General features: G+C 52.6%; 203 protein-coding genes, 8 tRNA genes and 4 pseudogenes (2 of these 215 running past the window's edge). 148 read left to right on the top strand and 67 right to left on the bottom strand.

The features are described from left to right. Positions 1-201, top strand: the final stretch of a protein-coding gene (map, locus tag HMPREF1292_RS07065) for a type I methionyl aminopeptidase (RefSeq protein ID WP_021352672.1). 666 nt of this gene lie to the left of the window's left edge; only the last 201 of its 867 coding nucleotides appear in the window; the start codon falls outside the window, past its left edge; the stop codon is at positions 199-201. 98 nt (positions 202-299) lie between these two features. On the opposite strand, the gene mtr is transcribed toward map, so the two are convergent. Together mtr and HMPREF1292_RS07075 are read right to left on the bottom strand one after the other, a co-directional pair. After that, a complete protein-coding gene (mtr, locus tag HMPREF1292_RS07070; protein WP_034646012.1) occupies positions 300-1,727 on the bottom strand; it encodes a mycothione reductase in 1,428 nt (475 codons plus the stop codon). 17 nt (positions 1,728-1,744) lie between these two features. Continuing rightward, positions 1,745-2,809: an alpha/beta hydrolase gene (locus HMPREF1292_RS07075; protein WP_023019322.1), complete on the bottom strand. Its 1,065-nt coding sequence runs from the start codon at positions 2,807-2,809 to the stop codon at positions 1,745-1,747. A 266-nt stretch (positions 2,810-3,075) separates the two neighbouring features. On the opposite strand from HMPREF1292_RS07075, the gene mqo reads away from it, so the two are divergent. After that, on the top strand, positions 3,076-4,572 hold the full coding sequence (mqo, locus tag HMPREF1292_RS07080) for a malate dehydrogenase (quinone) (RefSeq protein WP_034645198.1): 1,497 nt from the start codon (positions 3,076-3,078) through the stop codon (positions 4,570-4,572). Positions 4,573-4,704: 132 nt separating this feature from the next. On the opposite strand, the gene HMPREF1292_RS07085 is transcribed toward mqo, so the two are convergent. From HMPREF1292_RS07085 to yaaA, 3 genes are all read right to left on the bottom strand, one after another. After that, positions 4,705-6,171, bottom strand: a complete 1,467-nt coding sequence (locus HMPREF1292_RS07085; RefSeq protein ID WP_023019324.1) for a YdiU family protein — start codon at positions 6,169-6,171, stop codon at positions 4,705-4,707. Between the two features lie 3 nt (positions 6,172-6,174). After that, a complete protein-coding gene (locus HMPREF1292_RS07090) occupies positions 6,175-7,107 on the bottom strand; it encodes a hypothetical protein (RefSeq protein WP_023019325.1) in 933 nt (310 codons plus the stop codon). A 195-nt stretch (positions 7,108-7,302) separates the two neighbouring features. After that, the gene (gene yaaA / locus HMPREF1292_RS07095) at positions 7,303-8,076 is read right to left on the bottom strand and encodes a peroxide stress protein YaaA (protein ID WP_023019326.1); all 774 of its coding nucleotides are present in this window, start codon (positions 8,074-8,076) and stop codon (positions 7,303-7,305) included. Positions 8,077-8,119: 43 nt separating this feature from the next. Here yaaA and HMPREF1292_RS07100 point away from each other — a divergent pair, with 43 nt between their 5' ends. Continuing rightward, the gene (locus HMPREF1292_RS07100; protein WP_034645200.1) at positions 8,120-9,949 is read left to right on the top strand and encodes a proline--tRNA ligase; all 1,830 of its coding nucleotides are present in this window, start codon (positions 8,120-8,122) and stop codon (positions 9,947-9,949) included. A gap of 70 nt (positions 9,950-10,019) precedes the next feature. Here HMPREF1292_RS07100 and HMPREF1292_RS07105 read toward each other — a convergent pair whose 3' ends face one another. Together HMPREF1292_RS07105 and HMPREF1292_RS07110 are read right to left on the bottom strand one after the other, a co-directional pair. Further along, positions 10,020-10,910 carry a PhzF family phenazine biosynthesis protein gene (locus HMPREF1292_RS07105; RefSeq protein WP_023019328.1) on the bottom strand — a complete coding sequence of 297 codons (891 nt, stop codon included), beginning with the start codon at positions 10,908-10,910 and terminating at the stop codon, positions 10,020-10,022. A gap of 9 nt (positions 10,911-10,919) precedes the next feature. Continuing rightward, positions 10,920-11,789, bottom strand: a complete 870-nt coding sequence (locus tag HMPREF1292_RS07110; RefSeq protein WP_023019329.1) for a hypothetical protein — start codon at positions 11,787-11,789, stop codon at positions 10,920-10,922. Positions 11,790-11,826: 37 nt separating this feature from the next. Between HMPREF1292_RS07110 and rimP the strand changes: the two are divergent. The 9 genes and pseudogenes from rimP to HMPREF1292_RS07155 all read left to right on the top strand — a co-directional run. Next, positions 11,827-12,411, top strand: a pseudogene (rimP, locus tag HMPREF1292_RS07115) (ribosome maturation factor RimP); the annotation flags it as partial. A gap of 116 nt (positions 12,412-12,527) precedes the next feature. Continuing rightward, positions 12,528-13,775 (top strand): transcription termination factor NusA, encoded by a 1,248-nt coding sequence (gene nusA, locus HMPREF1292_RS07120; protein ID WP_023019331.1) that lies wholly within the window; start codon positions 12,528-12,530, stop codon positions 13,773-13,775. A 103-nt stretch (positions 13,776-13,878) separates the two neighbouring features. After that, the gene (locus HMPREF1292_RS07125) at positions 13,879-14,187 is read left to right on the top strand and encodes a YlxR family protein (protein WP_021352659.1); all 309 of its coding nucleotides are present in this window, start codon (positions 13,879-13,881) and stop codon (positions 14,185-14,187) included. A gap of 101 nt (positions 14,188-14,288) precedes the next feature. After that, positions 14,289-17,183 carry a translation initiation factor IF-2 gene (gene infB, locus HMPREF1292_RS07130; protein ID WP_023019332.1) on the top strand — a complete coding sequence of 965 codons (2,895 nt, stop codon included), beginning with the start codon at positions 14,289-14,291 and terminating at the stop codon, positions 17,181-17,183. Positions 17,184-17,354: 171 nt separating this feature from the next. Beyond that, the gene (gene rbfA / locus HMPREF1292_RS07135) at positions 17,355-17,786 is read left to right on the top strand and encodes a 30S ribosome-binding factor RbfA (protein ID WP_021352657.1); all 432 of its coding nucleotides are present in this window, start codon (positions 17,355-17,357) and stop codon (positions 17,784-17,786) included. A 25-nt stretch (positions 17,787-17,811) separates the two neighbouring features. Next, positions 17,812-18,777 (top strand): bifunctional oligoribonuclease/PAP phosphatase NrnA, encoded by a 966-nt coding sequence (locus HMPREF1292_RS07140; protein ID WP_023019333.1) that lies wholly within the window; start codon positions 17,812-17,814, stop codon positions 18,775-18,777. Beyond that, complete coding sequence (locus tag HMPREF1292_RS07145; protein WP_023019334.1) at positions 18,774-20,126, top strand: MATE family efflux transporter; 1,353 nt, start codon at positions 18,774-18,776, stop codon at positions 20,124-20,126. The genes HMPREF1292_RS07140 and HMPREF1292_RS07145 overlap by 4 nt, the downstream gene beginning before the upstream one ends. Next, complete coding sequence (locus tag HMPREF1292_RS07150; RefSeq protein ID WP_231892322.1) at positions 20,108-21,040, top strand: metallophosphoesterase; 933 nt, start codon at positions 20,108-20,110, stop codon at positions 21,038-21,040. Before HMPREF1292_RS07145 ends, HMPREF1292_RS07150 begins: the two co-directional genes overlap by 19 nt. Then, on the top strand, positions 21,037-21,714 hold the full coding sequence (locus HMPREF1292_RS07155; RefSeq protein ID WP_023019335.1) for a 4'-phosphopantetheinyl transferase: 678 nt from the start codon (positions 21,037-21,039) through the stop codon (positions 21,712-21,714). The genes HMPREF1292_RS07150 and HMPREF1292_RS07155 overlap by 4 nt, the downstream gene beginning before the upstream one ends. Before the next feature lie 42 nt (positions 21,715-21,756). Here the strand turns inward: HMPREF1292_RS07155 and truB are convergent, their stop codons facing one another. Then, complete coding sequence (gene truB, locus HMPREF1292_RS07160) at positions 21,757-22,740, bottom strand: tRNA pseudouridine(55) synthase TruB (RefSeq protein ID WP_023019336.1); 984 nt, start codon at positions 22,738-22,740, stop codon at positions 21,757-21,759. Between the two features lie 30 nt (positions 22,741-22,770). Between truB and HMPREF1292_RS07165 the strand changes: the two genes are divergently transcribed. The 3 genes from HMPREF1292_RS07165 (at position 22,771) to HMPREF1292_RS07175 (ending at position 26,805) form a co-directional block, all read left to right on the top strand. Next, a complete protein-coding gene (locus tag HMPREF1292_RS07165) occupies positions 22,771-23,844 on the top strand; it encodes a bifunctional riboflavin kinase/FAD synthetase (RefSeq protein WP_024272723.1) in 1,074 nt (357 codons plus the stop codon). 155 nt (positions 23,845-23,999) lie between these two features. Beyond that, positions 24,000-24,269 carry a 30S ribosomal protein S15 gene (gene rpsO, locus HMPREF1292_RS07170; protein ID WP_021352650.1) on the top strand — a complete coding sequence of 90 codons (270 nt, stop codon included), beginning with the start codon at positions 24,000-24,002 and terminating at the stop codon, positions 24,267-24,269. Between the two features lie 229 nt (positions 24,270-24,498). Beyond that, complete coding sequence (locus tag HMPREF1292_RS07175) at positions 24,499-26,805, top strand: polyribonucleotide nucleotidyltransferase (protein ID WP_023019337.1); 2,307 nt, start codon at positions 24,499-24,501, stop codon at positions 26,803-26,805. Between the two features lie 141 nt (positions 26,806-26,946). On the opposite strand, the gene HMPREF1292_RS07180 is transcribed toward HMPREF1292_RS07175, so the two are convergent. Continuing rightward, positions 26,947-27,642, bottom strand: a complete 696-nt coding sequence (locus HMPREF1292_RS07180) for a hypothetical protein (RefSeq protein WP_023019338.1) — start codon at positions 27,640-27,642, stop codon at positions 26,947-26,949. 145 nt (positions 27,643-27,787) lie between these two features. Here HMPREF1292_RS07180 and dapB point away from each other — a divergent pair, with 145 nt between their 5' ends. The 18 genes from dapB to HMPREF1292_RS07270 all read left to right on the top strand — a co-directional run bounded on the left by dapB (position 27,788) and on the right by HMPREF1292_RS07270 (position 47,774). Then, on the top strand, positions 27,788-28,537 hold the full coding sequence (gene dapB, locus HMPREF1292_RS07185) for a 4-hydroxy-tetrahydrodipicolinate reductase (RefSeq protein WP_021352647.1): 750 nt from the start codon (positions 27,788-27,790) through the stop codon (positions 28,535-28,537). A 3-nt stretch (positions 28,538-28,540) separates the two neighbouring features. Further along, a complete protein-coding gene (gene thyX / locus HMPREF1292_RS07190; RefSeq protein ID WP_023019339.1) occupies positions 28,541-29,296 on the top strand; it encodes an FAD-dependent thymidylate synthase in 756 nt (251 codons plus the stop codon). Between the two features lie 117 nt (positions 29,297-29,413). Continuing rightward, the gene (gene dapA / locus HMPREF1292_RS07195) at positions 29,414-30,322 is read left to right on the top strand and encodes a 4-hydroxy-tetrahydrodipicolinate synthase (protein ID WP_023019340.1); all 909 of its coding nucleotides are present in this window, start codon (positions 29,414-29,416) and stop codon (positions 30,320-30,322) included. After that, positions 30,323-32,587: a ribonuclease J gene (locus tag HMPREF1292_RS07200; RefSeq protein ID WP_023019341.1), complete on the top strand. Its 2,265-nt coding sequence runs from the start codon at positions 30,323-30,325 to the stop codon at positions 32,585-32,587. It begins immediately after the preceding gene. 47 nt (positions 32,588-32,634) lie between these two features. After that, entirely contained in the window at positions 32,635-33,261 is a 627-nt protein-coding gene (locus tag HMPREF1292_RS07205) for a TIGR03085 family metal-binding protein (RefSeq protein WP_023019342.1), read from the top strand. Between the two features lie 640 nt (positions 33,262-33,901). Then, the gene (locus tag HMPREF1292_RS07210; protein ID WP_369707195.1) at positions 33,902-36,874 is read left to right on the top strand and encodes a DNA translocase FtsK 4TM domain-containing protein; all 2,973 of its coding nucleotides are present in this window, start codon (positions 33,902-33,904) and stop codon (positions 36,872-36,874) included. A gap of 221 nt (positions 36,875-37,095) precedes the next feature. Continuing rightward, positions 37,096-38,112, top strand: coding sequence for a TerC family protein (locus HMPREF1292_RS07215; RefSeq protein ID WP_027017882.1), 1,017 nt, complete (start codon positions 37,096-37,098; stop codon positions 38,110-38,112). A 36-nt stretch (positions 38,113-38,148) separates the two neighbouring features. Continuing rightward, positions 38,149-38,709 carry a CDP-diacylglycerol--glycerol-3-phosphate 3-phosphatidyltransferase gene (gene pgsA, locus HMPREF1292_RS07220; RefSeq protein WP_023019345.1) on the top strand — a complete coding sequence of 187 codons (561 nt, stop codon included), beginning with the start codon at positions 38,149-38,151 and terminating at the stop codon, positions 38,707-38,709. Position 38,710: 1 nt separating this feature from the next. Continuing rightward, the gene (locus HMPREF1292_RS07225; protein WP_023019346.1) at positions 38,711-39,211 is read left to right on the top strand and encodes a CinA family protein; all 501 of its coding nucleotides are present in this window, start codon (positions 38,711-38,713) and stop codon (positions 39,209-39,211) included. A 172-nt stretch (positions 39,212-39,383) separates the two neighbouring features. Continuing rightward, complete coding sequence (locus HMPREF1292_RS07230; protein WP_027017884.1) at positions 39,384-39,758, top strand: helix-turn-helix domain-containing protein; 375 nt, start codon at positions 39,384-39,386, stop codon at positions 39,756-39,758. A 109-nt stretch (positions 39,759-39,867) separates the two neighbouring features. Further along, on the top strand, positions 39,868-40,743 hold the full coding sequence (locus HMPREF1292_RS07235; protein WP_027017885.1) for a PspA/IM30 family protein: 876 nt from the start codon (positions 39,868-39,870) through the stop codon (positions 40,741-40,743). A gap of 45 nt (positions 40,744-40,788) precedes the next feature. After that, complete coding sequence (locus HMPREF1292_RS07240; protein ID WP_021352635.1) at positions 40,789-41,004, top strand: DUF3046 domain-containing protein; 216 nt, start codon at positions 40,789-40,791, stop codon at positions 41,002-41,004. Positions 41,005-41,212: 208 nt separating this feature from the next. Continuing rightward, entirely contained in the window at positions 41,213-42,364 is a 1,152-nt protein-coding gene (gene recA / locus HMPREF1292_RS07245) for a recombinase RecA (protein WP_023019349.1), read from the top strand. Then, positions 42,348-42,995, top strand: coding sequence for a regulatory protein RecX (locus HMPREF1292_RS07250; RefSeq protein WP_051137463.1), 648 nt, complete (start codon positions 42,348-42,350; stop codon positions 42,993-42,995). The genes recA and HMPREF1292_RS07250 overlap by 17 nt, the downstream gene beginning before the upstream one ends. A gap of 271 nt (positions 42,996-43,266) precedes the next feature. Beyond that, complete coding sequence (locus HMPREF1292_RS07255; protein WP_021352632.1) at positions 43,267-44,322, top strand: glycine betaine/L-proline ABC transporter ATP-binding protein; 1,056 nt, start codon at positions 43,267-43,269, stop codon at positions 44,320-44,322. Then, positions 44,322-45,260, top strand: coding sequence for a proline/glycine betaine ABC transporter permease (locus HMPREF1292_RS07260; RefSeq protein WP_023019351.1), 939 nt, complete (start codon positions 44,322-44,324; stop codon positions 45,258-45,260). The genes HMPREF1292_RS07255 and HMPREF1292_RS07260 overlap by 1 nt, the downstream gene beginning before the upstream one ends. A gap of 289 nt (positions 45,261-45,549) precedes the next feature. Continuing rightward, positions 45,550-47,088: a tRNA (N6-isopentenyl adenosine(37)-C2)-methylthiotransferase MiaB gene (gene miaB / locus HMPREF1292_RS07265; protein ID WP_034646032.1), complete on the top strand. Its 1,539-nt coding sequence runs from the start codon at positions 45,550-45,552 to the stop codon at positions 47,086-47,088. 23 nt (positions 47,089-47,111) lie between these two features. Then, positions 47,112-47,774 (top strand): hypothetical protein, encoded by a 663-nt coding sequence (locus HMPREF1292_RS07270; protein WP_034645202.1) that lies wholly within the window; start codon positions 47,112-47,114, stop codon positions 47,772-47,774. Here the strand turns inward: HMPREF1292_RS07270 and HMPREF1292_RS07275 are convergent. After that, a complete protein-coding gene (locus HMPREF1292_RS07275) occupies positions 47,771-49,018 on the bottom strand; it encodes a hypothetical protein (protein WP_021352627.1) in 1,248 nt (415 codons plus the stop codon). The genes HMPREF1292_RS07270 and HMPREF1292_RS07275 overlap by 4 nt on opposite strands. Positions 49,019-49,036: 18 nt before the next feature. Beyond that, a complete protein-coding gene (locus tag HMPREF1292_RS07280) occupies positions 49,037-50,401 on the bottom strand; it encodes a DUF349 domain-containing protein (protein ID WP_023019354.1) in 1,365 nt (454 codons plus the stop codon). Positions 50,402-50,594: 193 nt separating this feature from the next. On the opposite strand from HMPREF1292_RS07280, the gene HMPREF1292_RS07285 reads away from it, so the two are divergent. The 3 genes from HMPREF1292_RS07285 to dapF are packed head-to-tail and all read left to right on the top strand — an operon-like array spanning position 50,595 to position 53,295. Next, positions 50,595-51,392 (top strand): hypothetical protein, encoded by a 798-nt coding sequence (locus HMPREF1292_RS07285; protein ID WP_126849809.1) that lies wholly within the window; start codon positions 50,595-50,597, stop codon positions 51,390-51,392. 29 nt (positions 51,393-51,421) lie between these two features. Beyond that, positions 51,422-52,402: a tRNA (adenosine(37)-N6)-dimethylallyltransferase MiaA gene (miaA, locus tag HMPREF1292_RS07290; RefSeq protein WP_023019356.1), complete on the top strand. Its 981-nt coding sequence runs from the start codon at positions 51,422-51,424 to the stop codon at positions 52,400-52,402. Positions 52,403-52,413: 11 nt separating this feature from the next. Beyond that, positions 52,414-53,295 carry a diaminopimelate epimerase gene (gene dapF, locus HMPREF1292_RS07295; protein ID WP_021352622.1) on the top strand — a complete coding sequence of 294 codons (882 nt, stop codon included), beginning with the start codon at positions 52,414-52,416 and terminating at the stop codon, positions 53,293-53,295. 48 nt (positions 53,296-53,343) lie between these two features. On the opposite strand, the gene HMPREF1292_RS07300 is transcribed toward dapF, so the two are convergent. Together HMPREF1292_RS07300 and HMPREF1292_RS07305 are read right to left on the bottom strand one after the other, a co-directional pair. Then, a complete protein-coding gene (locus HMPREF1292_RS07300; protein WP_023019357.1) occupies positions 53,344-53,883 on the bottom strand; it encodes a hypothetical protein in 540 nt (179 codons plus the stop codon). 121 nt (positions 53,884-54,004) lie between these two features. Beyond that, positions 54,005-54,781, bottom strand: coding sequence for a hypothetical protein (locus tag HMPREF1292_RS07305; protein WP_023019358.1), 777 nt, complete (start codon positions 54,779-54,781; stop codon positions 54,005-54,007). Between the two features lie 79 nt (positions 54,782-54,860). Here HMPREF1292_RS07305 and hflX point away from each other — a divergent pair, with 79 nt between their 5' ends. Further along, positions 54,861-56,513 (top strand): GTPase HflX, encoded by a 1,653-nt coding sequence (gene hflX, locus HMPREF1292_RS07310; RefSeq protein WP_023019359.1) that lies wholly within the window; start codon positions 54,861-54,863, stop codon positions 56,511-56,513. A gap of 35 nt (positions 56,514-56,548) precedes the next feature. After that, on the top strand, positions 56,549-57,820 hold the full coding sequence (locus tag HMPREF1292_RS07315; RefSeq protein WP_023019360.1) for a uracil-xanthine permease family protein: 1,272 nt from the start codon (positions 56,549-56,551) through the stop codon (positions 57,818-57,820). Between the two features lie 22 nt (positions 57,821-57,842). On the opposite strand, the gene HMPREF1292_RS07320 is transcribed toward HMPREF1292_RS07315, so the two are convergent. Next, the gene (locus HMPREF1292_RS07320) at positions 57,843-58,622 is read right to left on the bottom strand and encodes a DeoR/GlpR family DNA-binding transcription regulator (protein WP_021352616.1); all 780 of its coding nucleotides are present in this window, start codon (positions 58,620-58,622) and stop codon (positions 57,843-57,845) included. Between the two features lie 47 nt (positions 58,623-58,669). Continuing rightward, positions 58,670-59,383 (bottom strand): transcriptional repressor LexA, encoded by a 714-nt coding sequence (lexA, locus tag HMPREF1292_RS07325; protein ID WP_023019361.1) that lies wholly within the window; start codon positions 59,381-59,383, stop codon positions 58,670-58,672. A 279-nt stretch (positions 59,384-59,662) separates the two neighbouring features. Between lexA and HMPREF1292_RS11130 the strand changes: the two genes are divergently transcribed. Beyond that, positions 59,663-59,989: a hypothetical protein gene (locus HMPREF1292_RS11130; protein WP_126849813.1), complete on the top strand. Its 327-nt coding sequence runs from the start codon at positions 59,663-59,665 to the stop codon at positions 59,987-59,989. Between the two features lie 90 nt (positions 59,990-60,079). Further along, positions 60,080-60,535: a transcriptional regulator NrdR gene (gene nrdR / locus HMPREF1292_RS07330; RefSeq protein WP_023019363.1), complete on the top strand. Its 456-nt coding sequence runs from the start codon at positions 60,080-60,082 to the stop codon at positions 60,533-60,535. 35 nt (positions 60,536-60,570) lie between these two features. Here nrdR and hrpA read toward each other — a convergent pair whose 3' ends face one another. Continuing rightward, the gene (gene hrpA / locus HMPREF1292_RS07335; protein ID WP_034645203.1) at positions 60,571-64,632 is read right to left on the bottom strand and encodes an ATP-dependent RNA helicase HrpA; all 4,062 of its coding nucleotides are present in this window, start codon (positions 64,630-64,632) and stop codon (positions 60,571-60,573) included. A gap of 196 nt (positions 64,633-64,828) precedes the next feature. Between hrpA and HMPREF1292_RS07340 the strand changes: the two genes are divergently transcribed. After that, positions 64,829-65,803 carry a DUF4013 domain-containing protein gene (locus HMPREF1292_RS07340; protein ID WP_023019365.1) on the top strand — a complete coding sequence of 325 codons (975 nt, stop codon included), beginning with the start codon at positions 64,829-64,831 and terminating at the stop codon, positions 65,801-65,803. 12 nt (positions 65,804-65,815) lie between these two features. Here the strand turns inward: HMPREF1292_RS07340 and HMPREF1292_RS07345 are convergent, their stop codons facing one another. The 3 genes from HMPREF1292_RS07345 to HMPREF1292_RS07355 form a co-directional block, all read right to left on the bottom strand. Then, a complete protein-coding gene (locus HMPREF1292_RS07345; RefSeq protein ID WP_023019366.1) occupies positions 65,816-66,778 on the bottom strand; it encodes a hydrogen peroxide-inducible genes activator in 963 nt (320 codons plus the stop codon). 180 nt (positions 66,779-66,958) lie between these two features. Further along, complete coding sequence (locus HMPREF1292_RS07350; RefSeq protein ID WP_023019367.1) at positions 66,959-69,508, bottom strand: RNA helicase; 2,550 nt, start codon at positions 69,506-69,508, stop codon at positions 66,959-66,961. Positions 69,509-69,536: 28 nt separating this feature from the next. Next, positions 69,537-70,490, bottom strand: a complete 954-nt coding sequence (locus tag HMPREF1292_RS07355; protein WP_021352606.1) for a PAC2 family protein — start codon at positions 70,488-70,490, stop codon at positions 69,537-69,539. Between the two features lie 301 nt (positions 70,491-70,791). On the opposite strand from HMPREF1292_RS07355, the gene HMPREF1292_RS07360 reads away from it, so the two are divergent. Further along, positions 70,792-71,868: a DUF4192 domain-containing protein gene (locus tag HMPREF1292_RS07360; protein ID WP_023019368.1), complete on the top strand. Its 1,077-nt coding sequence runs from the start codon at positions 70,792-70,794 to the stop codon at positions 71,866-71,868. Here the strand turns inward: HMPREF1292_RS07360 and galE are convergent. The 6 genes from galE to HMPREF1292_RS07390 form a co-directional block, all read right to left on the bottom strand. After that, complete coding sequence (gene galE, locus HMPREF1292_RS07365; RefSeq protein ID WP_023019369.1) at positions 71,834-72,826, bottom strand: UDP-glucose 4-epimerase GalE; 993 nt, start codon at positions 72,824-72,826, stop codon at positions 71,834-71,836. The two genes, HMPREF1292_RS07360 and galE, sit on opposite strands and share 35 nt — an antisense overlap. A 48-nt stretch (positions 72,827-72,874) precedes the next feature. Further along, the gene (locus HMPREF1292_RS07370; protein ID WP_021352603.1) at positions 72,875-73,555 is read right to left on the bottom strand and encodes a metal-dependent transcriptional regulator; all 681 of its coding nucleotides are present in this window, start codon (positions 73,553-73,555) and stop codon (positions 72,875-72,877) included. A 118-nt stretch (positions 73,556-73,673) separates the two neighbouring features. Continuing rightward, positions 73,674-74,663: a sigma-70 family RNA polymerase sigma factor gene (locus HMPREF1292_RS07375; protein WP_018119693.1), complete on the bottom strand. Its 990-nt coding sequence runs from the start codon at positions 74,661-74,663 to the stop codon at positions 73,674-73,676. Between the two features lie 125 nt (positions 74,664-74,788). Beyond that, entirely contained in the window at positions 74,789-75,229 is a 441-nt protein-coding gene (gene dtd / locus HMPREF1292_RS07380; RefSeq protein WP_023019370.1) for a D-aminoacyl-tRNA deacylase, read from the bottom strand. Between the two features lie 106 nt (positions 75,230-75,335). Beyond that, positions 75,336-76,886 carry a methyltransferase gene (locus HMPREF1292_RS07385; RefSeq protein WP_023019371.1) on the bottom strand — a complete coding sequence of 517 codons (1,551 nt, stop codon included), beginning with the start codon at positions 76,884-76,886 and terminating at the stop codon, positions 75,336-75,338. A 43-nt stretch (positions 76,887-76,929) separates the two neighbouring features. After that, on the bottom strand, positions 76,930-77,400 hold the full coding sequence (locus HMPREF1292_RS07390; RefSeq protein ID WP_023019372.1) for a DUF3099 domain-containing protein: 471 nt from the start codon (positions 77,398-77,400) through the stop codon (positions 76,930-76,932). Between the two features lie 59 nt (positions 77,401-77,459). Between HMPREF1292_RS07390 and HMPREF1292_RS10870 the strand changes: the two genes are divergently transcribed. The 3 genes from HMPREF1292_RS10870 to HMPREF1292_RS07400 all read left to right on the top strand — a co-directional run bounded on the left by HMPREF1292_RS10870 (position 77,460) and on the right by HMPREF1292_RS07400 (position 80,260). Then, complete coding sequence (locus HMPREF1292_RS10870) at positions 77,460-77,702, top strand: DUF3039 domain-containing protein (RefSeq protein ID WP_023019373.1); 243 nt, start codon at positions 77,460-77,462, stop codon at positions 77,700-77,702. Positions 77,703-77,761: 59 nt separating this feature from the next. After that, positions 77,762-79,555, top strand: coding sequence for a DEAD/DEAH box helicase (locus HMPREF1292_RS07395; protein WP_051137385.1), 1,794 nt, complete (start codon positions 77,762-77,764; stop codon positions 79,553-79,555). Positions 79,556-79,696: 141 nt separating this feature from the next. Continuing rightward, entirely contained in the window at positions 79,697-80,260 is a 564-nt protein-coding gene (locus tag HMPREF1292_RS07400; RefSeq protein WP_023019375.1) for a tripartite tricarboxylate transporter TctB family protein, read from the top strand. A gap of 126 nt (positions 80,261-80,386) precedes the next feature. Here the strand turns inward: HMPREF1292_RS07400 and HMPREF1292_RS07405 are convergent, their stop codons facing one another. Both HMPREF1292_RS07405 and ppgK read right to left on the bottom strand, forming a co-directional pair. Further along, a complete protein-coding gene (locus tag HMPREF1292_RS07405; protein ID WP_023019376.1) occupies positions 80,387-81,769 on the bottom strand; it encodes an RNA polymerase sigma factor in 1,383 nt (460 codons plus the stop codon). 179 nt (positions 81,770-81,948) lie between these two features. After that, the gene (gene ppgK / locus HMPREF1292_RS07410) at positions 81,949-82,713 is read right to left on the bottom strand and encodes a polyphosphate--glucose phosphotransferase (RefSeq protein WP_021352594.1); all 765 of its coding nucleotides are present in this window, start codon (positions 82,711-82,713) and stop codon (positions 81,949-81,951) included. A 78-nt stretch (positions 82,714-82,791) separates the two neighbouring features. On the opposite strand from ppgK, the gene HMPREF1292_RS07415 reads away from it, so the two are divergent. Next, positions 82,792-83,733, top strand: coding sequence for an inositol monophosphatase family protein (locus HMPREF1292_RS07415; protein ID WP_232218018.1), 942 nt, complete (start codon positions 82,792-82,794; stop codon positions 83,731-83,733). 120 nt (positions 83,734-83,853) lie between these two features. Further along, entirely contained in the window at positions 83,854-84,144 is a 291-nt protein-coding gene (locus tag HMPREF1292_RS07420) for a DUF4193 domain-containing protein (protein ID WP_023019378.1), read from the top strand. Between the two features lie 91 nt (positions 84,145-84,235). On the opposite strand, the gene HMPREF1292_RS07425 is transcribed toward HMPREF1292_RS07420, so the two are convergent. Then, complete coding sequence (locus HMPREF1292_RS07425; protein ID WP_023019379.1) at positions 84,236-84,748, bottom strand: DUF3093 domain-containing protein; 513 nt, start codon at positions 84,746-84,748, stop codon at positions 84,236-84,238. A 134-nt stretch (positions 84,749-84,882) separates the two neighbouring features. On the opposite strand from HMPREF1292_RS07425, the gene dut reads away from it, so the two are divergent. The 4 genes from dut to dxs all read left to right on the top strand — a co-directional run bounded on the left by dut (position 84,883) and on the right by dxs (position 89,657). Further along, complete coding sequence (gene dut / locus HMPREF1292_RS07430) at positions 84,883-85,335, top strand: dUTP diphosphatase (protein WP_023019380.1); 453 nt, start codon at positions 84,883-84,885, stop codon at positions 85,333-85,335. Between the two features lie 105 nt (positions 85,336-85,440). Then, positions 85,441-86,400 (top strand): DUF3710 domain-containing protein, encoded by a 960-nt coding sequence (locus HMPREF1292_RS07435; RefSeq protein ID WP_023019381.1) that lies wholly within the window; start codon positions 85,441-85,443, stop codon positions 86,398-86,400. A 2-nt stretch (positions 86,401-86,402) separates the two neighbouring features. Then, a complete protein-coding gene (locus HMPREF1292_RS07440; RefSeq protein ID WP_023019382.1) occupies positions 86,403-87,629 on the top strand; it encodes a class I SAM-dependent RNA methyltransferase in 1,227 nt (408 codons plus the stop codon). Between the two features lie 126 nt (positions 87,630-87,755). Continuing rightward, positions 87,756-89,657: a 1-deoxy-D-xylulose-5-phosphate synthase gene (gene dxs, locus HMPREF1292_RS07445; protein ID WP_023019383.1), complete on the top strand. Its 1,902-nt coding sequence runs from the start codon at positions 87,756-87,758 to the stop codon at positions 89,655-89,657. Here dxs and HMPREF1292_RS07450 read toward each other — a convergent pair. Together HMPREF1292_RS07450 and HMPREF1292_RS07455 are read right to left on the bottom strand one after the other, a co-directional pair. Next, complete coding sequence (locus tag HMPREF1292_RS07450) at positions 89,629-90,852, bottom strand: HRDC domain-containing protein (RefSeq protein ID WP_023019384.1); 1,224 nt, start codon at positions 90,850-90,852, stop codon at positions 89,629-89,631. The genes dxs and HMPREF1292_RS07450 overlap by 29 nt on opposite strands. Positions 90,853-90,928: 76 nt before the next feature. After that, complete coding sequence (locus HMPREF1292_RS07455; RefSeq protein WP_051137467.1) at positions 90,929-91,531, bottom strand: DUF3000 domain-containing protein; 603 nt, start codon at positions 91,529-91,531, stop codon at positions 90,929-90,931. Between the two features lie 225 nt (positions 91,532-91,756). On the opposite strand from HMPREF1292_RS07455, the gene hemQ reads away from it, so the two are divergent. Next, a complete protein-coding gene (gene hemQ, locus HMPREF1292_RS07460; protein WP_023019386.1) occupies positions 91,757-92,491 on the top strand; it encodes a hydrogen peroxide-dependent heme synthase in 735 nt (244 codons plus the stop codon). An 87-nt stretch (positions 92,492-92,578) separates the two neighbouring features. Here the strand turns inward: hemQ and msrB are convergent, their stop codons facing one another. The 3 genes from msrB to HMPREF1292_RS07475 form a co-directional block, all read right to left on the bottom strand. Beyond that, on the bottom strand, positions 92,579-92,980 hold the full coding sequence (gene msrB, locus HMPREF1292_RS07465; RefSeq protein WP_021352582.1) for a peptide-methionine (R)-S-oxide reductase MsrB: 402 nt from the start codon (positions 92,978-92,980) through the stop codon (positions 92,579-92,581). 95 nt (positions 92,981-93,075) lie between these two features. Next, positions 93,076-94,281, bottom strand: coding sequence for a glycosyltransferase family 87 protein (locus tag HMPREF1292_RS07470; RefSeq protein ID WP_023019387.1), 1,206 nt, complete (start codon positions 94,279-94,281; stop codon positions 93,076-93,078). After that, complete coding sequence (locus HMPREF1292_RS07475; RefSeq protein WP_161970021.1) at positions 94,281-95,036, bottom strand: dihydrofolate reductase family protein; 756 nt, start codon at positions 95,034-95,036, stop codon at positions 94,281-94,283. Before HMPREF1292_RS07475 ends, HMPREF1292_RS07470 begins: the two co-directional genes overlap by 1 nt. A 135-nt stretch (positions 95,037-95,171) precedes the next feature. Here HMPREF1292_RS07475 and HMPREF1292_RS07480 point away from each other — a divergent pair. The 15 genes from HMPREF1292_RS07480 to HMPREF1292_RS07550 all read left to right on the top strand — a co-directional run bounded on the left by HMPREF1292_RS07480 (position 95,172) and on the right by HMPREF1292_RS07550 (position 104,790). After that, positions 95,172-95,244, top strand: a tRNA-Gly gene (locus tag HMPREF1292_RS07480). Between the two features lie 80 nt (positions 95,245-95,324). Continuing rightward, positions 95,325-95,397: transfer RNA gene (locus tag HMPREF1292_RS07485), tRNA-Val, on the top strand. A 30-nt stretch (positions 95,398-95,427) separates the two neighbouring features. After that, a tRNA-Gly gene (locus tag HMPREF1292_RS07490) sits at positions 95,428-95,500 on the top strand. Between the two features lie 45 nt (positions 95,501-95,545). Further along, a tRNA-Cys gene (locus HMPREF1292_RS07495) sits at positions 95,546-95,616 on the top strand. A 33-nt stretch (positions 95,617-95,649) separates the two neighbouring features. Next, positions 95,650-95,722, top strand: a tRNA-Val gene (locus HMPREF1292_RS07500). Positions 95,723-95,782: 60 nt separating this feature from the next. Next, positions 95,783-95,855: transfer RNA gene (locus tag HMPREF1292_RS07505), tRNA-Gly, on the top strand. A 211-nt stretch (positions 95,856-96,066) separates the two neighbouring features. Further along, positions 96,067-96,666 carry a copper resistance protein CopC gene (locus HMPREF1292_RS07510; protein WP_023019389.1) on the top strand — a complete coding sequence of 200 codons (600 nt, stop codon included), beginning with the start codon at positions 96,067-96,069 and terminating at the stop codon, positions 96,664-96,666. A gap of 121 nt (positions 96,667-96,787) precedes the next feature. Further along, positions 96,788-97,414: a copper chaperone PCu(A)C gene (locus HMPREF1292_RS07515; protein WP_023019390.1), complete on the top strand. Its 627-nt coding sequence runs from the start codon at positions 96,788-96,790 to the stop codon at positions 97,412-97,414. 157 nt (positions 97,415-97,571) lie between these two features. After that, a complete protein-coding gene (locus HMPREF1292_RS07520; protein ID WP_081703772.1) occupies positions 97,572-98,792 on the top strand; it encodes a Dyp-type peroxidase in 1,221 nt (406 codons plus the stop codon). A 149-nt stretch (positions 98,793-98,941) separates the two neighbouring features. Then, entirely contained in the window at positions 98,942-101,005 is a 2,064-nt protein-coding gene (gene thrS, locus HMPREF1292_RS07525; protein ID WP_023019391.1) for a threonine--tRNA ligase, read from the top strand. After that, on the top strand, positions 100,968-101,570 hold the full coding sequence (locus HMPREF1292_RS07530) for an HIT domain-containing protein (protein WP_024272711.1): 603 nt from the start codon (positions 100,968-100,970) through the stop codon (positions 101,568-101,570). Before thrS ends, HMPREF1292_RS07530 begins: the two co-directional genes overlap by 38 nt. Then, on the top strand, positions 101,563-102,186 hold the full coding sequence (gene pgsA / locus HMPREF1292_RS07535) for a phosphatidylinositol phosphate synthase (protein ID WP_021352572.1): 624 nt from the start codon (positions 101,563-101,565) through the stop codon (positions 102,184-102,186). Before HMPREF1292_RS07530 ends, pgsA (HMPREF1292_RS07535) begins: the two co-directional genes overlap by 8 nt. Beyond that, entirely contained in the window at positions 102,183-103,160 is a 978-nt protein-coding gene (locus tag HMPREF1292_RS07540) for a phosphatidylinositol mannoside acyltransferase (RefSeq protein ID WP_023019392.1), read from the top strand. The genes pgsA (HMPREF1292_RS07535) and HMPREF1292_RS07540 overlap by 4 nt, the downstream gene beginning before the upstream one ends. Before the next feature lie 11 nt (positions 103,161-103,171). Then, positions 103,172-104,269 (top strand): glycosyltransferase family 4 protein, encoded by a 1,098-nt coding sequence (locus HMPREF1292_RS07545; protein ID WP_021352570.1) that lies wholly within the window; start codon positions 103,172-103,174, stop codon positions 104,267-104,269. After that, positions 104,266-104,790: a hypothetical protein gene (locus HMPREF1292_RS07550; protein WP_023019393.1), complete on the top strand. Its 525-nt coding sequence runs from the start codon at positions 104,266-104,268 to the stop codon at positions 104,788-104,790. The genes HMPREF1292_RS07545 and HMPREF1292_RS07550 overlap by 4 nt, the downstream gene beginning before the upstream one ends. Positions 104,791-104,845: 55 nt before the next feature. On the opposite strand, the gene HMPREF1292_RS07555 is transcribed toward HMPREF1292_RS07550, so the two are convergent. Further along, positions 104,846-105,322 (bottom strand): DUF3817 domain-containing protein, encoded by a 477-nt coding sequence (locus HMPREF1292_RS07555; protein ID WP_023019394.1) that lies wholly within the window; start codon positions 105,320-105,322, stop codon positions 104,846-104,848. A gap of 465 nt (positions 105,323-105,787) precedes the next feature. On the opposite strand from HMPREF1292_RS07555, the gene HMPREF1292_RS07560 reads away from it, so the two are divergent. From HMPREF1292_RS07560 to HMPREF1292_RS07605, 10 genes are all read left to right on the top strand, one after another. Next, entirely contained in the window at positions 105,788-106,543 is a 756-nt protein-coding gene (locus HMPREF1292_RS07560) for a YebC/PmpR family DNA-binding transcriptional regulator (RefSeq protein ID WP_021352567.1), read from the top strand. 5 nt (positions 106,544-106,548) lie between these two features. After that, positions 106,549-107,088 carry a crossover junction endodeoxyribonuclease RuvC gene (gene ruvC / locus HMPREF1292_RS07565; RefSeq protein ID WP_021352566.1) on the top strand — a complete coding sequence of 180 codons (540 nt, stop codon included), beginning with the start codon at positions 106,549-106,551 and terminating at the stop codon, positions 107,086-107,088. Positions 107,089-107,095: 7 nt separating this feature from the next. Then, positions 107,096-107,728 carry a Holliday junction branch migration protein RuvA gene (ruvA, locus tag HMPREF1292_RS07570; protein WP_023019396.1) on the top strand — a complete coding sequence of 211 codons (633 nt, stop codon included), beginning with the start codon at positions 107,096-107,098 and terminating at the stop codon, positions 107,726-107,728. 22 nt (positions 107,729-107,750) lie between these two features. Continuing rightward, entirely contained in the window at positions 107,751-108,872 is a 1,122-nt protein-coding gene (gene ruvB / locus HMPREF1292_RS07575; RefSeq protein ID WP_023019397.1) for a Holliday junction branch migration DNA helicase RuvB, read from the top strand. Positions 108,873-109,010: 138 nt separating this feature from the next. Next, positions 109,011-109,337, top strand: a complete 327-nt coding sequence (yajC, locus tag HMPREF1292_RS07580) for a preprotein translocase subunit YajC (protein WP_021352563.1) — start codon at positions 109,011-109,013, stop codon at positions 109,335-109,337. Between the two features lie 78 nt (positions 109,338-109,415). Beyond that, the gene (gene secD, locus HMPREF1292_RS07585; RefSeq protein WP_306461563.1) at positions 109,416-111,203 is read left to right on the top strand and encodes a protein translocase subunit SecD; all 1,788 of its coding nucleotides are present in this window, start codon (positions 109,416-109,418) and stop codon (positions 111,201-111,203) included. Beyond that, positions 111,196-112,347 (top strand): protein translocase subunit SecF, encoded by a 1,152-nt coding sequence (gene secF / locus HMPREF1292_RS07590; RefSeq protein ID WP_023019399.1) that lies wholly within the window; start codon positions 111,196-111,198, stop codon positions 112,345-112,347. The genes secD and secF overlap by 8 nt, the downstream gene beginning before the upstream one ends. A gap of 49 nt (positions 112,348-112,396) precedes the next feature. Further along, positions 112,397-114,169 (top strand): ABC transporter substrate-binding protein, encoded by a 1,773-nt coding sequence (locus tag HMPREF1292_RS07595; protein ID WP_023019400.1) that lies wholly within the window; start codon positions 112,397-112,399, stop codon positions 114,167-114,169. 142 nt (positions 114,170-114,311) lie between these two features. Next, positions 114,312-114,878 carry an adenine phosphoribosyltransferase gene (locus tag HMPREF1292_RS07600; RefSeq protein ID WP_021352558.1) on the top strand — a complete coding sequence of 189 codons (567 nt, stop codon included), beginning with the start codon at positions 114,312-114,314 and terminating at the stop codon, positions 114,876-114,878. Between the two features lie 18 nt (positions 114,879-114,896). Further along, positions 114,897-117,188: a bifunctional (p)ppGpp synthetase/guanosine-3',5'-bis(diphosphate) 3'-pyrophosphohydrolase gene (locus HMPREF1292_RS07605; RefSeq protein WP_021352557.1), complete on the top strand. Its 2,292-nt coding sequence runs from the start codon at positions 114,897-114,899 to the stop codon at positions 117,186-117,188. A 203-nt stretch (positions 117,189-117,391) separates the two neighbouring features. Here HMPREF1292_RS07605 and HMPREF1292_RS07610 read toward each other — a convergent pair whose 3' ends face one another. Continuing rightward, positions 117,392-117,733 (bottom strand): hypothetical protein, encoded by a 342-nt coding sequence (locus HMPREF1292_RS07610; RefSeq protein WP_021352556.1) that lies wholly within the window; start codon positions 117,731-117,733, stop codon positions 117,392-117,394. A gap of 101 nt (positions 117,734-117,834) precedes the next feature. Continuing rightward, positions 117,835-118,707 carry a peptidylprolyl isomerase gene (locus tag HMPREF1292_RS07615; protein WP_023019402.1) on the bottom strand — a complete coding sequence of 291 codons (873 nt, stop codon included), beginning with the start codon at positions 118,705-118,707 and terminating at the stop codon, positions 117,835-117,837. Between the two features lie 222 nt (positions 118,708-118,929). Here HMPREF1292_RS07615 and tpx point away from each other — a divergent pair, with 222 nt between their 5' ends. From tpx to hisS, 3 genes are read left to right on the top strand one after another with little or no spacing between them, the layout of a single operon-like run. Then, the gene (gene tpx / locus HMPREF1292_RS07620) at positions 118,930-119,430 is read left to right on the top strand and encodes a thiol peroxidase (protein WP_024272709.1); all 501 of its coding nucleotides are present in this window, start codon (positions 118,930-118,932) and stop codon (positions 119,428-119,430) included. A gap of 51 nt (positions 119,431-119,481) precedes the next feature. After that, positions 119,482-120,135, top strand: coding sequence for an MBL fold metallo-hydrolase (locus HMPREF1292_RS07625; protein WP_023019404.1), 654 nt, complete (start codon positions 119,482-119,484; stop codon positions 120,133-120,135). An 11-nt stretch (positions 120,136-120,146) separates the two neighbouring features. Beyond that, entirely contained in the window at positions 120,147-121,421 is a 1,275-nt protein-coding gene (gene hisS / locus HMPREF1292_RS07630) for a histidine--tRNA ligase (protein ID WP_023019830.1), read from the top strand. Here the strand turns inward: hisS and HMPREF1292_RS07635 are convergent. Beyond that, positions 121,418-122,827 carry an L-serine ammonia-lyase gene (locus tag HMPREF1292_RS07635; RefSeq protein WP_023019406.1) on the bottom strand — a complete coding sequence of 470 codons (1,410 nt, stop codon included), beginning with the start codon at positions 122,825-122,827 and terminating at the stop codon, positions 121,418-121,420. The genes hisS and HMPREF1292_RS07635 overlap by 4 nt on opposite strands. Before the next feature lie 391 nt (positions 122,828-123,218). On the opposite strand from HMPREF1292_RS07635, the gene aspS reads away from it, so the two are divergent. The 16 genes from aspS to HMPREF1292_RS07715 all read left to right on the top strand — a co-directional run bounded on the left by aspS (position 123,219) and on the right by HMPREF1292_RS07715 (position 140,536). After that, the gene (gene aspS, locus HMPREF1292_RS07640) at positions 123,219-125,024 is read left to right on the top strand and encodes an aspartate--tRNA ligase (RefSeq protein ID WP_023019407.1); all 1,806 of its coding nucleotides are present in this window, start codon (positions 123,219-123,221) and stop codon (positions 125,022-125,024) included. Positions 125,025-125,111: 87 nt separating this feature from the next. Next, positions 125,112-126,362, top strand: a complete 1,251-nt coding sequence (locus HMPREF1292_RS07645; protein WP_023019408.1) for a phosphotransferase — start codon at positions 125,112-125,114, stop codon at positions 126,360-126,362. Then, a complete protein-coding gene (locus tag HMPREF1292_RS07650; protein WP_023019409.1) occupies positions 126,362-127,804 on the top strand; it encodes a replication-associated recombination protein A in 1,443 nt (480 codons plus the stop codon). Before HMPREF1292_RS07645 ends, HMPREF1292_RS07650 begins: the two co-directional genes overlap by 1 nt. Positions 127,805-127,870: 66 nt before the next feature. Beyond that, on the top strand, positions 127,871-130,543 hold the full coding sequence (alaS, locus tag HMPREF1292_RS07655) for an alanine--tRNA ligase (protein ID WP_023019410.1): 2,673 nt from the start codon (positions 127,871-127,873) through the stop codon (positions 130,541-130,543). Between the two features lie 134 nt (positions 130,544-130,677). Next, a complete protein-coding gene (gene ruvX, locus HMPREF1292_RS07660; RefSeq protein ID WP_021352544.1) occupies positions 130,678-131,208 on the top strand; it encodes a Holliday junction resolvase RuvX in 531 nt (176 codons plus the stop codon). 15 nt (positions 131,209-131,223) lie between these two features. Further along, a complete protein-coding gene (gene mltG / locus HMPREF1292_RS07665; protein ID WP_023019411.1) occupies positions 131,224-132,420 on the top strand; it encodes an endolytic transglycosylase MltG in 1,197 nt (398 codons plus the stop codon). Beyond that, positions 132,413-133,258 (top strand): shikimate dehydrogenase, encoded by an 846-nt coding sequence (locus HMPREF1292_RS07670; protein ID WP_023019412.1) that lies wholly within the window; start codon positions 132,413-132,415, stop codon positions 133,256-133,258. The genes mltG and HMPREF1292_RS07670 overlap by 8 nt, the downstream gene beginning before the upstream one ends. A 50-nt stretch (positions 133,259-133,308) precedes the next feature. Then, positions 133,309-133,767 (top strand): A24 family peptidase, encoded by a 459-nt coding sequence (locus tag HMPREF1292_RS07675; protein WP_023019413.1) that lies wholly within the window; start codon positions 133,309-133,311, stop codon positions 133,765-133,767. Positions 133,768-133,775: 8 nt separating this feature from the next. Continuing rightward, positions 133,776-135,035 carry a chorismate synthase gene (gene aroC / locus HMPREF1292_RS07680; protein ID WP_051137469.1) on the top strand — a complete coding sequence of 420 codons (1,260 nt, stop codon included), beginning with the start codon at positions 133,776-133,778 and terminating at the stop codon, positions 135,033-135,035. After that, positions 135,032-135,565 (top strand): shikimate kinase, encoded by a 534-nt coding sequence (locus tag HMPREF1292_RS07685; protein ID WP_021352539.1) that lies wholly within the window; start codon positions 135,032-135,034, stop codon positions 135,563-135,565. Before aroC ends, HMPREF1292_RS07685 begins: the two co-directional genes overlap by 4 nt. A 35-nt stretch (positions 135,566-135,600) precedes the next feature. Continuing rightward, positions 135,601-136,716, top strand: a complete 1,116-nt coding sequence (aroB, locus tag HMPREF1292_RS07690) for a 3-dehydroquinate synthase (RefSeq protein ID WP_051137470.1) — start codon at positions 135,601-135,603, stop codon at positions 136,714-136,716. Between the two features lie 32 nt (positions 136,717-136,748). Then, positions 136,749-137,204: a type II 3-dehydroquinate dehydratase gene (aroQ, locus tag HMPREF1292_RS07695; protein WP_023019416.1), complete on the top strand. Its 456-nt coding sequence runs from the start codon at positions 136,749-136,751 to the stop codon at positions 137,202-137,204. A 109-nt stretch (positions 137,205-137,313) separates the two neighbouring features. Continuing rightward, entirely contained in the window at positions 137,314-138,405 is a 1,092-nt protein-coding gene (locus HMPREF1292_RS07700; RefSeq protein ID WP_021352536.1) for an aminopeptidase P family protein, read from the top strand. Positions 138,406-138,519: 114 nt separating this feature from the next. Next, the gene (efp, locus tag HMPREF1292_RS07705) at positions 138,520-139,083 is read left to right on the top strand and encodes an elongation factor P (RefSeq protein ID WP_021352535.1); all 564 of its coding nucleotides are present in this window, start codon (positions 138,520-138,522) and stop codon (positions 139,081-139,083) included. A 10-nt stretch (positions 139,084-139,093) separates the two neighbouring features. Beyond that, positions 139,094-139,642, top strand: coding sequence for a transcription antitermination factor NusB (gene nusB / locus HMPREF1292_RS07710; protein WP_023019417.1), 549 nt, complete (start codon positions 139,094-139,096; stop codon positions 139,640-139,642). 6 nt (positions 139,643-139,648) lie between these two features. Next, positions 139,649-140,536, top strand: coding sequence for a PPK2 family polyphosphate--nucleotide phosphotransferase (locus HMPREF1292_RS07715; protein WP_023019418.1), 888 nt, complete (start codon positions 139,649-139,651; stop codon positions 140,534-140,536). A 2-nt stretch (positions 140,537-140,538) separates the two neighbouring features. On the opposite strand, the gene HMPREF1292_RS07720 is transcribed toward HMPREF1292_RS07715, so the two are convergent. The 3 genes and pseudogenes from HMPREF1292_RS07720 to HMPREF1292_RS11600 all read right to left on the bottom strand — a co-directional run. Beyond that, on the bottom strand, positions 140,539-140,991 hold the full coding sequence (locus tag HMPREF1292_RS07720) for a YbjN domain-containing protein (protein ID WP_021352532.1): 453 nt from the start codon (positions 140,989-140,991) through the stop codon (positions 140,539-140,541). Positions 140,992-141,007: 16 nt separating this feature from the next. Continuing rightward, complete coding sequence (locus HMPREF1292_RS07725; RefSeq protein ID WP_023019419.1) at positions 141,008-141,526, bottom strand: YbjN domain-containing protein; 519 nt, start codon at positions 141,524-141,526, stop codon at positions 141,008-141,010. Between the two features lie 172 nt (positions 141,527-141,698). Further along, positions 141,699-142,550, bottom strand: a pseudogene (locus tag HMPREF1292_RS11600) (TIGR01777 family oxidoreductase); the annotation flags it as partial. 641 nt (positions 142,551-143,191) lie between these two features. Between HMPREF1292_RS11600 and pyrR the strand changes: the two are divergent. The 30 genes from pyrR (at position 143,192) to secG (ending at position 176,496) form a co-directional block, all read left to right on the top strand. Continuing rightward, positions 143,192-143,827: a bifunctional pyr operon transcriptional regulator/uracil phosphoribosyltransferase PyrR gene (pyrR, locus tag HMPREF1292_RS07735; RefSeq protein WP_023019421.1), complete on the top strand. Its 636-nt coding sequence runs from the start codon at positions 143,192-143,194 to the stop codon at positions 143,825-143,827. Beyond that, positions 143,827-144,762 carry an aspartate carbamoyltransferase catalytic subunit gene (locus tag HMPREF1292_RS07740; protein ID WP_021352527.1) on the top strand — a complete coding sequence of 312 codons (936 nt, stop codon included), beginning with the start codon at positions 143,827-143,829 and terminating at the stop codon, positions 144,760-144,762. Before pyrR ends, HMPREF1292_RS07740 begins: the two co-directional genes overlap by 1 nt. Positions 144,763-144,842: 80 nt before the next feature. Beyond that, entirely contained in the window at positions 144,843-146,234 is a 1,392-nt protein-coding gene (locus HMPREF1292_RS07745) for a dihydroorotase (RefSeq protein ID WP_051137387.1), read from the top strand. Between the two features lie 65 nt (positions 146,235-146,299). Beyond that, entirely contained in the window at positions 146,300-147,508 is a 1,209-nt protein-coding gene (gene carA, locus HMPREF1292_RS07750) for a glutamine-hydrolyzing carbamoyl-phosphate synthase small subunit (RefSeq protein ID WP_023019423.1), read from the top strand. Positions 147,509-147,510: 2 nt separating this feature from the next. Then, the gene (gene carB, locus HMPREF1292_RS07755) at positions 147,511-150,846 is read left to right on the top strand and encodes a carbamoyl-phosphate synthase large subunit (RefSeq protein ID WP_021352523.1); all 3,336 of its coding nucleotides are present in this window, start codon (positions 147,511-147,513) and stop codon (positions 150,844-150,846) included. Further along, on the top strand, positions 150,836-151,675 hold the full coding sequence (pyrF, locus tag HMPREF1292_RS07760; protein WP_023019424.1) for an orotidine-5'-phosphate decarboxylase: 840 nt from the start codon (positions 150,836-150,838) through the stop codon (positions 151,673-151,675). The genes carB and pyrF overlap by 11 nt, the downstream gene beginning before the upstream one ends. 296 nt (positions 151,676-151,971) lie before the next feature. Beyond that, positions 151,972-152,295, top strand: a complete 324-nt coding sequence (gene mihF, locus HMPREF1292_RS07765; protein WP_021352521.1) for an integration host factor, actinobacterial type — start codon at positions 151,972-151,974, stop codon at positions 152,293-152,295. A gap of 5 nt (positions 152,296-152,300) precedes the next feature. Beyond that, positions 152,301-152,870: a guanylate kinase gene (gene gmk / locus HMPREF1292_RS07770; protein WP_021352520.1), complete on the top strand. Its 570-nt coding sequence runs from the start codon at positions 152,301-152,303 to the stop codon at positions 152,868-152,870. A 66-nt stretch (positions 152,871-152,936) separates the two neighbouring features. Further along, complete coding sequence (gene rpoZ, locus HMPREF1292_RS07775) at positions 152,937-153,218, top strand: DNA-directed RNA polymerase subunit omega (RefSeq protein WP_023019425.1); 282 nt, start codon at positions 152,937-152,939, stop codon at positions 153,216-153,218. 291 nt (positions 153,219-153,509) lie between these two features. Then, positions 153,510-153,647: a hypothetical protein gene (locus HMPREF1292_RS11135; RefSeq protein WP_021353980.1), complete on the top strand. Its 138-nt coding sequence runs from the start codon at positions 153,510-153,512 to the stop codon at positions 153,645-153,647. Continuing rightward, a complete protein-coding gene (locus HMPREF1292_RS07780) occupies positions 153,647-155,266 on the top strand; it encodes a sodium:solute symporter (protein ID WP_023019426.1) in 1,620 nt (539 codons plus the stop codon). Before HMPREF1292_RS11135 ends, HMPREF1292_RS07780 begins: the two co-directional genes overlap by 1 nt. Positions 155,267-155,292: 26 nt before the next feature. Next, on the top strand, positions 155,293-156,543 hold the full coding sequence (gene coaBC / locus HMPREF1292_RS07785) for a bifunctional phosphopantothenoylcysteine decarboxylase/phosphopantothenate--cysteine ligase CoaBC (RefSeq protein WP_023019427.1): 1,251 nt from the start codon (positions 155,293-155,295) through the stop codon (positions 156,541-156,543). Between the two features lie 138 nt (positions 156,544-156,681). After that, positions 156,682-157,917, top strand: a complete 1,236-nt coding sequence (gene metK, locus HMPREF1292_RS07790) for a methionine adenosyltransferase (RefSeq protein WP_021353976.1) — start codon at positions 156,682-156,684, stop codon at positions 157,915-157,917. A gap of 17 nt (positions 157,918-157,934) precedes the next feature. Next, entirely contained in the window at positions 157,935-160,010 is a 2,076-nt protein-coding gene (locus HMPREF1292_RS07795; protein WP_023019428.1) for a primosomal protein N', read from the top strand. Positions 160,011-160,064: 54 nt separating this feature from the next. Then, the gene (fmt, locus tag HMPREF1292_RS07800; protein WP_021353974.1) at positions 160,065-161,024 is read left to right on the top strand and encodes a methionyl-tRNA formyltransferase; all 960 of its coding nucleotides are present in this window, start codon (positions 160,065-160,067) and stop codon (positions 161,022-161,024) included. Next, entirely contained in the window at positions 161,021-162,613 is a 1,593-nt protein-coding gene (locus HMPREF1292_RS07805; protein WP_021353973.1) for an RsmB/NOP family class I SAM-dependent RNA methyltransferase, read from the top strand. The genes fmt and HMPREF1292_RS07805 overlap by 4 nt, the downstream gene beginning before the upstream one ends. A 45-nt stretch (positions 162,614-162,658) precedes the next feature. Further along, positions 162,659-163,408, top strand: coding sequence for a ribulose-phosphate 3-epimerase (gene rpe, locus HMPREF1292_RS07810; protein ID WP_023019429.1), 750 nt, complete (start codon positions 162,659-162,661; stop codon positions 163,406-163,408). After that, the gene (gene ribD / locus HMPREF1292_RS07815; protein ID WP_023019430.1) at positions 163,409-164,479 is read left to right on the top strand and encodes a bifunctional diaminohydroxyphosphoribosylaminopyrimidine deaminase/5-amino-6-(5-phosphoribosylamino)uracil reductase RibD; all 1,071 of its coding nucleotides are present in this window, start codon (positions 163,409-163,411) and stop codon (positions 164,477-164,479) included. Positions 164,480-164,503: 24 nt separating this feature from the next. Next, positions 164,504-165,244, top strand: coding sequence for a riboflavin synthase (locus tag HMPREF1292_RS07820; protein WP_023019431.1), 741 nt, complete (start codon positions 164,504-164,506; stop codon positions 165,242-165,244). A gap of 11 nt (positions 165,245-165,255) precedes the next feature. Beyond that, positions 165,256-166,533 carry a bifunctional 3,4-dihydroxy-2-butanone-4-phosphate synthase/GTP cyclohydrolase II gene (locus tag HMPREF1292_RS07825; protein WP_023019432.1) on the top strand — a complete coding sequence of 426 codons (1,278 nt, stop codon included), beginning with the start codon at positions 165,256-165,258 and terminating at the stop codon, positions 166,531-166,533. A 50-nt stretch (positions 166,534-166,583) separates the two neighbouring features. After that, positions 166,584-167,096, top strand: a complete 513-nt coding sequence (gene ribH, locus HMPREF1292_RS07830; RefSeq protein WP_023019433.1) for a 6,7-dimethyl-8-ribityllumazine synthase — start codon at positions 166,584-166,586, stop codon at positions 167,094-167,096. Then, entirely contained in the window at positions 167,093-167,653 is a 561-nt protein-coding gene (locus HMPREF1292_RS07835) for a PH domain-containing protein (RefSeq protein ID WP_021353967.1), read from the top strand. Before ribH ends, HMPREF1292_RS07835 begins: the two co-directional genes overlap by 4 nt. A 17-nt stretch (positions 167,654-167,670) precedes the next feature. After that, positions 167,671-169,704, top strand: coding sequence for an excinuclease ABC subunit UvrC (uvrC, locus tag HMPREF1292_RS07840; protein WP_027017938.1), 2,034 nt, complete (start codon positions 167,671-167,673; stop codon positions 169,702-169,704). Positions 169,705-169,737: 33 nt separating this feature from the next. Beyond that, a complete protein-coding gene (gene rapZ, locus HMPREF1292_RS07845; RefSeq protein ID WP_021353964.1) occupies positions 169,738-170,622 on the top strand; it encodes an RNase adapter RapZ in 885 nt (294 codons plus the stop codon). 108 nt (positions 170,623-170,730) lie between these two features. Continuing rightward, positions 170,731-171,846 (top strand): uridine diphosphate-N-acetylglucosamine-binding protein YvcK, encoded by a 1,116-nt coding sequence (gene yvcK, locus HMPREF1292_RS07850; protein ID WP_023019435.1) that lies wholly within the window; start codon positions 170,731-170,733, stop codon positions 171,844-171,846. Positions 171,847-171,850: 4 nt separating this feature from the next. Next, on the top strand, positions 171,851-172,891 hold the full coding sequence (gene whiA, locus HMPREF1292_RS07855; protein WP_021353962.1) for a DNA-binding protein WhiA: 1,041 nt from the start codon (positions 171,851-171,853) through the stop codon (positions 172,889-172,891). 21 nt (positions 172,892-172,912) lie between these two features. Then, positions 172,913-173,959 carry a type I glyceraldehyde-3-phosphate dehydrogenase gene (gene gap, locus HMPREF1292_RS07860; RefSeq protein WP_023019436.1) on the top strand — a complete coding sequence of 349 codons (1,047 nt, stop codon included), beginning with the start codon at positions 172,913-172,915 and terminating at the stop codon, positions 173,957-173,959. Between the two features lie 64 nt (positions 173,960-174,023). Next, on the top strand, positions 174,024-175,238 hold the full coding sequence (pgk, locus tag HMPREF1292_RS07865; RefSeq protein ID WP_023019437.1) for a phosphoglycerate kinase: 1,215 nt from the start codon (positions 174,024-174,026) through the stop codon (positions 175,236-175,238). 42 nt (positions 175,239-175,280) lie between these two features. Continuing rightward, a complete protein-coding gene (gene tpiA, locus HMPREF1292_RS07870; protein WP_021353959.1) occupies positions 175,281-176,060 on the top strand; it encodes a triose-phosphate isomerase in 780 nt (259 codons plus the stop codon). A gap of 199 nt (positions 176,061-176,259) precedes the next feature. Next, positions 176,260-176,496: a preprotein translocase subunit SecG gene (secG, locus tag HMPREF1292_RS07875; RefSeq protein ID WP_021353958.1), complete on the top strand. Its 237-nt coding sequence runs from the start codon at positions 176,260-176,262 to the stop codon at positions 176,494-176,496. A gap of 158 nt (positions 176,497-176,654) precedes the next feature. On the opposite strand, the gene pgl is transcribed toward secG, so the two are convergent. From pgl to tkt, 5 genes and pseudogenes are all read right to left on the bottom strand, one after another. After that, positions 176,655-177,377: a 6-phosphogluconolactonase gene (gene pgl / locus HMPREF1292_RS07880; protein WP_023019438.1), complete on the bottom strand. Its 723-nt coding sequence runs from the start codon at positions 177,375-177,377 to the stop codon at positions 176,655-176,657. A 4-nt stretch (positions 177,378-177,381) separates the two neighbouring features. Next, on the bottom strand, positions 177,382-178,329 hold the full coding sequence (locus HMPREF1292_RS07885; protein WP_023019439.1) for a glucose-6-phosphate dehydrogenase assembly protein OpcA: 948 nt from the start codon (positions 178,327-178,329) through the stop codon (positions 177,382-177,384). 42 nt (positions 178,330-178,371) lie between these two features. Then, positions 178,372-179,898, bottom strand: coding sequence for a glucose-6-phosphate dehydrogenase (gene zwf / locus HMPREF1292_RS07890; RefSeq protein ID WP_021353955.1), 1,527 nt, complete (start codon positions 179,896-179,898; stop codon positions 178,372-178,374). Between the two features lie 65 nt (positions 179,899-179,963). Then, the gene (gene tal, locus HMPREF1292_RS11405) at positions 179,964-181,121 is read right to left on the bottom strand and encodes a transaldolase (protein ID WP_242760858.1); all 1,158 of its coding nucleotides are present in this window, start codon (positions 181,119-181,121) and stop codon (positions 179,964-179,966) included. A 60-nt stretch (positions 181,122-181,181) separates the two neighbouring features. Further along, a pseudogene (gene tkt, locus HMPREF1292_RS11410) lies at positions 181,182-183,275 on the bottom strand (transketolase); the annotation flags it as partial. Between the two features lie 257 nt (positions 183,276-183,532). Here tkt and HMPREF1292_RS07900 point away from each other — a divergent pair. Further along, entirely contained in the window at positions 183,533-184,468 is a 936-nt protein-coding gene (locus tag HMPREF1292_RS07900; RefSeq protein WP_027017943.1) for a heme o synthase, read from the top strand. A gap of 61 nt (positions 184,469-184,529) precedes the next feature. On the opposite strand, the gene HMPREF1292_RS07905 is transcribed toward HMPREF1292_RS07900, so the two are convergent. The 5 genes from HMPREF1292_RS07905 to mptB all read right to left on the bottom strand — a co-directional run bounded on the left by HMPREF1292_RS07905 (position 184,530) and on the right by mptB (position 190,134). Beyond that, positions 184,530-185,501, bottom strand: a complete 972-nt coding sequence (locus HMPREF1292_RS07905; protein ID WP_023019441.1) for a quinone oxidoreductase — start codon at positions 185,499-185,501, stop codon at positions 184,530-184,532. A 68-nt stretch (positions 185,502-185,569) separates the two neighbouring features. Beyond that, complete coding sequence (locus HMPREF1292_RS07910; protein ID WP_084521431.1) at positions 185,570-186,577, bottom strand: heme A synthase; 1,008 nt, start codon at positions 186,575-186,577, stop codon at positions 185,570-185,572. A gap of 182 nt (positions 186,578-186,759) precedes the next feature. Further along, positions 186,760-187,527, bottom strand: a complete 768-nt coding sequence (locus HMPREF1292_RS07915; RefSeq protein ID WP_023019443.1) for an ABC transporter permease — start codon at positions 187,525-187,527, stop codon at positions 186,760-186,762. Further along, a complete protein-coding gene (locus tag HMPREF1292_RS07920; protein WP_023019444.1) occupies positions 187,514-188,476 on the bottom strand; it encodes an ABC transporter ATP-binding protein in 963 nt (320 codons plus the stop codon). The genes HMPREF1292_RS07915 and HMPREF1292_RS07920 overlap by 14 nt, the downstream gene beginning before the upstream one ends. Next, positions 188,473-190,134: a polyprenol phosphomannose-dependent alpha 1,6 mannosyltransferase MptB gene (gene mptB / locus HMPREF1292_RS07925; RefSeq protein WP_034645218.1), complete on the bottom strand. Its 1,662-nt coding sequence runs from the start codon at positions 190,132-190,134 to the stop codon at positions 188,473-188,475. Before mptB ends, HMPREF1292_RS07920 begins: the two co-directional genes overlap by 4 nt. A 240-nt stretch (positions 190,135-190,374) precedes the next feature. Here mptB and HMPREF1292_RS07930 point away from each other — a divergent pair, with 240 nt between their 5' ends. From HMPREF1292_RS07930 to HMPREF1292_RS07960, 7 genes are all read left to right on the top strand, one after another. Beyond that, positions 190,375-191,148, top strand: coding sequence for a metalloregulator ArsR/SmtB family transcription factor (locus tag HMPREF1292_RS07930; RefSeq protein WP_051137471.1), 774 nt, complete (start codon positions 190,375-190,377; stop codon positions 191,146-191,148). Further along, complete coding sequence (gene sufB / locus HMPREF1292_RS07935; protein WP_023019448.1) at positions 191,129-192,571, top strand: Fe-S cluster assembly protein SufB; 1,443 nt, start codon at positions 191,129-191,131, stop codon at positions 192,569-192,571. The genes HMPREF1292_RS07930 and sufB overlap by 20 nt, the downstream gene beginning before the upstream one ends. Before the next feature lies 1 nt (position 192,572). Next, positions 192,573-193,739 (top strand): Fe-S cluster assembly protein SufD, encoded by a 1,167-nt coding sequence (sufD, locus tag HMPREF1292_RS07940; RefSeq protein ID WP_023019449.1) that lies wholly within the window; start codon positions 192,573-192,575, stop codon positions 193,737-193,739. 77 nt (positions 193,740-193,816) lie between these two features. After that, positions 193,817-194,572 (top strand): Fe-S cluster assembly ATPase SufC, encoded by a 756-nt coding sequence (sufC, locus tag HMPREF1292_RS07945; RefSeq protein WP_021353942.1) that lies wholly within the window; start codon positions 193,817-193,819, stop codon positions 194,570-194,572. Positions 194,573-194,645: 73 nt separating this feature from the next. Continuing rightward, positions 194,646-195,887 (top strand): cysteine desulfurase, encoded by a 1,242-nt coding sequence (locus HMPREF1292_RS07950; RefSeq protein ID WP_023019450.1) that lies wholly within the window; start codon positions 194,646-194,648, stop codon positions 195,885-195,887. Positions 195,888-195,892: 5 nt separating this feature from the next. Next, a complete protein-coding gene (gene sufU / locus HMPREF1292_RS07955) occupies positions 195,893-196,345 on the top strand; it encodes a Fe-S cluster assembly sulfur transfer protein SufU (RefSeq protein ID WP_018119579.1) in 453 nt (150 codons plus the stop codon). Then, positions 196,345-196,779 (top strand): metal-sulfur cluster assembly factor, encoded by a 435-nt coding sequence (locus tag HMPREF1292_RS07960; protein WP_021353940.1) that lies wholly within the window; start codon positions 196,345-196,347, stop codon positions 196,777-196,779. Before sufU ends, HMPREF1292_RS07960 begins: the two co-directional genes overlap by 1 nt. 120 nt (positions 196,780-196,899) lie before the next feature. Here HMPREF1292_RS07960 and HMPREF1292_RS07965 read toward each other — a convergent pair whose 3' ends face one another. The 5 genes from HMPREF1292_RS07965 to HMPREF1292_RS07995 all read right to left on the bottom strand — a co-directional run bounded on the left by HMPREF1292_RS07965 (position 196,900) and on the right by HMPREF1292_RS07995 (position 203,205). Further along, positions 196,900-197,508, bottom strand: a complete 609-nt coding sequence (locus HMPREF1292_RS07965) for a response regulator transcription factor (RefSeq protein ID WP_021353939.1) — start codon at positions 197,506-197,508, stop codon at positions 196,900-196,902. Beyond that, on the bottom strand, positions 197,505-198,650 hold the full coding sequence (locus HMPREF1292_RS07970) for a sensor histidine kinase (RefSeq protein WP_023019451.1): 1,146 nt from the start codon (positions 198,648-198,650) through the stop codon (positions 197,505-197,507). The genes HMPREF1292_RS07965 and HMPREF1292_RS07970 overlap by 4 nt, the downstream gene beginning before the upstream one ends. Next, entirely contained in the window at positions 198,651-199,412 is a 762-nt protein-coding gene (locus tag HMPREF1292_RS07975) for a hypothetical protein (RefSeq protein WP_021353937.1), read from the bottom strand. It lies immediately after the preceding gene. A 4-nt stretch (positions 199,413-199,416) separates the two neighbouring features. Then, complete coding sequence (locus tag HMPREF1292_RS07980; RefSeq protein ID WP_023019452.1) at positions 199,417-200,334, bottom strand: ABC transporter ATP-binding protein; 918 nt, start codon at positions 200,332-200,334, stop codon at positions 199,417-199,419. Positions 200,335-202,653: 2,319 nt separating this feature from the next. Then, entirely contained in the window at positions 202,654-203,205 is a 552-nt protein-coding gene (locus HMPREF1292_RS07995; RefSeq protein WP_023019456.1) for a recombinase family protein, read from the bottom strand. A 946-nt stretch (positions 203,206-204,151) separates the two neighbouring features. Between HMPREF1292_RS07995 and HMPREF1292_RS08000 the strand changes: the two genes are divergently transcribed. Further along, positions 204,152-204,808 (top strand): HNH endonuclease signature motif containing protein, encoded by a 657-nt coding sequence (locus tag HMPREF1292_RS08000; RefSeq protein WP_023019458.1) that lies wholly within the window; start codon positions 204,152-204,154, stop codon positions 204,806-204,808. 90 nt (positions 204,809-204,898) lie between these two features. After that, positions 204,899-205,975 (top strand): AAA family ATPase, encoded by a 1,077-nt coding sequence (locus HMPREF1292_RS08005; protein ID WP_023019459.1) that lies wholly within the window; start codon positions 204,899-204,901, stop codon positions 205,973-205,975. Positions 205,976-206,879: 904 nt separating this feature from the next. On the opposite strand, the gene HMPREF1292_RS08010 is transcribed toward HMPREF1292_RS08005, so the two are convergent. From HMPREF1292_RS08010 to HMPREF1292_RS08015, 3 genes and pseudogenes are all read right to left on the bottom strand, one after another. Next, on the bottom strand, positions 206,880-207,659 hold the full coding sequence (locus tag HMPREF1292_RS08010) for a tyrosine-type recombinase/integrase (RefSeq protein ID WP_023019460.1): 780 nt from the start codon (positions 207,657-207,659) through the stop codon (positions 206,880-206,882). Positions 207,660-207,668: 9 nt separating this feature from the next. Further along, positions 207,669-208,019, bottom strand: a pseudogene (locus tag HMPREF1292_RS11605) (hypothetical protein); the annotation flags it as partial. Positions 208,020-208,203: 184 nt separating this feature from the next. Beyond that, positions 208,204-208,277: transfer RNA gene (locus tag HMPREF1292_RS08015), tRNA-Pro, on the bottom strand. A 131-nt stretch (positions 208,278-208,408) separates the two neighbouring features. Here HMPREF1292_RS08015 and HMPREF1292_RS08020 point away from each other — a divergent pair. Further along, the gene (locus tag HMPREF1292_RS08020; protein WP_034646078.1) at positions 208,409-210,040 is read left to right on the top strand and encodes an ABC-F family ATP-binding cassette domain-containing protein; all 1,632 of its coding nucleotides are present in this window, start codon (positions 208,409-208,411) and stop codon (positions 210,038-210,040) included. Between the two features lie 103 nt (positions 210,041-210,143). Continuing rightward, positions 210,144-210,878, top strand: a complete 735-nt coding sequence (locus tag HMPREF1292_RS08025; RefSeq protein ID WP_023019462.1) for a hypothetical protein — start codon at positions 210,144-210,146, stop codon at positions 210,876-210,878. Between the two features lie 60 nt (positions 210,879-210,938). Here HMPREF1292_RS08025 and HMPREF1292_RS08030 read toward each other — a convergent pair whose 3' ends face one another. Together HMPREF1292_RS08030 and HMPREF1292_RS08035 are read right to left on the bottom strand one after the other, a co-directional pair. Beyond that, on the bottom strand, positions 210,939-212,303 hold the full coding sequence (locus HMPREF1292_RS08030) for a PFL family protein (RefSeq protein ID WP_023019463.1): 1,365 nt from the start codon (positions 212,301-212,303) through the stop codon (positions 210,939-210,941). Positions 212,304-212,330: 27 nt separating this feature from the next. Continuing rightward, positions 212,331-212,600, bottom strand: coding sequence for an ACT domain-containing protein (locus HMPREF1292_RS08035; RefSeq protein ID WP_027017955.1), 270 nt, complete (start codon positions 212,598-212,600; stop codon positions 212,331-212,333). Between the two features lie 78 nt (positions 212,601-212,678). On the opposite strand from HMPREF1292_RS08035, the gene HMPREF1292_RS08040 reads away from it, so the two are divergent. Continuing rightward, entirely contained in the window at positions 212,679-213,383 is a 705-nt protein-coding gene (locus HMPREF1292_RS08040; protein WP_023019465.1) for an NAD(P)-dependent oxidoreductase, read from the top strand. Here the strand turns inward: HMPREF1292_RS08040 and HMPREF1292_RS08045 are convergent. The 3 genes from HMPREF1292_RS08045 to can all read right to left on the bottom strand — a co-directional run bounded on the left by HMPREF1292_RS08045 (position 213,380) and on the right by can (position 217,691). Then, positions 213,380-214,129: a homoserine O-succinyltransferase gene (locus tag HMPREF1292_RS08045; RefSeq protein WP_023019466.1), complete on the bottom strand. Its 750-nt coding sequence runs from the start codon at positions 214,127-214,129 to the stop codon at positions 213,380-213,382. The two genes, HMPREF1292_RS08040 and HMPREF1292_RS08045, sit on opposite strands and share 4 nt — an antisense overlap. 25 nt (positions 214,130-214,154) lie before the next feature. Further along, a complete protein-coding gene (locus HMPREF1292_RS08050) occupies positions 214,155-214,724 on the bottom strand; it encodes a TetR/AcrR family transcriptional regulator (RefSeq protein WP_023019467.1) in 570 nt (189 codons plus the stop codon). 147 nt (positions 214,725-214,871) lie between these two features. Beyond that, a complete protein-coding gene (gene can, locus HMPREF1292_RS08055) occupies positions 214,872-217,691 on the bottom strand; it encodes an aconitate hydratase (RefSeq protein WP_021353929.1) in 2,820 nt (939 codons plus the stop codon). Positions 217,692-217,937: 246 nt separating this feature from the next. Here can and HMPREF1292_RS08060 point away from each other — a divergent pair, with 246 nt between their 5' ends. The 3 genes from HMPREF1292_RS08060 (at position 217,938) to HMPREF1292_RS08070 (ending at position 221,857) form a co-directional block, all read left to right on the top strand. Next, complete coding sequence (locus HMPREF1292_RS08060) at positions 217,938-218,468, top strand: DUF6676 family protein (RefSeq protein ID WP_023019468.1); 531 nt, start codon at positions 217,938-217,940, stop codon at positions 218,466-218,468. Between the two features lie 441 nt (positions 218,469-218,909). Beyond that, positions 218,910-220,736 carry a DIP1281 family NlpC/P60 protein gene (locus tag HMPREF1292_RS08065; protein WP_023019469.1) on the top strand — a complete coding sequence of 609 codons (1,827 nt, stop codon included), beginning with the start codon at positions 218,910-218,912 and terminating at the stop codon, positions 220,734-220,736. 47 nt (positions 220,737-220,783) lie between these two features. Next, positions 220,784-221,857 (top strand): ferrochelatase, encoded by a 1,074-nt coding sequence (locus tag HMPREF1292_RS08070; protein ID WP_021353926.1) that lies wholly within the window; start codon positions 220,784-220,786, stop codon positions 221,855-221,857. Between the two features lie 62 nt (positions 221,858-221,919). Here the strand turns inward: HMPREF1292_RS08070 and HMPREF1292_RS08075 are convergent, their stop codons facing one another. Continuing rightward, on the bottom strand, positions 221,920-222,690 hold the full coding sequence (locus tag HMPREF1292_RS08075) for a hypothetical protein (protein ID WP_023019470.1): 771 nt from the start codon (positions 222,688-222,690) through the stop codon (positions 221,920-221,922). Positions 222,691-222,723: 33 nt separating this feature from the next. Between HMPREF1292_RS08075 and HMPREF1292_RS08080 the strand changes: the two genes are divergently transcribed. Further along, entirely contained in the window at positions 222,724-223,572 is an 849-nt protein-coding gene (locus HMPREF1292_RS08080) for a DUF3097 domain-containing protein (RefSeq protein ID WP_023019471.1), read from the top strand. On the opposite strand, the gene HMPREF1292_RS08085 is transcribed toward HMPREF1292_RS08080, so the two are convergent. Further along, positions 223,538-224,110 (bottom strand): helix-turn-helix domain-containing protein, encoded by a 573-nt coding sequence (locus HMPREF1292_RS08085; protein WP_023019472.1) that lies wholly within the window; start codon positions 224,108-224,110, stop codon positions 223,538-223,540. The genes HMPREF1292_RS08080 and HMPREF1292_RS08085 overlap by 35 nt on opposite strands. Positions 224,111-224,212: 102 nt before the next feature. Beyond that, positions 224,213-224,920: a TVP38/TMEM64 family protein gene (locus HMPREF1292_RS08090; RefSeq protein WP_081820597.1), complete on the bottom strand. Its 708-nt coding sequence runs from the start codon at positions 224,918-224,920 to the stop codon at positions 224,213-224,215. 369 nt (positions 224,921-225,289) lie between these two features. On the opposite strand from HMPREF1292_RS08090, the gene HMPREF1292_RS08095 reads away from it, so the two are divergent. From HMPREF1292_RS08095 to HMPREF1292_RS08110, 4 genes are all read left to right on the top strand, one after another. Beyond that, on the top strand, positions 225,290-226,489 hold the full coding sequence (locus HMPREF1292_RS08095; protein ID WP_023019474.1) for an ABC transporter substrate-binding protein: 1,200 nt from the start codon (positions 225,290-225,292) through the stop codon (positions 226,487-226,489). A gap of 2 nt (positions 226,490-226,491) precedes the next feature. Then, entirely contained in the window at positions 226,492-227,634 is a 1,143-nt protein-coding gene (locus HMPREF1292_RS08100; RefSeq protein WP_023019831.1) for an iron ABC transporter permease, read from the top strand. Between the two features lie 35 nt (positions 227,635-227,669). Next, positions 227,670-228,437: an ABC transporter ATP-binding protein gene (locus HMPREF1292_RS08105; RefSeq protein WP_034646082.1), complete on the top strand. Its 768-nt coding sequence runs from the start codon at positions 227,670-227,672 to the stop codon at positions 228,435-228,437. A gap of 288 nt (positions 228,438-228,725) precedes the next feature. Further along, the gene (locus HMPREF1292_RS08110) at positions 228,726-229,907 is read left to right on the top strand and encodes an IS481 family transposase (protein WP_023019477.1); all 1,182 of its coding nucleotides are present in this window, start codon (positions 228,726-228,728) and stop codon (positions 229,905-229,907) included. Positions 229,908-229,979: 72 nt separating this feature from the next. Here HMPREF1292_RS08110 and HMPREF1292_RS08115 read toward each other — a convergent pair. Continuing rightward, positions 229,980-230,065 (bottom strand) — tRNA-Leu (locus HMPREF1292_RS08115). A gap of 270 nt (positions 230,066-230,335) precedes the next feature. On the opposite strand from HMPREF1292_RS08115, the gene HMPREF1292_RS08120 reads away from it, so the two are divergent. Next, positions 230,336-230,686 carry the 5' portion of a YbhB/YbcL family Raf kinase inhibitor-like protein gene (locus tag HMPREF1292_RS08120; protein WP_021353918.1) on the top strand. 189 nt of this gene lie beyond the right edge of the window, so the window shows 351 of its 540 coding nt (coding positions 1-351); it begins with the start codon at positions 230,336-230,338; its stop codon lies off the right edge, out of view.

A 230,686-nucleotide genomic window follows, 5' to 3' on the forward strand; every position in this document is an offset into this window, starting at 1 on the left:
TCTGACCACTACCGGGATGTCCTAGAGCCGGGCATGACGTTGACTATTGAGCCAATGATCAACCTGGGATCGCTAGATTATGACGTTTGGGATGATGATTGGACTATCCAAAACTCTGATGGCAAATTCACAGCTCAATTTGAGCACACAATCGTCATCACTGACGACGGTAACGAGATTCTGACAAAGCCGACCATTTAAAACCGGCCTTTTAAAGAATCAGCTAATGGCGCTGCCGACTGTGCTTGCAACGTCGGCAGCGCCTTGATTTTGCTCAGGAATATATTGAAAATTCCAGCCTAGAATTCTAGGCCGAGGAGCGCGTTTTCCGTGAGTTCTGGCAGCGCTGGGTGAATCCAGTACTGCTTGGTTGCTACATCACGCACGTCTTGGTCAAAGGCCATCACCTGTACCATTTGTTGGATCAGAGTGGATGCTTGCGCACCGAAGTAGTGCGCTCCGAGTAGTCGCCCGGTTTTGCGATCAGCAATCAGTTTGCATATGCCTTGTGAATCATTCATGGCCCAGCCATAAGCGACGTCACCGTAGTTTTGTACCTTCACGGTGATATCGAAACCAGCCTCTTTGGCTTCGTCCTCGGTCATGCCGACGGTGGCGATCTGCGGATGCGTGAAAATCGCTGATGGCACGTGGTCGTGCGGCATCGGGCGCAGATCTTCTGGGTGCAGCATATTGTGCTTGAGGGCTCGGGTTTCTGCATTAGCGACGTGCTTCAGCATGTACGGCGAGGATACATCGCCGAGTGCCCAGACTCCATCTGCAGTCGTGCGGCCGTAGTCGTCGACTTTCACACGTCCGTCTTCGCGCATTTCGATGCCCGCGGTATCCAGATGCATTTGATCGCCGTTAGGCACGCGTCCGGTGGCGACCAGCAGGGCATCTGCTTCCTGGGTGCTTCCGTCGTCGTAGGTTACGCGGACACCATGATCGGTATTTTCCACATCCGTGATGTTCAAGCCAAAGCGAACATCGACGGCATCAGTCATCGCCTTGTTGAAGCGGGACTTGATGTCGTGATCCAAGTGTTTCAGTAACTCTTGGCCGCGAACTGCAACAGTGACGTTCGTGCCCAGACCGTGGAAGACATGTGCGAATTCCATAGCGATAAATCCGGCACCAACAATAATCATCGATTCTGGTTGCTTGTCCAAACGCATGATGTCTTCGTTGGTATAGAACTGTGCACCAGATTCGGCGATTGGCCTTGGAATCATTGGACGGGAGCCAGTAGCAATCACGATTTCATCGCCGGTAACGATGCAATCAGAACCATCAGCACCGGCACCTGTCACGGTAAGCGATTTTGGTCCGTTAAAAGCTGCATGGCCGGCGTAAACGTCAATATTTGGGCATTCGTTGCCACGGCGATATTCTTCGCCGCCCTGCGCGATGAGGTCAATCCGGTTGGCGAATACGCGTTCCACGATGGAATTCCAATCAACTTTGGTGATTTCACCGTGGATGCCCAGGTCTTGTGATGTGCGTGCTGCTAATGCGATATCCGCAGCGTAGACATACATTTTCGTTGGAATACATCCGACGTTTAGGCAGGTTCCGCCGAATCGACCCTTTTCGATAATCGCGATTGATTTATGTGCAAAATTCTCGTCTGGAATCGAATTTGCTGAGCCGGTACCGATGATCACCAGGTCATAATGCTTGGAGTGCTTAGGCTGTGCAGAATTATTCGTTGCGGATGATGTCATTGAAGATTCTATGCTCATTAGTTTGCGATTGCTCCGTTTCGGTGTAGCCACTTCAGGGTAGTCTCGAATGCTTGTTCACGCACAGACAGGCGGGAAAGAAATACATCGTGCATTGCTCCTTGTATAGGGGCAAGCGTGACGTCTGGCGCCAAGTGTGGCGTCCATGTCCACATGTGTTCAACGGCCAAGATGATATCGGCCTGGTGAGCTTTATCCATGGTGGAAGTTCCTACCGCTGATTGTGCTGACGACAATGTCAACACCGGAACTCCGGTATTTATTTCATCGCGGTGGATGCGGCCTTGTGCTTTGATGATTGCGCGGATCCAGCCCATATGCTTTTCGAAGCTGTGCAATGGCTTAAATCTTAAATCAATGTCCCATTCGCCGTCGTAGTTTTTGTGCAGTGAGCGACCATACAAGTCCATGACACCACCTGGAAACGGGAGACCAGGAAACATCTTGCCGACGCCTGCCAGCACTGGGCGCGCGATTTTTGCCAAAATATCGGCGACTGGTAGCTCCATCCAGGGGCTATTCAGAACCAAGGCAGCACAATGTGCATGCAGCTGTGGTTTTTCCCGACGTAGGTAGTCAAGCCAGAGTGGCGCGATTAATCCGCCAGTCGAGTGGGCTAATGGGATGATTCGTTTGTTCGGCGCCTGGTTGTGTGCTTGTGCGATAAGTTCGGCTGCTGCATCAAGCTCTTCGTAGTACTCTGCGACATTCAGGCAGTGGTGTGGTGTTTGGTCTGCGCGCAGAGAGCGACCGCATTTACGTAAATCAAGCGCGTAGAAGGCGAATCCGTGCTCGTGGAAGTAGTGTGCCACGTGCTGGTGAAAAAAGTAATCAGTGAGCCCATGAATCCATAAGATTGCCGGCCGGCTCGCCCAATCGTCGGCAAGGGGTTCAGAAGCAGGCACAGCGGTATCCCGCTCGTGCGCGGCGGGGTGATGGGGCCCTGGGTAACGCACGAGTGTCGCATAAGCCGTGGTGTTTTCTGTTGGCTCGATTCCGAAATTAAAAGTGAACTGCTCGAACGGGGCTCCGAGCAGGCTGTCGGTCTCCCAAGAGTTATGCATGGCAACAGTCTAGGTGCAAGGTTTGCTTTCGTGTTAGGTACAGGCGTGGAGCGGGCAGTGTTTGTTGCGCAAGGAAATCCGTTTTGTGCTGCAGAAAATGATGCAGGGGATAAACATGCCACAGTTATTCGCGTATTAGCTCACACGGGGCGTATGGTAAAAGGCGAGTAAATTTTCGCTGTGCGTATCGCGAAGCGCTCAACTTTTCGGGCGTAGCCGTTTGCGCGTGGCGGAAGTGGTGCAATCGAATACGAAGAGGTAGTCAGGTGTCCAAAAACCCAAACCCGAAACCCACCGATGATGTAGACATTGTTCTTGTCGGCGGAGGAATCATGAGCGCCACGCTCGGTGCCATGCTCCGTGAACTGGAACCTAGTTGGTCACAAATGGTTATTGAGCGTCTGGATGCTCCGGCCATGGAATCTTCGTCGCCGTGGAATAACGCGGGCACTGGTCACTCCGCACTTTGCGAACTGAATTACACCCCAGAAAAGAACGGCACCATTGACCTGTCTAAGGCTGTGGGGGTGAACGAGAAATTTCAGATTTCTCGTCAATTCTGGGCGCACCAGCTTAATAACGGAATCTTGTCGGATCCCAAGGAATTTATTAACAAAGTTCCACACGTGTCTTTTGGTAAGGGAACCGACCAGGTTGGCTATATCGAGCGCCGGTTTGCAGCACTGCGCGGTAACCACATGTTCCCAGACATGAAGTTCACCGACGACCGTGATGAATTTGCGGAGAAGCTGCCTGTGATGGCGAGCGGCCGGAATGACAACGAAAAAGTTGCGATCTCTTGGACGGACAAAGGCACTGACATCAACTTTGGTGCCTTGACCAAGCAGTTCTTTACCGCAGCGAAGGCCGCTGGCACTGAAATGCGCTATGGGCACGAGGTTAAAAAACTCCATAAGGACGGAAACAAGTGGAAAGTAACCGTCAAAAATCTACACACTGGCGATACCAGTGTAGTGAAAGCCAACTTCGTGTTCGTGGGTGCTGGTGGTTACGCACTCGACCTGTTGCGTAAAGCAGGTTTGTCTGAGGTACATGGCTACGCGGGCTTCCCGGTCTCTGGTCTGTGGCTACGCTCGACGAACCCAGAGCTGATCGAAAATCACTACGCCAAGGTCTATGGGCAAGCCATGACCAAAAATGCCCCGCCAATGTCGGTTCCGCACTTGGACACCCGCGTGATCGACGGCAAGAAGGGCCTGATGTTTGGTCCGTACGGTGGTTGGTCGCCGAAGTTCCTAAAGAAGGGCTCTTATCTGGATCTGTTCAAGTCGATCCGCCCAGATAATATCCCTTCTTACCTGGGAGTTTCGGTTCAAGAATTTAACTTGACCAAGTACCTGATCACGGAGGTGATGCAGGACTTTGATAAGCGGATGGAAAACTTGCGTAATTACGTCCCAGACGCAAAGAACGAGGACTGGGAGATCGTTACGGCCGGCCAGCGCGTGCAGGTTATTAAGCCAGCAGCTCCACCGCGTTTCGGATCCTTGGAATTTGGTACTGCTCTGATTAACAACACTGAGGGATCGATCGCCGGCCTGCTTGGTGCATCCCCAGGAGCTTCTATCGCGCCTGCCGCAATGCTAGAGCTGTTGGAACGTTGCTTCGGCGAGAAGATGATTGAGTGGGCAGACAAGATTTATGAAATGATTCCGTCCTACGGAACGAAGCTGTTCAAGGATGAGAAGATGTACCACGAATTGTGGGAGTTCACGCAGAAGACCCTGAAGCTGGAAGACTAGGGCAAAGAAAACAAGCTGGAAAGCAGAATCATTCGAGCAACTCCAGCGGGCAGTCTTGCCCGAGGTGGTTGATGGCATGAAGGGCTCGCACCTAATGGTGCGAGCCCTTCATCTTCTGAAAACCTGTGTGGCCTAAGTACCGCAGAAGGTTTGATACGTTGCGCTGAATTCTCGGGGCGCTGGCTTCAGGAATTCCGGTGGATGCTTCTTGCCGAATGGATGCGTTACGGCGTGGAGTAGCTGGTGGAAGGGCTCCAGATCGCCATCGGTCGCCGAGCTTAGCGCGTCTTCCACCAGATGGTTGCGCGGAATAATCATCGGATGTAATCGTGCGAGTGCATGGGGGCTAGGCGCGTGATTGAGCCAGCGAGCAATCCATTCCCGAGCTGGTGCCGTATCACCAAGCTGGCGAGCGAGCACGTTAACCGGCGATCTTGCGGTGTCGACTCCGGGAGCCGCGATTGTGTGCCTATCCCTGACTGCCGCGTCTACTAGAGCCCGGTGTGCCGAGGTTAAGTCTGGGTTCGCTTTGCCGATTAATTCGTAGAATTCGTCGGCAAGCTTGGCGTTATCTTCGCTGTATTCCACGCCGATTGCACGGCACCGCTCGGAATTGTGTGCCTTACGCCAACGTTCTTGAAATGTATTCATGGTTTGTTGTGCGAAGCCCACTGCCTCGTCTGGATCAGCGGCAAAGGTTGGCAACATCGCTTCGGCTAATCGGGCAAAGTTCCATCCGATGATGTGTGGTTGATTGTGGTAGCGGTATCGGCCACTGTGATCAATGGAAGAAAACACTGCATGCTCGTTAAATTCATCCATGAATGCGCAGGGGCCGTAATCGATAGTCTCGCCGGATAACGTGGTGTTATCGGTATTCAGCACGCCGTGGATGAAACCTAAGCGCATCCATTGTGCGACGGTGGCTAATTGTGCATCGAGGGCGTGGTGAAAAACTTCGCGGGCATCAGCGGCGTCCGGGTAGTGACGATTACGGGTGTATTCTGCGAGTTTGCACACAAGCTCTTCGCCGCCGGTTAGTTGCGCGTATTGAAAGCTGCCTATGCGGATATGTGAGTTTGCAACGCGCACCAACAATGCGCCCGGGACTACGCGTTCGCGAGCAATTGCTCTGCCGGTAGAAATTACCGCCAACGAACGAGTCGTCGGTACACCTAGTGCGTGCATAGCTTCCGAGACCAAGTATTCGCGCAGCATTGGCCCGAATGCGCCCCATCCGTCACCGCCGCGAGAGAATGCCGTTGGTCCGGAGCCCTTAAGATGAATATCACGTAGTTTGCCCGCGCCATCTCTCACTTCTCCCAGCAGGAGGGCGCGCCCATCACCTAATCTGGGTGAGAACTGGCCAAACTGATGACCTGCATAGCCCATTGCTACCGGCTGTGCGCCTTCTGGCAGATGAGTCCCACATAAAAAGCCGATTCCTTCCGGGCTGCGCAACCAGCTTGGATCTAGCCCCAGCTCGTGGGCGAGCGGCTCATTGAGGCACACAATCTGAGGCGCTGGGGCCTTTGCAGCCCGCCAGTCGAGGCACAGATCTGGGAAATGATCAGCGAAGTCGTGTTGCAGATGCTGCAATGTTTATTTAATTCCTAATTGGGTTGCAATACGACCAGCAACAGCCAAGTCTAACCAAGGCATACCGGTGGTCTTAAAGACAATCGGGGATTCGCGGTGCAATGACTTGTCACCGGTGATGATGTCGCGCAGGGTGACTGCGTGGGAGAGGTCCGCACCTTCTTGTAATGCACGAGCGGCATCACCGCCGTACTGCAGAGTGACATCGCCACCTTCCAAGATGATCTGGGCTTTTTCCATGAAATTGGTGGTCAACTCGCGGTCGTTGGGGTTTCCGGCACCTAAAGCAACGACCAGTGCATCGCTGCGGACTTCGTCGATATCCAGGTAGGCCTCGTGTGCAGAGGTGGAGCACACCACGACCTCGGCTTCCTTGGTAGCTTTTTTCGCTTCTTCGGAACCAATCTCTACCCAGTTGTCCAGGTCGCCCGGATTGTTACGGGAAATGAAAGTATAGCTCGGGTTGCGCTGCCCAAAATTATCGTCGATGGCTTCCTTATGCGCTCGTGCCTGCACGCCGGAGCCGAAGATGGCGACCTTGAGGTCTTCATCCCGGGCCTCAATAAAATCTTTGAAAGCGGCCATCGTTACGGCCGGGGTTCGTAGGTTGGTCAGTTCCGCACCATCAATAGAGAACAACGGACCGTAGGTGGTGTTGGAAAACAGTACGTAGGTGCCTTGTACAGTGTCGCGGCCGCGGGATGGGTTGATGTGGGCGACCGTGATCAGCTTGGCCCCGAAATAATCCGGGTTGATCGCTGGCAGGAGGAGGAATTTCGCATTATCTTCCTTGTCGACGACCGCGCGGGTTTTATCGAAATCATCGGCAGGGTCGAATCCATCCAGAATCGTTTGCCTTAGGGCATCAGCCGCGTTTTTTGGACTCATTAATTCGCGCAGTTTTTCTGCGCCGATGTGGAAGAAATCTTGGGTCATGAACGAATCTCCTTGCTATATGGACACGGTGCTATATGGACACGGTTTGCCCCGAGCTGCTTGGCTTCGCTGCCACCAAAGTGGAGGCTCCCAAAGTGTAGCAGGGGTCACGTTCATTCAGTCTAGTGGGAAAAACGGTCGGCGGGTTGTAATTCGTTCAACAAGTTTTTGTTCCACAATTTATTGTGCAGCGCCTTAGTGCGTAGAGGAAACTACCAGCGTGAGCTCGTGGCAATTCTGCTTGTCGACGGGGCCTTCAACGTGCATACCGGCGACCCGCGCGATATCTGCTATTTCGTCTGCTGAGCCCGGTCTTGCACCCGCAGCTGCCGCCAGAGCTAAGACTCTAGCTAGCTCCCCCTTGTAATGTTTGTTAAAGTGCGAAACTACTTTCCGCGAACCATCTTCACGCAGGGTTTCTACTCTTACCGTAACCGCGGGGACACGGCCGAGTTGTTGGTAGGTGCCAGAGCGCAAGTCCACTATGAGCTCATCTCGTTGTTTTAACGCCGTGGAAATAGCCGAGCCCCAACGCTTCTTCATCGTGGGGGTGTCATCGCCGCTACGTCGCGGTAGCTTGCTGCTGCCGGAAAGGCGGTAGTAAGGAATCGGATCACTAGAGGACACAACACCAAAAAGTGCAGAGCCGATTGCAAGCGAATCTAGGGCAGCATCTGGAAGAGTTCCCGGATCCAAGGCGTCGTAAAGCACACCGGTGTAACGCAAAATTGCTGGCATAGTTGGGGCTTGGTCAAGCTGCTGGTTGGCTTCTAGTTCCGGCCGCATTTTTTCTGAAACTCCAAGGACCGCAAACGCTTCTTCTATGGGTAATGCGCCGAGGTCTTGTGCGATATCTCGTCGGACCTCGTGCAAGCTCGGGAACGATAAGTTGGGCAAAGTGTCCCAGTTCAGTGGGGCGCCATCGCCGCCAAACGCTTTGGTTTCAGAAGGAGGAAGAACTATCAGCATGCCCCCATACTAGGCAGTAGTAACAGAATGTAAGCTAAGGGCCATGATCACACGTATGTCCACACTGTTTTTACGCACTTTGCGTGAAGACCCTGCAGATGCCGAGTTTGTTTCCCACAAGCTGCTTGTGCGTGCCGGCTATATTCGACGAGTCGCTCCAGGAATCTACACCTGGCTACCGTTGGGATTAAAAGCACTACGCAGGTTGGAAAGTATCGTGCGGGAAGAAATGGACGCGATCGGTGGCCAAGAATTGCTGTTTCCTGCATTGCTACCGCGTGAGCCTTATGATGCTACCAACCGTTGGCGGGAATATGGCGACAACTTATTCCGCCTACAGGACCGTAAGAATGCCGACTTGCTTCTGGGCCCTACCCACGAAGAAATGTTTGCCACCGCAGTTAAAGACATGTTCGGCTCCTACAAGGATTTTCCGGTAACTCTGTACCAAATCCAAACCAAATATCGGGATGAGGAACGCCCGCGTGCGGGAATTTTGCGGGGCCGGGAATTTCTCATGAAGGATTCTTATTCCTTTGACCTCACCGATGAGGGGCTCGACGCTGCTTATCAGCGCCATCGCGACGCGTATCAGCGTATTTTCGATCGGGTGGGCATCGACTATGCCATTTGCCAAGCTACTTCCGGAGCCATGGGGGGTTCGGCTTCAGAAGAGTTCTTGGCAATTTCCCCGAGCGGTGAGGATACGTTTGTCAGTGCGGGCGATTACACGGCAAACGTAGAGGCCGTAACCACCCAACCTTGCGCAGAATCTGATCCTCTGGCCCGTCCAGCTGCGGAAGAACATGAGACCCCGGATGCTGAGACCATCGATGCTTTGGTGGAGTGGGCAAATAAGCAAGGAATCCGCATTGCCGAGCACGAGGTCACTGCTGCTGATACGTTGAAGACGGTGTTGGTGAAAATTCAGCAGCCAGCGCCCGTGGCTACTGACGCTTCTCATGTTTCTGATGCTGGTGACACTGATGGCACGCCGGGAGAACCAGAGTCCGAGTTGGTTGGCCTGTTAATTCCGGGTGATCGTGGGGTGGATATGAAGCGCTTGGAGGCCACTCTGGAACCAGCAACGGCAGAGCTGGCAGATGCCAAAGACTTTGCTGCACACGGCTTGGTCCGCGGTTACCTTGGCCCACGCGGGTTAGCAAGCGCGGGAATCCGCATATTGGCGGATCCGCGCGTGGTGCGTGGTACCAGCTGGATTGCCGGGGCTGATAAGAAAGACCACCATGTGGTGGGCTTGGTGGCTGGACGTGATTTTGAAGTCTCGGAAACTATCGAAGCCGCGGAAGTTAAGGATGGAGACATTGCACCGAATGGCGAAGTACTTAGTATTCAGCGAGGCATTGAGCTAGGACATATTTTCCAGCTTGGTCGCAAATACACCGAAGCGTTTAAAGCCACTATCCTCGATGAAAATGGCAAGCAAGTGGTGCCTACCATGGGCTCATACGGAATTGGTGTTTCCCGCATGTTGGCAGTGCTGGCGGAGCAAAACCACGATGATAAAGGCTTGATCTGGCCTGCCGCTGCAGCGCCGTACCAGGTACATGTGACGGTGGCTGCAAAGGGCGAGGAGGCGCAGCAGGCCGGCGATCGGTTGGTCACCAGCCTGTCTGACCACGGAATGGACGTTCTTTACGATGATCGCCCGAAAGTCAGCCCTGGCGTGCGCTTTAAAGATGCCGAGTTGTTAGGAATGCCGTTAATCGCCGTCGTCGGGCGCGCATATGCCGAAGGAAAAATCGAATTGCGTATTCGCGGCGGCGAAACCTTGCAAGTGACTGAGGAAGAAATCGTCGCCAAGATCATTGAGCTGCTCGGGCATGACCGTCAAGTTCAGCCAATGGTTTAAAAGCTTCACTGGGAGCGGCGTTTAATAATGCCGACTTTCCCAGCGACGCCAACCTTCCCAGCTATAGCAGCTAAACGTTGATAGTGCCGCGGATGATCGGGGCAACTTTTCCGCCAACCCAGATTTCGGAATCAATCTTGATATCAATCTCACCGTTGAATCCGATGCGTGAACCCTGCTTCGCGCGGTAGCGCTTCGGAACAGCGTTTTTTGCCTGTAGAAACTGCGCGATGGCTGCATTGGCAGATCCTGTTACAGGGTCTTCGTGCGAGCCGTGCACCGCGCGCACCTCGAGAATGGCGTCGCCTTCCGAGGCATCGCCGGAATCAGCAACGAATTCTTCATCTATTGCGCCAACGATCGGTTGCGCGTGTTGGTGGGTGACGGATTCTTCGAAACCAAAAATTGCCATGTTCACGTCACCGTGGGTGCGGGCCTTGATGCGGCGTACCGCGTCGGCGTTCTTCAGCTGGATCAACGCCCAGCCTGGTCCGTTGTCGCCCCAGGAGTGGTCGATAATGTCGTAATGGGAGATTCCCAGGGCGCGCACGATGGTTCCAATAGTGTTGTCATCAAGTGGCCCGGTGCGCCGCAATTCGGGGGCAGCGAAGTACCACTTGCCAGCCTCTTCGCGCACGCAAACGGTGCCGGCTCGGCATTGCTGCGAGATTTCGGTTTTGTCGCTGCCGCCAAACTCTCGCCAAGCAAATGCTGCGCCGAGCGTTGGATGTCCAGCGAATGGTAGCTCCCGGTCAGGCGTGAAAATGCGTACCTGGTAATCTGCGTGTGCGTCATCGTCGGCGGCGCATAAAAAAGCGGTCTCAGAAAGCCCTGTCCACCTGGCTATGTCTTGCATTTGTTCGGCGCTAAGCTCATCGGCGTTGTTGACTACAGCCAAGGGGTTCCCGGTGAAAGCGCTAGTGTTAAATACATCTAATTGCAGAAAATCATGGGTACTCATGCCGCCAGTCTAACCATGATTGCTTTTAGTTTCGGCGGCAAAAAGTACGGCGAGTTTCTGCCATGAAGCATCAGTGGCCTCGACAGCCTGCTGTTTCCAGCGTTGAGAGGTCTCTTCCAGTGCATGAGTGACGAACTGCTGAGTGTTTGTATCGTTGAGCCCCTCAGGAAAATTTCCGGTGTTGTAGGCCAGAGCACGTTCAGGTTTGGCAATGCCATGCTGGCGCAAAAGTGCTAAGCGAGCATCTGATTGCGCTGCAGCCTCGTCGATGCGTTGTGCATCTTCACCTGAGCTAAAGGCGCGCGCCATTTCCAAGCCATAACCGAGACGATATTCCCAATCCACTAGCGCATCCCAGTTGGCAGGAGTAGAGGGCGGTTCTAGTGGCAGCTTTTCTGCGGTCAACTCCACCGTAGCTTCGTGGTCGCCTATGGTTTCGGCGAGCGCGACAGCTTGTTCAATCAGCAGAGGATATGACTGCTGCGGGGCGTCGGCAAGTGCTGCTAAAAACTGGTCCAAAGCCTGTTCAGGGGTGGTTGCTACGGCATGCTCTCCGTCGTAGTTGCTGCGTTGCGCACGATCAATTTCGCAGGTGGTTGGGGAGGTACCATCGGGATAATGGCCACAGATACGTGCAATTTCTTCGAATATCGCCCCAGCCTGACCGGCGCGTAATTCCGATAGTCCCGGGTGGGATTCGGCAAAGTTCGCAGCTTCATCTTCGGCGCTGAATGCCATTTTGACCAGTGCAGAGTCAGGTTCGGGGCCAAAATTCTCTGCGATGGAATCGAGCGAGAAGTTACAACCGCTCAGGGCTAGGCCCACAGCGATAATCGAAGCTGCGATGCCGGTGCTGCGGAGATGGTTGTTGGGGTTCACAGCAAATAGGTTACCGCTGACGGTTAGGCTAGTGGGCATGGCATTCCCGTCGACGCGACAATTAGAAGATGTTCTTAGCCCGATTGCTCATGCGCAGCAACTAGATATTGAGCACATTAAAATTACCCGCGCGGGTAAAAAATCACAGGTTGGGGTCTACCTTGATGGAGATCAGCGGCCTGGTTCAGATATGTTGGAGCAACTTTCACAGCAAATTGGGGAGGAGCTCGATGCCCGCGAAGAAGCCGGAGAAATGAGCTTTGGCCCTGGCTACACTCTGGAGGTTTCTACTCCTGGGTTGGATATGCCGCTGACTCATCCGCGGCATTGGCGACGCAACCGGCACCGTTTGGTAGCGATTCAGCTTAGTGGGCAGGGTACGGCCGAGGTCTGGCGTATTGGTGCGCTTGCCGACGACGAGACTGCGGTAATTCTGGTGCCCACAAAACAATCGGGTGTTGGGCCAGCTGGTTCTGGGGCTAAGAAAGGGGGCGGACAGGCAAGCGCTAAAACGTGCCGTACCCCGGTCGCCCTGGAATTAGCGCCAACGGTGCACGCGGTGGTAGAAATTGAGTTCTCGCAGCCGCCGCATGCAGAGTTGGAACTGACGCGACAACCCTTTGGTGGGGTAGAAATATCGGAGCGGCTCGCGATAAACCCGAACGCAGATGATGAAACGATCAGCAGCAATAACCAAAGCACAGCCGAGATGGACAGCACAGACTAGGACGATCACAAGTGAATATTGATCTCAACGCATTACGCAGCATTGAAACTGAAAAAGGCATTCCGTTTGAGGAATTGCTGGAAACTATCGCCCGAGCATTGCTTGGCGCATACCGTGAATACCGCGGAATGGAAGAAGATCTATCCGGAGTCGGTAAAGCCAATCGTGCGCGGGCGGCGGCCGCAGGAGTAGACGGGCCGACCGACCGTGCACGCATCGACATTGACACGAATACAGGTATGGCCACGGTGATCGTGCAAGAGATTGACGCTGCAGGTGAAGTGGAATCAGAATATGATGACACTCCAATTAATTTCTCTCGTATCGGTGCTCCTGCCGTTCGTAACGCAATTGTCCGGAAATTGCGAGAAGCGGAAGCCGGGCGCACTTTTGAAACTTATTCCGAGACCGAAGGACGTGTGGTTTCTGGAGTAGTGCAGGCGGATGCACGAGCAAACGAGCGCGGCATTGTCGTCGTTGAGCTAGGAACTGAGATCGATGCCCAGGACGGAATCTTGCTTCCTGCGGAACAAGTACCCGGCGAAAAACTAAAGCACGGTGACCGCGTCAAGGCCTATGTCGTTGGCGTGAACCGGCAAAACACCAATGTGCAGGTGAACTTGTCGCGTACCCACCCTGATTTGGTGCGCGGCCTGTTTGAACTTGAGGTTCCGGAAGTCGCCGATGGAAGTGTGGAGATCCTTTCTATTGCTCGCGAAGCTGGGCATCGGACAAAAATTGCGGTGCGTGGTAATGCCAAGGGTTTAAACCCGAAAGGTGCATGTATTGGTCCGCGTGGACAGCGTGTGAATAATGTCATGCGCGAGTTGGGTGGAGAAAAGATCGACATTATCGGTTATTCCGAAGATCCAGCCGTGTATGTAGGTAACGCGTTGGCGCCGTCGAAAGTTGTGAAATCCGAGGTGCTTGACGAACATGAGCAGCAAGCTCGTGTGGTAGTTCCGGATTATCAACTGTCGCTAGCCATCGGTAAAGAGGGGCAAAATGCGCGCCTGGCTGCGCGTTTGACCGGCTGGAAAATTGATATTCACTCCGATAAGGAACAATTGGAGCCACTGGAACAGGTTCGAGCCCGGGTGCAGCAGGCTGCTGCGGATGCCCAAGAGGCCGAGGAACTTGTCGGAGGATTGCCCGAAGAAAAGGTAGGCAGCACTCCGGCAGCTGTAGTCAGCAGTGACGGTGTGGAATACCGCGGAGCGGAATTTCCAAGCGCTTTGGCTGAGGGAACAGATAGCTAACTACTTCGCCAAGTTCACCTTTTGCCTGCTTTCTATTAGACTGGGCTATTGCGTGCAGAGCGACTGCAGGCGAGTACGTGTGTCAATATAGCGAAGGGATGCGATGAGCAAAGGTATGAACCCAGTTCGAACCTGCATCGCTACTCACAAACGCTTTGACGACGCTCACCTGCTTCGTATGGTGATTGACCCCAATGATCACCACCGCATTCTCGCGGACCCTGGCCGCGGTCTACCTGGCCGCGGAGCATGGATCACGCCGGAGTTATCTGCACTCGAAAAGGCGCTGCAACGTCGCGCTTTCGCGCGTGCGTTCAAAACATCCAGGAAACTGGATGCTGGTCATGTACGGACGTACCTGGAAGCCCGCGCCGCTTCACCGACTAGAGAATGTAAGGAAGACCGACACTGATGAGCGCTCAACCATGAAGTTGCATCAGCGATGAAAGTCACTAGCACACACTAGGGGTCACAAGGGTTTCTTGGGCCTCTAGTAAACAACAGAGGAGTCAAGTGCCCGGAAAGTTACGAGTGCATGAGCTTGCTAAACAGCTCGGCATTACCAGTAAAGAACTACTAGCGACGCTGAAAGAAAAAGGCGAATTTGTCAAAACAGCGTCGTCGACAATTGAACCGCCTGTCGTGAAGAAGATGCGCGCTCACTACGAGCAGAATGCATCTAACGAAACTGGCGAGGCAGCACAAGCTGCTACGCAGAAGCCACAAAACCAGGCCAAGCCTGGTGCAGGCCAAAAAGCGCCTTCGGCTGCACCGAAACCTGGCGCTGCGAAACCGGGGCAACCGAAACCTGCACAAGGCACCGCAGGAGCACCAAAACCAGGCCAAGAACGTCCAGCAAAGTCTGGCGCACAGGCTGCTCGTGCACCGAAGCCAGGGCAGCAGCGGCCTACGAAGCTTGCGAAGAACCAGCAGGCGGCAGCACAACCTTCATCGAAACAAACTTCCGTGGGTGCAGATAAGCGTCCAGCACCACGGCCAGGTGCCAATGCGCCTAAGCCAGGCGCCGCTAAACCAGGGCAAGCTAAACCAGGTCAACCAAAACCGGGACAGGCTAAACCCGGTGCGCCGAGCCCAGGAAACTCGATGCCACGGCCAATGCCGAAGCCAGGTGGCCGGCCGAAGATGGCGAACAACCCATTCTCGTCGGGTGCTGGCGATGACCGTGCGAAACCAGGGCCACGTCCTGGAGGGTCGAAGGGCCCGAAGCCGGGACAAGGGCAGGGCAAACCCGCTCGTGATGGCGGTTCCAAGCCACGTGATAATCGTTCCGGCTCTTCGAATGAACGTAGCGGTGGTGGACGTCGTCCGACCCCAGCTATGATGCCGGCAACTCCAAGTCCGGCGGCGATGCCGAACAAGCAATCTGGTGGCGGGCGTGGACGCGGAAAAGCCGCGCCAGGTGGTGGCCCGGGTCGTGGTGGTCCACCAAGTGGATTCCGCGGTGGTCGTGGTGGTCGCCGTGGCGGCACCGCTGGTGCATTCGGTCGCCCAGGTGGTCCTCCACGTCGTGGTAAGAAGTCTAAGCGCCAGAAGAAGGCGGAGTACGAGGAGCTGCACGCACCAAACGTAGTTGGTGGTGTGCGCTTGCCAGACGGTAAGGGTAAGACCATCCGCCTACGCCGTGGCGCATCGGTATCGGACTTTGCGGAAAAGATTAATGCCGATCCAGCTGCTTTGGTCCAGGCTCTGTTCAACATGGGTGAAATGGTCACAGCTACGGCTACGGTTTCGGAAGAGACCCTGCAGTTGCTGGCTGCCGAGATCAACTATGAAGTGCAAGTTGTCTCGCCAGAAGACGAAGACCGTGAGCTGTTGGAGTCGTTTGACCTGCAGTTCGGCGAGGATGAAGGCGGCGAGGAAGATCTCGCGAAACGCCCTCCAGTCATTACCGTTATGGGTCACGTCGATCACGGTAAGACCAGATTGTTGGATACCATCCGTAAGACCAACGAAGGTGAGGGCGAAGCTGGCGGTATTACCCAGGGAATCGGCGCTTATCAGACCGAGGTCACTGCCGAAGGTAAACAGCGTACTCTGACCTTCCTGGATACTCCAGGTCACGAGGCATTTACTCAAATGCGTGCTCGTGGTGCGAAAGCTACTGACCTGGCGATCTTGGTGGTTGCTGCCGACGATGGCGTGATGCCACAGACTATTGAGGCGATTAACCACGCCAAGGCCGCTGACATTCCAGTGGTTGTGGCAGTGAATAAGATCGATAAGCCAGAAGCGCAACCTGATAAGATCCGTGGTCAGCTGACTGAATATGGTCTTATTCCGGAAGAATACGGTGGAGACACCATGTTCATCGATATCTCTGCCCGGCAGGGAACGAACATCGATGAACTTCTGGAAGCGGTAGTTCTGACTGCAGATGCAGCACTGGAGCTGACCGCGAATCCGGACATGAACGCACAGGGTCTGGCGATCGAGGCAAACCTGGACCGCGGACGTGGCCCTGTTGCCACTGTGATTGTCCAGCGCGGTACCTTGCATGTTGGCGATTCCATCGTTGTCGGCGATGCTCACGGCCGCGTGCGTCGTATGGTCGACGAGTTTGGAAATGACGTGGAAGAAGCTGGACCTTCGCGTCCGGTGCAGGTACAGGGGCTTAATGGCGTACCAGGCGCAGGTGACTCCTTGTTGGTTGTAGAAGACGACCGGGTTGCGCGCCAGATTGCTGCGCAGCGTGATGCCCGCCGTCGTTCTGCAATCCAGGCAAAGACGAAGAAGCGCGTTTCTCTGGAAGATTTGGACAAGGTGCTGAAGGAAACCAGCACGCTGAACCTGATCTTGAAGGGCGACAACGCAGGTTCTGTCGAGGCCCTGGAAGATGCGTTGCTGCAGATCGATATCGACGACGAAGTCGAGCTGAACATCATCGACCGTGGTGTTGGTGCTGTTACACAGACCAACGTGTCTTTGGCTGCTGCTTCGGATGCCGTTATCGTGGCATTCAATGTCCGCGCAGAAGGTAAAGCTACAGAAGCTGCCAACCAAGAAGGCGTCGATGTGCGGTACTACACCGTTATTTACCGCGCGATCGAAGAGATCGAGCAGGCCCTCAAAGGCATGCTCAAGCCGATTTACGAAGAACGCGATACCGGTGAAGCCGAAATCCGTGCGCTGTTCAAGTCTTCCGCGGTTGGCCTTATCGCCGGCTGTATGGTTAACGAAGGCTCGGTCAAGCGTAACGGTAAGGCGCGCATCTTGCGTGACGGTAACGTCATCGCGCCGAATGCCACGATCGAGTCTTTGCGTCACGAAAAGGACGATATGACTGAGATCAAGGCCGGTTATGAATGCGGTATGACTCTGTCGTATCCAGACATTGCGGTTGGCGATATCATCCAGGCTTACGAAGAGGTAGAAGTCCCACGCGACTAGTACCTGTTCAAGTAGCGATCGCGGGCAGTAACCTGACTGTCACGCTATTGCTCACTTATGATGCTGGCTAGCACACCCACCCGATTTGCCTCACCGGCAACGGGTGGGTGTTTTTCGTCTGCGCTAAAATATCAGCAGTTAAAACTTATTTATGTGAAAGGTGGCTAGATCATGGCAGATAATGCGCGTACCGGTCGAATTGCGAAGCGAATCCAAGAAATTGTGGCAAGTGCCTTGGAACATCAGATTAAGGACCCGCGGTTGGAGCTCATCACCGTTACGGATACCCGGGTAACTGGTGACCTGCATAACGCTACGGTGTATTACACCGTACGCGGACGCGATATCAGCGAAGAACCTGATCTCGAGCAGGCGGCACAGGCGTTGCACCGACACCGGGGACAACTGCGCAAAATCGTTGGTGATGTGCTTTCAGTACGGTTTACACCGACCCTTGAGTTCGAGTTCGACGAAGTCCCACAGGCTTCCGCACATATGGAAGGCTTGTTAGCGAAAGCAAAAGCTCGTGACGAAGAACTGGCTAGATTGCGTGAACAGGCCCGCCCGGCAGGTGAGTCGGATCCCTACAAAGAATCCGAATAATAGCGCAGAATAAAGGTGCCGAATAATGATATATTCGCAGGTTGCAAGCCTTATTAAGCAAGCTCGACAGGTAAATATCCTGGCTCACGTTAATCCTGACGCTGATGCCATTGGGTCGGCTTGTGCGCTTTCCCTGGGATTAAGACAACTCGGCATTTCTTCGCGGATGTTCGTTGGTCAAGAAAAAAGCATCCCGGAAAATCTTTTGTCGATTCCGCAGGCAAATAGGGTCGAGCTCTTCGGTGCTGTCGATACGTTACCCCCGGCAGACATACTCATCAGTGTGGACTGCGGGTCGCTTTCCCGGACAGGTACAGCTGCTTCCAGTTTCGAAGATTTCACTGGGCACACCATAAACATCGATCACCACGCAACAAACCCCGGATACGGAAGCATCAACTTGGTGGATGCAAGCCGTGAATCAACGACCGTGGTTCTTTATGAGTTGTTCGCGCACCTGGGAGTAGAACTTGATCAATCCATCGCGCATGGTTTGTATGCAGGGTTGATGACGGATACTGGAAGTTTCCGTTGGGGCAGTGCCTTAATGCATACCATGGCCGCGGAATTGATGAAGTTTGGTCTGGACACCAAACAAATAGCGGAAGATTTGGTGGATCTTACTGCTGCGGACGATTTGCAGATGACGGGTGAGGTTTTATCCAATCTGCAGATCAAAGCCGCTGGTTCGGTAAACATGGCAATTTTGCAAGTTCCACACCGCATCATTACAAGCCACAGTCAATCTGCCGTGGAAAAACTAGTTGATTTTGTGCGTTCGCTCGATGGCACGAACCTGGGAGTCGTGTGCAAAGAAATGGCGCCAGGCTACTGGAATATCTCATTGCGCTCAGGAGAAATTGATTGTTCGCAGATTGCCATGCAGCTCGGTGGTGGAGGGCATGTTCCCGCCGCAGCTTTTTCTGCGCGGGGAACCAACCTTGCAGTACTAAATCAGCTTTTTCGGGTGATTGAACGTGAGTGTCCATGACCAAAATTTCTGGTAATAACAGTTCCGAACTTAACGACGCCGTGCATAAAAGAACTGACGTAGATCGTGAGGTTACTGCACGCAGTATCTTTGGTCTCGCACTCCCAGCGCTTGGTGTATTGGCCGCGATGCCGTTGTATTTGCTGCTTGATACGGCGGTTGTTGGTCGTTTAGGCAGCTTCGAATTAGCAGCACTTGGTGCTGGGGCGACTGTGCAATCGATGTTGACAACACAGCTGACTTTTCTGTCGTATGGCACTACCGCCCGCTCGTCGCGGTTATTCGGGCAGGGTAAGAAATCTGCCGCGATAGCTGAAGGCGTGCAAGCAACCTGGGTAGCACTTGCAGTGGGAGCGGTGTTGGCCATTGGATTGTGGATATTTGGTTCTACGATTGCGCAGTGGTTGACTGGCGATCCGGAGGTAGCTGCGGCCACGGCTAACTGGTTGCGAGTATCGGCGTGTGCGATTCCACTGACCCTAGTGATCATGGCAGGCAACGGCTGGATGCGGGGCATCCACAACACGCGGTGGCCGTTCTATTTCACCTTAATAGGCGTTATCCCGGGGGCACTTGCCCTGCCATTTTTGGTCTCCACTTTCGGGCTGGTGGGCTCAGCATGGGCGAATGTGCTTGGCATGGGGCTGACAGCCTCGTGCTTTGTGCTGTGCTTGATTCGTGCACATAAGGGCAGTTGGGCACCACGAGGTCAAGTGATTGCACGGCAATTGGTATTGGGTCGCGATCTGATTTTGCGTTCGCTGGCTTTTCAAGTGGCCTTTTTATCTGCGGCAGGTGTGGCTGCACGTTTCGGCACTAATGCTTTGGCAGCCCACCAGATCATGCTGCAGTTGTGGAATTTTTTGACATTGGTGCTGGATTCATTAGCAATTGCCGCTCAAGCGCTCATTGGTGCTGCTTTGGGCGGACGCACGGTTGCGTTGGCGCGGCGGACAGGCTTAAAGATTATCTGGTACTCCACAATTTTTGCGATGGGGCTAGCTACAGTTTTCGCCGTGTTTTCTGGGTGGATACCTCGATTATTTACCGAGGATGCCGGAGTGCTAGAGACAATCATGACTCCGTGGTGGCTGCTGATCATCATGATCGTGCTGGGAGGTGTGCTATTTGCCATTGATGGCGTACTGCTTGGTGCAGGTGATGTCGCGTTTTTACGCACGATTACGATTGGGGCAGTCTTATTGGGGTTCTTGCCTGGCGTGTGGATCGCATACCTTGTCGACGGCGGACTGGCTGGCATTTGGTGCGGTTTGTTGGCATTTATCGTGTTTCGCACAGCTGCGGTGGTTTACCGTTTCTACTCGATGAAATGGGCCATGACGGAATGAACCATCCCCGGCCTACTTTGTGGGCAGTAGCTGATTTGCATGCCGCGGTGCGTGCGAACCGACTGCGGCTCGATGAGATTAGCCCGCGACATCCGGATGATTGGTTGCTGGTCGCAGGCGACGTCGCAGAGCGCCTAGATTTGATTTCTACGGTGTTGAGCGAGCTGCGCAGTCGGTTTGCGCAGGTGATTTGGGTCCCCGGCAATCATGAGCTGTTTTCTCGGTCGACGGACGCGCATAGGGGAAGAGCCAAATATGATGCTTTGGTGCAGATATGTCGCAGTATTGATGTTTTGACTCCGGAAGATACTTTCCCTGTGTTCGGTGATACCACCGTTGTGCCACTATTTACGCTGTATGATTACAGTTTTCGTCCAGCAGGTACTGGGGTAGAAGAGGCTTTGGAGCTTGCTGCACAGAAAAACGTAGTGATGACTGATGAAATCGCGATTGCACCATTCGCCGATATCCGGGCATGGTGCTGGGATCGGTTGGCCTATTCTATTACGCGTCTATCACGTGTTAACGGGCCGACAGTCTTAGTCAATCATTGGCCTTTGGTACAGGAACCGACGTTGCGTATGGTGTTGCCGGAACTTGCGTTGTGGTGCGGCAGTCGGCATACTCGCACTTGGCCGCAGCGCTATAACGCGAAGGCCGTGGTCTACGGCCATTTGCATATGCCAGCAATCTTTGAACTAGATGGCGTGGAACACCATGAGGTCTCGTTGGGATATCCCCGGGAATGGGGCCGAAGCGATCAGAATAGAATTTGGCCCTGCCCAGTGCTAGAACTGGTTGCTGATCCGAACGGTGGACAGATTGCGCAGCGGGTAGGATTCAAGCAGTGCCGTGAAAGTCACCCGGAGCTACGGATGCCGCGACGTCGTGGCAAGGGGAGCGATGGGGTATGACCAGAAATTATGAGTTTTTGTTGCCGGATTCCGCCCGAATCGTTACGGTTCGTAGCGATGCAGCGGGGGACTTGAGTAATTTTCACAGGTTGCACCCGTTGGAACAATCGCTAGTCTCACATTCAGTGGAAAAACGCAAAGCTGAGTTTGGTGATGCTCGATGGTGCGCTCATCAAGCGCTCCGGCAGTTGGGGTATTCCAGAAACGAGCCTATTTTGCGGGGAAATCGAGGCATGCCGCTATGGCCGGAGGGGTTTTGCGGGTCCATGTCGCATACCTCTGGTATGCGGGCGGCGGCTGTGGCGCCGACTCATCGGTTACACAGCTTAGGAATCGATATTGAACCAGCGGAAAAATTACCAATGGATATTGTGGATTTGATTCTACGGGGTAGTGAAAAGCCACAAATTTCGCGTTTTCGAGCAACCGGAATATCGTGTGTGGATCGCATCATCTTTTGTGCGAAAGAAACCGTGTATAAGACGTGGTTTCCGATGACTCAGCGATGGTTAGGTTTCGAACAAGCCGAAATTGATCTTCGCGAAGACGGCACCTTCGTGGCCTATTTACTGGTACGCCCGACCCCGGTGCCGTTGATAACTGGGAAGTGGATGATTGACGATGGCTTCGTATTTACTGCAGCAGCCGTGACCGAATCATCTCTGAGAACATGAGACCGCTAAAAACTGAGACGACGGGACTGCTGAGTCATCAACTTATAAAGTACTGGGACGTGCCACGAAGACGGTTTTAATTTCGGCTCGTGCTCCTGTGGTTTCGGTGACTAGTGCTATCGCTCGCCCATTTGGGGCAATGGCCACAACTACACCGTCCAGACCGCAAGCGGGCAAACGTTTACCCATGGATAGATCGATTGCTTGTTGTTCAGTGACCTGCCAGTGGGGGTAACTCCGTTGCAGAGCGTCGTCGAGGCTTAAGCTGAGCTGTGGATTGTCGGCCAGCTCGTCGAGGGTTGCCGCATCGCTGAGCCCATAAGGGCCAACGTGCGTTCGGCGTAGCTTCGTCAGATGGCCACCGACGCCCAGGTCTGAACCGATATCTCTGGCCAGGCTTCGGATATAAGTTCCGGAAGAACATGTCACGGTGCATGCAATATCAATAAAAGCAGTACCGATCTCGTCGTCACTGCCGCGTCGTATGGAATGCACAGTAAATTGGTTGATCGTTACAGTGCGCGCGGGAATTTCTACGTCTTCGCCTTCGCGCACCCGCTGGTGGGCTCGTTTACCAGCAATTTTCACGGCGGAGACTTTCGCAGGGACTTGTTCGACTGTGCCGGTCCAGGAAGCAACTGCAGCTGCAATATCGTCGTCAGATAGGCCGGATAAACGAACACTGACCTGTTCTTGGTTCAGCCCGTCTTCGATTGTCGTTGCGGGAAGAAAATCGCCCTCGGCATCGTCAGTAGTGGTAGCAGCACCTAGCCGGATGGTTGCTTGGTAGGTTTTATCCGCGGCCACCATATGGGCTAGAAACTTGGTGCCACGCCTAATCCCGGCGACCAGTACTCCAGTTGCCATGGGGTCTAAAGTTCCCGCGTGTCCGACTTTTTTGGTGCGGAAGATGCGGCGTAACTTGCCGACGACGTCGTGTGAGGTCATGCCCGCTGGCTTGTCGACGACCACTAACCCGGAACCGTCTAGTGGGTCTGGCTGCGAAAAATCCGTAGCTGAATTCATAGCAGTCAGTGTATGCCTTAAGCTGGCAGGGTGAATATTTGGCAGGGTATGGACGAGATCCCCGAACGCGTGGAATCCTCTGTGATCACCATCGGAGTTTTTGATGGGGTGCACCGCGGACATCAAGAGCTTATTTCTGCTGCGGTGCGCAAAGCACGAGCTACTGGGCAGCAATCGGTTCTGATTACCTTCGACCCGCACCCGGTTAGCGTATTTTTACCGGAACGCGCTCCGTTAGCACTGAGTAGTTTTGATCAGCGTATGTCCGTCGTGGAGAAGATGGGCATCGATAATGTGATGGTGATTGATTTCACCGTCGAGATGGCGGGTTGGTCGCCGCAGGAATACGTCGACCGGTTGCTCGTCAACAAACTGCACGCCAGCCACGTGATAATCGGAGAGAATTTCACTTTTGGTAAAGACGCCGTTGGCACGCCGGAAATCATGCGGCAGCTGTGTGCCGCGCGTGGGATTGGTGTAGACGTGGTGCAATTGTTGCATGATAAGACACTTGCCGACGGTGAGATTTTGGTTTGTTCGACAGCCGTTCGCAAATATCTTATGGCCGGAAATGTGGCTGCTGCACGTCGGGCATTGGGGCGGCCGTTTAGCGTCTATGGCCCGATTGTGCGCGGAGCCGGGCGGGGTGGTAAAGAACTTGGATTTCCTACCGCGAACCAGTATTTTCCGGAAAACCTAGCCCTTCCTGCTGATGGAGTGTATGCAGGTTGGCTTGTGGTTGAGGGGTCGAATTCCCCGGTGAATGGGAATATGGTTCCGGGGGTGGCTTATGCTGCTGCTATTTCCGTGGGCACAAACCCGACTTTTGGCGATGACGAGCGCAGCGTGGAGTCTTTTGTATTGGACCGAGAAGCGGATTTGTACGGTTATGGTGCCACGGTTTATTTCGTTGATCGAATTCGATCGATGGAGAAATATGACAGTCTAGATGCACTCCTGGAAGCTATTTCCCGTGATGTTTGCAGCGTTCGTGAGGTCTTAGCACAGGACCTGGAGATGCGCGATAGTTCAGTTATTGATCATGATTCAGTGGCGGGGGAGTTTTTCTTGCAGCGTGCTTTACAAGGAGGTTCGCGGGATTAGTGTCGATAGCCAGTCTTGATTATGAGTTTGGCCAAACACAACCTCGCCATTTGCTCGTTAGTGGCCCTGGCGGCTAGTATGAGTGACTGGTTTGCGACTATGGTCCGCAGTGGTTGCAAATAAATTTTCGTGTGGACTGAAATAAGGAGATAAGCATGGCTCTTTCTACAGAAAAGAAGCAAGAGATCCTGAAGGAATACGGCGTTCACGAGACTGACTCTGGTTCCCCAGAAGCCCAGGTCGCGCTGCTGACCTACCGTATCACCAACCTGACCGAGCACCTGAAAGATCACAAGCACGATCACCACTCTCGTCGTGGTCTGTTGCTGTTGGTTGGTCGTCGTCGTGGTTTGCTGAAGTACCTGCAGAGCAAAGACATTAACCGGTACCGTGACCTGATTTCTCGCTTGGGACTGCGTCGATAATTCGTCGTTAAACAGCCTAGGCTGCACGCTTATCACCACCCGTCCGGCTTCCCGGGCAGGGTGGTTTTTGCGTATCACGGGTCTGTCTCATGCTAAACTGATTCTGGCTTATAAAATCTGCCAGGAATATTTCCGAAATAGGTATAGGTCTTTTATAAGAGATAAAGATCTTTTGGCGGCTACGATGATCGTCACCAGGAACGAGCTCGTTTAAGAGCAAGGAGTTTGTATGAGCAGCAACCAGGCTGTGCAAAAATTTATTGATGAAGAAGTCGGAATCAACGGTGTAGAAACCACCATCGACAACGGGGACTTCGGAACCCGTACCATCCGATTTGAAACTGGGCAGCTTGCCCGCCAAGCAGATGGCTCGGTGACCACCTACTTGGATGACGAGACAATGATCTTGTCGACGACGACCGCCTCTTCCAAGCCGAAAGAGGGGCTAAATTTCTTCCCACTGACTGTCGATGTGGAAGAACGTATGTATGCTGCGGGCCGTATTCCGGGCAGTTTCTTCCGTCGTGAAGGTCGACCATCTACCGAGGCGATTTTGGCTTGTCGCTTGATTGACCGTCCGCTGCGTCCGACTTTCGTCAAAGGTTTGCGCAACGAGGTACAAAATGTCAACACAGTACTGTCGATAGCGCCGGGGGAATATTACGACGTGCTGGCCATCAATGGAGCTTCGGCAGCTACCCAGATTTCCGGATTACCGGTTTCTGGTGCGGTCGGAGCGGTTCGTATGGCTCTGCTGGCCGACGATGAACACCCAGAAGGCGCGTGGGTTGCCTTCCCGAACCATCAACAGCACCAGGAAGCGCTGTTTGAGATGGTTGTGGCAGGCCGAATCGTGGAGAAGAAAGAAGGCGGCCAGAAGAAGGGGCGTCGAAATTCTAAAGGCAATAAAGTTGCCAACAATGATGTGGCCATCATGATGGTGGAAGCTGGCGCGGGTGTGCAGGTAGCCGACCGTGTGGCTGCGGGAGCGCCGGCTCCAACCGAATCCACTGTCGCGCAGGGCCTGGAAGCAGCGAAGCCTTTTATCTCTCTACTGTGCCAGGCACAAACAGAATTGGCTAAGCAGGTTGCGAAAGAAACCGCGGAGTTCCCCTTGTTTAAGGAATATTCCGACGAAGTCTTTGAAGAAGTCGCAAAGAAGGCTCGCAAGAAGCTGCACAAGCTGCTATCGATTGGTGAGAAACAAGCCCGCGACGAAGCTATCAATGACTACATTGCTGAGTGGGACGAAGACCTCGCCGACGATATCGAAGAAAAATATGACATCGACGATGACGATGCGTTGTCGGAAATCCGTGCTGCATACAGTGCCTTGCAAAAAGAGATTGTCCGCGAAAAGATCTTGCGTGATGGCTACCGTGTAGATGGACGTCGCACCACTGACATCCGTGATTTGGAAGTGGAAGTCGAGTTAATTCCTCGAGCACACGGTTCTGCGTTGTTTGAGCGTGGCGAAACTCAGATCCTGGGGGTTACCACGTTGAACATGCTGGAGATGGTTCAGCGGGTAGATTCTTTGACCCCCGGTGAATCTAAGCGATACATGCACCATTACAACTTCCCACCATTCTCAACTGGTGAGACCGGCCGTGTCGGCTCCCCGAAACGCCGAGAAATTGGTCACGGAGCGCTTGCAGAGCGAGCGGTTGTGCCGGTAATTCCTTCACGCGAGGATTTTCCGTATGCCATTCGCCAGGTTTCTGAGGCGTTGGGATCAAATGGTTCGACTTCCATGGGATCTGTGTGCGCTTCTACCTTGTCGCTGTACAACGCTGGTGTCCCTTTGAAAGCACCTGTGGCTGGTATTGCTATGGGCCTGGTGTCCGGTGAAGTCGATGGTGAGGATCGCTTTGTCACCTTGACTGACATTTTGGGAGTGGAAGATGCATTCGGTGACATGGACTTTAAGGTTGCTGGTACGCCGGATTACATCACGGCTCTGCAATTGGATACCAAACTCGATGGCATTCCTTCTGACGTATTGGCCGAGGCTTTGGAACAGGCGCGCGAGGCACGCCTGACAATCCTAGAAACGATGACAGTTGTTATCGATTCACCGGATGCCTTGGCTGATACCGCACCTCGGGTGATCACCGTAAACATCCCACCTTCGAAGATTGGTGAATTGATCGGCCCTAAGGGCAAGACGATCAATGCCATCCACGACGAGACTGGTGCTGAAATCTCTATCGAAGACGATGGCACCGTCTATGTGTCGGCGGCTACCGGCGAGGAAGCAGACGCCGCGGTGGAAAAGATCAACGCCATTGCGAACCCACAGCTTCCTAAGGTTGGGGAGCGTTTTTTGGGAACCGTCGTGAAGACTGTAGCTTTCGGCGCGTTTATTTCGCTAATGCCAGGCCGTGATGGTCTGATGCATATCTCCAAGATCGGCGGTAGTCGTCGCATCGAAAAGGTTGAAGACGAAATTAACGTCGGAGACAAGGTGCAGGTCGAGATCGCTGATATCGATGATCGAGGCAAGATCTCACTGGTGCCGGTGGAGGAAGATTAAATTCCACACGGTCGTGGCCGGTGCAGTATAAACCGGTCACAATAAAGGCAGCGTTCCGAGCGGTAATTTACACCGTCGGAGGCTGCCTTTGTTATTACCCCGAGCTTGCCCGCGCGGGGACTAAAAACTGTTATTGGATATCTATTTCTGGATATCTACGACCACACGCGTTGGATTTTCCAGGCGGGTAACGGAATAGGGTCGTGGCTTATCTAAGCCAATGATGAACTTAGACTGAGCTTCGAAGGCTCCGGCTAATTTGACTTCGGCAACCGACCCGGCGCCCGGGAAGCTTGCATTGAGATCGATCCATTGCGCTTGCTTTTGTGGATCAATTGGGGCAGGGGTGCCTTCTATAGCGATATTTAAAGCTGTATTGCCTTGATACTCCACGGGAAAGCCGGAACCAGGTTGTGCCGGGGTGTCTGTGTAGTGTGTGAACCAACCTGGCTTGCCGACACCTGCGAACTCGAATACGACCCGGTCAAATCCTTGGTGGGTACCGATGCGCACATCCGTGGGGCTTAAATCACCAAGACCGTCAGGAAGGTCCTGCCGGTCTTCCATCGAAGGCGTGCCAAGCATCTGCGCACCTGTTGGCTGAGCTGATTCTTGACCACGCGCAGCGGTCGTGCGGGATGTATCTTGCGCGTCGTTTGTTTTGGTTGTCGTTTTGTTTTCGGTAGTTTCTGCTGGCTGTGGGGAGGTCGAGGTCACGGTGCTGGTTGGCCGCTGCGCGGAATTATCCGTATTGTCAGCGGTAGCGCATGCGCTTAACACCAATCCGGAAGTGATAATGGTGGCAGCCAAGCTGAGAAATGTCCGAGGAGTTTTCATGGTTCTAGTTTATCGTTTCTCTCGCAAATATTCGGCGAAAACTAAATACAGAGTCGATACAATTAGGTAACGAGATAGTCGGATCACTAAGCCATGCTAAAAAATATGCGCTCTCATCATGGGGCGTTCTACCTAAGGAAGATTTATGACCATTAAAGTCGGAGTATTAGGAGCACGAGGCCGCGTCGGCAGTGCGATTGTGGAAGCTATTGACGGAAGCGATGACCTGGAACTAGTTGCTGCTGTCGATAGAGATGACAGTCTGGACATTTTAGTGGAAAAGCAGGCTGAAGTCGTCGTTGATTTTACCCAGCCAGCTGTGGTCATGGGGAACTTACAATTCTGCCTAGCACGCGGTATCCATTGTGTTGTCGGGACCACGGGTTTTGACGAGGAGCGTCTGGAAGAGGTGAAGCATTGGGCTCAGGCGGATGGGGCTGGCCACGTGTTAATTGCACCGAATTTTGCAATCTCCGCTATTTTGACGATGCACTTTGCCCGTCAGGCCGCTGAATTTTTTGAGACCGCTGAAGTTGTGGAATACCACCACCCAACAAAACTTGATGCACCATCGGGTACCGCGATTCATACCGCGCAAGGCATTGCTCATGCGAGACGGCAAGCGAACATGCCGGAGATGCCGGATGCTACTGAGCAATCACTCGACGGCGCGCGTGGAGCAAACGTTGATGGGGTTCCAGTCCACGCAGTGCGCACCCGTGGGATGGTGGCACACGAAGAAGTGATCTTTGGTGCGCAAGGCCAATCGTTGACAATTCGACAAGATTCCTATGATCGGACATCCTTCGTTCCAGGCGTATTTACTGGTGTTCGTCAGATTAAAGATCACCCAGGTCTGACTGTGGGCCTGGAGAAATTCCTGGGCCTGAATTAGCACATGGCCACATCTAAGAACCTGAAAGTAGATCTTCTCGCTGCTACTCAATTTTTTCCCCCACAGGATCCAGAGATAAATTGGCAAGCAGACTCTTCTGCAACGGATGCTGAATCTCTAGTGGAATTCGCTGGTCGTGCATGTTATGAAACGTTCGCGAAGCCAAACCCACATACCGCTGCTAATGATGCTTATTTGCACCACATCATGGAAGTAGGGCACACCGCGCTACTGGAACACGCCACCGCGACACTGTATATTCGTGGGATTTCGCGCTCAGTGAGCCATGAACTTGTTCGGCATCGGCACTTTTCTTTTAGCCAGCTCTCGCAGCGGTTTGTGCATTCGGGAGACGCACAATTCGTTATGCCGGATGCGGTTGCGGGGGATGAGGAATTATCTCGTTTAGTGGAACAAGCAGTAGATGATTCTCGATTTATCTACAACGAGTTGCTTGCTGCTCTGGAAGAAAGACTTTCCGGCGAGCCAAATGCCTTGTTACGCAAAAAACAGGCTCGGCAAGCAGCGCGTGCTGTGTTACCAAATGCGACGGAATCGCGCATTGTGGTGACGGGAAATTACCGCACGTGGCGGCACTTTATTGGTGCACGCGCGAGTGAGCACGCGGACGTGGAAATGCGCAGTCTGGCGGTCGAGTGTCTGCGGTTGCTTCAGAAACAAGCGCCATCGTTGTTTTCAGATTTCTATATCAGTGCGTTATCGGATGGTACCTATATGGCGGCTAGCCCTTATGCCTAGCCAACGTTCAGACTGAATATTCCTAGGGTGCCTAAACACGGTCGAAAACCAAATCATACGCTCCAAAGGGTGCGCCGGTTCGTGGTTGGGCGTGGTTAACGGGTAACCTAGAGCAGCATGAGCACAGGTTTGACAGTCAAGACTGGAGTCGAGACATTCGGCAGCGTCAGTGTTGCCATGGTGACCCCGTTCGATAAGGACGGTGCCTTGGATATACCGGCTGCTCGAAAACTAGCCGCTCACTTGGTGGATAACGGCCTGGATGCCCTTGTAGTATCCGGTACCACCGGAGAGTCACCGACTACGACGGTGGACGAGAAACTTGAACTTCTGAAGGCTGTCAAAGATGAGGTCGGTGACCGTGCCAAGATTATGGCAGGTGTCGGTACGAATAACACGGCAACTACGATCGATCTAGCAAAAAAGTCCGCTGAAGCGGGAGCCGATTCTTTGTTAGTGGTCACGCCGTATTATTCGAAGCCAAGTCAGGCGGGCCTTATCGCTCATTACACAGCGGTGGCGCAGGCAACCGATTTGCCCATCAGTTTGTATGACATTCCTGGACGCTCGGGCATCTCAGTGGAGTCGGACACGATTGCCGAACTTGCTAAGTTGCCCACCATCAAAGCAGTCAAAGACGCCAAAGGTGATCTGCATGCTGCTTGTAACCTCATGCAAGAAACTGGACTCGCATGGTATTCCGGTGACGACCCGGCCAATTTGCCGTGGCTGTCCGTCGGGGCCAGCGGCTTTATTTCCGTTATCGGACACGCCGCGCCACGAGCTTTGCGTGAGTTGTACGACTCATATGACGAGGGAAATCTCGCCCGTGCGCGAGAAATCCACACAAATGTATTAACACCGTTAATCCAGGCGCAGCAGCGTCTGGGAGGTGCCAATTTTGCTAAAGCAGCCCTGCGCGAACAGGGAATTGAAGTAGGCGAACCACGTCTGCCACTCGCTCCGTTAGACGACGAGCAGGTGGATGGGTTACGCCGTGATTTGGACCAAGCTGGAGTCTTATAGATGACTGAATCTCGCACCCGTTCCCGGAAAGTTTCCCGAAAAGCGGGGCCACCGGAGGACGTTGCAACCGTAGCGCAATCACTGTCACAATCTAGTGGTGCCACTGATACCGCACCAAGCCCTTCGTTCAAGCCACCAGAGGCGAATTCACAGTCTGGTGGATCCGACGACGATGGTGCTGGTAACAACCAAAACCGACAGAAGTCGAACAAGCCTAATAAACAGGGGGCGCAGAAGCAGGGCAAACCCAATAAGCCGGATAACAAAAAATCTGGCAAGAATCCCCGCTCTAATAACCGGGAAGACTCTGGTTCGAATAAACAAGGCGCCGCTAAAGACAGCGAAAACAACCATGGCGACGGCAAGGACAATAACGGAGGCAACTCCGCTAAAGGTCGTGGCCGTGGCTCCCGTGGGCGAAATAACCGTGGCCGTGGTGGCAACAACCAGGGTAGCGGTAACAACCAGGGCGGCAACAACAATCGTGGTCGCCGTAACGTACCGAAATCGATGCAAGGCGCTGATCTCACCAAACGCCTGCCAGAACCACCCCAGCTGCAAAAAGGCTCGCTGCGTATGTACGCTCTTGGTGGAATTTCGGAGATTGGTCGCAACATGACCGTCTTTGAGTACGATGGCAAGTTGCTGATCATCGACTGTGGCGTGTTATTCCCGTCGTCTGGAGAACCAGGCGTCGACTTGATCTTGCCTGACTTCGGCCCGATCGAAAAGAAGATCGATAAGGTAGAAGCGCTTGTTGTGACACACGCGCACGAAGACCACATTGGGGCTATCCCATGGCTGCTGAAGCTGCGGCCAGATATTCCAATTGTGGCTTCGAAATTCACTTTGGCGTTGATTGCTGCGAAGACTAAAGAACACCGCCAGAAGCCGAAGATGGTGGAAGTTAACGAAAAGTCAGATGTCAGCTACGGTCCGTTCCGTTGCCGTTTCTGGGCTGTCAATCACTCCATCCCAGACGCGCTGGGAATCATGTTGAACACCCCAGCTGGTTCAATCATTCACACGGGCGATATTAAGCTGGATCAGACCCCATTGGACAATCGCCCGACAGATCTTCCAGCCTTGTCACGTTATGGTGACGAAGGCGTAGACCTAATGCTGTGTGATTCCACCAATGCAACCGTTCCTGGTGTTTCTGCTACCGAGGCAGATATCGCTCCGACGTTGAAGCGGATTGTGGCGTCTGCGAAAAACCGTGTGATCGTTGCGTCATTTGCATCTAACGTTTACCGTGTGCAGGCCGCCATTGATGCCGCGGTAGCAGCGCACCGTAAGGTCGCTTTTAACGGACGCTCGATGCTGCGAAACATGGAGATCGCGGAAAAGATGGGGTACCTACGTGTACCAAAAGGAACCATCATCCCGATTGAAGAAGCCTCAAAGATGGCCCCGCACAAGACGATGCTCATCACTACCGGCACGCAGGGTGAGCCGATGGCTGCATTGTCGCGCATGGCTCGTCGCGAGCATAGGCAGATCACCGTTCGAGCAGGAGATCTTATTATCCTGTCTTCCTCGCTGATCCCTGGTAACGAAGAAGCAGTTTTTGGCGTGATGAATATGCTTTCGCAGATCGGCGCTGAGCTGATTACCAACGCAGATGCTAAGGTGCACTCGTCGGGCCACGGTTATGCTGGTGAACTGTTATTCCTCTATAACGCAGCGCGACCAAAAAATGCATGGCCAGTCCACGGTGAATGGCGGCATCTACGTGCCAACAAAGAGCTTGCCATTTCTACCGGGGTTCCGCGCGAGAGAGTCATGTTGGCCCAGAATGGCGTGGTCATTGATATGGCTAACGGTAAAGCAGAGGTTGTCGGACAAAAGACCGTTGGAAACCTCTACGTTGATGGCCTAAATATGGGCAACGTCGATGCGGATACCTTGGCTGACCGTACGAGCTTGGGCGCTGGTGGCGTCGTTTCTATTACGTGCGTGGTCGATAACCGAACTTCACAGCTTTTGGAGCGCCCACGTGTGGAGACAACGGGCTTTGCAGAAGATGATCGTGCCTTGATCCCGCAGGTTGTCGAGCTCGTGGATAATACGATGAATGATCTTGCTGCGGAAGGTGAAAACGACACCTACCGCATGGTGCAGAAGTTGCGCCGGAAAGTATCTCGCTTCATCGAGCAAAATTGGAAACGCGAACCTGTTATCCTTCCGACCGTTGTACCAATGGCTTCGGAAATAGAGATCGTCGACGACGAAGAAGTCGATAATTCTCGCGAGTCCGTCTAAGCTCGCTTTCCTCAGTAAGACATGTTTCCCAGGGTACCCTGGGAAACATGTCTTTTTCTGATTCGGAACGCCAATGCTTGGCAGACTTAATGCTCAAACGTGGTCCTGATGCCCCAACCTTATGTTCGGGTTGGAAGACAGCAGATTTAGCAGCGCACTTGTGGGTGCGCGAACATCGTCCGGATGCGGCGTTAGGTATGTTTGTCCCGTCATTGTCGTCGCATCTTAGGAAAGTGCAAGAAAAGGCAAAGGCACAGCGTTACGAGCAGCTTGTAGAAAATTGGCGGCAGGGGCCTCCGCAGTTTTCCTTATTCCGATTGGTTGAAGCGAAGGTTAATGCAGTAGAAAACTTTGTTCACCATGAAGATGTCCGCCGTGCGGAACCGAATTGGCAACGGCGGGAAATTAGCTTGGAGGGGGAGAAATCCTTAGCCAGAGCCTTGCCCCTGCTTGCTAAAACAACGCTGGGGAGATCTCGACTACCCATCATTCTCTCTGCGACTGGTTTCCCACCATTGACCTTCGGTGGAAGCTGGGGCGTAGTCGATAAGGGTGATGATGTGGTGCGTGTGTCAGGGGATATTGGTGAATTGATCTTGTGGGGATTTGGACGTAATGCAGTCAGCGTTGAGATCACAGGGGAAGAGAGCGCTATCGTTCGATCAAGCTTTTAGACTTGACTAACAGTTGTGTAAGTTAATGCACGAAATTGGTGTGGCGCTTGGGGATATTGGGCATTGAGGCATTAGGGTATGGGGCATGTCTGTAAAGTCCACCAGCCCTCGCAATCATCGTGGTGGCGGCGAGCGTAACAAAGCCCGCGCCAACTCGACTCGCCCGGCTCCGCGCACCCGCTCTGGTCGCACAGCCGGGAAAAAATTAAGTTCTGGAATGCCGGAAAAGACTGGTGGAGATCCCGCGAAATCTAGGGAGGAGAATTCTGATTCTGCAAACCTAGAAACTGTAGTTTTTGGTTCTGCGCAACGTGCAGCCAATACTTCGCATGAACGTACGGGAAGTGCTTTCCGTGCTGTGGGCTCAGGTATTGCCACTGCATTTTCGAAAACATCAGGTGCGCTCAAAAAGTTCGGAAATATTGGCCAGGATGATGACGATTACGAGGCATATGCCGACTACGACGACTTGACCGATGGTGTCGACACAGATGCCGATGCTACCGAAATGGGCCGGCAAGCAGCTGGCAGGAACAAGAAGCGGAAAAATTCACCTGCAGGATTAGACGAAGATCTCTACTCGACAGACATGACGGGCAAGAAGGCTAAGACAAAAAAGGGACAACGTAGTTCAGGCGTGATGGCGCAATCACGAGAAAAGAAACGCGCGACCGATAATCATGTGTCAGCTGATGGCTTAGACCAGCAGAGTGATGATGCACACGCTGAGCAGACTGGGGGGAGTGAGGTTGCTGCCTCCGAGTCAGCTCTCCCTGCGGTGAAGCCGGAGGCGGGCGTACCTTCGTCACGCTCTGATGCGATTGCCTTAACACTGATTGGTGTTGCCATCGTTCTGGGTGCTTCTGTGTGGCTTGATATCGCTGGATTTATTGGTCGGGCCATCGCGACGGCCACCCATGCCGTGTTGGGGGCCGGTGCCTTCATTATCCCCGTCGCGCTCATTCTCGCAGCATCGGCGTTGTTTTCCGGCAGACGCGTGGCTGTAGAACACAGGGTTCGTGTATCCATGGGGACTGCGTTGATCGTTATTTCTATGCTCGGATTGATCCATCTATTTTCCGGAGCACCAGCAGAATGGCCGGAACGATTTGTCGCTGGTGGTGCACTCGGGGCATGGACAGGCGGAGCATTAGCTGCTGGATTCAGTCCCTATGTTGCTGTTCCTCTGTTGTTCCTAGTCATTATTTATGGTGCATTGAAGGTCACCGGAATTACGGTCAAAGAGTTTACTGAGTATTTGCGTAATGTAATTTCTGGAAATAGCAACAAAAATTTGGATGCTGATCCCGATCGGGAGTCGGTCGGCGGCCACAATGAATACGGGGATGCCTACGGGCGAGCGAACGACGAAATTGCAGCCATTGCATCTGGAGCACAACGCACGCCACGTCGACGCGCGCCGTTGCGGACGAATCCAGTGGCTTCGCAGTCTAAGCGGCCAGGTTTCACAACAACCCAGTCAAGCACCGCAGGGACACACGATGTAGTTGCTAATGCTAAGAAGAGCACCGGACTTTTTCCTCGCATCGAACAACCATCTCAGGTAGAGCACACTGAGGTGCTTTCCAGTAATGGTTCTCGAGAACATCAGGAGCAGGTTTCGAAGACTGCTGCTGGTTTGGAAAATGCGCCGACGGCAAGTGATACGGATGAGTTTCCTGCGATCTTGGACAGTCCAACGAGGTCCAGGTCTGCTCGTACGGAACCAGAAGTAGAGAAGACAGAAGAGCTGCCTCTAGCGCCAGAAGATGCTGTGGACCAAGCTCAATCCGGGCTGCAACAAAAGCAAGCTGCAGAAAACCCGCGCACCGTGGATACCAAGTACCAGGATACGGCGCGACAAACTCGTGTGCTCGGAGTAAAACCGCAGTCTGGCGCTCGTCAGCCTGAGGCGCAACAAGCAACCCAGGTTGGTTTGGCGTCGCAGATTAATGATGGACCGCGTGAAGACGCAGGCGCGACTCAGCAAGCATCGAAATTGGCCACTGAATATACGATTCCTTCTGCAGGTCTATTGGAACCGGGGCGAGCTCCGAAAACCCGGACGGAGATAAATGACCGCACAATTGAAGCCATCGATGCATGTTTTGCGGAATTTAAGGTTGATGCGCAGGTCACCGGTTTTACCCGTGGGCCAACAGTGACGCGTTATATCGTTGAGCTTGGGCCAGGTGTGAAGGTTAGCAAGATTACGAACTTGCAATCGAACCTTGCCTACGCGGTAGCCACTGGCAGTGTGCGTATTCTCGCTCCGATCCCCGGAAAGTCTGCAGTCGGTATCGAAGTGCCGAATTCCGACCGGGAGATCGTTCGCTTGCGTGATGTCCTGGAATCTGAGGTTATCGCGGGAGATGAAGATCCGACATTGGTTGGGTTGGGTAAAGATATTGAAGGCGAATTCATCTCGTCGTCGATTCAGAAAATGCCCCATTTGCTGGTCGCCGGTTCGACTGGTTCTGGTAAATCGGCTTTCGTTAATGCGATGTTGGTTTCACTGTTAACTCGCGCCACTCCGGATGATGTTCGGTTGATCCTGGTGGACCCCAAGATGGTGGAATTGACCCCGTATGAGGGCATCCCGCATTTGATTACACCGATTATCACGCAACCGAAGAAAGCCGCAGCGGCGTTGCAGTGGTTGGTGGAAGAAATGGAGCAGCGCTACCAAGACATGCGCTCGGCGCGCGTGCGTCATATTAAGGATTTCAACCACAAAGTGCGCACCGGTGAGGTGCAAGCCCCGGCGGGGTCCGAACGGAAGATGGAACCGTACCCATTCATCGTGTGCGTGGTGGACGAGTTAGCAGATCTTATGATGACGGCCCCGAAGGAGATCGAGGAATCCATCGTGCGGATCACGCAAAAAGCGCGTGCAGCTGGTATTCACTTGGTCCTTGCTACGCAACGTCCATCGGTAGATGTCGTTACTGGTCTAATCAAGACTAACGTGCCGTCGCGGTTGGCGTTCGCGACTTCGTCTTCCACAGACTCGCGTGTGATCCTGGATCAAACAGGCGCAGAGTCGCTTATTGGTATGGGTGATGGTTTATTCATTCCACAGGGTGGAAGGCCAGTGCGTATGCAGGGTGCATTTGTGTCCGACGATGAGGTGTACGCCGTCGTCGAGGCAGCGAAGGAGCAAGGGGAACCGGACTATACCGAGGGCGTTACCGAGGACAAACAAGCCGAGGCGAAAAAAGCAATCGATGATGATATCGGCAAGGATATGGACGACTTGCTGGAAGCCGTCGAGCTTGTGGTGACTTCCGGATTAGGCTCAACATCTATGTTGCAGAGGAAGCTACGTATCGGTTTTGCAAAAGCTGGGCGCCTGATGGACCTCATGGAAACCCGCGGAATCGTCGGCCCATCGGAGGGCTCGAAGGCGCGCGAAGTATTAACGAAGCCAGAAGAACTTGACACTACGATTTGGATGATCAAGGGAGCAGATCCGGCCGACGCCCCGCGAGAAGTGCAAGAGCAGCAGAATCAGGGGCAGCCAGATAACGTTGTCGAGGACTCCGCTGGTGACACGGATGGTTCAGCTCATATTACAAAAGCTACGTATAATCCAACGTCACAAGCTTTTTAGCGCATTGAATAACCACATCTTTGGTTCAGTGCGCTAGACTGTTGTGCAGTCCATGGAGGGGAGTATCCTCGACGCGACAGTAATCGTCAACACGGTACGAAGCCTTCTGTACCCGGTTCTGTCGGCCCAGTATGAGCGCATTGAGGCTCCTAAGAGCTCGTAATTATGCGGATACTGCGGTAGGAGAGACCTCTGGTCCATCTACATGCTGACCGGAGGTCATGGTGGGAGTACCACTTTTTATTTGGTTGATTACGATCGCTGTCATCGCAGGGTTCTTCATTTTCGATTTCTATAGTCACGTGCGCACGCCACACGCGCCGACACTAAAAGAAGCTGGCTTTTGGTCGGCGTTTTATATTGGTCTGGCTCTTCTTTTCGGTGCGGTCGTGTGGTTTGGCTGGGATGCTGAGCATGGAATCGAGTACCTTACGGGCTATGTGACTGAGAAAGCCTTGTCAATCGATAATCTCTTTGTCTTTGCATTGATTATCGGAGCTTTCCAAGTGCCTCGTAAGTATCAACAAAAAGTATTGTTGATCGGCATTGTTTTGGCTCTCGTTTTTCGCTTGATATTCATTCTGGCTGGTTCTGCCTTGATCTCTGCATGGTCCGATATCTTCTATATATTCGCGATCTTTTTGCTGTATATCGCGATTAAACTTGTCGTTGATGAGTTTCGGGATAAGCCAGAAACCCATCCGAATGACATGTTTATCATCAAAGCAATACGCAAGATTATGCCAGTGACAAAGGACTATCACGGGGATAAATTGGTCGTTCGTAAGTCCGGAAAAACCGCTGTCACACCGCTTCTGGTAGCACTGTTGGCAATTGGGTTTATCGACGTCATGTTTGCTTTTGATTCAATTCCGGCAATTTACGGTATTACGACCGAGGCTTACCTGGTGTTTGCTGCAAATGCCTTTTCGTTGATGGGACTGCGTCAGCTGTATTTCCTTCTCGACGGGTTGCTAGATCGCTTGATCTATCTGGCGTACGGATTAGGCGTGATCCTAGGATTTATTGGCATCAAACTTCTGCTGCATGCACTGCATGAAAACAACCTGCCTTTTATTAACGGTGGCGAGAATCTTGCAGTGCCAGAAGTATCCACGGTCGGTTCGCTAGTGTTCATTGTTGCGACATTGGTTGTGACCGTTATTGCCTCGATCATTAAATCTCGTCGCGATGTAGCTCAAGGTGCCGTTGATACCCGCAAAGCCGCGGGGGTATGACCAGACGCGTAACGCTGAAGGGGTAAGGTTCTAGGTGTGAGTACCACATCTGCGAAGCCGTCTAACCTAAATCTCCCGAACGTTCTCACGAGTATGCGGATCGCTTTTATACCGGTCTTTGTATGGCTCGTCCTTGCAGGCGGGGGAACCGAAATCGCTTGGATGTGGGCTGCTTTCCTGGTTTTTGCGGCTCTTATGGTCACGGACAAACTCGATGGAGATATAGCCCGAGCGCGCGGGCTCGTGACGAACTTCGGCAAAATTGCAGACCCTATTGCCGATAAAGCACTCATGACGGCAGCCTTAGTCAGCTTGAATGTCATCGGCGAGTTGCCAGTTTGGATCACTGTTGTAATCCTCGTTCGCGAATTTGGCATAACAGTTTGGCGTTTTGCCTTGCTGCGTCAAGGAAAAGTGGTTCCTGCTAGCCAAGGAGGGAAGCTCAAGACGGCGCTCCAGTCTCTCGCAGTTGCCCTATATCTTTGTCCACTGCCAAGTTGGATGAATATTCCGACGTTGCTTGTAATGTTAGCCGCCGTTGCAGTTACTTTATGGACGGGATACGTCTATCTTCGGGATTCTCAACGGGAGAATTAGTGTGAGTGAAGCAGACGAAAACTTTATTAATGCTGGAACGGTGCTTGGGGTATTGGAATCACGGGGGCAGACTCTAGCTACCTGTGAGTCTTTGACTGCCGGTGCGCTGGCAGCACGGATAGCCGATATCCCGGGGGCTTCGGCAGTGTTACGAGGTGGGTTGGTGACTTATTCTGCGGATCTGAAAACTTCTTTAGCTAGAGTCGATGCCGAAGTGATTGCACATTATGGTGTTGTCTCTGCAGAATGTGCGAGGGCAATGGCCGCCGGAGCCCGCATAGTTTGTGAGAGTGATTGGGCTGTGTCTCTGACTGGTGTGGCTGGGCCAGGGGCTGCGGACGGTCACGCTTCTGGTGATGTTTATGTTGCGGTAGCCGGCCCGAAGATGGGAAACGGCGAATCGGCTTTCTATCAATGGCCGGATGTCTCGCGTGCGCAGGTTCGTGGTAATGCTGTGGATGCTGCAATTCAGCTTTTATACGAGAAAATCACTTTGCACTAGAGCACCTTAAATTAACCATAGATTCTTGTTCCTTCGTGCTAGACAGCTCTCGAAAATGCTTTTGCTTAAACCGGTAAAGTCCGTCCTTCGCGTGAAAGGTCGTTGTATACTTGCCGAAGATCCCACATTTCGAGTGGGAACAAATAATGAACTCGAATCGTTGGAATTAGTGATGGCAACTCAATCAGTAGTACTCGATACTCCGATTATCACCGGAGAGCGCACTGCGTATCATGAACGTCTGGCGCAGCCGGAACCGTTATTGCGGCAAGCCTTAGGGCTCGCGCTGCGTGCTTTTCGCGCCGATAAAGGTGTCACGTTGCGTGAACTTGCGAAAGCGGCTCGGGTTTCGCCGGGCTATATTTCCGAGCTAGAGCGCGGACGCAAGGAAGTCTCGTCGGAACTATTAGCATCTGTCTGTCACGCGTTGAATGCAACTGTTGCTGACGTGCTCATCGAAGCTGCTGGAAATATGGCAATGACTTCGGTAGACCAAGAACTGGCGAAAGCTTCCCCGGCTGCAGCAGAACCAGTCTCGGAGCTGTAGAATTCGCGCAGTTCGTCGGTCCATTGATTCCGTTGATTTGTGGTTCTATAGGGACTGCGAGACCTACTTATTGACCTCGATACGCACATAGGAAGGCGTTTGATTAAGCATGGCTAATCCTTTCAGTAAAGCATGGAACTACTTCATGGCTCTGTTCGATTCCAAGATCGACGAACATGCGGATCCGAAAGTTCAGATCGAGCAGGCGATTAGCGACGCAAAACGCCAGCACCACGAATTATCGCAGCAGGCAGCTGCTGTTATTGGTAACCAGCGGCAATTAGAAATGCAGTTGAACCGCCGCCTTAATGAGGTCGAAAAACTTCAGTCCAATACTAAACAGGCTCTTGAACTGTCAGATAAGGCTCGCCGCGAGGGCGATGAGCGCAAGGCAGTTGAATACGAAAATGCTGCTGAAGCTTTTGCTGCACAACTGGTGACTGCAGAACAATCCGTGGAAGAGACTAAGCAGCTACACGATCAGGCGCTAAAACAGGCGGATCAAGCCAAGCAGGCAGTTGAACGGAACAACATGCAACTGCAAGAAAAGTTCCAGCAACGGTCGAAGTTGTTGAGCCAGCTGGAACAGGCCAAGATGCAGGAGAAGGTTTCGGAGTCGTTGAACTCCATGAACAATCTCACCAATGATTCTTCTCCTTCACTCGATAGTGTGCGCGACAAGATTGAGCAACGTTATTCTCGTGCTCTCGGTCAAGCTGAGTTGTCCGAGAATTCAGTTCAGAATCGCATGCACGAGGTCAAGCAGGCCGGTATCCAGATGGCAGGGCATTCGCGACTCGAGCAGATTCGTGCGGAGATGGCTGGCTCGAACTCTGCGCAACAATCCGTCACGCAAGGGCAATCTACTGCCCCGAAACAAGTGGAATCTGGACAGCAAGCCAGCTCCCAGACGCAGCAGAATTCACAGCCACAGGTTTCACAAGATGAGATTGCGAAACGTATGCGTGAGCTCCGTGGCGAATAAGTCACATCAGCACCAATAAGATGTCGATTTTAAGGCGGTGACGTTATGCGGTTAACCGAATTCAGTCGCCTGCTCAATGATGAGTTTGGCGAAACTCAGGCGAAATGGATAGCGCATTCACATGTGTTAACAGGCCGTGAAGCTACTGCCGACGAACTCATCGACGCGGGATGTGATCCGGCAGAAATTTGGGATGGAATCATGCATGATTTTCGTATTCCAGAAGAACGTCGCCTAGGTAAAGATAATCCCGGCTGGTAAGGGTCCTGCTACCGCATGAATCCCGCGTCGCCAGGTGCAAAACCGGTTAGCTGGGGCAGGATGATCCGTGGAACCAAAAGTAAGCGGACGCAGTCTAATTGATATGCAGTACAGGAAAATGACGATCGCGGTTGCATGACAGTACATGCCGACGCGGTTAATTGATGTGATTAGGTACTCTCCATGAGTCCTAGTGAAAGTAGAGGAAATGGCAACAAAGAAAAAAACTAATAGCAAGAAATCCGATAACGCCGGGGCAGACCGCCAGAAGGCCTTAGATGCCGCGATGGCGATGATCGAGAAGGACTACGGCAAGGGTGCGGTTATGCGTTTGGGTGACGATGACCGTCCTCCAATCCAGGCGATCTCATCCGGTAATACCGCAATCGACGTCGCATTGGGGATTGGAGGATTCCCGCGTGGTCGAGTCGTGGAAATCTATGGCCCAGAATCGTCGGGTAAAACGACTGTAACTTTGCATGCGATTGCAGAAGCTCAGAAGGCAGGCGGTATTGCGGCGTTCATCGATGCTGAGCACGCGCTCGATCCGGAATACGCTCGACTCTTAGGCGTCGACACCGATAACTTGCTGGTCTCGCAACCAGATACTGGAGAGCAAGCATTAGAAATTGCGGATATGTTGATTCGTTCCGGCGCAATCGACATCATCGTGGTGGACTCGGTTGCCGCCTTGACACCAAAGGCCGAGATCGAAGGCGAGATGGGAGATTCGCACGTCGGACTGCAAGCGCGCTTGATGTCGCAGGCATTGCGGAAGATGACTGGCGCTTTGTACAACTCTGGTACCACCGCGATCTTCATTAACCAGCTGCGCGAGAAAATTGGTGTGATGTTTGGCTCACCAGAAACCACCACTGGTGGCAAAGCTTTGAAGTTCTATTCTTCAGTTCGTTGCGATATTCGTCGAATCCAAACTCTAAAAGACGGCCAAGATGCGATCGGCAACCGGACAAAAATCAAGATTGTCAAAAACAAAGTTTCGCCACCGTTTAAGGTCGCTGAATTTGACATCATGTATGGTGAAGGTATCTCACGTGAGTCTTCGATCATTGATCTGGCCGTAGAAAACAATATCGTGAAAAAATCTGGTTCCTGGTTCACCTACGAAGGGGAGCAGCTTGGCCAAGGAAAAGAAAAAGTCCGTCAGTTCCTGAAATCGAACCCTGATTTGAGTGATGAACTAGAGCAAAAGATTTTCCAGAAGCTTGGAATTGGTAAATACGCAGCCAAGAATAATAAGGATGCCGAAAACTTCGATGTTCCAGGATCAGATACACCATTGAGCGATAACGCAGACGTTAATGACGGTGCGCCAGATTTCGATGACTCCGAAGAGTAACCAGCCTGCGCATCAATCTCGTGGCGATTCGCAGCCGAGTGCACGAAAAATTACGCAGTTGCGGGATGCCATTGCCGCACACACCGCCAAAAACTCGGATGGTTCGGCTTTCATCGATCGCGAGCTAGAAGAAGCAAAAACACCGGTGCGCAAGAAGGCCCTCGGCCTACTCAATTACCGTGCACGCTCCACGCAGGAGCTGCGCGGTAAACTTCTCGATGCAGAATTCGAAGCAGAGGTTATCGACGAAGTCATCGCTGATTTAGAACATTCTGAATTATTGAATGACGAGAAATTTGCACACGAGTGGGTCCATCAGCGACACCAGCGACGTGGGAAGACACGGTTGGTGCTCGACCATGAATTGGCGGACAAGGGCATCGCCCCGGGGATTAGGGCGCAGGCACTAGAACAAATCGATGACGACGACGAGGCCGCGCTCGCAGAAACCTTGGCAAGGAAAAAAGCCAAGAAGGTAAAGCGAGTGGAAGATCGTGCAGATTATGACAAAGAGCTGCGGAAAATTGTCGGGGTTCTTGCGCGGCGAGGTTTTGGCCAGGGGATGGCACTCGGCATTGCACGACAAGCTCTCGACAAGCGATGTGATGAGTTAGGAACCGAAGTTCGCTAGGGTTTGGCCCAGACCGGCAGCAAATCACGATGAGAACGTAGAGTTCTCAGTCGATGTTTTAAACCGCATATATGTAGCAGGTTAGCTATATTACGGAGAAGGCGCCGAGAATCTACTGGACCTGGGTAGCGGCGAAACTGAGATGTTCATAGCAACCTGTTACTTTGACGGTGAAACTGACGAAGAAGAAAAACTTGCGGCTCGGAACATGCTCTCGTGCACGGGCATTAGGCCGTGTATATACGGTTTTCAAAATTAGAGGAGAGCATTCATGTCCGGAATAATTGCCAACGGACTGTATAAAATTTTTGGGAAAGATCCTGCTCGGGGGGTGCAAGCACTGAGAACTGGGACCACTCGTACAGAGCTGCGCGACCAAGGTTTGACAGCTGCAGTCATCGACGCAAGCTTCGAGGTGGTTCCTGGAGAAGTGTTCGTCGTCATGGGGCTATCCGGAAGTGGAAAATCAACCTTGCTGCGCATGGTCAATGGACTGCATCCCGCGACAGCCGGGGAGCTGAGCTTAGGTGGTCGTCTCATCACCGAGATGTCAGAAGCTGAGTTGCGTTCAGTGCGTAGAGACAATATCTCCATGGTATTTCAAAACTTTGCGCTATTACCGCACCGAAGTGTAGGAGAAAATGCCGCTTATGGCTTAGAAATCAAAGGTGTAGGCAAAACTGAGCGCGAAGAAAAAGCAACCAAAGCCCTACAACTGGTGGGGCTTGACGGCTGGTCGCATTATCGCCCGGATGAGCTCTCAGGTGGTATGAAACAACGCGTCGGCCTCGCTCGTGCTCTTGCTAACGACGCCGAGATCCTTCTGATGGATGAAGCGTTTTCTGCTTTGGATCCGTTGATCCGGAAAGAAATGCAAGATTACCTGCTAAATCTCCAAGCAGAGCTAGGAAAAACTGTGGTATTTATTACTCACGACCTGAATGAAGCCATGCGTGTGGGAGACCGAATCGCAGTCATGCGAGATGGTCGTATTGAACAGATTGGTACTGCCGGTGAGATTTTGCGCAAACCCGCAAATAGCTACGTAGCTCAGTTTATTCAGGATATTGACCGTGCTCGCGTGCTAGTGGCCGGAGATATCTGCACACAAGCGGAATCGCAGCAATTTGTTAGCGCAGCGCTTAGCAGTGAGCTCATCGTGAACTCACGGACTCCAATCGCGCATTTATTTACGCATTCTGCTCGCAATGATGCCCCGCTCGTGGTCAAGAACGACATCGGTGAGATCGAAGGCATTATTACTCGAGAACGTTTGCTTGCTGCTGCGGCGAACGATACTAACCTTCTCGAAGAAAGCGGACGCTAATGGCATTGAGCGAAGAAATTATCCCGCGCATCCCTCTCGGCACCTGGGGCGATAATGCGCTCATGTGGCTGAGGGAGAATGCCTCAGTGATCTTTGATGTTTTTTCTGAGATCACAAAATTTCTGGTCGAAGCTCTCGCGGATGGGTTAAAAGCAATACCAGCAATCCTGTTGTTGGCCATTTTTGCTTGCGCAGGTTGGGCACTGCGGTCATGGCGGCTAGCGCTTAACGCGTGTATGAGCTTCTTGTTAGTGATGGGGCTACGGCAGTGGGAACAAATGCTCGACACTATGGCGATGGTGATAATCGCGACGCTGGTCGCAGTGGTCATTGCGCTCCCTGTCGGGATCTGGGCGGCAAAAAATGATCGGGTTTCGGCAGTGGTGCGCCCTATCTTGGATTTTATGCAGACAATGCCGGCTTTTGTCTATCTGTTGCCTGCAGTGATGTTCTTTTCTATCGGTGTGGTTCCGGGAACCTTTTCGACGATCATCTTTGCTCTGGCTCCGGGGGTACGTATGACTGAACTGGGGATTCGCCATGTTGACCCCGAGGTCGTGGAAGCGGGACGTGCCTATGGTGCTACTGATCGACAAATTTTGCGCGGAATCGAACTTCCCATGGCGATGCCGTCGATTATGGCGGGGATAAACCAAATAATCATGCTTTCGCTGTCGATGGCGGTTATTGCAGGCATGGTGGGTGCCGACGGTCTTGGTAAAGAAGTCGTTGCAGCGATCTCGACGCTTAATCTCGGCCAAGGTTTGGAAGCAGGTCTTGCTGTGGTGATTTTGGCTGTATTCTTAGATCGGCTAACAGCGGCCTTAGGTAATTCTGGTGATTATCCATCGTCATTATTAGCACGGTGGCGGAAAGCTCGGCGACAGCGACAGAAAGGAAGAGCGGAACAAGGTCTGGTCGAGAACGCAAAACCGTAGTTCACCAATTTCGGTTGCTGCAGGGAACGGACACGATGAAACTGAGGCACCAACCTAGATCCCTATATGGTGGCATGTCGGCGCAAGAGATGGCTGGTAGCGTGCTGTTATGAACTCGCGCTGCCAGTAACTACAATGAACTCCCGTGAGCATGCGCAATGAATATAGGGAAAATAGCACTGAAATGTGGCAACCGTCCGTTGACGTGGCTGAGCCGGCGAAGACCGAAAAAGTCTGTCACGGGGCTGCCAAAGAGAATTGCGCAGATGTAGCTGAAAATTTAGCAGACATAAAAACAGAACAATCGGAAACGAGCCCTCGGACGTACGAGGTTCGTACTTTTGGCTGTCAAATGAATGTACATGATTCTGAACGCCTAGCCGGATTGCTGGAAGATGCTGGATATGTTTCGGCAGCAGAGTACCGTTCGGATAAGAGCACTGATTCGGAATCCAAAAACTCTGGCCCAGTCGAGCCGGATCTTATTGTTTTTAACACCTGCGCAGTGCGTGAAAACGCTGATCAACGCTTATACGGTACCCTTGGTAACCTAAAGAAAACCAAGCAAAACCACCCAGGAATGCAGATTGCTGTTGGCGGCTGCTTGGCGCAAAAAGACAAAGATGCAGTTTTAGACAATGCACCCTGGGTGGATGCTGTGTTCGGCACTCATAACATGGGGTCGCTGCCTGCCTTGTTAGAGCGTGCGCGGCATAATGAACAAGCTCAGGTCGAAATTGTTGATGCTTTAGAAGATTTTCCTTCAGTCTTACCGGCAAAACGCGAATCTGCGTATTCTGGGTGGGTCTCCATTTCGGTTGGATGCAATAACACCTGTACTTTTTGCATCGTACCGTCCTTGCGCGGTAAAGAAATCGACCGTCGGCCAGGAGATATCCTCGCCGAAGTTGAGGCGCTGGTACAGCAGGGGGTGAGTGAAGTTACCCTTTTGGGACAGAATGTCAATGCTTATGGCGTCAACTTTGTTGATCCTGAACTCAAACGCGATCGCAGTGCGTTTTCTAAGCTGCTCGCAGCGTGCGCTCAGATCGAGGGGCTCGATCGTTTGCGCTTTACTAGCCCACACCCTGCAGAATTCACCAGTGATGTTATCGACGTAATGGCCGAATACCCGGTCATCTGCCCGCAGTTGCATATGCCTTTGCAATCAGGATCTGACAAGGTCCTCAAAGACATGCGCCGGTCTTATCGCAGCAAGAAATTCATGAAGATTGTCGATGAGGCGCGCGAGAAGATTCCTGGTGCTGCGATCACCACTGATATCATTGTCGGTTTTCCCGGTGAGACTGAGGAAGATTTTCAGGCCACAATGGACATAGTTCGGCGTGCTCGATTCTCGTCGGCCTTCACTTTCCAGTATTCGCCGCGTCCTGGTACACCGGCAGCAGAGATGGAAGCTCAGGTGCCTAAAGAAGTCGTGCAAGATCGCTTCGAGCGGTTGGTTGCTTTGCAAGATGAGATCATGTTGGAAGACAATCGTGCGTTGATAGGGACTGAGGTTGAGTTACTTGTCCAAGCAAGCGGAGGACGTAAAAATGAGAAAACCAACCGGTTATCTGGGCGTGCCCGCGACGGCCGTTTGGTGCACTTTTCTCCACGCGGAGACTTAGACGGTGAGATCCGTCCAGGAGATGTCGTCACAACCACGATCACTGCCGCAAAACCGTATTTCCTGATTGCTGATGGTGGAGTTAGCCAACATCGTCGAACTAAGGCCGGTGATATGTCGAGTGCAGGCAAGACCCCGAGCACCGCACCTGTTGGCGTAAGCCTGGGCTTGCCGACGGTGTCGACTCGCAGCAATTAACGCTGTCTAATAGCATCGAAAATATGACTACTTGGCCATCACAACAACCAGCGAGATCAAATTCTCGACCGGACGCGGAAAAATCTGCGGCGGTAGAAAAACGAGCAGCGCGCACTATGACTTTAGGTAAAGCTGTCTACCCACTGGGAGGCGCAGTTTTCGCGTATGTGGGGTTCTTGATTCTCCCGTATGCTGGTAATACTCGCGGCTATGAAATGTTGTTCGGTAGCAGTGACATAACTACTGTGATTGAACAAGTCTGGGCAGTGTTGTTAACCATAGGTATTGGGCTTGCGAGCACCTCTGTGTTGCTCACCAAATTCGCGCCCGCTGGGTTGGTCGGTTGGATGTGCGTAGCGGTTGCCTTGCCGTATTCTTTGTTCTCGTTGTGGGTGCGTCATACGGGCCCACACGGTGTTGAGAACGCGCCGCATTCCATCGGCATGTATGTTGGCATTCTCGGCGCGGTGCTTGCGTTTGGCGCGTATTGTGCGGTTGCTTTGAAAAAGAATCCGGAACAACGAGCTGCAGCACGCATGCGTGCGGATTCGACCACGGTTGACGAGGTCACTCGGTTAAAACGCGTCTCCGGTATGACGGTGCAGCATACAGATTATGATTCCAACCCATTGTTTGTTGACGACAGGCGTCGTCGGGCAGGTTCGCGTGCTAGCGAGAACGATTAGTTGGCATCGAGCGATTTTTCCCAGGTGGAGCTGCAACTGAATTCGGAGGCTCCCAGGGCGCGATAAATAGCGCGCATCTGGTCGGGCTGCTCAGGGACCGAACCATAAATGCGTTGCACACTTGGCCAGTGTGCACGCGCAGCAGCGATTGCGTGACGTTTGACCAACTTTGCTAGGCCCTGATTCCGATTTTCGCGTGCAGTGACCGTTAGAGTCCATTCCGCTACCGAGGGATCAGAGCCATAGTGTCGGGCAATTTCTGTGAGTGCACAGATCTTTCCTGTGTGCTTGTCGACGATTCCGACCAGCAGGGTAGTACCACCGCGTGCCCGCAAGCGCTTAGCGGCTTGGGCCATCCGACTTGGGGTCCAGTGGATTGGCTCTAGTTCCAAGCCTCCGTTAGGGACATCGACCGAAGCTATGGTCAATAATTCGCGTATTTGCGAAGAATATTTTTCCGTAATTGCGAAATCTAGCCACGTGACAATTTCGTAGTTTAGTTCTCTGCTGCTTAGTCCTGTGCTGCTTGGTCCTCTGCTGTTTCGGGTGTCTGTAACGGGTTTTTGTTCCTGTTTCTCGACTGGAATAAATGCTTGGACATGCCCTAAATGCTGTTGATAACCGGCGTGTGTGATCGCGAAGTAAAACGGATCGGCGCTTGGTGGGTGGTTTGCTGGATAATGCAGCGTGATCTGTGCGCGAGTGCGGCCGAACTGGATAGCGATATCTTCGGCATAAGCGAGTAAACATTTTGCTACTGCTGTCGCTTTTTTACTAGCGCGCTCACCTGGTAAAGGAAGAAGGTCCAGGTCAAGTACACACTCGATTTCGGCGATGGTGGTATCTTCCAGCAAGGGCAAAGTGAGGTGAATAAAACCTGCAAAATTAGGCTCTCCGCCGGGCCAAGCATGCCCGCGAATTCCGGATTGTTGCGGGGGCTCGGTAGAGCTAATAAGAGGATAGGACAACTCTGAGACTTCACCCAGGGGTGCGTTTTCGCAGAGAGCGAACAGATAGGTCGCCGATTCCGCCGAACCCGCTAATTGGGAGACAACTCGTTCAGGTGCTGTTGAAGCTGCAGGGTCCTTTGCGGCATCTTGGGCTGCAACGTTAGCAGCAAGCACAAAATCCCGAATCTCATCGCTGGGGATGAATTGGCTTTCAGGAAGATTTTGCGCTTGCGGCGTGAAATCCGAAGGTTCTTGCCGAGACTGGATGGGAGTGGAAAATTGCGCGAGCTGCATGAGAATCTAGAAATTCCTTTATTGTTCAGGATTCTCTAGGCTCTGTTCAGCCATTCGAGTCCATTCGCGCCATTGTTCGGCCTGGTGGCGCAAGTTTTCGGCTTTGGCTTGTTTCCCGGCCTTCTGCGCTGCATCGGCTTGCGCAGTGAAATCATCGACTTTTGCTTGAAATTGGGCAATACGGGCTTGTGCTTCGGGGTCTGTGCGCTTCCATTCCGCATCCTCTGCTTCCGCTACCCGAGCCTCTATAGCGGCGATCTTGTCTTCGTATGTACGAACCTGATTGCGCGGGACGAAGCCAATCGCGTCCCATTTCTCTTGCAATTCTCGGAGTTTTTCTCGGGCGCTGGAAATACCTTTCGACGGATCAATTAGCTCGTCGTAGTGGGCAAGCAACGCATCTTTTTGCTCTGCATTTTGAGCAAATTCTTCGTCTTTGGCTGCTTGTTCGGCATCTCGTGCGCTGAAGAAGTGATCCTGGGCAGCGCGGAATCGGGTCCATAAGGCATCGTCAGCACCCCGTGGCGCGCGCCCAGAGGCTTTCCATTCGCGCATGAGATCCCGATAAGCTCCAGCCGTACGTGACCAATCTGTGGAGTTTTGTAAAGCCTCGGCTTTTTCTACCAATAATTCTTTGCTTTTTTGTGCTTGCGCGCGTTGTTTATCTAGATCTGCGAAGTGTGCACCTCTTCGCCGGTGGAATGCGTCTCGAGCTCGGGAAAAACGTTTCCACAATTCGTCATCGGTGGCTCTGTCGAGGCCTTTAATGGACTTCCATTCTTGCAGAATCGCACGCAACCGGTTACCTGCTGCTTTCCACTCTGTGGAGTTGTCTGCAATTTCTTCGGCTTCGGTTGCCAAACGGTCTTTGGCAATTTTGGCCTCGGTTGCACGGTGCTGCTGATCACGCTTGGCTTGCTCGGCGGCATCGTCGCAGCGTTTACTAATCTCGGCGAGCCGCTCGTCCAGGGCGGGTAGATTACCGATGACTGCAGCATCGTGGAGGGTTTCGCGTTGTGATTGTGCTGAACGGGCGATTGCTGCAGCATCATGCGGATGCGCGCGTAGACGAGTTTCCAGCACCTCAGCTTGGGTGGCTAATTCGTCGAACTTAGCCCCGTAGTGTGCTAGCCCTTCGTCCTTGCTGCCAGCTTGCCAATAGCCGACTACGCGCTCACTTCCAGCAAGAACACTGGTGAGGTAGACGGTTCCATCCGTGGAGATATAGCCATGGTCCTCCGGATTAGAGGTAATCGGCGCAGATACTGGCACCGGTGTCGGTGTGGAGGCAGACATGGAGGATGAGCGTGCGGAAGCGTGTGGCCGAGGCCCCGGTTTAGGAATAGATGCGGGAGTTGGGTTAGGGGTGTGCTGCTGTGTCATCGCTAATTGTCCTCGAAGTTTCGTGAACTTAAACAAGCCGGTGCTGTCTAGGCGTTGTTTATGTGCGGTCTGGGTTGTTCTGGTCTGTTAGGGGGTAGCAAGTTAGTACTTCTAATTTACCTGCCATACGCCTTTCTTCGTCGTTTCATACAATATCGTTCTTTCCCAAGGTACAACCGTTAGGCTAGATATCGTGAGTATGAATTCCGTATCTTCAGCTGAGTCGGCAGAAATCACCCCTGCAGAAAAGCATGCAGATGATTTACCGATATGCCATTCGACCCTGGCATTTCCTTTGTGCATCGTGCCGACCAGTCCTGCACTTGTTGCGCAATTAGCGCCAGCAGATACCGCTAGCGGCCGTATTCGCTACCGCGTTCGCGAAATATTGAGGATGCTTGTCGACACCACTCGCGAATCGGGCACACCTGTTACCGAGATTGTTTTAGTCGGCTCGCAAGATCCTCGTTGGCGCACCGAACATCGTGGTAATTTCCGCGCGTGGGGCGCACCGGAGATTCAGCTTGCCGACGGACACTATTTGGCGGAATTGGTCCTACGCTACCTGTGTAATGAACTGGAGCCTTTAATCACTGCTAGCTACGGTAGCCTGCAAGAATTCGCCGCTCACCAACACGAGTTAGGAACACTGGTGCTCATGGGGATAGACGGCAGTGCGGGCCTGAGCCAGAGCGCACCGTTGGCCGAACTACCGACCGCGTCGCACGCACATCAATGGTCGCAAGCATTGCTCGGTGGCAACACTAGCGGGCCTGGCTTCGCTACACATCCGAATAGCGAGCAGTTATCTCGCGCAGGGGTATGGGAACCAGAGCTTTGGCTGGAAATTGCACAGCTGAAAGCTGCAGGAGGAATCACGTCTTTGCATTTGCACGATCTCGACACGACCCACGGAGTGGCACGCTATATAGCAACCGGTTTAATCGAGCCTGCAGCTGTTTTAAATAGATTTTTCCAACAGGAATTTTAATAGTTTTCGCAAAGGGGTTTGCAGAGGATATGGCAAGCGCAAATAGAATTCATCCCCCACGACCATTAGCAGTAGTGGGGCCCACTGGGGTGGGAAAATCAGATCTCGGACTCGCCTTGGCGCAGTATTTCGACGGGGAAGTTGTCAATGTTGATTCCATGCAACTTTATCGTGGTATGGATATCGGCACCGCTAAACTGCACCCGATAGAACGTCAGGGAATTCCGCACCACCAACTCGACGTGCTTGCTGTCACCGATACCGCCTCCGTTGCGGCCTTTCAGCGTGCCGCAGTCGCGGATGTTAACGATACCCTGGACCGCGGGAAAACACCGATCATCGTCGGTGGATCTATGATGTATGCCCAAGCTTTGCTGGACCAGTGGGAATTCCCTCCCACCGAACCCGCCGTGCGTGAGAAATATTATGAGTTACAGGAAGAAATAGGTACTACAGCACTCCACCGCAAATTGCGGGAGGTAGACCCAGCTGCTGCTGCGGTGATCGAAGAAAACGACCCACGCCGCATCGTCCGTGCCTTGGAGGTCATCGAACTAACAGGGAAGCCGTTCCAAGCCAGCCAACCAGATAAAACCTCCGCTTATCGTTGGAACGCCACGGTTTTCGGCTTATATGTTGATTCACAATGCTACAACGAGCGCATCGCCACGCGTACGCGCAATATGTTTCAGCAAGGACTGGTAGAAGAAGTACGAGCACTGCAAGGACAAGGATTGGTGGCTGATTCCACCGCTGGCCGTGCCATTGGATACGCGCAAGTTTTAGCAATGCTGGACGGCGCGCTCACCGCAGAAGAAGCCGAAGAAAAAACACTGATTGCGACCCGACAATACGCCCGAAGGCAACGCTCATGGTTTCGTCGTGATAAGCGCATCGTCTGGCTCGATGCCACAGCAGACCCGTACTGGCAAGCCATTAACTACCTGGACAATATTGGTAATTCGAGCGCGACTATCGAAAATCCTCACAGTTCGTTGTCACCCCGGTAAACTTAAAACCTGTGAACTTCCAGATAGATTTTGCAAAAGGCCACGGAACCCACAATGATTTCGTCATCATTGACGATCCCAGCAATCAGAGAGACCTCACGGAGGAACAGGTTCGAGCATTGTGTGACCGCACCGGTGGCATAGGCGCCGATGGCATCCTACGTGTTGTTCGCACCGAGCACGTAAAACCACACGTGTCGCAAGTATCCGAATCGAATGCCACTTGGTTCATGGACTACCGCAACGCCGATGGTTCTATAGCTGAGATGTGTGGCAATGGAACTCGAGTCTTTGCTCATTGGCTCTATCGTCAGGGCTACGAGACGGTGCCACAATTCAGCATTGCTACTCGCGCCGGGGATAAAACCATCAAGGTTGCGGAAGTTGACGATTCGGGGCGGATACCGGATAGCCAGCAAGCAGTTATCAGCGTGGAAATGGGGCGGGCTGAAATCACAGGCTTGTCGACGGCTCATATTGGCCGGGAATCTTTTGCAGGAATTGCGGTCGATGTGGGGAACCCACACCTTGCGGTGGTAGTTCCAGGATGGAACTCGGAGGATATTGCTCGTCTCCAGCTGCAGACGCCGCGTATTGATGAGGATTTCTTCCCGGCAGGAGTCAATGTGGAGATCGCGACTCCACTAGTGGATGGCACAACGCATATGCGCGTTTTTGAACGTGGGGTTGGTGAAACAAAATCCTGCGGAACTGGAACTGTAGCAACAGCTTGTGCAGTCCTTGCGGATGCTGGCAAGCAAGAAGGCACGGTCACCGTCGTCGTACCGGGGGGAACTGTAACTGTCGAAATCCGTGAGGATGGTGCAACGCTGACAGGCCCATCGCGCATCGTTGCCCAAGGTACCTTCCACATTGAACTGGCGGACCAGTAACAGTTTTTGCAACTACGGATTCTGTCCCTCGGACCGGAGTAGCTACCGTTAGTTGCTTCTCGTGGAGCCGGGCCCTTTGCGCTGGGCGGCACGACGCGCGGCGAACCAATGTTCCCGGAGGTTGGACACTCGTTCGTCCGAAATTTTTAATAGTCTTTCAAGCTGGTTTACTCCCAAGCGGGGGTTAGCTAGATGCGCATGCATGCGGTTGCGATAGCGCTGTGCAGTGGAATATTCGTAGTGAAAACGTTCGATCTCTGGCTCATCGCTGTCGCTATTTAACAGTTCTGGGCGGTGAATAGTTCGGTCAGCCAGAGAATCCGGTTCTTGGGAGTAAGCGAACTCGTCGTATTCGGCGATCACATCGTCTAATTCGTCGAGTGAAAGCTTTATCGAGGCACGTAGTGCTTGTACCTCATTTGAGGAAGGCCGCGAAGAAACGTAATACCAGGCTAAGACGCCGATTACCAACACCAGGATGATTCCGGCGGCTTTCAACCACCACCACACCAGGAAGCTCGCAAACAATGCGACAATGATGATGCCGATGCGTTGGCGAGAATAACCGCCGGGGGTAGTTGAAGACATAACCTAACCTAAAAAACTAGCGTGACATACAAAGCTGCTACTTGATAGTCGATCGTTGGTATACCTCGGGTCCGCTTACCAGCCTATATCTACTACAGTGTTTGTGCTTGTGCCTGGGGTACTAGTGTCCGCCGCAGCCACAGCCGCCGGAACCGCAGCCACAGCCGCCAGATCCACAACCGCCGCTAGGGGCAAGGATTGCAGCGGTCAACGTACCATTACCGTGTACAATCTGCCCCTTTTCTGGAACTGTTGCTAATGCATCGGTGGCGATGCAAACGTCCAGTGGGAACTGGGCATCCAATACGAGATGATGAAATTCCTGTCCGGTCAGCTGGTTGCGCAACGTAGTGGACTGGATTACTTGACCGGAAAAAGTCGTGGCGGCATCTGGGGTTTGTGCTCCAGAACCAGACTCGATAATCGCAGCACCACGAGAACTGACAGAACCAAGCTGTCCGCCCGGGTTGCGCTGTTGCCATGTGGCGGCATCGGAAATGACTTCGACGTCGTCGGCAAGCACCGCCATGGTGACTTGCTGCCATGGCTGCGCAGGTTCATCGGCAAGCAATGGCCCCTGTGCTAGGTGTGCAGTCACGGTTGCTACGGGCGTTCCTTGCGGATCAATAATTTCGCACAGGCTGAGCACGTCGTTGATCATTTCGACGTGAGCATAAGTCTGGCTTAACGAATTGAAACCAACGAAAGTAGAAAATGGCTCTACAGCCAGAATGTTTAGCTGTGCGCCGGAAGAGTCGTTGAATTGCACCAACTGGCCACCGCGGACTTCTCCGGTGACCATGAGCTGGTTGGTGGCGATGGCTGCTTCAACGGCATCCTGCCAGTTATCGAAGTGCATGCCGATCGCGGATAAGTTGGTTTGTTTCGTCGCCGTCATAGCGCCCCAGTGTAGCGAATACCGGAAAAGCTGCGAAACCTCGATTTATAGCGATGTGGCTGGCATAATGGGAAACAAGATGACAAAGAATTTTTCACATAGCTTTTCTGCTGGCTCTAAAAATATTGACGCCAAGCATAACTCCTCTAAATCCTCTAAAGCTGCGCATGATGAACTCCTCGAAGCAGCATTCAAAGATAATGAAGCACAGGATTCTTTCGCAATCACTGACGCGCAAGATGCTTTGAGTGAAATTGCGGCTGGGAAATCTGAGGCCATTCGTAGTGACCTGGTCTCTGGAGATAATTCTAGAGATAGTGCGCCGACTACCGGGGATATGGATTTGGCGGAACGAAACGCATTCCGTCGCGTCACTCGGGATACCACTATTCGCACGGAGGACACCACTGATGGCTATGAAGTCGAATATCGAAAGCTTCGTCTCGAGCAAGTAATCCTCGTTGGTGTATGGACAGAAGGAACTGTCGCCGAATTGGAGGCGACGCTAGAAGAACTAGCTGCTTTGGCTGAGACCGCCGGCGCTGAGGTACTCGAAATTTTGTACCAAAAGCGTGATTCGCCTGACTCTGGGACATTCATTGGCTCGGGTAAGGTACAACAGTTGAAATCACTGGTTCAGGAATATGGTGCGGACACCGTTATCTGTGACGGCGAGCTTAACCCAGGTCAGCTCACGGCTTTGGAACGCGAGCTTGATACCAAGGTTATTGACCGAACGATGCTGATTTTGGACATTTTTGCCCAGCATGCGAAGTCCAAGGAAGGCAAAGCCCAAGTCTCGCTCGCACAACTTGAATACCTTTACACACACACCCGAGGTTGGGGCGGCAGCCTGTCCCGCCAGGCTGGTGGTCGTGCCGGTTCTAATGGCGGTGTGGGCTTGCGTGGTCCGGGTGAAACTAAGATTGAGACAGACCGTCGCCGGATTCGCGCAGAAATGGCGCGATTGCGTAAGTCATTAGCCGGGATGAAAACCGCCCGGGAGGTTAAGCGTGCTCGTCGGCAAGGTTCTTTGGTGCCACAAATCGCGATTGCTGGCTATACGAACGCCGGAAAGTCCTCTTTGATTAACGCGATGACTGATGCCGGCGTACTTGTCGAAGATGCATTGTTTGCGACTCTTGATCCGACGACCCGGAAAGCTCAGCTTGGCGACGGTCGCAGCGTCGTTTTCACCGACACCGTCGGTTTCGTGCGCCACCTACCGACGCAACTTGTGGAAGCGTTCAAATCGACGTTGGAAGAAGTGCTTGCGGCCGATGTGATGCTGCACGTGGTCGATGCTGCAGATCCATTCCCGTTGAAACAAATTACAGCTGTGAACAAGGTCATCAGCGATATTGTCGAAGAAACCGGCCAGCAGGCTCCTCCGGAAATTATTGTGATGAACAAGATTGATGCTGCAGATCCACTAGTGCTAGCCGAGATGCGTCATGTGCTGGAAAGAGACAACGTTGTGTATGTCTCTGCGAAAACGGGGGAAGGGATTGCTGAGCTTTCTGGCAGAGTGGAGCTATTTTTGAATTCGCTGGATACCCGGATGCTGCTGGAAATTCCATACACCCGAGGTGACCTTGTTTCTCGTGTTCACGAGTACGGTACGGTCCACAGCGAAAGCTACAATGCAGAAGGCACGGTAATTGATGTCCGTCTACCAGCGGTGATGGCGAAAGAACTTGCAGAATTCGAATCCGATTACCAAACCAGCTAAGTCGCCGACAATAATGACTAACCGTGACTACTTCGATGGGCTGGACGCTACACGGTGACGGTAAGAAGATAAACAAGGGCGCAGTTGTTGCGCCTGAGGAACGGCTCTCGTGGCCCCGGACAATAGGCATTGGCATTCAGCATGTCTTTGCGATGTTTGGGGCGACTTTGTTGGTTCCGACTCTGACAGGCTTCCCGGTCAACACCACACTGTTGTTTTCTGGTTTGGGCACGATGCTGTTCTTGCTTATTACCCGCAACCGGTTGCCGTCGTATCTTGGCTCCTCGTTCGCTTTCATCGCACCGCTGATTGCCTCACAGCAGCACGGTATCGGCGCGCAGCTGGGCGGAATTTTTGTTACCGGCATCGTGCTTATGTTGGTGGGGCTGCTAGTGAAAATTGCCGGCCGTTCAGTGATTGATGCTGTGTTACCTCCTGCGGTGACTGGTGCGATTGTGGCTTTGATCGGACTTAATCTAGCGCCGACTGCGACAGAAAATTTCCAAGCTCAACCACTGGTTGCTGGTATTACTCTGGGCGCGATTGTACTCGCTACGGTGGCTGGACGCGGTATGATCAGCAGATTGAGCATCCTCATTGGAGTGGTTGCAGGGTGGATTTTTGCCGTTATCACCGGGGAAGTTGATGCCGAAGCTGCACAGGCGATTGAAAATGCACCGTGGGTCGGAATTCCGGAATTCCATACACCAGAATTTCAGCTCTCGGTCGTGCTAACCACGCTGCCGGTGTTGGTGGTGCTGATCGCAGAAAACGTGGGCCACGTGAAGGCTGTGTCTGCGATGACGGGTCGCAATGTTGACCACCTGGCTGGAGACGCCTTACTCGCTGATGGGTTAGCTACTACTTTGGCCGGTGGTGCAGGTGGTTCAGGCACAACCACTTATGCAGAAAATATTGGAGTCATGGCTGCGACCAAGGTCTACTCGACTGCTGCATATTGGGTAGCAGCATTGGGAGCGGTTGCGCTAGCATTTATCCCGAAATTTGGGGCTTTGATCTTCAGTATCCCGGTGGGAGTGCTGGGAGGCGCCACGCTGTTACTCTACGGCTTGATTGGCATGTTGGGTGTACGCATTTGGATGGACAATAAGGTCAACTTCAACAACCCGGTGAACCTGACTGCTGCTGCGATTGCTTTGGTTGCTGGGATCGGTAATTTAACGCTGTCTGTTGGCCCAATCGAGCTAGAAGGTATCGCCTGGGGGTCAGTAGGAATCATGGTGCTGTATCCGATTATGCGTTATCTATATGGGCGAATCGGAGAGGGCAGGCCTAACGCAACTTAAGTCGTCATGCGACAGGGCTACGTTAACGTTGGACGACGATGACGTTCACACCCTGTTTCTTTACAGCAGTAACGAGAGAATCTGGTGCTGCAGAGTCAGTGATCAACACATCGATATCTCGGATGGTTGCGAAACTAACGAGGTAATCTCGACCAAGCTTGCTGGAATCGCAAAGCACTACGACCTTTTCAGCGTTCGTCATAAATGCGGTTTTGATAGCCGCTTCTTGGGTGTCTGCAGTGGATAATCCATGTTCCACAGTCAGGGCATCTGTACCGATGAAAGCGACGCTGGCTCTTTGTAAAGCTAAATAGCGCAAAGCGGTGGGACCGACTATGGATTGGGTCATACCGCGCACGGTTCCGCCTAGTAGTTGGACATTATCGAGACCGTAGGAAGCAAGGCTCAAGGCGCCCGGCAAACTGTTGATGACGATATTGAGGTCGGCTGCGCGTTCCGTTTGCCCTAAAAATTCCGCCAGTGAATTATTGGTGGTTCCAGCCCCGATAAAAATTGTGCCGGATTTCGGAACAAAGTCTAAGGCTGCCGTTGCGATAGCGAGCTTCGCTTCTGTGGCCGAACGATTTCGATCGGCCAATGGCACCTCTGAGGTCTGATAGCTGTGCGCTGCACGTGCGCCGCCGCGTACACGGTGAACGGCTCCAATTGCATCGAGAGCCGCAAGATCCCGACGAATTGTCTCCGAGGTTACTGCGAAGCGCTCGGCAAGAGACCCAACTTTGACCCAACCATCGACTGCCGCCAGGGAAGCAATATGACGGCGTCGTTCCTCGGCGTACATGTTTGTATAGTGTCCTTTCTGCTGAGCCGGAGTGGGCCAATCTCGGGTTAAAGTTTGCGCATCACAGAAACAACCTTGCCCATTATTTCGGCTTCATCACCGGGAATAGGGCTAAATGCATCGTTGTGGGGTAGTAGCCAAATTCCGGACGAATCGCGGTGAAATTCTTTGACAGTGGCTTCGTCACCGTCTAATAGCGCGGCAACGAATTCGCCGACTTCGGCCACTTTTTGTGAGCGTACAACCACCCAGTCGCCGTCTAAGATCCCAGCGTCTTTCATGGACTCACCAACGACTTGCAACATGAAGAGATCTCCGCCACCGACGATTTCTTTCGGCATGGGGTAATACGAGTCGATATTCTCTTCTGCGGTAATAGGAGTACCGGCAGCGATACGTCCTAATACGGGGACGTAGCAATAACCAGAAGCATCTGTTGGTGCTTGTGACCCGCTATTAACGTTGCGTTCTGCGTTATTTGTGCGCCTACCTGGTTTTTTCGTCTCTGGCATATTGCGCACGATCATGGCGCGCGGTTTGTTTGGGTCGCGCTGTAAAAAGCCTTTTTCTTCCAGCTGTTTTAACTGGTATGCCACAGATGATGTGGATTGCAGGCCGGCGGTATCACCAATTTCCCGAATGCTCGGAGGGTATCCACGCAGCATGACAGCATCACGGATAACTTCTAGGATGCGGCGTTGTCGGTCGGAGAGTTGTTCGAAGGTAGGTTTCGGTGCTGATGAAGTGCGTGGGCGCGGCATGCATAACTCCTTAAATTCTCGTCAACGATCGTCCAATATGAACAACCTTAATGCTGTAGTTCACATTTTGGATATTGAATGTAGATGGAAAATTGCTTCCGTGTGGTGAATCCGAGTCTAATCGAAGTACTAATCGAACACAATTACTAGTTTTTGTAGGGGTGGTGTGAGACTCACTTTATAGGATTCAGTGTAAGCCGATTGAACGGCTAGGCAATAGTCGGTCGGTGGTGAGCTGGTATTCGGTAGCTAGCCGAAGTTAGTAGTCCAATTCATCGCATGAGTTCAGAAGGAGCGTGGACTGTCGTCATGATTCGCATAGACCGGGGTACGTCCCCGCGCGTGGTTGTGGTTTCTAATCATAGACCTAACAATGTTGTTTCCCCTGTTGCGCAGTGGGAGCCCCAGCAATGCACGAATGAGCATCCCCGTGAAATGATTTACACCTTGCAGCCAATTTCGCTGGTTCCGGATGATCTGGAGCAAGGTAGTCTACAGCTGTCTCGGGCGGCACAGCCGCGATCTTCGGTTGGTATAGCACCGTATTTGATGGGAGTAGTGCTAGGGCTGATTATGGCCCTGGGAGTTTTCGTTGGTGCAGCTTAAATGCCTAAGATCGTTAGTGATTGCTATTAACCGTTCGGTTGTCTTAGTGAATCTGTTGAAGGCTTACGCTACAAGGAGGATGACTAGGCTGTGTACTGCCCATTCTGTCACCATGAACAGTCCAGAGTCGTAGATTCGCGCCTAGTCGATGCCGGTGTTGCCATACGCCGACGTCGGGAATGTACCGAATGTCAAGGGCGTTTTACGACTGTAGAAAAATCAGTATTGCTGGTGACAAAGAGAAATGGGTTGACCGAGCCGTTTTCGCGCGACAAGCTCATCCGCGGTGTCCACCGCGCCTGCCAAGGGCGGCCTGTTACCGAAGATTCTTTGAAACGACTGGCACAGCAGGTTGAAGAAACTGTTCGTGGGCACGGCAGCTCTCAGGTTGATGCAAACGCTATCGGTCTGGCTATCTTGGAACCCCTTCGTGAACTCGACGAAGTGGCTTATTTGCGTTTTGCCTCGGTCTATAAATCGTTCGACAGCGCACAGGATTTCGAATCAGAAATCCGGTTGATGCGCCGCCGTGAACGCGAAGACTAATTACATTCGGTCTACGTAACAGCAGTGCAACGCTGTTACTTTTGTGATTTAGTTGGAGAATTTTTACCGACGGCATCGATAGCTTTGTGGATCCGTCGCGCAGAAACAGGATGTGCAGTTCCCAAGCGCTGTGCGAATAAGCTCACTCGTAGTTCTTCGATCATCCACCGAATTTTTGCCACAGCCGAAGATCTTTCCGCTCCGGAAGGAAGTCGGCGTAGGCGATTTTCTAAATAAGCGTGGCAGTCATCGATAATGTCTTGGCGTTCTCCATCCTTGTCTGGGGCAGTTGTCATGTCAGATAAACGAATTTCTATCGCTCGCAAATACCGAGGCAGATGACGTAGCTGTTGTATTCCGTGGGTGCTGATAGCTTGCTTGGGGAATAAGAAATCCAATTGACCTCTCATATCATCAATCGCTGGACCTTCCCAGTTGCTTAGCTCGTCGGCGAGTGCAGAATACCGCACCAATCCGGGTGCCAATGTGACGACGGCTTGACGTACTTCGCGTGGGAGTTTTCCTCCGATAGCGGCTTTCAGTTTCTCGAATTCATCGGGGCTCCGTACTGGCCCTCCTTCTGCTATCAGTAAATCGCGCAATGCTGCAATGCGGGCATCAGCGACCAACCCGTCGGCACCGCCGTGAGGGCAGTGTTCGACAGCGACTCGTTGTTGCAGCGGTAGACCATTAACCATTTTCTGGGTATTCACGCTCAAACTTCGCAACAACAATGTCAGCGTGGCGGTCATCATCGCAGTATCTGCAGCTGCGCGAGTTGGGTAGTACTGAACTGATAGCCCTTGTTCGTTGATCGTGAGCGCGGGATAGGCCGTGACCAAATGATTATCGACTTCGTGCTCGATCTGCTCGGGGATGGTGCCCAAGTTTTCTTTAGTCCAAGCAGAGACGTATGTGCGCTGGGTAGTGTGCATACGGGGTCTAGCATCTGTTTGCGATGAATTTTGCGATTGCTGGACCCTGTTTTCCATTTTTTTGGTAATTGAAGCGCTAATTTTGCCTGCTTGGCGCTGTTGCAGAGCACTGAGATCTTTATCGTCATCGATAATTTTCCCGCGCTTATCGATAGCAGCAAAAGTCATGTGTAGATGCGGAGGCAGTTTCTCCGGTGAAAAATCGCTGGCATTAATGCCACGTGCACCTATTTGGTGGAAAGCTTCCGCAACCTGCTGCAGTAAATCTGTTTCGTAAGGCAGTAAATGATCTATGGCTTGTGCGGCGAAATCTGGTGCTGGAACCAAGCTGCGGCGTAATGCTTTAGGCAAACTCCGAATCAGCTCTGTCACTAGCTCTTCGCGTAGCCCAGGAACCAACCACTCGAATGGTTCTGGATCTACGTTGGCCAACATGGGCACCGGGATATTTACCGTTATGCCATCACGGCGGTGGCCTGGTTCAAATAAATACGTCAGCTCTAGGTCTAATCCACCGTGCCGCCAATGATTTGGGAAATCTTGTTCAGTGACAGCACTCGCCCCGTCAGTGAGCAGCTTGTCGGGATCAAAATCCAGCAAGTTCGGTTGTTTTCTGCGTGCTTTTTTCCACCAGCCATCGAAAGCTTTCGAATGGGTCACAGAATTTGGAATTCGCTGGTCGTAGAATTCGAAGAGGGTATCCTCATCAACGATGATGCCTCGTCTACGGGCTTTTTCTTCATATTCGCCTGCAGTAGAAAGCTTCTCTAGGTTTTGATGAAAAAACTTATGTGAAGTCTTCCACTCGCCAGCAATGAGTGCATGCTGAATAAACATTGCCCGGGCGGCTTCTGGATCGACACGATGATAAGAAATCGTTCGATCAGCGACGATAGGAACTCCATAAAGTGTGGAACGTTGGGTTGCCACCGCAGCTCCGCGTTTATAGGACCAGCTCGGGTCTGAGTACTGGTGTTTGAGTAATGAGCGGGCAGCGGTTTCCACCCAGGAGGGCTCAATAGCAGCCACACCACGTGCGAAAAGTTTCGAGGTTTCCACAAGCTCGGATGCCATCAGCAATTCTGGAGGCTTTTTTGCCACTCCAGACCCCGGGAAAATCATAAAACGGGTCCCGCGCGCACCTTGGAATTCCGCAGAATCACTCACGCGCGATCCGATATTCGACAGCAAGCCTGTGAGGAGCGCGCGGTGTATCGCGGATGAGTCGCCGGAGAATTTTCCATCGGTGATCGAGATGCCACCGTGTTGTTTATCCTTGTTGTTTGAGATCGTCCACTTCATATCCAGGGCGATGTCTTGGAGCTGACGGACCAAATCGAACCACTCCCGGATTCGCATGAAATGTAAGAATTCTTCTTTCATGCGTTTCCGAAATTGATTGCCGGACAATTCCGCGCGTTGTTCAGTGATATAACCCCACAATGACAACAAGCCCAAAAAATCACTGGAGCGAGAGCGGAAACGTGCATGGGCTTGGTCCGCTTGTTGCTGCTGTTCAAGAGGGCGTTCACGGACATCTTGCAGCGTCATGGCCGCAACGATAACGATGACGGGTTGCAGACATTCTAGGCGTTCCGCTTCTACCAACATACGGGCCAAGCGCGGGTCAACCGGAATTCGTGCGAGTTGTTTGCCGATTTTGGTTAGTTGTGGTGCAGAATCGGAGTTTGCGGTCGAATCAATTGCGTCCAGTTCACTTAGCAGAACTAACCCATCGCGGACTGCTTTATGTTCCGGCGATTGCACAAACGGAAAATCCGCAACTGCTCCGAGCCGGAGCGCGGACATTTGCAAAATGACGCTCGCTAGGTTGGTCCGCAGAATTTCCGGGTCAGTAAATTCTGGGCGAGAAAAGAAATCCTCTTCAGAGTACAAACGAATCGCGATACCATCTGCGATGCGTCCGCAACGGCCAGCGCGCTGGTTGGCGCTGGCTTGTGAGATAGGTTCAATCGGTAAACGTTGAACTTTTGTCCGCGTCGAATATCGGGAAATACGTGCCGTTCCAGTATCGATTACATAATGGATCCCGGGCACTGTCAGTGAGGTTTCAGCGATGTTCGTGGCCAAGACAATCCGCCGTTTCGAATGAGGTGCGAACACTCGGTGCTGTTCTTGGTTCGACAAACGACCAAACAATGGGACAATTTCGACACCGCGAAAGCGCTTTTTCTCGAGTGCTTCTTGGGCATCGCGAATTTCACGTTCACCAGGGAAAAAGCACAAAATATCGCCGTTTCCTTCGGCTAGTAGCTGTTCTGCTGCAGTACACAAACCATCTAGGGGATCGATGGCTACAGTCTTGCCGTCAACCTCAATCTCGAGTGGTTGATAGCGAACCTCAACCGGGTAAGTACGGCCGGACACTTCAATCACAGGCGCGGGCTTGTGCGTCTTCGGATCGCGGAAATGCTCGGCGAAGCTCTGCGGGTCAATTGTCGCCGAGGTAATAATGACCTTGAGTTCTGGCCGTTTAGGCAGTAGACGCTTGAGATACCCTAGTAGAAAATCGATATTTAAACTGCGTTCATGAGCCTCGTCGATAATGATGGTGTCGTAAGCATAAAGGTACGGATCTCGTTGCAATTCTGCCAGCAGAATGCCGTCAGTCATCAGCTTGACTGCCGCATTTTTGCCTACGCGGTCATCGAAGCGAATGGCGTAGCCAACCGATTGTCCAATCTTTTGGTTCAGTTCATCACTAATGCGCTCAGCAACGGTTCGTGCTGCAAGCCGACGTGGCTGAGTATGTCCAATCAACCCATAGCGGCCACGTCCGAGTTGCAAACAAATTTTGGGGATTTGCGTAGTTTTTCCCGAACCGGTCTCACCAGCAATGACGACGACTTGATTTTCAGTGATTGCTTCGGCAATTTCGTCGACGCTCTGGCTCACCGGCAAAGTACCGGGAAAATCAATGGTGGGAATGTGTTGTTCAATAGCCGGAATGATTGCCGCAGCTTTGTCGAGATCGTCGGAAATAGCGTTTAAGGCTTTCGCGGTTTTGGCTTTCGATAATCTACGGCGGAAGCGTTGCTGGTCTGCGTAACGTAACTGCTCAAGACGCTGGTAGAGCTCGTGCTTGCTTGGAACAGTGTCAGTTTGGTTTTGGCGTCTTGAGTTTGCGAAGGAGGAATTCATAAGAGGGTTTATAGAAGGTGAAGAACGCTGGTGATCCACATTTTTATGGCTTTGGTTTGCTTGTTCGGAGTTATTCATAACGATAGTGCTAGTTTAGCGGTCGTGAGTCTGGCTAACCTAAATCCGATGAGAAACTCGGTATCATGGATACCGGAAATGAGTTTCGATTGGATGAGCAGCGAGATTAGGGAGTGCTATGACTAACCCCCCACGCGGACATAATGCAGACGACAATTCTAATAGCAAAGAAAACCCAGATGGTGGCGGTTCACAGCAACAACCGTTTTACCCACCAAGCAACCACCCGGAAGACCGTCCTGAATTCGGCTACCAGGGGTCTGAGCAAGCAGCGTATGGTGCTTATAGCAATCCTGGGGAAAGCTCTGCTCAACACAACGGGCAAGTGTCTGCGCAACAAGAACCAGGAAAAATCAACATTCTTGAAGCCATTTCTTGGGGATTTGCTACGACCTTTAGAAATGCGAAGTTGTGGATTGTTTTAGGTCTGATTGTGTTTATCGGGATTATTGCAGCAGTGGCTGCGCAGATCGCAGTCATAGCGTCAATTGCTGATCCGGGAACGCTTGAAGAAACCGGGGGAGAGCTGTTTTCGGGGACAGTTTCTGATGTAATCACGCTTGGCATCGTCCTGATCACCTTGGTTCTCACCCCATATTTTTATCGGTTGGCAATCTTTCAAGTAGATGATGCAAATACCGGGTGGGGGTATTTGTGGAAAGACACCCCGTTGCTTCGGGCTATTGGCGTAATGTTAGCCGTCTCGATTGTGAGCGGAATTCTTTATTTTGTCGCAGTCTCCCCATTAGGACGAGCTTTCAGCGATGGAGCACCAGAAAGCAACAGTTTTAGCGCTTCCGGCATCGCCATGATGCTTATTGGAGCCGTCGCGATGGTTGCGTGGTCGGTGTTGAGCATGTTTATGAGCTGGGCAGCAGTCAGCGGGCAGTTCGGTTTTGGAGCAAGTATGAAAACCGGCTGGGGGATCGGCTGGACTAATTTTGCCAAGTTATTGTTGTTTGCGATCGTCGCTAATCTGGTAGTGACTGTCGCTTTGCTGATTAGCTTTGGTTTGGTCTTAATTGTTGTTGTTCCCGCATGGTCGCTTGTGACGGCTCACATGTTCCGCCAGGCGGTACCTAGCACCGCATAGCCGACCTGCAGCTTAGGAAGAGCGAGTTTGTAGATCGCGGGCACGCTCGACCGCTTGGTGAAATGCTTTTTCTAGCACATCGCCGAGTGCAGCAAAATCGTCGCCACGTGAGCTGGAAGCGCGGTAAACCAACCCAATACGTCGGTCAGCTTGTACCGCGCTAGCAAAATGCGATACAGACAATCCCGGTTTACGGCATTCTGCATCAAGTGCAGACTCCGGAACCAGGGTTGCTCCGAAGTGCGCGACTACTAGTTGCATGATTGTGGTTAGTGAGGCAGCGCGTGTAACCCACGAATTTTGTGATTGTGGTTGGCGGTCAATAAGTCGGCATAGTTCCAAAATTTGGTCCCGGAGACAATGGCCGTCGTCAAGCAATAACAACTCAACTGAATGCAACGCGTCGAGTGTAAGGTCGGAACGGTCAGCAAGTTCATGCTGGTCGTGGATAACTAAAGCCATATTTTCTGTATATAATGGCCGCTCCACGAACGCAGGGACATTGGTGGGGAGTGCTAGCATTGCAACATCAATTTGCCCGTCGCGCAGCTGCTGTAACAAATGGGCAGTTTGCTCTTCGACGATATGTAGTGTCAGGTTCGGGTATTCAGCTGCCGTTGCCCGCAGGACATCCGGCAAAATATACGGTGCCACGGTCGGTATGATGCCTAACGTTAGCGGGCCTTCCAATGTTCCCGCAGATCCACGCGATTCTGTAACGAACAGCTCCGCAGCTTGCAGCGTAGCCAAAGCGTAAGGCAGTAACCGTTTGCCTGCTGCAGTAACAATCACCTTGCGCGTAGATCGCTCAATAAGCTGGACGCCTAGCCCCTGCTCTAAAGTAACTAGTGCTTGCGAAAGTGAGGGTTGGGAGATGCCCAACTTAGTTGCGGCGGTACCAAAATGCCGATTCTCGGCGACAGTCGCAAATGTGCGTAGTTGTGACAGTGTCGGACTAAACTCCTTATTAGGCATAGTTATGATTTTATCGAAAATTTTAGTGTGGGGCTATCAACGGTGAGCAGAGACTAGTGGCCACCGGAAATCAGTAGGAATAAGGTTGCGCAGAACCACGGTATGACCATGGCATGACTGTGCTGGCAATGCCAGCCGTGGACAGTGGCGAAATAGCATGCATTCTTCCTGCAGCATTCGTTAGCGCTCGATACGCAGATCCCTAAGCCTAACTTCACCAGCATCGTCACTGGCGTCTAAGTCGACGGTAGCAACGAACTGGAAGTCATTATTTCCTTCTGGATCTCTAATGATCTGTCGGACGGGCCAGAGGCGCGAGCGTGCAGAGGCATCGAGGTGAAAATATTCCGGGCCGCGTGCTTCGGGGCCAGTATCAAGATCGGTGTATTGCTCAAAATAATCATCCAAAGCATCGCTGATATCTGGATAATTCTCCAGGTAATCAAGCAACTGTTCGAGACGCTCTTCTCGTTCTAGGGCAAAAAGTTGCACTAGACGGAACATATAGTTGCGTACCATGATCTTCAAAGCGCGTGGGTTCGCGCTTAGTGCGCTAGGATCCTCTACACCGAATGCCAGCTCGCGGTCGACTCGTTCTTGCGAGACCGGTGCATCTTCGTCGGTCATGGTTGCCCACTCGTCGACAAGCGAAGAATCCACTTGTTGAATCAGCTCTCCGAGCCAAACGATGATATCCGAAAGCTCATCAGTCTTGGCCTCGGCAGGGACAGAATGGTTCAACGTGCGCCAAGCATCGGTAAGATACCTCAGTACGACCCCTTCGGACCTGGCCAGTCCATAGGTTGCGATCAAATCCGAAAAGGTCATGGAGTTTTCCAACATATCGCGCACGACCGACTTTGGCGAGATGTCAAATTCTCTGGCCCAGGGGTGTCCCTGGCAATAAGTCTCAAAAGCTGCGTCTAATTCTTCACGACATGGCATTGGCCAGTTGATTTCCTCAACGATTTTCATTCGTTCCGTGTAATCAACGCCTTCAGCTTTGAGTGCATTGATTTCTTCGCCCCGTGCGAACGATTGCTGCGCCTGGAGAAGTTGGCGAGGATCATCCAAGATGGCTTCAAAAGTGGAAATCACGTCTAATGTGTAAGTGGGAGAGTCCGGGTCCCATAAACCAACCGCCGCCAGAGCAAATGGAGCCAAAGGTTGGTTTAGCGCGAAATCACGCTGTAATTCTTCAGTCAGGTGGTAGCGTCGGCCCTGTGAATCCGTTCCCGTCTCGTTGGCGGGCTTGTCCACGATACCCGCATTTCGTAAACCACGGAATAGGGAAGTCGCGGCCAAAATTGACTGATTTTGTTGTGCTCGGGTGTCGTGGTTGGAACGAATCAGATGCTTCATGTGCGCATAGACATCTCCAGGACGGGCGATCACATTGAGCAACATAGAATTGCTCATCTGGAACTGGCTGCTGAGCGATTCCGGCTCGGAGTTGATGAGCCGCTCATAAGTCTTTTCTGACCAAGAGACTTCGCCATCACGTGGAGCTTTCTTTTTAAGCTTCTTTAAGCGCTTTGGATCATCGCCGGCTTTGCGACGCATCTTTGCGTTCTCAATTTCGAACTCGGGCGCCAGTACGACGACGGTGCCTTCCGTGTCGTAGCCAGCACGACCCGCACGGCCGGCAATTTGGTGGAATTCACGGGATTTGACGATGCGTTCTCGTCGCCCATCGAATTTTGCGAGGGCAGTCAACAGAACCGTACGGATCGGGACATTAATGCCCACTCCGAGGGTATCTGTTCCACAAATGACCTTCAGCAATCCAGTTTGCGCTAGCTTCTCTACCAGTCGCCGGTATTTGGGCAGCATTCCTGCATGGTGCAAACCGATACCACGGCGAATCATCTTCGACAGTTGCTTGCCGAAAGTGGTGCTGAAGCGGAAATCACCAATCTCCTCGACCATTCGCTGTTTTTCTTCGGAATTTAAAAAAGAGGTTGCGGTTAGTGATTGAGCCTGTTCAGTGGCTTTGCGCTGCGAGAAATGCACGACATAAATGGGGGCCTTGTGGTTGTCCACAAGGGTATCGATCATTTCCTCGACAGCAATGTATTCATAGCTGAATGCTAAGGGGACCGGGCGGGTGGTACCCGTTACTAGGGTAGTTGTTCGACCAGTGCGTTGAGTGAGGTCTTCACGCAGCCAGCTGACGTCGCCGAGAGTCGCCGACATTAGAACAAATTGCGCTTGGGGCAACTCGAGTAGGGGAACTTGCCAGGCCCAACCTCGGTCTGGTTCCGAATAGAAGTGGAATTCGTCCATCACGACTTGGTCGATTCTGGCGTCTTTGCCGTCACGCAAAGCAATATTAGCCACAATTTCCGCAGTAGCAGCGATGATAGGAGCATTGCCGTTAACCGTGGCATCGCCGGTCATCATCCCCACGTTTTCCGGGCCGAAGACGTCACAAAGCGCAAAGAATTTTTCGCTTACTAGGGCTTTGATCGGGGCAGTGTAAAACGAACGTTTACCTTCCGCGAGACAGAAGAATTGTGCAGCAGTTGCCACCATAGTCTTTCCGGAACCGGTTGGCGTCGACAGAATGACGTTGTCCCCGGCTAAAGCAGCGAGACTAGCTTCTTCTTGTGCGGGATAAAGGGATATGCCTTTATCCTTTGTCCAGCGAAGAAATGACTCCCAGATGGATTCCTCAAGCAATGAGGAGGGAACTTCTGACAGATCAGGCACTACGTCGTTAAGATTCACATCCACCACCGTAGTCGATCAATGAAAGCTACTCTTCTTCGTCTGCTTCTCCATGCTCAGTACCGTCGAGGGAATTTAAGAACTGTTCGAACGATGCTCCGATCTCATCACCAGTCGGCATATTTTGCTCACCTGGCAAGATAGCTTGAGGATTCTTTTCTCGGTAACGTTCTAAACCCTCATCGAATTGTTCTTCTAACCCAGCTACTAGGGATTGCACCTCATCGGCTTGATAAATCTGTTCTTCTAGCTGTTGACTGGTGCGCTGGATGTCGTGCTCCAAGCTCCCCAGCGGCAAATCCAAATTGCTAGCGTTAGCGACTGAACTAAGCAAATTGTACGTCGCCAGCGGATAAGGCGAGGAGGCTACATAGTGTGGAACATGAGCTGTGTAACCAGCGACATTACGACCTCGCTTGTGCAACGCACGCTCTAGGTAGAGAGCAGCGGAGCCTGGCACCATGAGTTTTTGATCCCACGAAACTAGGCGCTTGATTAATTCCTGAGAATTGCCGTGGCCGGAAATCGTCATCGGTCTCGTGTGGGGGACGGTCATGGGGGCGGCGTAGAGACAAATAGTCTGTTGCACATCCAGTTTTTCGACGAGGTCAGCGACCGCCTCGGTGAATCCATTCCAACGCAAATCTGGTTCTGGTCCGGACAGCAGCAAAAACGGCTTACCCTGGTTATCTCGCAAAACCTTGATGCTAATTTCGGTGTTTTCGATCTCGACCGGCTCGTTGTTTGCGATGGTTACCGCCGGGCGCCGAGAACGGTAATCGACTAGTTCATCTGAATCGAATGTGGCTACTGGGCGATGGTCTAGCGCCGAAATGAGGTGGTCGGCAGCCGCCTCCACAGCCATTCCAGCATCAGCATAACCGTTTAATGCCACCACTAAAGTCAGGCGGTCGTTGGAATTGTTACCCATATCGGGTGCCGGATATTCCAGTTCGTACATTTCACGTGCATCGTCGTACATTGGCGCACCTCCTCGTTGCATTCTAGCGCTGTTGCGCGCGACTGACATTCAGTCCTTCTCCGCATCAGTTTCTACATGGTGTAACGCCGAAATATGAGACCTTATTCCGTGCATAGCTGGGAGGCAACCCAGTTGCCCGCGCGAGTGTGGATAACTTTAGTTATCCACAGATTAGCTTGCTCGTGCTCGAATAGCATGGAAAGGCATAGTAAAAGCATTGACACTGGTTGGCATGAGGAACCGGAATTCGAAAAGATCACATGCTCGATATCGGCACGGCAATGCTGCTAGAAAAGGCGCAATGCACGAGAACCGTAGTAGTGGTGAAAATGGGATCCTAGCTGCGACGCCGGACGAATTGATTGCAAACCTACCGGGATTGCTAGGTTTTTACCCAGAAGAATCGTTTGTAGTCCAGGGATATTATTCAAAACCGGACGGTAGCGTCTATATTGGGCCGACAGTCCGAGTTGATTTGAGTGATGATTTTCCTAGTGGAGAAATAGCCCGTTATCTGGCAAATGCGCAATGCGCATTCCACGTTGGGTTTATTGTCAGCGACCGTGCCGTAGGTAATGACCATGAATATTCAGGGTGGATTGAAAAACAAGCCTGGTTTCAAGCTATTCAACAGGCAGATGCGGCTGGAGAAGTTCCGCTCATGGGGTGTTGGTTGGTTGATGAAACCCGTGAAGGTGCACGGTATCGCTTGTTATTTGGTGTAGAAGTGCTTTATGACGAAATCACACCAACGGTCTGGCGGACTGGCACAGTTGGATCGGTTGTGGCATCTCCGGCGATGCACCCATGGAGTCTTCGCAACGAACTTCCTAGCTTAACCAGGCAAGAAGCGTTTGCTTATTTGCTTGGTGATGACACCGACAGTGACGAAGAACAACGAACAGCTCGTACTCGTGAGATACAACGGCGGGTCAACCGATCCTCGAGTGTTGACGCAAACGCAAGTAGTGATGCAACAGCATTGCTGAATGGCCTTGCCAGAAATGACGTAACGACAGAGGAGTTGTTATCCGAGGAAGAAATAATCGACTCGGTCGGGATCTGGATGTCGCGTACTGTGCTTAGGGATGAAGTGATCGGCGTGATGCTAGACGCCCCGGAAGCTGCGAAAAATCTGTTGATAGCAGCGGTGCGCAGCCTATCCGGGGAGTTGCGTGCAAATGCCCTGGCAACACTCGCACTGGTTTTTCTTGAACTTGGGCAGGTCTTATCTGCAAGCCAGGCATTAACGGTCGCGTTACATGAGCAACCAAGCCACAATTTAAGCCAATTATTATTTGCGGCTGTAAGTTCCGGAATGCACTATGCGGCTCTCGATGCGGTTAAGTGCGGGCTCTTGGATGAGAATGAGCGTTAGCACCTAACTGTCGAGTGAATTCCCAGGCGTCTGCAACAATAGTCGGCAGGTTTGTGCGCGTGGGGTTCCAACCGAGTTCGGTGGTGATCTTGGCAGAAGAAGCAACGAGGGTGGCGGGATCACCTGCACGACGTGGGGCCAAATCAGCCGGGATTGGGTGGCCAGTCGTCGCGCGAACCTGGGAGATCACTTCCTGCACTGAATAGCCATTACCCGAACCCAGGTTGTAGACCCTGTGCGAGCTTTCTATATTTGACTCTAGAGCAAGCACATGGGCCTGAGCCAAGTCGTAAACGTGGATGTAATCTCGCACGGCGGTGCCATCTGCTGTGGGGTAATCGTCACCGAAAACCATGATCTTGTCACGATGACCGAGTGCTACCTGCAAAATTAGCGGAATAAGGTGAGTCTCTATACGGCGATTTTCACCAATTTTGCCGTAGGCTCCAGCGACATTGAAATACCGCAAGGATGTCGCTGCCAGTCCATAAGCTTTAGCGTAAGAACTAATGATATGGTCAATCGCTAATTTGCTGGCGCCGTAAGGGTTGGTGGGTTTAGTAGGCGCGGATTCCTCAATCGGCACCGACTCGGGTTCGCCGTAGGCTGCAGCCGTGGAGGAAAAAACGAGATTGGAAACCTGGTGTGCCCGCATAGCGTCGAGTAAACGAAGTGTAGTGACTACGTTTGCGTGCCAATACAACTCAGGGTTAGACACGGATTCTCCAACGAGGCTGCGTGCAGCACAATGCACGACGGCGTCAAATGATTTCTCTGCAAGGACCTGATCAATTATCTTGCTGAGCTCACCTTCGATTAAGTGGGCTTCTGCCGGCACTGCATCGCGGTTGCCGGTAGAAAAATCATCAATGATGCTCACGTCATGGCCGGATTCGAGGAGAACAGCACTGCAAACGCTTCCGACGTATCCAGCGCCACCAGTGACCAACACGTGCATGTTTATGTGGCTCCTGTGTTCGACGTTATGAAATGGGATGGCTAGCGACTAATTAGTCGCGATGCGGATCGCGTGGCCCAGGGTTTCGTTAAGAACAACTTTCGGCCCATCGCCAGCAGTCAAAATTACGGAATGGCCATAATTAACAACATTGACTTTGGCGCCAACCACGATGCCAGCATTGGTCAATTCGCGTAGCCGGTCGTTTTCGGACTGCAAGATTTCATTAATCTGCGCAACAGTTCCGTCGATTTCTTGCTCTTCTGGAAGATCAATTGCGCGTGCAACCTTAGGGAGAGACTCGACATCGACGCCGAGCTCTTCTAGAGCCGGAACCGGGTTGCCAAATGGAGAGCGGGAACAGTCCTGCACGATGGATGCCACGTGACGCTCAACGTTGTCACTCATTACGTGTTCCCAACGGCAGGCTTCGTCGTGCACGTCGTGGATATCGACGCCGAGGACTTCAGTAAGTAGCAGCTCCGCTAAACGGTGTTTGCGCATGACCTTAGTGGCTAATTCACGTCCGTGAACAGTCAGATCCAAACTGCGGTCTGGACGGACGTGCAACAGGCCGTCGCGTTCCATGCGTGCGACAGTCTGTGAGACCGTCGGGCCTGACTGCTCTAAGCGCTCTGCGATACGAGCTCGCAGTGGAGTGATTCCTTCTTCTTCCAGCTCATAGATCGTACGCAGGTACATCTCAGTGGTATCGACCAAGTCCCTCACGTTGGGAAACCTTCCTGTTAATTCGTCTAATGCCTGCTGGCTATTCTATCGCAAAAAGAAGGCCTGGTACGGATTAACCAGACCTTCACGGTGCTTCGTGACCGTTAATAACTGTTGGCTATTGCGCGTATTCGCGTAGGCGATCAGCGCGGTGGCCGTCACGTAGCTTTGCCATCACTTCTCGCTCGATTTGGCGGACGCGCTCGCGAGACAGTTCAAATCGCCGACCGATCTGGTCCAGGGTGCGTGGAACCCCGTCATCTAAACCGTACCGTAAGCGAATGACATCTTGTTCTCGTTGTTCCAAGGTGCCGATGACATCCCGTATATCGGAGTGTCGAAGCGAAGCCACGACTGCAGATTCCGCGTCGGTCGCTTCAGCATCTTCGATGAAATCTCCCAATGGTGCCTCTTCGTCGGCGCCGACAGGCATATCGAGAGAGACCGGGTCACGCGATTGGTGGAGCAGCATCTCTATCTTGTCCTCGGGAATGCCGGATTCTTCCGAAAGTTCCTCGTTGGTGGCCTCGCGCCCTAGAGACTGGTACATTTCCCGTTTGATTCGGGAAAGTTTGTTGACCTGTTCGACAAGATGAACTGGAAGGCGGATGGTTCGTGACTGATCTGCCATGCCACGTGTAATTGCCTGACGTATCCACCACGTTGCGTACGTAGAGAACTTAAAGCCTTTGTCATAGTCGAACTTTTCCATGGCTCGAATCAGCCCGAGGTTGCCTTCTTGTATAAGGTCCAGCAGGGGCATGCCACGCCCGGTATAACGCTTGGCGAGGGAGACCACCAGACGTAGATTAGCCTCCAAGAGGTGGGAGCGTGCTTTTTTCCCTTGTTTCGCAAGGACCTTCAAATCACGTTTTTTGGCGCGAGTTAGATGCTGCTCTGGATCGTTAAGCAAATGTTGCGCATACAAGCCAACCTCGATTTGCTGTGCGAGTTCAATCTCGTCGTCAGCGGTCAACAGATCAGTTTTACCGATGCCATTCAAATAAACCCGAACTAAATCCGCAGATGGATTGTCGTTCGTGTGGCCACGACGGGAGCCCCGATCCTGCTCTTCTTCGTCGAATTCTTGCACGGGAGCGGTAGTCACAGTGATGGCCTCCTCAAGTTGCCGTTTACATAGCTAATAACGACTCATTGACATGTGTTGTTCCCGGTGTCATTGCAGGGGTAATTGTCGGGGGTAATTTAAGGCGAAAATAGGGTTTATGGTGACTAGGTTTCCACCAATACGGTAAACGGTCCTTGATTGACAGAAGAGACTTCCATTTTCGCACCGAAGCTCCCGGTGGCAACATCTAATCCTCGTTCACGTAGATCTGAGACAATGTTGTTTATTAGTGGTTCCGCAACCTCGGCGCGGGCAGCTTCTGACCAGGACGGGCGCCGTCCCTTAGCAGTTTGCCCGTAGAGAGTGAACTGACTGACGACAAGAATCGGCGCATCGCTTTCCGACGCCGACTTTTCCCCGTCTAGAATCCGCAACTCTGCAATCTTCGCGGCCATTTTTTGCCAGGATTTTTCCTGGTTGGCGTCATCGATCCCCACTCCAACAAGGGCAAGAATCCCCCCGGTTATTGGTGCAGAAATCTGGCCGACGACTTGATTGTTGACGGTTACACTTGCTGAAGATACACGGGTTAGTACAGCTTTCATCGTGATAGCTCCCTTGTTGATGCTGGGGTGGCAGCGGCCTGCACGGGAGGTTATATCGGCCGCCAGGATTGTGCTTGTTCAACTACTGCGGTATTGAATCTGCCTGTTAAACGTCGAGAAGTTCTGCAGGAATCACCACCCCGTGCCTGACCAGGTCTGCAATAACTCGGGTTGCTTGGTCTAGAAGCTCGCCTTCGAGTCCGTGCGCGGCGGTATACATCTCGACGACTTCTGCTAGTGCTAAGCCTTGCGGATGTAAACCGGCTACGATTGCTGCCACATGATGATCTACTTCGTGGGACCAGCGTGGGCCATCCATTCGGGTGAGTCGGTAGACCGAGGGGCGAAAGCCCATCCCGGAGTCGGTATCAGGAACCTCGATTATCTCTCGGGCTACTTGTGGCCGCAGTTGAAACTGACTTTCAGCAATGGTGTCTTTTGTTTGCTCGCGCAGCCAAGCTGCACGTAGAAAATACTCAGACACTTCGTCGGCAAGCCGATCGTCGTACGCTTGGGGGATTTCTTCAGCGATGATTTCTGAAGGCTGATCGCCGATGTCTTGAATCGCGATATAACCAAAACCGATGGCATGGACATCAGCATTATTGAAATGTTGTAGCCATTCGGCACTGCGTTCGCTGGCTTCTTGGGAACGCAGATCGATTGCTTCATCACGTAGCCACGTACTGACGTAATGTGCCGGATCTGCGAAATCTCGCTGCAGGATCCAGGCTGCAACACCATGACTCGGCAACCAACCGGCTACCCGATGCTGCCAAGGTATATCGCCCTGGTGGACCCATGATCCGAGTAAATAAGCAGAGCCACCCGGGGCTAAATAATCTGAAATTTCCGAAACGACTAGTTCGCTGGCACCATCTAATTCCAGACCTGAATCGCGGTACGTGTGGGTGATGTCCGTGGACCCGACCACAAATGGTGGATTGGCAACAATTCGGTCGAATTTTTGCCCGGCGACCGGTGCAAACCAGGGCCCAGTGGAGAAAGTAACTTTGTGCGCAAGTCCAGCGCCCCGAACTGTGGCATCTGCCAAGGCGAGTGCACGGGTAGAAATATCCGTTGCGGTGATCTGATCTGCAGCTTGTGCCTGCCCTAAAATCTGTACACCCGAGCCTGTTCCTAAATCTAAGACCGAACCGACTGGTGTCGTGGGGCAAAATTGCATTAGCGATAATGACGCGGCCCCGACACCCGGTACATGGTCCTCGGCCGCATCTTGACGCACCATGGCGGCATCAGGGTCAGAAAACACCCATCGACTAATGCCGTTAATGATGTGTGGACGCACGTCGATGACTACGCGCACAATCGCAGGGCCATGGGTAACCGCAATATTTGCAGCAATGACTTTATTTGCCAGCTCAGTGCCGAGGAGCTGCACAAAATCGGTTTTTTCCACCGGGTCGCGGAGTATAAAAGCCTGAATAAGCCTGTCTAGGACGCTTCCTGTCTGTGTGCGAAAACGCAGGGCCCCGGGATCGCCACGGTGTAGTGCAGAGAGGTATTCTGGCCCCAAGTGGGCAGCTAAGCCGGCTGAGTCAAAACCGACCTCGGTGAAGTATGCGGTTAAATCGCTTGCAGCCTCGCCGAAACGTTCGGCTGGGTCAGGGGTACTGGAATCTAGGTGAGTGCTCATCAATGAATCATTGTAGAAGGTTATTCGTTTCCTATCGTCTTTATTACTCACGCGAATCGCGAGGTTCGGCGTCGATGATTCCCGGCGGAAGCTCGCGCGGCGGGTCGTACATGGCATCAGACGTAGGTAGCTGCTGTTTAGTACGCTGCTGGGTTTGGCGAACAATAGCGGGTTTATATACTCGCGGCTGGCGTTTGTCTTGGGGTGCGCCGTCTAAGTTCGCAATGATTACAGCTATCCACGGCAATGGAAACGTAAGCGTGGCCAGCAGGACGGGAATGAGCACCCAATCCCAAGCCACATACATTCCGACGCACACCAGAGTTAGCGGAACTCTTAAGAATTGGAGTAATCCGTACCACCATTCGCGCTTTTTTCGGTCTTGCGCGCGGGTCATACGCGCAGTGGTAATCAGGACGGGCTTATTCCGGCGAGAACCGTTACGAAAGTGACGCCGGAGTGAGCGTCGCGGGCTATGAGGCCCGTTAGTACCACGCGAGCTTCCAGTAGTCATGCTTCCCAGCCTAGAGCCTGGCTACCCAAATGCCTATGAATACGGCAAAATGGATGCCCATGACGACTACATCAACGCAGACTCTAGAACGCCCAGAAACTCGAGATCAGACAGGAACCGACGACGACACACCAAAGTTCTTCCACTATGTGAAAAAGAATCAGATTGTAGATTCAGCGGTCAGTGGCAAAATGATTGTCGCGTTGTGTGGAGAAAAATTTCCGGTTCGCAAACAAGCAAAGCCTGGCTCGCCGGTATGCCCGAAATGCCAGGACATATACTCTGGCCTGCGTAAAAAATAGAATTCACTCGATATTTTGGGGCAAGCAACAAAAGCTATTTCTAGCAATGGTGGTATTTAGTGGCGAGACCGCGCAGATTCAACAATAACTCCAGGCTGCGTGCGTGGCAGCAGGCTGCGTTGCAAAAGTTTTTGACGTCGCGTCCGCGAGATTTCATGGCGGTCGCGACTCCGGGTGCAGGTAAAACCACCTTTGCGATTAGGGTCGCGACTGAATTATTAGAGGATCGGTCGGTAGATCGCGTCATCGTTGTAGTACCTACTGAGCATCTGAAACGGCAGTGGGCAGCAGCTGCTGGTCGGGTGGGAGTTTCGCTGGATGATCGTTTCACCAACGCTGGCGTCATTAACCAGGCTTACGACGGCATTGTTGTCACCTATGCCCAGGTGGGAATGCACCCATTAAAGCACCATGCATTGGCCTCGGCGAAACGTACCTTGGTGATTCTTGACGAAATTCACCATGCCGGTGACGCAAAAAGTTGGGGTGATGGTGTTCGTGAAGCATATGACGAGGCCGAATATCGGTTGGCGCTTACGGGCACGCCGTTTCGTTCAGATAATTCTTATATTCCCTTCGTACGTTATGAAGAAGACGGGGAAGGCCACGAAATTTCCCAGGCTGACCACACTTATGGTTACGGCGACGCGCTTGCCGACGGTGTCGTTCGCCCCGTCGTCTTTTTGGCATATTCAGGTGAAGCTACCTGGCGTACAAGTGCGGGTGAAGAAATTTCTGCGCGTTTAGGAACTCCATTAACCGCAGAAGAAACTGCGCGTGCTTGGAGAACAGCTCTGGATCCGAAAGGTGAGTGGATTCCGGCTGTATTGCAAGCGGCGCACACACGGTTGGAACAAATCCGTACCAATATGCCTGATGCGGGTGGGCTGGTAATTGCTACCGACACGACCACTGCGCGTGCTTACGCTAAGATCCTGGAGAAGATTTCTTCTACTCCTGTATCGGTGATTTTGTCTGATGAGCCTGGATCTTCTGAGCGCATTAACGCTTTTTCTGAGTCCACGGACGAGTGGATGGTTGCGGTGCGTATGGTATCTGAAGGCGTGGATGTTCCCCGTTTAGCGGTAGGAGTGTACGCCACTTCGGCGTCAACGCCATTATTCTTCGCCCAAGCCATTGGGCGATTCGTCCGATCCCGCATGCCTGGAGAAACTGCCAGTGTGTTTTTGCCCTCTGTGCCTACGCTGTTAGATCTTGCGGAAAAACTAGAAACCTCTCGCGATCACGTGATCGGCAAACCGCACAGGGAAGAAGCTTGGGACGAAGATGCTGTCGCTGAAGCGAACAAAGAAAAAAATGAGCGGACCGAAGAATCGTCTTTTGAATCTGTGGGTGCATCGGCAGAACTTGATTCCTTGATCTACGATGGTTCGACATTCGGTACCGGTGCGTTTAGCGGATCCGATGAGGAAGCGGACTTCCTCGGACTACCTGGGTTGCTTGACCAAGAGCAGGTCAGAGCATTACTGCGAAAAAGGCAAGAAGAACAGCTTGATGCTCGGGAAGCCGAGGAGAAAGCTCGGAGGCAAGCCGAACTCGAATACCAACACAAGCTTAAAAACGGATTAGTCGAACCAGCATCTGGGGCGCCTCGAAAAATAAATTCCGATGTGAAAGGCGTAAATTCCAAGGAAACCAATGATGTTGCTGCGGTGGAGATTCCCAAATTACGCCAAGAACTGAACACGCTGGTTGCAGTCCAAGCTGAACAATCAGGGCGTCCGCACGGAGCGATACATACGGAAGCACGTAAAGCATGTGGGGGCCCGCCGACGGCGTTGTGCAATGCACAGCAGTTGAAAGAGCGCATTCGTTATTTGCGAAAGTGGTAGAAGAAAATAGCCTGTACTAGTTAGCCTTGTGAATCCGATGTGGAGGTCTCCGCTCAAGGCGGAAGCACTACATAAGTGGGACTAAGCAAGGTAAGGTAAAAATAGTTAATTACATCTATGCGTGAAGGGATAGCAAAGTAGATGACTACCCCCAATAATCCAAACAATTCTGACGGCCAATACGGCGAGTATGCGGAAGGCAAAAATTCCGGCTTCGAATCTGGCAATGAAGGATATGGATCCGGAGGTTATGATTTTTCTGTAAACCAGGATCAGTCCGTGGAGAATCACACTGCACATGATGCGTACTACGCTGGAGGATATTCGGCTCCACAATACGGCGGATTCGAAACACAGCAAGAGTCGAAAAACCCAGTTGCGCCGTGGGCGCTAGGGGTTGGCATTTTGTCATTGCTCGGATCAATTGTTGTATTCGGCTCGTTGCTTGGCATTATCGGCACGATTCTTGCGATTGTAGCCCTGGTTGTCGGTCGAAAACGTCGCCCGGAAAACCGGCGCACCGTGATGTCGGTGGTGGGGTTGGTGACTTCGATTCTGTCGATGATCGTAGGAGTAATAATCATGGTTGCTGTCTACAATATTTTCGATGAGGCGGGGATTGTTGACTGTATTGACCAACACGGTGATGATGAGGATGCCATTGAGCAATGCATCAACACGAATGTGGAGAATTACGACAGCTAGTTTGGCCTCGCTTTTGCATTGTTTCGGCCGCTCTTCCAGCGCTCGGGACATGAGCGCATAATAAATACGCAAAATCCTCACCCGCATATGAGCGGGTGAGGATTTTGCGATGTCAGCTTTAAAAGCTTAATCGAGGTAATCCCGCAATACTTGTGAACGAGAAGGGTGGCGCAACTTCGACATTGTCTTCGATTCAATCTGGCGAATACGCTCCCGGGTAACTCCGTACACCTGTCCGATTTCATCCAGGGTGCGTGGCATGCCGTCAGTCAAACCGAAGCGTAACCGGACCACTCCAGCCTCCCGTTCAGACAACGTCGTTAAGACATCTTGCAACTGGTCTTGCAACAGGGTGAAGGAAACTGCGTCGACCGCGATTACAGCCTCAGAATCTTCAATGAAGTCACCGAGCTGGCTATCTCCCTCGTCGCCGATGGTTTGATCCAACGAAATTGGTTCGCGGGCATATTGTTGGATCTCCATCACCTTTTCTTCGGTGATGTCCATTTCTTTCGCGAGTTCCTGGGGGGTCGGCTCGCGGCCTAGATCCTGCAGTAGTTCGCGCTGAATACGGCCCAGTTTATTGATGACCTCAACCATGTGTACTGGAATACGGATGGTCCGGGCTTGGTCTGCCATCGCGCGGGTAATTGCTTGACGAATCCACCAGGTGGCGTAAGTAGAAAACTTATAACCCTTGGTGTAGTCGAATTTTTCAACTGCTCGGATCAATCCCAAGTTACCTTCTTGGATCAAATCCAAGAACGCCATACCGCGTCCCGTGTAACGCTTAGCGAGTGAGACCACAAGACGAAGGTTGGCTTCAAGTAGGTGGTTCTTAGCTTTTCGGCCATCACGAGCGATGGACCGGAGATCACGCTTGAGCGCAGGCGATAGTTTTGCCTGTTTGTCTCCGGCTTCCAAAGCCTTCGACATTTCTTCTATGCGGAACTGTGCATACAGGCCGGCTTCGATACGTTCTGCAAGAGAAACTTCTTGTTCTGCATTGAGCAGCGCGACTTTACCAATTTGCTTTAGGTACGCGCGCACTGAATCCGCTGATGCTGTTAGCTCGGCGTCCTTGCGGGCTTGGCGGAGAGCTGCAGATTCATCTTCGTCCCAGACGGAACTGCCGACATCTTCGTCGTCATCCTCTTCGCCGAGCTCCGGTTCAGCGGGTTCTGGATCATCGTCTAGGGGTTCGTCTACAAATGCATCGGCGTCGGCAAGATCCGGCTCAACGTCGGTGTCTTCGTCGTCTCCAGGTTCATCGAGTAGTGGATCCGCTACCGGTGCGGTTGCAGGCGAGATTTCTTCGGGATCGATGGACACACCGCTTTGCGGGACCTTGTCGGTTGTTGCCTTTGCGGTCTTCGGCTTGCTGGTTGACTTCCTAGTTGCTTTTTTCGCGCTTTGCGCGCGAGCAGAACTGGGTGCGCCCTCAGCAAGAGACTGATCGGAAGATTCAGTGGCTGACACGTACGCCCTTTCGCCGGATTGTGCTGACATCAATGATCTAGCCTACCTATGTATACAGCGTGTTGTGGACGCCGGTGTGAGGACCATGTCACACCAACACCATAGTAGATGCTAGGGAATGAGCGCCCAGTATAACGGACACCGTATGGTTTTGCGTTGTCAGGGGGTGACAACGCGGTCCATCAATCTGTGGTTCACGGATGTTTCCATTAACCTGCCAGGTAATCAGGGGAATGTGCGGCTAAGGCTGCGCCGACTATCCCCGCCCGATTCAGGAGGGTCGCAGGGATAATTGGTGTTGAAATTTCTAAGAGCGGTAGCCAGCGTGCAGATTTGCGCGAAATACCGCCACCAATGACAAAAGCCGAGGGATTGAAGAGCCGTTCGTATTCGGCAAGAACTTTTTCTAGCCGTGGTGCCCATTCTGTGAAGCTTAGCCCAAGCGATTTTTTGACGCCCGACGAAGCAATCTTTTCTGCCTCTTCTTCACCAACGAAAAGATGTCCTAGCTCAGTATTTGGAAACAGCTTGCCATCCACTAGAAAAGCCGACCCGATACCAGTGCCAAGAGTCAAAAATATGACAGCGCCACTTCTCGATTGAGGATTACCATAGGCGACTTCTGCCAAACCGGCGGCGTCGGCGTCGTTCAAGAAAGTGATGTCACGTGCGCCAAGAACTGACTGAAATGCGTCATGGATGTTGGTATGCAGCCACGAGGCGTCGATATTCGCTGCAGTCAACATTGATGAACCGCGGACGACACCGGGCAGAGTGATCCCGATAGGTCCGTCCCATTCTGCTAATTCAACAATGCGTGCAGCGGTGGCCGCGACTGCCTCTGGAGTAGAGGGCCTGGGGGTCTCGAACTTGATGCGTTCACCAATAAAATCGCCTGTTTGCAAATCGACCAGCGCGCCCTTCGTGCCGGAGCCGCCGATGTCGATGCCAAAACCGAGTTGCTGTTCTTGCATGGATGACAGACTAGCGCACGAGCAAGCAATGATTCGTGATCAGAGTCCACAAAATACTGGAATGGCTAAGATAAAAGCATGACTATGTCCCGAGAACAAGTAATAAACGCTTTTGTTGAGCATCAAAGCATGCATCAGGACTTGTCTCCCGCCGGGCTTAAGGAGATTGCGTGCGGGCTAGCAGAATTGGGCGGGGAAGTTATTTCTCGCAGTTCCAATGAAATAGGCACGATATCTGACATCGCTGACACAGTAGAAACAAAGAGCAGTTCGGTCGATCCGGTCACGGCCGTTGATAAAGCAACCGAGAGCGCACTGGTTGAAAAGCTGCTGACATTACGTCCAAACGATGGCGTGGTCGGGGAGGAAGGCGCTGGACAGCAGGGGTCGACCGGTATCGATTGGATCATTGATCCGATCGACGGAACAGTGAATTTTTTGTACGGTATTCCAGAATACGCAGTGTCAGTCGCTGCGGTATGGGGATCCGTCCCTGTTGCCGGAGCGGTTTATAACGTCGCTGGTGACGTGATGTATTCCGCGCATATAGGCGGTGGGGCGTACGCTACAAGCCCTCATACAGTGAAATCGTCCGACGGTTTCACTCTCGTCAAAAAGCCGAAAAGATTGCGCACGAATTCTATAACTGATTCATCTGCCGCATTGGTCGCTACTGGATTTTCCTACCTGAGCGACCGGCGGCTTCAACAAGCGAGCATTCTGGCGCGATTGCTGGGGGACGTGAGAGATATTCGTCGGATGGGGTCTGCAGCGTTAGATCTCTGTCGGGTAGCTAGTGGCCAAGTTGATGCCTTCTATGAGGCAGCGTTGAATAAGTGGGACTATGCCGCAGGGATGTTGATTGCACAAGAAGCCGGTGCAGTGGTCTGCGCACCGAAGCTCTCGACTGAAGGCAGCGCAGGAGAAGTCTTGGTGGCGTACGCGCCTGGCATAGCTGAAACCATGGATGAAATCCTACGGGGCGCGGGTGCGCTAGCATCATTGCCAGTAAACCAATAATGGTTTCAAAACCACGCTTGAGCTGCAAATATGACAATATAGTTATTTTGCCTTAGTATCCGTCCCACATAGACAAAGATCAGCTGTTTGCTGATCAACTACCCAATAGGACGTGGATAAATGGCTACTGATTACGATGCGGCTCGTACTCGACCGGAAGATGAACTGGAAGCAGATTCGCTGGAAGGGCTGAAGGCAGCGGAGAACGATTCTGACCCGATGGATGAAGACGGCGAAATTGTCGAGCCATTTGAGCCACCAACAGTCGACGTATCTGGCGAAGAACTGAACGTGAAAGTCGTGCCACGCCAGGCCGACGAGTTTATCTGCGATAGCTGCTTTTTAGTGCAGCGAAACAAACGCCTTTCACATGAAGAAGATGGGCAAAAGATTTGCCTGGACTGTGCCTGATTCTTTCGTGCTCCGGGGCTATAATATGTCAGCCGGAATCATCGTCTCTGAGCGCCACCCTGGAGGTGGCATTGTTTCCGTCTAAAGTGAGCTAGCCCTGCATTTGGCGCACAGCGTCCAGTGCTTGATCGGGTAAAAAGGCTTCGAGCAAGGCTTGGGGGTCTTTCGAGCTAACTAGCCAGTACGGGGTCGGATCGTCTTTATCATCCAATACGAGCATGGCCAAGTGCGGTACCCAGCTGTGGGTGGCAAGAAAAGCTGCAGGGTCCAGCTGCGGCCCCATTGCGTTCCGCCGTGCACTTTTAGGAACAGCCAAGCTCCGACTTACAATATCCGCGGGTAATTGTGCATCTCCGGTAATTAGCCAGCGAGTGCCGTCAAAATCTTTTTCTACCTGGATGACGGTTGAGGACAGGTGGAAAAGAACCCATATGGCGAGCGCAGCGAAAATCAAAAAGGGCACGGCAAACCACCACAAATTACGGTTCAGGGCTAATTGCCCGGTGCCAACCGTCACTGCTGCCAATGCAATCAACCACCAATGCCAAGGCACCCATTGGCGCTCGTGGTAGAGAATTTCCGGGGCAGATTTTACTTCGCTCATGAGAGATATTTTAGCCCGCGAAAACTACAGAACCTCAACCCTGGGCGCTTGAGTAAAAAGCAATGGGGAGCGATTGTCTTGTTCAGTGCAGCCTTTGTCCGACGACTACTTTGCATACAGGGTAGTCTGCGTACATGAGCTTGTCTGATTTGAGTCCGATAAAAATCCAGCTACTGGATCCGGAAATAGCTTTACCGACTCGAGCCCACGCGGGTGACGCAGGCGCTGATTTGTGCGCAACCGAAGATATTACTTTGGAACCAGGCCAAAGGGCTGTGGTCGGAACCGGAATTGCTATTGCGTTACCGGAGGGGACCGTAGGTTTGGTGCATCCACGCTCTGGACTAGCTGCACGTCAAGGCTTGAGTATCGTTAATTCTCCAGGAACAATTGATGCGCAATATCGTGGTGAGATCAAAGTGTGTCTGATTAATCTTGATCGAGTCTCACCTATTGAGATCACTCGTGGTATGCGGATAGCGCAATTGGTGATTCAGCGCGTTGAGCTTGTGGACTTTGTGGAAGTTGAACAATTGGATGAGACTGCTCGTGGTTCTAGTGGCTACGGCTCCACCGGTACCCATTAGCTGGGCACGCTTCGGTTTCTGTCACGCAAAACATTTGAACCCAAAATCGGTATTTAGCTTAAAGACGTAGTATGCATATTACTGCGGGAAAGGACAACACTAGTTATGGCGTTGTTTGGAGTTTCGAAGTTTGGATTTTCGAAAAAGAAAAAACCAGCGCAACAAGCTAGGGCGAACGCGAATGAGAAATCCAGTGGGGAGGCTCAGCGGGATGCACAAATGAACCTGGAGAGCGACCGCGCTGGCGCTCAAACTTCAGCTGTTGCCAACGAGAAGGCGACGGGAACTAGTGCCGAGGCGCAGGAAAATGCAGATTCTGCAGTATCTGCTCACGATGCACCGATTATTCCCGTGGAAGCTGGAGCGATAGGGGAAACCGGACCATTCGACGGAGACACCGTTGACATTAATGAATTCGACTTTGGTGATTTTTCCTCCGGTTTGTTAGACCTTGGTTCACTGAAGCTTGCCGTACCGAAAGATTCGCAGGTACAGGTTGAAATGGGTGAAAAAGGTCCGAAGATGCTCCACTTGGTCACCCACTATGGTCGGCTCACTCCGATTGCTTTCGCTGCACCATCATCGGCTGGCCAGTGGGAGGAAGCTGCTGATGAGATTGCGCAAAGCATGAAACAAAGCGGTGCCGAGGTCACTTTTGAACAAGGTCCTTGGGGTAGAGAGGTCGTTGGTGAAAACAAACAGGCTGTAACACGCGTGATTGGTGCGGAACGGCCACGGTGGATGTTGCGGGTAACGTTGGCCGGTCCGGCCCAACGGGCAGATAAACTCGCGGAATTGGCACGTGAAGTTATTGCGCGGACTTTCGTCTACCGGGGAGATAAGCCTATTTTGGCAGGTAATTCGTTACCGGTCACAATGCCCGCTAGCCTAATGCAGCAGGTACAACAGGCAATGCAGCAGCGGCAAGCGCAAAGCCAACAACAATCGCCCCGCATAGCTGATGCGCAACAAGCAGTTAGGGAGGCTGCTGGTGGGACCAAGTCTCGTGAGCACGGTGATGATGAAGGCGTTGCTCAGCCTACGAATGAAAAGGAGCAGCGATAAGCGTGCCTAACCTCGAACTTTCCATTGACCGGATGGGACATGGTGGTGTCGGCATTGGTACTGCGGACGATGGACGCGTGGTATTTGTTGCTTCTGCTTATCCTGGTGACAGAGTAAAAATTGATATTACGAAAGAAAAGAAATCTTTCGTTACTGGTGAGATCCTAGAAGTTATCAGCCCCAGTAAATATCGTGGCAAGCCAACCTGTCAGGCGGCTGCCGCCGGAGCTGGGTGTTGTGACTTTGCGACGCTTGATACCACCCAGGAAACGGAACTGAAGCGTTCGGTTTTTCTTGATCAGCTCGCGCGAATAGGGAAATTTTCGGAAATAGAGCTGCCAGAACTCAACGCCGTTGAGCTTGCCCCTGTACGCGGTTGGCGCACCCGGGTGCGGTTCGGTGTGGATGAGAATGGGAAAGCTGGTCTCCGGAAAAAGCATAGTCATGAACTGGTTACACAGTATCCCTGTAGTCAGCTCGTCGATGGTCTTAGCGAAGGCATCGTTGGAACCGGAGCTCGCCGTTTCCGGCCGGGTGCAGAATTGATTGTGGCAATTGATTCAACTGGTCAACGGCATGTCGTGGAGTCGCGCAAAACGGGGCGTGGGAAGCGCTTGGAGAAAGTCGAAAGAGTTTTAGAAGGCAGCGGCGAGGTCACCGAGATCGTTGATGGCAAAACATTCCGTTTTCCAGTCACCGCATTTTGGCAAGCGCACCGCGCAGCACCTCAGGCGTATAGTGCGATTATTGAGGAATGGCTAGCTGATCCTGGACAACCCGCAGGAAAAATCGGCTGGGATCTGTACGGGGGCGTTGGTCTGTTTATACCTGCAATTGCGCGAGCATTGAGCCCGGAAAACCCTGCGGATTCAGTGCTGCACAGCGTCGATACTTCTTCAGCAGCTCTGGAGAATACACAACCAGCACTGCAAGGGCTTAACGTTTCGATGCATAAACAACACGTAGAAAAAGCAGTTGCTCAGTTAGCCGCTCCTGATTGCGTAGTTCTCGATCCGCCACGCAAAGGGGCAGGGGCAGCTGTAATCGACGAAATAGCTGCGGCCGACCCGAAAACAGTGGTTCACATTGGTTGTGATCCGGCAACTTGCGCGCGTGATTTAAGGAGCTGGTCTGATAATGGGTATCGGGTCGACAAGCTCACGTTAATAAATGCATTCCCGGGAACACATCACTTCGAACTTATGGCGTTATTAAGAAAATCTGCTTAACACGCACGTGAACAGTAAGATTTTTCCTAGTAAATCGCCGGTTCCGATTTCTAGGGAGGTAGCGAGTAAGATGGATACGTTAGTTACCGACGAATGCAGATGAGACGAGGAGTTGAGGTAGAGACAATGAGCCTTCTTCGCGGAATACAGACTCCCGCCGACCTCAAGGCTTTGTCCCAAGAACAACTCCCGCAATTAGCCGAGGAAGTTCGTGACTTTCTCATCGAGAACGTGTCGGTGACAGGCGGCCACTTGGGGCCGAACCTTGGTGTGGTGGAATTAACGTTGGCTTTGCACCGAGTATTCGATTCCCCGGATGAGCCCTTTATCTTCGACACCTCCCACCAATCTTACGTGCATAAAATAGTGACCGGTCGTGCACACCTTTTTTCTACTTTGCGTCAAAAAGATGGTTTGTCTGGTTACACCGCTCGCGCTGAATCCGAGCATGACTGGACAGAATCGTCACATGCTTCAGCATCACTCGCTTATGCGGATGGTTTGTCAAAGGGATTCGCTCTGGACGGGCGAGGACAACATAACGTAGTGGCGGTTGTCGGTGATGGTGCGTTGACTGGTGGCATGTGCTGGGAAGCGCTGAATAACATCGCCGCAGGAAAAGACCGAAACGTAGTCATCGTCGTTAATGATAACGGACGTAGTTATTCGCCGACGATTGGTGGCTTCGCTGAAAATCTGGCTAACCTGCGCATTTCTGGACCATACGACGGCCTGATGGAACATGGAAAGAAAACTCTGAAGTCTATGGGGTGGGTTGGCAATCGTGCGTTTGATGCGCTTCACGCTTTCAAGGAAGGTGTGAAGCATACGGTCTTGCCGACAGAGATGTTCCCGGATTTGGGCATGAAATATGTTGGCCCTGTCGATGGTCATGATTTTGATGCTCTGGAACAAGCTTTTAGCTATGCAAAAACGCACCATGGCCCGCTTATCGTGCATGTTGTGACCGAAAAGGGGCACGGCTACGCACATGCGGTTAACGATGAAGCCGACCAGATGCACTCTACCGGTGCGATCGATCCGGCTACGGGGCTGCCGATCTCGAAATCTCAGCCTGGCTGGACTCAAGTATTTACTGAAGAACTGCTTGCGGCTGCTGAGAAACGCTCAGATATTGTTGCGATCACTGCCGCGATGGCGGGCCCTACTGGTTTGACGCCATTTGCACAGCGCTTTCCAGATCGTTTTTTCGATGTAGGGATCGCGGAACAACACGCGGTCGCTTCAGCCTCCGGTCTGGCGCTAGCAGGAATGCATCCCGTTGTTGCAGTGTATTCCACCTTTTTAAACCGCGCCTTTGATCAGCTTTTGATGGACGTAGCGTTGCTCAAGCAACCCGTCACCTTGGTCCTGGACCGCGCAGGCGTTACTGGTTCAGATGGCGCAAGTCACAATGGGGTTTGGGATATGTCTGTGGCGAGCGTCGTACCAGGAGTCCGTATCGCTGCACCGCGAGATGGGGCGCAATTGGGCCGTTTGTTCCGTGAGGCGCTGCTTGTCGACGACGGGCCTACGCTTGTGCGTTTTCCCAAAGGAAACTTGCCTGCCGAAATTCCAGCTTGGGCGAATCTTCGTGATGGTGTCGATATTGTTTATTACGCCGATAAAGTTACTGAAGAATCTACTCCGGCAACTCGTTCAGTTTTGGTGATCGCTATGGGAGCCATGGTCGAGGCAGCGGTATCTGCGGCAAAAACCTATTCCAACGTGACCGTCGTTGATCCCGGTTGGGTTGTCCCAGTAGCGGAATCCTTGTTCAGCTTGGCGGCTGATCACGATGTCGTTGTGACCGTAGAAGATGGTATTGTCCGCGGTGGTATTGGATCGCTGATTGCTGAAGAATTCGCTGCAGCAGGGATAGATGTGCCTGTGCGGCATTTGGGATTCCCATCGGTGTTTCCATTGCATGCTTCACGTAACGAATTGCTGCATGAGGTCGGGCTTGACGAGACCGGCATCGCTAATGTGCTTGCAGAGCTTAGCTTGGAAGAAAATCAGCAAAAATAGGCCAGATAATATCTTTTTGCCATTCGCGCAAACCGTGTTTTGTAAAAGACGCTTCTAGATCGCCTTCGGAAAGAATGGTTTTCGCGACGGTAATATCCCAGGTGAGATTTTTTGCCTTGGCAACGCTGATTAAGTTCTCTGTAGGCACAGTAAATTCGTCGGCGAAGACATTGAGATCGTCCCGAATGAGTTGCCAGGTATTCCAAGAGTCGGGGTCGTTTTTCTTCCAATTCCGGGTATTAATGCCACCCGACGAATACCAATACGCTAATTCTCCTTTTCCAGGAATTGGAAGCTCCGCCTCTGCTAATGCTTCAGCCTGTTGAATTGCGGTCAACCACACTTCTGGTGCTAACCGTGAATTTTGTGAGCCACGAACGCGTGTTAACTGAGAAAGCGTGTTGGGGCGGATATTAGCGAAGGCGAGTAGGACCTTATTCGGTAGTAGACTGCCTGGTGCAACATCATCGTTTGCTGCAGTGGTCTCCCGAATTAGCCACAGCTCGCGGGCAACTGCCAACTGTCGAGGTATTTTGAGTCCGCGCATCCCTTTCATCAAATGCCACGCGCGGGGTTCTGGTCCGGTGATTGTGGCGTGTTGGTTGCGCACATACTCGAACTCTTCCAGTGCCCATTCCCACTTGCCTTGGCTGCGTAAAAGATACTCTACCTCGGCAGCCAGCTCGAGTAATTTTTCGACATCGAGAGCAGCATAAGCGACCCATGGTTTGGGTAACGGCGTCGAGGACCAGTTTTGCGCGCTGTGTTCTTTGGCTACGCGTATGCCAAGTAAATCCTCATACATTGCAGCGAGACTGACACGGGATAAGCCAGCTAAACGACCGCCGAGTTCTGTGTCAAGTAGCTGTGCTGGGTACAGCCCAAGCCAGGCAAGACAGGGAAGATCTGATACTGCAGCGTGTACCACCCAAGTTAGGCTGTTGATGACGGGTGATAAGGCTTCGGTGAGGTGCTGGCGGACGCCTTCTGGTGCGAAAAGAAAGGTACCGGCACCCGCACGTTTAATCTGGACTAAAAAAGCGCGATCGTTGTAGCGAAATGCGGAAGCACGTTCCGTATCAATCGCGATTGGTCCGTGCCCACCGGCGATTGCCTCCGCCGCTTCGTGAAAGTCCTGAGGGGTTGTCAGTACGGGCGGGATACCCGCGGCTGGGCGACGAAGGAATTCGGTCATGATCTTTCAGTTTGAGGCGATACGCTGATAGATGAGTCAGCAAGATTATAAACGGGAAGGCTTTCGCGGCATAGCTTTAGCGACGTAGCTGACTTACCCCTTCTGGTGGTAGACCAGCGATATGGGCGAGCACTTCTGCAAAGGCGTCCACATGATCGGCAAGTTGATTGTTTTTCGCTGTCCACGATGCCCGCAATTCGAGTTGGTAAGCGCGAGGAGGGCCACCGACTTCGCCAAAGCGGACTGAGGTTGTAGAAGTGACGGTACCTCCAAGGTTTGTGTAGCCAGCAGAGTGCGTTTCTAAACCTTCTTCGAGCCATTGCCATGCAACGTCGGGTAACAAAGGATCGGTAGCAACTGCTGACTCCATGTCGGCCTGGATGTAGGCGACTAACCGCATTTCCCCTTCCCACGATTCCTGTGCTCCGGGGTCATGCAAGAGAATCAGCCGACCGAAAGCATCGCCTTCAGAATCGGTCGGGGTGTTTTCTTTATCGAGATGGTCTACTTCCAGGCCTATTGCATGGCTAAAAGGTGCTAATCGCTGGGGAGGGCGGATTGTCCCGAGTGAAATACCTTGACGCAGGTTAGCCTGGTGCATTGATTCCACGGCTTCGCTAAAAGCCGGGGGTGTCAGGCCACGCTCTAACTTAGAAGCAGTGGTGCCCTGCAAGTTCATCGACGCATCTGTCTCATTCACAAGGTTCAACCTAATGTTGAGACTCTTCATAGTGGTGAAGGCGCGCCGTGGGGTAGGATTGGTGGCAGTACCACCTATTGCGTGGTCGCTTTTCGGTGAGCACTGCTTTTGGGTTTCGCTTTGTGCCTTGTGCACAAACCACTCCAGAAACTTTGCTTGTCACGATAATTTTGCGAACCAAACTTGCAAAACCAGGAGGTTTTCATGTCGGCGTCTGAACACGAAGCCCAACAAGAACTGAATTACGATGAGCTGAATAAGCTGCAGCGTTACAGCCAGCACGCGGTGTTTAAGCTTGACAAGGGATTTACTGCTGGCGATAAAACATCGCGCGAGCGAATGGCAGCTGAGGCGCAAGAGTTTTTCGACAAGCTTGCCGACGAAGGTCTCGTGACCGTTCGTGGTATTTATGATCTTGCGGGTATGAAAGCCGATGCTGATTTCATGATCTGGTGGCATGCAGAAAACTTTGAGGAGTTGCAAGCGGCTTTTGCCGCATTCCGTCGTGAGACTTCTCTGGGTAAGGCGAGTTCGTTGGTATGGGCAGGAAATGGTGTGCACCGCCCGTCAGAATTCAACAAACGGCACCTCCCAGCTTTCATTATGGGAGAATCGCCTGAAAAGTGGTGCTGCGTTTACCCGTTCATTCGCTCATATGACTGGTACATCATAGACGAGGAAAAACGTGCCCGTATTCTTCGCGAACATGGCTTGAAAGCGCGTGATTTTGCAGATGTGCGTGCTAATACCATCGCTGCCTTCGTGCTGAGTGATTACGAATGGATGTTGTCGTTTGAAGCCCAAGACTTGGGGCGCATTGTTGATTTGATGCACACTATGCGCTACACGGAGGCCCGGTTGCACGTACGTGAAGAATTGCCGTTTTACACCGGTCGAATGGTGGAAAACTTGGACGAGTTAGTGCAGATCCTTCCCTAAGCCCTAGAAAAGGACTAGCGAATTCAATACCGCCGGTATTTCGTCGTTTGAGGTGCTAGTGCTACTCGCACCTCAAGCCTGCCAGACTTAGGATTCTTTGAGCGTCATCGCCACCGAATTAATGCAGTAGCGTAAATCGGTGGGGGTGTCATAGCCTTCCCCAGCGAATACGTGTCCCAAATGTGAGTGACAGCTGGCGCAGAGGACTTCCGTACGTACCATTCCGTGTGAGCGATCTTCCCGCTCAATGACGGAATCACCAGCCAGTGGCGAAAAGAACGATGGCCAGCCGCAATGTGACGAAAATTTTTGGTTAGAGCGGAATAATTCTGCACCGCACGCTCGACAGGAATAAATGCCCTCAGTGGTCGTGTTTGTGTATTCACCAGTGTGTGGAGCTTCCGTGCCGCCTTCTCTGAGCACACGGTATTCTTCCGCGCTGAGGCGTTTGCGCCATTGGTCATCGGCAATCAAGGAAAAATCTGTCATGGGGGATATTCTACGCCTGCGTAAGCGGGAGTAAGTATCGCAGGTGTTTCATTTTCCGGACGCTCTTATCTGGGCTTCCGGTGCATGGCCCGCAGTTAACTACCGAGTTGCGAGTCCGTATGCTGTCGGTCGTGTAAATGCCATGCTACGGAACAGCACACCGTGGTCAAGAGCAATAGGCCCCAGCCAGCGGTTGCAGCGAAATAGTTTAGCCATATCCCCAGTGGGGGAAAGTCACGCGGTGTCCATGTGGTAGCCCAACTTACTGGAAGTAAGAACAAAATTGCTGCTAACCACGATGGCCAGATATGGAACACGCTGCGTTGCCTGGCTACGCTGAAAATCATTGGAAACAGCAGCATGGAATAATACATTTGCCCTAAAGAAGACAAGAAGAAGACACCGCAGAACAATACTCCAGATGTAGTGACAAGCCAGAGCAGATGGTCTTTTTTACGCAGAGATAACAGTGTGAGTACTGAAATGACGGCTAGCCCCGCAAAAAAGATCCACAATAAGTAGTAAAGCCAGCTGGGCATGGCGAAATATTCGGCGAGCCCCGGTAATGAGGAATTAGCGAAATCTCGAGTCTGACGTAGATGCGGGATGAGTTCTGTGCGGTAGTTGTCAGCACCAGGGGTTATTGGCCAAGCGACGAAGTTGAGAACTAAGGGCACCGCGATGCCTACGAATATCGTGAACCACCAGCGCATAACCAAAGGTAAAAATAGCAGTGGGGCAAACTGCGGCTTGATGAGAATCGCGAGTCCGATGATGATCCCGCCAGTCCAACGGGCCCAACGGCGATCGTCAGTCAAGCACCATAGGTAGCTTACGAGTGCAAGTAGGAGTAGACCGTTGATGTTGGAAAAAATAAGGGTATTGCGGACAGATTCGGTCAGGGTGGCTACTGTGATCGTCAGTGGAAAAATAGGATTCCGCAGGGAAAATCCGAACATTCGGATTAAGATGCCCAACGAGACTATGATGGCGCCGAAATTAGCGAAGATGAATAATGCTCGTGCAATTCCAGCATGGGTAACAAATCCGAGTGGGGACAGCAAAAGCGTAGCGCCTGGATTGTAAAGGTACAACGGATCAGTGTGGTGGTAGATCTGTTGATAAACATTCTCTCCGTCAAGGAAGCGTTGTAGAGCAGAATAGACGGTTGTGAAGTCGTCGGTTACTGCTCCGTTGAAGCTGTCGACCAACACCAGCTGCAACCCAAGCAGGATAGCGAGTGGCCATAAAAAAGCCTGTAAGTGCTGATTAGACACCTGCGGTAGCTTGAGTTCCTTCATCACATTGAGTTTACCCGCGGGTGGCCATAGCGCAGAAAGAGTGTGCTATCTGGGCAGTGCATGGAAGATTCTAAACGCATTTTGTGTTTGACGGTTGTGTCACTGGTGCAGCGAGTAATCGGTGATTCTACCGCGTTGGTCAATGTAGGATCGATAGTGAGATAGAACTGATCTACAGCGTTTGCCGAAATTAGGCCGCCCAAGATCGAAGGGCCACCTTCGCAGCTAATGCGTACAAAGCCACGATTGACCAATGTCGTTATACATTCCCGTACTGTACCGCTGCCGGTGGAAATAACTTCTCCGAAGGCTTGCAACTTTTGAACCTTGGTGTAGTTGGTTGGATCCTGCAACGAAGATTCGGGCACCATGAACAAATGCGGGACATGGTAGTCGTGAAAAAATCGTGAATCGTAGTCGAAATCTAGTGATGAAGTCATGACTGCCAGCGGCGCTGGGTTGGGTTTTTTATCGGTTGGTTGGACGCCGGCATAGTCTTCTGCACGAACAGTTCCTGAACCGACGACTATTACCTCTGCCCATTCGCGAAGCCCTAGTAATAATTCCGTATCGAGCTGGTTGCCCAGATCCTGTGAACTGCCGTTGACAGATGTAGAGCCGGTGATGGTGCTTGCAAAGACTGCGCGAACCCAGTAATCGTCTTGGTTTCGCCGTTCTGGGCCGATAAGTTGATCGATGCTGGGCCACTTGTACATATCGCTCACATTACCGTCGTAGATTCGGGAGACGATCAAGTGGGGTGTTTTTAAAGACTCGTTGAGGTATAGGCTCGTATAGGTGAAGGGCTCGGATATGGGTCTCACCTCGTGATTTGGTATTTCTGCAGTGGTGCCACTAGAGTCTCTTAAGCAGTGCACGAAGCACTGCTTGCGGATGTAGCGCAGTTGGTAGCGCATCACCTTGCCAAGGTGAGGGTCGCGAGTTCGAGTCTCGTCATCCGCTCAGCGCAAAGCGCCGGTTCTGGCTCCATTTTTGATGGGCTGGCCCTGGTGTTGAGCGTCGAGTGAAAACTCCATAGGCTAGCGCGATTAGCTCAGTTGGTAGAGCACTACCTCGACACGGTAGGGGTCACTGGTTCAAGTCCAGTATCGCGCACAGAGGGCACATCTCACGGTGTCCTCGCCCGCGGATGTAGCGCAGTTGGTAGCGCATCACCTTGCCAAGGTGAGGGTCGCGAGTTCGAGTCTCGTCATCCGCTCTGGTTCCCGATTTTTGGGTATCCTGTTAGAGGCGGTATTGCCACGGTGGAATGGCCGAGTGGTGAGGCAACGGTCTGCAAAACCGTGCACACGGGTTCGATTCCCGTTTCCACCTCTAGTCACAATGGCGGCAAGCTCGTCATTGTTGGCGCGATTAGCTCAGTTGGTAGAGCACTACCTCGACACGGTAGGGGTCACTGGTTCAAGTCCAGTATCGCGCACACGAGAAATCTCGACGACGTCGAATTTCTCCAAGGAAACCGGGCCTGTGGTTTTCTTTTGCGGATGTAGCGCAGTTGGTAGCGCATCACCTTGCCAAGGTGAGGGTCGCGAGTTCGAGTCTCGTCATCCGCTCTGGTTCCCCGAAAAGGGCTAGCGCCGCTTCTTTATATGGAGAAGCGGCGCTTTCGCATGCTTGCATGGAATGGCTTGCACTTTGGCATTGTGGGCGAGATAACTTTAGTAAACTGGTGTTTGTCGGAACTAATCGTTTAGGTGTAACGACTACTCATGTGAGACTCGTCCGAAGCTCAACACCTAGTGAACAAAACGGAGGCCGAACTTGATGGGCAATGGTGCTCAGAAAACACATCTACGCCGTATGAACGCAGGCTTGGCGGCGACCGCCTTGAGTGCAGCTGCTTTGTGGTTGTCTATGCCACATGCGTCAGCTCATGATGTTGTCGTTGATAGTAACCCTGCTGATGGTGCTGTCGTTGAGGAATTCCCAGAGACCATTGTTCTTGAATTTTCTGGAGAACCACGCGAAGGCTTTAACACAGTTGCGGTAACGGATTCGAATGGTCGAACTGTCTTTGATGCTGAGCCAGTGCTGGACGGGAGGATGCTGACAGTCGAGGTGCCAGATGGTCTCGATACTCCTGATGGGGCATATTCCCTGGGCTATCAGATCACCTCATCTGACGGCCATGCGACCCGCGGTGGTCTGGAGTTTATCGTTGGTGATGAATCTGATGCCGAGGGATCTACCAACTCGGGGTCCAATGCAGATAGCAAATCCACCGAGACAGATGAATCTGCTGACAATGCTGACGAGTCGGATGGCATCGGTGCTGCCAGCATCATTATTGCGATCGGTGCTGTCGCTGCTGCTCTTGCGGTTATTGTGTTGTTGATCCAAAAACGTAAGCGGTTCGATAACTAATAACTGGAATTGTGTGCAAATCTCGAGCACGGTATCCGTCCTGTGCAATGGGAATCTGGCACACTGTAAAACAATGCAATCTAGTTAGTGTAAGTCGTCTAAAGCGAAAAGGATGAAAATCATGAAGCACAAAGCCCTACCATTGACCGCTCTTTTTCTGACAGCAGGTTTGACCTTGGCTGCATGCGCGAATGATGAAGCTGACAGTAGTGCTAATCCGGCGACTTCTGAAAGCTCTACCGCCGAATCGACCACAAAAGCAACGGAATCAGCCGACAGTGAGCTTATTCTGGAGGATGGCGTGGTCAAGGCGAAAGCTGCTGGTGAACCGATGACAGCTATTTTCGGTGAACTGAAAAACACCTCCGGTGAAGACATCGTCATCGAAAGCTTCACCACGAGCTTAGGTGAGGCGCGGTACGAAATCCATGAGGTTGTCAATGGTTCCATGCGAGAGCGGGAAGAGGAATTGAAAATTTCTGCCGGGGAGTCACACAAACTGCAGCCTGGTGGCGGTCACTTGATGATCATGGAGTATGACGAAGAAATCTCTGCTGGCGACGAAATCGTCATCACACTCAAGCTTAGTGACGGCACGGAAGTGGACCTAGAACCCGTTCCGGTCCGTACTATCGGTGCGGGAGATGAAAAATATGGTGATCTAGAAGGTCGCTATGGCCATGACCATGACAGTCACGGCCATAGCGACCATGATCATGAAGGTCACGACCACGGCGACCACAAGTAAGAATCGTTAATTCCTTGCGACACTATCGCGGCAGCGACCGCAACGCTGAGGAAAGAACCTAAACGACAACGGGCAATAGCATTAAAAAGGAGCTAGTTTCGTGGCTGGTTTTTCACGCAGGCACTTTCTCGCTGGTTTAAGCACTGGCGCTTCCGCGATGGCTTTGCAGGGATGCTCCCAAGCTCAGCAGTCTACGGTAGGCCGGGAAAGCCGAAACGGTGCTCCCGGTAGCGATGGCATGGCTGACGTAAGGTTGCAAAACGCCGTCGTGGAATTCGATGGTGAACATCAGGCAGGAATTAAAGAAGCACAGCAGGCACGCGCCAATATAGTTGCTTTCAACCTGAAGGAAGGTGTGGACCGCGTTGGAGTAGCCAGGCTTCTGAAGCTATGGACCGAGGACGCACGGCGATTGACCGCCGGTATCGCACCCCGTGGCACGTTGGAGCCTGAATTGTTGAATATTCCTGGAAACCTGACCATCACTGTTGGCTTTGGTCCAGGGCTGTTTACCGTCATCGGTGCTGAAGACCAGCGTCCAGACTGGTTGGCGCCGTTGCCAAAATTTGACCGTGATCAATTAGATCCCCAGTGGGGTGAAGCCGATTTAATGCTGCAGATCGGCTCTGATGAGCCAATTACAGCGGCCTATGCATTGCGTCATATGATTCGTTCTGGCGTAGATTACGTCGATGTGGCGTGGTTGCAACAAGGATTCAACCATGCTGATGGCGCCCGTGCTAAGTCCACTACGCCGCGTAATCTTTTCGGACAATTCGATGGAACTGTAAATCCTAGGTCAGAGCAAGAATTTGCCAACCAAGTTTTTATCGCAGATGACTCTCCTGCACCATCATGGATACATGGTGGTAGCGCGATGGTTATTCGACGCATTCGGATGAACTTGGATACATGGGAGAAACTAGACCGGGCATCCCGCGAAAATGCTATGGGACGGAAACTCGATTCCGGGGCTCCATTGACCGGAACAGAAGAACACGATGATCCAGATTTTGCTGCCCGCGATAAATTTGGACTACCTGTTATTGATCCCACCAGTCACATGGCACGTGCGCGCAATCCGCTAGACAAACCGCAACAGAAACTCTTGCGTCGTCCGTTTAGCTACGATTTGCCCCCAGAGCCGGGAGACGGTCAGCTTTCGAATTCAGGGTTGATATTTATCTGTTTCCAGCAGGACCCGCGTGAGCAATTTATTCCGATTCAAAGCCGTTTAGACGAAGTCGACAGACTTAACGAGTGGATTACGCACATTGGATCTTCGGTCTGGGCTATCCCTCCCGGAACCGATGTAGAAGGTAAGGGACGAGATGAGTATTGGGGGCAATCCTTATTAGAGACTCATGGTAAGGGGTAAGCGTGAGTGCTGTATGTCTCTGAGCTGGTGTTGGCTAGCCTGGATGCAACGTGTAAAACCTGAGGCGCTAAAATAGCTCGGTAACTAGTTTTCTTCAGGCTGCGGCCAGGTATGCCGCAGCCAATGAGCGCAAAGGAGCGCAAACTTTCATGGTCCACACACTCGAGCCTTTGGCGAACCCCGCACAGCCTTTTAGCGTTAATGCTGGCACACCAGTTGGTGCTGCAATGAAGGAGCTTGGGTTTCCTAATAAAGGTCCGGAAGCGGTCGTGTGCGTCAAAGACGCCGATGGCGCGCTAAAAGACCTTAGCCATGTTCCCGAAACCAATGGCGATTTCTGGCCAATTATCGCAGGCTCTGTAGAAGGCCGTGGAGTCATCCGCCACTCCTGTGCGCACGTACTAGCGCAGGCTGTGCAAAAAGAATTTCCTGGCACGAAGTTGGGAATTGGCCCGGCCATCGACAACGGCTTCTATTACGATTTCCAGGTCGCAGAACCATTCACTCCCGATGATCTGAAAAAGATCGAAAAACGGATGAAAAAGATCATCAAGACAGGACAACGTTTTGTCCGTGGTGTTTTCGCTGATTCCGCTGCCGCTGAGTTAGCACTTGCTGACGAACCGTTTAAGCTTGAGCTGGTAGCCGATAAGGGAAACGTGGATCCGGATTCGGATGAGGCGACGGAAGTCGGCGCCGGAGAGCTGACATACTACGACAACCTCAACCCCCGCACCGGTGACGTGGAATGGTCGGACCTCTGTCGTGGCCCACATCTTCCGACGACGAAGTACATCCCAGCCTTTAGCCTGACTCGGGCTTCGGCAGCATATTGGCGTGGTGACCAGTCGCAAGCTGATTTGCAGCGAGTTTATGGGACTGCATGGGAATCGTCTGAAGCTTTAGAGGCGTATCAGACGATGATGGAGGAAGCCGAAAAGCGTGACCATCGGCGGCTTGGCGCTGAATTGGACCTTTTCTCCTTTCCAGAAGAAATTGGTTCCGGGTTCCCAGTCTTCCATCCCAATGGTGCCACCGTGCGCATGGAAATGGAAGAATTTTCGCGCCGTCGCCACATTGAAGCTGGATACTCTTTTGTCAACACCCCACACTTGACTAAGGGGGATCTGTTCCGTAAATCTGGCCATCTGGACTTCTATTCCGAGGGCATGTTTCCGCCAATGCAGCTTGACGGTGAATATGATGCGGAAGGCAGCGTTACTAAGCCGCCGCAAGACTATTACGCTAAGCCAATGAATTGTCCGATGCATAATCTGATTTTCGCGTCACGGGGACGTTCCTATCGCGAATTGCCTTTGCGTCTGTTTGAATTTGGTACGGTTTATCGTTACGAAAAATCAGGAGTCGTTCACGGCCTGACCCGTGCACGTGGCTTCACTCAGGACGATGCCCACATTTATTGCACGGAAGACCAGCTGGAAGATGAGCTTCGGAAAGTCATCGATTTCATCATTTCTCTACTGCGTGACTATGGGTTGGATGATTTCTATCTAGAACTTTCCACCAAAGATCCGAAGAAGTTCGTTGGTTCTGATGAGATCTGGGAGCGCTCGACTGCCATTTTGCAACGCGTCGCTGATTCTTCGGGGCTGAGCTTGGTGCCGGACCCCGAAGGTGCTGCATTTTACGGGCCGAAGATTTCGGTCCAGGCGCGCGATGCCATCGGTCGTACTTGGCAGATGTCGACCGTTCAGCTGGACTTCAACTTACCGGAGCGTTTCGAGCTCGAATATACGGCGCCAGATGGCAGCAAAAAACGCCCGATCATGGTGCACCGCGCCCTGTTCGGATCAATTGAACGTTTCTTTGGGGTTTTGCTCGAACACTACGCCGGCGTATTTCCGGCCTGGCTTGCGCCGCAGCAAGTGATGGGCATCCCGGTAGCTGATGAGTTTGTTCCTCACTTGGAAGAGATCACGGCACAGTTGCGAGCACGGGGCATTCGCGCGGACGTGGATACTTCCGACGACCGGATGCAGAAAAAAATTCGTAACCACACCACCGGGAAAATCCCATTTATGTTACTCGCCGGTGGACGTGATGTGGAGGCCGGGGCAGTATCATTCCGTTTCCTCGACGGCACACAGTTAAACGGGGTTCCCGTCGCTGAGGCGGTTACGTTGATTAGTGAGTGGATCGTTCAGCGTCGTAACGATGCACCGTCGAAGGAGACCTTTGGCAAACGAGATTAACGAGCAGCAGTGGGTTGACCAGGGCGCTGGGGAAGCGGATCGTTTGCAGCGCCTGTGGGCTCCGTATCGTAAGGCTTATATTGCAGCAAAAAGCGAAGATCCCTTCCTTGAGGCACCAAAGAAAAGCGACGAGGACGGACTCATCGTTGCACGAGGTGAAAAGGTCTATGCTTTGCTGAATCTGTACCCTTACAATGCAGGTCATATGCTGGTAGTTCCGTATAGAAAAGTTTCGAATCTGGAAGACTTGGATTTCGAAGAGTCGGTGGAATTGTTCCAGTACACCCAGATGGCCATTCGGGTTTTAAAGCATGTTTCCAGTCCACATGCGGTCAATGTCGGCATGAATCTCGGCGGGGCTAGTGGCGGTAGCGTTCGCGACCACTTACACATGCATGTGGTGCCGCGTTGGCAAGGTGACGCCAATTTCTTGACAATAATTGATGGAATTAAGGTGTTGCCGGAGTTACTAGCGGATACACGCAGTATTCTGGCGGAAGGCTGGGCAGAAATTGCCGCAGAAAATACTGATAATGAGGGAGTGAATAACGCCACCGATGCTTAGCGTTCATGGTCGAAAACCCGCGGCAGTGGTTGTAGAACCCCTCGCCAAATTGGCAATTGCTGCTGGCTTAACCCCGAATATGGTGACGGTGATTGGGGCAGTTGTGACTACTGCGATTGCCGTCGTATTGATTCCTGCAGGCTTTCTATTGTGGGCGGCGATTTTGTCAGGACTGTTTGCCGCGTTCGACATGATAGATGGCACGATGGCACGCCTGAAAGGCGGGGCATCTGGTTTCGGAGCGACATTGGATGCTACATGCGACCGAATCACTGACGGCGCGCTGTTTGCGGCAATTACTTGGTGGCTGATTTATTCTTACGACGCCCCAAAACCTTTGATAGTAGCTTCACTATTGGTCCTTGTGTCTTCACAAGTCATCAGTTATGTCAAGGCTCGCGGTGAAGCGTCCGGGTTGAATCTGGTTGGAGGGCTTGTAGAACGACCGGAACGTTTGATCGTTGCTTTAGCCGGAATTGGTCTGCAAGGCCTCGGGGTGCCGTACGCGATTGATTTCGCATTGTGGATTTTAGCGGTCGGTTCGGTGTTTACGGTTTACCAGCGGATTTCTATGGCCCGGCGTCTCGACTCTATTGCGAGGAAGGCCACTGCATGAAAAAAGATTTCGGATTACACAAACGCCCTCCATGGCAAGAGAATATCGTGGCTTACGGCTATTTTGCAGGATGGTCCCTAGTGCGGCGTTTGCCTTTATGGTTAACACGCAGGATCTTTGAAAAAATTGCCGACGCGGTTAGCAGAAATGGTAAAGGTCCTGAACAGCTACGGAAGAATCTGACCCGTGTCGTCGGACCTGAAAACGTGACTAGACAATTGGTACGCGACTCAATACGAAGCTACTTCCGTTATTGGTTAGAAGCCTTCCGGCTTCCTACTATGCAGTACGAACACAACCTGCCGCAACGGCTCGCTGCAGGTGTATCTGGGCGTTCTGCTTTTGACGCCGCGCTAAGTCGCGGGCGTGGAGTAGTGCTCGCGCTGCCGCACACCGGCAATTGGGATATGGCTGGTGCGTTTGTTGTCGCCCATTACGGACAATTTGCTACAGTTGCCGAGCGAGTTAAACCTGAATCTTTGTTTGACGCTTTCGTAGAATATCGCAACTCGATTGGGTTTGATGTCATCCCTCTCACTGGTGGGGATAAACCCCCGTTTCCGTACCTTAAACAAGTGCTTAATGACGGTGGGGTAGTTGCGCTATTATGCGAGCGTGACCTGAAGAATACCGGAGCGATTGTTGATTTCTTCGGCGAACCTGCTTCCATGGCGGCGGGACCAGCTGCTCTTGCCAGAGAGACCGGAGCTACCTTGTTTGCTGTGCACTCGTGGTACCAAGGAATTGACGATGGTGCATCGCCGAATTGGGGCCTAGCGGCCACTCACGAAATTGAGGTCAGTGATGTGCAATCGACAACTCAGCGTCTAGCCGATGCATTCGCTGAGAATATCGCGAAAACTCCGCAAGATTGGCATATGCTGCAGCCCGTGTGGTTGCGAGACCTCGATCCGGAGCGGATGAGCCAACAACAACTCGATGCTTTGCGCGCGCATACCCAGGAAGAAAAATAGGTCGATTCACGATGCGCATTGGAATAGTCTGTCCATACTCTTTTGATGAACCGGGCGGGGTGCAGGCTCATATCTATGACCTTGCGACAATACTGATTACTCGTGGACACACCGTTCGTGTCCTTGGTCCAGCTGCTGAAGAAACCGACGTTCCTGATTTTGTTGTTAAGGGCGGTGGATCGTTTCCCATCCGATATAACGGCTCAGTTGCGCGTTTGTCCTTTGGTCTACACGTTCGTCGAACCGTAAAAAGATTTCTTCGTGAAGGACAGTTTGATGTTCTACACATCCATGAACCGAATTCACCGAGTTATTCGATGGCGGTTCTGCGGATGGCGCAGGGGCCGATAGTCGCTACTTATCATGCCTCAGCGGAGTCTTCTTTGCTCTTGAATATTTTTAAGCCGATTTTGCGGCCAGTTTTGGACAAGGTTCGAGCGGGTATTGCAGTGTCGGAAATGGCGCGTCGCTGGCAAGTTGAACAACTCGGTGGTGACCCGGTGCTGATTCCGAATGGCGTCGATACTTCAGTCTATGCCCAACACCGTGTTCCGTTAGAAGAGAAAACCGCACCGGTTGAGATCGTGTTTCTCGGACGCTTAGACGAATCGCGTAAAGGTCTGGACGTGCTATTAGAAGCCCTGCACCAGCTCGACCGAGACGTGCGTGTGACGATCATGGGCGGAGGACGCAAGCGCGAAGTGCCGGGGATAGATTTCGTCGGGCGGGTGAGTGATGCTGAAAAGGCCGCGATTTTGGGCCGTGCTGATATTTACGTCGCACCCAATTTAGGGGGCGAAAGCTTCGGAATCGTGTTAGTCGAAGCGATGGCGGCAGGATGTGCCGTCGTTGCTAGTGACCTTGAGGCTTTTGAAGTTGTATGCGATGCAGCGAACGAATCACCCGCAGGGGTATTGTTCCGGACCGGTGATAGCGCTGACCTCATGCGGGTATTGCGAATGCTTGTTGATAATTTCGAGCATAGAAGGCGTTTAGTGGAAGCAGGGATCAAGCGTGCACACAACTTTGATTGGGAATCCGTCGCAACGCAGGTAGAAACGGTGTATGAAACCGTAGTCAACGGTACGAAGGTGCGATACGGCAAATGATGTTTGATCTTGCTCTCGCATTGCTATTGATTTGTGTCGTTAGTGCATTATTATGGATTTATTTTACTGCTCAGCGCCTACATCGCTTGCACATCCGACTCGATGCGGCACTGCAATCATTGCAAGCAGCACTTGATCGTAGAGTGGCTGTGGTTGCTGTTGTGAGTACCCATTTGGCTCCCCAAGCTAGGGAAGTGGAATCGATTCGTCTCGCGCACGGCAATTTGGCTCCGAGAGAAGGTGCAGAACGGGAGCTATCCGCCAGGGTCAACAAAGAGTTTGTGGCGGACAAATCTGTCGATGATTCTGCAACCGGCAGCCTTGTTGCCCACGAACTCAGTTCCCATTATGCGAAGCTGGTCGATGCGGATGTACGCGTTGAGCTTGCACATAGGTTTTACAACGAAGCAGTTGCGAGCACACGTGGCTTAAGGTTGCGCCCGCTGGTAAGAAATTTCCGCTTGGGTGGTAGAGCACCGCTACCAGATTTCTTTCAATATACTTCGTATTTGAGTTCTTAAGCGTCCCAATTTTCTTTCCGTTCTGGGGCATTGCACTGTATTGGTTTTCGTACGGTTATTCGTTGATGATGTCTTCTACCGATACTGGTGGTCCTAAAAGCAGTAGAAGACTGAATATGGTCGATACCACTACTAACACCACAACGATGCTGCGGGCTGGGTACCGAACGGTTTGGTATAAAACCCAGTCAAAAATCCCTTCTGGATGAGTCTCTGTTTCAGTATTTCGGAACCGCCAACCGCCTTCGAGGTGGCCTTGCTTTTCTGCCCAACGAGCAAACGGCCATGCGGCGAACGGTATGACTGATACCAACAAACCAGTGAGGCCCAGGTTGGGAGTCCATCGATTATTGACCCAGATCAGTGTCGTCATTACCACGAAGCATAAGAATCCAAAGCCGTGGATGCTACCGGTGATGGGAACGACAGAATCAGTGGTGCCAGAGTATTTTAGGGTCATACCCAAGAGCAATAGCGCCCAGGTGATCGTTTCCAAGGTCGCCGCGGTTCGGTGGAGTTTTTGTGGAGTCATGATCGTAACTCTAGTTCTTCAACAATCTGTGAGTATATGACACACGGAGCTTAGTTTAGGGGCAGAGTAAAACTTCATGATAGTCGTATAATCTTTATCACTAAGTTAACGGTGAATGAGTGGAGCGCTATGGCAGCGAAATTAAGCGAGGTAAGTCGTGTTCTGCGTGTGGATGAGATTCCATTATGCCAACGACTAGAAAGTGACTCGAAACCTCCGGAAAGTCGTTGGCTCCACGCACCTTGGCGCCCGTCAAGGTTGGAACCTACTTATGTCAGACTTGTCGCAATGGTGATGCAGGAAGCAATGGTGTGTGACCATCGGCAGACTCATTGCTTTGATAGAACCAATTAGCAAACCTAAACGGCCGGTATATATGAGCTTGCAGTGGCACGTATACTTAACGGAGTTAAAGACGCTTAGAAACTATGACATTTAGCTGTTGAAGCTGTTGAAAGGAATGACATGGCAGGCCACTCAAAATGGGCAAACAACAAACACAAAAAGGCTGCCAATGATGCCAAACGAGGGAAAGAATTCGCGAAGCTCGTTAAGAATATTGAAGTAGCCGCCCGCAACGGTGGCGGTGACCCTGCGGCTAACCCAACGCTTGACGACATGATCAAAAAAGCGAAGAAGGCCTCAGTTCCTGCTGACAATATCGAACGTGCACGGAAACGTGGATCCGGGGAAGAAGCTGGAGGCGCGGATTGGCAGTCCTTGATGTATGAAGGCTACGCGCCAAACGGTGTGGCAATGTTGATTGAATGCCTGACCGACAACAAAAACCGCGCTGCCACCGAGGTGCGTACTGCAATGACTAAGAACGGCGGAAACCTGGGTGAGTCCGGATCTGTGGCTTATATGTTTAGCCGGACGGGCTATGTTCTGGTAGATAAAAAGGCTAGCCTGACCGAAGATGAGCTTTTGCTTGCTGTTTTGGAAGCTGGCGCAGAGGAAGTTAAGGACCAAGGCGAGAAATTCGAGGTTATCTGTCAACCAACGGATGTACCTGCCGTGCGTAGCGCACTAGAAGAAGCGGGGATCGAAGTTGAGGATTCAGATCAGGATTTTCGAGCATCAGTCGATGTGCCGCTGGATGCCGAAGGTGCTAAGAAGGTTTTCAAATTGATTGATGCTCTCGAAGATGTAGATGATGTGCAAGACGTCTACACAAATCTGACTGTGTCTGATGAAGTCATGGAAGAGCTTAACTCTTAATTCGGATGAATTTGGCAGGGCTACGCGTCATGGGGATTGACCCAGGGCTAACGCGCTGTGGACTATCCGTTGTGCAATCGGGTAAAGGCCGAGCTATTTATCCGGTGTCCGTAGGTGTAATTCGTACCCCCAGCGACGCTCCGTTGACTGATCGTCTCCTCCGCATCTCGAACGCCGTAGGAGAATGGATCGATGATTATCAGCCGGACGTTGTCGCCATTGAGCGTTTATTTGAGCGCGGCAACGTCTCGACAGTCATGCACACAGCACATGCCGTGGGGGTCTTGATATTGGCAGCTGCGGAACGTGGACTGCCGGTAGATATGTACACGCCTTCCGAAGTGAAAAAAGCTATTACAGGAAATGGCCGGGCGGATAAAAAGCAAATGACGGCCATGGTTAAACGAATTCTGGGCTTGTCTGAAGCCCCAAAACCTGCAGATGCGGCAGATGCCCTCGCCTTGGCTATTTGTCACTGCTGGCGTGCGCCAGCCTTAGCCCAGAGACGCCAGCTGTTACACAAATCACTAGAGAAAGATTCCTAACCTGACTATGATCGCCTCTTTACGTGGAACAGTAATCGATATTGGCTTGAATGCCGCCGTTATAGAGTGCGCGGGTGTCGGTTACCGGGTGATAGCTACACCGAAGACTCTCGCCAGTCTTAACCTGGGTGAACAGACGTCAATTTTGACTACGCTTGCGGTCAGAGAAGATTCAATGACGTTGTATGGCTTTAGCGATATCGGTGACCAAGAAATGTTCACCGTATTGCAAACGGTGTCTGGTTTTGGACCGAAACTGGCCATGACAGCATTGGCTGTGCTGAACGCCGAAGAACTTGCGATCGCAATTTCCACCGGCGAAGCAAAAACCCTGCAGCGTATCCCGGGAATTGGCAAGCGGGTAGCTGAGAGATTAATTGTCGAGCTGAAAGATAAAGTAGCGCAATGGCAACCAGCAGAGGTCGAAGGAACATTGAGCGCTAAGAGCGATTCCACTACAGATTTTGCAGAGAATGCCCAGGCGGGGATAGCTGACCACGTTGTGGAAGCGCTGGTTGGATTGGGCTTCAGTGAAAAGCAAGCAGCCGGTGTTGTGGATCGGGTTCTGAGACAACAACCAGACGCGGATTCGTCGGCTGCGTTACGCGGCGCACTTGCCGAGCTGGGGCCGAAAAAATAATCCGGAAATGAGCTGGTGAATAATGTCAGATATAGAACGCACAGAATTTGAATTGCCCCAAGGTTTAGCTTCACATAGCGAGATTCATGGCGGTGGCGCTGCGACTTCTGCAAAGGGCATCCGGTCAAAAGATGCTGCAGTGGACCCGCATCGGCATAGCGGTGAGCAAGACATTGAGCGTTCACTACGCCCGAAGAGCTTGCACGAATTTATTGGCCAACCGAAGGTCTGTGAACAGCTCTCGCTTGTGCTCGATGGTGCACGTGGACGGAACGTTACTCCTGACCATGTCTTACTTTCTGGACCGCCGGGTTTGGGAAAAACTACCATGGCAATGATCATCGCTGGCGAGCTAGGATCCAGCTTACGCATGACCTCTGGTCCTGCGTTAGAACGAGCGGGTGACTTGGCAGCGATGTTATCGAATCTTATCGAGGGCGATGTGTTGTTCATCGATGAGATACATCGCATGGCACGCTCAGCAGAAGAGATGTTGTACATGGCCATGGAAGACTTCCGCATTGATGTCATCGTCGGCAAGGGGCCGGGTGCGACGTCTATTCCACTAGAAATTCCCCCGTTCACGCTTGTCGGCGCCACAACTCGTGCCGGAATGCTTACCGGCCCATTGCGAGATCGATTCGGGTTTAATGCCCAAATGGAGTTCTATGACACCGAAGATCTCACAGAGGTGATCGAACGCACCGCAACAATATTGCAGGTCGACATTGACCATGACGCTGCAATCGAAATCGGATCACGTTCGCGGGGAACTCCACGTATTGCTAACCGTCTGTTGCGCCGCGTCCGTGACTACGCTGATGTGCATGGCTCGGGTCGCATTGATTTAGCATCGGCACGAGGAGCTTTAGACGTGTTTGATGTTGATGAACTTGGTTTAGACAGACTCGACAGAGCAGTTTTAGACGCCTTGGTCAAAGGGCACGGCGGTGGCCCGGTCGGTGTTAACACACTGGCAGTTGCTGTCGGCGAAGAATCCGCAACTGTCGAAGAAGTATGTGAGCCCTACTTAGTTCGTGCAGGGCTATTAGCGCGAACTGGCCGTGGAAGGGTAGCTACCGCCCGTGCGTGGCGTCATCTTGGATTGGAACCACCAGAAACCGCACTCGGCCAGTACGACTAAGTCGTTTCACCATCGAGCGCAGAAATTCGGTGCGGTAACGGCAGGCTCTTGTGTTCGCTAACCTCCGTAGAGGCTGACAATGATCAGCGATCATGGCTAAGTAGCATTGCCTTAACCGTGTCTGGCACACTATGGAGCATGGATATTATTCTGATCATTGCTCTTTTAGCCTTGTTCCTACTCCCTTCCTTTTTCATGATGCGCAAACAGCGGAAACAGCAAGAAGAGCTACGTAGTTTTCAACAAGCTTTAAACCCTGGTGACCGCGTGATTTCGGCTGGAGGAATTCACTTGGTGCTGACCGACATCGGTGAAACCACTGTGACTGGAGAACTGGCTCACGGCGTTGAAGTCACTATGGAGAAGATCGCGATTCTTCGCCCGGCAGATCAGGTAAGCCCGGCAGATAACACCTCGACAGCTAATGGTGCACATCACCCAGAAAATGATGAGCGCGACCGTTAACTAAAGAAATACCTCATTGGTTCAAATCGTTCTTCAGGAGAGACACCCTTGCCGGAATTAACAAATAAGGCCAAACACGTGGGAAATTCCCGTAGCTGGCCTGTCAAGGCTTTAGCCTGGTTTATCCTCGTCACCGTGGCGTTGTTTTCCCTCATTTTATTTACTGGGGATCGCCAAGCGGCGCCTCGCTTAGGCATTGACTTACAGGGTGGCACCCGCGTGACGCTGGTGCCACAAGGTGATGAACCAACTCAGGATCAGCTAGACCAAGCGCGCGCGATTTTGGAACAACGCGTCAACGGCATGGGAGTCTCTGGAGCCCAGGTGGTCGCTGACGGGAACACGCTCGTTATCACTGTGCCGGGCGAAGACACGGCACAAGCCCGGGCTGTTGGTCAGACTTCTCAGTTGTTGTTCCGTCCGGTTGCCCAACAGCCAACTCCAAACCCAGCAAAATTGGCTGAAATTCTTGGAGATATGGCAAATCGGTGGGTGGAATACGACTTAATAGACAAGACGCATGCAGAAGGAACCATCGACCGTATCTATGCGGCTTTCGAAGAACAAGAAGGCCAAAGTGAAGCAACTGCGGGTGTGAACCTAGCGGAAAAACCTAAAATTACTACGAAACCCAAACCGGAGCCTGCGAACTCCTTAGAACAAGCAGAACGTAGGGAAAAGACTACCGAGATGCTGATTGAAGATCGGCAATCAGAAGACCCTACGACGCAAGCAGCCGCTAGCGCACTGATGACCTGTGATGCAGATGTTGACCCGTTGTCTGGTGCTGATGATCCCGCACGTCCACTAGTTACCTGTGACTATGATCAAGGCCATCCATACTTGCTGCAACCTGCTCCTTTGCTGAATGGCATAACTGACTCAGACGGACCCCGGCTAACGGGTAACGAGATTGACACTAATAGTCCAATCAATGGTGGTTTCAATCAGCACAGCGGTCAGATGGAAATTTCTTTTGCGTTCAAGACAGGCTCGGGGCCATCAGGCGCACAAACCTGGGCTGATTTGACACAAGAATACCTACAACAACAGATCGCGATCACTTTGGACTCGAACGTGATCTCGGCGCCAGTGATCCAGGGCGTAACTCCCTATGGCTCTACCACGTCAATTACTGGCCAGTTCAGCCAGGAGGAAGCTCAAGAATTAGCCAACAACTTGCGTTATGGTGCGCTGCCACTTTCCTTCGTTGGTGAAGACGGTACGCCAGGTGGTACTGCGGAAACAGTGCCACCGTCGCTGGGACAAGCTGCACTGAAGGCAGGATTGATTGCCGGGCTAGTCGGTCTTGCTCTAATCGCAGTTTTTGTTTTCTATTATTACCGACTGCTTGCGCTAATTTCTCTGGTGTCCCTCGCAGCAGCTGGCTTGATTACGTATGCCGCAATTGTACTTTTGGGGCGCTGGATTGGTTATTCGCTAGATCTTTCGGGAATCGCGGGTCTGATTATCGGTATCGCGACAGCAGCCGATTCTTTCGTGGTGCTTTATGAGCGCATTAAAGATGAACTACTGCAAGGGAGAACGTTCCGATCTGCAGCTCCACGAGCATGGGATCGTGCAAAGCGCACAATTGTCACAGGAAACGTTGTAACGCTCATTGGTTCCGTCGTGGTTTATTTCCTCGCAGTAGGCGACGTCAAAGGCTTTGCATTTACGCTGGGCATCACAACTGTATTTGATATCGTCGTGTCGTTCTTGGTGACGGCACCATTGATGATCATGGCGGCACGGAAGCCGTTCTGGGCTAAACCACAAGTTAATGGACTAGGAAAGGTCTATGACCTCGTCGAAGAGCGGCGTACGGAATCTGAAGAAGCGGGCGAGGAGAAAACCCATGGCTAAACGATCTCTTGTTAACCGCTTGACTACTGGTGACGGCGGCGTCGATTTCATCGGGCGTACCAAGATTTTCTACATTATTACCGTCGCTTTGATCCTCATTAGTTTGGGGTCAATGCTGTTCCGCGGTTTTTCAATGTCGATTGATTTCCAGGGCGGCACTAGGATGACCATGCCGGCCGGTGATCTTGTTGCGGAAGAGGTTGAGGCAACTTTTGTTGAAGCAACAGGGATCGAACCAGAGGTTACACAAATCGTTGGATCCGGTGATTCCGAAACTCTCGAGATTACTTCCGAACACCTCTCACAAGCCCAAATCGACGAAGCGCGCCTGGCTATCTATGAAAAACACGAGCCGCTTGACCACACTGGCGCTCCGTCTCCGGATGCGATCGGTGATTCTACGGTTTCTGAATCTTGGGGCGATACGATCACCCATCGCATGTTGCTGTCGATGGTGGTTTTCCTAGTGTTTGCCACGATTTATGTAGCGTTCCGCCTGCAAAAGTATATGGCCGTTGCTGCTATGGGGGCATTGGTTGTGGACGGCATCGTGATTGCCGGTATTTATTCGTTGTTCGGTTTCGAAGTATCGCCTGCAGTCATCATTGGCTTGCTCACCGTGTTGACATTCTCCATCTATGACACGGTCATCGTTTTCGATAAAGTGAACGAAAATACTGAGGGTGTTACTGCTTCTCGGCGAGCGACGTACAGCGAAGAAGCTAATAGAGCAATTAATCAGACAGTGATGCGTTCGATTTCCACCTCGGTGATCTCTGCATTGCCGATTATTGCGCTATTCGTGGTCGCCGTATGGTTGATGGGAATTGGAACGCTGCGCGATTTGGCCTTGGTACAGCTTATTGGCGTGATCGAGGGAATTTTCTCGTCGATTTTCCTAGCAACACCGTTGTTGGTATCGCTGGTGAATCGGAGCAAGAAAATTAAGAAACACAACCAAGAAGTTGCCGACTATCGTGCTGCAGAAAAACATCAGGATCACAGTATGGACCCTGATACCGACGGGGATAACATTGAGCATCGTACCTTTGCTCCGCCTGAGGTAGCCCCGGTCGCTGCCCCAAAGCCAGATGACGATGGTCGCCTTCGTAATAGCGGTGGTAACACCTGGCGCCCGGAGTAGGTCTCGTAAGCAAACGCGAGACTTGATAATGATGAGGAACGACCACCCTATGACGTATTCTCGAAATTCGGAAACGTTATGTCCCCGCCGTGGAGTAAGTCGCTTCGGGGCATTAGCGGTTTCGTTGGCGCTGGGGGCAACGTTAACAGCGTGTGCAGATGAGCCAGCACCGGAGGCCGTGGACCGCCCAGGGTGGATCACAACTGTTGACGACGGAACACAGGAGCTTAATTACCAATCGTCATCACCGTTGACGACCACGAACGCAGGTTCGATCACCGGTAGTTCAACAGCTGCGCAACAGTTGTCTGCTCGCCTGTACCCAGGAGTCCATGTTCCGGGACCACATGGGCAGTTTATTCAAAATAGTGATCTGATTAGCACGCGTTTTTTGCCGGGTCTAAAGCCACAGGTCATTTACACCATTGCTGAGAACGCTCAATTCTCGGATGGTGCGCCTGTGACGTGCTCCGATTTCTTGCTCACTTATACTGCTGGCGTGATGCCGGAATTATTCGATTCGCAACTACCATTGATGCAGCACATCGAGGAGTTTGAATGCCAGCCGAATTCTTCACGCTTCGTCGTCAAGTTAGCTGAAGGGACCGGACTGCGGTGGCGTGAACTATTCTCTCCGGGCACGGTGCTGCCCGCGCACGCGATTGCGTCGCGGGCGGGGATGCCTTTGGCTGCGTTACATAATGCGTTGCAGAATCGTGATGCGCAAGTATTATTGGAGCCTGCCAAAATTTGGTCAGAAGGTTTTGACCTCGCGAATTTCGACCCGTTATTGCAAGTTTCTTTTGGGCCGTTTCTTATTGATCACGTCACTGATGACGGCGCAGCAATCTTGACTCGGAATGAGACTTATTACGGGGATAATGCTCAGCTAGGAAGTCTTGCGGTCTGGCCCGCAAGAGCTGATACGGCCGCATTACTAGAACGCGATTCCTTGGATATCGTCGATGTCAGCGAAGTTGAACCGGATTGGTTGGACCGTAATGCTGCAGGCAATAAGTTCGATGTCTTCCCGGAAGTCGGCGAGCTCACCGACGCGTTGTTGCTTTCGGATAATGGCATCTTTGCCGAAGCACCGAAGCGTCGTGCATTTGCTGCGTGTATTGACCAGGAAGCAGTTGCAGCCGCATCTTCTGCGGCATCTGGAGTGGATGTCGGTGCTGTTTTATGGCAGAGCGTTGAACATGAGGATCCTGCCCGCCAACATTTGCGGGATATTTCTGATCCGCATCGTGCGGTAAATATGGAGGTGGCTCGAGAATTAGCCGGCGAGACAATTCGCATAGGCTATCGTGGACAAGATCAACGGCTCGCCAAAATGGTGGAAAAAATAGCCGAATTATGTAGGCCAGTCGGTATCGAGGTTGTGGACGTATCAGTTCCCGAGACGACCGCAGAGGATTTGCATCGTAGCGACGGACCTTTTACCGACGCGACTTCCGCCCAGGGGGACAACCCCGAAGGTGTGGAAGCACTAGGAAACTCGGTGATCGATGAGGGGGCTTCGAGTGCCGAAAACGCTGAAGATACTGCAGATGCAGCAGAAAATATCTCCGGACAGAAGATTGATGCCTACCTAGGTGCGATTTATCCGCCAAATCTCGATGTGGGAGCGACGGTACATACCGACGATGTTAATGCTCTACGTGATGCGGAGAAAAGAATGTGGGAGCAGATGCATACGATTCCACTGGCAGCGCAACCTCGAGTATTTGTTATCAACCGAGATGTCGTTAATGCTGTGCCTTATACTGGTGAATCGGCGATAGGCTGGAATATGGATCGCTGGTGGATATCGCGTTAGATTACTCGCAAAGCAACTGGCGAGATTGGGAATAACCACCTTCCAGTTTCATTCTTCGCTAACGTCAAACGTGTTGTTGCTTAGCCCTGAACACAGGCTTGGTAACGAGGACTACTAAACCGCCAACATTGGAATACAGACTGTGACTGAATTTACTAGAACCAACACTCTCGTCGGAGCCCAGAACGTTCTGGAGAAAAAGATTCGTCGGGTCCACGATTTTCCGCAGCCCGGAATCGTGTTTGAAGACTTGACTCCCGTGCTCGCGGACCCCGAATCTTTTGCACAACTAGTCGACGCGGTCGCAGAACAGTGCCAAGCTGCAGGTGCGGAAATCATTGGTGGTCTGGATGCACGTGGTTTCTTGTTGGGGTCTGCAGTTGCATATAAATTGGGACTAGGAATTCTTGCGATACGCAAGCAAGGGAAGCTTCCTCCACCAGTGCACAGCCAAGAATACAGCCTGGAATATGGCGAGGCTGCTTTGGAAGTTCCTGCGAACGGAATTGAGCTTTCTGACAAAAACGTTGCACTTGTCGACGATATCTTAGCGACAGGGGGTACCCTTGGCGCTGCAGCCAAACTGCTTGCTACGTGCGGAGCGAACGTAGTGGCTAACGTTGTGATTTTAGAAATACCCGGTTTGGGTGGGCGGGAACAGCTTGGCGGCGATAACCTAGTAGTTATCTATCCCAACAGAGGACGCTAATTTCCGGAAAGGCCATCTATGACTGACAACAAAGCAGCGAAACGGCCGTCACCGAGTGTGCGCAGCATGTCCGCGCGCCTCGCGAGATCATTGACTTCAGGCAAGGTGAAGATCAAACCTGTACTGGAACCATTGATGTCGATTCACCGCGAATTTCATCCAAAAGCTGACGCTGATGTTATCAATCGAGCCTACGAGACGGCTGAACGATTGCATGAGGGGGTAACCCGTAATTCAGGTGATCCTTATATCACGCATCCGCTAGCTGTGGCGACCATCGCCGCCGAGATTGGCATGGATACCACAACCGTGGTGGCTGCATTGCTGCACGATACGGTTGAGGACACCGATTATTCGTTGGAGGACCTGACACGTGATTTTGGAACTGAGGTTACGCGGCTGGTCGATGGCGTCACAAAACTGGATAAACTAGCTTTCGGAAGTGGTGCAGAAGCGGAGACGATCAGGAAGATGATTGTCGCAATGTCTAAAGATCCGCGTGTGCTGGTAATTAAAGTCTCCGACCGCCTGCATAATATGCGCACCATGCGCTTTTTGCCCCCTGAGAAACAGGCAAAGAAAGCGCGTGAAACCCTAGAAATCATCGCTCCACTGGCGCACCGACTGGGTATGGCCTCGGTAAAATGGGAACTAGAAGATCTGGCTTTTGCCATTCTTTACCCGAAGAAATATGACGAAATCGTCCGAATGATTGCAGATCGAGCTCCCCAGCGCGATCGTGTATTGAAAGAAATTACTAACGAAGTTTCTTCGACGCTGAAGGCCAATGGTATCGAAGCCGAAGTACGTGGCCGCCCGAAGCATTACTGGTCGGTCTACCAAAAAATGATCGTTCGAGGTCGCGAATTTGCCGAGATCTTTGATCTGGTTGGTATTCGTATTTTGGTCAACGACGTCAATAGTTGCTACGCGGCGATTGGCGTGGTTCATGGTTTGTATTCTGCTTTGCCGGGCAGATTCAAAGATTATATTGCCCAGCCGAGGTTCGGGGTTTATCAGTCTTTGCACACTACGGTAATTTCTGGTGCAGGTAAGCCATTAGAAGTGCAAATACGGACGCATGAAATGCATCATAACGCCGAGTATGGGGTAGCTGCACACTGGCGTTACAAAGAGCTTAAAGGAAAAAACAGCGGCAAAGATGCCGAAGTAGATCAAATGGCGTGGATGCGTCAACTGTTGGACTGGCAGAAAGAAGCGGCTGATCCAAACGAATTTTTGGATTCTTTACGTTATGACCTTACCTCCAGCCAGATTTTTGCCTTTACGCCGAAGGGCGACGTTATAACTCTTCCCGCTGGGTCAACTCCAGTTGATTTTGCATATACGGTGCATACTGAGGTCGGTCATCGTTGCATCGGTGCCAAAGTTAACGGAAAACTGGTGGCTTTGGAATCTGCGTTAAAATCGGGCGACCGCGTGGAAATTTTTACCTCAAAAGATCCCAATGCGGGGCCATCTCGTGACTGGCAGAACTTTGTAGTTTCGCCGAGGGCTCGAGCAAATATCCGGCAGTGGTTTGCGAAAGAGATGCGTGAGGTGCATCTAGAGGCCGGTAGGGATGCGTTGGCGGCAGAGATCCAACGTGGCGGGCTTCCAATGCATCGTCTTTTTACGACTAGCTCCATGAAGCAGGTAGCTACTCAGCTGCATTACCCAGACATCGATGCCCTTTATACTGCAATTGGCGCTGGTCATGTGTCGGCACAGCACGTCGCGAACCAACTTATGGCAATGTTCGGCGACCAAGAAGATGCCGTGGATGCACTGGCAGACCGCACGCCATTGAGCGAACTATTGCAATCCAAACAGCAGGCAGCCCATCAAGATCACAATCGTAGCGGGATTTTGGTCGAGGGCAATCCGGATGTGCTGGCAAAAATTGCTAAGTGTTGTCAGCCTGTTCCCGGCGATGAAATTTTTGGTTTTATCACGCGCGGTGGGGGCGTATCGGTGCACCGTGCTGATTGTACTAACGCGACTAAATTGCGCGATGAGCCAGAACGTGTGCTTGAAGTCAGTTGGGCGAATAACGTTGATACTGAGGGGGCCTTTAGTGCCACCTTGCAGTTGGAGGCGCTAGATCGGCAGGGGCTTTTGTATGACCTGACCGGGATTTTTCAGAAATCTTCGTTGTCAGTGCTTTCGATGAATTCGCAAAGTTCGGAAGACCATGTGGCGACGGTCCGGTTTACCTTTACTGTTTCGGGCAGCAAACAGCTGGGAGCCTTGATGAATACTCTGCGAAACACTGAGGGCGTATTCGACGTTTACCGGGTGACAGCCTAGTAATTAGGCCGATGATTTTCTCTCGTCGGCCGTAATTGATTCACCATCGCAAGACAAAGGGGACTCGTTAAGCAGTGCAACTGCTCAACGAGTCCCCTTTGTTATAGATCAACCATGATCTGCGACTTATTTTATCCGGGAACGCCCGGAATAACGCGTTAAGTCGAGAATTGTTAACGGGCTTATGCCTCGTTAGCCTCTGGTTAGATTACCTTCAAGCTCTTCAAGAAAGCGAAGATCGTGCTGGCAACGCCAACGACACCGGAGATGGCCTTCAAGATTTTGTTGAAGCTATCAAAGTTGAATCCACCTTCGCCGGTTGAAGAGCCGTTGCCGGTCTCCTTGGCGCCAGTTCCGGATTCTTTGGTGTCTGCATCATTTGAAGAGCCGGCGAAGGTCTCAGAGATGTTAGAGCTAAATGTTGCAGTTTTGTTCTGAGCAGGCTGTCCCTCAACAGCGATAGCTGGAGCGGCAGTCAGGGCAGTAGTGGACAGTGCGAGGGCAGTTGCGCCGGCCAAAACTGCCTTGCGAGGGGAAAACTTCATATTGCCTGAATTCCTTAGAACTAGATGTGTCTGGACTTTGCTCAGCATAACGCAGGTTCCTCTCTGCTTGCAAGTGTTTTCACTAGGAGATGTCAGATTGTTTAAGACTCCTGTACAACAGCTTTCTTGATTCGGACTTCTTCAGATGGTGTACCGTCACCGGAGCCGTCCTCGGTGCCGGCTTGCGCAATTGCGTCCAATGTCTTCAGTCCCTCGTCGTTGATTTGTCCGAAGTAGGTGTAATTGGCTTGTAGCGGGGAATCTTTATAGTTCAGGAAGAACTGTGAACCATTGGTGCCGGCGCCTGCGTTAGCCATGGCAATGGATCCACGGGGGTATACAACTTGAGTTGACGCGGCTTCATCTCCAAATTCATCAGTTGGGTATTCGTTGGCGAACTGGAATCCCGGACCGCCGGAACCTTGGCCTGTTGGATCGCCGCATTGCAAGACGTGGATTCCAGAAGTAGTCAGGCGGTGGCAGACGGTGTCATCGTAGTACCCCGCGTTTGTCAAATGTTCGATTGCATTCACCGTGCATGGCGCTACTTCGCGGTCAAGCTCCATGCCGATTTCGCCCTGCGAGGTTTCCAACGTGACATTTACGTGCCCCCGTGCAGAAACTTCATCCGTATCCGGAATGCCTGCGTCGGAAGCCCCATTTTCGGCGTCGCGCTTCTCATAGGTGCAAGTCACGGTTTGGGGAAGTTTTTCGGAGCGCTCCAATGCGAGGGGCTCTACATCTGGAGCGTCTGGGGTTGTGCTTTCTTCTTCTGCAGTAAGATCCGCCTCGTCACCGTCCCGGGTTGCCAATAACCAAATGCCTCCCACTAAAACGACGATTGCGAGTGCTGCGATCGCTGCTATTCCCAAAGGGCGGGATTTTTCTTTACGTTCGCGAGACTTGAGCGCTTTGTCGAGTTCGTCAAGCGATTCTGCGCCTCGTTGTTGGTTGTTTTGTTGTTTCTTTTCCACTGTTGGACTTTCTACTAGCGGTTACTGTCCTGAGCCTAGGCATCTGCGAAGAGTTTAACGAATATGGCTGACAGTTGGGGAGCATAAGTCTTTGCAATATCTTCAATAGCACTGAGGATTTCATGACAGACCACCTGCGACTTGCTGCCGATAAGTCAGAAATGAATACAGTGGCCACCCAAATGGTGGCGGGATTTCCTAGCCATGATTACTATTGTGGGCATGGCTACTACTAAATTTCACGATGAAGAAACTGCTACCGTCGGAGAGCTGCCAAAGGTCGGTGACAAGCTGCCTGACTTTACCGTTGTTGGCTCCGACCTGCAGGAATTTTCTTTGGCGGATTTCTCTGGCAAGAAGCTAGTTCTCAATATTTTCCCGTCCTTGGACACGGGTGTTTGTGCAACTTCTGTGCGTCGTTTCAATGAAGAAGCTGCCAGTCTCGAGGACGCTGCCGTTTTGGGAATTTCCGCGGATTTGCCAATGGCACACGGTCGGTTTACCGATGCAGAAGGCATCGATAACGTTAAAACGGGCTCGGTCTTCCGCTCCAGCTTTGGCAAGGATTATGGCGTCACACTCGAGGGATCCCCGCTGAAGGGATTGCTCGCTCGCACCGTGATCGTCGCTGATGCGGAGCACACCATCACCCACGTGGAGCTTGTAGAGGAAATTACCTCTGAACCTAATTACGACGCCGCTTTGGAAGCGTTACAGAAATAGCTCTGTATACGACAGTGCGGTGGCCCGGCAATAATCCGTTAAAATCTGCCCATGGAGATTTCTGGATTTGCTGCAGGGCCGTATAAAACCAACTGTTATATTGTTTCAGATAATGGGCGTGCGATCGTGGTTGATCCCGGAATGCATGCTGTAGACCGCGTCGTGCAAGCAACTGAATCGTTGCAGCTCGAGGCGGTTTTTCTGACCCATGGGCATTTTGACCACACGCGATCCGCCGGTGATTTAGCCGCGAAATTCGATATTCCGGTTTATATTCATGCTGCTGATGAATTCTGGTTGAATGATATGACCGATCTGCCTTCCCAGATGCAGGCGCTATTCGACGTAGCTAACATGGTCCCGATTAAAGACTTGCGTATTATCGGAACCCCAGGTTCGCGCAACGAACCAATATCGCTCGAATTGCTGGGACATCATTTTCGTGTGGTCCACGCACCAGGACATTCACCTGGCTGTGTGATGTTGCAAAACGAAGATGTTATTTTCTCTGGTGACGTGCTGTTTCGGGGAGCTATCGGTCGGACTGATCTGCCTTTTTCAGATCAGCAGGCAATGATTTCTTCTTTGCGTGAGGTTGTCGCAGTTTTGCCTGATGAGCTAGCCGTCTTGCCTGGTCACGGTCCTACAACCGTAATGAAATACGAGAAGGCTACCAATCCATTCTTAGCGGAGTATAGGGGCTAAACTGGTTGCCTGTGAGTACTTCGAAATTCAAAGCAGCAGCCCCGAAGGGTGTGCCAGATTATGTTCCGCCACAGTCAGCGACGTTTGTGAAAGTGCGTGACACGTTAGTGCATCATGCTCGTTTAGCAGGATTCGAGCATATTGAGCTCCCGATTTTTGAAGATACACAGCTTTTCGCCCGAGGCGTAGGTGAATCAACCGACGTGGTATCGAAAGAGATGTATACTTTCGCAGACCGTGGTGATCGTTCTGTGACTTTACGTCCGGAAGGTACTGCGGGGGTGGTGCGTGCTGTCATCCAGCATGGTCTCGATCGTGGTCCTCTGCCAGCGAAATTGGTATACAATGGGCCGTTCTTTCGCTATGAACGGCCACAAGCAGGTCGCTATCGGCAGCTCCAACAAGTTGGCGTTGAGGCGATTGGTGCAGATGATCCTGCACTGGACGCTGAAGTAATAGCGATTGCAGATCGGGCATATAAAGCGCTTGGTCTCCGTGGTTACCGTTTGGAAATCACTAGTTTGGGTGACCACAATTGTCGTCCGCAATACCGTCAGAAGCTGCAGGATTTCTTGTTTCAGCTAGATTTAGATGAGGAGACTCGTAAGCGTGCTGAAATCAATCCTTTACGGGTACTGGATGATAAGCGTGAAACGGTGCAAAGTCAGCTTGCCGACGCGCCCCTAATGCTGGATCACCTTAACGACGAGTGCCGTGCTCACTTCGATGCGGTAACGAACTATCTGGATGAGATGGGAATCGAATACACGATTAACCCTCGTATGGTTCGTGGTTTGGATTATTACACGAAGACTTGCTTCGAATTCGTCCACGATGGTTTGGGTGCACAATCGGGCATTGGTGGTGGCGGCCGTTACGACGGGCTGATGGCTCAACTCGGCGGACAGGAACTGTCAGGTATAGGCTTCGGTCTGGGAGTTGACCGCGCGATCCTGGCATTGGAGGCCGAAGGTATCACGCTGAAAGGAACTGAACAGAGAGTTGAGGTTTTTGGTGTTCCGTTGGGCGAAGTTGCCGGTGCTCGCATGCCACTGTTGCTGAACTCTTTAAGGCAAGAGGGTATTTCTGCGGATATGGCCTACGGGGGCAAGGGAATGAAAGGGGCCATGAAAGCTGCTAACCGTTCCGGCGCGGCCTATGCCTTGGTGCTTGGCGAGGCAGAGTTAGCCGAGGGCGTGGTGGCGGTTAAAGACCTTGCTGCGCACCAACAAACCGAAGTCCCAGCCGAACAACTAGGGAAGTGGCTACTCGAGAAACTGCGTTAGCACTCGACCTGACTGACTGTAAAGCCTAAGGTTTTTGCTAGGCCGCCAATGGATGTTTCTTTGTATTTAGAGAGCATATCGCGGCCAGTTTCAGCCATTGTATTGATCGCATTGTCCAGTGTGACATGGTGGGTGCCTTCGCCGATCTTGGCTAGACGTGCAGCGTTGATTGCTTTCACTCCGCCAATCGCGTTGCGCTCAATGCACGGAATCTGCACTAATCCACCGACTGGGTCGCACGTTAACCCGAGGTTGTGTTCGAGTGCTATTTCCGCGGCATTTTCAATTTGTGCCGGCGTGCAACCCAGTAGTTGTGCCATTCCTGCAGCGGCCATGGCTGAAGCAGAGCCCACTTCGCCTTGACAACCAACTTCTGCACCCGATATTGAGGCATTTTGCTTGATGATCATGCCGATAGCGCCAGCGGTTAGCAGATAGCGTCGGGCGGATTCCCTGGTGAAATTGGCTTGGAAATCGCGGGCGTAGTGCAAAACTGCAGGAATGATTCCGCAGGCACCGTTGGTGGGTGCAGTTATCACACGACCGCCTGCAGCATTTTGTTCGTTTACTGCTAACGCGTAGAGATTGACCCATTCCATAGCGGAAAAACCGTGCGACGTGTCATCGACAGCGTCGAGAAGCTGCTCATAGACTCGGTGTGCACGGCGCGGTACATGCAATCCGCCAGGTAAATGTCCTTGGGTAGCGATGCCTTCGGTTACGCATGAACGCATAACATCCCACACAGTGGTCAAGTGGTTATTGACGGAATCCAGGCCACCGTTGTCTTTATGTAAAGCCTTTTCATTGGCTTCGACAAGTTCCCAAATTTCCCGGCCCGATTCTTCGCACATGCGCAGTAGTTCCGCGCCTGTCCTAAATGGGTATGGTACTTCTGACTGCCCATCAGCTGCAGCCATACCGGCAGGTACTTCGTTGTCTGTTTCGAGTTCTTTATCTAGCTCTTCTCGCGTGAGGATAAACCCTCCGCCGACAGAAAAGTATTCGATTCCGTTGGCAAGACATTCTCCTTCGGCGTCCCATGCGCTAAATACCACGGCGTTGGGGTGTTGTGGAAGGGGCTCATTAATGAACCGTAGTTCGTAGTGGATTTCCCTATCAGGGCCGGTGGCTGACCCTTTAGTTGGAATGGGTTGGTCTGCTCGGGGTTCGGCGTCGAGTGGTACATCAAGCGGATCCCAGCCGACGAGGCCAAGAATAACTGCACGGTCAGTGGCATGGCCACGTCCAGTAGCGGCTAAGGAACCACGGAGTTCGGCTTGGACTCGGTGAGGAATGGCCGTTAAAGAATTGATGAATGATTTTGCTGCACGCATGGGGCCAACCGTATGAGACGAGGATGGTCCGATGCCGATGGAGAAAATATCAGTCACACTTATGGTCATAGAGATGCCCTCGATTCTTTTATGGGTGTGCACTCTTGCTTTTCGCTGGACTAACCGAGTAAGAAAAATTGTTTAACAATTTTCGAAGCTTGAGGGGTCTAGTCTACGTGCCTTTGAGCCGAACTATCTAGGTGCCAGATTCCCGTAATTTTGTGTGATCGAAATATAAATCGTGAATATGCGTACAAGGCTGTCTCCATGGAAAAATTCGTTCGTCGACAGATTAACCCCGGCATGTGAAGAGTAATAATCAAACAATGTAGGATTGGGACAGTCTAAATATGGTTCAGCGCCCCTTGTTGCGCTAATGTTACCGCTTACGCGTTTGCGGTGCGGTGAGACAAGCAATGCGTGAGAACCATTCGACCCTATGGAAGGATTTTCGATAATCGTGCTGCGCACACATTCAGCAGGACAGCTTGGCAAAGACCTTGCAGGAAACTCAGTAACCCTTGCCGGATGGGTTGCTCGTCGCCGTGACCACGGCGGCGTCATCTTTATCGACCTGCGAGATCATTCTGGATACGTGCAAGCTGTATTTCGTGATTCACAGGTCGCCGAACAAGCCCATGCGCTGCGTTCGGAATACTGCATCGCGATCACCGGAGAAGTAGAGCCACGTCCAGCTGGATCGGAAAACCCAAACCTGTCATCCGGTGAGATTGAAGTTAACGTCACTGAGCTCAAGGTCTTGTCAGCCTCTGAAGCGTTGCCATTCCAGGTCGAAGATGCTTCGTCTAACGACGTAGGCGAAGAAGCACGCTTGCGTCACCGCTATCTGGACCTCCGCCGTCAGAAGCAAGCAGAAGCGTTGAAACTGCGTTCACGTGCTAATCAGGCTGCCCGCCGCGTGTTGGACAAGCATGATTTTTTGGAGATTGAAACCCCAACTTTGACTCGTTCCACGCCTGAAGGCGCACGGGATTTCGTTGTGCCAGCACGTCTGAAACCAGGGTCCTGGTATGCACTACCGCAGTCCCCGCAGCTTTTCAAACAGTTGTTGATGGTTGCAGGCATGGAACGGTACTACCAGATCGCGCGTTGCTATCGAGATGAAGATTTCCGTGCGGATCGGCAGCCAGAGTTCACTCAGCTTGATGTCGAAATGTCATTCGTAGACCAGGAAGACGTTATTTCCCTGGGTGAAGAGATTGCTGCTGAGCTTTGGAACCTAATCGGACATGAGATTACGCGCCCAATTCCACGCATCACCTACGCTGATGCCATGCGTAAATACGGCTCAGATAAGCCAGATCTACGCTTCGATATTGAGATCACCGAATGCGCCGACTTTTTTAAGGACACAACTTTCCGCGTCTTTCAGAACGAATATGTCGGCGCAGTAGTAATGCGCGGAGGAGCCAACCAGCCACGGCGACAGCTAGATGCTTGGCAGGAGTGGGCTAAACAGCGAGGCGCTAAGGGGCTTGCTTATATCTTGGTTGGTGAAGACGGCACGCTATCCGGGCCTGTCGCTAAAAACATCACCGAGACAGAACGTGAGGGAATCGCAGCACACGTTGGAGCGAATCCTGGAGACTGCATCTTCTTTGCTGCTGGCGATACCAGGTCTTCTCGTGCACTGCTGGGCGCTGCTCGCAATGAGATTGCACAGAAACTAGGCCTTATTAAAGATGGCGACTGGTCGTTCGTTTGGGTTGTTGATGCCCCATTGTTTGAACCAGCGGAAGCCGCTGTAGCTGACGGCGATGTCGCATTGGGCGACTCGAAATGGACCGCGGTGCATCATGCTTTCACCTCCCCAAAGCCAGAATGGATCGACTCTTTTGATGAGAATCCAGGTGAGGCTACTGCCTACGCTTATGATCTGGTCTGCAATGGCAATGAGATCGGTGGCGGTTCGATCCGTATCCACAACAAAGATCTGCAGGAACGGGTATTCAAGGTTATGGGCATCAGCGAGGAAGATGCCCAAGAGAAGTTTGGCTTCCTATTGGAAGCTATGAGCTACGGTGCACCTCCACACGGTGGAATCGCCTTTGGATGGGACCGTATTGTTTCGTTGCTCGGCGGATTTGACTCCATTCGTGATGTCATTGCGTTCCCGAAGTCCGGTGGCGGTGTAGACCCATTGACTGATGCACCAGCACCAATTTCTGCTGCACAACGTAAGGAAACCGGAGTGGATTATAAGCCGAAGGCCGGAAAACCGCAGGCAGAAAATCCGAAGGCTTAGTCTTTTTCGGTGCCTGTTTTCGGTTTCTTCCCACCGCGCGGCTGATAGCTATTTCACTCTCCAGTTGCGGAGAGCCTGCAAAAAACTATGAGCAGTGCGGTATTACCACATTATGGAGTAAGTAGAGTGCCTAGCAAGGAACAATTAGTACGTATCGCCCAAGATTTGCTATCGCACCGATTTGGCGGTTCCCAACGCCTTGAAAATGTTGAAGTGCTTGCAGGATCTGGAGAATCCACGGTGTTGCGTGCACAGGTTGCCAGCCAACCATTTTTGCAGCACCGCACGGTGGTATTGAAATTTGTTCCAATGACCGGCGAGGTACTTTACGACGCTGCTTTGATGCGCGAAGTGGTGGCCTACCAATTCACAACGGCTCTTCCAGAGAATGTCCGTCCTGGCCCGGTCCTCTTGGCTTATGATATGGATGAGCGGTTAGTGGTGATGACAGATTCCGGGGACGGCGATACCTTTGCTGAGCTGTTAGAAACCGCTAAGCAGGACACACGGGGTCATATTTTACGTAACCTTGGTAGTTCGCTTGGGCGCATGCATGCTGGTACTGCAGAGCGCGAAAAGGAATTCGATATTCTGACTTCGCGCATGCTTAAACACCACCCGCAATTTAGTGAAAACCAAGGCGTTCGGGATGCGGCCTTAGAAAAGTCGATTCTATTAGGTGAGCAGATCTTAGAGCACTCTGGATTTGTTTTACCACAAGCTTTTCGCGACGCCGCGCAGATTGCGCGCAAGCGGGTACTAGGGGGATCGGCCCGAGCATTTACGCCATTTGATTTGTCACCGGACAATATTATTGTCTCAGACAGAACTCATTTTTTGGATTATGAATGGGCTGGATTTCGGGACGTGTCTTTTGACATCGCTTGCGTCATTGCGGGCTTTCCACAGTTCGTTTTCACCCATCCTATTACTGACGATGAAGTTGAGACCTTCATCTCAGCTTGGAAACGCGAGATCAAAGGTGTATTTCCTAAACTCGCTGAGCCAGAGTATCTCCACGGCAGAGTGTTAGCTGCGCTTGTTGGTTGGGGCTTGTCGACACTCGCGACGATGGCTGCCGGGAACTTGAGTGGGGTCGTCGGGATGTTAGAAAAAGGCGACGATATTACTGCAGATCTCGAACATGCGGCGAGACTATTACGGGTTGGTGCAGCCGACAGTTTCACTGAAGACGAAATACTCGCGCGCCGCGATATCTTTGAAACTTTCGAAGCTATGTCGAGGTATGGCACGTATGGAGGTGCAGCTTTTAGTATTCAGATTGCAGAGTTCGCCCGCAGCATTGCTCAGCGCGTCGAAAAGCCTGGTTGGAAGTAATGAGTCAGGATTCATTGTTTGGTTCTGCCCGTCTTGGATCCGATACAAACGATCCAAGCGAGGATGTGCAAAACCTTCGCGGAACACAGCTCTTCCAAACTGGGGACGATGCACCGTTGGCAGCTCGCATGCGTCCAAGGGCATTGGACGAGGTTTTGGGGCAGGGGCACCTCCTAGATGAAGGCAAACCGCTGCGCAGGTTAGTGGAAGGTTTCGGCCGTAGTTCAGTCATACTCTATGGTCCACCTGGAACGGGAAAAACTACAATAGCTTCACTTATAGCTGCGCAAATGAATCATAATTTTGTGGGTTTGTCCGCATTAGATTCGGGGGTTAAGCAAGTCCGCGAAGTCATTACCGTGGCACGTCGTGATGCGCAGCTTGGCAAGAAGACCGTGCTATTTCTAGACGAGGTCCACCGATTCTCGAAAACACAGCAGGATGCTCTTTTAGCTGCGGTAGAAAACCAAACCGTGCTTTTGGTAGCTGCGACAACGGAGAATCCCTCGTTTTCGGTTGTGTCTCCTCTGTTATCTCGTTCTTTGTTACTGACTCTGCAACCACTGGATAATTCTGCTGTTGCTGAACTCGTCCGTCGGGCAGTTTCTGATAATCGTGGACTCGCGCGTCGCGTGGAGATTTCAGATGCGGCCGTCAAGGACATCGTGCGCATGGCAGGAGGGGACGCTCGTCGCGCCTTGACATACCTAGAAGCCGCTGCAGAATCTGCTTTGGCTGAAGAATCAGCTGTAGATGGAGATGCGACTCAAACTGCTGTTTATCGGAACGATGAACAGGATACTCCCGAAATTACCGCAGACATGGTGGCACAAAGCGTCGACAAGGCTTTGGTCCGGTATGACCGTGATGGTGATCAGCATTATGACGTATCCAGTGCCTTGATCAAATCAATCCGTGGTTCCGATGTCGACGCCGGGCTGCATTACCTTGCACGCATGATTGAGGCAGGGGAGGATCCCCGGTTCATCGCACGCAGGTTAGTGATTTTGGCAAGCGAAGATATTGGTATGGCCGATCCGCAGTCGCTGCAGGTTGCAGTTGCAGCAGCCCAAGCGGTGCAACTTATCGGGATGCCTGAAGGAAAATTAACTCTCGCACAGGCAGTTATTCACCTTGCAACTGCACCGAAGTCAGCGAGTGTATATCAAGCGATTACTGCAGCACTGGGGGATGTTCGCGCGGGGAAAACTGGAATGGTGCCAGCTCATTTGCGTGATGGACACTATCAAGGGGCAAAACGCCTCGGGAACGCGCAAGACTATGTCTATCCGCATGATGATCCGCGCGGTGTTGTCAAGCAACAATATATCCCGGATGGGTTAGGCGACGCAGTTTATTACCAGCCTACTGACCACGGTAATGAGAGCCGTATTTCGGAATACCTGGGCAGACTGCGTAGGTTGGTACGAGGTAAGAAATAAGAACGAGAAGCGAGTTAGTAGACTCGCTTCTGAAAACGATTTTGACAAAGAGAAAAGGACTTCGCAGTGAAAACTCATGAGATTAGAGACCGATTTATTCAGCATTTCGCGCGTCGTGGACATGAGGTTGTGCCGAGCGCTTCATTGGTTTTAGACGATCCGAATTTGCTATTCGTGAACGCGGGTATGGTTCCATTCAAGCCGTTTTTCTTGGGGCAACAGAACCCTCCGTACCCGAATGGGACTGCGACCTCGATTCAGAAGTGCGTCCGTACTCTTGATATTGATGAAGTAGGTATTACGACGAGGCACAATACTTTCTTCCAAATGGCTGGTAACTTCTCGTTTGGTCAGTATTTCAAAGAAGGCGCCATTACCAATGCCTGGTCTCTGCTGACCAACTCGCTGGCTGATGGTGGTTTAGGGCTTGCCCCGGATCGCCTTTGGGTTACTGTCTATGAGACCGATGATGAGGCCGCCGAAATCTGGCAAAATGTTGTCGGAATTCCAGCTGAACGCATCCAGCGAATGGGTGTTGAAGACAACTATTGGCACATGGGCGTACCAGGTCCGTGCGGACCATGCTCCGAGATCTATTATGACCGCGGACCAGAGTACGGTATTGAAGGCGGCCCCGCAGCCGATGAACACCGGTATATGGAGATTTGGAACCTCGTATTCATGCAATATGAACGTGGTGAATCGACTGGCTCCGGTAAGGGCGATTTCGAAATTCTGGGGGAGTTGCCAGCGAAAAACATCGATACTGGCTTAGGCATCGAACGACTGGCTTGTCTGCTTCAGGGCGTAGATAATGTGTACGAAACTGATCTGTTACGCCCAGTGATTTCTGCAGCGGAGAAGCTCACTGGTGCCGATTATGGTGCTAAGCAAGGCGATGACGTACGGTTCCGGGTTATTGCTGATCACTCGCGCACCGCGATGATGCTAATTCTCGACGGCGTAACACCGTCGAATGAAGGCCGTGGCTATATTTTGCGACGCCTTCTACGCCGGATTATTCGTTCTGCTCGTCTGCTTGGTGCCCGTGCTGAAACCATCAAGACTTTTATGTCGACCGTGATGGATACGATGGAACCGTCCTACCCAGAAATTCAAGAAAGCCGCGAACGAATTCTGGCTGTATCTTCAGCAGAAGAACGAGCTTTTTTGAAAACGCTGGAATCGGGAACAAGCCGCTTTGATGAGACCGCACAACAGCTTAATCAACGTGGCGAAAAGGTACTCACTGGCTCAGACGCCTTTTTGCTGCACGATACTTACGGCTTTCCCATTGACTTGACGATGGAAATGGCGGCAGAGGCTGGCTTAGACGTGGACATGGACGGTTTTCACACCGCCATGGCCGAGCAAAAAGCGCGGGCGAAAGCTGATAATAAGGCGAAGAAAAATACCCATGCTGACGAATCCGTCTACCGCGAATGGGTGGATAACCAACCCACTGAATTTGCGGGCTATTCAGAGCAAGCGACGAATTCCACGATCATCGGTTTGGTTCGCGACGGTCAATCGGTCACAACTGCCCACAGCGGCGAGAATGTGGAAGTTATTCTGGATGTAACCCCGATGTACGCGGAATCCGGAGGCCAACTGGCAGATCGAGGTACGATTACCGCGGGGGACGCCACCGTCGAAGTCACCGATGTGCAAAAGATTGCCAAAAAACTGTGGGTGCACCGTGGTCAGCTGCTAGGCGGTTCTATTGAAATCGGTCAGGCAGCGACGGCAGAATACGACCAGCAATGGCGTCACGGCGCACGGCAGGCGCACACAGCAACTCACCTTATCCACGGTGCTTTGCGAGACGTTCTTGGCCCAACTGCAGTGCAGGCGGGGTCGATGAATCGGCCGGGGTATTTGCGATTCGACTTCAACTACACCGAGCAGCTGAGCGCTGAGCAGATGGATCAGATTGCGACGATCACCAACCAAGTCGTCGACGCAGATTATCAGGTTAACACCATGGAAACTACGCTTGATCAGGCTAAGGAAATGGGAGCACTCGCGCTATTCGGTGAGAACTATGGCGAACGAGTTCGGGTAGTCGAGATTGCTGGCCCGTTTTCGACAGAGCTATGTGGCGGTACACACGTTAGCCATTCTTCGCAGATTGGTCCGGTTTCAGTTCTTGGCGAATCATCCGTGGGATCCGGCGCACGCCGAATTGAGGCCTACTCTGGATTGGATGCTTTCCGATATTTCTCGAAGGAAGCTGCATTGGCCCATGGTGTAGCGCAGTCGTTGAAAGCTAAACCCAATGAAGTCCCGGAACGAATCGAAGCACTAACCCGCAAGTTGAAAGATGCCGAAAAACAGGTAGCGGCTCTCCGACAACAACAAATGGCAGCACAGGCCACGGAATACGCAAACGATGCAGTGGATGTGAACGGAATTGCTGTTGTCTGTGCGCAATTGCCATCTGATGTTAATGGGGGGCAGTTGCGTTCGGTCGCTGCGGATATCCGTAATCGCATTAAAGACCGCCCAGCTGTGGTCGTTCTGGCTGCAGATAATGACGGTAAAGTGCCGTTCGTTGCTGCCGTAAGCTCGGCTGCAGTCGACAAGGGAATCGCAGCTGGCAAATTGGTATCTCTGTTTGGAGGCTATGTTGGTGGAAAAGGTGGAGGCAAACCAGACTTAGCGCAAGGCTCAGGGAACCTCGCAGCTGGTATAAACCAAGGCTTTGCGGCTGTGCGCGAGGAAATTTCTCAGGTTTAACGTGGTATTTCGAGAGGCTATAGGTCGTAATAGCCGAGCCGATCGCCATTTTGTTACCGTTTAGTTATAGAATACCTACGAAGCCTAATACAACGGACCTGTCGGCACCAGAAAGGTAGAACGTATACGTGAGTATGCCCGAGCCAGACGCGCCAAGCGTTGATTCTCCTAGCGACTATGCTTCAATCGCTGGGCGTCGAATCGGTCTCGATGTCGGTACCGTTCGTATTGGTGTTGCTGCTTCGAACCGTGAAGCGACAATGGCATTTCCTGTGGAAACTGTCCAGCGCAAAACTGGGTTCAAAGATCGCGACCAAAGCGATATCGATCGTTTACTCAGCCTGATCGAACAGTACGAGGCTGTGGAAATTATCGTCGGACTGCCTAGGGATCTACAAGGTCATGGCTCAAAAAGTGTAAAACACGCGAAAGAAATTGCCTTTCGCATCCGACGTCGTCTGCGTAATGCTGGTGTCGAAACCCCCGTAGTGTTCGCTGATGAACGATTAACTACCGTGGCCGCATCCCAAGCATTGCGAGCATCGGGTGTATCTGAAAAAGCCGGGCGAGCGGTGATTGATCAAGCCGCAGCTGTGGAAATTTTGCAATCGTGGTTGGATTCCCTTGCACTCGCCCGCCAGCGTGAAAACGACTCGCCGAACTAAGAAGAGATTATAGAGATGAGCAATCAAACTCGAGTGCGCGTAAAGCGCAGCATGGACCCGAAGTATGTCAAACGTCGGCAGCGGGGTCTTGCTGTCCTCATTGCGTCATTTATCTTGATAATCGGTGTGAGCGCCTATATTGCGTTCAATGTCGTTTTTGCTCGTGGAGGTGCATCTGTGGATGACTACGACGGGAACGGCAATGGCGTCGTTGCCATGGTGCAGATTAAAGAGGGCGATTCTATTTCGTCATTAGGCCCGGAGCTAGAAGAACGTGGCATTGTAGCATCTGATTCCGTATTCCAGACTGCTGCTGCTAGTAATCCAGACGCTGGAAATGTACAGCCTGGATTTTATCGCCTGGAAGAAGAGATGAGTGCTCAAGCTGCAGTCGCAGCGTTGCTGGATCCAGCTAAGCAGGTCGACCTGCTTGACGTTCACGGCGGCGCTACTTTGCAGGATGTCAACGTCAAAGGTGGTAATGTTCGGCTTGGGATATATAGCCAGATTTCCGATGTCAGCTGCGCAGATAATGAAGAGGATCAGTGTGTTAGCGCTGAAGAACTAGCATCTGTAGCCGCTAATAAAGACCCTGCGGATCTCGGCGCGCCTGAGTGGGCGCTGGATCCTGTCCGCGCGCAAGGCTCTGATCCAAAACGTCTGGAAGGATTAATTGCTCCAGGTCAATACGTCATTGACCCGAATATGGATGCAGAAGAAATCTTAACAGATCTGGTAACGCGAACAACCAAGCGGTACAACGATTCAAAAATTGTCGAACGTGCGCGAGCAGTGGGCTTGGAACCATATGAGCTATTGATTGCGGCTTCATTGGTAGAGAGGGAAGCACCAGCGGGCGACTTTGACAAAGTCGCGCGTGTGATTCTGAATCGTTTAGACGAACCAATGCGTCTAGAATTTGATTCGACGGTAAATTACGGGTTGGATGATGTAGAACTCGCAACCTCGGATGAAGATCGAGCACGCCAAACTCCGTGGAATACTTATGCGATGGATGGCTTGCCGGCAACCCCGATTGCTGCGCCTTCAGATGATGCATTACATGCTATGGAACATCCTGCCGAGGGGAATTGGCTGTTTTTCGTGACGATTGACAACAAAGGCACCACAGTATTCAACGACACCTTCGAAAAACACTTAGAAGATGTAGATCGGGCGCTCGAATCCGGAATCTTGGATCACCATGAGTAGTTCCGTTGCGAGTAGCTCGGAAATCGTGCACCGTGCAGCCGTGCTGGGGTCGCCGGTCTCTCATTCGCTCTCACCGGTATTACATAATGCTGGTTACGCTGCATTGGGGCTTGACCAGTGGCACTATCTATCCTTCGATGTTCCTAAAGGACAGTTAGCATCGTTTGTGGCTAATGCTGATCCCTCATTTCAGGGGTTTTCAGTCACCATGCCGGGAAAATTTGAAGCACTCCAAGTCGCCGATTCCGTCAGTGGGCGTGCCCAAATGATTGGTGCGGCGAACACCCTGGTTCGCCGCGAAAACGGCTGGTTTGCCGATAATACTGATGGAGATGGAGTGCTTGGTGCATTAAAAGAGCTGTTTCCACAGACCAGTAAACAATTGGAGCATGTCGTGGTGTTGGGATCTGGGGGAACTTCCCGGCCTGTCTTGTGGGCGTTGGGTACGCTCGGTGTTTCTACTGTCACCGTCGTAAACCGAAGGGATCGTAGTAATGAATGGGCTCCGCTAGCAGAAGCGGTCGGACTTAATTGGCGGACAATTAGTTGGGAAGACAAAGTTCCGGATAGTGATGCTGTGATATCGACTGTTCCTTCCGCAGCTTTGCTTGGTCATGAACGACGTGTTGCTCATGCACCGGTTCTCGATGTGATTTATGATCCGTGGCCGACAGCATTGACCACCCAAGCTGCTTCTAATGGGCACCGCAGCGTAGGCGGACACGTTATGTTGGCCTATCAGGCTTTTGGCCAGTTCACAGCCTTTACCGGAAAGTCCGCTCCCGAATCAAGTATGTGGGAAGCATTGGAAGGGGTACTTGCGTCTCGCATCGCATAATTGTGGCTTATAACCGGTTGCGTTAAGGACTTGCGGTAGCGTGAATAAGCATGGGGGGATTATCACTACATGCATTAGTTGTTCTTGCAATCGTGTGGGCTAGCGCTCTGATCTACTACGACTTGCGCTTTCACCGGTTGCCAAATTTACTTACCGTGCCTGCTGCATTGCTGTCGGTGGTTTGGGCTCTTTTTATGCAGAACACAGGTCAGATCCTCTGGTCTGCAGTAACCTGGCCGGCCTTGTATATTGCACAACTTGTTGTAAGTTTTTTCTGCAATGGGCGGGACGGATGTAATCGCGGAGTTGGTGGCGGTGACATCAAACTCGCCGTTCCCTTGGGGGTTGCCGCAGCCGCTGTCGGCAATGTTTTTGCTGTTTTACTTGCATCGATGACCGCAGCAATACTGAGTTTGTGCACTGCAACACTATTACGGCGCAGCTACGTTGCACATGGGCCATCTATGATATTGGCCACTGTGATGGTTTCAATAGTGTTTGTGGAATAATGGTGTCTATGCTTCGTTGGACAACCGCTGGGGAATCACACGGCCAAGCACTTGTGGCTGTCGTAGAGAATATGCCTGCACACGTTGAACTCACTTCAGATGATATTGCGCACCAACTCGCACGCCGTCGCCTGGGCTATGGGCGCGGGGCACGCATGAAATTTGAAGCAGATGAGTTAAGTCTGCTTGCAGGGATACGGCATGGTAAGACACTGGGCAGTCCAATCGCGATCATGATTGGTAACACAGAGTGGCCGAAGTGGGAAACTATCATGGCTGCGAATCCGGTTGATGTAGATGACCCCGAGATTGCTAAAGCAATGAGTTCGGGGCGTGGTGCGCAGTTGACGAGACCTCGTCCAGGGCATGCAGATTTCTCAGGCATGGTGAAATATGAGCATAGTGATGCTCGTAATATTCTTGAGCGTTCGTCTGCACGTGAGACTGCTGCGCGAGTAGCCTGTGCGACGGTTGCGCGTAATTTCTTACGGCAAGTTCTCGGCGTGGAAGTTCTTTCCCATGTAATCTCCATTGGGCCATCGCAACCCTATGATGGCCCTGCACCAACGCCGGATGATATTGACCGCATCGATGCTTCTCCAGTGCGTGCTTTTGGCAAAGATGCAGAAGAATCGATGGTCTCTGAAATAGAAGCGGCGAAGAAAGCTGGTGACACGCTTGGCGGCATCGTCGAAGTCGTTGTCGATGGTCTTCCTATCGGCTTAGGTTCTCATGTTTCGGGTCATACTCGACTGGATGCACAGCTGGCGGCAGCCTTGATGAGTATTCAAGCCATTAAAGGCGTGGAAATTGGTGATGGTTTCACTCAGGCTCGTTCACGAGGCTCAGCAGCACACGACGAATTTATGCATGCAGCATCTGGTTTAACCCGCGCGACGAATCGCGCAGGTGGTTTGGAAGGAGGGACTACCAATGGTGAACAGCTACGGTTACGCGCTGCTATGAAACCAATTTCTACTGTCCCCAGAGCTTTACGCTCCTTCGACATGAATACCGGCAAGTCTTCGACTGCTATTCACCAGCGTTCGGATGTCTGCGCGGTGCCTGCTGCCGGAGTTGTCGCAGAAGCTATGGTTGCCTTGGTACTTGCACAGGCGGTGCTCGAAAAATTTGGTGGCGATAGCGTTGCGGAAACGCGTCGCAATTTTCAGGCTTATCAAGAAAGCGTCGACAAGCGGTTTTCGTTTTTCGGAACTCAGTCGGCAGGAGGGGCAAGTACGGGACCAGTAGAAGAAGGGGACCAATGACTTCTGCAGAACAACCACGCCCTTCTGTCGTACTCGTTGGTCCTCCCGGAGCTGGAAAAACCACTATTGGGCGTCGCTTGGCGCGGGTACTGAACCAAACTTTTGTCGATTCTGATTCCGTAATTGAACAACGTGCTGGGAAAACCTGCGCCGAGATTTTCGCTGATAGCGGAGAAGATGCATTCCGTGAGCTGGAAGCCGAAATAATTGCTGAAGCATTACATGAGCCCGGGGTTCTTGCACTCGGCGGTGGCGCAGTTATACACGAAGGCACTCGTGGGTTGCTTGGAGAACAAACCGTAGTCTTTGTAGACGTCAGTGATGAAACCGGTATCGAGCGGACTACTCGACCGCACAACAGAGACCAGCGCCCGTTACTAGCTGGGGCTGACGCCAACGAACGGTACCGAAAATTAATGGCGCAACGGCGACCGTTGTACCGAGAAGTCGCTGATTATCGTGCGCGGACAGAGCAACGCAGCCCGCAGCAGGTTGTTGCCGATATTTTGGGATTCTTGGAAACCTTATAGCGCTTGGAAGGCAGTACACGACGATGAACTTCAACATGTTTTCACCATCGCCGGATAATCGGCAATTTACCCGCGGTACCACGGAGGTTATTGAGGTTAACGGCCCTAATCCCTACCAAGTTATTGTCGACCGTGGCTTGACTGATGCGATAGCAGAGCGGAGTAAACAGACTGGCGCACAAACCGTGGGTATTATTCACCAGCCGACGATGGCAGCCCCGGCGCGTCAGCTAGCATCTGTCATCGAAGACCGTGGCTTACGAGTGCATTTGTTTCCAGTACCCGATGCAGAAGCCGCGAAGAGCCTAGAGGTTGTCGGCGAATTATGGGATAAGCTCGCACAGCATAATTTTTCTCGCCGCGACGTGGTCATTGGATTTGGTGGTGGTGCGGTCACAGACCTCGTCGGGTTTGTTGCTGCCACTTGGATGCGCGGTATCAAAGTCATTCAAGTACCTACCACGCTTTTGGCAATGGTGGATGCAGCTGTTGGTGGAAAAACAGGAATTAATACTGGTCACGGTAAAAACCTGGTGGGAGCGTTCCATGAGCCCGATAGCGTATTTGTCGATCTGGACCGGCTTACGACGCTTCCGCAAAGCGAAATCATTGCTGGATCAGCTGAAATTATTAAGACTGGATTTATCAGTGACAGCATTATCATCGATCGTTACGAGGCAGACCCACAGAACTGCCTAGACCCAGATGGTTATCTTCCAGAATTAATTGCGCGTTCGATTGCAGTAAAGGCGAACGTCGTCGGGATGGATCTTCGTGAGTCTGGATTACGTGAGACGTTGAACTATGGACACACCTTCGCACACGCAGTGGAATTGCGAGAAGAATTCCAGTGGCGCCACGGCGATGCTGTGGCTGTCGGCATGATGTATGTTGCGCATCTCGCGCACAACCGCAAACTGATTGACGAAGATCTTTTGCGACGTCATCGAAGCATCTTGCAGTCTGTCGGTCTCCCGATTTCGTATGAAGCTGGACATTTTTCTGTACTGCGCGACGGTATGAGTCGAGATAAGAAAAATCGTGATGGAAATCTGCGCTTTGTCGCCCTGACAAGAATCGGTGAGTGCACTCGCATTTCAGATGCCTCAGATGAGGAATTACGCGCAGCGTACACAGCGATCAGTAGCTAATACTGTAGGTGTGCAACGTTAAGGAGGAATTAATGTCCAGTGATAAGCATCCGACGATTTTGGTGCTTAATGGTCCAAACCTGAATCGTTTAGGGAAGCGGCAACCAGATGTTTACGGCGCTGTAACCTTGCCGGAACTGGAAAAACAGCTGGTTAGCGCAGGTCATGCACGAGGCCTGCAGGTAGTATGTCGACAGTCGAACGCAGAGCACGAATTAGTGGAATACGTGCATGAAGCTGCGGATAAGCAGTGGCCTGTGATCATTAATCCGGGTGGACTGACACACACGTCGGTAGTATTGCGTGATGCGCTAGCAGAAGTTGCCGAACGGAAGGGGTTCATTGAGGTACACATCTCCAATATCCATGCCCGCGAACCGTTTCGTGCGCATTCCTACCTTTCTCCTATCGCTCGAGGAGTGATTTGCGGGTTAGGCGTTTCCGGTTATTACGCAGCAGTAGATTATTGGGCGAAGAATTTGGCGTAACATCGTGATTTGTAATTCTTTTTCTAGATTATGAGCAAGAGAGCAAACAATCGCGAATCACCGCAGATTTTAATTCGATCATAAGATTTAGTTTACGATGAGGAGAAAAATGGCACTGGCAGATACTCGTTTCAGTAACCGCCGTCGTAAGTTGGCGACTGCAATGGCGGAAGAACGACTCGATGACTTTTTGGTTACTCACTTAATACACGTGCGCTACCTTTCTGGATTTTCTGGATCTAACGGTGCAGTCCTGCTGTCGAAAGACCAATCAGCTGCTATTAGCACTGATGGTCGCTATGCAACACAGATCGCTGAGGAAGTACCGGATATCGACGCGGTGATCACGAGCGCTATCACGAAAGAGCTGTTGCAGAAACTGGAAGGACCGCGTCGCGTCGGGGTTGAATCCGATTTCGTGAGCATTGAGCAGTTTAAGCAGCTCGAAAAACAGTGCCCGGATGAAGTCACCTTAGTACCTATTTCCGGGATGATTGAGAAGATCCGCCTGGTAAAAGATAACGTCGAAATTGAGCGTTTGACTGGGGTAGCAGAATTAGCGTCGCAAGCACTGGAAGACATGATTGCTGCTGGCGAAATTGCAGCAGGCCGTACCGAGCGGCAGGTGGCGGCCGATTTGGAATATCGTATGAGGCTGTTGGGGGCCGAACGGCCTAGTTTTGACACTATTGTTGCAAGTGGCCCGAACGGTGCGAAACCACACCATGGGGCGGACGATCGAGAGCTGCAAAAAGGGGATCTAGTCACTATCGACTATGGTGCGCATTTGCGCGGGTTTAACTCGGATATGACCCGCACCGTGGCTATCGGTCCCGTTGATGATTTTGCCCGGGAAATTTATGACCTTGTGCTCAAAGCACAGGAAGCAGGGGTTCGAGCAGCTACTCCGGGCACATCTCTTTCTGACGTCGATGAGGCGTGTCGTGAAATTATCCGAGAAGCAGGCTATGACGAGTATTTTGTCCACTCTACTGGCCACGGAATCGGCTTGGATGTACATGAAGCTCCGGCGGCTGCGAAGACTGGTCAAGGTAGCCTTGAGGCTGGGATGACACTGACGATTGAACCTGGTATTTATATTCCAGGTAAGCTTGGCGTTCGCATTGAAGACACATTGGTGATTACCGACGGTAAGCCCAAGAATCTGTCAACGCCTACAAAGCAATTACGTGAACTGTAAACCAGCGGAGTTTGTGCAGAAGCGTTAGGGTTATACTGGCGCAAGCTAATCTGAACTAAGCAGTGCCGGAAAACAGCGTACTGCCGCTAACTAGACACATTGGAGAGTTGATTCGTGGCTGATACTACTTCGTTTAAAAACGGCGTCGTCCTGAAAATTGACAACAAGCTGCAGCAAATTGTCGAATTCCAGCACGTGAAGCCTGGCAAAGGTCCTGCCTTTGTGCGTACCAAGCTGAAAGATGTCATGACTGGCAAGGTGACCGATAAGACCTGGAATGCCGGTGCAAAGGCAGAACTCGCGACGGTTGACCGTCGGGATATGACGTATCTTTACAATGACGGCACTAATTACGTTGTTATGGATGATAAGACCTTTGACCAGGTGGAGTTAGACGCCGAGAAATTTGGTCGTGCCGTTGACTTCTTGTTGGAAAATATGCGGATTCAGGTTTCTTTCCACGACAACGAGCCACTGTTCGCTGAACTTCCCATCAACGTCGACCTCAAAGTAGAGCACACCGAACCAGGTTTGCAGGGAGATCGTTCCAATGGCGGAACCAAGCCCGCAACGCTCGAAACAGGTGCGGAAGTTCAGGTGCCATTGTTTATTGAGACCGGCAACGTGGTGAAGATTGATACCCGTACCGGCGACTACCTGTCCCGTAGCAACAATTAACGCGCAGGGTATGTCAGTAAAGAAGAATCAGCCTAGTGCGGGTGCTCGATTTACCAGGCTAGACCAACGTCTACACACTAAACGGTATCGAGCCCGCCGCCGTGCTGCAGATATTCTCTATGAAGCTGAAACTAGAGACCTTGACCCCGTGGCAATCGTCAAAGAACGGGTGGAGTTAGCTAGTTGGGAACAACCTCCTGTTCCACCAGTGGCGGATTACACCAAAGAAATTGTTGCTGGTGCCGCTGAGAAGCTTGATGAAATTGATGAATTGATCGCGCGCTTCTTGTCTCAAGAATGGGAACTGAGGCGTTTGCCGGCGGTGGATCGCGCAATCATGCGAGTCTCCGCGTGGGAGATTCTCTTCAATAAGGAGGTCCCCGCTGCTGTAGCGGTGGTGGAAGGCGTTGAATTAGCCAGCGAGTATTCCACTGATTCGGCCGCCCCATACATTCATGCAGTCCTTGATGACATTGCGCAGACCCAATCGGCAGATAACCCGATGGGGGATGAGGCGACTGCAGAAGCCAGTGATGAATCATCGGCGGGAAGCGATTAAGGCAAAATGCGATTCAAGCCCAAAGATGCAGAGCAACTGCGGGCAGACCTTCCTGTCGATCTCGCCGCAATTAATCCTCTGTCCACCCCGGGATATGTAGGCAAGGTTAGCGGAAAACGACTGCGTCGCCGATTCCATAAGTTTGATGAAGAATTGCGGACTCTACAGGAGCAGCTCTTCGCCCATGCACGGATTAGCGCTAGCACCGACGATTCTGCCTCGGGTGGGAGAGGTACGAATAGAGCTGGAGCAATACTACTTATCCTGCAGGGGATGGATACATCAGGCAAAGGCGGGATGATTCGCAATGCTTTATCAGTTTTCGATCCACAGGGCTTAAAACCGATCAGTTTCGGTGCACCGAATGCAGAGGAACTTTCCCACGACTTTCTCTGGCGGATACGAAAGCACGCCCCGCAGCCGGGGGAAATTGTTGTCTTCGATCGTTCTCACTATGAGGACGTACTGATTCAACGAGTAGAGAGCATGGCAACGCCGGAAGAAATCGAGCGACGCTATGGGGCCATCGTCGATTTTGAATCAGAATTGGCTGCGCAAGGCGTTACTATAATAAAAGTCATGCTCCACATCTCTCCTGATTTCCAGAAGAAAAATTTGCTTCGCCGTTTGCGCAGGGTGGATAAACGCTGGAAATTCGATCCGTCTGACATTGAGAACCGCGCTAAATGGGATGATTATCAGCGCGCTTATGAGATTGCGATTGATCGTACCGATAGCGATCACGCACCGTGGTACATCGTCCCGAGTGATAACAAACTTTATGCCCGCACAGCCGTGAAGTTTTTATTACTTCGCCGGTTACGGGCGATGGGGCTTAACTGGCCTGATCCTGGCTATGACGTCGCTGTGCAGCAGCGGCGCCTAAGCCAGTAGCTTTACTGATCACGATGCTCGTTAAGTTTGCGCATTTCTTCTGCGGCCGCGACCATGGCATCTTGAGCACGGACTACGCCGTCCACGGCCGTTTTAAGAGTCGCCTGAAGCTGTTCATCAGAGATCCCCGCCGCTACGACGATGTCGCGTTCGGTACGAACGATTAGTTTTCCTTCGTGCTCTGCGATTACGGCTCGCGCCCCAATCGAGGTGGAGTTAATTTGGTTAGCGGCTAGAAACAGGCCCGCGTCAGCACTGTCATATTTTGTGTCTGTTGCTACCTCTGACCGGACGACCATGGCAGAACCGAGCACAGCAAATGTGCATAACGTGTCATTCAGATTGGCCGTGGCTATTTCTTTGTCTTGCACTTTTGTTAGTTCTACGTTGAATTCCCGCATTGTTGCAATGACGCGATCGATGCTGGCAGGTGCAAGCTGCGTTGCTTGATTCATCCTCGGACTCCTATTTTTATTTGTCGTGTGCGTGATTGTTTTCCCAGGTGACTGAATCCGGGAATTGTTTCTCGAGTGACTGGAAGGATTCAAGCACTGCATCCAGCGTGCTGAGAAGGAACGCGCCCAATTGGTTACGCGTCATTCCGGTGCTGACATCTGCCTCACGTACAGCCGAGATTGCGAGTAATTCTTCGCCCTGTTCGAAAAAACGCAGCGTCGGCGCAAATTGCGCTTGGTTCCAAGAGTTTACGACCGCAAGCACATCCACGGCTTGGCTGGTGCTCAACTGTCCACGCCAGAGGGAATCGACGATGAGAGTATTTTGTCGTACGCTTATCGCGATTGCTGCGTTGCTAAACCCGGTTCGTACCACCTGCAACGTGCTGCCATCAGGGATGTTTTGTTCTTCATGACGGTAAATGAGGTTTTCCGCTTCGAGGATTTCGCCGATCCGCTCAAAGGTTACTTCTGCGATGTCACCGACGGTTTCTGGCGAACGTTCTTGCTCATTCGGTACGGACTGTTGGCTCATGGGTTGTTTCCATTCTGGGGTTCGACTTGATCTAACTACTGCCACCGTACCGGGAAATGCTCTCGAAAATCATTGTTGTCTCGCCTGCGTTAACGCAAAGACATTGGCGAAATCGGTATTTTCGACCCTCGGCTTGGTTCGGCGAATGCATTTTTGCACTACTCCGGCTGTATTAAAGATAAGCGCTGCTATCCTGTAGTTGTTCACCTCCTAGTTCGTGCGCCAGCGCTGCCTCGATGGTCGAAAAACGGAAATTATGGCCCAGTTGACGTATTTTCGCACTTGATACTCGTTGGTCAGCTAGAGCTAATTCATGAGCACCTTCTTTGCCGAGTAAAAGTTTTGGGCCAAAGGTAGGGATAGGCAGCAGGGTTGGGCGATTGAGTTCAGTTCCGAGTGCCTTCGCCATGTCCTTATTGAGCACAGGCTCTGGGGCAGTGGCATTAACTGCACCACTAATTCGATGGTCGACGATCGCGCGGGTATAGATATCGGTTAGATCGTCCATTGCGATCCAACTAAACCAGAAATTGCCATCGCCGAAACTCCCTCCCAAACCGGTGGAAAACAATGTTTTGAGAAGCGGCAGCAGACCAGAATTTCCGGAAAGCGCCACTCCGGTACGAATATTGACCACACGTTTTCCAGCGTCTGCAGCTGGATGGCATGCGTGCTCCCAGTCAGTGACGACGTCGGCGAGGAAACCATCGCCGCGATCAGAACTTTCCGTGAGTTTTTCTGCACTACGATCTGGCCCGTAAATGCCTATTGCAGAAGCGCATACCATTGTGGTGACGCTCGCAGATTCAGCGACTAACCGCGATAGCTTGTAGGTAGGGTTTACTCGTGAATCACGAATCTCTTTTTTATGTGCTTCGTTGAAACGACCAAAAATGGGTTCTCCTGCCAAGTGCACGAGCACGTCAACGCCTGCAAGCAAGTGTACTGATGGATAATCGGTATTCCAGTGGCGCTGACCGGTTGTGGTAGTACCGCGAACTAACTCAATGACTGTATGCCCAGCTGTAGTTAGTTGAGCCTTGAGATTACGACCTACAGAACCATGCGCACCGGTAATCGCAATAGTAAGTGATTTCGTGGGCTTAGTAGTCGCCGAACCGTCAACGAGCCGGAGGGATGTTAAGAAAGACAAATCCGAGATGAGTTGTTGTTGCCGGTAGGCAAATACTGAGCGCAACAAATTTGCTGGTGCACGGGTATGAACGGTGTCGGTGATTAGTGTGGTGTTTGGCTGCGTACCGTCAGCGAAATGGTGGTCGTGACGCCATTGCGCAAGTTGCCGCACCGGCGAATTTAAACATATATCGGAAAAGGATATTTCTGGTTGGTAACGAGTCAGATCGTGGCGCGAGACCCATTTCAGGCCGGCAGGCAGGCGGAAAACTGTGGTTCCGGTGGCAAGATTTTCGGCCTCAGAATGGGGGGTCATTGGCATAAAAGGCGGGGTGAGACGACTGATTGCCCCAGGTCGGGTATGCCAGTCCCACACTTGGGGGCGTGGGGCCGGAACGAGGTGCTGGGAGGAGAAGCTCACGCGCGTAATCCTTAGTGCTAGACTGAAGCGGTGTCTCCATCATAGACTCAAACAGAAATGCAGTCGGCATCCTTTAAAGTCCGCACAGAGAGGCGGGGAAGGAGGGCACGATGACAGTGGAAGAACCGTCCGCGGGAGTAGCAGAGACAACTGAGTTGTTGAGTGCAGCTGCAATTTCGCGCACGATCGCACGCATCGCGCACCAGATCATTGAGAAAAATGCTATTGGTTCACCGGAATCAGCGCCGGTGCTTTTATTGGGCATCCCATCAGGCGGCCTACCTTTAGCAGAACGTATAGCGGAAAAAATTGACGAATTTTCCGGACAATCTGTTGCCACTGGTGCGTTGGATATTACCCTGTACCGTGACGATCTTCGTTCGAAGCCACATCGTGCACTGAAACCAACTTCTATTCCGCGTGGTGGCATCGATGATGCCATTGTGGTGCTTGTCGACGACGTATTGTTTTCTGGTCGCACGATTCGCGCGGCGCTTGATGCGATGTCGGATATCGGTCGCCCGCGCGCGATTCAGTTAGCTGTTTTAGTTGATCGTGGCCACCGTGAACTTCCGATCCGCGCAGATTTCGTCGGTAAAAATCTGCCAACTGCCCGTTCTGAGGGTATTTCGGTTTTAAACGCAGATATTGACGGTCGAGACGCAGTGATTTTGTCGCGCGGTTCGCGTGCCACACAGGCGCTAGTGACATCTGTCGGCGAGCAGACTAGCCAAGGAGAACAGTAGTGAAACATTTGTTGTCGATCTCGGACTTGAGCGCGGATGAAATTACGGCTTTGCTGGACGAAGCTGAACGGTTTTCGGAAGCCTTGCTCGATCGAGATGTGAAGAAACTTCCCACCTTGCGTGGTCGGACGATTTATACCTTGTTTTATGAAAACTCGACGCGTACTCGTTCTTCGTTCGAAACTGCGGGGAAGTGGATGAGCGCCGATGTGATTAATCTGTCTGCATCCTCGTCATCAGTGTCCAAAGGGGAATCGCTGCGTGATACAGGATTGACATTGGCAGCAATTGGCGCAGATGCGATTATTACCAGGCACCCATCGTCTGGAGCAGCCCAACTACTTGCTAACTGGGTGGATACTGATGGGGCAGGCCCGTCAGTGATTAACGCTGGTGATGGAGCGCATCAGCATCCTACCCAAGCTTTGTTGGATGCGATGACCCTGCGCCAACACCTCGGCGAAATTGCCGGCCGCCGGGTGGTAATCGTTGGAGATTGTTTGCATTCCAGAGTTGTGCGTTCGAACGTTGATTTGCTAGCCACGATGGGCGCGGACGTAGTGTTAGTGGCTCCACAGACTTTGTTGCCGCATGGTGTGGAAAACTGGCCGGTACGCACCAGCCATGATTTTGATGCCGAATTAGTTGAAGCGGATGCTGTCATGATGCTACGCGTACAAAAAGAACGTATGAACGGTGGGTTTTTCCCATCGCACCGTGAGTACGCTACCTATTACGGACTCTCGAAAGATCGTGCGGCGCTGTTACGCGATGAAGCTATAATCATGCACCCAGGCCCCATGTTGCGTGGCATGGAAATTAACTATGATGTCGCCGATTACCCCAATACCGTCGTATTGGGGCAGGTAAATAACGGTGTGCATATGCGGATGGCGGTGTTATTCACGTTGTTGGCCGGGTCCGGGGTGGCGTAATGCGAGACAGGTTAGACAACATATATAAAGAACAAAAAATGACAGCACACAAACCACATAACACAGGGGAAGCGACGAACATGTCTCACGCACACCATGCCCCGACTCACGGAGAATATCCAGCCACCGGGGAGTTGCGTCCAGCAGCACCGCAATCGCTGTTGTTGCGCAACGTGCGCCCGTACGGAGAGGGCAGCCCAGTCGATGTGCTACTTGCCGACGGTCGCATTCAGGCGATAGAGCCTACCGATTCACCAGCCGCTGCGAAGCTTAATGCAGATGACCAGCGGGATTTGGGTGGAAATATCTTATTACCTGGGCTGGTAGACATGCATGTGCATTTGCGTGAACCGGGCAGGGAAGACACAGAAACTATCGTCACGGGATCCGAGGCGGCGGCACGCGGCGGTTTTACTGCAGTCTTCACCATGGCTAACACACAGCCAGTTACTGATCAGCCGGTGATCGCAGAGTCCGTCTGGTACAAGGGTCAGCAATATGGGGTTTGCGATGTGCATCCCGTGGGGTCGATTTCCCAGGGGCTGGAGGGGAAAAACCTCACAGAGTTTGGCATGCTTGCACGCAGCGCCGCGAAAGTGCGAATGTTCTCTGACGACGGTAAATGCGTCAACGATCCACAATTGATGCGCCGTGCCCTGGAATATGCCAAAGGCTTGAACGTATTGATCGCGCAACACGCAGAAGACCATCGTATGACCCAAACAGCGGTTGCTCACGAGGGGGCGACTGCCGCGCAGCTTGGATTATCGGGCTGGCCGAGGGTCGCAGAAGAATCGATCGTCGTCCGGGATGCGCTATTAGCACGGGATTACGGAAACCGCGTGCATATTTGCCACGCTTCTACTGCCGGAACCGTTGAGCTTATCCGCTGGTCGAAGCAGAATAATATCCCTATCACCGCGGAAGTCACGCCACATCATTTATTGCTCCATGATGAGAAGCTGCGCACGTATGATGGAATTTTTCGTGTGAATCCTCCGCTACGCGAGGAATCAGACACGATGGCTTTGCGCCAAGCTTTGATTGATGGCGTAATTGACTGTGTGGCAACCGATCACGCACCGCATGGTAGCGAAGACAAATGCGTGGAATTTGAACACGCGAAACCCGGAATGCTCGGATTAGAATCATCTCTGGCTGTCATAGCGCAGATTTTTGTTGAATCAGGAATGGCTGACTGGAGATTTGTCGCGCGGGTCATGTCCGAACGCCCTGCGCAAATTACTCATCTGCCGGATCACGGTCGACCGATCGCAGTGGGAGAACCCGCCAACCTTACGGTGGTAGATCCGGCTCATCCCTGGACGTCGAAAGCCGAGGAATTTGCCTCTAAATCTAGGAATAACCCATATGAGGGTCTCGAATTTGGGGCGAAAGTCACCCACACTATCTTGCGTGGTGGCTTGAGTTTTGAGCTTGCCAAGTCTGCACAACCGGCGAACAAAAAGTAGTCCCACAGGGAATAATTGCATTGAGTACTCGAGAACACGAACACAGCAAGCGAAAGGCAACGACCGTGAATAATCCTGCAGCCAGAAGCTATCCACCGGAGGCAATACCTGCAGTCCTTGTCCTCGGAGACGGCAGTGTATATCCGGGGTTTGGATTCGGCGCAACCGGAAAAAACCTCGGAGAGGCTGTATTTACAACTGCGATGACTGGTTACCAAGAGACGATGACGGATCCGTCGTACCATCGTCAGATTGTGGTGGCCGCGGCTCCGCACATTGGTAATACCGGCTGGAATGAGGAAGATGATGAGTCACATGATGGGCGAATCTGGGTCGCAGGGCTCGTTATTCGTGACCTGGCTCATCGTGTGTCCAATTGGCGTGCGACGAGCTCGTTACCCGAAGTTATGCAAAAGCAGGGAATCATAGGAATTTCGGGTATCGATACGCGCACGTTAGTTCGGCGTCTCCGTAATCATGGCTCCGTGAAGGCCGGAATATTTTCTGGTGCGCAAGCACAACGTCCGCATGCTGAGCTGATTGCAGAAGTTCAGGGGCAGAACGACATGACCGGTGCGGATTTGGCCAGTGAGGTGTCGGTAGATAAAGCCTACACGGTGCCTGCAGAAGGGCAGACCCGTCACCGCGTAGTTGCCTTCGACATGGGTATCAAGACTGCGACGCCGCGCAATTTTGCGCGTCGTGGAATTGAAACTGTCGTGGTTCCGGCGGGTACTAGTTTTGCGGAAGTGCAAGAGCTGCAGCCTGATGGAGTATTTATCTCTAACGGCCCGGGAGATCCGGCCACAGCGGATGAGATGGTGTCTACGCTACGCGAAATTCTGGCTGCAAAAATTCCGTTTTTCGGTATTTGTTTCGGTAATCAGCTGCTTGGGCGAGCGTTGGGTTTAGAGACGTACAAAATGAAGTTTGGGCACCGTGGAATCAATGTTCCAGTGGTGCACCATGAGTCAGGGAAGATCGACATCACCTCGCAAAACCACGGTTTTGCCTTGGCCGCGCCTGGTAATACCAAGACTTTGACTGCTGACAGCCCAGAAACTGATCGAGCGTTTTCCACTGATTTCGGACCGGCGTTAATCACTCATACTTGTCTTAACGATGGCACTGTTGAAGGCGTGGCACTTCGTAGTGGTTTAGCTTATTCGGTTCAATACCACCCAGAGTCAGCTGCGGGGCCACACGATGCCCACCCACTTTTCGATCAATTTCTCGCTCTGCTTGATCAGCACGACCAGGAAAGGAAAGCTTAATTATGCCAAAGCGCCCTGATATTCAACACGTCCTGGTCATTGGATCTGGACCAATTGTTATTGGCCAAGCTTGTGAGTTCGATTATTCGGGTACACAGGCATGCCGGGTTCTGAAGGCTGAGGGCCTACGGGTAACCTTGGTGAATTCAAATCCAGCTACGATTATGACCGATCCGGAGTTTGCTGACGCAACTTACGTTGAACCGATCGAGACTGAGTACATAGAGAAAATCATCGAAAAAGAACGCGCCGGTGGCCATCCGATTGACGCTGTGCTTGCGACACTTGGCGGACAAACTGCGTTGAATGCTGCGATCCAATTAGACCGTGCTGGTGTTCTGGATAAACACGGCATTGAGCTTATCGGTGCTGATATCGATGCGATCGAACGTGGCGAAGATCGTCAGAAGTTTAAAGACATCGTCGAGAAAGTCGGTGGTGAATCAGCACGTTCCGAGGTGTGCTACACGATGGACGAAGTCCATGCGTGCGTCGAGCGGTTAGGGCTTCCGGTCGTAGTGCGTCCATCGTTTACCATGGGCGGCCTTGGTTCAGGGCTTGCTTACACCTACGAGGATTTGGAAAGAATTGCCGGTGGAGGTATCGCTGCATCTCCAGATGCGAATGTTCTCATTGAAGAATCCATATTAGGTTGGAAAGAATTCGAGTTGGAGTTGATGCGCGACGGTGATGATAACGTCGTGGTCATTGCCTCCATCGAAAATGTCGATGCCCTCGGCGTGCACACGGGTGATTCGGTAACGGTAGCGCCTGCCCTGACGCTAACCGACCGTGAATTCCAGAGAATGCGTGATCTGGGTATCGACATTATTCGCGAAGTGGGAGTGGATACCGGCGGATGTAATATCCAGTTTGCGATCAACCCGGACGACGGGCGCATCATTGTTATTGAGATGAACCCGCGAGTGTCGCGCTCGTCAGCTCTGGCATCCAAGGCCACTGGATTTCCGATTGCAAAGCTGGCAGCCAAGCTCGCGATCGGATATTCCTTGGACGAGGTTAGCAATGACATCACGGGGACTACTCCGGCAGCCTTTGAGCCGACTTTGGACTATGTCATCGTAAAAGCACCCCGTTTTGCCTTTGAAAAATTCCCGGGTGCAGATGACACTCTGACGACCACTATGAAATCGGTGGGCGAGGCCATGGGAATTGGTCGTAACTATATCCAAGGCTTGAACAAAGTTATGCGCTCGCTGGAAGCCAAACCGTTTGGCCTTTGGACTGTGCCAGATGAGGTCATCGCTGGCGAGGCAACTGAGGTTTCTGAGATTCTTGATCGCTTGCGGCGCCCAACCGCAGGGCGTATGTACGATGCTGAATTGGCTATTCGTTGGGGTGCCAGCATTGATGCAGTGCACGAAGCTTCCGAAATTGATCCCTGGTTCCTTGCCGAATTAGCGCACCTCGTGGAATTTGGTAATTATCTGCGCACCGCACCGGTCTTAGACGAGCAACTACTCCGGCAGGCGAAAGTTATGGGCCTGTCAGATGCACAGATCGCTGCGCTTCGACCAGAGTTTGCTGGCGAAGACGGCGTGCGTTCATTGCGCTGGAGCCTGGGCATCCGCCCTGTCTACAAGACTGTTGATACCTGCGCTGGAGAATTTGAAGCCCATACGCCGTATCATTATTCGGCCTATGAATATGATCCAAACGCAGAATCAGAGGTTTCTGAGCAGCCTGACAAGGACAAAGTCATAATCTTGGGCTCTGGGCCAAACCGCATCGGTCAGGGAATCGAGTTCGACTATTCATGTGTGCATGCCGCGTTGGAACTGTCGCGTATTGGCTACGAAACCGTAATGGTTAACTGCAACCCTGAGACAGTCTCCACGGACTATGACACGGCTGACCGCCTATATTTTGAACCTCTGACTTTCGAAGATGTCATGGAGGTCTACTACGCTGAATCTCAGTCCGGAAACGTCGCTGGCGTGATCGTGCAGCTCGGCGGACAAACACCACTCGGCCTGGCCGAACGTCTCGCGGCTGCCGGGGTACCAGTGGTGGGAACCAGTCCAGAGGCCATTAATAATGCTGAAGATCGTGGGGTCTTCGGTAAAGTGTTGGCGCAAGCTAAACTGCCAGCACCAGATTTTGGTACTGCGACCACGTATGCTGAAGCGCGCGAAGTCGCTGCGCAGGTCGGCTACCCAGTGCTTGTGCGCCCTTCCTACGTGCTTGGTGGACGCGGCATGGAAATCGTCTATGACGAGGCCAGCCTGGAAAGCTATATTGAACGCGCTACGGAGCTTAGTGAAGACCACCCGGTCCTAGTGGATCGCTTCTTAGATTCGGCGATTGAAATTGATGTTGACGCTCTGTGCGACGGGGAAGAAGTCTATCTTGCTGGCGTGATGGAACACATTGAGGAAGCGGGCATTCACTCCGGTGATTCGTCGTGTGCATTGCCGCCGATGACATTGGGGCCGGAAGATATCGACAAAGTACGTGAATCGACCAAAGCATTGGCGCACGGCATCGGTGTAAAAGGCTTGATAAACGTACAGTTTGCGCTCAAAGATGACATTCTCTACGTCATTGAAGCGAACCCGCGCGCTTCTCGCACAGTTCCGTTTGTTTCGAAAGCTACCGGTGTGCCACTGGCCAAGGCTGCAGCGCGGATTATGCTTGGTGCGACGTTGCAAGACTTACGTGCTGAACGAATGATTCCAACGACTTATGATGGCGGGTCACTCCCATTGGATCACCCAATCGCAGTGAAGGAAGCCGTGATGCCGTTCAAGCGCTTCCGGCGTCCGGATGGTACTCCATTAGATACCTTGCTGTCACCGGAAATGAAATCTACCGGTGAAGTAATGGGCTTGGCAGATAACTTCGGCGCTGCTTATGCCAAAGCGGAAACCGCAGCTTTTGGCTGTCCGCCCCGCCAGGGAACGGTGTTTGTTTCCGTGGCAAACCGGGACAAGCGTACTTTGATCGTTCCTATTCAGCGTCTCGCTTCGCTTGGATTTAACCTCGTAGCGACCGCAGGCACTGCACAGATGCTTCGTCGTAACGGCATTGATTGTGAGATTGCGCATAAGGCGTCGGAAATCCGTGCCGGCAAAGTCGAAGGAAAATCCATCGTTGATCAGATCACTGAAGGCGATATTGATCTGATCCTGAATACCCCGGCTGGCTCTGCTGGTGCCCGCCATGATGGCTATGACATTCGTACTGCAGCAATTTCAGTAGGAATTCCTGCCGTTACCACCGTCCAAGGAATCACCGCAGCGGTGCAGGGAATCGAAGCTCTCCGCGGAGATGAGTTGACCGTCCGTAGCTTGCAGGAACTTAACCATGGCGACTAGTACGCGAGACAATTCTGTTAGTTTTGGCGAACGTCTTCGCGAGCGTGCCGCCGAGCGCGGGCGGCTATGCGTCGGTATTGATCCGCATGCAGGTCTATTACAGGATTGGGGGCTTGCCAACGATATTGCTGGGTTGCGAGAATTCTCCCGGCGTTGTGTCGACGCCTTTGCGGATACTGCATGCGTCGTCAAGCCGCAGGTCGCGTTTTATGAACGCTTCGGTGCTGCAGGTTATGCGGTGCTGGAAGAAACGCTCGACGCGCTACGAGACGCAGGTGCGCTGGTAATTGCGGATGCCAAACGCGGCGATATCGGTTCCACCATGGAAGGATATGCGTTTGCTTGGCTCGATCCGGATTCGCCGTTACACGCTGATGCTGTCACAGTGGCTCCATATCTCGGTTTGGGGGCACTAAAACCAGCAATTGCAGCTGCGGAGCAAAATGGCGCCGGCGTTTTCGTGCTAGCGGCAACTTCGAACCCGGAAGCGGTAGAACTGCAAAGCTTTCAACAAGCAGGCGTCAGTTTAGCGCAGCACGTAGTGGACTATTGCCGGGATTTTAACCAAAACCGTAATGCAGCAGTGCTGGGAGTTGTCGTGGGAGCTACAGTGTCTAGCCCGCTCGATCTGGGCGGATTCAATGGTCCAATACTCATGCCCGGAGTTGGGGCGCAAGGCGGCACTGTGGCTGACATCGCACGGATTACAGCAGATGCGACAGAATGGTCATTTCCTAATGTCTCTCGGAGTGTACTTTCCGCAGGCCCCGATGTTTCTGACCTGCGGAAAGCGGTTCTGAAGGAGGCTAATAATTTTCCTGGGCGTTAATATTCAGTCGTTTGTACCATTTGAATATTCTGCGAGAAAATATCGTGGATGAAGCTGTGGCATGACAGAATTATGCCGTTGTGCCTGGTGCAATATCGCGGATTGCCTGGTTGCGGTGTTAAGATATGCGAAAAGCTGACGTTGTCAGAAACGTGAGTGGCACAAGTGGCTAGTTCACGTCAATTGACCGCGTCTCGGCTCTATAGATCTCGGCTCTATAATTCCTAGTCGGGAGGCAACTGATACAGTTGCCGAAGATAAGAACCATAAACCCACATTGAATCGGAGGAATCCACGTGGCCCTTCCAAAGTTGACTGATGAGCAGCGTAAAGAAGCTCTGGCAAAGGCTGCTGAGGCACGTAAAGCACGCGCTGAGCTCAAAGCCGAACTGAAGCGTGGCGGAACCAATCTAAAAGAAGTTCTGGACAAGGCTGAAACCGATGAGATCATCGGCAAGACCAAGGTTGCGGCTTTGCTGGAAGCTTTGCCTAAGGTTGGTAAGGTCAAGGCACGCGAAATCATGGAGGACCTGGAGATTGCTCAGACTCGTCGCCTTCGCGGCTTGGGTGAGCGCCAGCGTCGTGCATTGCTGGATCGTTTCGGATACTCCGAAAACTAAAGCTAATGACCGGCGTGATACCACGGGGCCGTTTGGTCGTGTTAGCTGGGCCGACGGCCGTTGGAAAATCGACGGTCGTGAAACAACTGCGCACTACCGTTCCAGATCTCTATTTTTCAGTTTCTATGACCACCAGGGCACCGCGTCCTGGAGAGGCTGATGGAGTCGACTATTATTTCGTTAGCCCCGAGCGTTTCCAGGAGACCATTGACAGCGGGAAAATGCTTGAATGGGCAGAGGTACACTCCGGCTTGCAGCGTTCAGGTACACCTGCTCAGCCAGTAACCGAGGCCTTGGAACAAGGCCGCCCTGTGCTTGTAGAGGTGGACCTGGAAGGTGCAAGAAATGTGAAGGCAAAGATGCCGGAAGCAACCACGATATTTTTGGCGCCACCGTCTTGGGAGGTGCTGTGCGAGCGCTTGAGCAACCGGGGTACCGAACCAGACGATGTTGTCCGTCGTCGCTTAGACACAGCTCGTATAGAGTTGGATGCACAGGGCGAATTCGATCACGTTGTGGTTAACGATGATCTAAAACAGGCCGTAGAGTCCATTAGTGAATTCTTGCGCAGTTAGCTCTTGTTTCACCTGGACGGCTAATATATTTTCATACACTCAACGCGAAAAGGGGTTGGTCTCGTAGTGGCTACTGAGTCCACGAAATCTGACAGCGTCTTCGACACACCCGAAGGCATCACTGATCCACCGATCGACGAACTACTGAATAAAGTCTCGTCGAAGTATGCTCTGGTGATCTTTGCTGCGAAGCGCGCACGCCAGATTAATAGTTATTACCAGGAGCAAGACGAGGGCGTATTCGAATTCGTCGGTCCGCTGGTCACCCCAGAGCCAGGCGAAAAACCTCTCTCTTTGTCTTTGCGTGAAATCGAAGAAGGCTTGTTAGATCACGAAGAAGCTCGCTAATTCGCTCCGCTGCAATGAATAACTTTTAGTGTTGTGTAGGCTTCGACGCTTAGCTGGTATCGAGTCTCTGCTTCATTGCTTATTCTATAACCCACTGTCCCCGAGAACGGGGCGGTGGGTTTTCCGCGTGCAACGCCCCTCTGAATTCAAGCTGTTCGCGCACTTAACAGGGAACTCTGGCGTTGGCACAAGCTGTGGGGCGCGTGAGAAACCTGACAATAACTATAAAGTACGCTAGGATTCCACTGTTTGAGAACCCTGGTTCTGATGAGTTGTTGAATGGAGTGATGAATGCTCGAACTGCTGTTTCCCAGCATATTGCATATTGTGGTGTTTAGTGTCGGACTTGGTTTGGCCTTTTGGAAGCTGAATTCTGAATTGAAAAACGCCCAGCACCCCGCCGAGCAGAACGGGGAGGTTGAGAAATAGTGGATACATTCACGATCACTGTAATCCTCTCGTTTATCGGGTTTTTGGTAGTCGGAATTTGGGTTAGTCGGGGAATTAATAATAAAAACGACTACTTTGTTGCGGGTCGCAACGTCGGCGTTTTGTTCATCGTCGGTACGCTCGTGGCTTCCTTTCTGTCGACGGTGGCGCTCATGGGTGAGGCGGGTATGGCCTACGACGGTTTCCCTTGGCCAATCCTATTACTCGGTGTCATGTCCAAAATGGGCTACCTGGCCGGGGTCGTACTGTTTGGTCGTTATCTCCGCGATTCTGACGCATTGACCATCCCGGAATTTTTTGGCAAGCGGTTTAACTCGTCTCGGTTACGGGCTCTAGCTGGGGCTTCAGTGTTAGTGGGTATGGGGCTCTATCTGGTTACCGTTACTCGTGGCCTAGCGGTCGTTATCGAAGCAATTCTGGGGATCGATGGTTTTTGGGCGGTGTTCATAACCTGGGTGGCATTTACGATTTTTACGGTGTTGTCTGGATCCAAGGGCGTAATTATTACCGATACGATGATGTTCTTTTTCTTTATCATCGGAGGCGTGCTGGGGTCGGTAGCGATTTTCCGGGAGGCCGGTGGTGTAAAAGAAACCTTCAACAAACTGGCAGCTGACCCTACGCTGCGCGAAGGCTTGTTGTGGCATGGTCAGGTTGAAGGACCAGGTGAGCGTCTGAACTCGATAGGGGAAGCCCTCATCTATATATTCACCTTTGGTCTGGTGTGGGCCTTTGTCACGGCTGTGAGCCCGTGGCAGGCTTCGCGTTACATGATGGCAAAATCCAGTCACACTGCTATACGGGCGGGTATTGTTACCCTGCTGATAATCCCATCTTTCTATCTTTTCGTCATGTTCGCGGCGTATGCCGTGAATTTGATTAACCCGGAGATTGAACCGAACTCCCAGGTATTCATTTGGGCTGCATACAACATCATGCCGACTGCAATTGGTGTTATTCTTGTCACGGGTATCGTCGCTGCTGGTTTATCTTCAGCATCGACGTTCTTGTCGTTAGTCGGCTTCAGTGCAGCACACGACGTGGGGCCGATGTTCCGCCGTGGTGAAGGTCTCGATGGTGGAGATACAAAGACTGATAATGTGCGCAGTGCTCGTTGGGCAATGTTGATCGTGGGGGCCATCGCGTTGCTGTTGGCCTATATTGCTACCCCGAGCGTGCTCGATATTGGTTATATGGCTGCATCGTTTTTTGCTGCTTCCTGGGGAATTGTGGCCTTCGCCTCTACACAGTCAAAGCGGATTTCCGAAACTGGCGCGTTTTGGGGAATGTTGTTGGGTGGCGTGATTACCTTGATCCTGGAGAGCATCAAGACCTTCGGGGGTGTGGACTGGCCGATGGCATTCCACCCGGTGTTGTTCGGACTTGCGGCAAGTTTGATCGCGGTCATCATTGGATCAATGCTTCGACCAGTCGAGAAAAACTCGTGGCAGTACATTTCGGAGTTAAAGCAGCGCGTAGAGTCGGACGTGACTGTCGCGGAAGTCAAGGTGACTAATCGATACATTTACGTAGCGATCGGCTTTATTGCCATTTTGTTTAGCGCGGTAGGATTTTTCTACGTCCCCATTATGAGCTAGCCCAACCAGCAGGAGGCCAACGTACGATGCCTGGAGATCAAAGCCAGCCACGCAACCTCGTCATCGGGGTATGTGGTGGGATTGCTGCTTATAAGTCTTGTCAGTTGATTCGAGACTTCACCGAAGCAGGTGACCAGGTTCGTGTTATTCCCACCGAATCTGCCTTGCGGTTTGTGGGTAGCGCGACCTTTGAGGCGTTGTCCGGTAACCCTGTTTCTACCACGGTGTTCTCTGAAGTTGATGAAGTCGCCCATGTCCGGCTAGGTCAGGAAGCGGATGGCATCATTATTGCTCCCGCTACCGCAGATTTTTTGGCTCGTGTGGCTCATGGGCGTGCTGATGATTTATTGGCGGCTACCGTGTTGGTGGCGGCTTGTCCAGTGATTATTGCACCGGCTATGCACACAGAAATGTGGGAGAATCCGGCCACGCAAGCTAACGTTGCAACGCTGCGTGAACGGGGGATCGTCGTGGTAAATCCTGCCACCGGTCGTCTGACTGGCAGAGACTCCGGCCCGGGGCGATTGCCGGAACCCAGCCATATCGCTGATATTGCGCGAACTGTTTTTTCCGGTGCCAGCATGAAACAGACGCTTGCGGGGGTTAACGTACTTATTAGCGCAGGTGGAACGCAAGAAATTATTGATCCGGTTCGTTTTATCGGTAACCGCTCTTCTGGAAAACAAGGCTTTGCCTTGGCAGAAATCGCAGTACAGCGGGGAGCTACGGTCACTGTGGTCGCTGCGAATTGTGCCGCCTTGCAAGCTCCTCCCGGGGCCACCGTTATTCCGGTGGAAACAACCCGAGAACTGCAGCAAGAGCTGCACAATCAGGCACCGGAGGCTGACTTAATCATCATGGCTGCAGCGGTGTCGGATTTTCGTCCGGCGAATCCAGCAGAATTCAAAATGAAGAAATCGAATGAGACGGACAGTCCCAGTCTGAACAGAATTGAGATGACGGAAAATCCGGACGTGTTAGCTAGCCTGGTTAAAGCGCGGGCAAACCGCACGTTGGCTCCAGAGACTGTCATCATGGGTTTTGCTGCTGAAACGGGCGACGATACCCAATCGATTCTGACATATGCCCAAGAAAAGCTCGAACGTAAGGGCTGCGACATGCTGATGTGCAATGAAGTCGGTGTTGGCAAAGTTTTCGGGCAATCCACTAACCAGGGCTACCTCCTGGATAAGGACGGCGGGATTAGTGAGATCGCTGCGGCGACGAAGCATATGGTGGCTGCCCAGATTTTGGATAAATTGGCATTGCGCCTGTAGACAGCTTTGTCTATAGTAATCTATACTAAGTGGTATTCAGGCGTGGTTTTCTGAAGTAGTTATCTGCGCCACACAAGCTGTTTTGGACAGCATGAATAAGCAATGTACGTCGTTTTCTCTGCTCATTAAGGATTTTTTGTGGCTGCACCAGTTCGCGCAAGCGCCTCGGGCCTGCGTCTGTTTACTTCAGAATCTGTGACAGAAGGTCACCCCGACAAGATTTGCGATGCAATATCGGACAGCATATTGGACGCTCTCCTGGCTAAGGATCAACATGCACGCGTGGCAGTGGAAACACTAGTGACTACCGGGCAAGTTCATGTCGCTGGTGAAGTGCGTACCAAGAGTTACGTAGAGATCCCGCAATTAGTTCGGAAAACCCTTGTCGATATTGGTTTTACCAGTTCAGATGTTGGTTTTGATGGTCGTACTTGTGGCGTGAATATTGCCATTGGTGAGCAGTCTCAGGAAATTGGGGATGGAGTCGATCGCTCACACGAAGCGCGTTCGGGATTGCAGCTTGACGACGATGATCTCGCTGGTGCCGGTGACCAAGGGCTCATGTTCGGCTATGCAACGAATGAGACTGCAGAGTTTATGCCGTTGCCAATCGCACTCGCGCACCGGTTGTCTCGTCGACTCACGGAGGTGCGGAAGCAAGGAATTGTTCCGCACTTGCGCCCGGACGGTAAAACTCAGGCGACGTTTGCGTATTCCGGTGATCGTCCATCGCACATTGACACTATCGTGATTTCTACGCAACACGATCCGGAAGTTACGCAGGAATGGTTGGAAGAGCAGCTCCGCACGCACGTCATCGAATACGTTATTGCTGAAGCTGGTCTGCAGAATTTCTATACCGACGATGTTACGCTGCTTATTAATCCCTCCGGTTCCTTCATCCTGGGCGGTCCTATGGGCGATGCAGGCCTGACCGGACGCAAGATTATTGTTGACACTTATGGTGGCATGGCGCGTCACGGCGGAGGAGCCTTTTCCGGGAAAGATCCGTCGAAGGTAGATCGTTCCGCAGCCTACGCGATGCGTTGGGTCGCTAAAAATATTGTGGCTGCGGGTCTGGCTGACCGTGCAGAAGTACAGGTCGCATATGCTATCGGGCGAGCGAATCCTGTGGGACTCTATGTCGAAACCTTTGGCACTGCGCACCATGGGTTGGACGATGAATCAATTCAAGCTGCCGTCGCGAAGACTTTTGACCTTCGCCCTGCGGTTATTATTCGTGAGTTAGATCTATTGCGTCCGATTTACCGTCCTACCGCTGCTTACGGCCATTTCGGTCGCACAGATTTGAATCTGCCATGGGAACAGACGAACCGTGTTGAGCAGTTACGGGCTGCCGCGGGGGTATCCTAGCTCTTCATGGAGAGTTTATGGAGCTAGCTCATCCGGTTGCGCATGTGTTGCCTCTTTTGGGGTTAGCACATCTGGACCGTGGGTTTGATTACTTAGTCGCAGACAAAGACGACAAAGTAGCCCAGGCAGGTACTCGTGTGCGCATTCGATTTCACGGCCGACTCGTCGACGGGATTGTGTTGGAACGTCGTGCGCACTCAGAGCATTTAGGGCGATTGCGTTATCTAGAGCGGGTTTATTCCGAGCACGTTGTCTATCCGCAGCAGACCGCACGGCTTGTGGAATCCCTGGCGCAGCGCTATGGCGGCACCCGTGCGGACCTCATCAGAACCGCGATACCTCCGCGTCATGCCCAAGCGGAATCCTCCGATTTTGTTACTGCCTGGGACAAACTCGGCGAAGCTATTGAGCCGGACCTTTCTGGTTGGTCGAATTATCGGCACGGGCAGTCTTTTGTTGATTCAGTACTGGCTCGCCGTTCCGCACGCGCTGCATGGCAGATCACACCAGGCGATGACTGGGCAGGCATCGTGGCGTCGTTGCTAGCGAAAGTGGCCATTGATGGGGGCGGAGCACTGGCTGTGGTTCCTGATCAAAGGGATCTTGACCGCGTGGAAACTGCCCTTCGCGAGCATTTGGGGCCGAAGCAAATCACGGTGCTTAACGCTCAGTTGGGGGCGCAGGGACGCTACCGTAGATTTTTATCCGTCTTACATGGACAAGCACGGGTAGTAATTGGTACGCGCAGCGCGGCGTATGCGCCACTGAAAAATCTCAGTTTAGCTGTCATTATCGATGATGGAGACGAAAACCTCATCGAACAGCGCGCTCCTTATGCTCACGCTCGGGAAGTGCTGACCACGCGCGCTGGGCTGGAGGGCTGCTCGTTGCTCATCGGCGGGCTTGCCCGCACCGCGGAGACACAGCTATTGGTGGAAGCCGGCTGGATGCACGGTTTGCTTGCTTCACGCGATCGAGTACGCGAATCGTCCCCACTTATACGAGCGGCAGCCGATACGGATTTTGAACTGGAAAAAGACCCGGTAGCCAGGCAGGCTCGTGTACCAGGGCTCGCGTTTGATGCAGCTCGTCGGGCGCTTTCTGCAGGAAAGCCAGTATTGGTGCAAGTTCCACGGAAGGGCTATATCCCGACGCTGTCTTGCGCACAGTGCCGACATCCAGCGCGATGTCGTATCTGTAATGGGCCGGTAGGATTACCCGGGCAGGATCCTGCGGCTGCTGTGGCAGCATCCACGACAAGCGCGATACAGTCACAGTCACGAGTTGCGACATCAACCGAATCACGAGCGGAAGTGCCCACATGTCGATGGTGTGGAGCGATTCACTCAGCGTTTCGGTGCGGCGAATGTGGCTCACAACGTCTCCGGGCAGTGGTACTTGGTGCGCAACGCACCGCGGAAGAATTGGGGAGAGCGTTTCCGTCCACACGTGTGATTACCTCTGGTGGTTCGCGGGTATTGGATTCGGTTCCAGATTCACCCGCGTTGGTGGTTGCGACCCCAGGTGCGGAACCCCTGGTGGATGGTGGCCATTACGGGGCCGCGTTGTTATTAGATACTTGGGCTTTGCTTGGCAGGCAGGATTTACGTGCCGCGGAAGATACTCTGGCGACGTGGATGCGCGCTGCCGCTTTAGTGGAAAGTCGTGCTTCAGGTGGCATGGTCATCGTTGTGGCTGAAGCTAGCTTGCCGTCCGTGCAGTATTTGATTCGTTGGGACCCCGTAGGCGCTGCAACAGCTGAATTGGCAGGGCGTAGGGAGACCAAATTTCCCCCCGCCGTGCATATGGCTGCTATTGATGGCGCGGATGCGAGCCTGGACATGTTTCTTGACTTAGTTGAACTTCCAGCGCACGCGGAGGTACTGGGCCCAGTTGACCTGCCTTATTCCACCAGGTTGCCTGGGGACTATGATGAACAGCGCTTTGGCCTCCCACAGAGAATTTTGGTGCGGACCCCGTTGGGGCCCCGGGCGGAACTAGGTGTGGCGTTGCGGACCGCTGCGGTGGCTCGTAGTTTGCGGAAAGACGAGCTTCCTTTACGGATTCAGGTCGATCCGCCCCATATTGGTTAAATCAGAATCGGTTAGTCTGAATAGTTATGGACCATTAAAGGAGTAGGAAGAACAATGCGGATTGTGTTTGCTGGTACACCGGAGCCGGCTGTTGTGGCTTTGGAAGCACTCTTGGAATCTGAGCACGAGGTCGTCGGTGTGCTTACCCGTCCAGATGCACGGAAAGGGCGCGGTCGTAGTTTGGCGTCGTCGCCGGTTGCAGCTTTGGCTCGGGAACGTGGGATTGAGGTGCTTACTCCCGAGACTTTGCGTGCTGACAGCGAGGCTGGTTCTCAGGTTCGCGCCTGGTTGCAGGAATTAGCTCCGGAGGCAATCGCGGTGGTGGCCTACGGTAAATTGATTAGTACGGATTTGTTGGACGTTGCCCGGCATGGCTGGATTAATCTGCATTTTTCTCTACTTCCACAGTGGCGCGGAGCGGCTCCGGTGCAAGCTGCAATTGCGCATGGCGATGATATTACTGGTGCCAGCACATTCCGGATTGAAGAAGGGCTTGATACCGGGGACGTATTTGGCACGGTGACGGAGGTTATTCGTGACGACGATACGGCGGATGATCTGTTGACGCGTCTGGCTTATTCCGGCGCGGATTTGTTGGTTGCTACCATGGATGGGCTGGCCGACGAACGCTTAGAGGCGCAGCCGCAATCTGGTGAGGCCACCTACGCCCCGAAAATTTCTGCTGAGCAGGCGCACATCGATTGGTCACAACCAGATTTTGCGATCGATCGGCACATTCGGGCTTATACACCCGGTCCTGGCGCGTGGACGATGCTCGGTGAGCAACGTTTAAAGATTGCACCGGTGACGCTGGTTACAGCGGGGAGTGACGCTGCGGCCCTGTTTGCGAAGAAATCTTTGTCTGCTGGCGAATTGTATGTTGCGAAAAACGATGTGTTTGTTGGCACCGCTACTACACCAGTGCGCTTGGGAATGGTCCAAGCACCAGGAAAGAAGAGAATGGATGCCGCAGCTTGGGCGCGCGGAAATCAACCGGAAGGAATTTTGTCATGAGTGCAGCAGCTGGCGGATTTCGATCTCGGTCGCGTTCCGGCGAATCCCCACGTTTAGCGGATAAAGCAGGCAACCAGACTGGAAAAAAGACGGATGCTCGAGGAGCTAAGTCGCAACAGCATGACAAGCGGCGTCCACACAGCTACAAGCAGCAGAAGCGACAGAAGCGAACACACCGCGAGACAGCGGGCGTCGACAAGCCTCGCCTGCTTGCCTTTGCGGTCTTGAATCGGGTTAGCGACGATGATGCCTATGCGAATTTGATTTTGCCGAAATGTTTGCGGGAAGAGCGTGTTAAAGGGCGTGATGCTGCGTTTGCAACAGAAATCACCTATGGCTGTCTCCGGTCGCTTGGCGTTCTCGATACTGTGATTGACGCGTGCTCGTCACGCGAGTTGGACTCGCTCGCCACGCCGGTCCTGAATGCCCTTCGCTTGGGAACTTACCAGTTGTTGTTTACGCGCGTTGATGATCATGCTGCTGTGGATACTTCAGTACGGCTAGTCGAATCGGCTGAGCATGGTAAGGCTAAAGGTTTTGTTAACGGCATTTTGCGCACGGTCGGCCGAACCCCCCGAGAGCAATGGATCGCACAGCTGCGACCAGAAAGTGAACTCGCTGGTTTGGCATTTGAACATGCGCACCCTGAGTGGATTGCAGGGGCGTTCAATGAGGCGTTGTTAGCGGAAAACCAAGATGCCAGCTTAGATGTGGAAAGCCCGCATTCTGACGGGATTCATCCAGAACTTGCCGCTGCGCTTGCGGCCGATTCAGAGCGCCCATTGGTGCATTTGGTCGCGCGTCCAGGAGAGATTAGTGCTGAAGAACTCGCGTTGATGATTGGGGGAGAAACCGGCAGGTATAGCCCATATGCGGTGTACTTGGAGTCTGGTGGCAACCCGGGGGCACTGGAACCAGTGCAGCAGTCAATGGCGGCAGTGCAAGATGAAGGTTCGCAGTTGATTGCGCGTGCGGTCGTGGAAGCCGAGGTGCTGGGAGAGGACTCTGGGCGTTGGCTCGACCTTTGTGCTGGGCCTGGTGGAAAAGCTGCTCTGTTAGGTGCTTTAGCCGCCATCGATGGTGCCTCGGTAGACGCGGTGGAAGTCTCGCCTCACCGTGCGGAATTGATTCGCTCAACGGTGGCTGATTTGCCGGTCACAGTGCACGTGGCTGACGGTAGAAGTCCGGGGTTAGCAGCTGGCTTTGACCGGGTGCTTGTCGACGCCCCATGCTCAGGGCTGGGAGCGTTACGTCGACGTCCGGAAGCACGCTGGAAAAAAGACGATCGCGATATTCTGGATTTGAATACACTGCAAGTGGAGTTATTACGCTCAGCGCTGCAGTTGGTGCGACCAGGTGGGGTGGTGGTTTATTCCACGTGCTCGCCAGACCTGCGTGAAACGCGGTCAATCGTTGACACAATTTTGGGGGATACTGACGGCCCGGCGGTAGAAGAATTATCAGCGTTGGCAACTCTTCCGGACATTCCAGGAATCGGCACTGGGAATTTCCTTTCGGCACAGATGTGGCCACATAGGCACGGCACTGACGCTATGTTTTTTGCTGTGCTCCGCCGGAAGAGTACCTAAACCAGTGGACTAGACGTTAGCCCGAATAACCGTAGAATGGCCAGTATGTCTGTTCGTGATTCAGCAAATTCCTCTCCGGGAGTCTCGCCCCTTGATGCGTCGTCTTCTATTTCTGATCCATTAATCAAGCGGCGGGCCTTGATCGCGCCGTCTATTTTGGCTGCGGATTTTTCCAGTCTTGGCGATCAAGTCCGTAGCGTTGACAACGCTGACTGGATTCACGTGGACATCATGGACGGACATTTTGTCCCAAACTTGTCGTTTGGTCCGGATGTGACCGCAACCGTCGATAAGATCACTGAGCAGTATTTAGATGTGCATTTGATGATCGAAAATCCGGAGCACTGGGTCGATACCTATATTGCTGCCGGTGCTGATTGCATCATCTTCCATGTAGAAGCGGCTGATGACCATGTTGCTTTAGCCAAAAAGATCCGGGAAAAAGGCGTTCGTGCTGGCTTCTCGCTGAAACCAGCTACCCCGATTGAGCCGTATCTTGCGGATCTTGAACATTTCGACTTGGCCTTGGTAATGAGTGTCGAGCCCGGATTTGGTGGACAATCGTTCATGCCTGACCAATTAGACAAAGTTCGCGCACTGCGCCAGGCCATTGATGAGCGGAATCTTGATTGTCTCATCGAGATTGACGGCGGAATTTCAGAACATACAATCGAGAAATCCGCTGAAGCTGGTTGTGACGCCTTCGTTGCAGGCTCCGCGGTCTTCAAGAAAACAGATCCGGCAGCAGCGGTGAATCATCTTCGCGCGTTAGCGACTGGGGCGACACAACACTAAATGACTTCTGAATTTTCTGCGAGCGCCTTAGACGCTCGTATTCTCAACGCTGCGCTCTCGGCAGCTCACCGAGCAGCCCTGGAGGTCCGTGGTAGTACAAGCCCGAATCCGCCCGTAGGGGCAGTAATTCTGACTGAAAATGGAGATATTTGTGGAGTCGGCGCCACTGAACCGCCAGGTGGGCGACATGCAGAAATTGTTGCGTTGGACCAGGCGGGTAGGTCTTCGAAGGGTGCGCATGTAGTGGTCACCCTCGAACCGTGCAACCATCAAGGCAGGACCGGCCCGTGCTCGCAAGCTCTCATCGATGCAGGTGTGGCTTCAGTGCATTATTTACATGCTGACCCCAATGTGATTGCAGCCGGTGGTGCAGAAAAACTACGCGCGGCGGGAATTGCGGTTCATCATCTTGGGGCCTCTGGTCTTTTGCAGCGGGATTCCACCGCGATTTTAGGCGACGAGCTGGAGCCATGGCTGCAGGCTACAGCCATGGGACGAGTGCACGTCACGGCAAAGTTCGCACAATCGGTCGATGGGTTTAGTGCTGCATCTGACGGATCAAGCAAGTGGATCACTGGTTCTAAGGCAAGAGAGAGGGTGCATCTCGATCGCAGTAAACGTGATGCGATCATTATTGGCACGGGGACAGCGTTAGCCGATAATCCATCGTTGACCGCTCGCTATATCTCCGAAACCGGAGAAACCTTGTTGTATAAGCAGCAGCCACGTCGTGTGGTAATCGGCAAGTCAGATTTGTCCGCATGCAGTAATTTGCAGCGTCTCGGCTTTGCACAATATCCCGATATTCCTACTGCTCTGACTGCCTTATGGGAACAGGGCTGTCGAGATGTGCTAGTCGAGGGCGGTCCGAAACTCCTGAGTTCATTTGTCGGGAGTGGTTACGTCGATGCAGTGCAAGCATATGTGGCACCGTTATTGCTAGGAGACGGGCGTAGTGTGCTTGCTTCTGCTGTTGGTGTGAATCTGGCAGATGGCATGCGTTTAGAGATCAATCGTGTCGAAAGACTTGGCAATGATGTGTTGTTGACCATGGTGCCGGGAGCGAAGTAGATAAGCTACGGAGAAAGGCGATAAATGTTTAGTGGATTGGTAGAAAACACTGGTGAGGTCGTAACGGTCGACAACGTCGGTGATGCGGTTCGTATGAGCATCCAAGGTGGGAGAATCATGCACGATGCCAGCCTGGGGGATTCCATAGCAGTCAACGGCGTCTGCTTGACGGTTGCGGAGTTGGATGTTGAATCCGGAGTTTTTGGCGCTGACGTCATGCAGGAATCACTAAATCGTTCAGTGCTGGGCGACTTGCGCCCTGGCAGCATAGTGAACCTCGAACGTGCACTCCGTGCCGACGCGCGACTTGGTGGGCACATCATGCAAGGGCATGTTGATGGTACAGCGCGACTGGTTTCTCGCACTCCCTCAGAGAACTGGGAAGTTTTGCGCTTCGAATTACCAGCGCAACTGGCAAAATACGTCGTAGAAAAAGGGTCTATTGCTATCAGCGGTGTGTCTTTGACTGTGTCTGCTATTTCTGAGACTCCTAGACCATCAGCTGCGGCCACGGCCGCGACATCGACTGTGCCCTCTGGTCCAGAATTTGAAGCGATTCCTAGAACGACTCCTATCCCTAATGCTGACAGTGGCGACTGGTTTGAAGTCTCCTTGATCCCTACGACATTGTCCGAAACCACCTTAGGCACCTTGGCAGTGGGCGAGAGGGTTAATCTAGAGGTCGACATCATCGGCAAATACGTCGAAAAGCTGTTGGCCGCGGGAACACCGACCGGTTATAGCTTTCCGTCAGACACACACTAAAGTGGAGACATATGAGCATCGAGGTCACCCAGGATGGCAAAGCAATCAAGCTTGATAGCGTCGAACGTGCAATAGCCGATATTCGGGCAGGCAAAGCTGTAGTGGTCGTAGATGATGAAGACCGCGAAAACGAAGGCGATCTAATTTTTGCCGCAGAAAAAGCTACTCCAGAATTAGTGGCTTTTATGGTCCGGTACACCTCTGGTTATATCTGCGCGCCGATGCTTCCAGACGACCTCAATCAGCTGGGCTTGCCGCCTATGGCGGCGGTTAACGAGGACGTGCGCGGTACGGCTTATACCGTGACTGTTGATTTCAATGACGGCACCACTGGTATTTCTGCGGCTAGTCGTGCCAAGACCTTGCGTGCATTGGCGTCCGCGGATGCGCATCGGGAGCAGTTCACCCGCCCGGGCCACGTCGTACCCCTGAGCGCTCGCCCTAATGGTGTGTTGGACCGCAACGGACACACCGAAGCTTCTGTTGATTTGGCACGCTTGGCAGGTTTGCGCCCGGCCGGTGTGATCTGTGAAATTGTGTCGGAAAAAGACCCGACCGATATGGCACGTCTTCCGGAACTACGGGAATTTGCCGATACCCATGACCTGGCTTTGATCTCAATAGAGCAAATGATTCAGTGGCGACGTCGTAATGAAATGCAGGTGGTCCGTGAGGTAGCAACCAGCTTGCCGACGGATGCTGGACCGATGACTGCGCTCGGGTACCGCCACCAGGTGGATGGGACGGAGCATGTGGCACTGATCGCGGGCTCGGTGGACGAGTTGCACAATGCCACAGACGTCCCAGTACGCGTGCATTCGGAATGTCTCACTGGTGATGTTTTCCACTCGCGTCGCTGTGACTGTGGACAGCAGCTGGATCAAGCGATTGACTATATCCAAAGAGCTGGTAGCGGCGTAGTGATCTATATTCGCGGACACGAGGGCCGGGGCATCGGGCTTCTCGCCAAGCTTAAAGCTTATCGTCTGCAGGAAAGTGGTGCCGATACCGTAGACGCGAATTTGGAACAAGGGCTGCCTGCGGACGCACGCGAATTTTCCGTGGCTGGTCAGATTTTGGCTGATCTGGGAATCGCGAGCGCGAATTTGTTGACCAATAACCCGTTCAAGGCTGAAGCCTTGGAAGGGTTTGGCGTCGAAGTATCTAAACGCACTGCACTGCTTACCGAAGCGAACGAAGATAACATCGCGTATCTACGTACGAAACGTGACCGCATGGGGCATGACTTGCCAACGGTTGCGGACTGGGATGTGCAACGTCCACAATAATCCGCGGCAAATTTGCGTCATCATATATCTATTTACAGCAAGGAGCTGACATGGCACACGGTGGAGCACCGCAGATCCCCCTAGGCAGCGCTAAAGGGGTGCGAGTATGCGTAGTGAGCACTCGCTGGAACCAGGAAGTCTGTGAGCAGATGCGCTCCCGGGCGCTAGCCGTGGCTGCTGAAGCAGGGGCCACGGTTTCGGAAGCACGTGTCATGGGTGCGATTGAGCTGCCAGTTGTTGTCCAGCAAGCGGCACGGCAATTCGACGCCGTGGTTGCTTTGGGTTGCGTGATTCGGGGCGGAACCCCGCACTTTGATTATGTCTGTGATTCTGTGACCCAGGGGTTGACCCGGGTGAGTCTGGATGAATCGACCCCGGTTACCAACGGGGTGTTGACCGTGAATTCCCAAGAGCAGGCACGTGCCAGAGCTGGGTTTCCGGATTCGATTGAGGATAAGGGTGGTGAGGCCATGGCTGCAGCGCTTGACACATTGGCTACCCTTCGTGAGCTGCGTGCCACTGCGCACCACCGTGAGACAGACATTTGCGAGGAACAAGCATGACGTCCCAATCTGATGAGACGAATTCCCACCAACAGTTTCACAAAGAACAGCAGCTCGACGAAAAGAAATTAGCAGCGTATACCGCGTTGGATCCATTTTCGGTGACGAGCAATAAACCGTGGGAGTTAACCATTACTTCTCGTAAACTGCGCGTCTACGCCACGCTCTTGATCCCGATCATCATGGCTGTTCACATTTTTATGGCGTGGCAACTTAGCCTCGAATTTACTGGGGCATCGGTCACTGGCGTCGATTTCATTGCATTTCCCGGCGTCGGCGTGATTATTTCTGTTTTAGTTTGGCTCGCGCTTTCGCGTCCTCGTGTGCGGGTCAATAGTGATGGCGTAGAAGTCCGTAATATTATCGGAACTCGGTTTTATTATTGGCAACTCATTTACGGACTATCCGTTCCCGAAGGTGCTCGTATGGCACGTCTCGAACTTCCTGAATTCGAGTATATGCCGTTGTGGGCGATTCAAGTTTCTGATGGTGCGGACACCATCCAGGCGGTACGAAAATTCCGCGAGCTTGAAGCCCAATACATGCCCGAAGAATAGCGAAATTTTTCTTAGCGATGAGTGATCCAGCAACGTACCGGCCGGCGCCCGGAACTATCCCCACGGAACCCGGCGTCTACAAATTTCGTGATGAGAATCGTCGGGTAGTTTACGTCGGTAAGGCGAAGAACCTCCGGGCACGTTTATCGAATTATTTCCAGGACATCACGCAACTGCACCCCAGGACACGGCAAATGGTGCAGACCGCAGATTCTGTGGAATGGACAGTCGTCGCTAGCGAGGTCGAAGCACTTCAGCTGGAGTACACCTGGATCAAGAGATTCGACCCCCGATTTAATGTCATGTACCGCGATGACAAGACATATCCGATGCTCGCGGTGTCAGTGGGAGAACAGGTTCCTCGAGTGTTTTTCTACCGAGGGCCAAGAAAACGTGGAGTCCGGTATTTCGGTCCATACGCACATGCTTGGGCGGTGCGAGAAACCATGGATTTGTTGTTGCGAGTTTTCCCAATGCGTAGCTGTTCATCCGGTGTATATCGCCGACACGAACGGTTGGGCAGGCCATGCTTGCTAGGTTATATCGGCAAATGCGATGCGCCGTGTATTGGACGGGTCAGTGCCGATGAACATCGGGAAACCGTGAACGGGTTGGTTGGTTTCATGCGTGGACGAACTAACGACGTCGTTAAGCGTCTGACTGCAGACATGGAAAAAGCGTCAGAGGAACTCGAATTTGAGAAAGCGGCACGCTTGCGTGATGACCTAGGGGCGATCGACAAGCTGATGGAGCAGCAGACGGTGGTGCTGGGGGATGGTACGGCAGCAGACCTTATCGCTTTCGCAGATGATGAATTGGAAGCTGCAGTGCAGATTTTCCATGTGCGCGATGGACGTATCCGTGGTCAGCGCGGCTGGGTAGTAGAAAAATTGACGGAGCTTCCAGAACTGATAGAAAATTTTTTGGTCCAGTTCTATTCCGATGCTGCTGAGCGTGAAGAAATGGAAGCAGCGGAAGACGCTAAACTCATTGACAGGCGCGGGGTAGATCAAGAATCCAGGCTAGAAATCCAAGAACACGACGAAGCAGCGCGGACTACCACGCGCGATGTGATTCCACGCCAGATCATGGTGCATACCGAACCACAAGATGTTAAACAGGTATCGACAGTATTATCTGATCTACGTGGTGGGTCAGTGGAAGTTCGGGTACCACAACGAGGCGAGAAAAAAGCCCTCATGGACACCGTGTATCGGAATGCCCTAGATGCGCTGAAACAGCACAAGCTAAAACGCGTCGGTGATCTCACCGCGCGGTCGGCGGCCCTGCAAGATCTGCAGACTTCTCTGTTCTTGGATAGCGCCCCGCTACGTATTGAGTGCATCGATATTTCGCATATTCAGGGCACAGACGTGGTCGCGTCATTAGTCGTTTTTGAGGACGGTCTTCCACGCAAAGCAAGTTATCGTCGTTACCGAATAAAGGAAGCTGCAGGTGGTGGGCATTCAGATGACGTTGCTTCCATCGCTGAGGTCACGCGGCGACGGTTCAAGCGTCACCAGGATGATAAATTGCATGTGCCTGATGAAGAATTTGAAGCGAGCACGTTTGCAGACGAGGACGTCACAGAAGAATCCGCGGATGGGAATCGTTTTGCCTACCCACCGCAATTATTCGTCGTCGATGGTGGCTTACCGCAGGTTAATGCAGCACAGAAAGTTTTCGATGATCTTGGCGTTAACGATGTAGCATTGATTGGTTTGGCTAAACGGCTCGAAGAAATCTGGGTTCCCGGTGAAGAAGAGCCGATTATCCTTCCACGCGGCAGTGAAGCACTTTATTTGCTGCAGCACATTCGCGACGAAGCACATCGCTTTGCAATTAGCTATCACCGTCAGCAGCGTTCCAAGCGCATGCGCAGCTCAGCGTTAGACGCGGTACCTGGCTTGGGTCCAGCCCGGCGCGCAGATTTGGTGAAGCATTTTGGTTCGGTCAAAAAGTTAAAGCAAGCCAGCGTGAAGGAAATTACTGAGGTGAAGGGGTTTGGTCCTGCGTTAGCAGAAAGTATTTATGCTGCGCTCCATAAGTAAGGAAGCGAATCGCACTGGTGTGATCCAGCGACTATGCTTTACAGCATGACCGCATTCGCCACGTCGCCAATTTTGCTTACCGGAATGTCTGGAGCCGGCCTGTCTACAGCTGCTCGTGTACTGGAAGACAAAGGGTTCTATGTCGCTCATAATTTGCCACCGGAGCTTATGGTGCAGTTGTTTGATTTGTGTGCAGACGACAATTCCCCGGTTGACAAAGTGGCAGTCGTAGCGGATGTTCGCTCGCGTATGTTTGGTGGCTCGATCTTGTCTGCTATGGATGAGCTAAAGAATCGGAATATGCCGGTCACAGTTTTGTTTATGGATGCCCGTGACGATGTTTTGATTCGGCGTTTTGATTCGGTGCGCAGAACCCACCCGTTGCAAGAAAAAGATACCTTGCAAATCGGTATTGAACGAGAACGGGCAGCAATTTCTGCACTCAAAGAACGAGCTGACGTCATTATCGATTCTTCAAATCTGTCTGTGCATGATTTACGTCGTGCAATGGAAGCCAGTTTCGGTTCCACAGGTCTGGATAAGCAGCATGTCACTGTCGAGTCATTTGGGTTTAAACATGGGGCACCACGGGATGCGGATTTGGTCCTCGATGTGCGATTTTTGCCTAATCCGTATTGGGTTCCGGAATTGCGAGAATACCGCGGCACCGATGGGCCAGTAGCCGACTATGTCTTGGCTAGCCCGGCTGCTCATAGTTTTATCGCGAATTTCGAGAAGATGCTTGATTCCATGCTTGATGGTTATCGGCACGAAGGTAAAAATTTCATCACGGTGGCAATAGGTTGTACTGGTGGTCATCATCGATCAGTTGCCATTTCGGAGGAGCTTGCTCGGAGGCTGCGGATCCGTGATGAACTCGAGGTTACTATCATGCATCGTGATTTTGAGCGCTCTTAGCTGCCTTAGGGGTCGAAGACAGAATTGTTGCTAGAGACCCTAGGTACTGCTCCTTAGTACCCGCACTCCGTATATGTAATACAACCTACGAAGGAATAATACTGCGCTATGGCTGCAGAGTCAGAACAGTCCGAACAGCCCGAATCAACCCCATCGAACGCGGTGTCTTCGCGTGTCTTAGAAGTCCAGCAAGGTCAGAAACAGCCAGGCCCCTTACGTATTGCCTCATTAGGGGGCGGCCATGGGCTGTTTCAAACGCTGAAAGCTGCGCGACGGCTTGCTCCAGAGGATATTTCGGCAATCGTCACTGTCGCTGATGACGGTGGTAGTTCTGGGCGATTGCGTAAGGAATTCGATATGATTCCGCCTGGTGACCTCCGCATGGCGTTAGTCGCCTTGTCAGTGCGCGATGATGCGGAAGGTAAGTTTTGGGAACAGACCCTTCAACATCGGTTTGGTGGTAGTGGCGCGCTGGCTGGTCATGCCCTAGGTAATTTATTGATTACCGGTTTGAAAGAAATTCTTGGTCAGGAACAGGCCGCTCTCGATGCGGTCATGCGACTCACCGGTGCTCAGGGCCGGGTACTGCCGGTGTGTACAGAGCCGTTGGATATTCAAGCGGACGTGTCTGGTCTAGATGACGACCCAAGGGTAATGCGTTCAGTTCGTGGTCAGGTAGCTGTCGCATCGACACCAGGGCAGGTACGGCGAGTCAGTGTTATTCCAGAAAACCCTGAAATTAACCCCGCAGCACTCGAGGCTATCCGTGGAGCTGATCTGGTCACGCTAGGCCCCGGCTCATGGTTTTCTAGTGTGATCCCGCATCTTGTGCTTCCACAGGTAGTGCGTGCAATTAATGAGTCCGATGCTTTAAGAATCTTGGTGCTCAACCTCAATGGTGAGCCTGGCGAAACGCAGGGATTTTCCTATGAGCGTCATATCCACGTCTTAGCGCAACATGCGCCGGGCTTGCATGTCGACGTAGTCATTTGTGATTCGGCATCGGTAACCTCGGAATCTGAGCGCGAATATTTGCAGAAAGCAGCGCGCATTCTGCAGGCCTCGATGGTTTTTGCTGATGTTCGAGAAATCGACGAGGCTGGCAGAGCAAGTTCGCGACATGATGAACTAAAACTGGCCCAGGTTCTGAGCGATGTTTACGTTAGATACACCCATGACCAGGAGCCGGCCGAAATTGAACCAACCGAAGAGAAACAGGGGTGACGCGATGGGACTGACAGAACAGGTCCAAGAAGAACTCACCAGGGTGGTTCCGACGAAACAATCTGCTCGAAGCGCGGAAGTCGCCGCTATCCTACGTCTTGCATCCACCATGGAAGTCGTAGGTGATGCACTCACCTTTGAAGTAGAACTCAGTTCACGGGCGGTTGCGGAACGTTTGGCCAAAGACATAGAAGAATTGTTTAATATCGTGATTCGCCCCACTCCCACGGGCCTAGCAGGTACGCACAAGACTCCTCGGTACCAGTTGCGAATTAGCCGGAATGCGAAAACCATTGCCCGGCGACTCGGTTTGGTCACGAAATCCGGGCACCCCGTGGTCGGGTTACCACCGCAGGTGATTTCCGGGACTATCGCTGATAATGAAGCAGCTTGGCGTGGGGCTTTTTTGGCGCAAGGATTGTTGACCGAACCTGGTCGTTCTTCTTCGCTGGAAGTTGCTTGTCCGTGCCAAGAGGCCGCGTTGGCGTTGGTAGGTTGTGCGCGCAGGCTTGGCATATCCGCAAAGACGAAGGAATCACGTGGGACTGATCGCGTGGTTATCCGCGACGGGGAAGCAATTGGCGCATTGTTGACACGCATGGGGGCGCAAATGACGCGTTTAGAGTGGGACGAAAAGCGCCTGCGTCGGGAAGCGCGTGCCTCACAAAACCGTTTGGCTAATTTCGATGATGCTAATTTGCGTCGCTCTGCACGTGCGGCAGTTACTGCAGCTGCCCGGGTACACCGCGCAATGGAAATTTTGGGAGATGACGTGCCCGAGCACTTGGCTGAGGCAGGTAATCTGCGAGTGAAATACAGGCAGGCTTCCTTAGAAGAACTCGGTCGCCTCGGGGATCCGCAAATGACGAAAGATGCGGTAGCCGGACGTATCCGCAGATTGCTGTCAATGGCTGATAAACGCGCAGAAGAACTTGGGATTCCGGATACCTCAGAAGGCATTGATGAAGACCTCTTCGACGATGATTTGGGAGGCGCTGAGCACTTCACCGGCGAGGGAGATAGTTCAGAGCCGACGAAGTCCTAAAATACCGGGTAAAATATAAGCATGACTCGCGTAGCAATTAACGGCTTTGGCCGCATTGGGCGCAGCTTTCTGCGCGCCGTCCTAGAATCACCGGGCGATATTGAGATCGTTGCCATTAATGACGTGGCAGGACCAGAAACCTTAGCTCATTTGTTGAAATTCGACACCGGGCTCGGGATTCTAGCGGCAGATGTCTCGATCGAGGCTCCTAGCAAAGAAGGCTCGGCTGCTAATGACGCCCACTTGGCAGCAGAATTGCTGGTTGATGGACACCGTATCGCGTTAACTAACATCAAAGATCCCTCACAATTACTTTGGAAAACCTTCAATGTAGATATTGTCGTTGAAGCCACTGGTAAGTTCCGTTCTAATGAACAGGCTCATCCACATCTGGACTCAGGTGCGAAAAAGGTCATCTTGTCCGCACCGGGCAAAGACGTCGACGGCACATTCGTTTACGGCATCAATTCCGATAATTATGACCCTGCGCAGCAGAATGTCATTTCCGCGGCCTCGTGTACTACAAATTGCTTGGCGCCAATTGCGCAAATCCTAAACCAAGAATTTGGGATCGCAAATGGTTTAATGACGACTATCCACGCTTACACCGGTGATCAGCAGCTTGTCGATGGGCCGCATAAAGATCTACGCCGGGCTCGCGCTGCTGCACAGAATATCGTTCCTACCTCTACCGGTGCAGCGAAAGCAGTTGGTTTGGTGATCCCGGAGCTTGCCGGAAAACTCGATGGGTATGCGCTACGAGTCCCAACTCTGACCGGATCTGCGATGGAATTGACGTTCCAAGCTGAGCGAACTGTCTCAGTGGAGGAGATTAACGCCGCCGTGCAGAAAGCGGCGGACGGTTACTTATCTGGAATCGTCCAATACTCAGACGATCCGTTGGTGTCTAGCGATATCGTGGGCAACGGACACGGGGCGATTTTTGATGCCCCCTTAACCAAAGTGATTGGTGACAATCTAGTTAAGGTAGTGGCGTGGTACGACAACGAGTGGGGATACAGCAGCCAATTGCTGCGACTGTGCAAACACGTCGGGGCCCAACTCTAGCCTTGTTACAAGCTTTTGCTTGTACACTCGCACACGAAAACCTGATCGCGTAAAGGAAAATACATTGGCATTTCGAAAGCTAGCGCAATTGTTGGAGCAGGACCTCGAGTCCCGGCATGTTTTGTTGCGGGCAGATTTAAATGTACCGCTGACAGATGAGGGAGAAATCGCTGATCCGGGTCGCATTACCGCAGCTTTGCCAACGATCCAGGCACTTGTTGCTGCCGGCGCCAAAGTCGTTATTGCTGCTCACCTGGGACGTCCAAAGGGGCAGTTTAACCAGAAATATTCGCTGGCCCCGGTTGCAGAAGCGCTTTCAGATGAACTAGGTCAGTGGGTGGCATTGGCTCAGGATGTTACTGGAGAAGACGCACACGAACGCGCCAATGGGCTGAACGACGGCGACGTTATGTTGTTGGAAAATGTGAGGTTCGACGCACGCGAAACTTCCAAAGACGCTTCGGAACGCGCAGAATTCGCCGCGGAACTGGCTGCCTTGGCAGCTGATGATGGTGTGTTTGTCTCGGATGGATTCGGTGTCGTCCACCGTGCACAGGCATCGGTTTACGACGTCGCGAACAAACTTGATGCCTACGCCGGATACTTGGTGGAAGCCGAGTTGGAAAAGTTGTCCGCTGTAGCCGATAATCCAGAGCAAGATTACACCGTGGTGTTGGGTGGATCGAAAGTATCCGACAAGCTGGGCGTTATTGAAGCATTGGCTGGAAAAGCCCAAAACATCATTATCGGTGGTGGAATGTGCTATACCTTCCTCGCGGCACAAGGCTATAACGTGCAGAATTCCTTGCTACAGGAAGACATGATCGATACCTGCAAGCAGCTGTTAGACCGCTTTGGCGATAAAATCTGCTTGCCAGTCGATTTGCTCGCTGCGGATGAATTTTCAGCCGACGCAAACACAAAAATCGTAGAATTGGCTGCGATTCCAGAGGGATGGCTCTCGCCAGATATCGGGCCAAAATCCGTACAAAAATTCGCAGAACTAATTACTTCGTCGAAGACTGTTTTCTGGAATGGTCCAATGGGGGTTTTCGAAAAAGAACCATTTGCGCGAGGCACAGAAGGCGTGGCAAAGGCCATCATTGCAGCTACCAGCAACGGTGCATTCACTGTCGTTGGCGGTGGGGACTCTGCATCAGCCGTGCGGGCTTTGGGGCTTGATGAGAGCGGATTTAGCCACATTTCGACAGGCGGTGGAGCATCTCTGGAGTTCTTAGAAGGGAAAGCACTACCGGGCGTTGCCGTCCTGGCTGGTTAATAATTTCTGGAAATCCGCGTAAATCACAAGAAGGAGAAGCACATGCCACGAACTCCATTGATCGCCGGCAACTGGAAGATGAATCTTGATCACCTTGAAGCGATCAAAAACATCCAGAAGCTGACTTTCGCTTTGCCGAAAGAATATTACGAGCAGGTAGATATCGCGGTATTAGCACCATTCACTGATCTGCGCTCAATTCAAACCGTAGTGAACGGGGAGAAAATGAAGATCAGTTACGGCGCCCAAAACCTAGCTCCACAAGAAAAAGGAGCATATACAGGAGATATTTCTGCCCCGATGTTGGCAAAACTCGGCTGCGAATGGGTTATCCTGGGGCACTCCGAACGCCGTCAACACCATCATGAAACTTCAGATTTGGTGTCGCAAAAGGCACAAGTCGCACACAAGCACGGAATTAAACCGATAGTGTGCGTAGGAGAGTCCTTGGATATCCGCGAATCTGGCAGCTATCTCGATTATATCGTCGAGCAAGCCCGCAATTCGCTGGATGGTTTGGAAGCTCAGCAGCTGAAAAACACAGTCCTGGCATACGAGCCGGTTTGGGCAATCGGTACCGGTAAGGCAGCGTCGCCGAAAGATGCACAAGAAGTTTGCCAAGCATTACGAACCTTAGTTCGGAGACTTTCAGACGACGAAACAGCTGATGCTATTAGGATCCTGTACGGCGGTTCCGTGCAGACTGATTCGATCGCTGATATCGTCGCACAGCCTGATATCGATGGTGGCTTGGTCGGCGGAGCGTCGCTAGATGGAGAAGAATTTGCCAAATTGGCCGCTGCGTCCGTCGCGCAACTCTAGCTTGTAAGCGAAGCTTGTACGTAGATTCAATTATCTCCTGTAACCATGCTCGCCTGGCTGAGCTTTACAGCGTTGCAAGTTACGATGCTGTAAGGTTGTGCACAATCCTCTAGAACAGTCACGCATTGCGTGGCTAAAATGGGTATACTTAACGCACGGCAAGCCCATACAACTCGCACTTTCGTGAAGGAACACCTGAATGCAATTAACGCTGCAGATCATCCTGCTGGTGACAGCTATTTTGATGACCATTTTCGTTCTGCTCCATAAGGGCAAAGGCGGCGGTCTGTCGAGTTTGTTTGGTGGCGGGGTGCAGTCGAACTTGTCAGGTTCTACTGTCGTCGAGAAAAACCTGACGCGTTATACGATTGTTTTGGCGTTAATTTGGATTGCCGCGATCGTCGCCTTGAACTTGTTGCAGGCTTATAATTTATAGGTGGAAGCTTCCGAGCAAATTCCTGCATAAAATATCCACCGGTGGAGGTTAACTCCCACCGGTGGATATTCTTTTGTGTGGGGCTCGTGATCGCGAGCACCCCACACGCCTAATGTTTTGATTTGTTGCGCGCTTTAGAACGCGCGCAAGCAGAGCAGTTAGTGCGCCGGGATTACATCGCTAAAGAGAAGTGTTTCAATGCGGCCGTGTACGAGTGTGGCAGGGCATGAAGCATCTGGAGAAGTGGTGGAAACTAAGCGAGCGATTGCCTCAGATTTATTTTGACCTGCTGCCAACAGCCAAATTCGGTCAGATTGGGCAACCTTCTTTAAACCTAAGCTCAAACGCTGCGCGGGAGGTTTCGGGGAATCAGTCACGCTAATGACAGCGGAATTGTCTTTTAACCCTGCATGGTGCGGGAACAAGGAATTGATATGCCCATCATCGCCGACGCCTGCCAGGTGGATGTCAAAACCAGCGGGCGCGAATTTTTCGAGCATCGCGGTGTATTCCTGTGCACGTTCTGTCAGATCATCTGCACCGGTTAATCCATAGCCGTGGATATTGGTTTCGGGTATATCCAGTTGATCGAGGAACGCTCGCCGCGCTTGTCCTTCGTTTGATTCTTTGTCGGAAATAGCTAGGTTTCGTTCATCGCCAAAGAAAAAGTGGACACCAGACCATTCGATATCGGAATCCGTCGTAGCCAACGCCTCTAACACTGCAATCCCGGAAGTTCCTCCTGTGAGAACTACGCGAACGATGCCGTCATCATGCGAGCCACCCCCAGTATTTTGGATTTCAGAAACCAATTCTACGAAGCGGTGCGCAACCTTGGAAACTAGGTCGTGTTTATCTCTAGCAGGGAAAATCGTGGTCATAGTTTTATCCTTCGGCGTGTGAGTTATCGAAGTAGATGGCCCGTAATGCCCGCGCATAGGTTTCGTCTGGTTCCAAATGCCGTAGCTCTTCAGATAGACGTTCTGCCCAACTGCGAACGTTGAGGGCAACGAGATTACGCGCGGCTCCGGGCACCTGGACACCAACGGTGTGGCTATCGGCGCGGGTGATGCTAATTGCTTCTCCATCGTCCATCACCAGTGTCAGGCTTTCGACAGCAAACTGTTCTTCGCCTTGGTGGTTAGCGTCGTCGGCTGAACTGCTATCGGGCATGGCAGTGGTTCTAGTGACCGGAACGCCTAGGGCATCGGCCAACCAACCTGCAGCAATCGCGTGTTCTGGACCTTGGTTGCCGCTGATGTTGATAGACCGTACCTCGTGATGTGGGTAACGGTCCAAAGCAGATGCGACGATGCCACGCCAAGCGGTAATCGCAGACCATGCCGTATCTGAGTCACCGGGGGAATAGTTGCGAGATAACTGCGAGAAATCCTGTGCACTGGTAATGCGGCGTTGCGTAATCTTGCCGATTGGATCTTCTGCTGGGCTCTCCGGATGAACGTTGGGCCACCAGGCCACGATCGGAGTATCTGGGAGCAATAATGGGGTCACGATGGACGAAGGGTGGTGAGCCATCGCGCCGTTAAGCGTCATGACGACGATCTCAGAAGCGCCGGCCTCACCGCCAACGCGAAGCTCTGCATCAAGGTAGGTCTCATCCATGGAGTCGCCCGTCAACAAGATCAGTACACGTGCTGGGTGCTCGTGCGAAGCATCACGGCTGGCACGCAGGATTGCTTCTACGTCATCACTGGCAGAGGCCACGATGATCAGAGTTAGCACCCGTCCAGTAGTTAGCGTGTAGTGTTCTTGGGCGAGATTTAGTTCGCGGGCAATGTCTGTGGTGGTGGTATCCGTGAGGAAATGAATCATGGTTGTTAATTACTCCTTGTACAGGTCAATCACGGACACAGATTATGGTCGGCGCCAAGCATGGCCACGGCGTGCCAGCATGGCATCACCGCTTGCCGGCCCCCAGCTGCCTGCCGGGTAGCTTTCTGGCTGTTCAGCGTGCTGCCAATATTCCAGCATCGGATCAAGGATCGACCAGCTCAACTCCACTTCCTTGTTGGTAGGGAACAAGCTGGATTCGTCCAAGAGCGCATCGAGGATAAGACGTTCGTAGGCAGCTGGAGATTCTTCGGTAAAAGCTTCAGCATAAGAAAAGTCCATGTTGACGTCTCGAACTTCCATGCCCGAACCTGGGACTTTGGAGCCAAATCGCATCAACACGCCCTCGTCAGGCTGGACGCGGATGACTACGGTGTTTTGTCCGTGCTGTGCACCATTTTTCGCAAACGGTTGATGTGGAGCGTGCTTAAATACTAAAGCAATTTCTGTGACGCGACGCCCTAAACGCTTGCCGGTGCGCAAATAAAACGGCACACCAGCCCAACGACGCGAGTTAATCTCCAAGGTGCAAGCTGCGTAGGTCTCAGTTGTTGACTCTGGGTCAAAACCGTCTTCTTCTCGCAAACCTTGTACCTTTTGCGAGCCCTGCCAACCTGCAGAATATTGTCCCCGGGCTGTGCTGTGCTCGAGTGGCGTAGCTAGCGAGGTAGCTTGCAAAATCTTGACCTTTTCCGCGCGCAGTGCATCCGGCGTAAATGAAATAGGTTCTTCCATCGCCACCAACGCCAACAATTGCAGTAAGTGGTTTTGCATTACATCGCGTGCTGCTCCGATGCCGTCATAGTATCCGGCACGCCCACCGAGCCCAATGTCTTCAGCCATGGTTATCTGCACATGATCGATGTGTCGAGCATTCCAGATTGGCTCAAATATTGAGTTAGCAAAACGCAGGGCGAGGATGTTCTGTACTGTTTCTTTACCCAGATAATGGTCGATACGGTAGACCGATTCTTCCGGGAAAACCTGGTTGACGATTTCGTTGAGCTCGCGCGCGGATTGTTCGTTGTGCCCGAAAGGCTTTTCAATGATGACACGGCGCCATGCCCCTGGTTGCGCATTCACCATGTTTGTGCGCTCGAGCTGGTGACATACCTCGGAGAAAAAACTCGGTGGAATGGATAAATAATAAGCCCAGTTACCAGCAGTACCGCGCTGCTCGTCAACTTCGGAAATACGTTCAGCTAAGCAGTCAAAACCGTCATCATCGAAACCACCGATTACAAATTCCATTCCGGAAGCAAGCTGGCGCCAGACATTTTCACGGAATGGTGTGCGTGCGCCATCTTGGACTGCCTTCTTCACGTAGTCCACAAAATCTTGGTTAGACCAATCTCGGCGGCCGAAACCAACCAAGATGAATGCCGACGACAATAACCCGCGGTTTGCTAGGTCGTAGATAGCAGGCAGAAGCTTTTTGTAGGCCAGATCGCCTGTGACTCCAAAAATCACCATGCCCGAAGGGCCGGCGATCCTCGGCAGTCGGGAATCGTGCGGGTTGCGCAGGGGGTTATGCCAAGGATTCGACGTCACAGGCGAATGTCCTTTCTTAGCCCGGATTTGGGCGGTTGTCGTGCTGTTTAACTGGCGTGGTTTGGTTAACGCAGCCGTTGAGACATGGATTCCAGCAGTTCTTCCCATGCGTTCACGAACTTATCGATGCCTTCGAGTTCGAGCTTCGCATAGACATCTGCGAAATCAATGCCTGCAGATTCTAATTTGCGGAAAATAGCTTCAGCCTTATCACCCGCGCCAGTCAAAGTATCGCCATTGATAGTACCGCCATTTAGAACCGCTTCGAGTGTTGCTTCCGGCATAGTGTTGACAGTGTCTGGGCCTGCCAGTTCCGTGACGTACATGTCAGCAGGGTAGTCGGAATTTTTTACTCCGGTAGATGCCCATAATGGACGTTGCTTGTGCGCACCTGGAATATCGAAGTTTTGGAATTCCTCGATAAATAGTGCGTACGCGCGCCGTGCATTGGCAATGCCTGCCTGCCCGCGCAAGTTGCGTGCTTCTTCCGTGCCAATCTGCTCGAGGCGCTTATCCACTTCGGTATCGATACGGGAAACGAAGAAAGACGCAACCGAATGGATCTTGGAAAGATCAAGACCGTTTTCCCTGGCTTGCGCAATGCCTTCCTTGTACGCCTGGATAACTTCTCGGTACCGTTCTACAGAGAAAATCAAGGTCACGTTGACCGAGATGCCTTCCGCGAGCGCAGCAGTGATGGCTGGCAGCCCTTCTGGTGTTGCTGGAATCTTGATCATCGCGTTGTTGCGGTCGACGCGCTTCCATAGGTCGCGTGCTTGCTGCAAAGTTTTGTCCGTGTCCGCAGAAATTCGCGGGTCCACCTCGATCGATACGCGTCCATCGGCGCCGCCAGTACGCTGATAGACCGAAGACAAGATGTCGCAAGCATTTTGCACATCGGAAATAGCAAGCTCATAGACGGCTTGGTCGGCAGAGATGTCACGTGTGGCCAGACGTGCAATATCTGCGTCATAGGAATCCCCCTTGCTCATTGCAGCAGAGAAAATCGAGGGATTAGTAGTTACGCCCAATACCGACTTGGTTTCGATGAGCTCTTTTAAGTTTCCGGACACTATGCGCTCACGAGAAAGATCATCCAACCAAGTTGCGGTACCAACAGCTGCCAGCTCTGCCAAGGCAGTGTCGGCGTCGGCAGAATCGATGGCCTGTGCCGGTGTTACCGAGCTAGCAGAAGCGGTAATAGAGGCTGCGTCTGCGCTCACCGAAGCATCATCTTTATTGTCTGCAGTGTTGCCCCAACCAGGAACTTTGTTAGCTGCGGGGGCTTGTTCCAGTGCCTTCTTGGCTTCGGCCACTACATTGTCGACGGTAAAGCCAAACCTTGCAAAGAGTTCTTCTGCTGGGGCAGAGGCACCGTAATGTTCCAGAGAAATCTGCCGACCAAACGGTGCAGTGTATTTGTGCCATGGCATGGCGAGACCAGCTTCAATGGATACTCGCGCAGTAACTTCACGTGGGAGAACTGATTCGCGGTAGTTTTCGTCTTGCTGTTCGAACCATTCCAAACAAGGCGCAGAAACGACACGTGTTGGTGTGCCTTCAGCTTCTAAGCGTTCGGCAGCGGCCACAGCGAGGTGTACCTCGGAGCCGGTAGCAATCAGAATGAGCTCTGGCGAAGCCGAAGCTTCCACCAAAACATAAGCACCCTTTGCGACGCCTACGGAGGCCTTTTCGGCGGTTCCCTCCAGCACTGGGACGTTTTGCCGGGTTAATGCTAGCCCCTTCGGGCCTTTCTCCTTGCGCATCGCGGATACCCATGCCTGTGTAGTTTCATTGGCGTCCGCCGGGCGGATGACCGCGAGATTTGGAATAGCGCGTAGCGCGGCCAAGGTCTCAACCGGCTGGTGAGTTGGGCCATCTTCGCCCAAGCCGATGGAGTCGTGGGTCCATACGTAGTAGGTGTCGGTGCCCATCAGGGCTCCCAGGCGAACCGCCGGGTACATGTATTCCGAGAAAATCAAGAATGTTCCCCCGTAAACACGGGTGTGGCCGTGTAAGGCAATACCATTCATGATCGCTGCCATGCCATGCTCACGGATGCCGAAGTGTAGATTGCGACCGTGTAACGGGTCAGCTTGCCACATATCCGTAGAGATTGATTGCGGGCCGAACGAAGGTGCCCCCTTGATGACAGTGTTGTTGGAACCAGCCAAGTCCGCTGAGCCGCCCCAAAGCTCTGGCAACTGTGCTGCGAGGACTTGAATTACCTCCGCGGAGGCCTTACGCGTAGCAATGCCTTTAGAATCGGCTTCCCAAACCGGCATATCTTCGCCGAAGTTTTCTGGTAACTCGTATGCCGCCATGCGGTCGAAGAGTTCTTTGCGTTCTGGGTTTTTCTTGGCCCAGGCGTCGAAACGCTGCTGCCATTCTTGTTGCGCTTTGGTGCCGCGGTTAACTAGCTCGCGGGTGTGTGCAAGCACTTTTTCGTCGACGTGAAAGTGCTCATCAGGGTCAAAGCCAAGGAATTTTTTGGTCGCCTGGATTTCTTCTTCACCAAGTGCTGCACCATGTGAGGCACCGGTATTCATAGCATTTGGCGCAGGGTAGGCGATAACCGTTTGCACCCGGATAAAAGTCGGGCGCAAAGTATCTTGCTTTGCGAGCTTGACCGCCTGTTCCAGTGCAGCAACGTCTTCTCCAGAACCCACCTCAAGCACCTGCCAACCGTAGGCTTCGTAGCGTTTGGCCACAGACTCAGAGAAAGCGATGTCGGTGTCATCCTCGATGGAGATGTTGTTGTCATCCCAAAAGACGATCAAGTTGCCCAGCTGTTGCGTACCCGCCAGGGAACATGCTTCGGCCGTGACGCCTTCTTGCACATCACCGTCGGAACAAATGGTGTAAACATAATGGTCGAATGGAGATTGTCCGGCGGGTGCATCAGGGTCGAATAGGCCGCGCTCTTTGCGAGCGGCCATCGCCATACCGACGGAGGAAGCTAGGCCTTGTCCGAGAGGTCCAGTCGTGATCTCTACACCGTTGGTGTGTCCGTATTCGGGGTGCCCTGGTGTCAACGAGCCCCAGGTACGCAGTTGCTTCAGATCATCCAGCTCTAAGCCAAAGCCACCCAGGAAAAGCTGAATGTATTGTGTCAGAGATGAATGTCCGACAGACAGCACGAAACGGTCACGCCCGGCCCACTGCGGGTCGGCCGGGTTGTGTTTCAGCACACGCTGATAAAGCGTGTAAGCCAACGGGGCGAGTGACATTGCGGTGCCCGGGTGTCCAGAACCGCAATTTTGCACCGCGTCGGCGGCTAATAACCGCACCGTATCTACAGCGCGGGTATCCGTCTCGTTCCAGTCACTCGGGTAGCGACGAATGGTTTTAGCTTTAAGCTTGGGGGACAGTGACACAGCTGGTTCCTCGCATCAATCTGTTTGCAACGGTGAAAACAATGGTGTGCCCCTTAGTCTAAAGGTAGATTCAGAGTTTTGTGTACTTGCACGCGATTATGAGCCGCACGGTGGGTGGCATGTAGGCTATGGTGGTTCGGGACAGTCAGTTTCTATCCGCCTAAAGTTGGTGGGAACTTTCCGCCCTTTGTAAACGACTCTCTCTAGTGCCACTGGAGTCCGACTGGTGGCAAACATAGAGGGACTTATTTGGCACGTTGTTGGAGGATTTTTCCTTGGGAAAGATCAAGGCATATTTCGCGTTAACCAAGCCGCGGATTATTGAACTGCTCTTGGTGGCTGCGCTTCCTGCCATGCTGCAAGCGGAGCGCGGTACAGAAGCGATATCCAATAACTTTGGCCTGATCATACTTACTTTGTTGGGCGGCTGGATGGGGGCCTCAGCGGCACATACCTTCAACATGGTTGCCGACTATGAGCTAGACCAGCAGATGAAACGCACTCGCGGACGACCGTTAGTTAATGATGTCGTTTCTAAACGGGAAGCTGCTGTTTTCGGTTCCCTGCTACTAGTCATTTCTGTGCTGTGGCTGGGGATATTAGCGAATTCTTGGTTGGCGGCCTTATTCGTTATTTTGACGAATGTGCACTACATCGTGGTGTATACCAAGTTCCTGAAACGGCGAACCTCGCAAAATATTGTGTGGGGCGGGCTTGCGGGGTGCATGCCTGTCATGGTCGGTTGGGCAGTCATTACCGATAACGCTCCGGCAGGAGAACCAGCGCGATGGTGGCAAGCGATCGCGCTTTTCTTGATCATCTTCTTCTGGACCCCACCGCACACCTGGGCTTTGGCCATGAAATACAAAGAGGATTACAAGCGTGCTGGCATTCCAATGCTGCCGGTCGTTGCCAAGGAATCTGAAGTTACCCGTCAAATTCTGCTTTATTCAGTGGCAATGGTGATTACTTCTTTCGCGCTGATCCCAGCCGCATCCTGGATCTATCTCGTTGGCTCGGTCAGTACGGCAGCCGTGTTTCTCTACATGGCCAGTCGTCTACACCAAGGGGTGAAAAAAGGCGCCAAGGTACAACCCATGGCGCTGTTCATCTGGTCGAATAATTATCTAGCGATTTTGTTCTTGAGCTTGTCCGTTGACGCCATTATTGGGTGGACACCGTTTCTAGCTTAGTTGCCTGTAGGCTTGCATTTGAGCGGTGTCTTACCGAATTTGGGCGATTCAATTCTCTTTTTTAGATCGCTTCTTGGACCCGCAGAACAATAGAACCAGTGGTCTTCCGGTCTTGTAAATCACGGTGCGCGTGTGCAGCTTCTTCCAATGGATAAGAATCGCTCACCCGGAACTTTAGATCCCCATCGACGACGGCTTGTACGACTGCTTGTGCCCGCATCTGGAATTCACCCTCTCGACTAGTCCACCCGGCCACAGATGGTCGTGTGAGAAATATAGAGCCTTTCTCATTTAAAATCTGTGGATCAATAGGGTCAACCGGGCCGGAAGCTGCACCAAACAAGCAGACAGTCCCGCGATTACGGACCATATCTAATGATTGTTCAAAGGTGTCCTTGCCTACGCCGTCGTAGACTACATCGACGCCCTTTCCTGCAGTTAATTCTCGTACCTGATTGGCTAACTCCGGGCCATAACGTAATACATGAGTAGCTCCTGCTTGGTAGGACAATTCTTCTTTTTCATCGGAAGAGACTACGGTGTAAACATTTGCGCCGGCTGCTGCAGCAAATTGCGTAGCCAACAGGCCGACACCACCGGCACCGGCGGTGATCACGCAGCTGTCGCCGTCGGCAAGCTCATAGACACCGTGTGTGAGATAATGCGCAGTAATGCCTTGTAGCAGCATGGAAGCGGCGGTGGATAAATCGAAATCGTTTGGTACCGCAACTAGCTTGTCTCTGGCGACACATACCTGTTCGGCATAGGAGCCGAACGCGGTATTCCACGCGACCATAGTGCCGCTAGCGATCTTCCCAATAGGATCGTGGAGAACACGGCCAACGCCTTCGAATCCAGGAATAAACGGCGTCGTGGCTGAGTAAATGCCTTCACGGTAGTAGGTGTCGATGTAGTTAACTCCGGCAACGAGCACGTCTACGAGGACTTGATCGTCGGACGGTATTGGGCTTTCGACCTCAGCGATCTGGAGCACTTCCGGGCCGCCGGTGCGAGTAATCTGTATTGCCTTCATAGTTATCGAGGTTACAGTCTGTGGGCGTTGCGTGGGTTAGTTAGTCCGGTGGTTGGTGCGTGCCCGGGTTAATTGGAGCCTTTTCTCTGTGAGACTAAGCCAGACGAGCTGCATGTTTCACGGGCAGAATGGTCCAACTGGAACCGTGGACGTGCGTAACCCCGAGCCCACAAAGCTGCGGTAAAAGCTACGACCACCGAACTCATCGCGATGTGAAAAGGTACGGTCCAACGTGGGACTCCAAGATAGAACTGTGCTACACCGATGCCCCATTGAATAATAATTACCGTGACTAGGACCCACGCAGTATACTTCGCACGCTGCGGCGCTTTTTGCTTATACAGCTGCCACACGACGAGTAGTGTCAACAAAAGATAGGCATACATGCACACGGCATGGACTACCGCTAATACTTCAGTATCTAGTTCTAGGCGACCTTTCATACCGGCATCCGCATCACCGGAATGCGGTCCGGAACCGGTCACCATTGTGCCCGTGATCAGCACAATTGACAGTGCGCCGGCGGCAAGAGCTGCAAATTGCCGGGTGTGCGCGGCGAAAATTCGTTGTGGTGATTGTGAATCATCTTCCGCGATCCGGGAGTAGAGTAGCGCAGCTATCCAGACCAAGACCATAGAGGGCAGGAAGTGCAATGCAACAGTCCACCAATGCAACTCCATATGCACGGAAATTCCGCCGATTACCGCTTGCAGGACGATACCTAGAATTGATGCAGCACCATAGGCTTTAAGCTCACGGCGCCTGCCAGCTGTCTTTAGCGCAACCAACACCGCGATTGCTGCAGCTACGACCACGAAAGTCAGCAGACGGTTACCAAATTCGATAATTTGATGGACCCAAGGCTGTGCGCCGGCGACCGGGACCAAAGAACCTTCCTGACAATTCGGCCAAGTATCGCAGCCTAATCCTGATCCAGTCACACGTACGATAGATCCAGAAACCGTAATTCCCGCCTGGGAGAGCAACAGTATTAGCGCAAGACGCCTCTGCCATTTCAGGCTGGGGCTGAAATGCGGACTGTTAGCTGTCTGGCTCGTTTCTGGGCTCGTTGACATAGCTACTCCGGTACTATCTGCCTGCTGATTTACGGTGTTCACAACGATTATCCTACTCGGTGAATACACAGGTTCCGAACGTGCGGACGGTGGATATGTTGAGTCGTTGCCCACATTTCACACGATGCTGGCAGTCCTTTGTTGCCACAGAACAATGTTCCGGAAGTTAAGTCAATTCTGGGTTAGGAGAATCGAAATTTCTTGATCGCCAATCCCGCAGCTGCTAACCCCCAGGCGATGATGATCAGCAGCTCGGTGATAGGGATGATTCCGCGTAAGCCTTCAGCGAGCCCGGAAGCTACTGCAACAGAGGGAACCAATGTCCATAACCCGTTGCTGCCCAAACCTTGTGCGTACAGAACCCAGCCAACGACTCCTAGTAAAACCAGCCACAAAAAGTTGCCCAAGCCAAGGACTTTTTCAGCTGCCAATGTCCCGCCGAGCAATAGCCCGAAAGCAGTAAAGCTGGCAGTAGAGAGTAGCAATACGACGAGCGTCAAAAGGATATCTGCGAAGCTAGCGCGAAACCCGAGAATTCCAGCTGTAATTGCAAGCACAATTGCTTGTATCAGCGTCACGATAACAATCGCGGTGATTTTGCCGACAATGATCGCGGTGCGCGGCACCCCGGAAGCTCCTGCTCTTTTCAAAGCACCGTAGCGTCTGTCGAAGGCCACGGCAATGGCTTGCCCAGTAAAACCGGATCCCATAGCAGCAACCGCTAAAACCATAGGAAAAATTTCGTCGAGGCCGCGTTCTTCCCCCAAAAACGGGACAAACGCTGCTCCAACCAAAATTGCTAAAGGAACAACGATATTTAGTAGCAATTGTTCGCCGTGACGCAGAATCAGCGAGGTTTCCATTCGGGTCTGTGCACCGACGATACGGAGGAACGAAGCCGGGAGCGGTGCAGGGCTAAAAGTTCCAGCAGGAAAACTATGTGCGGTCATCAACGTCCTCAGTAACGGCTAGAAAGACATCTTCCAGGCTGCGGGCAGTGACATTTAATTCGCGCAGCAAGATCTTGTGCGCGGCCATGGTTGTACCAAGTTGTTCGATTAACTCCGGGGTAGGTGTTGAATGTAAGAGGTAACGGTTGTGACCAATGGAGCTGAGTGACCAGTCGGAAGGCAACATGTCGTCGGCAAGCGCAGTGTCCGTGGTAAACGTTAGACTTTCTCCCGTTGATTGGGCGAGCAGCTCTTGAGGTGTGCCTGAAATTTGCAATTGGCCGTGATCCATAATGTAGATGTAATCAGAGAGCCGTTCAGCTTCGTCAAGCAAATGGGTGGTTAAAACGACCGTGACGCCATCTCTACGAAGGGCTTCGATGAGTTCCCAGGTTAAGCGTCGTGCTTGGGCATCCATGCCAGCGGTTGGTTCATCGAGAAAAATGAGTTCTGGCCTGGGCAGAAGAGCCAAAGCTAGAGAAAGACGTTGCTGTTGACCACCGGAAAGTCGGCGGTAAGTGGTTGTACTGTGCGGGCGTAAACCAACCAGGTCGATCAGCCATTCGGGGTCATGGGGGTTGGCGTAATACTTCGCAGCCAAATTGAGTTGTTCAGAAACGGTAGCGCCGGAATAACCACCTCCGCCTTGCAGCATCATGCCGATGCGCTGACGGACTTTATCTGGTTCCGTAGCTGGGTTCATGCCAAGGACTTCAATGCGTCCAGAAGATGGTTGCGTGAAGCCCTCGCACATTTCGATGGTGGTAGTTTTACCTGCACCGTTTGGGCCAAGCAGGGAAACGATGCGCCCGCGCGGAACCGTGAGGTTGAGTGCATCGACTGCAGAGGTATCAGCAAAACGTTTGCTGACGTTGTCGAGCACCACGGCGGGCGAGCTGTTGGCCGTGGAGTCCTCGAAGCCATCGAAAGTTTTATGCACGTCACTCATTGTAGGGGAGAAGTTTTGCGATGCCGAAGCAGGTAGGAAACAACGGTAACGATACTGGTTATGACCAGGGCAGTGAGCAGTGCTTGTGCGTAAATACCAGCAACAACTTCCGGCGGCAGTGCCATTCCGCGGGGCAAAGTTAAGAAGCTCACTATGACGCAATAGATTGTGACCAGAACCCGGAATACGGCACGGTTGGCCCATGCGGCTAGTGGAACGATTGCCCACAGTAGGTACCACGGGTGTACAACCGGAAAAAATATGACTAACACGAGAGTTGCCATACCAAGCCCCCCGACCGGATGGATAGCTCCCCGAAAAGTGGCGAAGAGCATGCGGAGCAGGAAAATTCCTGACACCACCACACCAAGAGTGCGGGTGATTACCAAAATGGACTCTGTGTGGTCTCCCAACCCCAGCACTGTGCCAATAAAACCGCTGATCACTCCCAATGCTGTTGTTAAAGACAGCCAACTGCGGATGGTCGCAGCCCCGCCTTGTGCACTGATCCAACCGAGATCGATACCAGTAATTAGTGTGATCACAGCGATGCTGACCACAAGCGTTACAAGGTAGAAACCAGCTGCCAAGACGACCGCTAGCCAGCGGCGCATGCCGTTGTTCGCCAGCCAACGTGCCAGTGCCATGCCGACGAAACCCAAAGCGATAAAGCCGGTAACCTTGACCATCCCGGCGCACGCAAGTAGAAATCCGCCGGCGAATAATAAGCCCCATCGCCGTGCCGAACTCGGATTGTCAATACCGCGAAGGGCTAGTTCTATGCCAACCAAGAGGAAGCCCAATAAAACTGCTTCGTTGTGAATGCCACCCAGCAAGTGAAGCATGACCACGGGGTTGAGCACTCCAAGCCATAAGGCAGTTTCTGGGGCGATTCCACAACGTCTCGCAAGCTTGGCAAGCGCCCAAGCCATCGCGATGATACCCACTAGGGAAATTAGGCGGTGCGCGAGAACACCGAATACGATTCCGTCGCTAGTTAGCTGGCTGATCGCAGCAGCGATGCCCAAAGCTACGGGGCCATATGGGGAAGGGGATTGCGCCCAGATAAAAGGCACTGAGCGTGCCAACGCGTTTTCAGTCCCGAGAAGTTCCACCGGTCCTGCTTCATACGGGCTCAAGCCCTGCGCAACGATTGAGCCATTCGCCAGGTAAGAATAAATGTCTTGTGTAAATAGAGGAGCTGTAAACACCAATGGCACCGACCAGGCGACCAAAGTTAGTTTTAACTCGCCGGTGCCAATCGTGAGACGCTGCGCAGAGTCGAAACGGAAACTAATTCCGACAAATCGAGCCATAGCAACCCACGAGAATACTAAAATTCCGATCCCCAGCATGACTAATGCAGAGGAGGTCTGCAGCATACGGGCCATTAACGAACCCAACGGAAAATCCGAATATGGGTTGTTAACTACGGGAAGAGCACCTGCACCGAGTCCGCCCAAGCCGATCAGAAGAGTCGCAACCGTGCCCATCCATTGCCAAAGACGAAATAACCGAGCCTCCCGGGGCGTGGGCTCCTCGTGTACCGGAGGTTTTTGCGTGGCGTCGGAGAGCTGCGCAGAGCGTGATCCAGCTGTGCCCACTCGCGGTAAAACCGCGCGGATGGAGGGCCAAGGGTTCAGCGTGCGCAAATTCACGGAAGCCTATTTTAGTCATATTCCTCGGGTAGCTGTAACCCTGTCGGTTCTGCTTTGGCAGGGTATGGGCGATAGCGATTTCATCTCGGCGTGGAAAGGCATAGTTTTTGATGAATATGGCCAGCTGGTTGGGGCTGGGTATAACCCACTCCAGCTGGACACTGCGCGATATTTAAGGAACACTAGTGTTGTCAAAAGGTGAATCACCGTTAAGGGCTAAGGAGGTGCATGATGGCGACTATGCCCGACAGAAGTGTCGATAGTGACAAAGGTTCCGGCGAAGCTACTGGGCTGACTGGAAAAGAAACACGTACTACTGATGGCGATACCCGTCGCCAAGTAATGCACTTGCTGCTCAAGCAAGGGCCGATTACGGCTGGAATGCTTGGTGATCATCTCGGCCTTTCGGCCGCGGGTGTGCGCAGACACCTGGACATTTTGGTGGAGGATGGATTGACGGAAACCGTGCACCGTCGCCCGCGAGGGCAGACGCGGGGTCGGCCCGCAAAACACTTCCGCTTAACTGATCGAGGACGTGCATATTTCGGGCACTCCTACGACCTATTGGCATCGGATGCTCTGGAAGCTCTGCGTGAAGCTGGAGGGGCAGATGCGGTCCGTGCTTTCGCACGGCAGCGTGTCCGGAAAATCCTCGATAAAATAACACCAGCGACATCCCCAGATGACGCTGAGGAGCAAGTTGATGAACATGCGGTGGAGCACACCGCCAAACAGTTAGCGGAAACGTTGAGCGCACATGGTTACATATCGACGGTGCGCCCGTCGGAATCAGGCATCCAGATGTGCCAGCATCATTGCCCCATCGCTCACGTTGCGGCAGAACACCCAGAATTGTGTGAAGCCGAGCATGAGGTCATTACTTCGCTTCTGAGCCAACACGTGCAGCCCTTGGCTACCATCGCGGAAGGCCACGGTATTTGCACCACGAATATTCCCTTGACGCAATCACAAACCATCATGAAAGGAGCTGGTCATGACTCAGGCACAACCTAAGCCAGAGACTCCGCAGATGACCGATGATGAGATTATCGATTCGATCGGTGCCTACGAGTACGGCTGGCACGACTCCGACGCCGCGGGCGCATCCGCTGAACGTGGCATTAGCGAAGAAGTAGTCCGCGACATCTCACGCCGTAAGAATGAGCCAGAGTGGATGCTCGAAGCTCGTCTGAAGGCTTACCGCATCTTTGAAAAGAAACCAATGCCTACGTGGGGCGCTGATCTGTCGGATATCGACTTCGATCAGATTAAATACTACGTCTCTTCGACTGAGGGCCAAGCGGCTTCCTGGGAAGACCTCCCAGAAGACATTAAGGCTACTTATGACAAATTGGGCATCCCAGAAGCAGAAAAGCAGCGGTTGGTTGCGGGCGTTGCAGCGCAGTATGAATCTGAGGTTGTTTACCACCAGATCCGCGAGGACCTGGAGGAAAAAGGTGTCATTTTCGTAGACACTGATACTGGCCTGCGGGAATACGAAGATCTCTTTAAAGAATACTTCGGCTCTGTCATCCCAGCCGGTGACAACAAGTTCTCTGCGTTGAATACTTCTGTCTGGTCTGGCGGCTCTTTCATTTATGTACCGAAGGGCGTGCATGTCGATATTCCGTTGCAGGCGTATTTCCGTATCAATACCGAAAACATGGGCCAGTTTGAGCGCACCTTGATCATCGTTGATGAAGATGCCTATGTCCATTACGTCGAAGGCTGCACCGCACCGATCTACAAATCGGATTCGTTGCACTCTGCGGTCGTAGAAATCGTCGTCAAGAAGAACGCTCGTTGCCGTTACACGACCATCCAAAACTGGTCTCAAAACGTTTATAACCTGGTTACTAAGCGCGCTAAGGCTGAAGAAGGCGCAACCATGGAATGGGTTGACGGCAACATCGGTTCGAAGGTCACCATGAAATATCCGGCCGTATGGATGACCGGTGAAGGTGCCAAGGGTGAAGTTTTGTCCGTAGCGTTTGCTGGCGAAAATCAGTTCCAGGACACGGGCGCCAAGATGGTACATATGGCACCACGCACTTCCTCCAACGTCGTGTCCAAGTCTGTTGCCCGTGCAGGCGGCCGTGCTTCGTACCGAGGTCTCGTGCAGATCAACAAGAACGCGAAGCACTCGACTTCGAACATTGAGTGTGACGCGCTACTGGTTGATTCAATCTCGCGTACCGACACCTACCCATACAATGACATTCGTAACGAATATGTCACTTTGGGGCATGAGGCTACGGTTTCGCAGGTTTCTGAAGAACAATTGTTCTACTTGATGTCGCGCGGTATCGCCGAAGAAGAAGCAATGGCAATGATTGTGCGCGGATTTGTCGAGCCAATCGCGAAAGAGTTGCCAATGGAATATGCACTCGAATTGAACCGTCTGATCGAACTACAAATGGAAGGATCCGTGGGCTAAATTGGTTAACTCTAACGAATTCAACACCACGAAAGCGGCCACGAAAGGCGACCAGTTCACGTCATTTAACGTCGATGATTTCCAGGTTCCAAGTGGTCGTGACGAAGTCTGGCGCTATATCTCATTGCGTAGCTTGCGGGGATTACACGATGGCACCTTTTCTGAGGTCGTGGAACAAAACATCAGCGTAAGCGAACAAGGCGGCGTCAAGAGCGAAAAAGTTGCTCCGGACGATTCCCGTCTGGGACGTGCGGGCGCACCGGCAGACCGTGTCGCAGCGCAAGCTTGGACTTCGATGCCCGCTGGTCAGGTCATCACCATTGACGGCGACAAGCAGTACGAGGATGCCGTGGTCATTACGATCACCGGTGCAGGCGACGATGTGACATCCTTCGGTGCTACTTCGGTAGAGATCGGCAACCATGCTGAGGTGACCATCGTATTGAACTACCAGGGCTCTGGCACGCACGCAGACAACGTGGAATTTGTCATCGGCGACGGCGCCCACGTCAACGTCGTGGTTGATGCCGATTGGGATGATGATGCAGTGCACCTGTCACACCAGGTTGCTTCTCTGGGACGCGACGCAACCCTGCGCCACAACGCAGCCATCTTCGGCGGCGAGATCGTTCGCATGGTTCCTCGCGTCGGTTTCCGTGCGCCAGGTGGCGATGCGGAATTGCTGGGCGTGTACTACGCTTCCGAAGGGCAGTACTTCGAAAACCGCCTGCTGATGGATCACTCGCAGCCATCGTGCCGTTCCAACGTCATGTACAAGGGCGCGATTCAGGGAGCACCGGGCTCCTCCAAGCCAGACGCCCGCTCGTGCTGGGTTGGCGATATTCTGATTCGCTCAAACGCAGAAAACACCGACACCTACGAGGTCAACCGCAACCTCTTGCTGACCGATGGTGCCCGCGCAGATGCGATCCCGAATTTGGAAATCGAAACCGGCGAGATCGCTGGAGCTGGTCACGCCGCAACCGTCGGCAGGTTCGACGACGAGCAGGTTTATTACTTGATGTCGCGCGGTATCCCAGAAGGAGAGGCACGTCGTTTGATTATCCGTGGCTTCTTCTTGGAGATCATCAACCGCATTCCAGTGCAGAACTTGCGCGAAGACTTGGCAAAGCGAGTCGACGACGAACTCGCAAGCATCTCGGCATAACACGAAATCGAAACCGCTAGGGCAGCGGCTCCAGTCGCCCCTACACGCACGACCTATAACCACGGAAAGAGTGAGCTATGTCTACCTTGGAAATTAAGAATCTGCACGCTCAGGTGCTGCCGTCGGATGAGACCGCAGAGCCAAAGCCAATTCTGAAAGGCGTCAACCTGACCATCAAGTCGGGCGAAACTCATGCCATCATGGGGCCAAACGGCTCCGGCAAGTCGACCTTGGCTTACGCCTTGTCGGGTCACCCTCGTTACGAAATCACTGAGGGCGAAGTACTTCTCGACGGTGAAAACATCCTAGAGATGGAAGTTGACGAGCGCGCGCAGGCCGGCCTGTTCCTTGCCATGCAGTACCCAACCGAAGTTCCTGGCGTTTCCTCGTCGAACTTTATGCGTTCGGCAGTATCTGCCGTTCGCGGCGAAGCACCAAAGCTGCGTGAATGGGTCAAGGAAGTCAACGAAGCCCGTGAGGCGCTGTCCATCGATAAGTCCTTCGGTGAGCGCTCGGTCAACGAAGGCTTCTCCGGTGGTGAGAAGAAGCGCCACGAAGTACTGCAGCTGGGTCTGCTGAAGCCAAAATTCGCCATCATGGACGAAACTGACTCCGGCCTTGACGTTGACGCGTTGCGTATCGTCTCTGACGGAATCAACCGTTACCAGGACGAAACCAATGGCGGAATCATGATGATCACCCACTACAAGCGCATCTTGAACTACGTCAACCCTGATTTCGTTCACGTGTTTGCTAAAGGACGTATCGTCGAAACTGGCGGTGCTGAATTGGCCGACACCCTTGAGTCCAGCGGTTACGATCAGTTCATGTAAACGCAGCCAGTAACTTCCTCTGGCCACGTTTGCGCTGATACGAAGAAACGAAGAAACTAGGTTTAACATCTCGATGTCTACTTTGGATACCGACGCAATTCGGAAACACTTTCCGATCCTGTCGCGTACGGTTCGCGGCGATAATCCTTTGGTCTATCTGGATTCTGGCGCGACCTCGCAACGCCCCGAGGTGGTGTGGGAAGCGGAAAAGGAATTCGTCCTGAATTCTTTCGCGCCCGTGCACCGCGGTGCCTACCAATTGGCTGAGGAAGCTACCGACGCCTACGAGGATGCTCGTGAGGCCATCGCCAACTTCGTCGGTGTAGACGGTGCTGAAATTGCGTTCACAAAGAACGCGACAGAGGCATTGAACCTGGTTGCATTCACCTTCGCTGACCCCCGCTCCGAGGACCTGTGCGTCGGCGAAGGCGATACCGTGGTGGTTAGCGAGCTGGAACATCACGCTAACTTGGTTCCTTGGCAGGAGTTGTGTGAGAAAACTGGTGCCACTCTCAAGTGGTACCGGACCACGGACGACGGCCGCATTGACTTGGATTCACTTGAGCTCGATGAATCCGTGAAAGTGGTTGCGGTCACCCATCAGTCCAACGTCACTGGTGCAGTGGTCGACGTTCACGAAGTTGTCCGGCGTGCTCGCGCGGTTGACGCATTGGTGGTCTTGGATGCCTGCCAGTCGGTGCCGCATATGCCCGTTGATTTCCGGGAGTTGGATGTGGACTTTGCCGCGTTTTCGGGCCACAAGATGTGCGGTCCTTCTGGGGTTGGCGTCTTGTACGGCAAACCAGATCTACTGGCGAAGTTGCCGCCATTTTTGACCGGCGGCTCCATGATTGAAGTCGTGAAAATGGAAAAGACGACTTTCGCCGAACCACCGCAGCGGTTTGAGGCGGGAACCCAGATGACCAGCCAAGTTGTTGGTTTGGGGGCAGCCGTCAAGTTCTTACAAGAAATCGGGATGGACGAAATCCACGCGCATGAGCAAGAACTAACCAAATACTGTTTGGAGAAACTCTCTGCCATTCCTGGAGTTCAGATTGCAGGTCCGCTGGATACAGAAAACCGGGGCGGGGCAGTATCGTTTGTAGTGGATGGGGTACACCCGCATGATTTAGGTCAGGTACTGGATGATCGCGGGGTGTGCGTGCGAGTCGGTCACCATTGCGCCTGGCCGGCACACCGCAGCCTGGGAATGCAGTCCACTGCGCGTGCAAGTTTTTACTTGTATAACACCACCGAAGAAATCGATGCGCTTGCCGACGGCATCGTGCATGCTCAAGAATTTTTTGGAGTCTGATCTAGATGAATCTCGAATCGATGTATCAGGAAGTGATTCTAGATCACTATAAAAACCCGCAACACCGGGGATTACGTGAGCCGTATCAGGCAGAAGTCCACCACGTGAACCCATCGTGTGGCGATGAGCTCACGCTGCGGGTGCAGTTGTCCGATGACGGGCAGACCGTCGAGGACGTCTCGTACGACGCTGTTGGATGCTCAATCTCGCAGGCGTCGACCTCGGTAATGGCGGAAGAGATCATTGGTATGTCTCGTGACCGCGCGATGGAAAAGCTCGCTGAGTTTGAGCGGATGATCACCTCACGAGGCAAAGCTGAAGGAGACGAAGACATCATTGGAGATGGAGTCGCGTTTTCTGGTGTCTCGAAGTATCCAGCCCGCGTGAAGTGCGCTCTGTTGGGTTGGAAAGCGTTCCAATCCGCGACCGCGGATGCGCTGAATGAATTGGAGAAATAATGTCTGAGAATACTCAAACACAATCTTCTGACCAGCCGGTTGATCCGTACCAGAATGAGAATTCCTCATTTGATGGTGCACGCGAAAAACCGGAGCAGACAGAAGAACAACTGAGCTTGGCGTATGACTGCGAAGAATTTCTTCGCGACGTCATCGACCCGGAGTTGGGGATCAACGTTGTTGATCTGGGCTTGGTATATGACCTTTGGATTGAAGAAAAGGACGGAAAGACACGTTGCGTCATTAACATGACGCTCACGTCGCCGGCCTGCCCATTGACCGATGTCATCGCTGAACAGGCTGAGCAAGCCGTAGTTGCTAACACCAAGTGCGATGAGCTCGAGCTTAACTGGGTATGGATGCCGCCATGGGGCCCACAGATGATCACGGACGAAGGTCGTGAACAATTGCGTGCTCTTGGCTTCGCAGTATAGCCGCCGCGCTCAGCTGCTGGTCTGATCAGCAGAAGCATTCGACGCCCCGTTGCTAGTTCTACTAGCGGCGGGGTGTCGAACTGTATACCCCATTATGTCGGGCACTGAGCAATCCAATTTTTAGATCCAGCCGTTCTTCTTCGCCAGGTATGCCGCTTCGTAACGGTTACCCGCTCCCGTTTTCGCCATGATGCTGGAAATATGGTTACGCACCGTTCCCGGTGACAGAAACAACGCTCTGGCTATGGCAGTCGAGTTTTTACCCTCGAATAGCTGTTGGCATACCTCAATTTCGCGCTTGCTCAGGGGATTATCGGGCGTCAATAAACTTTCTTGTGCAAGCGTTGGGTCTATCACGCGCATGCCGGCCTGGACCCGGCGGATAGCGTCGGCAAGCTGTTCTGGTGGGGTGTCCTTGACGACGAACCCATCCACCCCGACTTCCATTGCACGTTTGACGTACCCGGCTCTGCCGAAAGTTGTGACGATTATGCAACGGCACGCCTCATAAGAAAGCTCCGCTGCTGCATCCAACCCGTTGAGCCCAGGCATTTCGATATCTAACAGGGCTACATCAATCGATTTTTCCCGCACGAGGCGCACAGCCTCTGTGCCAGTGGAGCATTCGGCCACAACCTCGATATCTGATTCCGCGTTTACCAGCGCGACCAGCGCGCCGCGTACCAGCGATTGGTCTTCGGCGATTAGTACTCGGATCGGTGGGGTCATGGGGTAGATTCCTCTGTCACAGCGCCGTTATCGATCAGTGTGTTGTCATCGCTCATGGAAACTAGCACGGTGCTAAGTCCCTCTTTGCGTTGTATGATCAGCCGTCCGCCGGCGGCTTCAATTCTGTCGCGCAAGCCTGACAGCCCGCCCTTCGTATGCGTCCACTGGCATTGAAAACCACAGCCGTTATCTTTTACCTGCAGCTTAGTGTTTGTGATACTTATCCAGCACTCAGTCGCTCCCGAATGTCGTAGCACGTTCGTCGTGAGCTCTCGTAGAGCCCAGGAAAACACCGAATCGTGAGCGCCCGGTGTCGTTAACGGCTCGGGTAGGTGCGCAGTAATTTCTTTAGTTTCCAAAGCCCGGCGTGCTGCTTGCAGTTCGCCAGCGAAGGTGGGGGTGCGCATGCGGGTCACGGTGGAGCGAACTTCGGCTAGTCCCGTGCGCGATAGCTCGCTGATCTCGTTCAGTTCCTGCCGTGCCTGCTCAGGATTAGAATCGATGGCTCGTCGTGCGACCTCGGATTTCAAGTTGATAACCGTCAGGGAGTGCCCTAACAGGTCGTGGACGTCGGTGGCGATATCTTCGCGTTGCTGCGCTAGATCTAGCTTGTGTCGAAGTTCGTCGCGAGATTCTTCATATTGGATAAATGCGCCCAACACCACCAGCCCCAACGGTACCACCAGCCCCAACGGTATACCGAAAAGGAGTACGGCGGGCCAGATCGGGTTTTGCGGTGCCCAGAGCCACACTGCCGCGGCACCGATTACTCCGGTCGCGACTACGATGGGCAGGGATTTCTTCAGCGGCAAGGTGAAACCCAACATCGCGGCCAGAAATGGGGCGAAATTCGCTACTCCTATGCTGATCACCGGTGCGGTGGCCAGGGAAATTGCAAGCAGAACGCTCCATCGGAGAAGCGCTCGCGGCTGCCGATCCCAACCTCGCGGAAAATAATCCAGCGAGCCAAAGGCGAAGCTATAGAAGGCAGCAAAAGACCCCACGCAGACGGTGACCCATGCCTTGTCCCCGGTACTGAGCTGTGGAGCGGTGTACACCTGCACCATGAGTGGTGACAAAAATAGGAGCGATACCGAAGCAGAGATGAAGTCAGTTCGTCGAAAACTGTCACTACGGTTCATTTAGTTGCGCTCCTTGTCGCGGTTGCGCATCAACAGGCAGAAAGTCACAAATACGGCCGTCCATATCGTGATGTTAGCCCAGGAGTACCACATAGGATCAAAGATCATTCCTGTCGGCTGCAGCTGCGCACCTTCGGCCAGTGGCCAGCGCACCAGTGTGACTGCACCGTACATTGGGGTAAATCGAGCGATTTGCAGCAGGGTGCCGCTGAGGCCGATGAACACGTTTCCCGCGAAGGCAAGGATCACGATGGAGGCCGTGGCGATCGCCACTGTGTTTTCTTTCGGAACCACCAAGACCCAAGCTAAGCCGTAAAATCCGAAGGGAATGGCACAGATAACACAAGCGAAGAAACTTATTGCCCACTGAATTGCTTGCAAGTGTGCGTTGGTGAGAGCGCCGGCGATGAATACCGCTGCGATAGGAAGCACCGCACGCACCGTGATGCTGAGTGTATTAGCGAAAGCGAGTTGCCAACTACGCAGTGGAGTAAGAGCCAATTGCCGCCCCCAGCCACTGCGATCATCAGTGAGCGCCGAACCAGCCGCACCGACCGCTCCGACGACGCCCGCGTACAAAGCCATGGCCAGCATCACAAAGGCGGAGACGTTTCCGCCATTCATTTCCTGAGCGCCGTAGGACTGAGATGCGCCAAAAACGAGATAAAAGAAGACCGGCAAAACAACGCTGAAAAACAAGGTGGTCATGTCCCGGCGCAGTCGCAGCAATTCCTGGCCGGTAAATTTTAGTGTAGTGCTCATGGGGTTAGATTTCCTGGTTTTGGTTTGTCAGCTCAAGGAACATGTTTTCTAGGCTGGGATTGGTGATGCTGAGATTGCGGGCATCAGTTTCCGATAACAGGTAGCGGGCCAGAGCATCAGAGTCCTGACTCACCAGACGCAGATGATGGCCGTGAATTTCATTAGCAGTCACGCCCGGTATGTCCGCGAGTTCCGGGATTTCGCCTGGGAACTCAGCGGTGACGATGCGCTCAGAGCTCATATTCTGCAGCTCATAGGTGGTGCCGTCGGCGATGATTTCGCCTTTGTGCATCAGTACGATGCGCTCGGCGAACTCCTCAGCTTCTTTCAGGTAATGGGTGGTGAAGATGATCGTGCGGCCCTGTTCAGACTGGCGCCTCATCGATTGCCAAAACTGGCTGCGCGCGCCTGCGTCCATTCCCGTGGTGGGCTCGTCCAGGATGAGGATGTCCGGGTTACCCAGAATGGCCAATGCGAAGCGTATGCGTTGTTGCTCACCGCCGGAGCATTTGCCGACGCGGCGGGTGTAGATTGGCTCCAGGTTGGCTTGCTTGACAACGTCGTCCAGCGGTAGGTGGCGGGGGAAGGTAGCGGCGATCATCTTTACAGTGTCCTGCACCGTCATTTCGTGCAGTAGCCCACCGGTTTGCATTAGCGCACCGATGTTCTGCCTATAAATTGCGAGTTTGGGGGAGTTGTTCAAGACTTCGACGGTTCCAGCCGTCGGTCTGCTAAGCCCTAAGATGAGGTCCACTAAGGTAGTCTTGCCTGCTCCGTTGGTTCCGAGCAACGCGACGATCTCACCACGTTGAACGGAAAGGTCCACGTTCTTTAATGCGTGTACCGGTGAACGAGAGTGTGCGTTGAAGGTTTTACTCGCTCCCGAAACTTCAATGGCTTGTGTTTGCTGCATTGCTTTCATACGGACAACGCTAATGATCTGGGGATTCGTGGCCGTATGGAAATCGTCATGAAATCACCCATGATATTTGTCATGGGGGTACAAAACGTCCGCACTTCCAAGTCTCTATTTATTACGAACCAATGAGCAGCTGGATACTAGCGCGCCTTATCAAACCAGAATCATACCTATCGGCAGAGAGCTTTGGCGGATTCCGGAAGGATTGCCGGGATTCGGATAGTGAGTACGTCTTGCCCAGAACAGGGAAGAAGCAGATAAGGCTAACCTGAAACATTGCCCTGCCAGGGCTATTGTCGGACTGACAGGATTTGAACCTGCGACCCCCAACGGTTTTTAAAACCGCTGGTTAAACCCTGTTTTTGTGTTGAATTTTCCCGATAAAAACAGCGTACACCCGGCGCGTGCCCAATTCGTGCCCAAAATCGGAGCACGGTTGTGACTGTTTTCGGTTGGTTTTGCGGCTGTGTTTTACGGTTGCCGGTTTTCCCGGCGCTGTGCACAGCAACGGGACTGATCGAACACGGTTTTGGTGGCTTCGGTGCTGGTTGCTGTAAACGTTTTCGCAACAAGGAAAGAGGTTTAGGTCACAATGATCGTTGACAAGGGTGACAAGTTTTTGCTGCTATCGGATCCAGATGGCGGGTACACGCTGGTTGCAGAGGACAGAGACGGGTTTAAGGCTGGCAGCACCCGGTTCAGGGAACGGGTTGATGCGTCAAAGTTTTTTATGTCCTGTGCAGAGTTTGTTGGGTCCGTTGTCTTGGTTGGTAGATATTCGCCTGTGTCTGAGGTTCACAGCGTCTAACAGCCTCCGGTGGTGGTGACCGTGCCCCGGCGCGTGGCTATCGCGCCGGGTTTTGCTGTTGCCGTAGTCCAGCTACGCTTCGGAAAAACCCGAAGCGGGTATGAACAGGGATTTTGTGCCAGGCTTCGGGGGTTGTCCCGGAAAATGCCAGTGACTTTGAGGAGTTTGGCTTGCTCGCGTTTCAAACGCGAGCAAGATTGGAGGGAAGTCACGGGGGTGGGGACACTGAATATGCACTCCTAAACCGCGATCAAGCGCTCCTACTCATCACCTACATGCGCGCTTAGCTTCGGCCGACCACGGCCAGCGCTAGCAACCGTTCCGTCTCAATTTTGAGAAGGTAGTCATGGCCCTCGGAAAAGCCATGTCCAGGGAGATGATGTGGTCAGTAGTTTCTACGGCCCCGCGATTCATGCGTTCAACCCGGACATTTTTGTCCACGTAGTCTTGACCAGCAATAAAGCCGTATTCAAGCCGGTGATTTCCCGGCGGTGACACAGGTTGTCTTGTTCACTAACAAAAATGTTAGTGAAGTCCTGAGCTGTTCCAGACTGCCGCCGGTACTTTCGCTCAAAAATGAGCTAAAGTCTTTACCCTGCTCAAAGCCTTATTTGACCATACGGCTAAAACCAGTTATTATGGTCTTGTCCTTCTGTAAAGACGTGAACCAAGCACGTATCACCCCACACAACGCGGTTGTGTGGGGTTTTCAAATTTGAGTAACCGGTACTACCCGCGGTTATTCATGGTCTTAGTCGGTTGTTTCCAACGGTTCGGGGCTGCCACAAGCCCCGTAGACGGCTTAGAACCGGTCACAGGTGTCAAGAGGTACCCCAACGGGGTTTAAACCCGTCTAACAGCCTTGTGCAGATGACAAACAACCACGGGTGAGGCTACCCGCCGAAAATCCGGCGCTTAGACCGTGGTGTTCCGGTGGTGGCAGCTGTGGCTCGTTCCTGATCGTTGCACCCGTTGAGACGGATGCACCAACCGTGTTTGCACAGTGTTCGACTTCGGTTTTGCGGGGGCTTAGCCCCGCTGGTTCGTGTGCTGTGGTTGTTGTTTTGGTGCCTGCGGGTACGGTGAACCGGGTTTGTTGATGCCCCGGCGCGCCGGGGCTGTGGTGGGTTCGGTTGTTAGCCCCTGAGTAGGTGGTCATTTTTGAGAGCCTGGTCTGTACCTTGTTGGGTTTCACAGCTGAGAATGACAACGCCCATGATGTTGCCGGAGTTTTTCGGAAAAATCCGATAAATTCTAGCCATTAGTTTCCGACAAATTTGTCGAAAAATCCTGACCAGGGTTTTCCCGGTTGGGGGAAAGTGTCGCCGGTAATTTTTTCGATTTTTCGAAAAAAGTCTTGCCTGAGGTTTTCGCCAATTTTGGCGTAAAGTCCTGTTCGTTGGTTCCGCTGGTTTTGGGCTAAAGTCACGCCGGGGTTTTCGGACATTTTTGTCCGAAAGTTGCGCCGGTACTTTTTCTCATTTTTGAGAAAAAATCCTGACCTGCGTGGTTGGTTACCTGTTGCTCAGGTAGTTGTACACGGTGGCGCGTGTCACACCGTATTCTTTGGCTAGCGCTGTCACCGTTTCCCCGCTGGCTTTGCGTGCCCTAAGCTGTGCAACCTGTTGGTCGCTGAGTTTCGGTTTACCCCCTTTGTATTTGCCCTGTTGTTGGGCAATTTTTATTCCCTCACGTTGACGTTCCAGAATCATGGACCGTTCAAACTCTGCAACCGCACCAAGCATAGACAACAGCATCGTGTTCATGGGGGAATCTTCCCCCGTGAACGTCAGTGATTCTTTGACGAAACGGACACGAACCCCGTTGGTGGTGAGCTGTTTTACGATGCTGCGCAAATCGTCAAGGTTTCTGGCCAACCGGTCCATGCTGTGCACAACCAGAGTGTCACCGTCTCGCACGTAGTCCAAGGCTGCTTGCAGCTGTGGCCGGTGACTGTTTTTTCCGCTGGCCTTGTCCACGAACACCTTGTCAAGGGGTTCACCGTCCAACTGTCGGTTGGTGTTTTGTTCAACCGTTGAAACTCGTTTGTATCCGACGATAGCCACCGTGGTAATCCTTTGCTTGCTCCGACGCTGTGTGTTTAAACAAAGTCTAAGACCCGGGTGTACAGGTGTCAAAACGGGTTGTTAACCACCCTGTTTTTACGGTGTTTTGTTTATCCGTGGTGTGACTAATCAGGGTATACCCTGATTAGACACACGGCTAGACACTGGACAACCGTGGTTGGGTTGGTTTCCCGGCGCGCCGGGGTTACAGGGCTAGAGGCCTCGTTTGCCACGCGGCTACCTGTTGCCGGATACACGCGGGGTGCTGTGGCCTCCGGTGTCCCGTGCACTGGCAGGTGCTGGGGTGTTGGGTGGGTACACGCTCCGGTGGCATCGGTTGGGCTGTGGCGTGCAGGCTTCGGGGTTGCCGGGTGCAGGGCACCGGCTTGGTCCGGTTGGCTAGGCGGGTGCTACCGCCGGGGTACAGCCCCGGCTACCGGGTACAGGCACAGGGTTACCGGTTGGTGGGTTGTATCGGTTGGTCCAGCCGTTTTTAGCTGTTTTTGCGAGGCTGTGACCAGGTGCTTTACAAAGCCGTTTTGGCTGTACGCTCGTTTAAGCGATTTTAGGCAAGCGGTTGGGGTGATTGCCTTGCCACGGTGGTTTAACGCCTCAGACGGGCTTGTAGCGGGTGTTGTTGGTGCACCCCACGGGGTATACCCTCGCCCCGGGTTCCAGACCGCAGGGTAATGCGGGTCTCCGGTCTTGTACAGGTTTCTAAGGTGACAAACACCACAAACGTTTATGTTGCTTTCACCTTCGGCTAAGAGTAAATTGGAAGGGCTAGCCTTGTCCACGGTCATGCAACGCAACAAACGGATCAGATGGACCGGGGCAGCAAACAACAGCCAACAGGCTGTGACGATTGTTCAAACAACAGCGGTGTTCACGGGGTGCAAGCCCGTGGAAAACCAAACCGCTCCACAACCAAGAAAGAGGTTAACACTTGCACAAGTCAGACTACAACACCGAACGCGAACAGCTCGCACAACAGGGTAAGCGCCGGTGCAAAACGTGCAACGAGATCAAACCCGAAACACAGATGGCACGCAACAAGTCCAACTACCGCGGCTACGAAAACCGTTGCCGAGATTGCAAGCTGGCAGCCAACCGTTCAGGTGGCAAAGATCGAACCCCGCTGCAAAGCCGCCTGTACAACGGCGCAAAACAGGCTAAACAGTGTGGCCGTCGGAACTACCGGGTGACACAGGAACAGGTGCTGAAAGAGTGGACGCGCCGGGGCTTGGATCCGAACCGTTGCGCATACTGTGACGTTGTCCTGAGCATGGACAAAGAAGCACCTGAGTTTTTCAACATTGACCATTTGGAACCGTTGTGTCTGAAAGGGTCCAAAGGCCACGCCAAAGCAAACCTGATCCCGTGCTGTGCCAGCTGCAACAAACAAAAACACAGCAAACACCTTGTTCAATTCCTGGCCAGCCGTGAACACCCGGCTGACCCGGTGACGGTGGAACAGCTCACAAAAGCGTGTTGGACACAACCAGTCAAACAGTCCAAACCGGTGGGTGAACCTGTTGAGATGCTGTTTTGCGAGTTCATGCACACGTTCATGCGTGAACCGGAGTTTGAGGCCGTCGGTTAAACCCGTCTGAGCTGTACCAACCCCGTTGTGGCCTGTTTTACGGCTGCTTCGGGGTGGCTGTGTTCATTTTTGTTTTGTGAAAGGATTTTTGTGTTAACCGCTGAAAAGCAGAAACAGGCCCCGGTATTCTTTGACGATTCCACCGGGGAACTCACAGACGCCGGGGTGGCGTCGTTGGCTAAGCATCGTTTGGGGCTTAAAACATTGGCAGAGTTGGCTGATGAACCAGATGACCCGGCGCGGTTTTTTCTGATCCCTGGCCTTGTGTCCAGTTCGTTGACGTACCTGTACGGACAGTCGAAGGTGGGTAAATCGTTTGTTGTGGCCAACGTTGTGGCCAGCGTGTTGGACGGCAAGCCGTTTTTGGGTCGCAAGCCACTGAAGACGGTTGACGGTGTGGTGATTGTCACAACAGACGCGGGTGACCAACACGCGTACCGTGACCGCCTGAAAGATTTGGGTGTTGCCGATGATGACCGGGTGGGGTTGGTTCCGGTTGGGATTGCCCCGGAGCCGGAACAGCTTGCAGAGGTTGCAGACCTGTTTGTTAACGGTGACTACGGGTTCGCTGTGTTCGACCACGCCACCGGGCTTGTACCCGCGGATCAAAACATTAACGCGCGTGAGCCGTGGGTTAATCTGTGGCGGTTGTTGGATTCGTTGGGTGTTCCGGTGCTACTGGTTGGTCACTCGTCGGATTCCAAATTCGAGGGGAAACCCATTCACCGGCCCGCCGGAAACAGTGCAGCCACACAGTTCGCACGAACCCGTGTTGAGGTGCACAGGCCGGATGAGCGCAACCGGTCCAATCCGTTGCGTGAGCTTGTGGTGTTGGGCAACCACGGGGAAGAGGAACGGCTGCAGGTGCTGCTTGCCCCGGAGGGGTTGACGCTGGTTGATGACAACAACGATAAGCCGGAGACTGGCAGACAAAAGGATAGCCAGGCCCTTGACAACAACGCTGCCATAGCCCGGCGCGCTGTTGAGCTTAAACAACCAACGGTTAAGGCTACGGCTGAGGCTTTGCACGCTGAAGGTTTGGGTTCGTCGGTTGATTCGCTGAAAAAGCGGATACTGCCGGATCTGGTTACGTCTGGCCTGTTGGTTAGGTCCAGTGGTCCACGGACTAAAGGCTGCTACGAGGCAGGCGACAAGCTTAGGATGTGATACACCTCATAATGTGCACTGTTTTTTAAAAGTGCAGGTCACAGGCTTTTGGGTGCACACCGGAGAGTGTGCACTCTCTAGCGTTTATGCAGGTCACAGCGATGCACACGCACGCTGCACCCCCCTTATGTATCCCCCACTGAGTGAACCCCTACGGCGGCTTCGCGCCGATTCTCCGGAGGGGTGAACGATACCAAGCGAAAGACTTTGGCAGCCCCGGCGGGCTGCTAAACGTCTGAGCTGTTGAACCGAAGAATACGCCTGAACCAACAGGCGTGTTCGCAGGTGAACAACCAACTGTTGTTATGGCGGCCTTCGGAGGCCGCCTAAACCATTTCTAAAGCAAGTAGCAACACAGCCGTTGGGGCTGTGGTGATACGACCACCGTAAGGCCGTAGCAACGGCCGGTAGGTGGATTGGTTTAGGTGAAACCCCAACAAAGGGGTTGAACCATTCCAGAGGCAACCGGAGGGTTGCCGATGGTGTAACCAACAAGCGAACCCTGTGGTTCGCTGTGTAAACAGTTTTTCTACGGCCGTGGACCAACACGGCCTGTGGTTGTTTATGGTTAGCCCGAAGCCACAAGAGCGTAGGGCTGACAGTGGTTTTTGGTCCACAGGGGATAGCAACCCCTGTGTCTGATAAGCCAACAGCGGGCCACACAGGCCCGCGTTACACAACATTGGTTGCCCACCGTTGCCGAAGCCAACAGTGTCCAACACCCAACCGTGTGCTACGGCTGTCACCGTAGCCCAATGTGTTTTATGTCACTTGTAGTTGCTACTCATTTTTGAGTAGCTACCTGACTAACAGCCCGGTGGATTGCACCACCGGGGTTATTGTTGATGGTTGCCCCGTGCACAGGCCACGGGGCTTTGGTTTAGGTTTTCGACGGGTGCACAAGCTACCCGGCGCGGTGGTGGTCTGTGGATTCTATGCTCACAGCAGCCATAAGCTCACCAGGCCTATGCTCTCGCACACGCATGTACGTGTGCAGGATCGTGGACAGATCCGATTGACCAAGGATTCTGCCTATTTCGGTGGGTGTTGCCTGTTGTTCTGCCAACCGGGTGATAAGCCAGTTGCGTCCGTAGTGTGGGGTGATTTCGCTTCTGACCCCGGCTTTGCTTTTGGCACGGTGAAACACTGACCTGAAACTTGTGTCCATCACGGTGCCACCGGTGGCTGTGGTGGTTACCAAAGCACCGGGGCGGGGTTCGACGTATTCGGCCAGGTGCTTGACAACCAGGCTTCGGTGTTCTTTGAGTATCGGAACGTCACGGTAGCCTGCCTGTGTTTTGGGTGGTTGCCGTTTCATCACCATCCGGCCCGTGCGATCCGGAACACGAACCAGGGTTGCTTCTACCCTGACAACCCAACCGTTTGCCACGCGCACCACGTGGCGACGCTGCAACGCCAAACATTCCCCCACGCGCAACCCGTGGAACAGGCACAAAGCCACGGCAAGCCGGTAGCGCGCCGGGGTGTTGTTGAGTATCGCCAACAGTTCCTGATCGGTGGGTAGCTGCTTGTGTTTTAGCGGCGCTGTACGCCTGTGTGAGGCTTTGATAACCACCGGGTTGGTTTCCAGTACCCCGGCGTCCACAGCCGCGTCTACGGCTGTTCTGAGTAGCTTATAAGCCTTGTTGTTTCGGTTGCCGGTTTCGGGGGTGAGTGCCACCATAGCCTGCCACCACGTGCGTACGTGGTCTTTGGATAGTTTGCTGATCCTGAGCTTGTGGAACGGGGGATAGCCCGCTATTCGGGTTCTCAGAACCGTTTGGTACGTGGTGTGTGATGAATCCCGTAGCCGTGGCCTGTGGCTGGCTAGCCACTGTTGGCACCATTGCACAACGCTGAGGTCGCCGGTTGGCTGTTTGGCAGGTGCCGGTGGTTCCCACAGGTTCAGACGTATTTTGGCCTGTTGGGTTTCCACGTAGTCTATGGCTAGCGCTTTGCTCGCAAAAGTGTTTGGGGCTGTGTAGCGTAGCCCGTCCGGTCCGGTGTATCTGGCTTGCCAGTTGCCGGAGGATAGTTGTCTCACGTTTCCCGTGTTTTTTGTGCCCAATTTGTGCCCAATCCGGTGCAGAAACGGGTTCAAACCACACCCGGCGCTTGGTGGTGTGGTAGATTTTGCCCGTAAGGTGTTTTCGCCTTATCACCGGGAGAAACAACTAAAAAACAGAGTGTTAGGTTATCCTAAAAAGATGCTCTGAGCAGGGCTTTTGTCGGACTGACAGGATTTGAACCTGCGACCCCCACACCCCCAGTGTGGTGCGCTACCAAACTGCGCTACAGCCCGTTGTTGCCCAGAAATCCGATCAAGGGCTCTGCGGCAACGTTTTCACTATAGCGTTTGCTCGATATATCGCGCCAAACTTCCAGCTCACTACGGTTATTAATAAACCGTGGCGACTGCTAAACTGGCTGGTCGTGATTGTTAGCCAAGACCTCGAAGTCCGCGCCGGTGCCCGTACCTTATTGCATGCTCCTGGCCAGCACCTTCGGGTGCAGCCGGGGGATCGCATCGGATTGATCGGCCGCAATGGTGCGGGAAAAACCACCACCATGCGCATTCTTTCTGGCGAAACCCAACCCTATGCTGGTGAAGTACGCATTTCGGGAGATATCGGCTACCTTCCGCAAGATTCTCGTGAGGGAAACATCGAGCAAACTGCTCGCGACCGCGTCCTGTCAGCACGCGGGCTTGATGAGCTGCGCAAGTCCTTGGATAAGCAACAGCAGATTATGGAAACCACCTTGGATGATGACAAGCGGGACAAAGCCATCACCAAGTTCTCCAAATTGGAAGAGCGATACCACAGCCTTGGTGGTTATGAAGCGGACTCGGAAGCAGCCACGATCTGCGACAACTTAGGGCTCGAACAACGAATTTTGGACCAGCCACTCAAGACGTTGTCGGGTGGGCAGCGTCGTCGTGTAGAGCTGGCACAGATTTTGTTTGCTGCCACAAGCGGGGCAGGAAAGTCACAAACCACGTTGTTGCTCGATGAGCCAACCAACCACTTGGATGCTGACTCCATTTCCTGGTTGCGTTCGTTTTTGGCGAAGCACGAAGGCGGCTTGGTCATGATTAGTCACGACGTTGAGCTGCTTCGCGACGTCTGCAACAAAGTGTGGTTTTTGGATGCCGTGCGCTCGGAGGCCGATGTGTACAACATGGGCTATGAGAAATACCTCGACGCGCGTGCCACCGATGAAGCACGCCGTCGACGCGAACGGGCGAATGCCGAAAAGAAAGCGTCGGCGCTGCAAAAGCAAGCAGCGAAATTGGGTGCCAAAGCTACGAAAGCGGCCGCTGCAAAACAAATGCTTGCTCGTGCAGAGCGAATGATGGGCAATCTGGATGAGGTCCGCCAAGACGATAAGGTCGCATCCATTAAGTTCCCAGAGCCAGCTCCATGCGGCAAGACCCCAATGCATGCGACGGGACTGACCAAAATGTATGGTTCGTTGGAAGTTTTCGCTGGTGTCGATCTGGCGATTGATAAAGGCTCCCGCGTCGTCGTTCTTGGGTACAACGGCGCCGGTAAAACTACATTGTTGAAATTGCTTGCTGGCGAGGAACGCACCGATGGCGAAGGCGGCATCGTCACCGGCCATGGCTTACGCATTGGCTATTTCGCCCAAGAACACGACACCATCGATCCTGATCGGACAGTCTGGGAAAACACAATTTCTGCCTGCCCTGACGCCCATGAGCAGGAGCTTCGCAGTCTGCTCGGTGCTTTCATGTTCTCTGGTGACAAACTGGAACAACCCGCAGGTACACTTTCCGGCGGTGAGAAGACGCGTTTATCGCTTGCTACCTTAGTTTCTTCCCGGGCGAATGTTTTGTTGTTGGATGAGCCCACCAACAACCTGGATCCAATATCGCGGGAACAGGTATTGGATGCATTGGCCACTTATACTGGTGCCGTCGTCTTGGTTACCCACGACCCCGGCGCGGTCAAAGCCCTGGAACCGGAGCGGGTCATCATCATGCCAGACGGTGATGAAGATATGTGGAGCGACGAATATATGGAGATCGTGGAATTGGCCTAAGCTGGCACAACCACGCGGGATGTGTCTGTGTGATTTTGTGGTCGTGGAACCACAGCCTGGTGCGCACAGTCTATTGGGATAGGACACGAGAAAGGACTATCCATTGAGCCTCGATAAATATCGAAACCGTATTAAGAACTTGCTGGACCGTGCTGCTGCCTGTGAAGGCACACCGGAAGGCGATTTGTGCCGGGTGAAAGCTTTTGAGTTGGCAGCAAAATACGCCTTAGATCCCGATGATGTACGCAAGCAAGCAGATGCGGACTCGGCAGGACAGACCGCGTGGGAATGGGAATTAACTGGTAGCTACAAGCCGCAGCAGCGAGAGCTGCTTGCACATATCGCTAGTGCTCTGCATTGTCGGGTCCTTTATGAACGTAGCGGCACCGGGAGGCACAACTCTTTCGGATTGGTTTTTGGTGTGCCCCGGCATCTCGAGAGGGTGAAAATGCTCTTTCCCATGCTTAACTTGCACATGTCGGCGGGATCAACAAAATACGCTGCGAATCACGGCGCGCGTGATGCCGCGCATACGAAACGCTTGAAAACTTCCTGGATGATGGGGTTTTCAAAAAGCGTCTTTGATTTGCTTGAGCAGGCGGACCAGGACACCGCGTCCCAAGTTGGCCAGGGAGCAGAGGTCGCATTGCTTGATGACGCCAGCGCTGCAGAAAAACTCATGCACGACTATGTTCACGAGGCAGGTTTGGTACTGCGAAACGGCCGACAGAATTCGCGGGCGGTCGATCCAGAAGCGATGCACGCGGGCAGTGAAGAAGGTCGCCGCGTCGACCTAGGCAACTCCCGGCTTCCACAACGCAAGGAACTGTCTGCATAGTTGGCTAGTTCTGTAGTGGCGTAAGGGCCTGCCAATCTGACAGGCCCGATAAACCAACTATTAATTGCGGAATCCGTGTACCGGGGCTGGGATGAACCCACCGCGGTGGATGAACTCGCGATTGCCGACGGTGTTGACAGGAATGATCGGTGCGTAGCCGAGAAGACCACCAAAATCGACTTCATCGCCTACTGCGGCACCGGGCACAGGAATAACACGCACCGCCGTGGTCTTATGGTTCATCACACCAATTGCGGCCTCATCTGCGATCATCCCTGCGATAGTTTCTGCAGATGTGGCACCAGGAAGTGCAATCATATCGAAACCGACCGAACAAATTGCGGTCATTGCTTCCAATTTGTCCATGCTGATGCTGCCAGCACGCACAGCATCGATCATTCCTTTGTCCTCAGAGACAGGAATGAACGACCCTGATAAGCCGCCGACACGCGAGCATGCCATCATGCCGCCTTTTTTCACCGCGTCGTTCAGCAATGCCAGAGCAGCAGTTGTGCCGTGGGTTCCGACTTGTTCTAATCCCATGTGTTCGAGGATATGAGCGACGCTGTCACCGAGTTCGGCAGTCGGTGCAAGCGAAAGATCGACGATGCCAAACGGAACACCCAACCGTTGTGAAGCCAAATTGCCAACTAGTTGACCAGCGCGGGTGATCTTGAAAGCTGCTTTCTTGATTTCTTCCGCAACTTGATCCAGGCTTGCCCCCTCCAGGCTGCCCAATGCCCGATCGACGACACCAGGGCCAGATACACCGACGGAAACCACACAATCAGGTTCTTCCACGCCGTGGAAAGCACCTGCCATAAACGGGTTATCGCCAACAGCGTTGGCGAACACCACTAATTTGGCGCAGGCGATCGCAGAATCGTCCTTGCTTAATTCGGCGGCGGTTTTAATAACCTCGCCCATGTGTCGGGCAGCATCCATATTGATGCCCGCGCGGGAGGATGCAATGTTCACTGAGCCGCATACCACTTCCGATTGCGACAGAGCTTCCGGGATGGACTCGATGAGTCGACGGTCTGCTTCGGTGGTACCTTTTTCAACGAGTGCAGAGTATCCACCTATAAAGTTAACCCCGACTTCATTGGCTGCTTTGTTAAGTGCCTGCGCTAAATCGGCGGGGTTGCCTTCAACACCGGCTGCAATCAAAGAAATTGGCGTAACTGAAATCCGCTTGTTTACGATCGGAATTCCGAGTTCAGCTTCGATTCCTTCGCATACTTCAACTAGCCGTGACGCACGGGTAACGATTCGGTCATACACCGCATCACAGGTGGCAGACATCGTCGGACGTGTGCAACCGAGTAATGAAATACCCATGGTCACAGTACGAATATCAAGACGATATTTTTCGATCATCTCGATCGTATCGACGATCTGAGCATTCTTAAAAGAAAATGGCATAGTGTAGTTTTCCTGCGCTAGGTGGTGCTAAATTTCGTTGATCGCGGTAAACAGCGATTCAGCCTGAATGCGAATAACTTGGTGGGTTTCTTTTTCTACGGCTTCCATACGCTTTTGAATCTGCGGTATCGACAAGGCTTCATCATCGAATTCCACGCGCAGAATCATCGTGAAATAACCAGACATAAGGGTTTGTGAAACGTCGACAATATTAACGTTTAACTCCGCGAGAGCAGTACTAACAGAGGCGATAATTCCGGTGTTGTCCGCGCCGGTCACGGTCATGATGGCATACATATTACTCATCTTAACTGCCTATCCAGCATTCTTATTAGCCGGGGCAAAAAGCTTTCAACGAAGCGTAGAATTGTGTACATGACAGCAACTCAGTCGCAAGAGAACGTAACTGCCACAAACACACGAGTATTGGTTATCGGCGGATCTGGCAAAGTTGCCAGCATTGCCATTCCCCAATACGCGAACGATTACGAGATCACCGCGATGCTGCGTCGTGAAGAAAAAGCAGAGGAGGCGCGGGAGAACGGCGCAACGCCGTTGGTCCAAGACGTAACTACTGTGTCTGCGGATCAGTGGGCAGCGCTGGTCCGTGATTTTGATGTTGTGGTGTGGACCGCAGGTAACGGCGGGCGTGCCGGTGCCGACGTCACCTATGCCGTGGACCGCGATGCTGCCTTGGAATGCATTAAAGGCTTGGAGCAACTCCAGAATGAGGTTGGTAAAGATCGCGCGCCTCGGCTCATCATGGTGTCCTATATGGGTTCGTTGGACAACGAAACCGACGATCAAGGCGCATGGCTGGCATACGTGGAGTCGAAAAAGACCGTCGATAAACGCCTGTTAGATTCTGATTTAAACTACATCATCCTGGCCCCCACGTTGCTGACCCTGGATCCGGCGCAGGGCATTACCGTCACCGAAAACACACCAGAAAAAGCCGGGGAAAAAACGTCCCGTGAGCTCGTCGGTCAGGTTATCTTCGAGCTGGCTGGGCGGGCCGAGCTGCCAAACCAGGATTTCATTGCCTTCCATGATGGCAACGATCCAGTGAGCACCATTTAGCTGGTAGCTGCGCGTGTTGCGCAGTACCGCACGAAGATAGCGAGCAACTCATTGCTCCATTTCGTGTCAATTGATGGCAAGCTGTTGACGATATCCAGGTAATCTTCGGGGGAGAAATAGCCGTAGTCATAGAAAAAATCCATGCGTTTTTTCATGGCCACGGCATCCATCTCTGCATGAAACTGGCTCGCCCATGTCGAATTACCTACTCGAATTAGCTGCACAGGGCACGTCGGGCCGTCGGCAAGAATCGTAACTTCACTGCTGTCGGACGCAGCTAATTCTTCGACGGCTTCAGTGTGGCCAGTCAGAGACGTGAATTCCTGTGGGAGATGACGGGCGAGCACATCCTCGGAGGCATCTGAGGTCAGCCGAACCACGGTTTGTCCAGAGGTTTCTGCGTGCGTGTGACCAACAATTCCACCTACATGATGCGCAAGCCAGGAAGCTCCGAAGCAAATTAAAAAGACTGGTACCTCTGAAGCCGTGAGAATTTCCAGCTGACGATGAATATGAAGTTGCCAGCTGTTCCAATTTTGGTTCGTGATGTTCAACGAGCTGCCGCCCACGATGACGCCATCAAAATTGCTTAGATCAGGAAGCACAACATCTGTGGAATCAATGACTAGGTGCGTAGTCTGCTCCTGGCTCAGCCCTGTGGCTTCACAGATGTCACGATACTCAGCGGCAGCAACTGCCGGTGCGGTCTCTCCATAGCGCAATGAGACCAATAGAAGATTAACCATAGTGGCTACTGTTATACCTTATGCCTTAAACATCATTGCCATCGCGTCGGATAGCTTGTTCTGCAATATCAAGGACGGCTTCATCGGTGGCCATTCCCATGGCATTACGCGTGATCAAACCGTCCATCACCATTTCCAAAAAATATTGCAAGGTATCGATTGGTACGTCGACCCGCATGCGGCCTTCCGCAGCATTTTTTGCTAAACGATCGTGCACTGCTTGATCAAGGACTGCTTGATGTTCTTCCCAGCGTGCACGAAAAGAGGCATCAGTACGCAGCATCTTGGAAATCTCTAAGCGAGTAGCCAGCCAATCGTATTTCTCAGGATTCCGAATAATATCACGCATTACCTCGACCAGCCCTTCACGGGCAACTACTTCTGCTTGCCGTGCGGCATCCTCCCGCGCTAGAGCGAGAAACAAGTTTTCTTTATCAGAAAAGTGATGAAAAATCGCACCCCGAGATTTTCCTGTTGCTTGTTCGAGACGGCGAACAGTCGCCCCTTCGTAACCATATTCAGCGAAGCACTTTCGCGCGCCGACCAAAATTTCTTGGCGACGACGGTTGAGTTCATTTTCACTTACTACTGGCATAGAGGAAGCGACCTTTCAGTCCGGAAATACGAAAACGGGGCTGCTAAGCCCCTGCCACGATCGATTTCTCCGTAACTGGGATCAATAGTCGTAGCGAGAGGTTATGCAGCCCCGCGAATCCTAATGGTTAGGGCTAGCTAGTACTAGCTAGGATTTAACCATCTGACGGAGAACGTACTGCAGAATACCGCCGTGGCGGTAATACTCGGCCTCACCAGGGGTATCGATGCGTACTTTGGCATCGAACTCGATGGTTTCGCCGTCTTCTTTGTGTGCGGTCACCTTAACAGTTTTCGGAATCGAACCGTTGTTGAACTCAGTCAGCCCCTCAATATCGAAGGACTCATGACCAGTCAATCCAAGGGATTCGTGTGACTCACCCTCGGGGAACTGCAATGGCGCAACGCCCATACCGATCAAGTTCGAACGGTGGATACGCTCGAAGGACTCAGTAATTACGGCGCGGACACCCAGCAACAAGGTTCCCTTCGCAGCCCAGTCACGCGAAGATCCGGTGCCGTATTCTTTACCACCTAGCACTACCAAAGGAGTTTCTGCTTCCTTGTAGTTCTGTGCAGCATCGTAGATGAATGCTTGTGGCTTGTCGTCCTTGGTGAAGTCCAGGGTATAGCCACCGGATTCTTCTACGAGCTGGTTGCGCATACGGATGTTCGCGAAGGTACCGCGAACCATTACCTCGTGGTTACCACGACGGGAACCGAGCGAGTTAAAGTCCTGGCGTTCGACGCCATTTTCTTCCAGGTATTGAGCCGCTGGGGTACCAGGTTTGATGGCAGAAGCAGGGGAGATGTGGTCGGTTGTGACTGAGTCACCCAACTTAACCAGTACACGTGCACCCTTGATGTCCTCAACGTCTGCTGGCTCATTCGGCATGTCGTCGAAGTATGGAGCCTTGCGGATATAGGTGGAGGCATCATCCCATTCGAAGGTCTTACCCTGCGGGATATCCAGGTTCTGCCACTGTTCATCGCCCTTGAAAACATCGGCGTAGTCAGCTTCGTACATTTCGCGCGAGATGGAAGACTGGATGGTCTCTTCAATCTCTTCTGGGGAAGGCCAGATGTCCTTCAAGAAGACATCATTGCCATCTTTGTCCTGACCCAATGGCTGTTCATTGAAGTCGAAGTCCATGGTGCCAGCAATGGCGTAGGCGATTACCATCATTGGCGATGCCAGGTAGTTCATCTTGACGTCCGGCGAAATACGGCCCTCAAAGTTACGGTTACCGGACAGAACCGCGGTCGCCGCTAGGTCTTCGGTGTTGATAGCATCGGAGATTTCTTCTGGCAGCGGGCCAGAGTTACCGATACACGAGGTACATCCGAATCCGGAGAGGTAGAAGCCCAGAGCCTCCAAGTCTTTCCACAGGTCAGCGCGTTTGTAGTAACCGTCGACAACCTGAGAACCAGGCGCGCAAATGGTCTTCACCCAAGGCTTGGAGGTCAGTCCCAGTTCGTTTGCCTTGCGGGCGATCAGACCTGCACCGATCATGACCGAAGGGTTGGAGGTGTTGGTACACGAGGTGATGGAAGCGATTGCGACCATGCCGTGGTCTAGGGTGTACTCGCCGCCGGCTGGTGACTGCACCAAGGTTGGGTGGGATGGACGACCTTCGGCACCTTCAGAGGCATCTTCGCCCTGCCCCTTACGGGAAACGTTGTGACCGTCGGTGATATCAGCATCGGCATAGCGTTGAACGCCGCCTTCGGCGTTCATGCGACGGACCTCAGGCTTCTTGCCGTCTTCTGAAACTTTGTCGTCTGTGTAGTTAACCAGGTCCTTACGGAACTGTTCCTTGGCTTTGTCCAGCTCAATGCGGTCCTGTGGACGCTTTGGTCCGGCGATGGAAGGCTTAACAGTAGACAGGTCAAGCTCGATGTACTCGGAGTACTCGGCTTCTTCGTCATCTTCTTCCAGCCACATGCCTTGAGCTTTGGCATAAGCTTCGACGCGGTCAATCTGCTCCTGTGGGCGACCGGTGAGCTCAAGGTACTTGGTGGTTTCTTCGTCGATGGGGAAGATCGCGGCGGTTGAGCCAAACTCCGGCGACATGTTGCCGATCGTTGCACGATTCGCCAGTGGAATTGACTTGACACCGTTGCCGTAGAATTCGACAAACTTCTGGACGACGCCGTGCTCACGCAGCATGTCGGTGATAGTCAACACAACGTCGGTGGCAGTAACGCCAACTGGAATTTCTCCAGTCAACTTGAAACCGACCACCTTCGGAATCAACATCGATACCGGCTGCCCCAACATGGCAGCCTCGGCCTCGATACCACCGACACCCCAGCCTAGGATTCCTAGGCCGTTCTCCATAGTGGTGTGGGAATCGGTACCGATACAGGTATCCGGGTATGCCAGACCATCGTTGTCGAAAACAACGCGACCCAGGTATTCGATATTTACCTGGTGAACGATACCGGTTCCTGGAGGAACTACCCGGAAGTTGGAGAAGTTTTCCGCACCCCAGCGTAAGAACTGGTAGCGCTCTTCGTTGCGCTCGTATTCGATAGCAACGTTCTTGGTCAAAGCGTCTGCGTCACCGAATGCTTCTGTAATGACCGAGTGGTCAATAACCATCTCGGCAGGATTCAGTGGGTTAACCTGGTCCGCGCTGCCGCCCAGGTTGGATACAGCTTCGCGCATAGTAGCCAAGTCGACGACGCAGGGAACACCAGTAAAGTCTTGCATCAACACGCGTGCAGGCGTGAACTGGATTTCGGTATCAGGTTCCGATTTCGGATCCCAGTTAGCGATGGCCTTGATGTGGTCTTTGTTGACGTTTTTTCCGTCTTCTGTGCGAAGAAGGTTTTCTGCCAGAACCTTAAGGGAATAAGGCAGCTTCTTCAGTCCGTCAACTGCATCGAGCGCGAAATAGTCGTATGACTTATCACCGACCTCGAGTTTCTTCTTAGCGTTGAAGGAGTTCAAGCTTTCAGTCACAGGGAGCTCCATTTCCTTGTTGTGCAAAATTGTAAGACCAAAAAGTCCTAGAACACGGGGTTCACTGCCCCAGTGTAGGTTGACGACCCCTCGTCCTGCCAAAAGTATAACAGTACAACTGTTCTGTTATTAGTCGGTAACCTATTCGCGTGGCTATATAACTGTAAGCTGGGCAAAACATGCCCAAGTTACTCATGTTCCGCCCACTTTGTTACCCCCGGAAAGATTAAACAGAAAGTAGCTATCATGATTCCAGCTGGCGTCGACCTAAGTGATCTCAGTGCACAGTTATTGCAAGACCATGTGGCTATAGGGGAACATGCTGAATTCGCACGTGCGCAACAGTCACAATTGCGGCAAGCCATCGCAGAAATTAATAGCAGTAGCGGGGAACTGGCGAACCAGGACACTGACAACACGGATACTCCTACTGGCGATGGAAAATTTGGGATAGCGCTCATAGATACGCCTTATGACAAGGCTGCAGACTTGCGTGACGTGGCCCAGGAATTACAGTTGCGCACTGGAGTTGAGACAGTCATTGTGCGGACTCCACAAGGTGGAGCTGCCGTCAGTGATAGTTACTCGAGGGCAGATCTAGAGGCAGCAGAATCGGCGTTTGCAGGAGTATCGACCGATGTTGGTTTGCGTAATTACGCAGAGGAGCTTTCGTCGCCCAACCCCTCGTGGCTTGTCTTTGCAGTAGTGATCGCCGCAGTCATTGGCACAGCCTTGATTTTAACCTGGAACGCGGTAACTAAATCGTTACATAATTGAGTCCATTTTCGGCGTGTCGTTACAAACTGTGACAAAAAGCACACCATGGATTTGCTTCCATCTTTTCCCAGGCCATGGCGCTAGTCCACGCTAAGCACTTGACGTTACAGTCGGGAATATTGTGAATCGGTGTGTTCATGTTGCCCTTAGTGACATATGGTTTGGCTATTGGCTCGCGGGTCATAACAGAGAATCCAGACATGGTGGTGGAACATCGCCGAGAGTCGCAAACAATGGCTTTTAATCTTTGGATAACTGCAAACACGGGCATGTGGGGAAGCACGCCATGAGATTTGCAGATATGGAGAATGGGTCATTTTGGGGCGCCGCACGTATTGCGGCCGTTGATTTTCTGTGCGTCCTGCGTGTCGGTACCCACTGTCGTAAATTCTAATGCGTAGTCAAGCCATTTGGCTTGACTACGCCTGTCAGGAGTGTGTCGTGCCTTCATCGTCTCACCGGCGTACCTTTCGCGTACGCAGTTTTAGCGCAGCGATTGCCTGTACCGCATCGCTATCGTTATTTGGGTCCTCATCCATCGCGCAAGCGTCGCCGAATGGCTCACTACAGCCTGCAGTTTCCAAGCTAATTTCGACGATTACTGATGCTGAATCAGAGCTCAACAACTTGGATTTGAAGATCGGTGAACTCCGTGAATCCGTTAACGAAGCTTTGCTTATTTTGCAAGATTCTCGTACGGAGGCTTCACAAGCACAACGTGGCGTTAGCACCGCAAAAGAAGAACTTGCTGTTGCACAATCGGATATCGCAACAGCGCAGTCCGAGCTAGATGAGCTCTCGCGTTCCAAGTATCGTCGTGCTGCTGGGGCCTCCGGTTTGAGGGAGATAAGCGGTGGGGATCACCGTGATGACGAGCTATTCCGGAAATCGATTCTGCGAACGCAGGCGGAAGAAAAGCTGTCTACTATTGACGAGCTCGACCGGGTGCGTACTGAAAAGGCCAACAAAGAATCACAGTTACGCAAAACTCACGAACTCGCCGAACAACGGGCTGAGCAGGCTGCCACTGCCGAGGAACAAGCCCGCAAATTATTGGAAGCAACCACTGCTAAAGTGGCCCAAGTTGAACAAGAACGTGCCGCAGTCGCACAAGACCGAGATGAAGCGCAGCAGGAACTTGCCGCAGTACGAAGCGGGGAAACCGCCTCTAGCTCGGGCTCCGTGAGTACAGAATTACGGCAAGACGACTTGTCCGTTCCAAACCACAATTCTGCTCCAGATACTGCAAGTCACGCACCAGAAAACAACAGCGGTTCAGAAACTGCGGATTCCGCAGTCGAATTAGACGAACAAAAACCATCCGGGACGACCGGAAACCGCGCCTCCAACTCAACAGAAGCTTCTCAGGACCCTGACGCAATTTCAGCTGAACTCCGTGAGTTAATTGACCAAGCTGCCGACGCTGTTGCTGAACACTTACCTGACCACACAGCCTTAGAAGCTACGCCGCGGGACACTCCCACATCGGAACCGGAATCTCAGGATCCACCTGGTCAAATCCCAGCACTACAAAGAAATACAACTAGAGAAGAAACCACAGCGGAGTCAATAACTGGCACCAATGCTGAAGCGGAAGGGGAAGCCGCTTCAGCATTGGAATCAGAGGATAGTGCCCCACAGAACAGTACTACCGTGGCAGAGACCGCGACAGACACCGCAGATTCAGTGTCTCCTGATAGCGATTCTTCGAACGCAGACGGTGTCTCAGCAACCGATAGCACACAAAGCGACGTTGTTGAGGAGCTCGGTGGCGTACTGGAAGAACTCGATACCAATGAATCTGTGACAGAAGATGCTTCAGCGGGTTTTGCTAACGTAGCTCCGTCACAGCAAGCGCAAGCCGTCTTATCTCGCGCACGGTCTCAACTCGGTGTGGATTACGCTTGGGGCGGTGGCAACGCGCAAGGTCCGACCGCTGGCATCCGTGACGGCGGCCACGCAGATAGCAACGGTGACTTTGGCAAAGTTGGTTTTGACTGCTCTGGTTTGGTCCAATATGCGTTCGCCGGTGCGGGAATTTCTTTGCCACACTACAGCGGAGGTCAATACCGGCACGGCACTCATGTATCAACAACTGATCTGCAACCAGGTGACCTGATTTTCTATGGACCTGGTGGATCACAGCATGTTGCTATCTATTCTGGCAATGGAATGATGATCGAGGCCCCACATTCCGGCTCGCACGTACGGGAAGTCCCAGTGCGACACACTGGAATGACCGAACACGCTGTTCGCCTCCTGGGATAACCAAGCAAAATAATTTATCAGGAAAATTCCCTTGCTAGGCTAAGGGCATGACTGATTTGCATCCCTTGACTGACTACGACGCGCTCCTCGTCCTTTCCTTTGGCGGCCCCGAGGGAACAGACGAGGTTGTGCCATTTCTAGAGAACGTGACTCGCGGACGGGGAATTCCACGCGAACGCCTAGAAGAAGTCGGTGAACACTATTTCAATTTTGGTGGAATTAGCCCCATCAACCAGCAAAACCGCGAGCTGATTGCAAATCTAGAGGAAGCACTTGCTCGGAGAGAGATTGATTTGCCGGTGTATTTCGGCAACCGCAACTGGCATCCATTCGCGGAAGATGCAGCTGAAAAAATCGCTCACGATGGGCATCGCAAAGTACTCGTGTTAGCAACCTCTGCTTGGGGTGGGTATTCAGCATGCCGCCAGTACAACGAAGATATCAAGCGAGTCCGCGAACATCTAGCAGCGAAGAACCTCCCGGAAATTCATTTCACCAAGATCCGCCAATTCTTTTCGCACCCAACTTTCATAGCAGAGACCGCTGCTGCAATCGAAGCAGCCTATGAAAAAATCCCAAGTGAACGGCGTGATCACACTCGGATGTTGTTTACTGCGCATTCTGTGCCGAACCGTCACGATGACGTTGGTGGTGCTGACGGCGATAAAAACCTGTATTCACGACAGGTTACAGAAGCCGCCCGCTTGGCTGCGAACAAGGCTGGCATCCAGGATTATGATCTCGTATGGCAATCACGTTCCGGTGACCCTCGAGTGCCGTGGTTAGAACCAGACATCGTCGACCACACTGAGCACTTGGCGGACAGCCAAGGAACAAAAGCCGTCGTTGTTTGTGCAATCGGATTTATCACCGATCACATGGAGGTTTTGTGGGATCTGGACACAGAACTCGTAGAAGCTGCGCAAGAAAAAGACGTCCATGTTGAGCGTGCGCGGACTGCAGGGCTAACTCAAGAATTCGCAGAGATGGTGGTCGACATTGCTGCAGAGTCCGCTGCTGGTGAAATTATTGAAAAGCTTGGAAATGTGACGGTCCAAGGAAATACAGACAACGGGGAACCGTGTGCTCCCGGTTGCTGCGACATTTGGACAAAAGCGTAGCGCTTAACAAACTGAGTATGGCGACCCAGGTTCTAGGTTTGTCCGTTCTCGATTTTGGCGGATTAGCGCCAACTGCGCGCGAATTCTGCGCATGCCCGTTCAACCCCAGCCATGCGTGCATGCCGCAGATGACGAAACAGCCCGAATAGATAAGGATCAAGGCTGTGGTCGCCTAGTTTATCCGTCAGCATTTCGATGGTTGCGGCAACAGTATCCGCGCGTGCAAACAATTTTGCAACCCTGGGTGGAACAGAGCCGGGAAGCCCGGGGATATCATAAAAATCAGCCAGCGTACCAATGGTCATACGGACATTGGGAAGATCTGCTGGGGCATGCCCAGATTTTTCAATTAGCTCAGCCGCAGTATTGGTTGCTTGGCTTAGATAATAATCCGCATCACCAGCAAGCAGGCCAGAGGTAGCTGGCAGTGGCAAGGCTTCACGAATCCAAGTCCATTCAGTGGTCCCGTTAATATAGCGTGGGATAAGAACGTGGTGTAGCTCTGGATCGTTGTCTTTAACCACAATTGCGCCAGGGGCAGGATCGCGCACTAGATTTTGGGCAGACTCTCCAGTAACGGGAAGAGCCGGTGGTTCACCAGGGCCTGCTAGTACAAGTTTAAGTACAGGCTCTGGCTCTGTAAGGATTGCCGAAGTGGCTGCACGTAGGCCAGACAGAAGCTCGATAATTGCGGTACCTTCCAGAGTATTAGTACCACCTAATTCTTGTAATGCATCGATCGTGGCGTCGCTTGATTCGTAGCCATAAAGCCAAGCGGCAAGCCAGACTGCGGTATTTTGCACGGGGGAATAAACTTCGGCGCGGATAGACATCGTTGGCCATCCTAATCGATACACTGACAGGCTATGAACAGTAAGCGGTATAGTGGCGATATTTTGCAGGGCCACAAGCGTAAACAAGCGCCAAGTTTCCCCGACCTAAAAGCACAACCAGGTATGGTCTTGGAAGTTGTTGGAGAAGATTTTGTTGGGGCACTTATCGATATAGACAAGACATTTTCCGGGCACTTAGCACGATTAGAAGATCGCCATGGTACCCGCCGGGTCTTCCCAATTATTCCCGGGGGTTTTCTATTTGAAGGTCAGCGGGTTAGTTTGTCGAAAAGTCTCCAGAAACCCACCCCACAAATGCCGACCCATTCGAAGTCAGGATCTCGTCGCGTGCACAATATTAGCGCCAAGGTGGCCGCCCCATCGCGCATCTGGGTGGAAGGGATCCACGATGCAGCACTCGTCGAAAAGATTTGGGGCCATGATTTACGCGTCGAAGGCGTAGTCGTGGAGTACTTAGAAGGGCTAGACAACCTGGCAGAACGCCTTGCGGAATTTCAGCCGACGGAGCAACGCCGTATCGGAGTACTTGCGGACCACTTAATTGCTGGTACCAAGGAGGCTCGCTTAACAGAGGAGGTCGGCCCGCATGTTTTAGTTACGGGACACCCGTATGTAGATATTTGGGAAGCAGTAAAACCTGAGCGTGTCGGACTAGAAAATTGGCCGAAAGTTCCACGGGGGCAAGACTGGAAAACCGGCGTGTGTGAGGCTGTGGGCTGGTCTGACCCGAAAGAAGCCTGGCATCGGATTTATAACTCAGTGCATTCCTTCCGGGATATAGACATTTCACTAATCGGCGCAGTCGAGCGTTTGGTGGATTTCGTTACTAATCCTGAGCTGCAGAAATCTGATCTGCTTTAGACAATAGGTTGACGGCTAAACGCCAGCCTGCGGTCTCCGCAGCCCAGCCCGCGGCTTGCAAGCGCTGTGAAATTGCCTGTTTCGAAATCCCCAATTCTTCGGCTGCTTCATTCTGGCTTAACCCTCGCCGAACCAGTGCGGTAGCTTCTCTACCTTCATAGGTGCGCTTGTTGAGTACCTGCCCGAGCAATGCAAAACATGCCGCGACGTCTTCGGCAGTGGCAGGCGGTGCCGAAACCACTGCCACACGTACAGTTCCAGCGCGGGCATTCCTCGGCAGCGTGCGCTGTGCAGCAGACCGTGCGGCCTCGTGTTCTCGGGCAATCCCAATCCCCACTGACCATTCACCGTCGGCAAGCAAAGCCATGGTGATATCGCACACGGTGGATGGGTCAGTCATGGTGGAGACGATGTCTTCTATGCCCACGACGTCAAAGCCATCAACGCCATCCAAACTCGATAAAGCAGCAGCAGAGCGCTGAACCAAATCGGCACGACGGGATGCGCTCCCACGGTATCGGGCGTGGACAGCGAGCATAACGCCTCCTAGATAACAGCTAGACGGGCAACAAAACAATTAGCGGGAAGCGGGCTGGTGGCAATAAGCGTCGTGCTTTCCGAGATCAATCTGGAAGCTAGTCTATACCTCAGACTTGATTACCGTACGAGTCTGGACTGGCATGCGAGCATCTAGGATCAGCCCGCCGATACCAACAACTGCAATAGCTGCCAGCAATACAACAACGAGCGGGTTGGTACCAGCAATCAACGTATCCCCAAACAGCACCCCGACGACGGTTCCTGGTGCAGATCCGATGAGAGTCGCGATTACGAAAGGGATAAAGGGGATCGATGTTAGCGCGGCGGTGTAGTTGACGAGAGAAAACGGTACGCCTGCGATTAGTCTTAAGGACGCAACTGCGAGCCATCCGCGTTTGCGCAACCGATAATTGATACCGGCAACCGCAGGGTGTTTGAGGCGAGGAGCCATCCAGTCGCCCAGTAGCCAACGAACAAGCAACAGCGAAATAGCTGCCGACGCCGTAAGTGCGGTCAATGCTATAAGCAAGCCTGTCCAGGGACCGTACAAGATTCCCGATGCCACGGTCCACACCGTCCGTGGCAAGGGAAATTGCGTGAAAAACACGTACCCCAACCAAAACAGCAGCATAAATCCACTTCCTGCAGAATCGGCAGATTCGCGTAACGAGCTCAGCGTAGGGAAATCGATCAGGATGAATAACACGAGCAAGCTGACAGCAATCGCACCAACGGTCAAGAAACGTGCCAGGGACCAGCGTCGAATGGAAGCCCATGCATCACGACGAATGGTGGTGCAAAAATGCATGAAGCTCTTGATCCACGGAGTGCGTCGTCGTGCGCGTCCGACTTTTTCTGACTGTTGCTGGAGCTGGTGCGTGTGGCTTCCTTCTGAATCCATGAGTATCCAGTCTAGTGGTTGTCCGTCAACTCTGGAGCAATGCGGGGCTGGTGTTAAGAGTGTTAACTGTGCTCAGAATGTTTAGGAAACCTCTAATTATGCGTACGGGGGACAGGGGCAGGGACGGGGCAGAGACAAGCTCTCGAGCAGCTATATTTGTGATGTGCAACATATGGCAGGAAACATTCAAAAAGATATTGTTGAGACTCGCCTAAATAGGTAGTATAAGCCTGTCCTTATCGTGATATTGGCTGAAGTTTTAGTTCAAGGAGAAAAATGTCTCGCAATACCAGAAAAATCTTGACGACGATGGCGGCTGGTGTCGTGTCTGCAACGGTTCTTGTTGCCTGCAGTTCAGAAGAAGCCAAACAAGCAAATGGCGATTCTTCTACCGGTAACAACGATGGCGATAACTCTGGCGCTATCACGTTGACCGACATTGCCGGCCGGGAGGTTACCCTCGAAGAAGAACCCGAGCGCATCATCCTCGGCGAAGGACGCTCGCTATTTGCCACCGGTATTTTGAATACCGAAAACCCCTTGGACAAGATCGTCGGTATCGGCACTGACCTGAAACAGAATGTGCCAGACTACTACAACCGATTGGAAGAAAAGCTTCCAGAAGTCAGTGAAATTCCTGAAATCGGTGGCCTATCCAAAGGGGACGTCACCGTGGAAAACCTTTTGAGCATGGCGCCAGATTTGGTCGTTTTGTCAATGGATACCTACGAAGCTTCGGAAAAAGCTGGCTTGACCACAAAGATGGACGAAGCCGGTGTGGAATACGTCGTCACGGACTTCCGTGCGAAACCATTACAAAACACCACAAAATCGATGGAGCTGTTTGGCCAAATTTTTGGTCAAGAACAGCGCGCGGAAGAATTCAACAAGGACTGGCAAGAAATCGTGGACCTGGTGCAGGAACGCGCAGCCAAAGTTACTGAGAAGCCTAAGACCTTTGTGTGGCGAGCTGCGGGTGTCTTGGATTGCTGTGGCTCATGGAATGACTCAAATATCTCACAACTGGTTAATACCGCAGGCGGAGACAATGTTGGCGATCACGTGATTGAAGGTGAATCCGGTGCATTGACACCAGAAAAGGTCTTGGAATCCGACCCAGACATGATCATCGCTACCGGGGGAGATTGGTCTGAAAAGAAAGACGACCAAGGTAACCCAGTGGGCTATGCCGCTGTCGGCTACGGTATCGACGAATCCGAAGCAAAAGCTAGCATCGCTAAATTGCCGGAAGTACAGCCCGGTTTTGAAAGCCTACGCGCCGTCAAAGATAACCAGCTGCACGCATTGTGGCACCAGTTCTACAACTCTCCTTTCAACTACCTGGCTCTGCTACAGATTGCGCAGTGGATTAACCCAGAAGCCTACGAAGACATTGACGTCGAGCAGAAGTGGCTGGATTCACAAAAGAAGTACTCGCCAATCTCTGGCGAGGGTACTTTGTTTAGCACTAATTAATAATGATGAACGAGACACAGCGGATTGTGACACGAGGCATCTCTGCACCAAAGTCCCCAGCCAAACCACCTGCTGTCGACAAAATAGAGGTGGCAAACAAGGCAGTATTAGAGCTTGGTCGGCAGCATAGAAAGCTGACCTGGCAACGCATCGGTATTGTGTCTGGTCTTTGCGCAGTTGCAATCGCTGCCTTCGTTACGAGTAATTTCGTAGGTGCGATTGATATCAGCCCTGGCGAAGTCATCACTGGAATAGTTAACCCATCGAGTTTGGACGAACAAACCCACACTGTTCTCTGGCGGCTACGCCTGCCGATGGCAGTGATGGCGTTGTTAATTGGGGTTAGTTTGTCTCTCGCGGGCGCAGAGATGCAGACAATCCTCAACAACCCACTCGCAGAACCTTTTACTCTGGGAATTTCAGCTGCTGCAGCATTCGGTGGCGCCAGCGCAATTGTTCTGCACTGGCAGATTGTCGCGCAGCCGCAGCTCAACCTGGCGTTAGTAGCTTGGTTATCGTCGGTAGTCGCTACTGGCATCATTGTCGTTGCTGCCGTGCTGCGAGGCGTACGAGCAGAAACAATGGTGCTGTTAGGCATTGGGCTGGTATTTTTCTTCCAAGCCATGCTGGCATTAATTCAATACCGGTCATCAGCAGAAGCTCTGCAACAGATCGTATTTTGGTCAATGGGATCGCTGACCCGCGCCAGTTGGACCGGAAATGCGGTGTTAGCGGGGGTGTTGGTAATTGCGCTTCCCGTTCTTTGGGCTTTGTCATGGCAATTGACGGCGCTTCGGTTGGGAGATGCCCGAGCAGCAGCGATGGGCGTGAATACTTCCGCGCTAAGGGTGATCGTGTTGGTTGTGGTCTCTTTGGTGGCAGCAACCACCGTGGCCTTTGCAGGGATAATTGGCTTCATCGGGCTCGTGGGGCCACACATTGCCCGCATGCTGGTTGGAGAAGACCAACGGTATTTTATACCTGCCTCCATGGCTGCCGGTGCAGCAGTGATGTGTACCGCACATGCGTTGAGCTTGATCGTCAAACCTGGGCTAGCAATTCCAATTGGCATCGTAACTTCGCTGCTAGGTGTACCTTTCTTTATCGCGATCGTTATGGCTAAGAGGAGGGCGCTGTGGAGCTAAAAAATGCAACACCAACGCCTGCGAATCATGCGCCGATGGAAGTGAAACTCGCAATTACTGGACTGAGTGCTACCTACGGGGCACACCGAGTACTGCATAATGTCAATGTTGAAGCATTGACTGGAGGTCAAGTTGTTGGGCTGCTAGGACCAAATGCTTCGGGGAAAACAACGCTGATTAAAACACTTGCCGACGTTCACCGTAGTTATGCGGGCGACATAGATTTTCTAGTCGACGGAATCGCGCCACGTGGAAAGACCAAGAGACAGCTGACTGGCTACGTGCCACAGGATCTGCCAACCACCGCAGCCTTACGGGCATTCGAAGCCGTGCTTATCGCTGCACGACGAGAATCATGCGAAGATCCGGTACTCCGAACTGGAGAGGTGATGCACGAGCTAGGTCTCGACGACATCGCCACCCGGTACCTCAATGAGCTGTCGGGGGGCCAACGCCAGCTAGTTGCCCTCGCGCAAATGCTGGTGGGGCGGCCGGGGCTAATGCTTTTAGATGAGCCGACTTCCGCTTTGGACCTTCACCATCAACTATTTGTCCTTTCTCAGGTACGCGCAAAAGCACAGAAAGAGGGGAGTCTAGGCCTGATTGCCATCCATGACATCAACCTTGCTGCGCGAATGTGTGACACGCTTATGGTGCTCAAAGACGGGTGCATCCGTGCACAGGGAGTCCCGAAAGACGTGCTGAACCGGGAGTTAGTTGAATCCGTATATCACGTCGAGGCGGATATTCTACTCCACGGAGACGTTCCACTGATTGCACCATTGCAGGCTGTGCGTTACTAACTTCCTCACAGGAGGGCCCAAGATGGGCTCTCCGAAAAGCAAAGTGGAGTAGATAAAAAATCTCGAGGCATCCTAGAAAAAGATGCCTCGAGATTAAAAGTGTGCCCGGAGCGGTGTCTGATTCCATGACATCGTTCCGCTCTGTCTCACGACATCCTTCCGCCCCTCAAGGCTCTGATGTGCCACAACATCGTTCCGCTGTTCCCACACAACCACCCCAACAGGGACAATGAGGACACACGCACCACCTTAGGATGTAGCGAGACATACTTCCGCCCAAAATAGAGCATGGGCAAGAAACACACTTCCAACAAAGTCATCGTCGAAACCATCCTCGCGACCGGCATGAGTCATAAAGATGCCGCCGCACTCTTTAACGTCAGCACCCGCTGGATCCGCGAACTACTCCACCGCTATCGAGAAGGTGGCTACCAAGCACTACAACCACGCTCCCGGCGCCCGCACTCCAACCCCAGACAGGTACCAGAGAGCACAGTCAAAACCATCCTCGAAATCCGACAACACCTTGAAAACACCGGCCAAGACAACGGCGCCCACACCATCCGATGGCATCTTCAACAACAAAAAATAACCCCACTACCAGCAGCATCGACTATCCACCGCATACTCAAACGCCACGGCTACGTCATCGAACAACCTCACAAAAGGCCACGCAGTTCCTGGAAACGATTCGAAGCAGACCAACCAAACGAAACCTGGCAACTCGACTACAGCCACTGCTACCTCAACAACAACCAACGCGTAGCCATCCTGACCATCATCGACGACCACTCACGCTTTGTCATCGCTTGCAAAGCCTTCGAACACGAAACCGGCACCAACGTCATCGACACCTTCATATCCGCAGGTAACAAACATGGATTCCCCAAATCCACCCTCACCGACAACGGCAGCGTGTTCACCACAAAGCTCTACAGAAAAGCCGACACTCGCAACGGCTTCGAACAGCTACTCCTCCAAATGGGCATCCAACAAAAGAATGGAACTCCATACCATCCCCAAACCCAAGGAAAAGTCGAGCGCTTCCACCAAACACTCCAAAAAGCCCTGCACGCAAGGCCATTCGCCCACAACATCGGCGAGCTAAACCAACAACTCGATGACATCATCGACTACTACAACAACCACCGACCCCACCGAGCACTCAACAGACAAACACCACCACAGGCCTACAACCGACTACCCAAAGCCCCACCACTCGACATCCCCATTGGCACCGACAATCGCCTACGGCGAGACAAAGTCGACAACGACGGAAAAGTAACCCTTCGCTGGGCCGGCAACATGCGCAAACTCTACGTCGGAAGAAAACACCGCACCAAAGAAATCATGCTCATCTGCATCAACAACGACATCACCGCCATTAACCCCCACACAGGCGAAATCTGGGGCCGATACCACTTAGACAAAACCAAAAAATACCACCGCAACCAACTCGGTGAAATCTAGAAAACGAACCCCCAAAACGAAGAAAATCTCGAGACACCGAAATAGGAACGATGTCTCGAGACTTCACAAGTGTGCCCGGAGCGGGACTTGAACCCGCACGTCCGTTAATAGGACACTGACACCTCAAGCCAGCGCGTCTGCCATTCCGCCACCCGGGCAGGGTGCAGTAAAAACTCGAGAAATTGAACTTCCAGTTGAAGCTTCAAAAGAAGTCAATATTTTCCCGATTTTTAACTCGGCAACGTTGACTTACTATAGTCATCCGGACAAACAAGCGCAAATAGGCAGGTTAAACCTACTAAATCACTGTTTATTTCCGGTCTGGATTCCGAAAAGGCGCTTGTGTCTGGCAGTGACTCACCCCGTTAGGTGCATGGCGGTTAGCCACCCCACAGAGATTTCTGCTGCATTCAGGTACAAATAGTGTCATGACCGATTACGCAAACGATTCCCGTTTTCCTGGACCTGACCCTTACGCACCGTTGAATGATCTTCCTTCATTCACCCTTACTTCCACTGATCTTGTCGACGGTGACGAGATTCCCGAGAAGTTTCGTGCGCCCAGCAGCGAATCACCGCAACTTGCATGGTCTAATCTGCCGGAAGGTACCAAATCATTGGCAGTTACCTGCTTTGATCCTGACGCACCGACTGCGTCCGGTTTTTGGCACTGGGCTGCATTCAACATTCCTGTTGACGTCAACGAGCTCCCAACCAATGCTGGGGCCGCGGAAGGTTTGGGGATTGCTGGTGTACAGTCGCTGATCAATGATTCTGGC

Origin of the sequence: Corynebacterium sp. KPL1995 (genome assembly GCF_000477935.1) — a bacterium.
Classification (GTDB): domain Bacteria; phylum Actinomycetota; class Actinomycetes; order Mycobacteriales; family Mycobacteriaceae; genus Corynebacterium; species Corynebacterium pseudodiphtheriticum.

Bases quoted from the DNA above. Each gene is read 5' to 3' on its own strand.
- mtr (WP_034646012.1), bottom strand. From the start codon at position 1,727: ATGACATCATCCGCAACGAATAATTCTGCACAGCCTAAGCACTCCAAG.
- HMPREF1292_RS07075 (WP_023019322.1), bottom strand. From the start codon at position 2,809: ATGCATAACTCTTGGGAGACCGACAGCCTGCTCGGAGCCCCGTTCGAG.
- HMPREF1292_RS07090 (WP_023019325.1), bottom strand. From the start codon at position 7,107: ATGACCCAAGATTTCTTCCACATCGGCGCAGAAAAACTGCGCGAATTA.
- yaaA (WP_023019326.1), bottom strand. From the start codon at position 8,076: ATGCTGATAGTTCTTCCTCCTTCTGAAACCAAAGCGTTTGGCGGCGAT.
- HMPREF1292_RS07100 (WP_034645200.1), top strand. From the start codon at position 8,120: ATGATCACACGTATGTCCACACTGTTTTTACGCACTTTGCGTGAAGAC.
- HMPREF1292_RS07105 (WP_023019328.1), bottom strand. From the start codon at position 10,910: ATGAGTACCCATGATTTTCTGCAATTAGATGTATTTAACACTAGCGCT.
- HMPREF1292_RS07125 (WP_021352659.1), top strand. From the start codon at position 13,879: ATGAGCAAAGGTATGAACCCAGTTCGAACCTGCATCGCTACTCACAAA.
- rbfA (WP_021352657.1), top strand. From the start codon at position 17,355: ATGGCAGATAATGCGCGTACCGGTCGAATTGCGAAGCGAATCCAAGAA.
- HMPREF1292_RS07140 (WP_023019333.1), top strand. From the start codon at position 17,812: ATGATATATTCGCAGGTTGCAAGCCTTATTAAGCAAGCTCGACAGGTA.
- HMPREF1292_RS07145 (WP_023019334.1), top strand. From the start codon at position 18,774: ATGACCAAAATTTCTGGTAATAACAGTTCCGAACTTAACGACGCCGTG.
- HMPREF1292_RS07150 (WP_231892322.1), top strand. From the start codon at position 20,108: ATGGGCCATGACGGAATGAACCATCCCCGGCCTACTTTGTGGGCAGTA.
- HMPREF1292_RS07155 (WP_023019335.1), top strand. From the start codon at position 21,037: ATGACCAGAAATTATGAGTTTTTGTTGCCGGATTCCGCCCGAATCGTT.
- truB (WP_023019336.1), bottom strand. From the start codon at position 22,740: ATGAATTCAGCTACGGATTTTTCGCAGCCAGACCCACTAGACGGTTCC.
- rpsO (WP_021352650.1), top strand. From the start codon at position 24,000: ATGGCTCTTTCTACAGAAAAGAAGCAAGAGATCCTGAAGGAATACGGC.
- HMPREF1292_RS07175 (WP_023019337.1), top strand. From the start codon at position 24,499: ATGAGCAGCAACCAGGCTGTGCAAAAATTTATTGATGAAGAAGTCGGA.
- HMPREF1292_RS07180 (WP_023019338.1), bottom strand. From the start codon at position 27,642: ATGAAAACTCCTCGGACATTTCTCAGCTTGGCTGCCACCATTATCACT.
- dapB (WP_021352647.1), top strand. From the start codon at position 27,788: ATGACCATTAAAGTCGGAGTATTAGGAGCACGAGGCCGCGTCGGCAGT.
- thyX (WP_023019339.1), top strand. From the start codon at position 28,541: ATGGCCACATCTAAGAACCTGAAAGTAGATCTTCTCGCTGCTACTCAA.
- dapA (WP_023019340.1), top strand. From the start codon at position 29,414: ATGAGCACAGGTTTGACAGTCAAGACTGGAGTCGAGACATTCGGCAGC.
- HMPREF1292_RS07200 (WP_023019341.1), top strand. From the start codon at position 30,323: ATGACTGAATCTCGCACCCGTTCCCGGAAAGTTTCCCGAAAAGCGGGG.
- HMPREF1292_RS07205 (WP_023019342.1), top strand. From the start codon at position 32,635: ATGTCTTTTTCTGATTCGGAACGCCAATGCTTGGCAGACTTAATGCTC.
- HMPREF1292_RS07210 (WP_369707195.1), top strand. From the start codon at position 33,902: ATGGCGCAATCACGAGAAAAGAAACGCGCGACCGATAATCATGTGTCA.
- HMPREF1292_RS07215 (WP_027017882.1), top strand. From the start codon at position 37,096: ATGGTGGGAGTACCACTTTTTATTTGGTTGATTACGATCGCTGTCATC.
- HMPREF1292_RS07230 (WP_027017884.1), top strand. From the start codon at position 39,384: ATGGCAACTCAATCAGTAGTACTCGATACTCCGATTATCACCGGAGAG.
- HMPREF1292_RS07235 (WP_027017885.1), top strand. From the start codon at position 39,868: ATGGCTAATCCTTTCAGTAAAGCATGGAACTACTTCATGGCTCTGTTC.
- HMPREF1292_RS07240 (WP_021352635.1), top strand. From the start codon at position 40,789: ATGCGGTTAACCGAATTCAGTCGCCTGCTCAATGATGAGTTTGGCGAA.
- recA (WP_023019349.1), top strand. From the start codon at position 41,213: ATGGCAACAAAGAAAAAAACTAATAGCAAGAAATCCGATAACGCCGGG.
- HMPREF1292_RS07250 (WP_051137463.1), top strand. From the start codon at position 42,348: ATGACTCCGAAGAGTAACCAGCCTGCGCATCAATCTCGTGGCGATTCG.
- HMPREF1292_RS07255 (WP_021352632.1), top strand. From the start codon at position 43,267: ATGTCCGGAATAATTGCCAACGGACTGTATAAAATTTTTGGGAAAGAT.
- HMPREF1292_RS07260 (WP_023019351.1), top strand. From the start codon at position 44,322: ATGGCATTGAGCGAAGAAATTATCCCGCGCATCCCTCTCGGCACCTGG.
- HMPREF1292_RS07270 (WP_034645202.1), top strand. From the start codon at position 47,112: ATGACTACTTGGCCATCACAACAACCAGCGAGATCAAATTCTCGACCG.
- HMPREF1292_RS07275 (WP_021352627.1), bottom strand. From the start codon at position 49,018: ATGCAGCTCGCGCAATTTTCCACTCCCATCCAGTCTCGGCAAGAACCT.
- HMPREF1292_RS07280 (WP_023019354.1), bottom strand. From the start codon at position 50,401: ATGACACAGCAGCACACCCCTAACCCAACTCCCGCATCTATTCCTAAA.
- miaA (WP_023019356.1), top strand. From the start codon at position 51,422: ATGGCAAGCGCAAATAGAATTCATCCCCCACGACCATTAGCAGTAGTG.
- HMPREF1292_RS07300 (WP_023019357.1), bottom strand. From the start codon at position 53,883: ATGTCTTCAACTACCCCCGGCGGTTATTCTCGCCAACGCATCGGCATC.
- HMPREF1292_RS07305 (WP_023019358.1), bottom strand. From the start codon at position 54,781: ATGACGGCGACGAAACAAACCAACTTATCCGCGATCGGCATGCACTTC.
- hflX (WP_023019359.1), top strand. From the start codon at position 54,861: ATGACAAAGAATTTTTCACATAGCTTTTCTGCTGGCTCTAAAAATATT.
- HMPREF1292_RS07315 (WP_023019360.1), top strand. From the start codon at position 56,549: ATGGGCTGGACGCTACACGGTGACGGTAAGAAGATAAACAAGGGCGCA.
- HMPREF1292_RS07320 (WP_021352616.1), bottom strand. From the start codon at position 58,622: ATGTACGCCGAGGAACGACGCCGTCATATTGCTTCCCTGGCGGCAGTC.
- lexA (WP_023019361.1), bottom strand. From the start codon at position 59,383: ATGCCGCGCCCACGCACTTCATCAGCACCGAAACCTACCTTCGAACAA.
- HMPREF1292_RS11130 (WP_126849813.1), top strand. From the start codon at position 59,663: ATGAGTTCAGAAGGAGCGTGGACTGTCGTCATGATTCGCATAGACCGG.
- hrpA (WP_034645203.1), bottom strand. From the start codon at position 64,632: ATGAATTCCTCCTTCGCAAACTCAAGACGCCAAAACCAAACTGACACT.
- HMPREF1292_RS07340 (WP_023019365.1), top strand. From the start codon at position 64,829: ATGACTAACCCCCCACGCGGACATAATGCAGACGACAATTCTAATAGC.
- HMPREF1292_RS07345 (WP_023019366.1), bottom strand. From the start codon at position 66,778: ATGCCTAATAAGGAGTTTAGTCCGACACTGTCACAACTACGCACATTT.
- HMPREF1292_RS07355 (WP_021352606.1), bottom strand. From the start codon at position 70,490: ATGTACGACGATGCACGTGAAATGTACGAACTGGAATATCCGGCACCC.
- HMPREF1292_RS07360 (WP_023019368.1), top strand. From the start codon at position 70,792: ATGCACGAGAACCGTAGTAGTGGTGAAAATGGGATCCTAGCTGCGACG.
- galE (WP_023019369.1), bottom strand. From the start codon at position 72,826: ATGCACGTGTTGGTCACTGGTGGCGCTGGATACGTCGGAAGCGTTTGC.
- dtd (WP_023019370.1), bottom strand. From the start codon at position 75,229: ATGAAAGCTGTACTAACCCGTGTATCTTCAGCAAGTGTAACCGTCAAC.
- HMPREF1292_RS07385 (WP_023019371.1), bottom strand. From the start codon at position 76,886: ATGAGCACTCACCTAGATTCCAGTACCCCTGACCCAGCCGAACGTTTC.
- HMPREF1292_RS07390 (WP_023019372.1), bottom strand. From the start codon at position 77,400: ATGACTACTGGAAGCTCGCGTGGTACTAACGGGCCTCATAGCCCGCGA.
- HMPREF1292_RS10870 (WP_023019373.1), top strand. From the start codon at position 77,460: ATGACGACTACATCAACGCAGACTCTAGAACGCCCAGAAACTCGAGAT.
- HMPREF1292_RS07400 (WP_023019375.1), top strand. From the start codon at position 79,697: ATGACTACCCCCAATAATCCAAACAATTCTGACGGCCAATACGGCGAG.
- HMPREF1292_RS07405 (WP_023019376.1), bottom strand. From the start codon at position 81,769: ATGTCAGCACAATCCGGCGAAAGGGCGTACGTGTCAGCCACTGAATCT.
- ppgK (WP_021352594.1), bottom strand. From the start codon at position 82,713: ATGCAAGAACAGCAACTCGGTTTTGGCATCGACATCGGCGGCTCCGGC.
- HMPREF1292_RS07415 (WP_232218018.1), top strand. From the start codon at position 82,792: ATGACTATGTCCCGAGAACAAGTAATAAACGCTTTTGTTGAGCATCAA.
- HMPREF1292_RS07420 (WP_023019378.1), top strand. From the start codon at position 83,854: ATGGCTACTGATTACGATGCGGCTCGTACTCGACCGGAAGATGAACTG.
- HMPREF1292_RS07425 (WP_023019379.1), bottom strand. From the start codon at position 84,748: ATGAGCGAAGTAAAATCTGCCCCGGAAATTCTCTACCACGAGCGCCAA.
- dut (WP_023019380.1), top strand. From the start codon at position 84,883: ATGAGCTTGTCTGATTTGAGTCCGATAAAAATCCAGCTACTGGATCCG.
- HMPREF1292_RS07435 (WP_023019381.1), top strand. From the start codon at position 85,441: ATGGCGTTGTTTGGAGTTTCGAAGTTTGGATTTTCGAAAAAGAAAAAA.
- dxs (WP_023019383.1), top strand. From the start codon at position 87,756: ATGAGCCTTCTTCGCGGAATACAGACTCCCGCCGACCTCAAGGCTTTG.
- HMPREF1292_RS07450 (WP_023019384.1), bottom strand. From the start codon at position 90,852: ATGACCGAATTCCTTCGTCGCCCAGCCGCGGGTATCCCGCCCGTACTG.
- HMPREF1292_RS07455 (WP_051137467.1), bottom strand. From the start codon at position 91,531: ATGAACTTGCAGGGCACCACTGCTTCTAAGTTAGAGCGTGGCCTGACA.
- hemQ (WP_023019386.1), top strand. From the start codon at position 91,757: ATGTCGGCGTCTGAACACGAAGCCCAACAAGAACTGAATTACGATGAG.
- msrB (WP_021352582.1), bottom strand. From the start codon at position 92,980: ATGACAGATTTTTCCTTGATTGCCGATGACCAATGGCGCAAACGCCTC.
- HMPREF1292_RS07470 (WP_023019387.1), bottom strand. From the start codon at position 94,281: ATGAAGGAACTCAAGCTACCGCAGGTGTCTAATCAGCACTTACAGGCT.
- HMPREF1292_RS07510 (WP_023019389.1), top strand. From the start codon at position 96,067: ATGGGCAATGGTGCTCAGAAAACACATCTACGCCGTATGAACGCAGGC.
- HMPREF1292_RS07515 (WP_023019390.1), top strand. From the start codon at position 96,788: ATGAAGCACAAAGCCCTACCATTGACCGCTCTTTTTCTGACAGCAGGT.
- HMPREF1292_RS07520 (WP_081703772.1), top strand. From the start codon at position 97,572: ATGGCTTTGCAGGGATGCTCCCAAGCTCAGCAGTCTACGGTAGGCCGG.
- thrS (WP_023019391.1), top strand. From the start codon at position 98,942: ATGGTCCACACACTCGAGCCTTTGGCGAACCCCGCACAGCCTTTTAGC.
- HMPREF1292_RS07530 (WP_024272711.1), top strand. From the start codon at position 100,968: ATGCACCGTCGAAGGAGACCTTTGGCAAACGAGATTAACGAGCAGCAG.
- pgsA (WP_021352572.1), top strand. From the start codon at position 101,563: ATGCTTAGCGTTCATGGTCGAAAACCCGCGGCAGTGGTTGTAGAACCC.
- HMPREF1292_RS07540 (WP_023019392.1), top strand. From the start codon at position 102,183: ATGAAAAAAGATTTCGGATTACACAAACGCCCTCCATGGCAAGAGAAT.
- HMPREF1292_RS07545 (WP_021352570.1), top strand. From the start codon at position 103,172: ATGCGCATTGGAATAGTCTGTCCATACTCTTTTGATGAACCGGGCGGG.
- HMPREF1292_RS07550 (WP_023019393.1), top strand. From the start codon at position 104,266: ATGATGTTTGATCTTGCTCTCGCATTGCTATTGATTTGTGTCGTTAGT.
- HMPREF1292_RS07555 (WP_023019394.1), bottom strand. From the start codon at position 105,322: ATGACTCCACAAAAACTCCACCGAACCGCGGCGACCTTGGAAACGATC.
- HMPREF1292_RS07560 (WP_021352567.1), top strand. From the start codon at position 105,788: ATGGCAGGCCACTCAAAATGGGCAAACAACAAACACAAAAAGGCTGCC.
- ruvC (WP_021352566.1), top strand. From the start codon at position 106,549: ATGAATTTGGCAGGGCTACGCGTCATGGGGATTGACCCAGGGCTAACG.
- ruvA (WP_023019396.1), top strand. From the start codon at position 107,096: ATGATCGCCTCTTTACGTGGAACAGTAATCGATATTGGCTTGAATGCC.
- ruvB (WP_023019397.1), top strand. From the start codon at position 107,751: ATGTCAGATATAGAACGCACAGAATTTGAATTGCCCCAAGGTTTAGCT.
- yajC (WP_021352563.1), top strand. From the start codon at position 109,011: ATGGATATTATTCTGATCATTGCTCTTTTAGCCTTGTTCCTACTCCCT.
- secF (WP_023019399.1), top strand. From the start codon at position 111,196: ATGGCTAAACGATCTCTTGTTAACCGCTTGACTACTGGTGACGGCGGC.
- HMPREF1292_RS07595 (WP_023019400.1), top strand. From the start codon at position 112,397: ATGACGTATTCTCGAAATTCGGAAACGTTATGTCCCCGCCGTGGAGTA.
- HMPREF1292_RS07605 (WP_021352557.1), top strand. From the start codon at position 114,897: ATGACTGACAACAAAGCAGCGAAACGGCCGTCACCGAGTGTGCGCAGC.
- HMPREF1292_RS07610 (WP_021352556.1), bottom strand. From the start codon at position 117,733: ATGAAGTTTTCCCCTCGCAAGGCAGTTTTGGCCGGCGCAACTGCCCTC.
- tpx (WP_024272709.1), top strand. From the start codon at position 118,930: ATGGCTACTACTAAATTTCACGATGAAGAAACTGCTACCGTCGGAGAG.
- HMPREF1292_RS07625 (WP_023019404.1), top strand. From the start codon at position 119,482: ATGGAGATTTCTGGATTTGCTGCAGGGCCGTATAAAACCAACTGTTAT.
- HMPREF1292_RS07635 (WP_023019406.1), bottom strand. From the start codon at position 122,827: ATGACCATAAGTGTGACTGATATTTTCTCCATCGGCATCGGACCATCC.
- HMPREF1292_RS07645 (WP_023019408.1), top strand. From the start codon at position 125,112: ATGAGCAGTGCGGTATTACCACATTATGGAGTAAGTAGAGTGCCTAGC.
- HMPREF1292_RS07650 (WP_023019409.1), top strand. From the start codon at position 126,362: ATGAGTCAGGATTCATTGTTTGGTTCTGCCCGTCTTGGATCCGATACA.
- ruvX (WP_021352544.1), top strand. From the start codon at position 130,678: ATGCCCGAGCCAGACGCGCCAAGCGTTGATTCTCCTAGCGACTATGCT.
- mltG (WP_023019411.1), top strand. From the start codon at position 131,224: ATGAGCAATCAAACTCGAGTGCGCGTAAAGCGCAGCATGGACCCGAAG.
- HMPREF1292_RS07670 (WP_023019412.1), top strand. From the start codon at position 132,413: ATGAGTAGTTCCGTTGCGAGTAGCTCGGAAATCGTGCACCGTGCAGCC.
- HMPREF1292_RS07675 (WP_023019413.1), top strand. From the start codon at position 133,309: ATGGGGGGATTATCACTACATGCATTAGTTGTTCTTGCAATCGTGTGG.
- aroC (WP_051137469.1), top strand. From the start codon at position 133,776: ATGCTTCGTTGGACAACCGCTGGGGAATCACACGGCCAAGCACTTGTG.
- HMPREF1292_RS07685 (WP_021352539.1), top strand. From the start codon at position 135,032: ATGACTTCTGCAGAACAACCACGCCCTTCTGTCGTACTCGTTGGTCCT.
- aroB (WP_051137470.1), top strand. From the start codon at position 135,601: ATGTTTTCACCATCGCCGGATAATCGGCAATTTACCCGCGGTACCACG.
- aroQ (WP_023019416.1), top strand. From the start codon at position 136,749: ATGTCCAGTGATAAGCATCCGACGATTTTGGTGCTTAATGGTCCAAAC.
- HMPREF1292_RS07700 (WP_021352536.1), top strand. From the start codon at position 137,314: ATGGCACTGGCAGATACTCGTTTCAGTAACCGCCGTCGTAAGTTGGCG.
- nusB (WP_023019417.1), top strand. From the start codon at position 139,094: ATGTCAGTAAAGAAGAATCAGCCTAGTGCGGGTGCTCGATTTACCAGG.
- HMPREF1292_RS07715 (WP_023019418.1), top strand. From the start codon at position 139,649: ATGCGATTCAAGCCCAAAGATGCAGAGCAACTGCGGGCAGACCTTCCT.
- HMPREF1292_RS07720 (WP_021352532.1), bottom strand. From the start codon at position 140,991: ATGAATCAAGCAACGCAGCTTGCACCTGCCAGCATCGATCGCGTCATT.
- HMPREF1292_RS07725 (WP_023019419.1), bottom strand. From the start codon at position 141,526: ATGAGCCAACAGTCCGTACCGAATGAGCAAGAACGTTCGCCAGAAACC.
- pyrR (WP_023019421.1), top strand. From the start codon at position 143,192: ATGACAGTGGAAGAACCGTCCGCGGGAGTAGCAGAGACAACTGAGTTG.
- HMPREF1292_RS07745 (WP_051137387.1), top strand. From the start codon at position 144,843: ATGTCTCACGCACACCATGCCCCGACTCACGGAGAATATCCAGCCACC.
- carB (WP_021352523.1), top strand. From the start codon at position 147,511: ATGCCAAAGCGCCCTGATATTCAACACGTCCTGGTCATTGGATCTGGA.
- pyrF (WP_023019424.1), top strand. From the start codon at position 150,836: ATGGCGACTAGTACGCGAGACAATTCTGTTAGTTTTGGCGAACGTCTT.
- gmk (WP_021352520.1), top strand. From the start codon at position 152,301: ATGACCGGCGTGATACCACGGGGCCGTTTGGTCGTGTTAGCTGGGCCG.
- HMPREF1292_RS11135 (WP_021353980.1), top strand. From the start codon at position 153,510: ATGCTCGAACTGCTGTTTCCCAGCATATTGCATATTGTGGTGTTTAGT.
- coaBC (WP_023019427.1), top strand. From the start codon at position 155,293: ATGCCTGGAGATCAAAGCCAGCCACGCAACCTCGTCATCGGGGTATGT.
- HMPREF1292_RS07795 (WP_023019428.1), top strand. From the start codon at position 157,935: ATGGAGCTAGCTCATCCGGTTGCGCATGTGTTGCCTCTTTTGGGGTTA.
- fmt (WP_021353974.1), top strand. From the start codon at position 160,065: ATGCGGATTGTGTTTGCTGGTACACCGGAGCCGGCTGTTGTGGCTTTG.
- HMPREF1292_RS07805 (WP_021353973.1), top strand. From the start codon at position 161,021: ATGAGTGCAGCAGCTGGCGGATTTCGATCTCGGTCGCGTTCCGGCGAA.
- rpe (WP_023019429.1), top strand. From the start codon at position 162,659: ATGTCTGTTCGTGATTCAGCAAATTCCTCTCCGGGAGTCTCGCCCCTT.
- ribD (WP_023019430.1), top strand. From the start codon at position 163,409: ATGACTTCTGAATTTTCTGCGAGCGCCTTAGACGCTCGTATTCTCAAC.
- HMPREF1292_RS07820 (WP_023019431.1), top strand. From the start codon at position 164,504: ATGTTTAGTGGATTGGTAGAAAACACTGGTGAGGTCGTAACGGTCGAC.
- HMPREF1292_RS07825 (WP_023019432.1), top strand. From the start codon at position 165,256: ATGAGCATCGAGGTCACCCAGGATGGCAAAGCAATCAAGCTTGATAGC.
- ribH (WP_023019433.1), top strand. From the start codon at position 166,584: ATGGCACACGGTGGAGCACCGCAGATCCCCCTAGGCAGCGCTAAAGGG.
- HMPREF1292_RS07835 (WP_021353967.1), top strand. From the start codon at position 167,093: ATGACGTCCCAATCTGATGAGACGAATTCCCACCAACAGTTTCACAAA.
- uvrC (WP_027017938.1), top strand. From the start codon at position 167,671: ATGAGTGATCCAGCAACGTACCGGCCGGCGCCCGGAACTATCCCCACG.
- rapZ (WP_021353964.1), top strand. From the start codon at position 169,738: ATGCTTTACAGCATGACCGCATTCGCCACGTCGCCAATTTTGCTTACC.
- yvcK (WP_023019435.1), top strand. From the start codon at position 170,731: ATGGCTGCAGAGTCAGAACAGTCCGAACAGCCCGAATCAACCCCATCG.
- whiA (WP_021353962.1), top strand. From the start codon at position 171,851: ATGGGACTGACAGAACAGGTCCAAGAAGAACTCACCAGGGTGGTTCCG.
- gap (WP_023019436.1), top strand. From the start codon at position 172,913: ATGACTCGCGTAGCAATTAACGGCTTTGGCCGCATTGGGCGCAGCTTT.
- tpiA (WP_021353959.1), top strand. From the start codon at position 175,281: ATGCCACGAACTCCATTGATCGCCGGCAACTGGAAGATGAATCTTGAT.
- secG (WP_021353958.1), top strand. From the start codon at position 176,260: ATGCAATTAACGCTGCAGATCATCCTGCTGGTGACAGCTATTTTGATG.
- pgl (WP_023019438.1), bottom strand. From the start codon at position 177,377: ATGACCACGATTTTCCCTGCTAGAGATAAACACGACCTAGTTTCCAAG.
- HMPREF1292_RS07885 (WP_023019439.1), bottom strand. From the start codon at position 178,329: ATGATTCATTTCCTCACGGATACCACCACCACAGACATTGCCCGCGAA.
- HMPREF1292_RS07905 (WP_023019441.1), bottom strand. From the start codon at position 185,501: ATGAAGGCAATACAGATTACTCGCACCGGCGGCCCGGAAGTGCTCCAG.
- HMPREF1292_RS07910 (WP_084521431.1), bottom strand. From the start codon at position 186,577: ATGTCAACGAGCCCAGAAACGAGCCAGACAGCTAACAGTCCGCATTTC.
- HMPREF1292_RS07915 (WP_023019443.1), bottom strand. From the start codon at position 187,527: ATGACCGCACATAGTTTTCCTGCTGGAACTTTTAGCCCTGCACCGCTC.
- HMPREF1292_RS07920 (WP_023019444.1), bottom strand. From the start codon at position 188,476: ATGAGTGACGTGCATAAAACTTTCGATGGCTTCGAGGACTCCACGGCC.
- HMPREF1292_RS07930 (WP_051137471.1), top strand. From the start codon at position 190,375: ATGCCCGACAGAAGTGTCGATAGTGACAAAGGTTCCGGCGAAGCTACT.
- sufB (WP_023019448.1), top strand. From the start codon at position 191,129: ATGACTCAGGCACAACCTAAGCCAGAGACTCCGCAGATGACCGATGAT.
- sufC (WP_021353942.1), top strand. From the start codon at position 193,817: ATGTCTACCTTGGAAATTAAGAATCTGCACGCTCAGGTGCTGCCGTCG.
- HMPREF1292_RS07950 (WP_023019450.1), top strand. From the start codon at position 194,646: ATGTCTACTTTGGATACCGACGCAATTCGGAAACACTTTCCGATCCTG.
- sufU (WP_018119579.1), top strand. From the start codon at position 195,893: ATGAATCTCGAATCGATGTATCAGGAAGTGATTCTAGATCACTATAAA.
- HMPREF1292_RS07960 (WP_021353940.1), top strand. From the start codon at position 196,345: ATGTCTGAGAATACTCAAACACAATCTTCTGACCAGCCGGTTGATCCG.
- HMPREF1292_RS07965 (WP_021353939.1), bottom strand. From the start codon at position 197,508: ATGACCCCACCGATCCGAGTACTAATCGCCGAAGACCAATCGCTGGTA.
- HMPREF1292_RS07970 (WP_023019451.1), bottom strand. From the start codon at position 198,650: ATGAACCGTAGTGACAGTTTTCGACGAACTGACTTCATCTCTGCTTCG.
- HMPREF1292_RS07975 (WP_021353937.1), bottom strand. From the start codon at position 199,412: ATGAGCACTACACTAAAATTTACCGGCCAGGAATTGCTGCGACTGCGC.
- HMPREF1292_RS07980 (WP_023019452.1), bottom strand. From the start codon at position 200,334: ATGAAAGCAATGCAGCAAACACAAGCCATTGAAGTTTCGGGAGCGAGT.
- HMPREF1292_RS08010 (WP_023019460.1), bottom strand. From the start codon at position 207,659: ATGGTGGCACTCACCCCCGAAACCGGCAACCGAAACAACAAGGCTTAT.
- HMPREF1292_RS08030 (WP_023019463.1), bottom strand. From the start codon at position 212,303: ATGCCATTTTCTTTTAAGAATGCTCAGATCGTCGATACGATCGAGATG.
- HMPREF1292_RS08035 (WP_027017955.1), bottom strand. From the start codon at position 212,600: ATGTATGCCATCATGACCGTGACCGGCGCGGACAACACCGGAATTATC.
- HMPREF1292_RS08040 (WP_023019465.1), top strand. From the start codon at position 212,679: ATGACAGCAACTCAGTCGCAAGAGAACGTAACTGCCACAAACACACGA.
- HMPREF1292_RS08045 (WP_023019466.1), bottom strand. From the start codon at position 214,129: ATGGTTAATCTTCTATTGGTCTCATTGCGCTATGGAGAGACCGCACCG.
- HMPREF1292_RS08050 (WP_023019467.1), bottom strand. From the start codon at position 214,724: ATGCCAGTAGTAAGTGAAAATGAACTCAACCGTCGTCGCCAAGAAATT.
- HMPREF1292_RS08060 (WP_023019468.1), top strand. From the start codon at position 217,938: ATGATTCCAGCTGGCGTCGACCTAAGTGATCTCAGTGCACAGTTATTG.
- HMPREF1292_RS08070 (WP_021353926.1), top strand. From the start codon at position 220,784: ATGACTGATTTGCATCCCTTGACTGACTACGACGCGCTCCTCGTCCTT.
- HMPREF1292_RS08075 (WP_023019470.1), bottom strand. From the start codon at position 222,690: ATGTCTATCCGCGCCGAAGTTTATTCCCCCGTGCAAAATACCGCAGTC.
- HMPREF1292_RS08080 (WP_023019471.1), top strand. From the start codon at position 222,724: ATGAACAGTAAGCGGTATAGTGGCGATATTTTGCAGGGCCACAAGCGT.
- HMPREF1292_RS08085 (WP_023019472.1), bottom strand. From the start codon at position 224,110: ATGCTCGCTGTCCACGCCCGATACCGTGGGAGCGCATCCCGTCGTGCC.
- HMPREF1292_RS08090 (WP_081820597.1), bottom strand. From the start codon at position 224,920: ATGCATTTTTGCACCACCATTCGTCGTGATGCATGGGCTTCCATTCGA.
- HMPREF1292_RS08095 (WP_023019474.1), top strand. From the start codon at position 225,290: ATGTCTCGCAATACCAGAAAAATCTTGACGACGATGGCGGCTGGTGTC.
- HMPREF1292_RS08100 (WP_023019831.1), top strand. From the start codon at position 226,492: ATGATGAACGAGACACAGCGGATTGTGACACGAGGCATCTCTGCACCA.
- HMPREF1292_RS08105 (WP_034646082.1), top strand. From the start codon at position 227,670: ATGGAAGTGAAACTCGCAATTACTGGACTGAGTGCTACCTACGGGGCA.
- HMPREF1292_RS08110 (WP_023019477.1), top strand. From the start codon at position 228,726: ATGGGCAAGAAACACACTTCCAACAAAGTCATCGTCGAAACCATCCTC.